The sequence below is a fragment of the Streptomyces spectabilis genome (assembly GCF_008704795.1).
Lineage (GTDB): Bacteria > Actinomycetota > Actinomycetes > Streptomycetales > Streptomycetaceae > Streptomyces > Streptomyces spectabilis.
In genome coordinates this window covers 7,474,232-7,702,047 of the sequence record NZ_CP023690.1, presented here as the reverse complement: position 1 = coordinate 7,702,047, position 227,816 = coordinate 7,474,232, and the positions used below count along the sequence as shown (strand labels likewise).

At 73.0% G+C, this 227,816-nt stretch carries 196 protein-coding genes and 3 pseudogenes (2 of these 199 running past the window's edge); 71 read left to right on the top strand and 128 right to left on the bottom strand.

Going from position 1 to position 227,816, the window contains the following annotated elements; translation table 11 throughout:
* The 4 genes from frc to CP982_RS33560 form a co-directional block, all read left to right on the top strand.
* Positions 1-470 carry the 3' end of a formyl-CoA transferase gene (frc, locus tag CP982_RS33575; protein ID WP_150513893.1) on the top strand. It extends 799 nt beyond the left edge of the window, so the window shows 470 of its 1,269 coding nt (coding positions 800-1,269); its start codon lies off the left edge, out of view; it ends in the stop codon at positions 468-470.
* A 1-nt stretch (position 471) separates the two neighbouring features.
* On the top strand, positions 472-2,628 hold the full coding sequence (locus CP982_RS33570; protein ID WP_150513892.1) for an acetate--CoA ligase family protein: 2,157 nt from the start codon (positions 472-474) through the stop codon (positions 2,626-2,628).
* Between the two features lie 120 nt (positions 2,629-2,748).
* On the top strand, positions 2,749-4,137 hold the full coding sequence (locus tag CP982_RS33565) for an OFA family MFS transporter (protein WP_150513891.1): 1,389 nt from the start codon (positions 2,749-2,751) through the stop codon (positions 4,135-4,137).
* Between the two features lies 1 nt (position 4,138).
* Positions 4,139-5,656, top strand: coding sequence for an OFA family MFS transporter (locus tag CP982_RS33560; protein ID WP_229878603.1), 1,518 nt, complete (start codon positions 4,139-4,141; stop codon positions 5,654-5,656).
* A 91-nt stretch (positions 5,657-5,747) separates the two neighbouring features.
* Here CP982_RS33560 and CP982_RS33555 read toward each other — a convergent pair whose 3' ends face one another.
* The 20 genes and pseudogenes from CP982_RS33555 to CP982_RS33465 all read right to left on the bottom strand — a co-directional run bounded on the left by CP982_RS33555 (position 5,748) and on the right by CP982_RS33465 (position 30,200).
* Positions 5,748-6,842: a sugar phosphate isomerase/epimerase family protein gene (locus tag CP982_RS33555; protein WP_150513890.1), complete on the bottom strand. Its 1,095-nt coding sequence runs from the start codon at positions 6,840-6,842 to the stop codon at positions 5,748-5,750.
* 197 nt (positions 6,843-7,039) lie between these two features.
* Positions 7,040-8,440 carry an alkaline phosphatase family protein gene (locus CP982_RS33550; RefSeq protein ID WP_150513889.1) on the bottom strand — a complete coding sequence of 467 codons (1,401 nt, stop codon included), beginning with the start codon at positions 8,438-8,440 and terminating at the stop codon, positions 7,040-7,042.
* Positions 8,437-9,642 (bottom strand): metabolite traffic protein EboE, encoded by a 1,206-nt coding sequence (gene eboE, locus CP982_RS33545; protein ID WP_150513888.1) that lies wholly within the window; start codon positions 9,640-9,642, stop codon positions 8,437-8,439. Before eboE ends, CP982_RS33550 begins: the two co-directional genes overlap by 4 nt.
* A gap of 3 nt (positions 9,643-9,645) precedes the next feature.
* Positions 9,646-10,494, bottom strand: coding sequence for a TatD family hydrolase (locus tag CP982_RS33540; RefSeq protein ID WP_150513887.1), 849 nt, complete (start codon positions 10,492-10,494; stop codon positions 9,646-9,648).
* Positions 10,494-11,237: an EboA domain-containing protein gene (locus CP982_RS33535; RefSeq protein ID WP_150513886.1), complete on the bottom strand. Its 744-nt coding sequence runs from the start codon at positions 11,235-11,237 to the stop codon at positions 10,494-10,496. Before CP982_RS33535 ends, CP982_RS33540 begins: the two co-directional genes overlap by 1 nt.
* Positions 11,234-12,316 (bottom strand): sugar phosphate isomerase/epimerase family protein, encoded by a 1,083-nt coding sequence (locus CP982_RS33530; protein ID WP_150513885.1) that lies wholly within the window; start codon positions 12,314-12,316, stop codon positions 11,234-11,236. Before CP982_RS33530 ends, CP982_RS33535 begins: the two co-directional genes overlap by 4 nt.
* A 926-nt stretch (positions 12,317-13,242) precedes the next feature.
* Positions 13,243-13,707, bottom strand: a pseudogene (locus CP982_RS43280) (UbiA family prenyltransferase); the annotation flags it as partial.
* Between the two features lie 3 nt (positions 13,708-13,710).
* Entirely contained in the window at positions 13,711-14,886 is a 1,176-nt protein-coding gene (locus CP982_RS33520; RefSeq protein ID WP_150513883.1) for an inositol-3-phosphate synthase, read from the bottom strand.
* Between the two features lie 132 nt (positions 14,887-15,018).
* Positions 15,019-16,452 carry a ThuA domain-containing protein gene (locus CP982_RS33515; RefSeq protein WP_150513882.1) on the bottom strand — a complete coding sequence of 478 codons (1,434 nt, stop codon included), beginning with the start codon at positions 16,450-16,452 and terminating at the stop codon, positions 15,019-15,021.
* Positions 16,453-16,467: 15 nt separating this feature from the next.
* Positions 16,468-18,915, bottom strand: a complete 2,448-nt coding sequence (locus tag CP982_RS33510) for a PQQ-dependent sugar dehydrogenase (protein WP_150513881.1) — start codon at positions 18,913-18,915, stop codon at positions 16,468-16,470.
* A gap of 306 nt (positions 18,916-19,221) precedes the next feature.
* Positions 19,222-20,220 carry a sugar phosphate isomerase/epimerase family protein gene (locus tag CP982_RS33505; RefSeq protein WP_150513880.1) on the bottom strand — a complete coding sequence of 333 codons (999 nt, stop codon included), beginning with the start codon at positions 20,218-20,220 and terminating at the stop codon, positions 19,222-19,224.
* 22 nt (positions 20,221-20,242) lie between these two features.
* The gene (locus CP982_RS33500) at positions 20,243-21,529 is read right to left on the bottom strand and encodes a Gfo/Idh/MocA family protein (RefSeq protein ID WP_150513879.1); all 1,287 of its coding nucleotides are present in this window, start codon (positions 21,527-21,529) and stop codon (positions 20,243-20,245) included.
* Positions 21,530-21,595: 66 nt separating this feature from the next.
* Entirely contained in the window at positions 21,596-22,639 is a 1,044-nt protein-coding gene (locus CP982_RS33495) for a substrate-binding domain-containing protein (protein ID WP_150513878.1), read from the bottom strand.
* 24 nt (positions 22,640-22,663) lie between these two features.
* On the bottom strand, positions 22,664-23,683 hold the full coding sequence (locus CP982_RS33490; RefSeq protein WP_150513877.1) for an ABC transporter permease: 1,020 nt from the start codon (positions 23,681-23,683) through the stop codon (positions 22,664-22,666).
* Positions 23,680-25,293: a sugar ABC transporter ATP-binding protein gene (locus CP982_RS33485; protein WP_150513876.1), complete on the bottom strand. Its 1,614-nt coding sequence runs from the start codon at positions 25,291-25,293 to the stop codon at positions 23,680-23,682. The genes CP982_RS33490 and CP982_RS33485 overlap by 4 nt, the downstream gene beginning before the upstream one ends.
* Positions 25,294-25,396: 103 nt before the next feature.
* Positions 25,397-26,578 (bottom strand): ROK family transcriptional regulator, encoded by a 1,182-nt coding sequence (locus CP982_RS33480; RefSeq protein ID WP_150513875.1) that lies wholly within the window; start codon positions 26,576-26,578, stop codon positions 25,397-25,399.
* 288 nt (positions 26,579-26,866) lie between these two features.
* Positions 26,867-27,544, bottom strand: coding sequence for a GntR family transcriptional regulator (locus CP982_RS33475; RefSeq protein WP_150513874.1), 678 nt, complete (start codon positions 27,542-27,544; stop codon positions 26,867-26,869).
* 123 nt (positions 27,545-27,667) lie between these two features.
* Positions 27,668-28,615 carry a beta-ketoacyl-ACP synthase III gene (locus CP982_RS33470; RefSeq protein ID WP_150513873.1) on the bottom strand — a complete coding sequence of 316 codons (948 nt, stop codon included), beginning with the start codon at positions 28,613-28,615 and terminating at the stop codon, positions 27,668-27,670.
* A 123-nt stretch (positions 28,616-28,738) separates the two neighbouring features.
* Positions 28,739-28,912 carry an MFS transporter small subunit gene (locus CP982_RS41930; protein WP_161624915.1) on the bottom strand — a complete coding sequence of 58 codons (174 nt, stop codon included), beginning with the start codon at positions 28,910-28,912 and terminating at the stop codon, positions 28,739-28,741.
* Positions 28,881-30,200: an OFA family MFS transporter gene (locus CP982_RS33465; RefSeq protein ID WP_150513872.1), complete on the bottom strand. Its 1,320-nt coding sequence runs from the start codon at positions 30,198-30,200 to the stop codon at positions 28,881-28,883. Before CP982_RS33465 ends, CP982_RS41930 begins: the two co-directional genes overlap by 32 nt.
* Positions 30,201-30,389: 189 nt before the next feature.
* On the opposite strand from CP982_RS33465, the pseudogene CP982_RS33460 reads away from it, so the two are divergent.
* From CP982_RS33460 to fdhD, 3 genes and pseudogenes are all read left to right on the top strand, one after another.
* Positions 30,390-30,515 (top strand): annotated as a pseudogene (locus CP982_RS33460) (2-dehydropantoate 2-reductase N-terminal domain-containing protein); the annotation flags it as partial.
* Positions 30,503-30,685, top strand: a pseudogene (locus CP982_RS33455) (2Fe-2S iron-sulfur cluster-binding protein); the annotation flags it as partial. The pseudogenes CP982_RS33460 and CP982_RS33455, both read left to right, overlap by 13 nt.
* Before the next feature lie 5 nt (positions 30,686-30,690).
* Positions 30,691-31,548 carry a formate dehydrogenase accessory sulfurtransferase FdhD gene (gene fdhD, locus CP982_RS33450; RefSeq protein WP_150513871.1) on the top strand — a complete coding sequence of 286 codons (858 nt, stop codon included), beginning with the start codon at positions 30,691-30,693 and terminating at the stop codon, positions 31,546-31,548.
* Positions 31,549-31,636: 88 nt separating this feature from the next.
* On the opposite strand, the gene CP982_RS33445 is transcribed toward fdhD, so the two are convergent.
* Positions 31,637-32,077 (bottom strand): MarR family winged helix-turn-helix transcriptional regulator, encoded by a 441-nt coding sequence (locus CP982_RS33445; RefSeq protein WP_150513870.1) that lies wholly within the window; start codon positions 32,075-32,077, stop codon positions 31,637-31,639.
* Positions 32,078-32,166: 89 nt separating this feature from the next.
* On the opposite strand from CP982_RS33445, the gene CP982_RS33440 reads away from it, so the two are divergent.
* The 3 genes from CP982_RS33440 (at position 32,167) to CP982_RS33430 (ending at position 36,563) form a co-directional block, all read left to right on the top strand.
* Positions 32,167-33,090, top strand: a complete 924-nt coding sequence (locus CP982_RS33440) for a quinone oxidoreductase family protein (RefSeq protein WP_150513869.1) — start codon at positions 32,167-32,169, stop codon at positions 33,088-33,090.
* A 211-nt stretch (positions 33,091-33,301) separates the two neighbouring features.
* A complete protein-coding gene (locus CP982_RS33435; RefSeq protein ID WP_150513868.1) occupies positions 33,302-35,269 on the top strand; it encodes a sialidase family protein in 1,968 nt (655 codons plus the stop codon).
* A gap of 10 nt (positions 35,270-35,279) precedes the next feature.
* On the top strand, positions 35,280-36,563 hold the full coding sequence (locus CP982_RS33430) for a DUF4185 domain-containing protein (protein WP_372503463.1): 1,284 nt from the start codon (positions 35,280-35,282) through the stop codon (positions 36,561-36,563).
* On the opposite strand, the gene CP982_RS33425 is transcribed toward CP982_RS33430, so the two are convergent.
* The gene (locus tag CP982_RS33425) at positions 36,499-37,536 is read right to left on the bottom strand and encodes a bile acid:sodium symporter family protein (RefSeq protein WP_150513867.1); all 1,038 of its coding nucleotides are present in this window, start codon (positions 37,534-37,536) and stop codon (positions 36,499-36,501) included. The genes CP982_RS33430 and CP982_RS33425 overlap by 65 nt on opposite strands.
* Positions 37,537-37,695: 159 nt before the next feature.
* On the opposite strand from CP982_RS33425, the gene CP982_RS33420 reads away from it, so the two are divergent.
* Entirely contained in the window at positions 37,696-38,574 is an 879-nt protein-coding gene (locus CP982_RS33420) for a LysR substrate-binding domain-containing protein (RefSeq protein WP_150513866.1), read from the top strand.
* Positions 38,575-38,597: 23 nt separating this feature from the next.
* On the opposite strand, the gene CP982_RS33415 is transcribed toward CP982_RS33420, so the two are convergent.
* A complete protein-coding gene (locus CP982_RS33415) occupies positions 38,598-39,557 on the bottom strand; it encodes an Lrp/AsnC family transcriptional regulator (protein WP_229878606.1) in 960 nt (319 codons plus the stop codon).
* 145 nt (positions 39,558-39,702) lie between these two features.
* On the opposite strand from CP982_RS33415, the gene CP982_RS33410 reads away from it, so the two are divergent.
* Together CP982_RS33410 and CP982_RS33405 are read left to right on the top strand one after the other, a co-directional pair.
* On the top strand, positions 39,703-41,208 hold the full coding sequence (locus tag CP982_RS33410; RefSeq protein ID WP_150513864.1) for an MFS transporter: 1,506 nt from the start codon (positions 39,703-39,705) through the stop codon (positions 41,206-41,208).
* Between the two features lie 204 nt (positions 41,209-41,412).
* The gene (locus CP982_RS33405; RefSeq protein WP_150513863.1) at positions 41,413-43,236 is read left to right on the top strand and encodes an AMP-dependent synthetase/ligase; all 1,824 of its coding nucleotides are present in this window, start codon (positions 41,413-41,415) and stop codon (positions 43,234-43,236) included.
* Positions 43,237-43,257: 21 nt separating this feature from the next.
* Here the strand turns inward: CP982_RS33405 and CP982_RS33400 are convergent, their stop codons facing one another.
* Genes CP982_RS33400 through pqqA form a run of 8 tightly spaced genes read right to left on the bottom strand, consistent with a single transcriptional unit; the run spans position 43,258 to position 49,578 of the window.
* The gene (locus CP982_RS33400) at positions 43,258-44,358 is read right to left on the bottom strand and encodes a PQQ-dependent sugar dehydrogenase (RefSeq protein WP_150513862.1); all 1,101 of its coding nucleotides are present in this window, start codon (positions 44,356-44,358) and stop codon (positions 43,258-43,260) included.
* 32 nt (positions 44,359-44,390) lie between these two features.
* On the bottom strand, positions 44,391-45,185 hold the full coding sequence (locus tag CP982_RS33395) for a polysaccharide lyase family protein (RefSeq protein ID WP_150513861.1): 795 nt from the start codon (positions 45,183-45,185) through the stop codon (positions 44,391-44,393).
* Between the two features lie 7 nt (positions 45,186-45,192).
* A complete protein-coding gene (locus CP982_RS33390) occupies positions 45,193-46,383 on the bottom strand; it encodes a glycoside hydrolase family 88/105 protein (RefSeq protein WP_150513860.1) in 1,191 nt (396 codons plus the stop codon).
* Positions 46,380-47,507, bottom strand: a complete 1,128-nt coding sequence (gene pqqE / locus CP982_RS33385) for a pyrroloquinoline quinone biosynthesis protein PqqE (RefSeq protein WP_150513859.1) — start codon at positions 47,505-47,507, stop codon at positions 46,380-46,382. The genes CP982_RS33390 and pqqE overlap by 4 nt, the downstream gene beginning before the upstream one ends.
* Positions 47,504-47,725, bottom strand: a complete 222-nt coding sequence (gene pqqD, locus CP982_RS33380; RefSeq protein WP_150515847.1) for a pyrroloquinoline quinone biosynthesis peptide chaperone PqqD — start codon at positions 47,723-47,725, stop codon at positions 47,504-47,506. The genes pqqE and pqqD overlap by 4 nt, the downstream gene beginning before the upstream one ends.
* A 57-nt stretch (positions 47,726-47,782) precedes the next feature.
* Positions 47,783-48,511 carry a pyrroloquinoline-quinone synthase PqqC gene (gene pqqC / locus CP982_RS33375; RefSeq protein WP_150515846.1) on the bottom strand — a complete coding sequence of 243 codons (729 nt, stop codon included), beginning with the start codon at positions 48,509-48,511 and terminating at the stop codon, positions 47,783-47,785.
* 11 nt (positions 48,512-48,522) lie between these two features.
* Positions 48,523-49,437, bottom strand: a complete 915-nt coding sequence (gene pqqB, locus CP982_RS33370; protein ID WP_150513858.1) for a pyrroloquinoline quinone biosynthesis protein PqqB — start codon at positions 49,435-49,437, stop codon at positions 48,523-48,525.
* Between the two features lie 9 nt (positions 49,438-49,446).
* Positions 49,447-49,578 (bottom strand): pyrroloquinoline quinone precursor peptide PqqA, encoded by a 132-nt coding sequence (gene pqqA / locus CP982_RS33365; RefSeq protein WP_150513857.1) that lies wholly within the window; start codon positions 49,576-49,578, stop codon positions 49,447-49,449.
* A gap of 326 nt (positions 49,579-49,904) precedes the next feature.
* On the opposite strand from pqqA, the gene CP982_RS33360 reads away from it, so the two are divergent.
* Positions 49,905-50,696: an aldo/keto reductase gene (locus tag CP982_RS33360; RefSeq protein WP_150515845.1), complete on the top strand. Its 792-nt coding sequence runs from the start codon at positions 49,905-49,907 to the stop codon at positions 50,694-50,696.
* A gap of 15 nt (positions 50,697-50,711) precedes the next feature.
* Here the strand turns inward: CP982_RS33360 and CP982_RS33355 are convergent, their stop codons facing one another.
* Genes CP982_RS33355 through CP982_RS33340 form a run of 4 tightly spaced genes read right to left on the bottom strand, consistent with a single transcriptional unit; the run spans position 50,712 to position 58,140 of the window.
* On the bottom strand, positions 50,712-55,019 hold the full coding sequence (locus CP982_RS33355) for a tetratricopeptide repeat protein (protein WP_150513856.1): 4,308 nt from the start codon (positions 55,017-55,019) through the stop codon (positions 50,712-50,714).
* Positions 55,009-56,055, bottom strand: coding sequence for an AAA family ATPase (locus CP982_RS33350; RefSeq protein ID WP_150513855.1), 1,047 nt, complete (start codon positions 56,053-56,055; stop codon positions 55,009-55,011). The genes CP982_RS33355 and CP982_RS33350 overlap by 11 nt, the downstream gene beginning before the upstream one ends.
* A gap of 1 nt (position 56,056) precedes the next feature.
* A complete protein-coding gene (locus CP982_RS33345) occupies positions 56,057-57,775 on the bottom strand; it encodes a VMAP-C domain-containing protein (protein WP_170316537.1) in 1,719 nt (572 codons plus the stop codon).
* Positions 57,776-57,783: 8 nt separating this feature from the next.
* Entirely contained in the window at positions 57,784-58,140 is a 357-nt protein-coding gene (locus tag CP982_RS33340; RefSeq protein ID WP_150513853.1) for a CU044_2847 family protein, read from the bottom strand.
* A 121-nt stretch (positions 58,141-58,261) separates the two neighbouring features.
* On the opposite strand from CP982_RS33340, the gene CP982_RS33335 reads away from it, so the two are divergent.
* A complete protein-coding gene (locus tag CP982_RS33335) occupies positions 58,262-58,987 on the top strand; it encodes a bleomycin resistance protein (protein WP_150513852.1) in 726 nt (241 codons plus the stop codon).
* 26 nt (positions 58,988-59,013) lie between these two features.
* Here CP982_RS33335 and CP982_RS33330 read toward each other — a convergent pair whose 3' ends face one another.
* The 4 genes from CP982_RS33330 to CP982_RS33315 all read right to left on the bottom strand — a co-directional run bounded on the left by CP982_RS33330 (position 59,014) and on the right by CP982_RS33315 (position 62,344).
* On the bottom strand, positions 59,014-59,967 hold the full coding sequence (locus CP982_RS33330) for a class I SAM-dependent methyltransferase (protein WP_150513851.1): 954 nt from the start codon (positions 59,965-59,967) through the stop codon (positions 59,014-59,016).
* A 116-nt stretch (positions 59,968-60,083) separates the two neighbouring features.
* Positions 60,084-60,827 (bottom strand): class I SAM-dependent methyltransferase, encoded by a 744-nt coding sequence (locus CP982_RS33325; protein ID WP_150515844.1) that lies wholly within the window; start codon positions 60,825-60,827, stop codon positions 60,084-60,086.
* 23 nt (positions 60,828-60,850) lie between these two features.
* Positions 60,851-61,210, bottom strand: coding sequence for a 4a-hydroxytetrahydrobiopterin dehydratase (locus CP982_RS33320; protein WP_150513850.1), 360 nt, complete (start codon positions 61,208-61,210; stop codon positions 60,851-60,853).
* Between the two features lie 66 nt (positions 61,211-61,276).
* Entirely contained in the window at positions 61,277-62,344 is a 1,068-nt protein-coding gene (locus CP982_RS33315; protein ID WP_150513849.1) for an ADP-ribosylglycohydrolase family protein, read from the bottom strand.
* Positions 62,345-62,398: 54 nt separating this feature from the next.
* Here CP982_RS33315 and CP982_RS33310 point away from each other — a divergent pair, with 54 nt between their 5' ends.
* Positions 62,399-63,238 carry a helix-turn-helix domain-containing protein gene (locus CP982_RS33310; protein WP_221515647.1) on the top strand — a complete coding sequence of 280 codons (840 nt, stop codon included), beginning with the start codon at positions 62,399-62,401 and terminating at the stop codon, positions 63,236-63,238.
* 19 nt (positions 63,239-63,257) lie between these two features.
* Here the strand turns inward: CP982_RS33310 and dnaK are convergent, their stop codons facing one another.
* Positions 63,258-65,165: a molecular chaperone DnaK gene (gene dnaK / locus CP982_RS33305; RefSeq protein ID WP_150513848.1), complete on the bottom strand. Its 1,908-nt coding sequence runs from the start codon at positions 65,163-65,165 to the stop codon at positions 63,258-63,260.
* Between the two features lie 194 nt (positions 65,166-65,359).
* The gene (locus tag CP982_RS33300) at positions 65,360-65,785 is read right to left on the bottom strand and encodes an OsmC family protein (protein ID WP_144321797.1); all 426 of its coding nucleotides are present in this window, start codon (positions 65,783-65,785) and stop codon (positions 65,360-65,362) included.
* A gap of 222 nt (positions 65,786-66,007) precedes the next feature.
* Here CP982_RS33300 and CP982_RS33295 point away from each other — a divergent pair, with 222 nt between their 5' ends.
* Positions 66,008-69,367, top strand: a complete 3,360-nt coding sequence (locus CP982_RS33295; protein WP_372503462.1) for a S8 family peptidase — start codon at positions 66,008-66,010, stop codon at positions 69,365-69,367.
* A 270-nt stretch (positions 69,368-69,637) separates the two neighbouring features.
* Positions 69,638-71,275, top strand: a complete 1,638-nt coding sequence (locus tag CP982_RS33290) for a DUF6345 domain-containing protein (RefSeq protein WP_150513846.1) — start codon at positions 69,638-69,640, stop codon at positions 71,273-71,275.
* Between the two features lie 10 nt (positions 71,276-71,285).
* Here the strand turns inward: CP982_RS33290 and CP982_RS33285 are convergent, their stop codons facing one another.
* From CP982_RS33285 to CP982_RS33275, 3 genes are all read right to left on the bottom strand, one after another.
* The gene (locus CP982_RS33285) at positions 71,286-72,686 is read right to left on the bottom strand and encodes an amino acid permease (protein ID WP_150513845.1); all 1,401 of its coding nucleotides are present in this window, start codon (positions 72,684-72,686) and stop codon (positions 71,286-71,288) included.
* Positions 72,687-72,770: 84 nt separating this feature from the next.
* Positions 72,771-74,930: a phage holin family protein gene (locus tag CP982_RS33280; RefSeq protein WP_184925589.1), complete on the bottom strand. Its 2,160-nt coding sequence runs from the start codon at positions 74,928-74,930 to the stop codon at positions 72,771-72,773.
* A 76-nt stretch (positions 74,931-75,006) separates the two neighbouring features.
* On the bottom strand, positions 75,007-75,435 hold the full coding sequence (locus CP982_RS33275) for a recombinase family protein (protein WP_150513843.1): 429 nt from the start codon (positions 75,433-75,435) through the stop codon (positions 75,007-75,009).
* An 81-nt stretch (positions 75,436-75,516) separates the two neighbouring features.
* Between CP982_RS33275 and CP982_RS33270 the strand changes: the two genes are divergently transcribed.
* Together CP982_RS33270 and CP982_RS33265 are read left to right on the top strand one after the other, a co-directional pair.
* A complete protein-coding gene (locus tag CP982_RS33270) occupies positions 75,517-76,302 on the top strand; it encodes an MBL fold metallo-hydrolase (protein ID WP_150513842.1) in 786 nt (261 codons plus the stop codon).
* Entirely contained in the window at positions 76,299-76,937 is a 639-nt protein-coding gene (locus CP982_RS33265) for a DedA family protein (RefSeq protein ID WP_150513841.1), read from the top strand. Before CP982_RS33270 ends, CP982_RS33265 begins: the two co-directional genes overlap by 4 nt.
* Here the strand turns inward: CP982_RS33265 and CP982_RS33260 are convergent.
* From CP982_RS33260 to CP982_RS33245, 4 genes are all read right to left on the bottom strand, one after another.
* Positions 76,934-77,962: an MBL fold metallo-hydrolase gene (locus CP982_RS33260; RefSeq protein ID WP_150515842.1), complete on the bottom strand. Its 1,029-nt coding sequence runs from the start codon at positions 77,960-77,962 to the stop codon at positions 76,934-76,936. The genes CP982_RS33265 and CP982_RS33260 overlap by 4 nt on opposite strands.
* Positions 77,963-78,030: 68 nt before the next feature.
* The gene (locus CP982_RS33255; protein WP_150513840.1) at positions 78,031-79,278 is read right to left on the bottom strand and encodes an aminotransferase class I/II-fold pyridoxal phosphate-dependent enzyme; all 1,248 of its coding nucleotides are present in this window, start codon (positions 79,276-79,278) and stop codon (positions 78,031-78,033) included.
* A gap of 121 nt (positions 79,279-79,399) precedes the next feature.
* Positions 79,400-80,017 carry a hypothetical protein gene (locus CP982_RS33250; RefSeq protein WP_150513839.1) on the bottom strand — a complete coding sequence of 206 codons (618 nt, stop codon included), beginning with the start codon at positions 80,015-80,017 and terminating at the stop codon, positions 79,400-79,402.
* Between the two features lie 105 nt (positions 80,018-80,122).
* On the bottom strand, positions 80,123-80,845 hold the full coding sequence (locus CP982_RS33245) for an ANTAR domain-containing response regulator (protein ID WP_150513838.1): 723 nt from the start codon (positions 80,843-80,845) through the stop codon (positions 80,123-80,125).
* Positions 80,846-80,926: 81 nt separating this feature from the next.
* Between CP982_RS33245 and CP982_RS33240 the strand changes: the two genes are divergently transcribed.
* Positions 80,927-82,069 carry a PAS domain protein gene (locus CP982_RS33240; RefSeq protein WP_150513837.1) on the top strand — a complete coding sequence of 381 codons (1,143 nt, stop codon included), beginning with the start codon at positions 80,927-80,929 and terminating at the stop codon, positions 82,067-82,069.
* On the opposite strand, the gene CP982_RS33235 is transcribed toward CP982_RS33240, so the two are convergent.
* Positions 82,050-83,087, bottom strand: coding sequence for an RNA polymerase sigma factor SigF (locus CP982_RS33235; protein WP_170316536.1), 1,038 nt, complete (start codon positions 83,085-83,087; stop codon positions 82,050-82,052). The two genes, CP982_RS33240 and CP982_RS33235, sit on opposite strands and share 20 nt — an antisense overlap.
* Positions 83,088-83,340: 253 nt before the next feature.
* Here CP982_RS33235 and CP982_RS33230 point away from each other — a divergent pair, with 253 nt between their 5' ends.
* Positions 83,341-85,146 carry a thiamine pyrophosphate-requiring protein gene (locus CP982_RS33230; RefSeq protein ID WP_150513836.1) on the top strand — a complete coding sequence of 602 codons (1,806 nt, stop codon included), beginning with the start codon at positions 83,341-83,343 and terminating at the stop codon, positions 85,144-85,146.
* Between the two features lie 54 nt (positions 85,147-85,200).
* Here the strand turns inward: CP982_RS33230 and CP982_RS41925 are convergent, their stop codons facing one another.
* Entirely contained in the window at positions 85,201-85,350 is a 150-nt protein-coding gene (locus tag CP982_RS41925; protein WP_170316535.1) for a hypothetical protein, read from the bottom strand.
* A gap of 191 nt (positions 85,351-85,541) precedes the next feature.
* Between CP982_RS41925 and CP982_RS33225 the strand changes: the two genes are divergently transcribed.
* Entirely contained in the window at positions 85,542-85,979 is a 438-nt protein-coding gene (locus CP982_RS33225; RefSeq protein ID WP_150513835.1) for a CBS domain-containing protein, read from the top strand.
* 18 nt (positions 85,980-85,997) lie between these two features.
* Here the strand turns inward: CP982_RS33225 and CP982_RS33220 are convergent, their stop codons facing one another.
* From CP982_RS33220 to CP982_RS33210, 3 genes are all read right to left on the bottom strand, one after another.
* Positions 85,998-86,582: a TIGR03086 family metal-binding protein gene (locus tag CP982_RS33220; RefSeq protein ID WP_150513834.1), complete on the bottom strand. Its 585-nt coding sequence runs from the start codon at positions 86,580-86,582 to the stop codon at positions 85,998-86,000.
* A 398-nt stretch (positions 86,583-86,980) separates the two neighbouring features.
* The gene (locus CP982_RS33215) at positions 86,981-87,943 is read right to left on the bottom strand and encodes an AraC family transcriptional regulator (RefSeq protein ID WP_229878608.1); all 963 of its coding nucleotides are present in this window, start codon (positions 87,941-87,943) and stop codon (positions 86,981-86,983) included.
* A gap of 52 nt (positions 87,944-87,995) precedes the next feature.
* Positions 87,996-89,624, bottom strand: coding sequence for an ABC-F family ATP-binding cassette domain-containing protein (locus tag CP982_RS33210; RefSeq protein WP_150513833.1), 1,629 nt, complete (start codon positions 89,622-89,624; stop codon positions 87,996-87,998).
* A 180-nt stretch (positions 89,625-89,804) separates the two neighbouring features.
* On the opposite strand from CP982_RS33210, the gene CP982_RS33205 reads away from it, so the two are divergent.
* Together CP982_RS33205 and CP982_RS33200 are read left to right on the top strand one after the other, a co-directional pair.
* Positions 89,805-91,301: a bifunctional phosphatase PAP2/diacylglycerol kinase family protein gene (locus tag CP982_RS33205; RefSeq protein WP_150513832.1), complete on the top strand. Its 1,497-nt coding sequence runs from the start codon at positions 89,805-89,807 to the stop codon at positions 91,299-91,301.
* 43 nt (positions 91,302-91,344) lie between these two features.
* Entirely contained in the window at positions 91,345-92,193 is an 849-nt protein-coding gene (locus CP982_RS33200; RefSeq protein WP_229878610.1) for a methyltransferase domain-containing protein, read from the top strand.
* Between the two features lie 198 nt (positions 92,194-92,391).
* On the opposite strand, the gene CP982_RS33195 is transcribed toward CP982_RS33200, so the two are convergent.
* The 13 genes from CP982_RS33195 to CP982_RS33135 form a co-directional block, all read right to left on the bottom strand.
* Complete coding sequence (locus CP982_RS33195) at positions 92,392-92,655, bottom strand: gas vesicle protein K (RefSeq protein ID WP_150513831.1); 264 nt, start codon at positions 92,653-92,655, stop codon at positions 92,392-92,394.
* A 39-nt stretch (positions 92,656-92,694) separates the two neighbouring features.
* A complete protein-coding gene (locus CP982_RS33190) occupies positions 92,695-92,889 on the bottom strand; it encodes a gas vesicle protein (protein WP_144321779.1) in 195 nt (64 codons plus the stop codon).
* On the bottom strand, positions 92,886-93,698 hold the full coding sequence (locus CP982_RS33185) for a GvpL/GvpF family gas vesicle protein (RefSeq protein WP_229878729.1): 813 nt from the start codon (positions 93,696-93,698) through the stop codon (positions 92,886-92,888). Before CP982_RS33185 ends, CP982_RS33190 begins: the two co-directional genes overlap by 4 nt.
* A gap of 61 nt (positions 93,699-93,759) precedes the next feature.
* Entirely contained in the window at positions 93,760-94,161 is a 402-nt protein-coding gene (locus CP982_RS33180; protein ID WP_150513829.1) for a gas vesicle protein, read from the bottom strand.
* Positions 94,158-95,291, bottom strand: coding sequence for an SRPBCC family protein (locus CP982_RS33175; RefSeq protein ID WP_150513828.1), 1,134 nt, complete (start codon positions 95,289-95,291; stop codon positions 94,158-94,160). Before CP982_RS33175 ends, CP982_RS33180 begins: the two co-directional genes overlap by 4 nt.
* Entirely contained in the window at positions 95,284-95,961 is a 678-nt protein-coding gene (locus CP982_RS33170; RefSeq protein ID WP_150513827.1) for a DNA primase, read from the bottom strand. Before CP982_RS33170 ends, CP982_RS33175 begins: the two co-directional genes overlap by 8 nt.
* The gene (locus CP982_RS33165; protein WP_150513826.1) at positions 95,958-96,263 is read right to left on the bottom strand and encodes a gas vesicle protein GvpG; all 306 of its coding nucleotides are present in this window, start codon (positions 96,261-96,263) and stop codon (positions 95,958-95,960) included. Before CP982_RS33165 ends, CP982_RS33170 begins: the two co-directional genes overlap by 4 nt.
* A gap of 9 nt (positions 96,264-96,272) precedes the next feature.
* The gene (locus CP982_RS33160) at positions 96,273-97,040 is read right to left on the bottom strand and encodes a GvpL/GvpF family gas vesicle protein (RefSeq protein ID WP_150513825.1); all 768 of its coding nucleotides are present in this window, start codon (positions 97,038-97,040) and stop codon (positions 96,273-96,275) included.
* On the bottom strand, positions 97,037-97,471 hold the full coding sequence (locus CP982_RS33155) for a gas vesicle structural protein GvpA (RefSeq protein ID WP_150513824.1): 435 nt from the start codon (positions 97,469-97,471) through the stop codon (positions 97,037-97,039). The genes CP982_RS33160 and CP982_RS33155 overlap by 4 nt, the downstream gene beginning before the upstream one ends.
* A gap of 146 nt (positions 97,472-97,617) precedes the next feature.
* Positions 97,618-97,938 carry a gas vesicle protein GvpO gene (locus tag CP982_RS33150; RefSeq protein ID WP_150513823.1) on the bottom strand — a complete coding sequence of 107 codons (321 nt, stop codon included), beginning with the start codon at positions 97,936-97,938 and terminating at the stop codon, positions 97,618-97,620.
* Positions 97,939-97,995: 57 nt separating this feature from the next.
* On the bottom strand, positions 97,996-98,946 hold the full coding sequence (gene ligD, locus CP982_RS33145; RefSeq protein ID WP_372503459.1) for a non-homologous end-joining DNA ligase: 951 nt from the start codon (positions 98,944-98,946) through the stop codon (positions 97,996-97,998).
* Between the two features lie 14 nt (positions 98,947-98,960).
* A complete protein-coding gene (locus tag CP982_RS33140; protein ID WP_150513822.1) occupies positions 98,961-100,832 on the bottom strand; it encodes a transketolase in 1,872 nt (623 codons plus the stop codon).
* A 6-nt stretch (positions 100,833-100,838) separates the two neighbouring features.
* A complete protein-coding gene (locus CP982_RS33135; RefSeq protein WP_150515838.1) occupies positions 100,839-102,200 on the bottom strand; it encodes an NAD(P)/FAD-dependent oxidoreductase in 1,362 nt (453 codons plus the stop codon).
* Between the two features lie 217 nt (positions 102,201-102,417).
* Here CP982_RS33135 and CP982_RS33130 point away from each other — a divergent pair, with 217 nt between their 5' ends.
* Entirely contained in the window at positions 102,418-102,990 is a 573-nt protein-coding gene (locus CP982_RS33130) for an ATP-binding protein (RefSeq protein WP_150513821.1), read from the top strand.
* 13 nt (positions 102,991-103,003) lie between these two features.
* Here CP982_RS33130 and CP982_RS33125 read toward each other — a convergent pair whose 3' ends face one another.
* A complete protein-coding gene (locus CP982_RS33125) occupies positions 103,004-103,588 on the bottom strand; it encodes a phage holin family protein (protein ID WP_150513820.1) in 585 nt (194 codons plus the stop codon).
* A 95-nt stretch (positions 103,589-103,683) separates the two neighbouring features.
* Here CP982_RS33125 and CP982_RS33120 point away from each other — a divergent pair, with 95 nt between their 5' ends.
* Positions 103,684-104,031, top strand: a complete 348-nt coding sequence (locus CP982_RS33120; protein ID WP_150513819.1) for a VOC family protein — start codon at positions 103,684-103,686, stop codon at positions 104,029-104,031.
* 40 nt (positions 104,032-104,071) lie between these two features.
* Here CP982_RS33120 and CP982_RS33115 read toward each other — a convergent pair whose 3' ends face one another.
* From CP982_RS33115 to CP982_RS33075, 9 genes are all read right to left on the bottom strand, one after another.
* Positions 104,072-106,024, bottom strand: a complete 1,953-nt coding sequence (locus CP982_RS33115; RefSeq protein ID WP_150513818.1) for a DUF5107 domain-containing protein — start codon at positions 106,022-106,024, stop codon at positions 104,072-104,074.
* Between the two features lie 96 nt (positions 106,025-106,120).
* Positions 106,121-107,017 carry an arginase family protein gene (locus CP982_RS33110; protein WP_150513817.1) on the bottom strand — a complete coding sequence of 299 codons (897 nt, stop codon included), beginning with the start codon at positions 107,015-107,017 and terminating at the stop codon, positions 106,121-106,123.
* A gap of 72 nt (positions 107,018-107,089) precedes the next feature.
* A complete protein-coding gene (locus tag CP982_RS33105; RefSeq protein WP_150513816.1) occupies positions 107,090-107,668 on the bottom strand; it encodes a GNAT family N-acetyltransferase in 579 nt (192 codons plus the stop codon).
* A 27-nt stretch (positions 107,669-107,695) separates the two neighbouring features.
* Positions 107,696-107,941, bottom strand: coding sequence for a LapA family protein (locus tag CP982_RS33100; RefSeq protein ID WP_150513815.1), 246 nt, complete (start codon positions 107,939-107,941; stop codon positions 107,696-107,698).
* 129 nt (positions 107,942-108,070) lie between these two features.
* Complete coding sequence (locus CP982_RS33095) at positions 108,071-109,876, bottom strand: CocE/NonD family hydrolase (protein ID WP_221515652.1); 1,806 nt, start codon at positions 109,874-109,876, stop codon at positions 108,071-108,073.
* Between the two features lie 230 nt (positions 109,877-110,106).
* The gene (locus tag CP982_RS42180; RefSeq protein WP_229878612.1) at positions 110,107-111,042 is read right to left on the bottom strand and encodes a S66 peptidase family protein; all 936 of its coding nucleotides are present in this window, start codon (positions 111,040-111,042) and stop codon (positions 110,107-110,109) included.
* On the bottom strand, positions 111,039-113,039 hold the full coding sequence (locus CP982_RS42725) for a S9 family peptidase (protein WP_229878614.1): 2,001 nt from the start codon (positions 113,037-113,039) through the stop codon (positions 111,039-111,041). The genes CP982_RS42180 and CP982_RS42725 overlap by 4 nt, the downstream gene beginning before the upstream one ends.
* A 91-nt stretch (positions 113,040-113,130) precedes the next feature.
* Positions 113,131-114,456, bottom strand: a complete 1,326-nt coding sequence (locus CP982_RS33080) for a M20/M25/M40 family metallo-hydrolase (RefSeq protein ID WP_150513813.1) — start codon at positions 114,454-114,456, stop codon at positions 113,131-113,133.
* Positions 114,449-115,291: a M55 family metallopeptidase gene (locus tag CP982_RS33075; protein ID WP_150513812.1), complete on the bottom strand. Its 843-nt coding sequence runs from the start codon at positions 115,289-115,291 to the stop codon at positions 114,449-114,451. Before CP982_RS33075 ends, CP982_RS33080 begins: the two co-directional genes overlap by 8 nt.
* A gap of 523 nt (positions 115,292-115,814) precedes the next feature.
* On the opposite strand from CP982_RS33075, the gene CP982_RS33070 reads away from it, so the two are divergent.
* The 3 genes from CP982_RS33070 to CP982_RS33060 all read left to right on the top strand — a co-directional run bounded on the left by CP982_RS33070 (position 115,815) and on the right by CP982_RS33060 (position 127,492).
* The gene (locus CP982_RS33070; RefSeq protein WP_229878739.1) at positions 115,815-119,873 is read left to right on the top strand and encodes a LamG-like jellyroll fold domain-containing protein; all 4,059 of its coding nucleotides are present in this window, start codon (positions 115,815-115,817) and stop codon (positions 119,871-119,873) included.
* Positions 119,874-120,116: 243 nt separating this feature from the next.
* Positions 120,117-127,001, top strand: coding sequence for an HNH/ENDO VII family nuclease (locus CP982_RS33065; protein WP_229878759.1), 6,885 nt, complete (start codon positions 120,117-120,119; stop codon positions 126,999-127,001).
* Entirely contained in the window at positions 127,001-127,492 is a 492-nt protein-coding gene (locus CP982_RS33060; RefSeq protein ID WP_150513809.1) for an SMI1/KNR4 family protein, read from the top strand. Before CP982_RS33065 ends, CP982_RS33060 begins: the two co-directional genes overlap by 1 nt.
* Before the next feature lie 258 nt (positions 127,493-127,750).
* Here the strand turns inward: CP982_RS33060 and CP982_RS33055 are convergent, their stop codons facing one another.
* From CP982_RS33055 to CP982_RS33040, 4 genes are all read right to left on the bottom strand, one after another.
* The gene (locus CP982_RS33055) at positions 127,751-128,506 is read right to left on the bottom strand and encodes a class I SAM-dependent methyltransferase (protein ID WP_150513808.1); all 756 of its coding nucleotides are present in this window, start codon (positions 128,504-128,506) and stop codon (positions 127,751-127,753) included.
* Positions 128,507-128,703: 197 nt separating this feature from the next.
* Positions 128,704-131,142, bottom strand: coding sequence for a SpoIIE family protein phosphatase (locus CP982_RS33050; protein ID WP_150513807.1), 2,439 nt, complete (start codon positions 131,140-131,142; stop codon positions 128,704-128,706).
* 201 nt (positions 131,143-131,343) lie between these two features.
* The gene (locus tag CP982_RS33045; RefSeq protein ID WP_150515836.1) at positions 131,344-133,740 is read right to left on the bottom strand and encodes an MFS transporter; all 2,397 of its coding nucleotides are present in this window, start codon (positions 133,738-133,740) and stop codon (positions 131,344-131,346) included.
* A gap of 330 nt (positions 133,741-134,070) precedes the next feature.
* The gene (locus CP982_RS33040) at positions 134,071-134,514 is read right to left on the bottom strand and encodes an SRPBCC family protein (protein ID WP_150513806.1); all 444 of its coding nucleotides are present in this window, start codon (positions 134,512-134,514) and stop codon (positions 134,071-134,073) included.
* Between the two features lie 156 nt (positions 134,515-134,670).
* Between CP982_RS33040 and CP982_RS33035 the strand changes: the two genes are divergently transcribed.
* The 3 genes from CP982_RS33035 (at position 134,671) to CP982_RS33025 (ending at position 137,933) form a co-directional block, all read left to right on the top strand.
* Entirely contained in the window at positions 134,671-135,717 is a 1,047-nt protein-coding gene (locus CP982_RS33035) for an Rv2578c family radical SAM protein (protein ID WP_150513805.1), read from the top strand.
* A gap of 144 nt (positions 135,718-135,861) precedes the next feature.
* Complete coding sequence (locus CP982_RS33030; protein WP_150513804.1) at positions 135,862-137,448, top strand: alpha/beta hydrolase; 1,587 nt, start codon at positions 135,862-135,864, stop codon at positions 137,446-137,448.
* 68 nt (positions 137,449-137,516) lie between these two features.
* On the top strand, positions 137,517-137,933 hold the full coding sequence (locus CP982_RS33025; RefSeq protein ID WP_150513803.1) for a RidA family protein: 417 nt from the start codon (positions 137,517-137,519) through the stop codon (positions 137,931-137,933).
* 72 nt (positions 137,934-138,005) lie between these two features.
* Here CP982_RS33025 and CP982_RS33020 read toward each other — a convergent pair whose 3' ends face one another.
* Positions 138,006-138,584 (bottom strand): HEAT repeat domain-containing protein, encoded by a 579-nt coding sequence (locus CP982_RS33020; protein WP_144321740.1) that lies wholly within the window; start codon positions 138,582-138,584, stop codon positions 138,006-138,008.
* A 353-nt stretch (positions 138,585-138,937) separates the two neighbouring features.
* On the opposite strand from CP982_RS33020, the gene CP982_RS33015 reads away from it, so the two are divergent.
* From CP982_RS33015 to pssA, 9 genes are all read left to right on the top strand, one after another.
* Positions 138,938-140,761 carry a 3-hydroxyacyl-CoA dehydrogenase family protein gene (locus CP982_RS33015; protein ID WP_150513802.1) on the top strand — a complete coding sequence of 608 codons (1,824 nt, stop codon included), beginning with the start codon at positions 138,938-138,940 and terminating at the stop codon, positions 140,759-140,761.
* Between the two features lie 136 nt (positions 140,762-140,897).
* A complete protein-coding gene (locus CP982_RS33010; protein WP_150513801.1) occupies positions 140,898-141,707 on the top strand; it encodes a TetR family transcriptional regulator in 810 nt (269 codons plus the stop codon).
* 506 nt (positions 141,708-142,213) lie between these two features.
* Positions 142,214-143,551: a crotonyl-CoA carboxylase/reductase gene (ccrA, locus tag CP982_RS33005; protein WP_150513800.1), complete on the top strand. Its 1,338-nt coding sequence runs from the start codon at positions 142,214-142,216 to the stop codon at positions 143,549-143,551.
* A gap of 46 nt (positions 143,552-143,597) precedes the next feature.
* Positions 143,598-145,649: a protein meaA gene (locus CP982_RS33000; RefSeq protein WP_150513799.1), complete on the top strand. Its 2,052-nt coding sequence runs from the start codon at positions 143,598-143,600 to the stop codon at positions 145,647-145,649.
* A complete protein-coding gene (locus CP982_RS32995; RefSeq protein WP_144321736.1) occupies positions 145,646-146,611 on the top strand; it encodes an HpcH/HpaI aldolase/citrate lyase family protein in 966 nt (321 codons plus the stop codon). The genes CP982_RS33000 and CP982_RS32995 overlap by 4 nt, the downstream gene beginning before the upstream one ends.
* A gap of 5 nt (positions 146,612-146,616) precedes the next feature.
* Positions 146,617-147,129: a MaoC family dehydratase gene (locus CP982_RS32990; protein WP_144323844.1), complete on the top strand. Its 513-nt coding sequence runs from the start codon at positions 146,617-146,619 to the stop codon at positions 147,127-147,129.
* 7 nt (positions 147,130-147,136) lie between these two features.
* A complete protein-coding gene (locus CP982_RS32985) occupies positions 147,137-148,342 on the top strand; it encodes an acyl-CoA dehydrogenase family protein (protein WP_150513798.1) in 1,206 nt (401 codons plus the stop codon).
* A 182-nt stretch (positions 148,343-148,524) separates the two neighbouring features.
* Positions 148,525-149,181, top strand: a complete 657-nt coding sequence (locus CP982_RS32980) for a phosphatidylserine decarboxylase (RefSeq protein ID WP_138962569.1) — start codon at positions 148,525-148,527, stop codon at positions 149,179-149,181.
* Positions 149,168-150,031 (top strand): CDP-diacylglycerol--serine O-phosphatidyltransferase, encoded by an 864-nt coding sequence (gene pssA / locus CP982_RS32975; protein ID WP_138962568.1) that lies wholly within the window; start codon positions 149,168-149,170, stop codon positions 150,029-150,031. The genes CP982_RS32980 and pssA overlap by 14 nt, the downstream gene beginning before the upstream one ends.
* Before the next feature lie 117 nt (positions 150,032-150,148).
* Here the strand turns inward: pssA and CP982_RS32970 are convergent, their stop codons facing one another.
* Complete coding sequence (locus tag CP982_RS32970; protein WP_150515835.1) at positions 150,149-151,270, bottom strand: glycerate kinase; 1,122 nt, start codon at positions 151,268-151,270, stop codon at positions 150,149-150,151.
* A 229-nt stretch (positions 151,271-151,499) separates the two neighbouring features.
* On the opposite strand from CP982_RS32970, the gene CP982_RS32965 reads away from it, so the two are divergent.
* From CP982_RS32965 to CP982_RS32950, 4 genes are all read left to right on the top strand, one after another.
* Positions 151,500-153,218: a BCCT family transporter gene (locus tag CP982_RS32965; protein WP_150513797.1), complete on the top strand. Its 1,719-nt coding sequence runs from the start codon at positions 151,500-151,502 to the stop codon at positions 153,216-153,218.
* Positions 153,219-153,300: 82 nt separating this feature from the next.
* A complete protein-coding gene (locus CP982_RS32960; RefSeq protein ID WP_150513796.1) occupies positions 153,301-153,795 on the top strand; it encodes an NUDIX domain-containing protein in 495 nt (164 codons plus the stop codon).
* A gap of 99 nt (positions 153,796-153,894) precedes the next feature.
* Positions 153,895-154,437 carry a PaaI family thioesterase gene (locus tag CP982_RS32955; RefSeq protein ID WP_150513795.1) on the top strand — a complete coding sequence of 181 codons (543 nt, stop codon included), beginning with the start codon at positions 153,895-153,897 and terminating at the stop codon, positions 154,435-154,437.
* A complete protein-coding gene (locus tag CP982_RS32950; protein WP_150513794.1) occupies positions 154,434-154,763 on the top strand; it encodes a DUF4326 domain-containing protein in 330 nt (109 codons plus the stop codon). The genes CP982_RS32955 and CP982_RS32950 overlap by 4 nt, the downstream gene beginning before the upstream one ends.
* Before the next feature lie 24 nt (positions 154,764-154,787).
* Here the strand turns inward: CP982_RS32950 and CP982_RS32945 are convergent, their stop codons facing one another.
* The 6 genes from CP982_RS32945 to CP982_RS32920 form a co-directional block, all read right to left on the bottom strand.
* Complete coding sequence (locus tag CP982_RS32945) at positions 154,788-155,273, bottom strand: methylated-DNA--[protein]-cysteine S-methyltransferase (RefSeq protein WP_150513793.1); 486 nt, start codon at positions 155,271-155,273, stop codon at positions 154,788-154,790.
* A 56-nt stretch (positions 155,274-155,329) separates the two neighbouring features.
* A complete protein-coding gene (locus CP982_RS32940) occupies positions 155,330-156,820 on the bottom strand; it encodes an AlkA N-terminal domain-containing protein (RefSeq protein WP_150515834.1) in 1,491 nt (496 codons plus the stop codon).
* A 118-nt stretch (positions 156,821-156,938) separates the two neighbouring features.
* Positions 156,939-157,472, bottom strand: a complete 534-nt coding sequence (locus CP982_RS32935; RefSeq protein WP_150513792.1) for an O-acetyl-ADP-ribose deacetylase — start codon at positions 157,470-157,472, stop codon at positions 156,939-156,941.
* Positions 157,469-158,896, bottom strand: coding sequence for a phytoene desaturase family protein (locus tag CP982_RS32930; RefSeq protein WP_150513791.1), 1,428 nt, complete (start codon positions 158,894-158,896; stop codon positions 157,469-157,471). The genes CP982_RS32935 and CP982_RS32930 overlap by 4 nt, the downstream gene beginning before the upstream one ends.
* Before the next feature lie 99 nt (positions 158,897-158,995).
* Complete coding sequence (locus CP982_RS32925; protein ID WP_150513790.1) at positions 158,996-159,850, bottom strand: inositol monophosphatase family protein; 855 nt, start codon at positions 159,848-159,850, stop codon at positions 158,996-158,998.
* Positions 159,851-159,931: 81 nt separating this feature from the next.
* A complete protein-coding gene (locus tag CP982_RS32920) occupies positions 159,932-161,755 on the bottom strand; it encodes a gamma-glutamyltransferase family protein (RefSeq protein ID WP_150513789.1) in 1,824 nt (607 codons plus the stop codon).
* 157 nt (positions 161,756-161,912) lie between these two features.
* On the opposite strand from CP982_RS32920, the gene CP982_RS32915 reads away from it, so the two are divergent.
* Together CP982_RS32915 and lplAB are read left to right on the top strand one after the other, a co-directional pair.
* On the top strand, positions 161,913-162,488 hold the full coding sequence (locus CP982_RS32915; protein WP_150513788.1) for a DUF4352 domain-containing protein: 576 nt from the start codon (positions 161,913-161,915) through the stop codon (positions 162,486-162,488).
* 100 nt (positions 162,489-162,588) lie between these two features.
* Entirely contained in the window at positions 162,589-163,653 is a 1,065-nt protein-coding gene (gene lplAB, locus CP982_RS32910; RefSeq protein ID WP_150513787.1) for a lipoate-protein ligase LplAB, read from the top strand.
* On the opposite strand, the gene CP982_RS32905 is transcribed toward lplAB, so the two are convergent.
* The 7 genes from CP982_RS32905 to CP982_RS32875 all read right to left on the bottom strand — a co-directional run bounded on the left by CP982_RS32905 (position 163,619) and on the right by CP982_RS32875 (position 172,447).
* A complete protein-coding gene (locus CP982_RS32905; RefSeq protein ID WP_150513786.1) occupies positions 163,619-164,359 on the bottom strand; it encodes a DUF4232 domain-containing protein in 741 nt (246 codons plus the stop codon). The genes lplAB and CP982_RS32905 overlap by 35 nt on opposite strands.
* Positions 164,360-164,366: 7 nt before the next feature.
* Entirely contained in the window at positions 164,367-165,920 is a 1,554-nt protein-coding gene (locus CP982_RS32900) for an NCS1 family nucleobase:cation symporter-1 (RefSeq protein WP_150513785.1), read from the bottom strand.
* 25 nt (positions 165,921-165,945) lie between these two features.
* A complete protein-coding gene (locus tag CP982_RS32895) occupies positions 165,946-166,944 on the bottom strand; it encodes a TIGR03842 family LLM class F420-dependent oxidoreductase (protein ID WP_150513784.1) in 999 nt (332 codons plus the stop codon).
* 10 nt (positions 166,945-166,954) lie between these two features.
* A complete protein-coding gene (hydA, locus tag CP982_RS32890; RefSeq protein ID WP_150513783.1) occupies positions 166,955-168,358 on the bottom strand; it encodes a dihydropyrimidinase in 1,404 nt (467 codons plus the stop codon).
* A gap of 72 nt (positions 168,359-168,430) precedes the next feature.
* Positions 168,431-169,711, bottom strand: a complete 1,281-nt coding sequence (locus CP982_RS32885; RefSeq protein WP_150513782.1) for an aspartate aminotransferase family protein — start codon at positions 169,709-169,711, stop codon at positions 168,431-168,433.
* Positions 169,708-170,550, bottom strand: coding sequence for a nitrilase-related carbon-nitrogen hydrolase (locus CP982_RS32880; RefSeq protein ID WP_150513781.1), 843 nt, complete (start codon positions 170,548-170,550; stop codon positions 169,708-169,710). Before CP982_RS32880 ends, CP982_RS32885 begins: the two co-directional genes overlap by 4 nt.
* A 199-nt stretch (positions 170,551-170,749) precedes the next feature.
* Positions 170,750-172,447 carry a hypothetical protein gene (locus CP982_RS32875; RefSeq protein ID WP_150513780.1) on the bottom strand — a complete coding sequence of 566 codons (1,698 nt, stop codon included), beginning with the start codon at positions 172,445-172,447 and terminating at the stop codon, positions 170,750-170,752.
* Positions 172,448-172,840: 393 nt separating this feature from the next.
* On the opposite strand from CP982_RS32875, the gene CP982_RS32870 reads away from it, so the two are divergent.
* The gene (locus CP982_RS32870) at positions 172,841-174,067 is read left to right on the top strand and encodes a Cmx/CmrA family chloramphenicol efflux MFS transporter (protein WP_150513779.1); all 1,227 of its coding nucleotides are present in this window, start codon (positions 172,841-172,843) and stop codon (positions 174,065-174,067) included.
* On the opposite strand, the gene CP982_RS32865 is transcribed toward CP982_RS32870, so the two are convergent.
* Entirely contained in the window at positions 174,024-174,275 is a 252-nt protein-coding gene (locus CP982_RS32865) for a helix-turn-helix domain-containing protein (protein ID WP_030667597.1), read from the bottom strand. The genes CP982_RS32870 and CP982_RS32865 overlap by 44 nt on opposite strands.
* A gap of 48 nt (positions 174,276-174,323) precedes the next feature.
* On the opposite strand from CP982_RS32865, the gene map reads away from it, so the two are divergent.
* A complete protein-coding gene (gene map / locus CP982_RS32860) occupies positions 174,324-175,091 on the top strand; it encodes a type I methionyl aminopeptidase (RefSeq protein ID WP_150513778.1) in 768 nt (255 codons plus the stop codon).
* Between the two features lie 67 nt (positions 175,092-175,158).
* On the opposite strand, the gene ggt is transcribed toward map, so the two are convergent.
* Positions 175,159-177,045: a gamma-glutamyltransferase gene (ggt, locus tag CP982_RS32855; RefSeq protein ID WP_170316532.1), complete on the bottom strand. Its 1,887-nt coding sequence runs from the start codon at positions 177,043-177,045 to the stop codon at positions 175,159-175,161.
* A gap of 104 nt (positions 177,046-177,149) precedes the next feature.
* On the opposite strand from ggt, the gene CP982_RS32850 reads away from it, so the two are divergent.
* The 3 genes from CP982_RS32850 to CP982_RS32840 all read left to right on the top strand — a co-directional run bounded on the left by CP982_RS32850 (position 177,150) and on the right by CP982_RS32840 (position 180,943).
* Positions 177,150-177,896, top strand: a complete 747-nt coding sequence (locus tag CP982_RS32850) for a hypothetical protein (RefSeq protein ID WP_150513776.1) — start codon at positions 177,150-177,152, stop codon at positions 177,894-177,896.
* Positions 177,897-178,034: 138 nt separating this feature from the next.
* Positions 178,035-179,231 (top strand): L,D-transpeptidase, encoded by a 1,197-nt coding sequence (locus CP982_RS32845; protein WP_150513775.1) that lies wholly within the window; start codon positions 178,035-178,037, stop codon positions 179,229-179,231.
* A gap of 146 nt (positions 179,232-179,377) precedes the next feature.
* Positions 179,378-180,943, top strand: coding sequence for an alpha/beta fold hydrolase (locus CP982_RS32840; protein WP_221515974.1), 1,566 nt, complete (start codon positions 179,378-179,380; stop codon positions 180,941-180,943).
* Between the two features lie 48 nt (positions 180,944-180,991).
* Here CP982_RS32840 and CP982_RS32835 read toward each other — a convergent pair whose 3' ends face one another.
* The 6 genes from CP982_RS32835 to CP982_RS32810 all read right to left on the bottom strand — a co-directional run bounded on the left by CP982_RS32835 (position 180,992) and on the right by CP982_RS32810 (position 185,359).
* Positions 180,992-181,882 carry an amino acid ABC transporter permease gene (locus CP982_RS32835; protein ID WP_150513773.1) on the bottom strand — a complete coding sequence of 297 codons (891 nt, stop codon included), beginning with the start codon at positions 181,880-181,882 and terminating at the stop codon, positions 180,992-180,994.
* Entirely contained in the window at positions 181,879-182,523 is a 645-nt protein-coding gene (locus tag CP982_RS32830; protein ID WP_150513772.1) for an amino acid ABC transporter permease, read from the bottom strand. The genes CP982_RS32835 and CP982_RS32830 overlap by 4 nt, the downstream gene beginning before the upstream one ends.
* 9 nt (positions 182,524-182,532) lie before the next feature.
* Positions 182,533-183,456 (bottom strand): glutamate ABC transporter substrate-binding protein, encoded by a 924-nt coding sequence (locus tag CP982_RS32825; RefSeq protein ID WP_150513771.1) that lies wholly within the window; start codon positions 183,454-183,456, stop codon positions 182,533-182,535.
* Positions 183,457-183,463: 7 nt separating this feature from the next.
* Positions 183,464-184,207 carry an amino acid ABC transporter ATP-binding protein gene (locus tag CP982_RS32820; RefSeq protein WP_150513770.1) on the bottom strand — a complete coding sequence of 248 codons (744 nt, stop codon included), beginning with the start codon at positions 184,205-184,207 and terminating at the stop codon, positions 183,464-183,466.
* 124 nt (positions 184,208-184,331) lie between these two features.
* Entirely contained in the window at positions 184,332-184,772 is a 441-nt protein-coding gene (locus CP982_RS32815) for a DUF6278 family protein (protein ID WP_150513769.1), read from the bottom strand.
* 143 nt (positions 184,773-184,915) lie between these two features.
* A complete protein-coding gene (locus CP982_RS32810) occupies positions 184,916-185,359 on the bottom strand; it encodes a DUF3093 domain-containing protein (protein ID WP_150513768.1) in 444 nt (147 codons plus the stop codon).
* Between the two features lie 199 nt (positions 185,360-185,558).
* On the opposite strand from CP982_RS32810, the gene CP982_RS32805 reads away from it, so the two are divergent.
* Positions 185,559-187,328: an SGNH/GDSL hydrolase family protein gene (locus CP982_RS32805; RefSeq protein ID WP_150513767.1), complete on the top strand. Its 1,770-nt coding sequence runs from the start codon at positions 185,559-185,561 to the stop codon at positions 187,326-187,328.
* Here the strand turns inward: CP982_RS32805 and CP982_RS32800 are convergent, their stop codons facing one another.
* Genes CP982_RS32800 through pcaDC form a run of 3 tightly spaced genes read right to left on the bottom strand, consistent with a single transcriptional unit; the run spans position 187,329 to position 190,178 of the window.
* Complete coding sequence (locus CP982_RS32800; RefSeq protein ID WP_150513766.1) at positions 187,329-188,108, bottom strand: exodeoxyribonuclease III; 780 nt, start codon at positions 188,106-188,108, stop codon at positions 187,329-187,331.
* A 48-nt stretch (positions 188,109-188,156) separates the two neighbouring features.
* Positions 188,157-188,828: an MBL fold metallo-hydrolase gene (locus CP982_RS32795; RefSeq protein ID WP_150513765.1), complete on the bottom strand. Its 672-nt coding sequence runs from the start codon at positions 188,826-188,828 to the stop codon at positions 188,157-188,159.
* Between the two features lie 54 nt (positions 188,829-188,882).
* Positions 188,883-190,178: a bifunctional 3-oxoadipate enol-lactonase/4-carboxymuconolactone decarboxylase PcaDC gene (gene pcaDC / locus CP982_RS32790; protein ID WP_150513764.1), complete on the bottom strand. Its 1,296-nt coding sequence runs from the start codon at positions 190,176-190,178 to the stop codon at positions 188,883-188,885.
* Between the two features lie 219 nt (positions 190,179-190,397).
* Between pcaDC and CP982_RS32785 the strand changes: the two genes are divergently transcribed.
* A complete protein-coding gene (locus tag CP982_RS32785; RefSeq protein WP_150513763.1) occupies positions 190,398-191,396 on the top strand; it encodes an ornithine cyclodeaminase family protein in 999 nt (332 codons plus the stop codon).
* Between the two features lie 51 nt (positions 191,397-191,447).
* Here CP982_RS32785 and CP982_RS32780 read toward each other — a convergent pair whose 3' ends face one another.
* The 7 genes from CP982_RS32780 to CP982_RS32750 form a co-directional block, all read right to left on the bottom strand.
* A complete protein-coding gene (locus CP982_RS32780; RefSeq protein WP_150513762.1) occupies positions 191,448-192,047 on the bottom strand; it encodes a sugar kinase in 600 nt (199 codons plus the stop codon).
* Positions 192,048-193,205 carry an ROK family glucokinase gene (locus CP982_RS32775; protein WP_030667542.1) on the bottom strand — a complete coding sequence of 386 codons (1,158 nt, stop codon included), beginning with the start codon at positions 193,203-193,205 and terminating at the stop codon, positions 192,048-192,050.
* A gap of 239 nt (positions 193,206-193,444) precedes the next feature.
* Positions 193,445-194,278 (bottom strand): ATP-binding cassette domain-containing protein, encoded by an 834-nt coding sequence (locus tag CP982_RS32770; protein ID WP_150513761.1) that lies wholly within the window; start codon positions 194,276-194,278, stop codon positions 193,445-193,447.
* Positions 194,275-195,333: an ABC transporter permease gene (locus tag CP982_RS32765; RefSeq protein WP_150513760.1), complete on the bottom strand. Its 1,059-nt coding sequence runs from the start codon at positions 195,331-195,333 to the stop codon at positions 194,275-194,277. The genes CP982_RS32770 and CP982_RS32765 overlap by 4 nt, the downstream gene beginning before the upstream one ends.
* Positions 195,330-196,343: a sugar ABC transporter substrate-binding protein gene (locus CP982_RS32760; RefSeq protein ID WP_372503457.1), complete on the bottom strand. Its 1,014-nt coding sequence runs from the start codon at positions 196,341-196,343 to the stop codon at positions 195,330-195,332. The genes CP982_RS32765 and CP982_RS32760 overlap by 4 nt, the downstream gene beginning before the upstream one ends.
* A 161-nt stretch (positions 196,344-196,504) precedes the next feature.
* Positions 196,505-197,500, bottom strand: coding sequence for a sugar ABC transporter substrate-binding protein (locus CP982_RS32755; RefSeq protein WP_150513758.1), 996 nt, complete (start codon positions 197,498-197,500; stop codon positions 196,505-196,507).
* A 132-nt stretch (positions 197,501-197,632) separates the two neighbouring features.
* Entirely contained in the window at positions 197,633-198,487 is an 855-nt protein-coding gene (locus CP982_RS32750; RefSeq protein WP_260423194.1) for a GntR family transcriptional regulator, read from the bottom strand.
* Positions 198,488-198,522: 35 nt separating this feature from the next.
* Here CP982_RS32750 and CP982_RS32745 point away from each other — a divergent pair, with 35 nt between their 5' ends.
* Positions 198,523-199,536, top strand: a complete 1,014-nt coding sequence (locus CP982_RS32745) for a Gfo/Idh/MocA family protein (protein ID WP_150513757.1) — start codon at positions 198,523-198,525, stop codon at positions 199,534-199,536.
* A gap of 103 nt (positions 199,537-199,639) precedes the next feature.
* Here CP982_RS32745 and CP982_RS32740 read toward each other — a convergent pair whose 3' ends face one another.
* The 5 genes from CP982_RS32740 to CP982_RS32720 all read right to left on the bottom strand — a co-directional run bounded on the left by CP982_RS32740 (position 199,640) and on the right by CP982_RS32720 (position 205,501).
* Entirely contained in the window at positions 199,640-200,824 is a 1,185-nt protein-coding gene (locus tag CP982_RS32740; protein ID WP_150513756.1) for a cytochrome P450 family protein, read from the bottom strand.
* Positions 200,825-200,991: 167 nt separating this feature from the next.
* Positions 200,992-201,660: a response regulator gene (locus tag CP982_RS32735; protein WP_150513755.1), complete on the bottom strand. Its 669-nt coding sequence runs from the start codon at positions 201,658-201,660 to the stop codon at positions 200,992-200,994.
* 38 nt (positions 201,661-201,698) lie between these two features.
* Positions 201,699-202,886 carry a hypothetical protein gene (locus CP982_RS32730; RefSeq protein ID WP_184926243.1) on the bottom strand — a complete coding sequence of 396 codons (1,188 nt, stop codon included), beginning with the start codon at positions 202,884-202,886 and terminating at the stop codon, positions 201,699-201,701.
* Positions 202,883-204,091, bottom strand: coding sequence for a hypothetical protein (locus CP982_RS32725; protein ID WP_229878618.1), 1,209 nt, complete (start codon positions 204,089-204,091; stop codon positions 202,883-202,885). Before CP982_RS32725 ends, CP982_RS32730 begins: the two co-directional genes overlap by 4 nt.
* 183 nt (positions 204,092-204,274) lie before the next feature.
* Positions 204,275-205,501, bottom strand: coding sequence for a sensor histidine kinase (locus CP982_RS32720; RefSeq protein ID WP_372503456.1), 1,227 nt, complete (start codon positions 205,499-205,501; stop codon positions 204,275-204,277).
* 262 nt (positions 205,502-205,763) lie between these two features.
* Here CP982_RS32720 and CP982_RS32715 point away from each other — a divergent pair, with 262 nt between their 5' ends.
* Positions 205,764-205,973 carry a hypothetical protein gene (locus tag CP982_RS32715; RefSeq protein ID WP_150513753.1) on the top strand — a complete coding sequence of 70 codons (210 nt, stop codon included), beginning with the start codon at positions 205,764-205,766 and terminating at the stop codon, positions 205,971-205,973.
* A gap of 16 nt (positions 205,974-205,989) precedes the next feature.
* Here CP982_RS32715 and CP982_RS32710 read toward each other — a convergent pair whose 3' ends face one another.
* Both CP982_RS32710 and CP982_RS32705 read right to left on the bottom strand, forming a co-directional pair.
* Positions 205,990-206,424 (bottom strand): ribonuclease, encoded by a 435-nt coding sequence (locus tag CP982_RS32710; RefSeq protein ID WP_150513752.1) that lies wholly within the window; start codon positions 206,422-206,424, stop codon positions 205,990-205,992.
* A gap of 169 nt (positions 206,425-206,593) precedes the next feature.
* Positions 206,594-207,202 carry a dihydrofolate reductase family protein gene (locus tag CP982_RS32705; RefSeq protein ID WP_150513751.1) on the bottom strand — a complete coding sequence of 203 codons (609 nt, stop codon included), beginning with the start codon at positions 207,200-207,202 and terminating at the stop codon, positions 206,594-206,596.
* 238 nt (positions 207,203-207,440) lie between these two features.
* Between CP982_RS32705 and CP982_RS32700 the strand changes: the two genes are divergently transcribed.
* On the top strand, positions 207,441-208,181 hold the full coding sequence (locus CP982_RS32700) for an SDR family NAD(P)-dependent oxidoreductase (protein WP_170316531.1): 741 nt from the start codon (positions 207,441-207,443) through the stop codon (positions 208,179-208,181).
* A gap of 168 nt (positions 208,182-208,349) precedes the next feature.
* On the opposite strand, the gene alc is transcribed toward CP982_RS32700, so the two are convergent.
* Together alc and allB are read right to left on the bottom strand one after the other, a co-directional pair.
* Entirely contained in the window at positions 208,350-209,453 is a 1,104-nt protein-coding gene (gene alc, locus CP982_RS32695) for an allantoicase (protein ID WP_372503455.1), read from the bottom strand.
* Between the two features lie 29 nt (positions 209,454-209,482).
* Entirely contained in the window at positions 209,483-210,820 is a 1,338-nt protein-coding gene (gene allB / locus CP982_RS32690) for an allantoinase AllB (RefSeq protein ID WP_150513748.1), read from the bottom strand.
* A 304-nt stretch (positions 210,821-211,124) separates the two neighbouring features.
* Here allB and CP982_RS32685 point away from each other — a divergent pair, with 304 nt between their 5' ends.
* Positions 211,125-211,931, top strand: a complete 807-nt coding sequence (locus CP982_RS32685) for an IclR family transcriptional regulator (RefSeq protein ID WP_150513747.1) — start codon at positions 211,125-211,127, stop codon at positions 211,929-211,931.
* Positions 211,932-212,219: 288 nt separating this feature from the next.
* On the opposite strand, the gene CP982_RS32680 is transcribed toward CP982_RS32685, so the two are convergent.
* Entirely contained in the window at positions 212,220-212,744 is a 525-nt protein-coding gene (locus CP982_RS32680) for a universal stress protein (protein WP_229878620.1), read from the bottom strand.
* Positions 212,745-212,864: 120 nt separating this feature from the next.
* On the opposite strand from CP982_RS32680, the gene yczR reads away from it, so the two are divergent.
* Complete coding sequence (yczR, locus tag CP982_RS32675) at positions 212,865-214,334, top strand: MocR-like transcription factor YczR (RefSeq protein WP_150513745.1); 1,470 nt, start codon at positions 212,865-212,867, stop codon at positions 214,332-214,334.
* Between the two features lie 201 nt (positions 214,335-214,535).
* On the opposite strand, the gene CP982_RS32670 is transcribed toward yczR, so the two are convergent.
* Positions 214,536-214,847 carry a DUF5955 family protein gene (locus tag CP982_RS32670; RefSeq protein WP_150513744.1) on the bottom strand — a complete coding sequence of 104 codons (312 nt, stop codon included), beginning with the start codon at positions 214,845-214,847 and terminating at the stop codon, positions 214,536-214,538.
* Positions 214,848-214,944: 97 nt separating this feature from the next.
* Between CP982_RS32670 and CP982_RS32665 the strand changes: the two genes are divergently transcribed.
* The 3 genes from CP982_RS32665 (at position 214,945) to CP982_RS32655 (ending at position 218,456) form a co-directional block, all read left to right on the top strand.
* The gene (locus CP982_RS32665) at positions 214,945-215,568 is read left to right on the top strand and encodes a nucleotidyltransferase family protein (protein WP_150513743.1); all 624 of its coding nucleotides are present in this window, start codon (positions 214,945-214,947) and stop codon (positions 215,566-215,568) included.
* Between the two features lie 312 nt (positions 215,569-215,880).
* A complete protein-coding gene (gene aceB / locus CP982_RS32660) occupies positions 215,881-217,503 on the top strand; it encodes a malate synthase A (RefSeq protein WP_150513742.1) in 1,623 nt (540 codons plus the stop codon).
* A 206-nt stretch (positions 217,504-217,709) separates the two neighbouring features.
* A complete protein-coding gene (locus tag CP982_RS32655; RefSeq protein ID WP_150513741.1) occupies positions 217,710-218,456 on the top strand; it encodes an SAM-dependent methyltransferase in 747 nt (248 codons plus the stop codon).
* Positions 218,457-218,484: 28 nt separating this feature from the next.
* On the opposite strand, the gene CP982_RS32650 is transcribed toward CP982_RS32655, so the two are convergent.
* Both CP982_RS32650 and CP982_RS32645 read right to left on the bottom strand, forming a co-directional pair.
* Positions 218,485-218,760 carry an Rdx family protein gene (locus CP982_RS32650; protein WP_150513740.1) on the bottom strand — a complete coding sequence of 92 codons (276 nt, stop codon included), beginning with the start codon at positions 218,758-218,760 and terminating at the stop codon, positions 218,485-218,487.
* Positions 218,757-219,671, bottom strand: a complete 915-nt coding sequence (locus tag CP982_RS32645) for a HipA family kinase (RefSeq protein ID WP_150513739.1) — start codon at positions 219,669-219,671, stop codon at positions 218,757-218,759. The genes CP982_RS32650 and CP982_RS32645 overlap by 4 nt, the downstream gene beginning before the upstream one ends.
* 71 nt (positions 219,672-219,742) lie before the next feature.
* Here CP982_RS32645 and CP982_RS32640 point away from each other — a divergent pair, with 71 nt between their 5' ends.
* Positions 219,743-221,026 carry a VWA domain-containing protein gene (locus tag CP982_RS32640; protein ID WP_150513738.1) on the top strand — a complete coding sequence of 428 codons (1,284 nt, stop codon included), beginning with the start codon at positions 219,743-219,745 and terminating at the stop codon, positions 221,024-221,026.
* Complete coding sequence (locus CP982_RS32635) at positions 221,026-221,775, top strand: hypothetical protein (protein WP_170316530.1); 750 nt, start codon at positions 221,026-221,028, stop codon at positions 221,773-221,775. Before CP982_RS32640 ends, CP982_RS32635 begins: the two co-directional genes overlap by 1 nt.
* Before the next feature lie 48 nt (positions 221,776-221,823).
* Here the strand turns inward: CP982_RS32635 and CP982_RS32630 are convergent, their stop codons facing one another.
* Positions 221,824-222,462: a winged helix-turn-helix transcriptional regulator gene (locus CP982_RS32630; RefSeq protein ID WP_150513736.1), complete on the bottom strand. Its 639-nt coding sequence runs from the start codon at positions 222,460-222,462 to the stop codon at positions 221,824-221,826.
* 84 nt (positions 222,463-222,546) lie between these two features.
* Between CP982_RS32630 and CP982_RS32625 the strand changes: the two genes are divergently transcribed.
* The 6 genes from CP982_RS32625 to CP982_RS32600 all read left to right on the top strand — a co-directional run bounded on the left by CP982_RS32625 (position 222,547) and on the right by CP982_RS32600 (position 227,767).
* Positions 222,547-223,758, top strand: a complete 1,212-nt coding sequence (locus CP982_RS32625) for a pyridoxal phosphate-dependent aminotransferase (RefSeq protein WP_150513735.1) — start codon at positions 222,547-222,549, stop codon at positions 223,756-223,758.
* A gap of 47 nt (positions 223,759-223,805) precedes the next feature.
* Entirely contained in the window at positions 223,806-224,417 is a 612-nt protein-coding gene (locus CP982_RS32620; RefSeq protein ID WP_372503454.1) for a cysteine peptidase family C39 domain-containing protein, read from the top strand.
* Positions 224,418-224,465: 48 nt separating this feature from the next.
* A complete protein-coding gene (locus CP982_RS32615) occupies positions 224,466-225,683 on the top strand; it encodes an FAD-dependent monooxygenase (RefSeq protein ID WP_150515831.1) in 1,218 nt (405 codons plus the stop codon).
* Positions 225,684-225,772: 89 nt separating this feature from the next.
* The gene (locus tag CP982_RS32610) at positions 225,773-226,372 is read left to right on the top strand and encodes a histidine phosphatase family protein (protein WP_150513733.1); all 600 of its coding nucleotides are present in this window, start codon (positions 225,773-225,775) and stop codon (positions 226,370-226,372) included.
* Positions 226,373-226,611: 239 nt separating this feature from the next.
* On the top strand, positions 226,612-227,241 hold the full coding sequence (locus CP982_RS32605; RefSeq protein WP_150513732.1) for a hypothetical protein: 630 nt from the start codon (positions 226,612-226,614) through the stop codon (positions 227,239-227,241).
* Positions 227,242-227,320: 79 nt separating this feature from the next.
* On the top strand, positions 227,321-227,767 hold the full coding sequence (locus CP982_RS32600) for an acyl-CoA thioesterase (RefSeq protein ID WP_229878622.1): 447 nt from the start codon (positions 227,321-227,323) through the stop codon (positions 227,765-227,767).
* A gap of 1 nt (position 227,768) precedes the next feature.
* Here the strand turns inward: CP982_RS32600 and CP982_RS32595 are convergent, their stop codons facing one another.
* Positions 227,769-227,816, bottom strand: partial view of an oxidoreductase gene (locus CP982_RS32595; RefSeq protein WP_150513731.1) — the 3' end only. It continues 861 nt past the right edge of the window; 48 of the gene's 909 nt are visible here — the last part of the coding sequence; the start codon falls outside the window, past its right edge; its stop codon occupies positions 227,769-227,771.

Genomic DNA, 227,816 nt, shown 5'->3' with positions numbered 1-227,816 from the left:
GCGGCCCCAACGACTACGTGTACGTCATCGTGCAGCCCGTCGGCTGGAAGCCCATCACCGAGCTGATCGGCCGGCCCGAACTCGCGGACGCCCCCGAGTGGGCCACCCCGGAAGCCCGCCTCCCCCAGCTGACCAAGATGTTCCAGCTGATCGAGGAGTGGTCCTCCACCCTCCCCAAGTGGAAGGTCCTGGAGCAGCTGAACGCCCACAACATCCCGTGCGGCCCGATCCTGTCGACCAAGGAGATCATCGAGGACTCCTCCCTCGTCGCCAACGAGATGGTCGTCGAGGTCACCCACCCCGAGCGCGGCGCGTTCACCACCGTCGGCTCCCCGCTGAAGCTCTCCGACTCCCCCGTGGACGTCGTCACCTCGCCGCTGCTCGGCGAGCACAACGAAGAGGTGTTCGTCGGCGAACTCGGCCTGGGGGCCGAGGAACTGCGCCTGCTCAAGTCGAACGGAGTGATCTGAATTGCCCGCCGCAGACCGTCGGGAGCGCGTGCGCGCGCTGCTGGACTCCGTACGCGCCGAGGGGCGCACCTCGCTGACGGCGCCGGAGGGCAAGGTCCTCGCCGACGTGTACGGCATCGCCGTTCCAGGGGAGCAGCTCGCCCGGGACGTCGACGAGGCCGTGGCGCACGCGGCGCGTTTCGAGGGGCCCGTCGTCATGAAGATCGTGTCGCCGGACATCCTCCACAAGACCGACGCGGGCGGCGTGGTCGTGGGCGTGGAGGGTGCCGAGGACGTCCGCGCGGCGTTCCACCGGATCGTCGACAACGCGCGCGCGTACGCGCCGACAGCGCGGGTCGACGGCGTACAGGTACAGGAGTTGCTGCCGTCGGGTCCGGACGCGCGGGAGGTGATCGTCGGGGCGGTCACCGACCCGACGTTCGGCAAGGTCGTGGCCTTCGGGCTCGGTGGTGTGCTCGTGGAGGTCCTCAAGGACGTCACGTTCCGCCTCGCTCCCGTGGACGCCGGCGAGGCGGCCTCGATGCTCGACTCGATCGGCGCGGCCGAGGTCCTGCGCGGCGTGCGCGGAACAGCTCCCGTGGACCGCGGGGCGCTGGCGGAACAGATCCGCCGCGTCTCCCAACTGGTCACCGACTTCCCCGAGATCGCCGAAGTCGACCTCAACCCCGTGATCGCCACTCCACGGGGCGCGCTCGCGGCGGACGTCCGTGTCATCCTCGGCGACCGTGCGCCCGAGGAGCGGGACACCTACACGCGCGCGGAGATACTCGCTTCGATGCGGCGGCTGATGCAGCCCCGCTCCGTCGCCGTCATCGGGGCCTCCAACGAGCCGGGAAAGATCGGCAATTCGGTGATGCGCAACCTCATCGACGGGGGCTTCCCGGGCGAGATCCACCCCGTGAATCCCAAGGCCGACGACATCTTGGGCCGCAAGGCCTACAGGAGTGTCACGGACGTCCCTGGTGAGGTGGATGTGGCGGTCTTCGCGATCCCCGCCGCATTCGTCGCGAAGGCCCTGGAGGACGTCGGCCGCAAGGGGATCCCGAACGCGGTCCTCATCCCCTCCGGGTTCGCCGAGACCGGGGAGCAGGCCCTCCAGGACGAGATCGTGGCCATCGGGCGACGCCACGGAGTGCGACTGCTCGGGCCGAACATCTACGGCTACTACTCGACGTGGCAGGACCTGTGCGCGACGTTCTGCACTCCGTACGACGTGAAGGGCGGGGTGGCCCTCACCTCGCAGTCGGGCGGCATCGGGATGGCCGTCCTCGGCTTCGCGCGCACCACGAAGACCGGCGTCTCGGCGATCGTGGGGCTCGGCAACAAGTCGGACCTCGACGAGGACGACCTGCTCACGTGGTTCGGCGAGGATCCCCGCACCCAGTGCATCGCCATGCACCTGGAGGACCTCAAGGACGGCCGGGCGTTCGTGGCGGCCGCGCGCGCCACCGTTCCGAAGAAGCCCGTCGTCGTCCTCAAGGCTGGCCGCACCGCGGCGGGCGCCCGGGCCGCCGGATCCCACACGGGCGCGCTGGCGGGCGACGACGCCGTCTACGACGACGTCCTCAGGCAGGCGGGGGTGATCCGCGCCCCGGGCCTGGCCGAGATGCTGGAGTACGCGCGGGCGTTGCCCGTCCTCCCCACGCCCCGCGGGGACAACGTCGTCATCATCACCGGGGCGGGCGGCTCCGGCGTACTGCTCTCGGACGCCGTGACCGACAACGGCCTGCGGCTCATGGAGATCCCGCCCGACCTGGACGCGGCGTTCCGCGCCTTCATCCCGCCGTTCGGGGCCGCGGGCAATCCGGTGGACATCACCGGCGGCGAGCCCCCGTCGACGTACGAGGCGACGATCCGGCTCGGCATGGAGGATCCCCGCGTCCACGCGCTCGTCCTCGGCTACTGGCACACCATCGTCACCCCTCCCATGGTCTTCGCCGAACTCACGGCCCGCGTGATCGCCGAGTTCCACGAGCGCGGCATCGACAAGCCCGTCGTCGCCTCCCTCGCGGGCGACGTCGAGGTGGAGGAGGCCTGCCAGTACCTCTACGAGCGCGGCGTCGTGGCCTACCCGTACACCACGGAGAAGCCGGTCGAGGTCCTCGGGGCGAAGTACCGGTGGGCTCGCGCGGCGGGGCTGTTGGGGGGCGGCCGATGAGGTGACCGGTGCTCGGGGCGGACGGCGGCGCGTGTCGGCCGCCCCAGGACCCGTACGCGCGCGAAGGACCGGACAGGGGGCGCTGGCCAGCTCTTTCGACGCAAGGGGTGCGACTCGACCATGAATACCACCGACCTCTCGGCCTCCGTCCCCTTCAGGGAGGTGACGGACCGCAACGGCCGCCTGTACCGCATCGGCGAGACCGACCTCGACATCATGGGGCGACCACGCCGGACCATGGTGCTCTTCCCCTGGATGGGCATGCTGGGCATCAGCTCCTCGGAGTACGCGTTCACGTCCGCCGAGGACACGCTGCATGACGCGCACCTGTGGAGCAGCGGGCACATCTTCTGGCTGATGGGCGTCTGGGTGTTCTTCCAGGCGGCCGTCGCCTTCCCGGCCGGTCAGCTGCGCGAGAGCGGCAGACTCCCCGCTCGGTACGCGATGTTCCTCGGCGCCTTCGGCACGGTCTGCGGCTATCTCTCGCTCGCGTTCGCGCCGCACGTGACGGTCGCGTACATCGGTTTCGGCATGTTCAGCGGCATCGGCGCCGGCCTGGTCTACGCGACCTGCGTGAACATGGTCGGCAAGTGGTATCCGGAACGCAAAGGAGGCAAGACCGGCCTGGTGAACGGCGGCTTCGCCTACGGCTCCGTGCCGTTTGTCTTCCTCTTCACGTCGTACATGGACTTGAGTAACTACCGCGGCGTCCTGATCTTCGTGGGCGTCGTCTGCGCGTCGGTCGTGGCGTTCGCCGGATGGTTCTTCAAGGACCCGCCCAAGGGCTGGTGGCCGCCCCACGTCGACCCCCTGAAGGCATCCGCCGACCCGCGCGTCCGGCGGGCCCTGGAGAAGAACCCTCCCGCCGTGAAGCAGTACGCCCCCAGGGAGGCCGCGCGCACGCCGGTGCTGTGGATGATGTGGTTCTGTCTGCTGTGCACGGCGGGGATCAACATCTTCGGGATCGCCTTCCAGGTGCCGTTCGGCAAGGACATGGGATTCGCGGGCGGAGTCGTGGCCACCGCGATGTCCCTGAAGGCGATCGTCAACGGTACGGGCCGGGGCGTGATCGGCTGGATCTCGGACCGCTACGGGCGGCGCCACACGCTCGTCATCGTCTGTCTCGTCCTCGGCACCGCCCAGTTCGGGGTCCTGGTGTCGGGCTCCATGGGGAGCATGCCGTTCTTCCTGTTCTGCTCCATGGTCTCCGGGTTCGGCGGCGGGGCGATCTTCCCGCTGTTCGCCGCGATGACGGCCGACTACTTCGGCGAGAACAACAACGCCACCAACTACGGCATGGTCTACAGCTCGAAGCTGATCTCCGGACTCGTCGGCTCCGGCATGGGGGCCGTCGTCGTGAACGCGTGGGACTACCAGGGCGCGTTCGTCATCGCCGGCTGCATCGGCATCTGCTCGGCCGTGCTCGCGCTCTTCCTCAAGTCACCGGGCAGGCCCTCCGCCCGGCGCGTCGTACCCAACCCGCACCCCTTAGGTGAGGAGATGGCTTGATATGACGGCGGAGCCCTTCGCCGAACACTCCGCGTCCGGCCGTGCGAACCCGCACGGACCGGACGCCCAGGGACCGGACACCCCGGAGCCCGACCCGCACGGACCCGACCCGCACGGATCCGGCTCGCACGGGTCGGAGGCCCACGGTTCCGCCGCACGCGGGCGGGACGCGCCGGAACGGTCGTACCGAGAGCTCACGGACGCGCGTGGCCGCGTCTACCGGGTCGGCGAGAGCGACCGGCAGATCCTCGGGCGTCCCCGCTGGACGATGGTCGTCCTCCCCTGGGTGGCCATGATCGCCATCAGTGTCTTCGAGTACGCCTACGGAGCGGCCGAGGACACCCTCTCGGAAGCGCACCACTGGACGTCGTCCAACACCTTCTGGGTGCTCAGCGTGTGGATCTTCTTCCAGGCGGGAGTCTCCTTCCCGGCCGGGAAGCTGCGCGAGAAGGGCATCCTGACCAGCAGGGCCGCGATGCTCACGGGCTCCGTCCTGTCGCTGTTCGGCTTCGTCAGCCTCAGCCACGCGCCCAATGTCGCGGCGGCGATGGTCGGTTTCGGACTGCTCGGCGGCGTCGGCTCCGGGCTCATCTACTCGACGTGCGTCAACATGGTCGGCAAGTGGTACCCCGAGCGGCGCGGCGGCAAGACGGGCTTCGTCAACGGAGGCTTCGCCTACGGGGCGGTGCCTTTCATCTTCTTGTTCTCGTACGGCTTCGACACCTCCAACTACCGCACCGTCCTCGATCTCGTCGGCTTCTATGTGCTCGCCGTGACCTTGGTGGCGGGCCTGTTCTTCAAGGACCCCCCGAAGAACTGGTGGCCCGAGAGCGTCGATCCGCTGCGGCAGGGGGCGGGCACGCGCACAGCCGTCGCGCTCGCCAAGAACCCGCCCGCCGTCGCGCAGTTCACCCCGGGAGAGGCGTTACGGACCGGCGTCGTACCGCTGATGTGGGTGTGCATGCTCTGCTGCGCGGGAGTGTCCATCTTCGGGATCTCGTTCCAGGTGCCGTTCGCCAAGGAGATGGGGTTCGGGCCGATGATCGCCGCGTCCTCCATGGGCGTCATGTCGGTGATCAACGGAACGGGGCGCGGCGTCGTCGGCTGGCTCTCGGACAGGCTGGGACGGCGTCCCACGCTGACGTACGTGTGCGTGGCCCTCTCGGTGGCGCAGTTCGGCGTCCTGTGGGCGGGTGAGATCCGCAACGAGCCGCTCTTCCTCGTCTTCGCCTTCCTGTCGGGCTTCGCGGGCGGCGCCTTCTACCCGCTGTTCGCCGCCCTGGTCCCGGACTACTTCGGGGAGAACAACAACGCCTCCAACTACGGCATGGTCTACAGCGCGAAGCTGGTCAGCGGCCTGTTCGGGGGAGGCATCGGCGCGACAGTCGTGCACTCCTGGGGCTATGTCGGCGCCTATACGACGGCGGGAGCGGTGTCACTGCTCGCGGCGGGCCTCTCCTTGCTGCTGCAACAGCCGAGCGTGCCACGCGCGCGTGGCGAACTGATGCAGCCCGGCTGAGCCCTTTGACCAGGAGCCCCGGCTGAGCAGGGGGAGGGCCCCGGCCGCCCCCGCGGCGGCCGGGGCCCTGGTGTCGGTCCACCGGCCCGGTTCAGTCCCCGCAGCGCTCTCTCAGCGCGTGCAGGTGGGCGCTGGACTTGCGGGCGAAGGCGAAGGAGTCGGTCGGGGAGTCGTGCTCCACCTGCCAGTGGTGGTAGCGGCGCCCTCCGTGGGTGCGGGAGGTCACCTTGGACAGGAACCTCTTGTAGTCGATGTCGCCGTCGCCGACGTCCACCATGCGGTACCCGTCGCGGGTGGAGTCGTCACGGATGCCGTCCTTCACGTGGAACAGCGGGTAGCGGTGCGGTTGGCGCAGGACGTAGGCGATCGGGTCGAAGGGCCGCGGTGTGCCGTCCACCTGCTTGCCGAAGCGGAACCGTGCGCTGTACGCCCAGTAGATGTCCATTTCCAGGAACACCAGGTCGGGGTCGGTCTCGGCCAGCAGTACGTCGTAGAGGCGCACGCTCGGCTTGTCCGTGGCGAAGGAGAACTCCTCGGCGTGGTTGTGCTGGTAGAACTTCATGCCCCGTGCCCGGGCGGCCTCGCCGTACGTGTTGAAGTCCTCGGCGGCGCGCTTGAGGGCGTCGACGGTATTGCCGTGGCGGAAGGGGCCGGAGGCGGTGCCGATGTGCTTCAGGCCGAGGGCCTCGGCGTCGTCGAGGACCTTGGTGAGGTTCTGCGCGAACGTGTACGCGTTCGGGTCGCCGTCGTTGGCGTAGCCGACGTGGCTGCCGATGGCGGTGAGCCCGTGGTCGCGGGCCAGTCTCTTCAGCTGGGCGAGCGTGATGGCGCCCGCGGAGCCCTGGGCGTACCCGGCGAACTCGATCTCGTCGTAGCCGTACCGCGCCAGTTCGGCGAAGACGGTGGCGAAGCCTAGAGACGAGACCTTGTCGCGGAGGCTGTAGAGCTGGACGCCGAGGCGGCCGGGCGGCAGGACGGGACGGCCGCGCCCCTTCCCGGACGCCTTGGTCGAAGCCTCGCCGGAGGCCGAGCCCGTGCTCGGGGTGGTGGCGGCCGAGGCCGGACCCGCGGCGGCAGCGGTGCCGGCGAGCGCGGCCGCGGTGGCGCCCGCGGCGACGCCGAGCACGCCTCGCCTGGTCAGTCGGTGGGTCAGCTCGGGATCGACGGGCGCGGGCTTGCGGCTCATGCGGGCCTCCCAGGTGAGGTCAGGGTGGTGTCAGGGATCGGTTCGAAGAACGCCTCGGGGTGAGGTCAGGGGCGAACCCTGATGGCAGCGCCCGCGCTCTCTGGTTCAGTGGAATCCATGCGGACGGGGCGGCGTTGACGACGCCACCGCCGAGCGGGGCGCGGACGGCGCCGCGTCCGCGGGAGCGCTCGCGGGCCTCATGACAGACCGGCGAGCCGGAGCAACAGGGACTTCACATCGGTGGCCGCGACGCGGCCGGTGACAGCGCGGGGGGTGGAGCACAGAATGAGCGGTCCGGAATCAGGATCCTCGCTCGTCGGGAGGCGGCCATGGCTGCCGCGAATAGGCGAGGGGTCGAGGGGCACCACCGCCATGCGGTAGCGCATGCCGAGCTTCTTGCGGGCGAGCGCACCCGCGGCCTTCAGCCGGACATAGGGGTCTTCGGGGTCCATGAACAGTTCGACCGGGTCGTAGCCGGGTTTGCGATGGATCTCGACGAGCTGCGCGAAGTCGGGCGCGCGGGCGTCGTCGAGCCAGTAGTAGTACGTGAACCAGGCGTCCGGTTCGGCGACGGCGACCAGCTCCCCCGAGCGGGGGTGGTCCAGGTGGTGGGCCTTCTTGCCCTCGTCGTCAAGGAGCTGATCGATGCCGGGCAGGCCTTGGAGTGCCGCTCGGGTGGCCTCCAAGTCCTCCGGACGTCGCACATAGACGTGGGCGATCTGGTGGTCCGCGACGGCGAAGGCGCGGGAGGCCATGGGGTCGAGGTACTCCATGCCGTCCTGGGTGTGCACTTCCAGGAGCCCGGCGCGGCGCAGCGCGCGGTTGATGTCGACGGGGCGGCTCACCCGCGTGATGCCGTACTCGGACAGGGCGACGACGGTGCGTCCCTCGGCCTTCGCGTCGGCGAGGAGCGGGGCGATCACCGCGTCCAGGTCGGCGGCGGCCCGGTGGGCGCGCGGGTCGTCGGGGCCGAACCGCTGCAGGTCGTAGTCGAGATGAGGGAGGTAGCACAGGGCGAGGTCGGGGCGACGGGTGTCGATGATGTGGCGGGTGGCGTCCACGATCCACCGGCTGGAGACGATGTCCGCCCCGGGACCCCAGAAGTGGAAGAGGGGGAACGTGCCGAACTTCTCGGTGAGTTCGTCGTGCAGGGCCGGGGGCCGGGTGTAGCAGTCGGGTTCCTTCCGGCCGTCGGCGTAGTACACGGGACGGGGGGTGACGGTGACATCGGTGTCCGCGCCCATGGCGTACCACCAGCAGATGTTGGCGACGGTGTAACCGGGGTGGGCGCGGCGAGCGGCGTCCCAGAGCTTGTCGCCCGTGACGAGGCCGTTGTGCTGGCGCCACAGCAGGACGTCACCGAGCTCGCGGAAGTACCAGCCGTTGCCGACGATGCCGTGCTCGGCGGGTGTGGTGCCGGTGAGGAAGGTCGACTGGGCGGCGCAGGTCACGGCGGGCAGGACGGTGCCGAGGAGTGCTTGGGAACCGGTCTCGGCGAGGGCCGCGAGACGCGGCATATGGGCGAGCAGATGGGGGGTGAGGCCGACGACGTCGAGGACGAGGAGCGGGGTCGGCCGTCCTGGAACGGAAGGGGTCATGGCAGTTCCTTCAGGCCGAGGTCCGTCAGGAGGTCGCGGGCGAGGGTGAGTTCGGCGGCGATGCCGTCGACGAGCTGGGGGCGAGCACGTGGGCGCAGCTCGGGCGGGAGGGCCTGCCAGGTGTAGGTCTCCACCTCGAGGTGACGGGTACGCGGGTGCGGTCCGCCGACCAGCAGGGCGAGCGAGTCCTTGAGGACGGAGAGCGTGGAGGTGAGCGGCGGGGCGGGAGCCGCGTGCAGCGGTACGTGGAAGTGGGAGCGCCAGGGTGCCGTGTCGGGCAGGGCGTCGAAGGTGAGGGCCTCGCCGAGGTCGTCGGTGCCACGCAGGACGGTGCCTTGGACCCCTTCCGCCGTCGTGCGGGCGGGGCCGCGCGACAGGGTGCGGGTCTGGTGCAGGAAGCGGGGTTCGTCGAAGGCGGCGAGGGCCGCGCGTACTTCGGGGAGGTGAGGGCGTTCGGCGTGCAGAGCGGCGGAGAGCTGGGATTTGACGACGGGGATGCCCGCGGCGGCGAGGGCGTCGAGGGCGGTGTGCGGATCTTCGAAGGAGGTGGCGAGGTGACAGGTGTCGACGCAGACGCCGATGCGGTCGTGGCCGACCCGGGTGAGGGGTTCGATGGCGTCGCCGGTGGTCTCCACGATGCAGCCGGGTTCGGGTTCGAGACCGATGCGGACGGACCGGCCGGTGAGTTCGGCGAGGGCGTCGAGGCGCTGGGCGAGCGTGCCGAGGGCGGCGCGGGCGGCCCGGGCACGGGCCGGGCCGAAAGCGGTGCGCCAGGCCAGCGGCAGGGTGGAGATGGTGCCCTCGGTGACGTCGTCGGGCAGCAGCTGGGCGAGGACGCGAGCCAGGGCGGTGGTGTGCTCCAGACGCTCGGGATCGGCCCAGTCCGGCTTGTAGACGCGGTACTTGACCTCGTCGGAGCCGAAGCCGTCATAGGGGAAGCCGTTGAGGGTGACGACTTCGAGGCCGCGCCGGTCGAGTTCGGTGCGCAGTCCGCGCAGCGCGGCCGGGTCCGTGACGAGGGCGTGGACGGCGTCCTTGGCGAGCCAGAGGCCGATGCCGATGCGGTCACGTCCGAGCCGCTTGCGGACGGGCTCGCAGTGGTCGCGGAGTTGAGCGAGGACGCCGTCGAGGGTCTCCGCGGAGTGGACGTTCGTGCAATAGGCGAGGTGGACGGTGGAGCCGTCGGGGTGCCGGAAGCGCATGGTTCACGCCCCGCCGCGGAGTATGGAGTTGCCCTCGTGGGTGGCATCGGTGTCCGCGACGTCCAGGGCGAGACGGCCGCTGAGCCCGTAGAAGGCCACGGGGTTGCGCCACAGCACGCGGTCGACCTCGTCGTCGGTGAACCCGGCGTCGAGCAGCGCGTCACCGACCTTGCGGGTCTTGAGGGGGTCGCTCTTGCCCCAGTCGGCTGCCGAGTTGACGAGGACGTGCTCCGGGCCGTACTGGCGCAGGATCGCGACCATCCGCTCCTCGTCCATCTTGGTGTCGGGATAGATGGAGAAGCCGAGCCAGCAGCCCGCGTCCTTGGCTTCCTTGACGGTGGTTTCGTTGAGGTGGTCGATCAGGACCCGGTCCATGGGCAGCGCGGACTCGGCGACGACGTCCAGGGTGCGGCGCAGTCCCGCGAGTTTGTCGCGGTGCGGGGTGTGCACGAGCGCGGGCAGTTCGTGGTCGGCGGCGAGCTGCAGCTGGGCCGCGAGCGCGGTGTCCTCGGCGGGTGTCATGGAGTCGTAGCCGATCTCGCCGACGGCGACGACGTTGTCCTTGACCAGGTACCGGGGCAGCAGGTCGAGGACGGGGGTGCAGCGCGCGTCGTTGGCTTCCTTGGGGTTGAGCGCGATCGTGCAGTGGTGGGCTATGCCGTACTGGGCGGCGCGGAAGGGCTCCCAGCCGAGGAGGGAGTCGAAGTAGTCGACGAAGGAGGCGGGCGAGGTGCGGGGCTGGCCCAGCCAGAAGGCGGGCTCGACGACGGCGCGCACCCCCGCGGTGTGCATGGCCTGGTAGTCGTCGGTGGTGCGGGAGGTCATGTGGATGTGGGGGTCGAAGATGCGCATCAGGACTCCTGCTCCTCGCCGAGGGGGGTCGAAGGCGCCGTGACGGTCACGGAGGCCGCTGGATCCGGGAGGCCCGGCGGTTCCGGTGGGGCGGCCAGAGCCAGGACGCGGTGCAGATCGCCGGGGACGGGGCGGCCGGCGGCGGTGCGTTCGTCCGCGTAGTCGGCGAGCATCCGGGCCAGCTCGTCATCGGCGTGGGCGCGGCGTTCCAGGTCGGCGACGGCGTCCACGGGCACGTCGGTGAACAGGCACTTGAGGACGGCGTGCCGCCAGGTGTGCGCGGGGAGGTGAGTGGCGGCGTAGGGGCCGAGGGCGGCAGCCAGGAGGCGGGTGTCGTTGGTGCGCAGGGCGTCGTCGACCAGCGGCAGCGCCTCGGGGCCGGGCACCAGGAGGGGCAGGCTGCGCAGGACGGCTCGGCGTTCGGCGGCGGTGCCCTGGTCGTAGAGCCGGATGAGGGTCGCGGTGTCGGCGCGGGCAGTGTGGAGCAGCAGCAGACGGACAGCGTCGGCGTGCTCGGGCCCGCAGCGGCGCCCCGCCTCGGCGAACCGCAGCTCCCAGGTGGGTGCGGCGGCCCGGACGTCGGCGGGGAGCGCGGTGCCGTCGGCGGTGGGGGTCTCGGCGGCGTCTGCGGCAGGGTTCGCGGCGGCTTCGGCGACGGCCTGGTCGAGCCAGGCACGAGCGGCGCCACCGAGGGTCGCGTCGAGCCGGGAGCGGAGGTCGGCGACGGCGGGCGTGTCGGTCACGGGGTTCCTCCTCGGGGTGAGGCCTCGCGGAGCGGCGGGGCGGCGGCGGGACCGGAGGGAGCACGAGGGGAGGTGGGGGTAGCGGCGCTGCCAGAACTGCCGGAACCGCCGGAAAGGGCGAAGGCGGCGGCCCGGTGAAGGAAGTCCATGGACCGAGCGGCGAGTTGAGGGCCCGCGTGGGAGTGGCGGGGCAGCTCGACGACGGTCAGGCCCTGGTAGCCGGTCGCGGCCAGGGCGCGCAGCACGGGCGGGAAGTCGATCTCGCCGTCTCCGAAGGGGAGGTGTTCGTGAACGCCCCGGCGCATGTCCTCGATCTGGACGTGCCGCAGCCAGGGGGCGGCGGCGCGGACGCAGTCGGCGGGTGACTGCGGTTCGAGGCACTGGCAGTGGCCGATGTCGAGGGTCAGGCCCAGGAGTTCGGGATCACCGAGGAGGTGACGGAGGTGGTGGAAGTCGGCGAGTGTGGCGAGGAGATGGCCGGGTTCGGGCTCGACGGCCAGCGGCAGGCGCGCCGAGGACACGGCGTCGAGGACGGGCTGGAGCGCATCGGTGAGGCGCGACCAGGCTGTCTCCGCGGAGGTGCCGTCCGGTGTGATGCCGCTGAAGCAGTGGACGGCGTGGGCGCCGAGGTCCGTGGCGACCTGTACGGCGCGGATGAGGAGGCTGGCCCGTTCGGCACGGCGCTGCGGGTCGGGGTCGAGCAGGGAAGGCCCGTGCTTGCGGCGTGGGTCGAGCACATAGCGGGCGCCCGTCTCCACTGTGACCGTCAGTCCCAGCTGGTCCAGGCGCCGGGCCACCCTCCGGGTGCGAGCGGCCAGGTCGGGGGCGAGGGGGTCGAGGTGCATGTGGTCGAGGGTGAGGCCGACGCCGGAGTAGCCGAGGTCGGCGAGGAGGCCGAGGGCGTCGTCGAGACGGAGGTCGGTGAGGCCGTTGGTGCCATAGCCAAAGCGGAGGCGCGCGGGGGCGTCTTGAGTGGGGGCACCTGCGGCCGAGGCCTCCCGGACGGCCGGGTCTGCGGCGGGGGTGCCGTCAGGGAGGGAGGCGCCCTCGGCGGGAGACCACTCGTACGGGGCGGTCATGTGACGCTCACCCGGCGGGCGAAGCGGCGGGCCGCCGGGGCCAGACTCGCCGCGACCAGGGCGCTGCCGAGGGACCCGGACCTGGCGGCGAGCGCGGCCTGGAGAGGGATCAGGGCGCGGATGCCGCCGCCGACGGCGCGTTGGGTCAAGGGAGGTGAGGGGTTCAGGGCCGCGTGGAGGTAGGGCCGACCGGCCGTGGTGACGTAGGCCAGGGCGAGGGCCGCCCGGGCGAGGGCGCCGGTGCCCTCGGCCCACCGGAGTGCGTGTGTGGCGCCCGGCAGGCCGAGCCTGACTGCTGGCCGTCGGCCTGCCGGGAGCGAAGGGGGCCCGGCGGCCGGCCGCCGGGGCCGGGCCACCGCGTGGACCAGCGCGAGCGTCGTGGCCAGGGCGCCCAACGGGGCGGTGGTGGAGCCGCCTTGGGTTTCGTGACGGGAGACGGAGGTGACAGCGAGGGTGTGCGCTCCGAGCGCCAGGGCCGCGGGCAGGGCTGAGCTGACCCGTCGCGCGCCTTCCCGGGCAACCCGCCCCGCACGGGCCCCGCCGGGAGCGCGACCGGGACGACCACCTAGGGAAGGTCCGTCGGCAGCCCAAGCGAAGCCGCCGGGGCGGGCAGCGCCACGGACGACCCGGCTGGAGCCACCTGCCTGGGCGGCTCCACCAGCAACCTTGCCAAGGCCACGGGCGCGGGCAGCTCCACCAGTTACTCGACCGAGGCCACGGGCCGGGGCAACCTCGCCGGCCACCTGCCCAAGGCCACCGGCCCGCGCAGCCCCACCACCGGCCCCGCCACCAGCCTCACCGGCCACGGCGACCCCAGCGCCCCCAACAGCCCCGGCGGCCCGGGCGACCCCCGCTCTCCTGCCACCCCCGGCCGCCTCACGCCCCCGCCACTGGTGTGAGACCCGCGCGCCAGCGCGCGGCGCAGGCCCCGTGGCCGTCGCTGTCGCGCCGAGGAGGAGGTCCAGGGCTCGGGCCGTGGCCATGGCGGTGGGGCCCGCCTTGGTGTGCTTGAGGGTCAGGTCGTAGGCCCAGACGGTGCCGGCCAGGGCGGTGGCCACGGTGAGGGCGGGGCGGCCCGCTCGGGCGGCCAGGGCCAGGCCCGCGGCGGTGAGGGCGGCGGCGGCCGTGAGGGCGGCGGTGGGGTGGACGCGGCCGGACGGGATGGGGCGGTGCGGGCGTTCCGCGGCGTCCTCGGCGCGGTCGGCCCAGTCGTTGAGGGCCATGCCCGCTTCGTAGAGGCAAAGGGAGGAGGTGACGGCGAGGGCGGTGCCCCGGCCGGGGCGCAGGCCGGTGGCGGCGGCCCCGGCGAGGGCGTCGCCCGGGACGGTGAACAGGGCGGGGAGCCGAAGGAGTTCGGCCCAGGCGCGGGCGTGGACGCGGAAGGGGCGCATGCGCTACTCACCCCGTCCCTGCAGGCGGGCCGCGAAGGCGGTGAGCGCGGCGTACTGGTCGGCGAGGGCGGCGGACGCGCCCGGGTCCGGGTCCTTGAAGTAGAAGGCGAGTTCGGGCCGTGGGCCGGTGAGGCCGTGGGCATGGGCGCGGGAGAGGAGGCGGACCAGGTCGAGGACCAAGGGGGCGGCGAGGGCGGAGTCACAGCCCTGCCAGGTGGTCTGGAGGGTCATGCGGGTGCCGAGGAAGCCGTCGAAGGCGATGTGGTCCCAAGCGGTCTTCCAGTCGCCGAGGGCGGGGACGTCGTCGATGTGGACCTCGCCCTGGGGGACGGCGCCGAGGGTGTCGGCGAGGACGCGTTCCTTGCCCGCGTTCTTGGCGGCGGCCGCGTCGGGGTCGGCGAGGGCGGCGCCGTCGCCGCCGCCGAGGAGGTTCGTGCCGGACCAGGCGCGGACGTCCAGGGCCCGCTGGGCGAACATCGGGCCGAGCACGGAGCGCAGCAGGGTCTGGCCCGTCTTGCCGTCGCGGCCCGCGTGCGGGAGGCCGCTGCGTGCGGCGAGGGCGGCGAGGGCGGGGTGGTGCAGGCCGGTGGAGGGGGTGAAGTTCACATAGGGGCAGCCCGCGCGCAGGGCCGCTGTGGCGTAGAGGGAGCTGGCCGGCAGGAGGCGGCCCGGCGGCGGTGGCTCGAAGGGGGGCGGGGCGGCGGGTCCGGCCGCGGCGGAGGGCGGTGCCGGTTCCGTGGAGGCCACGTTCACGACGACGGCGCGGGCGAGGCCGCGGCGGCGCAGGAAGTCGGAGATCTCGGAGGTGAAGGCGGAGATGAGTTCCTCGTCGGTGCGGGTGTCGCCGGGCAGGGGGCCGCCGGTGCGGATCTCGGCGTCGGCGGCGACGAGTTCGGCGCGCACGGCGGCGGGCAGGCCGTGCGGCAGCACTCCCTGGGCGGCCAGGTGTTCGGCGCGTTTGGGCAGGGGGCACTCCATGGTGTCGTGGCCGCCGAAGACGAGGGAGGACAGGGCGGGCAGCCCGGCACCGGCGAAGGCCGGGGTCTCCGTGACCATGCCGGTCGGCGGGTGCAGGCCGGCCGTCATCGCCGCGCAGCCCGCGACGGCCGTCGTCGCGACGGACCCGCGGGCGCCGATCAGCCACACCCCCGTGGGGTCCTCGGTAGCGGTAGTGGACACGGCTGCCTCCCTGTCTCGGCACGCGATCGGTGCGCATCTGCCCAGTCATCACACGTGCCTCACGGGGAGGCAAGACGGCGACAAGACGATGGGACGGTGGGCGGAGGTCCGGCGTCCTCCGCCCACCGCCGTCTAGCGGGCGCCCGCTCCCCCGGCTCCGGGGGCGGTGTCGGGCGCGGGGCCGCCGCGGCCTGTGGCCAGTTCCTTCACACGGATGTCGCGGAAGGCGACCTGGTCGTCTCCGCCGTGGTTCTGGATGCCGATGTGGCCGTCGCGCAGGCTGCGTGCGGGGTCGGTGTTGGTGTAGTCGTTGATCTGGACGCCGTTGAGCCAGATCCGCAGGCGTTCGCCCTCGACGCGGAGTTCGTAGGTGTTCCACCGGCCCGGCGGGTTCAGGGCGCGGTCGCGGGCGGCCAGGTCGGCGGACTTGAAGCCGTACACGGAGCCGGTGGTCTTCTCCGGTGCGTCGGTGGCGTCGATCTGGATCTCGTAGCCGTTGTTGACGGCCGACCACGGGTCGTCGGAGGGCGGGAAGCCCACGAATACGCCGGAGTTGTCGTCGTTGTCGGTGCCGGTCATCTTCCAGTCGAGCTTGAGGGAGTAGGAGGCGAAGGAGTGGTCGGCGTACCAGAGCAGGCCCATGCCGCCGACGGAGGTGAGGGTGCCGTCGTCCTTCAGGGCGAAGGAGCCGGGCCCGGCCTGTTTCCACCGGGTGAGGGAGGCGGCGGTGCCGTCGAACAGGGGCGTGTAGCCCTGCTCGGGGCGGCAGTCGGCCTGCGCGGCGCCGGTGGCGTACTGGATGCCGCCGAGCAGGTGGGTGCGGAAGGCTGGATCAGCGTAGGACTGCTTGGTGTGGCCGCCGCCGGTGTAGAAGGAGCGTCCGGCGCCGCCGACGGAGCTCTGGCACCAGGCGATGGGATGGTCGCCGCCCATCGTTCCGCCGCTGTACGAGGACTCGTCGAGGGAGGCGAGGACCCGGGCCCGTGCGCGGGGATTGGAGCGGTAGTTGTACCACTCGTCGGTACGGTCCCACCCGGCGCCGAGGTGGGCCGTCGCCGGGTGGGCGTGGTCCTCGACCTTGGTCTTCGCGGGCTGGATCGCCGGGTGCGACTGGAAGTGGGCGCCCACCAGGCCGCCGTAGAAGGGCCAGTCGTACTCGGTGTCGGCGGCCGCGTGGATGCCGACGTAGCCGCCGCCCGCGCGGACGTAGCGCTCGAAGGCGGTCTGCTGGGCGGAGTTGAGGACGTCGCCGGTGGTGGAGAGCCAGACGACGGCGTCGTAGCGGGCCAGGTTCTTCGGGGTGAAGGCGCGGGCGTCCTCCGTCGCGTCGACGGTGAAGCCGTGGGCGGCGCCCAGGTCCCGGACGGCGGCGACGCCGTCCGGGATCGAGTCGTGGCGGAAGCCTGCGGTCCTGGAGAAGACCAGGACCCGTTCGTCGGCCTTGTCGCCCCCTCGCCCGCTGCCGTCGGGGCCGGGGTCGGGCTCGGACTGCGCGGGTCCCGAGACGCAGCCGATCAGCAGGGTGGCGGCCGCCGTGGCGACGACGAGCCGCGCGCGTGCGCGCATCGCGGTGCCTCCCTCTCAGCTCGTGGTGAAGGTGAAGTCGTCGACGTCGTACAAGGCGCCCGTGCCCGCGCCCTTGAAGACCAGGTAGAGCGTCGTCGTGCCCGCGGGGGCGCCCGCGAGGGCCGTGCTGACGTCGGTGTACGTCTCCCACGACCCGGTCGGGTCGACCTTGGCGCTGCCGAGCAGCGTGCCGTCGGCCGCGCCCGCGCGGATCTCCAGGGTGCCCCCGGAGCCCGCCGAGGCGACGCGCGCCGTCAGCTTCGTGGCGTTCCCCAGCTGGTAGGGCTTGAAGGAGACCCAGTCGCCGCTGTGGATGTCACCGACCGTCTTGCCGCCGTGGGCGGGGGTGTGACTGACGACGTTCACGCCCTTGGAGTCGTCGTAGTGCTCGGCCTGGCGGTGCCGGGTCTGGGTGACGTTCTGGTCGTGGGTGGTCAGCGGGGGCTGGCCGTTGGCGCCCTTGTCGGTGTACTCGGCGTCGAAGACGCCGAAAATGTTCGCGTTCGGGTCGTGCTCGCTGTCCGCGGACGTCTGGAGGGTGCCTTCGCAGCCGTTCGCGGAGGTGACCGGGTGGCCGTGGCTGTCGTGGCCGAGGATGTGGGTGACCTTGACCTTGGAGCAGTCCACGGTCCCGTCCTCGGGGTCGGTCACGCTGACCTTGAAGGGCACCTTGTCGCCGAAGGTGAACAGCTGTCCGTCGCCGGGGAGTTCCAGCTTCACGGTGGGCGCGGTGTTGCCGACGGTGACGTGCGCGCTCGCGGTGCCGGTGCGGCCGGACGGGTCCTTGGCGGTGACGGTCGCGGTGTAGACGCCGTTCTTGTCGTACGTGTGCGAGGGGCTCTGCTCGGTGGACGTGCCGCCGTCGCCGAAGTCCCAGGCGTAGGTCAGCGCGTCGCCGTCGGCGTCCGTGGCCTTGGCGGTGAACTGGGTCTTCAGCGGGGCCTGGCCGCTGGTCACCGAGGCCGAGGCCTCGACGACGGGCGAGTGGCCGCCGGTGGCGTTCTCGATGCGGTACAGGGCGGAGTTGTGGTCGCCGTTGAAGTAGCCGGTGCCGTAGTCGAGGACGTACAGCGCCCCGTCCGGGCCGAACTCCATGTCCATCACCTGGGTGCCCTTCCAGGGGAAGGCGTTGATGGACTTCACGGTGCCGTCCGCGCCCTGGTCGATGCGTTTGATCCAGCGCCGCCCGAACTCACCGGCGAAGTAGTTCCCGTCGTAGGCCTGGGGGAACTTCACCGGCGATGCGAGGTTCGCGTCGTAGCGGTAGACCGGGCCGCCCATCGGGGACTCCGAGCCGGTGCCGAACTCCGGGACCGAGCCGCCGTCGTACGGGATCCACGCGGGCTGTGCGGGCGGCAGCTCGGTCAGGCCCGTGTTGCGCGGCGAGGTGTTCCGCGGCGCCGCGCAGTCGAAGGCCGCGCCGGAGGCGCCGGTGGCGAAGTCGTAGTCGATGTACGCGTCGTTCTTGCCGGTGCAGTACGGCCAGCCGTAGTTGCCGGGCTTGGTCACGCGGGTGAACTCGACCTGTCCCGCCGGGCCGCGCTTGGGATCGGCCTTGCCCGCGTCCGGGCCGTAGTCGCCGAGGTACACGATGCCGGTGGGCTTGTCGACGCTCATCCGGAAGGGGTTGCGGAAGCCCATCGCGTAGATCTCGGGGCGGGTCTTCTTGGTGCCCTGGGCGAAGAGGTTGCCGCGGGGCACGGAGTAGGAGCCGTCGTTCCTGACCTTGATGCGGAGGATCTTGCCGCGCAGGTCGTTGGTGTTGGCGGAGGTGCGCTGGGCGTCGTACGCGGGGTTGCGGCTCGCGCGCTCGTCGATGGGGGTGTAGCCGTCCGAGGCGAAGGGGTTGGAGTCGTCGCCCGTCGACAGATACAGATTGCCCTGCTTGTCGAAGTCGATGTCGCCGCCGACGTGGCAGCAGATGCCGCGGCTCGCGGGGACGTCGATGACCTTCTTCTCGCTGGCCGCGTCCAGGGTGCCGTCGGCCTTGAGCACGAAGCGGGACAGGCGGTTCACGCCGTCGAACTTCTTGAAGTCCGCCGCGGTGCCGTCGTTGGGCGCGTCGCCCGCGGGGGTGGCGAGGGGCGGGGCGTAGTAGAGGTAGACCGCCCTGTTCTTGCGGAAGTTCGGGTCGATGCCGACGCCTTGCAGGCCTTCCTCGTCGTGCGAGTACACCGGGACCTTTCCGGCGACCTTCGTCTCCCCCTTGGCGTCCGTCAGGCGCACCGTGCCGTCGCGGGACGTGTGCAGGACCGAGCGGTCGGGGAGCACGGCGAGGGTCATGGGCTCGCCCATCTCCGGCTCGCCCTTGGCGAGGGTGACCTGCTGGAAGTCCTCCGCGCGCGGTTGCGACGGCGCCTCGGCCGCGCTGTGGGGGGCGGCGACGGTGAGGGTTGCGGCGGTGAGGAGGGTGCCGGTGAGCAGGGCGAGGGCCTTGCGGGTGGTGGGGCGCGGTCTGTGCACGGGGTCCTCCGGTCGGGGGCCGTGTGGGGCTGGCTGATGCCTGGCGCCCGGGGTGCGCCGTCACCCCGGGGGTTATGTCCTGTACACCTCAGCGACGGTAGCCGCGTTTGTCCGTGGCGGATAGCCCTTGTGCGGGGGGTGTGTTGGGCTTCTTCCTTGGGCGGGACAAAGTGGGTGAGCCGCGTGGCACGCCCCAGACCCGCCCCTTCCCGAACAAGAGGGCTCCGCCCCCTTGGACCCCCGGCTTTTCGGCGCTCCGCGCCTCGTCCTCAAACGCCGGACGGGCTGAAACACGCTCCTGGAGCGCTACTTCGCGAAGGCCGCGTCGAAAGACGCCGTCGGGGGCTCGTAGTCGTACGACTTCAGGTGGCGGAGGGCCTCGGGGGCGCCCTGGAGGCGGTCCATGCCCGCGTCCTCCCACTCGACCGAGACGGGGCCGTCGTAGGAGATGGCCCGCAGCATGCGGAAGACGTCCTCCCAGGGGACGTCCCCGTGGCCCGCGGAGACGAAGTCCCAGCCGCGGCGCGGATCGCCCCACGGCAGGTGGGAGCCGAGGCGGCCGTTGCGGCCGTCGAGGCGGCGCCGGGCCTCCTTGCAGTCGACGTGGTAGACGCGGTCCTGGAAGTCCCAGAGGAACGACACCGGGTCGAGGTCCTGCCACACGAAATGCGACGGATCGAAGTTGAGGCCGAAGGCGGCCCGGTGGCCGACGGCGGCCAGGGCCTTCTGCGTGGTCCAGTAGTCGTAGGCGATCTCGCTCGGGTGGACCTCGTGGGCGAAGCGGACGCCCTCCGCGTCGAACACGTCCAGGATCGGGTTCCAGCGCTCCGCGAAGTCCTCGTAGCCGCGCTCGATCATGGACTCCGGCGCGGGCGGGAACATCGCGACCAGGTGCCAGATCGCCGAACCGGTGAAGCCCACCACCGTGTGCACGCCGAAGGCCGCGGCCGCGCGCGCCGTGTCGGCCATCTCGGCGGCGGCCCGCCGCCGCACGCCCTCCGCGTCGCCGTCGCCCCAGATGCGGGCGGGCAGGATCGCCCGGTGGCGTTCGTCGATGATGGCGTCGCACACCGCCTGCCCGACCAGGTGGTTGGAGACGGCCCAGCACTTCAGGCCGTACTTGTCGAGCAGCGCACGGCGGCCGTCCACGTACGACGGGTCCGCGAGGGCCTTGTCGACCTCGAAGTGGTCGCCCCAACAGGCGAGTTCGAGTCCGTCGTAGCCGAAGTCCCGGGCCAGCGAGCAGACCTCCTCAAGCGGGAGGTCCGCCCACTGGCCGGTGAAGAGGGTGAACGAGCGGGGCATGACCGGTCCTTTCTCGACATCCTCAGGCCGCGACCGGTGAGGCCGCCACCAGCGTGTACACGGAGTTCTTCTGCGCGCTCTCCTCCACCGCCGCGAGCACCCGCTGCACGGCGAGCCCGTCGGCGAAGGACGGCTCGGGGACGGTGCCGGTGGCGATGGCGTGCAGCAGGTCACGGGCCTGGTGCACGAAGGTGTGCTCGTAGCCGAGGCCGTGGCCGGGCGGCCACCAGGCCGCCAGATAGGGGTGGGTGGCCTCGGTGACGAGGATGCGGCGGAACCCTGCCGACGCGGCGGGCTCGGTGTGGTCGTGGAAGGACAGCTCGTTCAGGCGCTCTAGGTCGAAGGCCAACGAGCCCGCGGAGCCGTTGAGTTCGAGGCGCAGGGCGTTCTTGCGGCCCGCCGCGAACCGCGTGGCCTCGAAGGTGGCGAGCGCCCCGGAGGGGAAGCGGGCCGTGAAGACGGCGGCGTCGTCGACGGTGACCTGGCCCGTCGCCGGACCGCCGGCCGCCGCGCCGAGCCCGCTGGGCGCGCCCCGCGCCAGGGGCCGTTCGCGTACGAACGTCTCGGTCAGGGCCGAGACGCCCGCGACGGCCTCGCCGGTCAGGTACTGCGCGAGGTCCACGATGTGCGCGCCGAGGTCGCCGAGGGCCCCCGAGCCCGCCCGGTCCTTGCGCAGCCGCCACGTCAGCGGGAAGCCGGGATCGACCAGCCAGTCCTGGAGGTAGGTGAGGCGCACGTGGCGCAGCGTCCCGAGGCGGCCCGCGGCGACCATCTCGCGGGCGAGCGCGAGCGCGGGCACGCGGCGGTAGTTGAAGCCGACCATCGCCACCTGCCCGCGGGCGCGGGCCCGCTCGGCGGCGGCGACCATGGCCTCCGCCTCCTCCACGGTGTTGGCGAGCGGCTTCTCGCACAGCACGTGCTTGCCCGCCTCCAGGGCGGCGACGGCGATCTCCGCATGGCTGTCGCCGGGCGTGCAGACGTCGACGAGGTCGACGTCGTCCCGGGCGATGAGCGCGCGCCAGTCGGTCTCGGCCGCCGCCCAGCCGAGCCGGTCCGCCGCGGCGCGCACGGCCGCGCCGTCGCGGCCGCAGACCGCCGCGAGCCGCGCCTCGACCGGCAGGTCGAAGACGCGTCCCACGGTCCGCCAGCCCTGGGAGTGGGCGGCGCCCATGAAGGCGTAGCCGACCATGCCGACGCCGAGGCCGCGCCGCGCGGCGCCCGGCCGCCCCGTCGGCCCGGCCCCGGACGCGCTCCCGGACGTGCTTCCGGACTCGCTCCCGGGCGCGGCCTCGTGCTCCGTCTCACTCATGCGGTAACCCCTCCTGGTCGACTTCCGGTCGACGCGTCGACGCCTGCTTCGCGGTCAGCAGGCACCTCACTTGAAGCCGGTGGACATGTACTGGTCGACGTTGTCCTTGTCGACGACGGCCGAGTAGAGCGTGAGGGAGGCCGGGATCTCGTACTCGGCCAGGCCGCCGACGCCCTTGCCCTGGCCGAGCGCCCGGGCGAGGTCGATCGCGGACGCCGCCATCGTCGGCGGGTACAGGACGGTGGCCTTCAGCACGCCGCGGTCGGCCTTGATCTCCTGGAACGCGGAGAGCGCGCCCGCGCCGCCGACCATCAGGAAGTCGTCGCGCCCGGCCTGCTTGATGGCGCGCAGGGCGCCGACTCCCTGGTCGTCGTCGTGGTTCCACAGGGCGTCGATGTCCTTCTGCGCCTGGAGCAGCTGGGACATCTTCGCCTGGCCCGACTCGACGGTGAACTCGGCGGCCTGCCGGGCGACCTTCTCGATGTTGGGGTAGTTCTTGAGGGCGTCGTCGAAGCCCTTGGTGCGCTGCTTGGTCAGCTCCAGGTTGTCGAGCCCGGCCAGTTCCACGACGCGGGCGTCCTTCTTCCCCTTGAGCTTCTCGCCGATGTAGTGACCGGCGTTGAGGCCCATGCCGTAGTTGTCGCCGCCGATCCAGCAGCGGTAGGCCTGCGCGGAGGCGAAGATCCGGTCGAGGTTGACCACCGGGATCCCGGCCTTCATGGCTTTGAGGCCGACCCGGGTGAGGGCCTTGCCGTCGGCGGGCAGGATGACGAGGACGTCGACCTTCTTGTTGATGAGGGTCTCGACCTGGCCGATCTGGGCCGCGGTGTCGTTGGAGCCCTCGGTGGCCTCCAGGGTGACGTCCTTGTACTTCTTCGCCCGCTCCTTGGCGTTGTCGTTGATGGCGTTCAGCCAACCGTGGTCGGCCTGCGGTCCGGCGAAGCCGATGGTGACCTCCTTGCCGGGCTTGTCGTCGGCGGCGAGCTGGTCGTTCCGCGCGGACGAGTCGTCGTCCTTGGACTCGTTGCTGGTGCAGCCCGTCAGGACGGCCCCCGCGGACACGGCGGCCGCCCCGAAGAGCAGCCCTCTGCGGCTGGTGCTGTGTGGCATGGCGGTGACCCCTTCGGATGGTGGTCAGGTGGTGGCTGTACGGCGCTGCACCAGGACGGCGGCGACGATGATCGCCCCCTTGGCGATCTGCTGGACGGCGGTCTCCAGGTTGTTGAGCGCGAAGATGTTGGTGATCGTGGTGAAGATCAGCACCCCGAGCACCGAGCCGGTGATGGTGCCGCGCCCGCCGCTGAGCAGGGTGCCGCCGATGATCGCGGCGGCGATGGCGTCGAGTTCGTACAGGTTGCCGTTGGTGTTCTGGCCCGAGCCCGACAGGACGATCAGGAGGAAGGCCGCGATGCCGCAGCACAGGCCCGAGAGGAGGTAGAGGTAGAGCCGCTGGCGCCGGACGTCGATCCCGGCCAGGCGCGCGGCCTCCGCGTTGCCGCCCACGGCGACCGAGCGGCGCCCGAACGTGGTGCGGTTGAGCAGCAGCCAGCCGACGACGGTCACCGCCGCGAAGACCATCACGAGCGGCGGGACGCCGAGGACGTACGCGTCGCGCTCGCCCAGCTTCAGCACGCCGTCCACGGTGACCATCTGGGTCTTGCCGTCGGTGATCTCCAGGGCGAGGCCGCGCCCGGAGGCGAGCATGGCGAGCGTGGCGATGAACGGCACCATGCCGCCGTACGCGATGAGCAGTCCGTTGACGAGGCCGCAGCCGAGGCCGACGACGACGGCCGTGAAGAGGATCCCCGCGAAGCCGTACTCCTGGGTGGCGACGGTCGTCGCCCACACCGAGGCGAGCGCGACGATGGCGCCGACGGACAGGTCGATGCCGCCGGAGATGATGACGAAGGTCATGCCGACGGTGACGACGCCGATGACGGACGCCTGGGTGAGGACGAGCTGGACGTTGTCCGTGTCGAGGAACGCGTCGGGCTGGGTGACGCCGCCGATCACGATCAGGGCGCCGAGGACGCCGAGCAGCGACAGGGTCCGCAGGTCGGCGCGGGCGACGAGGGCCCGCAAGGGGCTGCGCCCGCCGTCCGTCGGGGGGCTCTTCTCGGTGACGGGCCGGGCGGGCGATGCGGGCTGCGTCATGACGCCGGGCTCCCTTCCGTGGTGACGGTGTCTTCCGGGCCATCGGGTCCTGCCGGGCGGTCGGGGCCGCCGGGGTCTTCCGGGGCGCCCGTCGCGGTGCCGGACGCCAGGACGAGGTCGAGCACGCGGTGCTCGTCCAGCTCCCGCGCGGGCGCCGTGTGCACCACCCGGCCCTCGCGGAGCACCAGGACGCGGTCGGCGAGGCCGAGGACCTCGGGCACCTCGCTGGAGACGAGCAGCACGGCCAGGCCCTCGTCGGCGAGCCGCCGCACCACGGCGTACAGCTCGGCGCGGGCGCCGACGTCGACGCCGCGCGTCGGCTCGTCGAGGAGCAGGACCCGGCAGCCGCGCAGCAGCCACCGCGCGAGGACGGCCTTCTGCTGGTTGCCGCCGGACAGGGTGCGGACGGGGACCGAGGGGTTGTCGGGCCTGAGCGACAGCTCCCGCGTGGCGGCGCGGGCGGCCTCCCGCTCCTTGCCGCGGTCCAGCCAGCCGCCGCGCGCGAAGCGGGGCAGGGACGACACCGACACGTTGCGCGTGACGGACTCCAGCATCAGCAGGGCCTGCGCCTTGCGCTCCTCGGGGGCCAGGCCGAGCCCGGCGCGCACGGCCGCGCGGACGCTGCCGGGCCGCAGGGGCTTGCCGTGCACGCGGACGTGGCCCGCGGTCGGCTTGCGCGCACCGTAGATGGTCTCCAGGATCTCGGACCGGCCGGAGCCGACGAGCCCGGCGAGTCCGACGATCTCCCCCGGGCGCAGGGCGAGGTCGAGGGGCGCGAACTCGCCCTCCCTGGCCAGGCCGTGGACGGTGAGGAGCGGTTCGGACGGTGCCTCGCGCGCGCCCTCGGGCCGCTCGGGGAAGACGTACTCGACGGTGCGGCCCGTCATCAGGGCGACGATGTCGCGCGTCGGCGTCTGCTTCGCGGGCAGCCCGACCGCGACGGCCCGGCCGTCCTTCAGGACGGTGACGCGGTCGCCGATGCGGCGGATCTCCTCGAGCCGGTGCGAGATGTAGACGACCGCGACGCCGTCGGCCGTGAGGTCGCCGACGATGCGGAAGAGGTTGTCGACCTCGTCCGGGTCGAGCGCGGCGGACGGCTCGTCCATGACGATGAGGCGTACGTCGTGCGAGAGCGCGCGGGCCATCGACACGATCTGCTGCTGGGCGGCGGACAGCTCCCCCACGAGCCGCGCGGGGCCGATCTCGGCGTGCCCGAGTCGCCGTAGCAGAGCGGCAGTTGCGGCGTGGGCATCGCCCCTTCGGACGACGAAACCGGCCGTCGTCGGCTCGTGCCCGAGGAAGACGTTCTCGGCCACGGACAGGTGCTCGACCAGGTCGAGTTCCTGGTAGATGGTGGCGATGCCGAGCCGCATGGCGGCGATCGGCGAGCGCGGCGTGACCGCGCCGCCGCGCCAGGCGATGGTGCCGCCGTCGGGCTGGTGGGCGCCCGCGAGGACCTTGATGAGGGTGGACTTGCCCGCGCCGTTCTGGCCGAGCAGACAGTGCACTTCACCGGCCTGGACGTGCAGGTCGACGCCGTCGAGCGCGCGGACGCCGGGGAACGACTTGGTGATGCCGGACATGCGGAGCAGCGGTGGTTCTGGTGCCATGACGGTTCCCTTGTTACGGGTGTGGCCGGTTTCAGGGCAGAGCAGGGTGAGCGCTGTGCTGGGGTGCCGGGAGGAAGTGACCTGGAGGTGGTGCGCGGGCAGGTCAGGCCGGTGAGAACAGGTGGTCGCTGATGAGCCGGGCGCCGCCGGTGACGCCCGCGGTGGGGCCCAGCTCGCCGAGGACAATGGGGAGGTTGCCGGTCGCGAGGGGCAGCGACTGGCGGTAGACCTGGGTGCGGATCGCGGCGAGCAGGGTGTGGCCGAGGCCGGTGACGCCGCCGCCGATCACCACGAGACCCGGGTTGAAGAAGCTGACGAGGCCCGCGATGACCTGGCCGGTGCGGTTGCCGCCGGCGCGGATCAGGTCGAGCGCGGTGGGGTCGCCCGCGGCGGCGGCCGCGGCGACGTCCGCGGCCGTGAGCGCGCCGGCCGCTTCGAGGCGGGCGGCGAGCTCCGGCGAACGGCCCTCCTTGGCGGCCTCCTGGGCGTCGCGGGCGAGCGCGGCGCCGCTGAAGTGGGCCTCCAGGCAGCCCCTGTTGCCGCAGGCGCAGGGGCGCCCCTCGGGTTCCACCTGGATGTGGCCGATGTCGCCCGCGCTGCCGGTCGTGCCCCGGTACACCTCGCCGCCGACGACGATGCCGCAGCCGATGCCGGTGCCGATCTTGACGCAGAGGAAGTCGCCCACGGAGCGGGCCACGCCCGCGTGCTGCTCCCCCATCGCCATCAGGTTCACGTCGTTGTCGACCATGACCGGGCAGCCGAGCTCCTGGCTGAGCGCCTCCCGCACGGGGAAGCCGTCCCAGCCGGGCATGATCGGCGGGGCCACGGGCACGCCCTCGGGGAAGCGGACGGGCCCCGGCACGCCGATGCCCGCCCCGTCGAAGCCCTCCGCGAGGCCCGAGGCGCGCAGCTTCGCGGCCATGGCGAGGACCTGCTCGAAGACCGTGACCGGGCCCTCGCGCACGTCCATGGGCTGGTTGATGTGCCCGAGCACCTCCAGCTCGGCGTTGGTGACGGCGACGTCGACCGAGGTGGCGCCGATGTCGACGCCGAGGAAGCGGAGGTTGGGGGCGAGGCGGATGTTGTGGGAGCGGCGGCCGCCGCGGGATGCGGCGAGGCCGTCGGCCACCACGAGTCCGGTCTCCAGGAGGCGGTCCACCTCCACGGCCAGCTTGGACCGGGAGAGGTCGACCTGGTCGCCCAGCTGGGCGCGGGAGTTGGGGCCGCCGTCACGCAGCAGGCGCAGCAGGCGCGCCTGGTGCGCGTTGGCGGGTCGAGCCGTCATGCGTCTCACGCGCCCCTCCCCGCCTCATCGGCCTTGTCCCTCGTACGTGTTGGGCTTTCGAGGGGAACGTAGCAGCGGCTGCCGGGGGTGGGAAGAACTTGCGCGCGAATTGCCCTCGACTTTCTCCTGCGGCAGGACAAAGCCCCTCGCGGGGGCGCCCCAGACCCGCCCCTTCCCGAACAAGGGGGCTCCGCCCCCTTGGACCCCCGTCGATCGGCGCTCCGCGCCTCGTCCTCAAACGCCGGACGGGCTGAATCTCTTCGGCTCGGGCCGTGGGTATGCAGCCCGTCAGGCGGGGGCCCGGTCGTGGTAGGTGCGGCGGGTGTGTTCCGTGTGGGCCCGCATCACGGCCGTGGCGCGGGCCTCGTCGCGGGCGGCGATCGCCGCGATCAGGTCGCGGTGCTCGACCCAGGACTGGACGCCCCGCTGCCGCGCCACCGGCGTGTAGTACCAGCGCACCCGCCGGTCGACGCGGCCCGCCAGCTCGGCGAGGACCACATTGCCCGCGAGCTCCATGACCTTGGCGTGGAACGCCGCGTTCGTGGCGACGACGAGGTCCACGTCCCCTTCGGCGACGGCCGACTCCCCCCGGGCGCACAGCTCTTCGAGCGCCTCGATGCCCGCGGAGCCCGCGTTCGCCGCGGCGAGGCGTGCCGCCTCCGCCTCCAGGAGCGTACGGACCGTGAGCAGTTGGTCCGCCTCCTCCTCCGTCGGCTCGTGCACGAACGCGCCCTGGGCGGGCCTGAGGTCCACCCAGCCCTCGGTGTTGAGCCGCTGGAGCGCCTCGCGCACGGGCTGCCGGGACACGCCGAGGTGCCCGGCCAGCTCGCTCTCGACGAGGTGCTGGCCGGGCTGGAGGGCGCGGGTGGTGATGAGTTCGAGCAGCGCCTCGTAGACGCGCTCGCGCAGCGGGCCCGGCCGTTCCAGCTTGGGCACCGTCCCCTGCGGCAGTCCTGCGGACAACATCCGGTCCCCCTCCTGCGCCACCTGGGCATGGGCTTTTGTCTACAGTTTACCGAGCAGGGTGGCCAGGACCAGAGGGAGTTGAGCCCGCCACGGCCCGCGCCACGGCCCGCGTCACGCCCCGCGTCACGGGCAGCGCACGACCTGTCCCGCGTACGACAGGTTCCCGCCGAAGCCGAAGAGCAGCACCGGGTCGCCGGTGACGATCTCGCCGCGCTCCACCAGCTTGGAGAGCGCGAGCGGCACGGACGCGGCCGAGGTGTTGCCGGAGTCGACCACGTCGCGGGCGACCACCGCGTTCACGGCGCCGATGCGCTCGGCGAGGGGTTCGACGATGCGCAGGTTGGCCTGGTGCAGGACGACCGCGGCGAGGTCGGCGGGCACGAGCCCGGCCCGCTCGCAGGTCGCGCGGGCCAGCGGCGGCAGCTGCGTCGTCGCCCAGCGGTACACGCTCTGGCCCTCCTGGGCGAACCGCGCGGGCTGGCCCTCGATCCGCACCGCGTGCCCCATCTCCGGCACCGAGCCCCACAGGACGGGGCTGATGCCGGGCTCGTCGTCGGGTCCGCAGGCCTCGACGACGGCCGCGCCCGCGCCGTCGCCGACCAGGACGCAGGTGGTGCGGTCCGTCCAGTCCGTGATGTCGGACATCTTGTCGGCGCCGATGACCAGGGCGCGGCTGGCGGCCCCGGCCCGCAGGGCGTGGTCGGCGGTGGCGAGCGCGTGCGTGAACCCCGCGCAGACCACGTTGACGTCCAGGGCGGCGGGCGAGACGAGGCCGAGCCGGGCGGCGACCCGGGCGGCCATGTTCGGCGAGCGGTCGACCGCCGTGGAGGTGGCGACGACGACCAGGTCCACGGACTCGGGCGTGCGCCCCGCCGCCGCGAGGGCCTTGGCGGCGGCGTGCGCGGCGAGCTCGTCGACGGGCTCCTCGGGGCCCGCGATGTGCCGGGTGCGGATGCCGACCCGGGAGCGGATCCACTCGTCGCTGGTGTCCACCATGCCCGCCAGGTCGTCGTTGGTCAGCACCCTGGCGGGCTGGTAGTGGCCGACGGCGGCGATGCGTGAGCCGGGCATGTGCGGGTCCCCTCGTGGTGCCGGATGTGCGGGACCGTCCAGTCTGCTGAGCGACTCACGGGTAGCAGGTGACGTAATGCGACAGGATTGGGACCGCTCGTTTGGATGCTTCTCATCATCGCGTCACCCGGTGAAGAGCTGTCTGGCCTTGTGTACGAGTTCGTAGAGGCCGTATGCCAGGGGCACGGTCACCCACAGCCAGGAGCCCAGGATCAGCGCGCGGCGGCGCGGCGGGCGGTCGGGGCCCGGCGCGGACGCCCCCGGGTCAGCGGGCGGCGGGCTCGGCGGTGTCGTCATCGGCGGCCTCCTTCGGCGCGGCGAGGTGGTGGCGGGGGTGGACGGGGCGGACCAGCTCGTTGGCGACGAACCCGACGACCAGCAGGCCGATCATGATCGAGAAGGAGACGCCGTACAGGGCGGCGCCCTCCTTGCCCGCCTCCTCCTGCCGGTCGGCCACCCAGTTCACGATCAGCGGGCCGAGGACGCCGGCGAGCGACCAGGCGGTCAGCAGACGGCCGTGGATGGCGCCCACCTGGTAGGTCCCGAAGAGGTCCTTCAGATACGCGGGGACGGTGGCGAAGCCGCCGCCGTAGAAGGAGAGGATGACCAGGGCGCAGCAGACGAACAGCGGCTTGGAGTCGTCGCCGAAGCGGGCGATGAGCAGGTACATCAGCGCACCCGCGCCCAGATAGACGCGGTACACGTTCTTCCGCCCGAGCAGGTCGGACGCGGACGACCAGCCGATGCGGCCCGCCATGTTCGCGGCCGAGAGCAGGGCGACGAACCCGGCGGCCGCCGACGCGGAGACCGGTGCCGAGGAGTCCGCGAAGAAGTCGGTGATCATCGGGGCGGCCTTCTCCAGGATGCCGATCCCGGCGGTCACGTTCATGCACAGGACGACCCACAGGCACCAGAACTGTGGGGTGCGCACGGCCTGGCGGGCCGACACCTGGGGCCCCGCGTGCGCGCCCGCCGCCCCCGGGCCGCGGGCGCCCTCCGGCCGCGGGACCCGCACCAGGAGCACCCCGAGCGCCATGAAGAGCGCGTACGTCAGGCCGTGCACCAGGAAGGCGAGCGCGATGCCGGAGGAGTCCAGCATCCGCGCCGACCACGGTGAGGCGATGAGCGCGCCGCCGCCGAAGCCCATGATCGCGATGCCGGTGGCCATGCCGGGCCGGTCGGGGAACCACTTGATCAGCGTGGAGACCGGGGAGATGTAGCCGATGCCGAGCCCGATGCCGCCGACGAAGCCGTAGCCGATGACGACGAGCCAGTACTGGCGGGTCGCGGCGCCGAGCGCGGCCAGCAGGAAGCCGGAGGAGAAGCAGACGAGCGCGACGGACATCGCCCAGCGCGGGCCGTTGCGCTCCACGAACGTGCCGCCGAACGCGGCGGACAGACCCAGCATGACGATGCCGAGCTGGAAGGGCAGGGCGCTCTGGGTGCCGCTGAGGTCGAGCGCGGATTCCAGCGGCGGCTTGAAGACGCTCCAGGCGTAGGCCTGGCCGATGGAGAGGTGCACCGAAAGGGCGGCGGGCGGCACGAGCCAGCGGCTCCAGCCGGGGGGTGCGACGGGGGGCCTCATGATCCCGAACGGTAGGAAGCGCGCGGGCCGTTGGGAAGGGGTGGGCTGTGACGCGTCGACGGTGGGCGAGGTCGCGCGCGGCACCTTGTCCGCCCAACTCCCATACTGTAGGCAGTATTCCATTCCCCGTACTCCCCCCGGGGCAACGAAAGGCCCGTCGGAACCCTCGACCGAACGGAGCGCCCCCTCGTGAGAGCCGCGGTCCTGGGCGCCGGAGCGATCGGCGCCTACGCCGGAGCCGCGCTGCACCGCGCGGGCGCCGACGTCCACCTCGTCGCCCGCGGACCGCATCCGGCAGCCATGAGGCGGCGCGGACCGGGACGACGGCCGTGTGCGCCGCCTACGGAGTCGGCTGCGGCCTCACCCTGCGCGTGCGGGACAATGAGATCGTGAAGGTCACCTCGCCGCACAAGGGGCCCGTGACCCACGGCGCCCTCTGCATCAAGGGCCGCTTCGGCTACCAGCACGTACAGAACCGGGACTGATCGACATGGGACGAGTCACGGAGCGCCGCCGCGTCCTCCGCATCCGCGACGGCGCGGTCAGCGAGCGGCCCGACACGCTCGTCGCCGAGGAGCCGATGGAGATCCGCCTCAACGGCAGGCCGCTCGCGATCACCATGCGCACGCCGGGCGACGACTTCGCGCTCGCCGCGGGCTTCCTCGTCAGCGAGGGCGCCCTCGGCGCGGCGGACGAGCTGCGGAACATCGTGTACTGCGCGGGCGCCACCGAGGACGGCTCGAACACGTACAACGTGGTGGACGTGTCGACCGCGCCCGGCGTCGTCCTGCCGGACATCACCCTCGAACGCAACGTGTACACGACCTCCTCGTGCGGCCTGTGCGGCAAGGCGAGCCTGGACGCGGTCCGCACGAAGGGCCGCTGGCCCGTCGACGACGGTCCCGAGCCCCTGCGCCTGACCCCCGAGCTGCTCGCCGAGCTGCCCGAGCGGCTGCGCGCTTCCCAGCGCGTCTTCGACCGCACCGGCGGGCTGCACGCGGCCGCGCTGTTCTCCGAGGACGGCGAGCTGCTCGACATACGCGAGGACGTGGGGCGGCACAACGCCGTCGACAAGCTGGTGGGTCGGGCCCTCCAGAGCGGCCGCCTGCCGCTGGCCCGCACGGTCCTGCTGGTGTCGGGCCGTGCCTCGTTCGAACTGGCCCAGAAGGCCGTGATGGCGGGCATCCCGGTGCTCGCGGCCGTCTCCGCGCCGTCGTCCCTCGCCGTCGACCTGGCGGCCGAGACGGGGCTCACCCTGGTGGGCTTCCTGCGCGGCGCCTCCATGAACGTGTACGCGGGCGAGCACCGGGTCGCCCTCCGGGCCGGGGTTCGCCGCGCGGCGCGGTAGCCGGGCTGCGCCCCGCCCGGGCCGGGGTTGATCGCGCTGCGCGCTCGTCCTCAAACGCCGGACGGGCTTGAAACCCTCCCGTGGCCGCTCAGGACCCGTTCACCACTCGGGTCAGCATGTCCGTGAACCACTCCCGCTCCCTTTCCGGCAGCGGCGCCAGGAGTTCGGCGTTCGCGCGCTGGGCCGCCTCCGCACAGCGTCGCACCGTGCTGCGGCCCTCGGCCGTGATCGTCACCGCGTTCTTGCGGCGGTCCTTGGGGTCGGGCGTGCGCTCGACCAGGCCCGCGTCCTGGAGGTCGTTGAGGACGCCGACCATGTCCTTGGGGTCCAGCGACACGCTGCGGCCCAGCTCCGCCTGGGCGACGGGGCCGAGGTCGGCGACGGCGGACAGGACCACGTGGTGCCACATCCGCAGGCCCTCGGCGGCGAGGGCGTCGGCGACCAGGGCGCGGCCGCGGGCGGCGGCGCGGCCGAGCAGCCAGCTCGGCAGGGTGCGGATGGTGGACGGGGCGGGCGGGGTCTCACGCATGGGAGGAGCGTACCGAAGAACCATTGGACTTCCCAATGAAGTTGTGGATATCGTTGGGCACCCCAATGGTTTTGCCCGAGGAGGCACGCATGCGTCGCGTTCGGTACGACCGGCCCGGAGGCCCGGAGGTCCTGCGGCTCGAAGAGGCGCCCGTGCCCACGCCAGGACCGGGTGAGCTGCTCGTGCGCGTCGCGGCGGCGGGCGTGACGCTGCCCGTCGTGCGCAAGGTGCGCGAGTCCCCCGAGCCGATACCGCTCGGCGGCGAGGTCGCGGGCGAGGTGGCCGGGCTCGGCCCGGGCGTCACCGGCCACGCGCCCGGCGACCGGGTCACCGGCCTGGTCTTCGGGCACGCCTACGCCGACTACGCCCTGCTGCGCACCGCCATGGCGTCGCCCGTGCCGGACGGCGCGAGCGCGACCGACGCGGTGGCCCTGGTCCGTAGCGGCCTGGTCGCCCACGGCGCGCTCGCAGCGGCGCGGCCCGCACCCGGCGAGTCCGCGCTGATCACCGGGGCGGCCGGCGGCGTGGGCCACCTGGCGGTGCAGCTGGCCGCGCTCCGGGGCGCCGGGCGTGTCGTGGCCGCCGTGTCGGACCCGGCCAAGGCCGACTTCGTGCGCTCCCTCGGGGCCACCGACGTGGTCACCTACGCCCAGGAGGGCTGGGGCGAGCCCGTCGACTACTGCCTGGACGCGGTGGGCGGCGAGCTGCTCGCCCCGGCCCTGGCGGCGCTCGCCCCCTTCGGCCGCCTCGTCGCGTACAGCTCGGGCGGCGGCACTGTGCGGGCGTACGACCTGCTGGTCGGCGCCAAGTCCGTGACGGGATTTCAGATGGCGCTCATCGCCCGGGGCCGCCCCGACACCTACGAGGCCTGGCGCCGGGAGCTGTGGCGGCTCTTCGGAGCGGGCGCGCTGCGGCCCGCCGTGCACGCCGCGTTCCCCCTGGAGGAGGCGGCGAAGGCGCACGAGGTCATCGAGTCCCGCGCCAACCTCGGCAAGGTCGTCCTCGTTCCGTAGCGACGGCCGAGGCGGGGGGGCGCGCAGTCCGCCCCGGCCCTCAGTCTCACCCGTTAGGAGGGTTGATTCCGGACCCGCTCGCCCGTATGGCTTCAGCTACAGGCACGGTTCTTGTGCGGCCCCTGCGGCCCAAGTAGCGTCGGCGCCCCGCACCTTGGACATGGGATGTCCATATGTCCGGTCGATATGGTCACGACGAAGGGCCAGCCGAATGCCGCTGAGACACCGCGCACGCCCCAGACCGCCCCGGCTCGACCACACCGCCCCCGCACGCCTCCGCACGCCCCGGCGCACCGTCGCCGCGCTGACCACCGCCACCCTCACCGCGCTCGCCCTGCCGTCGGCGCTGAGCGGCCCGGCCGCGGCCGGGGACAGGGCGATGCCGTCCTTCGAGCAGCAGATCCTCTTCAAGGCTTCCCAGGATCCGGGCTACACCTGCTTCCGTATACCGGCCGTCGTGAGGACGACGAAGGGGACCCTGCTCGCCTTCGCCGAGGGACGCGTGCACGACTGCAGCGACGCGGGCGACATCGACCTCGTCCTCAAGCGGTCCTACGACGGCGGCCGCACCTGGGGGCCGATGCAGGTCATCAACGAGGGCGCCGGGAACACCCACGGCAACCCGACGCCGATCGTGGACCGGGACACGGGCCGCGTCGTGCTCGCGGAGACCTACAACACGGGACGCACGGACGGCAAGAACTGCGACGTGCCGTGCGACCGCACCCCGCACCTCCAGTACAGCGACGACGACGGCGTGACCTGGTCCAAGCCGCGGGACCTGAGCAAGGAGATCCTGCCCGCCCACTGGAACTCCTGGTACGCGACCGGACCCGTGCACGGCCTGCAGCTCACCCGCGGCCGCCACAAGGGCCGCCTCGTCTTCGCCGTGAACGCCGAGACCTGGAACGGCAGCCGGGTCACCGCCAACCACGCCGCGCTCGTCGTCAGCGACGACGGGGGCGACAACTGGCGGATCGGCGCCACCGACTCGTACGACGTCGACGCCGCCGACGGCACGTTCCAGCAGAAGCCGTCGGAGATGACCGTCACCGAGCGCCAGGACGGCTCGATCTACGTCAGCGGGCGCGAGCAGGACGGCACCGACCTCGGGCACCGCTCCCACACCGTCAGCCGCGACGGCGGCGACAGCTTCATCGCACCCTTCCGCGCCCAGCCCGACCTGTACACGCCCCAGGTGCAGGGCTCGACGCTGCGGCTCGGCAAGCGGCTCCTGCTCGCCTGCCCCGGCGACCCCGACCGGCGCCGCACCATGACCGTCCGGTCCTCCTACGACGGCGGCCGCACCTGGGACAGCTTCGACCGCAGTACCGTCGTGACCACCGACTGGTCCGGCTACTCGGACATGGTGCACGCGGGACCCGACCACGTGGGCCTGATGTACGAGGCGGGCCCAGTCGACGCCCGCGACGAGATCCGCTTCGCGCGCTTCACCGAGGACTGGCTGAAGCCGCGGCGCGGCCCCGACCCGCACACGAGCGACTGGGCGCCCGGCGCGGGCGGCGCCGCGGTGCTCGGCGGCGCACGTCCCACGGACGGCGTCACGGGCGACGCGCTCGCCTTCGACGGCACCGACGACGCGGTGCGCCTGCGCTACCGCCCCCAACTGCCGCTCGGATCACGGGACTTCACCCTGTCCCTGTGGTTCCGCTACGCCGCCACCAGCGGTGAGCAGCCCCTGCTGTGGATGGGCGGCGTCGGCACGAACCAGCCGCAGGTGTGGCTGCGCGGCGAACCCGCCGCGAGCCGCCTCACCGGCCTGATCACCACCCGCGACGGCGGGACGCCGCCCCGCTCGGCCTCCTTGAGCACCCAGGGCGCGTACAACGACGGCGAGTGGCACCACGCCGTGCTGCGGCGCGGCGACGGGACGCTCACGCTGTTCGTGGACGACACCGAGCTGTCCCGGCCCGACGTGCCGGGCACGGTCAGCCGCAACTCGCCGTTCGGCGTGCACATCGGGCAGCGCGTCGACAGCCGGGCCCACTTCGCCGGAGCCATCGACGAGGTACGGGTCTTCAAGCGCGCCCTCACCGACAGGGAGGTCGACGAGCTCGCCTCGGTGGCCGGCGCCGACCGGGGTCGGGCGGGTCGCTCCGCTGTGACACCGGACACCGTCGCCTGGCTTCCCATGGACCGCGTGCGCCCGAGGAACTAGCGTCCCGGGCGTGTCCCAAGCCACACGCCCGCTCACCGGTCCGACGGCGGCGAACCGGCAGCGGGGCGGCCCCGGTTCACCCGTGCTGTGGGTCGCCCTGCTGCTGGTGCTCGCCTGCGCGGCCGTGCTCCTGACGGCCCTTCCGGACGACGAGGACGACCGGAAGGGCCCGGCGGCGTGCACGGCCCGCGGCGTGGACTCCTGGCGGCCCGCGACCGGCCCCACGAACGCGTTCGCCGCGTACGGCGACGACGCGGCGCGCGACGACGACTGGAGCGGCGGCGACGGCACCCACTCGGTGAAGCTGCCCGACGGGCGCGTCCTGTGGCTGTTCTCCGACACCTTCCTCGGCCGCGTGCACAAGCCGCCGAACCTTCAGGGGCAGCCGCACAAGTGGCGTGACGGCACCGCCCCGATGGTGCGCAACTCCGGCGTGGTGATGTCCCGCTCGGGCGGGATCGAGCGGACGCTGCCCACTCCCCTGTTCCACGACCCCGGGCCGGGGCAGTGGCGCTGGCCGGTCGCCGCGAAGGTCGAGCCGCGCGTGCCGGGCGGCGACGAGGAGGTGGTGCGCGTCCTGCTGTGGACCCGCGCCGCGGGCCCCAAGCCGTGGATCTTCGGGGTGCCAGCCGCCACCGAGGTCGCCACGCTCACCCTGCCGGACCTCGCCCTCGAAGGCATCACCCAGATCTCCGACCAGCGCGGCGTCGCCGACCCCGAGAAGCGCGTCCTGTACGGCACCACGACGGTCGACGACGGCGACCACACCTACGTCTTCGGCGGGAACGACGCGCAGACCGCCTCGCGCCCCTCCTCGCACGCCTATGTCGCCCGCGTCCCGCACGGCGCCCTGGGCGACCCCGCGGCCTGGCGCTACTGGGACGGCGCCACCTGGTCGCGGGCGGGCGCGAAGCCGCGCTCGGTCCTCGGCGACAACGGCGAGAAGGGGGTCGGCAGCGCCTTCACCGTGGTCCGGGACGGCGGCACGTACGTGCTGTTCACGATGGCGGCGGGCGCGCGGGGCCTGACCACCGTCACGTCGTACTGGGCCTGCTCGCCGAGCGGGCCCTGGCACGGCCCCGGCAAGGACTTCGCGCCGCCGCTGCCCGAGGACGCGGCCGCGTACAACCCGCAGGCGCACCCCGCCCTGAGCGGCGGCGGCCGCCTCGTGCTGAGCTACGACGTGAACGCGCCGGACGCCACGGCCACGGCGGGCGGGCAGGCCAAGGTCAACCGGAACGTGGAGCTGTACCGGCCGCGGTTCGTGACGCTGCGCCTGTCCCGACCGGAGTGAACTCCTCCGGGTCGTGGGAGCGGCGCTTGGCGATCACCGCGCACACCATCAGCTGCATCTGGTGGAAGAGCATCAGGGGCAGGACCGCGAGCGAGGCCTGCGGGCCGAACAGGACGCTCGCCATGGGCAGCCCGGCCGCCAGCGACTTCTTCGACCCGGCGAACTGGATCGCGACCCGGTCGGCGCGGCCGAAGCCGAGCCGCTTCGCGCCGTACCAGGTCAGGCTGAGCATCAGCGCGAGCAGCACCGCCTCCACGCCGAGCAGCGCGGCGAGCCGGGCGGGGGTGACCTGGCTCCAGATGCCGCGCACCATGCCCTGGCTGAACGCGGTGTAGACGACGAGCAGGATCGAGCACCGGTCGACGAGGCTCAGGACTTTCTTGTGCCGCGCGACGAAGCCGCCGATCCAGCGCCGCAGCACCTGTCCCGCGAGGAACGGCACGAGCAGCTGGAGCACGATCTTCAGGAACGCGTCGGCGGAGAAGCCGCCGCCGGTGTCGGCGAGCAGCCAGGCCACGAGCAGCGGGGTGAGCACCACTCCGGCGAGCGAGGAGAACGTGCCCGCGCAGATCGCCGCCGGGACGTTGCCGCGCGCGAGCGAGGTGAAGGCGATCGACGACTGGATCGTCGACGGCACGAGGGTGAGGAACAGGAAGCCGCTGTACAGCGCGGGCGTCAGGACGTGCGGCACGAGCCCCTTGGCGGCGAGGCCGAGCAGCGGGAACACCAGGAAGGTGCAGAGCAGCACGGTGAGGTGCAGCCGCCAGTGCCGCAGTCCGTCCAGGGCCTCCCGGGTCGAGAGGCGGGCGCCGTAGAGGAAGAACAGCAGCGCGACGGCCGTGGTGGAGGCCCCGGACGCCACGTCGGCCGCGGTGTCCCGGGCGGGCAGGAGCGCGGCGAGGCCGACGGTGGCGATCAGCACCGCGATGAAGGGGTCGACCGGCATCCACGACGGCCAGGACGGGCGTTTCACAGGGCTCCGTGCTCTCGGGGTCTCGGTTCTTCGGGCCCGCCCACGGGCCGGGCCCGGTACGTGCCCTCTCCATGTTCCTCCTGTTCGACGCGATCGGGAATCCCGCACACCGCTCTGACTGTCATCACGAATCGTGATAACCCGCGCTAGCCTGGAGCGATGTACGACCCCGCACAGCTGCGCACGTTCCTCGCGGTCGCCCAGACGTTGAGCTTCACGCAGGCCGCGCGCCGTCTCGGCCTGCGCCAGTCGACGGTCAGCCAGCACGTGCGGCGCCTGGAGGACGCGACCGGGCGGGCCCTGTTCGCCCGGGACACGCACGGCGTGGAGCTGACCGAGGACGGCGAGGCGATGCTCGGCTTCGCGCGCCGCATCCTGGAGGTGCACGAGCAGGCCACGGCGCACTTCACCGGCGCCCGGCTCGGCGGGCGGCTGCGCTTCGGCGCGTCCGAGGACTTCGTCCTGACCCGTCTCACCGACATCCTGGAGTCCTTCCGGCGCGGCCACCCGGAGGTCGACCTGGAGCTGACGGTCGAGCTGTCCGGCACGCTGCACGAGCGCCTGGACGCGGGCAAGCTCGACCTCGTCCTGGCCAAGCGCCGCCCGGAGGACCCGCGGGGCGAACTGGTCTGGCACGACGGCCTGGTGTGGATCGGGGCGCCGCGGCTGCGGCTCGACCCGGGGCGCCCGGTGCCGCTCATCGTGTACCCGCCGCCGGGCATCACCCGCGCCCTCGCCCTGCGGGCCCTGGAGCTGAGCGGCCGTCCCTGGCGGATCGCCTGCACCAGCGGCAGCCTGAACGGCCTGGTGGCCGCGGCGCGCGCCGGGCTCGGCGTGATGGCGCACTCGCGCGGCCTGATCCCGCCCGGCCTGGTCCGGGTCTCCGAGCGGCTCGGCCTGCCGGAGCTCGGCGCGGTGGACTTCGTCCTGCGCCACGGCGAGCGGCGCCTCGCCTCACCGGGCGCCCACGCGGCGGCGGACGCGCTCGCGGCCGCGATCCTGGCGGGCGGCGACCGCTTGCAGCGCGGCCGCGCCTAGGGTCTGCCCGCGCGGGACCGGCCCTAGCGCGTGGGTTGGTACGTGAGTTGCTTCACGCGGCGCAGATACGGCGTCGTCTCCACGTGCCGTACGCCCTCCAGGCTGCCGATCGCCCCGCTGAGGTAGGCGTACAGGCCCGCCGTGTCCTGGGTGACGACCGTCGCCACGAGGTTGGAGGGGCCCGCCGTCGCGGCGACGTAGGCGATCTCGTCGTGCTCGGCCAGGGCCTGGCCGACGGAGGCCAGGGCGGCGGGGGCCGTCGTGATCCACAGGGTGGCGCCGCAGCGGTAGCCGAGGTCCTCGGCGCTGTACTCGATGTCGACGTAGATCGCCCGGGACTCCAGGAGCGCGGCCAGGCGGCGTTTGACCGTGGACTCCGAGAGGCCGGTGGCGCGCTGGAGTTCGGGGTAGCCGGCGCGGCCGTCCGCTTCGAGCGCGGCGACCAGGGGTTCGTCCTCCGGCGCGATCCGTGCCGGTCCCGCGGGTGGCGCGGGCAGCTTCGGCGTCAGCGCCGCGAGCTGCTCGGCGCTCAGCGGGGCGAGCTTGGCGAGCCAGCCGCGGGGCCCGCCGAAGAAGGTGTGGAGGAGCTGGTGGGCGCGGATGTCCACGATGTGCGGGGTGCGCGGCAGCTTGCCGAGCAGCAGGTCGTGGTCCCCGGGGGTACGGGGCTTGGTCATGCAGAGGACCTCGGTGCCGCCGGAGGCCAGGCCCACCCAGAACGTGTCGGGGCGGCGGGCGAGCGCCTGCGCGATGGTCTGGGCGCCGTCCGGCGCGCAGCGCAGCCGGAGCATCCAGTGGTCCTGGCCGAGCCGCTCGGCGTTGCGCAGCACCACGACCCGGAGCCCGCCCTCGGCGGTGAGCCGGCGGAAGCGCCGCGCGATCGTCTGGTCCGAGACGCCGAGCACCGCCGCGATCTTGCTGAACGGCGCGCGCCCGTCGGTCTCCAGGGCCTGGAGCAGCTTCCGGTCCAGATCGTCGAGCATGGAGGATTCCATCGATGAGCACCCCTGAGATGTCGGATTCCGCCGCCTCGCCGCCATCGGCGTCACGATCGTCCGGCCTCCACGGATCGTACGACAACGGAGCCACCACCCGGTGGCGTACGGACCGGACAACGGGAGAAACACCATGCGCTCATGGGGGCCGCTGACCGCGGTGTGCCTGGGCACGTTCATGCTGCTGCTCGACGTGACGATCGTGGTCGTCGCCCTGCCCGACATGGCGCGGGCCCTGGACGCCTCGCTCAGCGATCTGCAGTGGGTCATCGACGGCTACGCGCTCGCGCTCGCCGCGCTGCTGCTCGGCGTGGGCGCCGCCGCCGACGTGATCGGCCACCGGCGCGTGCAGCTCGCGGGCACCGTCGTCTTCGCGCTCGCCTCGCTCGGCTGCGGGCTCGCGGGAGACGCGGAGCTGCTCGTGGCGGCGCGCGCCGTGCAGGGGCTCGGGGCCGCCGCGATGTTCGCCACGACCCTGCCGCTGCTCGGCGCCGCCTATCAGGGCAAGGAGCGCTCGGTGGCGCTCGGGGTGTGGGGCGCGGTGAGCGGCGCCGCCGCCGCGCTCGGGCCGATCGCCGGCGGGCTGCTCACCGAGGGGCCCGGCTGGCGCTGGATCTTCTTCGTCAATCTGCCCGTGAGCGTGGCCGCGGTCTGGCTGACGCTGCGCGCGGTGCCGCCGTCGCGCGGGCGCGCGGAGCGGCGCGTGGACTGGGCGGGCACGGCGACGTTCGTGCTGTTCGCGGGCGCGCTCACGTTCGGCGTGGTGCGGGCGTCGACGGTCGGCTGGACCTCGGCGCGCACCGGCGTGACGCTCGCGGTGGCGGCGCTCGCGCTGCTCGCCTTCGTCGCGGTGGAGCGCCGCGCCACCCATCCGCTGCTCGATCTGCGGCTGCTGCGCAAGCCCGCGTTCACGGGCGTCCTGATCGGCGCGATCGGCTACAACGCGGCCGCGTTCGGCGTGATCCCCTACCTCTCGATCTGGCTCCAGACGGTGCTCGGCATGAGCCCGGTGCACGGCAGCCTCGTCCTGGTGCCGCTCTCGGCCACGTCGTTCGTGGTGGCGGCGGTCGGCGGGCGGCTCCTGCACGGGGTGCCCGGCCGGTACGTCATCGGCGTCGGCCTGCTGCTGATCGGCGCGGGCGGCCTCGCGATGGCGGTGCTCGACGCGGGCTCGTCCTGGGGCGCGCTCGTGCCGGGCCTGGTCCTGGCGGGCGTCGGCACCGGTCTGGTCTCGCCGGGGCTCGCGGGCGCCGCGCTCGCCGCGGTGGAGCCGCGCGACGCGGGCATGGCGGGCGGCGCGGTGAACACCTTCCGGCAGCTCGGCTACGCCCTCGGCGTCGCCGTCTTCGGCACGATCCTGACCTCCCGGATGCAGGACACGCTCGGCCACGACGCCGCGCACACGGTGGCGGGCGGCGGGGCGGCGGCCGTGCGGGGCGCGGTCTCGGAGCACAGTGTGCGCGAGGCGTTCGCGGCCGGGCTCAACGGCGCCTCGCTCACGGCGGGCGTCACCGGCCTCGTGGCGGGCGTCGCCGTCCTCGTAATGGTCCGGACCAAGCGGTCGGCCGACGCGGGTCGGCGGCCCGCGGCGTCCGAACGGACCGCCGGGGGCAGGCCCGAGAAGCAGCTCCAGGCGTAACCTCCGCGTACAGATTCGGTGGAGATTACGCCACCGAAACTTACTCATCCGTCAGGAAACTGTCCGGCCCTTCCCCTTGTGGCCGCATTTCACCAGCTGACCTGTGACGATCGTGCCCATCGGCCCGTTCCCCACCCCTCTCCCGGAAGGGAGAGGGGTGGGGTACCGTCACCGGCGCTGTGCGGAGCGCCACAAGGAGCACCATTGCGCGAGTTCACGAACCCTCCCCTGGCGTCGGCTCCGAGGGTGGGCGGCCTTGCCGACGCCGTCTTCGACCATGCCCTGGAGGATCCGGTCCGCGTCGTGCTCGGGCGCAAGGGCGCCGACGGCACCTGGCGGGACGTGACCTCGGCGGAGTTCCGCGACGAGGTCCTCGCGCTCGCCAAGGGGCTGCTCGCCCGGGGCGTGCGCTTCGGCGACCGGGTCGCCATCATGTGCCGCACCCGCTACGAGTGGACGCTGTTCGACTTCGCCCTGTGGACCGTGGGCGCCCAGGTCGTCCCCGTCTACCCGACGTCGTCGGCCGAGCAGGTCTTCTGGATGCTGCACGACGCGGAGGTCACGGCGGCCATGGTCGAGCACGAGGACCACGCGATGACGATCGGCTCGGTCGTGGACCGGCTTCCGCTCCTGCGCTGTCTGTGGCAGCTCGACGAGGACGCGGTGCGCGAGCTCGGCGAGGCGGGCCGCGACCTGGACGACGAGGTGGTGCACCGCCACCGCCGCGCGGTCACGCCCGACTCCGTCGCCACCGTGATCTACACCTCCGGCACCACGGGCCGCCCCAAGGGCTGTGTGCTCACCCACGCGAACTTCATGTTCGAGGTGGACACGGTCATCCGGCGCTGGGAGCCGGTGTTCCACTCCAAGCGCGGCGACGAGGCCTCGACGCTGCTCTTCCTGCCGCTCGCGCACGTCTTCGGCCGCATGGTGCAGGTGGCCGCGGTGCGCGGCCGGGTCAAGCTCGGGCACCAGCCGAGCCTGAGCGCGGCGGAGCTGCTCCCGGACCTGGCCGCGTTCCGGCCCACCTTCTTCCTCGCCGTGCCGTACATCTTCGAGAAGGTCTTCAACGCGGCCCGGCGCAAGGCCGAACGGGAGGGCAGGACGGGCCCGTTCGACAAGGCCGTGGAGGTGGCGGTGAAGTACGCCGACGCGATGGAGGCCAAGGCCTTCGGCACCGGGCCCGGCCCCTCGACGGCCCTGCGGATGCAGCACCAGCTCTTCGACAAGCTGGTGTACGCCAAGGTGCGCGAGACGATGGGCGGCCGGGTGCGGCACGCGATGTCCGGCGGCTCCGGCATGGACCGGCGCCTCGGCCTGTTCTTCGCGGGCGCGGGCGTCACCGTCTTCGAGGGCTACGGCCTCACCGAGTCGTCGGCCGCCGCGACCGCCAACCCGCCCGAGCGCACCCGCTACGGCACCGTCGGCCAGGCCGTGCCCGGCACCACCGTGCACATCGCGGACGACGGGGAGGTGTGGCTGAGCGGCCCGCACGTCTTCCAGGGCTATCTCAACGACCCGAAGGCCACCGACGCGGCCCTGCACGACGGCTGGCTCGCGACCGGCGACCTGGGCGCCCTCGACGAGGACGGCTACCTCACGATCACCGGCCGCAAGAAGGAGATCCTGGTGACCTCCGGCGGCAAGAGCGTCTCCCCCGCCCAGCTGGAGGAGCGGGTGCGGGACCATCCGCTGGTCGCGCAGTGCCTCGTCGTCGGCAACGACCGCCCCTACGTCGCGGCGCTCGTCACGCTCGACGCGGAGGCCGTCGACCACTGGCTCGCCATGCGCGACAAGCCCCGTCCCACCCCCGCCGACCTGGTGCGCGACCCGGACCTGGAGACCGAGGTGCGGCGCGCGGTGGTCGCCGCCAACACCCTGGTCTCGCAGGCCGAGTCGATCCGTACGTTCCGGATCCTGGCGCACCAGTTCACCGAGGAGCACGGCCTGCTCACGCCCTCGCTCAAGCTCAAGCGCAAGGCCATCGAGCAGGCGTACGCGGACGAGGTCGCGGCCCTCTACCCCTGAGGGCGGGCCGCGCCGCCCGGGTCAGCCGATGGAGACGCGGAAGATCTTGTCCGCGCCGTCGGGCTGACCGCCGTTGTTGTCGGCGTTGGTCGTGGACAGCCACAGCGCCTTCGCGCCGGGCACGGTCGTCACCGCGCGCAGGCGGCCGTACTGGCCGACGTAGAACGCCTTGGCGGAGCCGACGTTCTCGCTGTCGGCGTTGATGGGGACGCGCCACAGGCGTTCGCCTTTGAGGGCCGCCATGTAGACGGCCCCGTCGACGACGGCGACGCCGCTCGGTGAGGCCTCGGCGACGCCCCAGGTCTTCTTGGGGTTGGTCATCCCGGACACGTTGCAGTTGCCCTCGCAGGTGGGCCAGCCGTAGTTCCTGCCGGGCTTGATGAGGTTCAGCTCGTCCCTGGTGGCGTCGCCCAGCTCGGCCTCCCACAGACGGCCCTGCGGGTCGAAGGCGATGCCCTGCGGGTTGCGGTGGCCCAGGCTGTAGACGAGCGTGCCGAAGGGGTTGCCGGGGGCGGGCTCGCCGTCGCGGGTCAGGCGCAGGATCTTGCCGTTGAGGGAGTCCTTGTCCTGGGCGAGCTTGCGGTCCTGCGCGTCGCCGGTGGTGGCGTACAGCAGCCCGTCGGGGCCGAAGGCGAGGCGGCCGCCGTTGTGGTACTTGGCCTTCTTGATGCCCTTGACCAGGACCTTGTAGCCGCCGAGCGAGGAGCCGTCGTAGGTCATGCGGGCGATGCGGTTGCCCTCGGCCGCGGTGTGCATGACGTAGACGTAGTGGTTGGTCGCCCACTGCGGGTCGACGGCGACGCCCATGAGGCCGCCCTCGCCGCCGGTGGTCTGCGCCTCGGGTACCGTGCCGACCCGCTTCTTCGCGGAGCCGTCGGCCGACACCGACCAGACGCCGAAGCCGTCCCGCTCGGTGACGAGCGCGGACGAGCCGTCGGGCAGCCAGGAGGTGCCCCACGGGATGGTCCAGCCGTTCGAGATGGTCTTGACGCCGGTGGGCTCGCCGGCCGGGGCGGGCGGCGCGGCCGCCGCCGGGGGGACCTGGGCCAGGAGTCCCGCGGTGAGGACGGCACTGGCGGCGAGGGCCACCCTCCGGGCGGTCGGCCTGCTCTTGCGGTGCATGGGTGCCTCCTGTGAGGGGGGTCGGGGGCGGCTCAGACGAATTGGTAGGCGCGCATGCCGGTCAGGAGCATGTAGGTGTCCCGGATCGAGCCGGAGGTGTCGCCGAGCGAGCGGTAGATGCCCCACTTGGGCCGCACCCGGTCGGCGAGGAAGGTGTCCACACCGGACTTCGTCGTGTCGACGACCGTCGTGCCACCGCTCCCCAGGATCCAGCGCACGGAGCCCGACGAGCCGTCGCCGATCGTGATCCGGAAGTCGACGTCGGTCCACCGGTCGTGCAGCGGCTCCAGGTCGGTGCGGCCGACCAGGACGTCCTGCTCGAAGACCTTCAGCTCGATGGTCTGTCGGCCGCCGGAGCGGCGCAGCGACTGCACGACGATCGGCGCGCTGCCCGCGCCGGGCTGCTTCATCTGCATGATGTGCGTGAACGTCGTCGTCGCCATGAGCGAACTCGGCAGGAACATGCGGTAGGTGACCCGCCAGGTCTGCCCCTTGTGCCACTTCAGATACGTGTCGCCGGTGCGGCAGCCGGTCACCTCCTGGCGCTGGCGGTCGGTGCTGGTGTCCCGGTCCACGGTGTGGAGGGTGAAGCGGAAGCTGTCGCCGTCAGCGAAGACGTGCGGCTTGGCCGCCGGGTGCGAGTCGGCGCGGTCGTCCTCCACGGTCTCGAAGGCGCGGGTCCCGACCTCACGGGCGGACGGCGACCAGCGCAGCTGCCACGCGGCGGCGGGCGCGGCCACGGCGGACGGCACCCCGGCGGCGGTGGCGGCCGCGCCCGCTCCGGCGCCGAGTGCCGCGCCCAGGACGGTCCTTCGCGACGGGGTCATGCCCGGCTCACCTCTGTTTCCGCAGCTGTTCGTGCATGAGCAGGAAGGCGCCGAGACCGTGGAAGTCGTTGGTCTGCCGGGGCCGGGCGACGTAGAAGGCGTAGTCGCCGACGTTCGTGCCGATGGAGATGCCGGTCAGGTCGGTCAGGCCGTCGGCGCCGCGCGAGATCCGCTCCAGGACGCCCCGGTGGCCGCGCCGGGCGACCTCGCGGTACGCCGCGGAGACATAGCCCTTCTCGGCGGCGCGCGAGAGGGCGTAGGTGAACATGCTGGAGCAGGACGTCTCGGTCCAGTTCCCTTCACGGGCGCCCTTGTCGACGACCTGGAACCAGCGGCCGGTGGCCGGGTCCTGGGTGCGGGCGATGCCCGCAGCGAGCTTCCGCACGACGCCGACGAGCCGGTCGCGGCCCGGCCGGTCCTTCGGGGTGGCGTCGAGGACGTCGACAGCGGCCATCGCGTACCAGCCGATGGCCCGGCACCACTGCTCGGGAGCGCGGCCGGTCTCCTTGTCGGCCCAGACGGCGGTGCGCGACGCGTCGAAGGCGTGCTGGAACAGGCCGTTGTCCGCCTGGAGGCGACGGGCGTACGTGGTGAGCTGCTCGACGGCCTCGCGGTCGGTGTACGCCTCGTCGTCGAACTCCGCGCCGTACTCGACGAGGAACGGGGTCACCATGTACACGCCGTCCGACCAGAGCTGGTGCGCGCGGCTCGCGGTGTCGGCGTGCCAGAAGCCGCCGTCCGCCGTGCGCGGGTACGTCCTCAGCCGGTCGCGGATCTTCCGTGCGGCGATCCGGTAGCGGTCCTCGCCCGTCTCGTGGTGCAGGGCCACCAGGAGCCGCCCGGCCTGCATGCTGTCGAGGCTGTTGTACTTCTGCGCGGTGTTCCCGTCCTGGTCGACGAACCGGTCGACGTACTGCTTGACGTACGTCAGATACCGCTCGTCGCCGGTGCGCAGGTACGTGCGGTACTGGCCGTAGAGATAGAGCCCGACGGGGTACGACCAGCCGCCGATGGACGCCGGGGTGTGGCGGGTCATCGTGGACTCGACCAGGGCGGCGGACCAGTCCTCCGCGCCCGCCCGCGCCCCGGGAGCCGCGGCCGGGGCCGTGGAGGGGGCGGCCGGGGCCGCGGGGGCGAGCCCCACGAGCCCGGCGAGGGCGAGGGCGCACGCCGCCACGGATATGCCGGGACGTTTCATGATCCTCCTTCGCGGTAGGCGTAGCCGCCCGCGGTCTGCGCGGGCTCCCGCGCGGCGTCGACGAGGGCGCGCACGATCCCGTGGTCGGGCGAGCGCGAGCAGGCGGGGTCCGTACGGGCGGCGTCGCCCGTGAGGGCGTACGCCTGGCAGCGGCAGCCGCCGAAGTCGACCGTCCGCAGGTCGCAGGAGCGGCAGGGCTCGGGCATCCAGGCCTCGCCCCGGTAGCGCGTGAAGGCGGGCGATTCCCGCCAGATCCAGTCGAGCGGCCGGTCCCGCACGCTGGGGGCGGCCGCGCCGAGCAGCTCGGCGGCGGCGGGGCAGGGCAGGACCGTGCCGTCGGGCGCGACGGTCAGGGACACCGCGCCCCAGCCGCCCATGCACGGCTTGGCGGTGGCGTCGACGTAGTCGGGCGCCACCCACACCAGCTCCATGCGCCCGGCGAGGTCGGCCCGCCACCGCTCGACGGTGGCGCGGGCGCGGGCCACCTGCTCGGGGTGCGGAAGGAGCGCGTCGCGGTTGCGCAGGGCCCAGCCGTAGAACTGGGTGTTGGCCAGCTCGATCCGCTCCGCGCCCCAGGCCAGGCCGAGTTCCACGAGGGCGTCGAGCGCGTCCAGGTTGGCGCGGTGCAGGACCACGTTCAGGCCGAGCGGCAGTCCGGCCGCGCGGACCAGACGGGCCGCCCGCTCCTTGGCGCCGGACGCCCGCGCCCCGGCGATACGCCGGGCGGCGTCCGGGTCGGTGTGCTGCACGGACAGCTGCACGCTGCGCAGGCCCGCCGCCAGGAGCGCGGCGAGCCGGGCCTCGTGCAGGCCGACGCCGCTCGTGACGAGCTGGGTGTGGATCCCCGCGCCGTCGGCCGCGGCGACGATCTCCGGCAGATCGCGGCGCAACAGCGGCTCGCCGCCGGACAGATGGGTCTGGACGACGCCCAGGTCACCGGCCTGCAGAAAGACGTCGGCCCACTCCGCACCGGACAACTCTGCTGACCGACCGACCAGTTTGGTCGGATTGGAGCAATAGGAGCAGCGCAGCGGGCAGCCGTGCGTCAGCTCGGCGAGCAGCGCCCAGGGCGGCTCCGGGGGCGGCGCCTGCGGCCGGGCCCCCGACGGCGTGGCGGCGGTCACCGCAGCCACCCCTCGTCCCGCAACTGCTCCAGGAACACGGGCACTTCGGCCGCGACCGGGGCTCCGGGGTGGCAGCGCGCGAGCTCCGCGACGATCGCCTCCACGTCGCGCTCGCCGTCGCACAGGGCCACGATGCTCCCGGCGGCGCCGCGGAGGACCACCACCCGCTCGGGCAGGACGAGCAGGTCGACACCGCGCACCCGGTCGTGCCGGAGCATCACCGAGCGGGCGAGCACGGGCCGCCAGTCGAGTCGCAGAAGGTCACTCACGGCGGCTCACTCCTTCGTTCCGGCCCCGGCGGGGCCCCGGTCCACGGCGTCGAGGAGCGCCCACAGCACGTCGCACTTGAAGGCGAGCGCGGCCACGGCCCGCTCCTGCTGCTCGCGGGTGCGCGCCCAGGCGCGGACCAGGCCGAGGGCCTCCCGCCCGTCACGCCCGCCCTGTTCCACCCGGCCGCGGAAGTAGGCGAGTCCGTCGGTGTCGATCCACGGGTAGTGCTTCTCGAAGGCGGCGATCCGCGTGCGCATCAGGTCCGGCGCGGACAGCTCGGTGAGCGAGGCGGCCACGGCGTCGAGCGCGGGCCGCAGGCGGCAGAAGTTGACGTACCCCTCGACGGCGAGCCGCACCCCGGGCAGCGTCCGGGACGCGTCCGTCAGCTCGTCGCGCCCGAGTCCCGCCGCCTCGCCGAGCCGCAGCCAGCGCTCGATGCCGCCGTCGCCAGGGCGCTCGCCGTCGTGGTCGCGGATCCGCCGCAGCCAGCCGCGGCGCAGGCCCGGGTCGTCGAACTTGGCCAGGATCAGGGCGTCCTTGACGGGGATGTGGCGCTGGTAGTGGAACCGGTTGGCGATCCAGCGGCGCAGTTCGCCGGGGCTGAGGTCGCCCTCGTGCATCCGGACGTTGAAGGGGTGGCGGTCGTGGTAGCGCTCGGCGGAGACGGCCCGCAGCCGCTCGGTGAGTTCGTCCGCCGTCCACGGCTCGCGCTCGCCGGACACCGTGCCGTCCAGGGTGGCTGTGCTCACAGCTCGATCACCATCCGCTCCGCCGCGACGTCGAGTCCCTGGTCGGCGAGGTGCTTGTGCTGCTCGGCGCCGGGGTCCCCGAGGGGGTTCGTATTGTTCAGATGCGTGTACAGACAGCGGCCCGGCAGGCGTGCCAGCCGGTGCGCGGTGCCACCCGGACCGGTGATCGGCAGATGGCCCATCCCGGTGGCGGTGGTGCGTGAGAACCCGGACCGCAGCGGCTCCTCGTCGTCCCAGAAGGTGCCGTCGACAATGACGACGTCGGCCTCGCGGGCGGCGTCCTCGAAGGCGTCGGTCCAGGCGGCGAGCGCCGGGGCGTACAAGGCGGTGGCGCCCGTGCCGGTGTCGCGCAGGCGCAGGGCGACGGACCAGGCGTCCCCTTCGGCGGCCGGGCCCGTGGCGTCGGCCGCGTAGCGCGGGCGCTTGGCTGAAACGGGCACCGCGTCGACGGTGACCTCCGCCCCCTCGCCCAGAGGCGTTCGCGCGCCGGTCAGCTCGCGCCAGCGGACCGTGGTGTAGGGGCCGAGCACGGCCCCGAGGCCGAGTCGCTCGCGGACGGCGCGGAGCACCGGCGCGGTGGCGCACACGTCCACGCCGTCGCGGGCCTCCCGCAGCCGGGCGATGCCGAGGGTGTGGTCGAGCTCCGCGTCGGTGAGCAGGACGCCCGCGAGCGGCGAACGGCGGACGTCGGCCCCGGGGCCGGGCAGCAGTCCCGGGCACTCCTCGATCTGCTCGCCGATGTCGGGCGTCGCGTTGACGAGGTACCAGCGGCCCGGGCCCGCGCGGACGGCGAGCGATGCGTGGCGTCGGCGGCGTCCGGGGTGGGCACGGGCCCCGGCACAGCCGGGGCACGCGCAGTTCCACTGGGGCAGCCCGCCGCCCGCCGCGGTGCCGAGCACCTGGAGCAGCACGGCCGGTGCTTACCGGTCGGCGAGGCGGTACGCGGTGACCTCGAGCGAGGTCTCGACGACCGTGTACTCGGGGGTCTGCCAGGCGGTGCGGTCGGTCGGGCCGGGGGGAAGGTCCGACGTCTCCTTGTCGTGGGTGTTCATGGGCGTGTCCTGCCTTCCTGAAGAAGTGGGGGTTCAGGAGCCACTGGGATACACCACCATCGGTGTGCGTAGGGTGTTCACATGGATGGCCTGCGTTCAGTGACGTGCAACAGAGTCGCGGCATGACGGGACGCGGTCAATGGTTCGGACCGATGAGGTCGGAGCCATATCCGGCCATTCTCCGAGGGCCGCCCGGAGCCCGGGTCCCACGCCAGGAATGCGGCACGGCCCCTGATCGTTGACCATGGACGTACCACCCATCGACGCATAAGGATCGAGAGCCCGTGAGCAAGGTCCCCCCGATCATCCTGAACAACGGCATCGAGATGCCCCAGCTCGGCTTCGGCGTCTGGCAGGTGCCGGACGACGAGGCGGAGCGGGCGGTCGCGACGGCCCTGGAGGCCGGGTACCGCAGCATCGACACGGCGGCCGTGTACGAGAACGAGACGGGCACCGGCAAGGCCATCGCGGCCTCCGGCGTCGCCCGCGAGGAGCTCTTCGTCACCACGAAGCTCTGGAACAGCGCGCAGGGATACGACTCGACGCTCCAGGCGTTCGACGAGTCCCTGGGCAAGCTCGGCCTCGACTACGTCGATCTGTATCTGATCCACTGGCCGATGCCGGACAAGGGCACGTACATCGACACGTACAAGGCCTTCGAGAAGATCCTCGCGGACGGCCGCGCCAAGTCGATCGGCGTCTCCAACTTCCTTCCGGAGCACCTGGAGCGCCTCATCGACGCCACGTCGGTGATCCCGGCGGTGAACCAGATCGAGCTGCACCCGCACCTCCAGCAGCGCGCCTCCCGCGAGTACCACGCGGAGCAGGGCATCGCCACCGAGGCCTGGTCGCCGCTCGGCCAGGGCAAGGGGCTCCTGGAGGTCCCGGCCATCGTCGCGATCGCCCAGAAGCACGGCCGCAGCCCGGCGCAGGTCGTCCTGCGCTGGCACCTCCAGCTGGGCAACGTGGTCATCCCCAAGTCGGTGACCCCCTCCCGCATCGAGGAGAACATCACGGTGTTCGACTTCGAGCTCGACCCGGAGGACATGGCGGCGATCAGCGCGCTGAACGAGGACCGGCGGATCGGCCCCGACCCGGCGGACTTCCACGTCGCGTAGGGCGCGCGAGCGGAATCAGGGCCCGGCTGCGCCCCCGGTCTCCCGGGGGCGCAGCCGGGCCAGTTCGTCCTTGAGGGCGCGGACGTCGCGGTGGTCCGCGCCGAGTGCGGGCGTGAGGGCGGCCACCGCGTGTTCCAGGACCTCGACGGCCCCGAGGCGGCCGCCTCCGGAGAGATGCGCCTCGACGAGGTTCCTGATCATCGCCACGGTGCGGGAGTCCGCCTCACCGAACAGCTCCGCGCATCCGCGCAGAGCGGTGCCGTACGTGATGACGGCCCGCGCGGGATCCCCCGCCTCCAGGTGCGCGTACCCCAGATAGTTGTACGTCTTGAGTACGTCGGTGTGCGCCTCACCGAGCACGCGGCGGCGGACGTCCAGCGCGCGGTCGAGCAACTCGACGGCCCTGCCGTGGCGTCCGGCGCCGAGGAGCGCGACGGCCGTGCGGTCGAGCGCGGCCAGGGTCTCCTCGTGCCCCTCCCCCAGGCTCTCCCGCCGCGCGCGCAGCGCCCGCTCGTACAGGGGCAGTGCCCGGTCCTCGTTGCCCACCTCCGCGAAGAGCGCGGCGAGGCGGTCGTACGACTCCCAGGTCTCCGGGGAGTCCTCCCCGAGCGTCTCGCGCTGGAGCTCCAGCGTGCGCTCGTACGTCGAAACGGCCAGGCTCCAGTCGCCGTTCGCCCCGTACGCGCGGGCCAGGCGCGCGGACGCGCGCAGGGTGGCACGGTGGTGCGCCCCCAGCGCCTCCGCCGCCGCGGACCGCCACTCCTCCGCCACCTCGACGGCGCTCGCCCGGTTCCCGGCCCGCACCTCGGCGTCGAAGAGGTGGTCCCACAGGCGCTGTGTCTCCGGGTGCGCCTCGCCGCGCGCCGCGCGGCTGCGCCGCAGGGCCTCCGCGTACGCGTTCACGGCGTCGGGCAACCCGTCCTCCGTGCCCTCCAGGGCGTGGGCGACGTCGCTGAGCGCGCTGATCACCCGGGGGTGGTCCGCCCCGAAGACGCGGGTGAGGTCGACGAGGACCTGCGTGCCCTCGCGGGAGGCCCGCCCCCGCTCGCCCACCGCGTACAGGGCGGCGGCGAGGCGGCCCCGGACGGCCAGGGTGTCCGGGTGGTCCTCCCCCAACTCCCGCCGGACCGCCGCCAGTGTCGCCTCGTACAGCTGCACGGCCATGCGCGGCTCCCCGAGGGTCAGGGCCAGGCCCGCGACGGCCGCGCAGGGGACGAACAGATCGGGGGAGGCCCTGCGGGGCGCGTGGAGAGCGAACGTGTACAGCTTCGTGAACTGCTGCCACGCCACATCCGCCTCGCCCGACTGGTGCTTCAGCGCGACGAGTTCGACCCGGAGCAGGAGGACGTCCGGGTGGTCGGGGGTGACCGGCCAGCGCGCGGCGTCCTCGCACCGGCGCACGGCCTCCTCGAGGCGGCCCGCCCGCCGCAACGCGCTCACGAGCCGCCGGGTCGTCCGCAAGCCTGCCGGGAATCCGCCCTCGCGCTCCCTCCCCTGCACCGCGCGCCGCAGCATGACGATGCCGCGCTCCACCTGCCCCTGCCCGATGACATACTCCGCGGCTTCCTCGAGGACGTGGACGAAACGCGGGCTGTCGTCCTGCTCCGCGATCCGCTCGGCCATGTGGTCGATGTGCGGCAGCAGGACCTGCCAGCGCGGCCAGGTGGCGGGGTCCTCGGTGTCCGAGGGCAGCGCGCCGTCCAGGAGGTCCGCGGCTTCGAGTCGCGCGGCCCGCACGGCCGCCGGGCCGCGCCACGGGTCGCTCTCGTCCGGCTCGTTGAGGAACTCGTGCACCAGGGGGTGCATCCGCAGCGTGTCGTGGTCGGCGCTGACGAGGCCGAGCTCCGCCAGTGTTTCGAGCGCGGCGACGTCGGCCGCAAGGCCCAGCGGGACCGGCGCGGGGGCGAGGCAGGCGAGGACGTTCATGACGCGGCGTGCCGAGGGGTCGTCCACGGTGCGCAGGGACGTGCGGACGGCGTCGCCGACGAGATGCCGACCCCCGCCCGGGCGGGCCCGAGCACGTTCGAGGCGCATCAGGTACTGGGCCGGGGACACCCCCTCCCGTGTCATGTATGCGGCCGCCGTCGACAGGGCGAGCGGCAGGTTTCCGAGCGCTTCGGCGAGGCTGCGCGCGTCACCCTCCAGCATGTCCGTACCCGCCTGGGCGCGGAGCAGTTCGACGGCCTCCGCGGGGTCCGGAGTGCCCAGTTCGAGGAGCGGACCGACACCCTCCCAACCATGGGCCCGCCTGCTGGTGACCAGGACGCGGCCGCCCGTGCCGAGCCGCTCCAGGAGCGCGGCGACGTCGGCCGGGTTCTCCGCGTCGTCGAGAACGAGCGCCCAGTCGTCGTGCTCCGCCAGCCAACGGACGGCCCACTGGCTCGTCTGCTCCCTCGTCACGGCGTCCGTGGCGGAGGGGGACAGGATCCGGGCCAGGTCCGCGAGCCCGTCGACCAGGTCGCCCGGCGAGCGGGCCGTCAGCCACCACACCGAGGACAGCGACGAGCAGGCCGCGGCGCCCCACCGCGCGGCCAGCGCCGACTTGCCCACGCCGGCCTTTCCGTGCACGACGAGCGCACGGGGCCTGTCGGCGTGCGGGCCGGGGGCGCTCAGCGCCTCGTCCACGTGCCGGAGTTCCGCGGCCCGGCCCACGAACTCCCTCGGTGGCGGAAGGTTCGTCAGGACGCGCGCATCCGGTAGGGCCCGCGGTGCGGGGGAAGCGGCCGGCCCGCCCGCAGGCCGCTCCGCCACCCGGATCGCCCGCCCCCGCAACACCCCCAGCGCCTCCTCGCTGACCAGCGCGAACGGTTCCCCCGCCGCGCCCAGCCCCCTGGTGCCCGTGCCGTCCGCGACGGGGACGACCGCGGGGAAGGAGCGGGCCGCCGAGCCCGCGCGGGCCGCTATCTCCTCGCCGATGCGGGTGAGGAGGTCGGTGACGGCCAGGGACTCGGGGCGCGGCAGGGTCTCGATGAGGGCGGCGCGGGCACCGGGGACGAAGTCGTAGAGGCCGCGCTCCAGGTCGACGGGTTCCAGGAGGCCGCTGAGCAGGACCTCGGCGAGGTCGCTCGGCCGGGAGCCGGGGGTGACGCGCTGCTGGATGAGCCGCATCACGGGCAGCGCGGGCACCGACAGGGCCACGTGCGCGGCGAGCCCCGCGGCCGTGCCGGACGCGGCGAGCTGGAAGCGCAGGACCCGCTCGGCGATCGGCAGGCCGCCCTCGTCGGGGAGGGGGGCGGCGAGGGCGGGCGGGGCGGGGCCGACGTAGGTGACGGCGGTGTCGCGGGGGCGGTCGCCCACCGCCGCCACCAGGGCCGCCCAGTCGGCCAGCCACTCCGGCGCGAGTTCGAGGACGGGCACGGGCAGGGCCCCGGCGGGGCGGTGGGCGCGGCCGTGGTGCGGGATGAAGCGGAGCGCGGCGTTCGGAGCGAGGGCCCGTGCCGCGCTCGCCCGCCCTGGCACGGTGGGGGCCGCGGTGCGCCGCCAGAGGCGTTCGGGCAGCGGCTGCAGGACGGCGGTGGGCCCGCGCCGCGCCCAGGTGTGCAGGGCCCGCCCCGCGCGCCCCGCCCACCAGTGGGGGCCCGAGCAGTCGCTGAGGACCAGGGTCAGCTGACGCCCCGTGGGGTCGACCGCGGCGGCGGCCGGCACGGCCGGGCGGCCGGGCGAGGACCGCAGGCCGACGCGGGTGCCGAGGTCGGCGGCGTACCAGAGGCGGACGTCGCGGAACGCGCCCGTGCGCGCCAGGGCCGCCCGCAGTTCGCCCGCCAACGGCCGCCACACGGCCATGGCGGAGCCGGTGTCGACGACCAGGGCAAGGCGCAGCGGGCGCTCGGCGGCGGGCACCAGGACGGGCGCCCAGGGGCGGCGTCCGGCGCGCTCGGCGGCGCGCGCGGCGGTGGCGTCCTCGTCCAGGACGCGGCGGCGGGCGTCCGGCACGCGCCGCTTGAGGGGGCGCAGGGCGCGCTGGATGGCGAGTTCGTGGCGCAGCGCCTGCGGGGCGGGCACGAGCACGTCGTCGGCGTCGGTGCCGGGCCGTGCGGCACCGCGCGGCAGGTGCAGGGGCCGCCCGCCGGCCGGCTCGGCCTCCTCCGCGGCGGCGCCTTCGGGCCGCCGCCGGGGCCGGGGGCGGTGCTCCGGGTCGCGGGCGCCGCCCGGCGTGAGCGCGTCCGGCGGCGGCCCTGCCCCGCCCGGGCGCGGCGGGGGGCCGTCCGCGCTCCCGGAGGCCTCGGGCAGCACGCGGGCGAGCCAGAGCATCTCCGCGAGCTCGAGGGGCGTGACCGGCGGGCCGAGGGCCTCAAGGGCGGCGCGCAGCCGGTCAAGCGTCATCGGCGCCGGTCGCCTCGTCGCTCAGGTACGGGGCGACCTGCTCGGCCAGCTTCCGTACGGACTCCGGCGGTTCGCTGAAGGCCGCGTGGTGGCACATGTAGATGGCGTTCAGGAGCTGGTCGTTGGCGAGCAGCCCGCCGCCGCGCCGGTCGAAGAAGCGCCGGATCACGTCGTGCGCGCCCTCGGGCAGCGCTCCCGAGCCGTCGCCGACGACCGCGCCGAGGTGTTCGCCGACGATCGCGGTCAGCTCCTCGACCGTGGCGGGCTGCTTCAGGTCCACGGTCACGCAGCGGCGCAGGAAGGCGGGCGGGAACTCGCGCTCGCCGTTGCTGGTCATGACCACGAAGGGGAAGGCGCGGCAGGTGACGGTGCCGTCGCGGATCTCCACGCGGTCCGTGGTGCTGTCGGCCGTCATCACCTCGGCGGTGGGCCGGGCGCGCCGGGCCAGCTCGACGAGTTCGTAGGACCCCTTCTCGAAGATGGTGAGGAGGTCGTTCGGCAGGTCGATGTCGCTCTTGTCGATCTCGTCGATGAGCAGCACCCGGGGGCGGGCGTAGGGCAGCAGGGCGGTGCCGAGCGGGCCGAGGCGCAGATAGTCGCCGATGTCGTCGGCCGCCGCGGGTCCCGCCGCGCCGTCGCGGCCGCGCTCGGCGGCGTACAGGCGCGTCAGCGGGTCGTACGCGTACAGGCCGTCGCGCAGGGTGACCCGGCTGGTGATGGGCCAGTGCAGGACCTTGCCGAGCCCGAGTTCATGGGCGACGGCGTAGGCGAGGGAGGACTTGCCGGTGCCGGGGGCGCCGGTGACCAGGAGCGGTCTGCGCAGGTAGAGGGCGGCGTTGACCTGGCGGACGGCGTCGTCGCCGGGGCGGTAGCTGACTGCGGCGTGCTGGTTGCCGCTGTCGCCGGGCGGGGTGGGCAGCGGCGGGCCGCCGGTGAAGCGCCGCCAGGGCGGCGGGTCGGGCAGCAGGTCGACGCGGTCGTGCGGGGTGCGGCCGCCGGTGTAGACGTGCCAGGCGTGCGACGGGTGTGCGGTCACCTCAGCCCCTCTCCTTGTTCCCCATGGCCAGCGGCGGGTCGGGGCTGCGCTCCGGGTCGTCCCAGAACAGCGTCAGGCGGTGCCCGCAGTGGCCGTCGCCGCCCTGTTCCGGGGAGCGGGCCTCCTTGCGCAACTTCATGACCTCGTACGGGAGCCGGTCGGGGTCGAGTCCGGACACCGCCCCGGTGAGCCGGTCGAGGAAGGCGGCGGGCGCGCAGTCCTCGTGCCCGCGGCCGCCGCAGTCGCGCCGCCGCCACAGCATGATGGGCATGCCGATGTCGAGCGCGGCCGACAGCCAGGCGTCCACGGGCGTGGCCGCGTACGCGAGGGCGCACAGCTGCTCCTGGCCGTCGAGCCAGTCGTAGAACTCCTGGTAGTCCCACGTCAGGGAGCAGGCGACGGGCTTGGGCCGGGTCTCGCCCCGGGCGCGTACGGTCTCCCAGCGCTCGCGGGTGAAGCGGCACACCATGAGGGGTTTGAGGCGGTCCGTGTGGCGGACCACGACGGGCACGGCCCGCAGCGGCCGGGGCCGGGCCGCGCCCGGCTCGCGCAGCAGCCACTCCTCGAAGGGCTCGTCCATGAGCCCCTGCGGCACGACGAACTCCGCGATCCAGTCAAAGGCGGCGACGGCGCCGACCTGTTCGGCGAGGAGCGCCTCGACCTTGGTCCGCAGCTGCTGGGGGCGCACGCGGACGGGGCCCGCCCGGCCGACCGGGACCCCGTCGACGAGGGCGCACACGGTCAGGTCCAGGCTCTTGGCCTTCGTCATCGGCTCCACCCTGACCATGAGCGATCCGGTGCGCACGGCTCCCGCGGCCGGGCCGTGGCCGGCCTCGTCGGGCTGCCAGCGCCGGAGCCAGGCGGTGATGCGGGCGGCGACGGCGGCGGGCGCGTGGTCGCGCAGTTCGCGCAGCAGCCGTTCGACGCGGCCCTCGCCGGTCAGGTCCTCGGCGACGTACCGCACGGCGTGCCACGGCGACCGGAAGGCGGGCAGCTCCCGCAGGAACGTCGGGAAGGCCTGGCGCACCGCCAACGCCACGGCGGCGGGAGCGAGTTCGCCGCCGTCGAAGACGGCCCGCAGCTCGCGGCGCGGCGCGGGCTCCATCCAGCCGAGGGGCAGCAGGTCGTCCAGGGCCTCCCAGTGGCGGCGGACGGTGTCCAGGGGCAGCATGCGGCCCTGGGCGCCCTCGCGCTCCCCCTCCAGATCGGCGTCGGTGACGATGCCGACGACCTCGCCGCTCACCGGGTCGTACACCCCGGCGCCGCTGAACCCCTCGCCGATGCGCCGCAGATGGGCCCTGTCGACGTCCAGCTCCAGCCATTCGCCGTGCAGTTGGCGGTCGGCGCTGGTCGTCACCGTGACGTACGTGCCGTCGCGCTCGTGGCCCTCGGGGAAGCCGAGGGCGCGCAGCACGTGGGCGGGGCGGCCGCGGGCCGGGCGCAGTGCGCCGAGGGGCGCGAGGGCGCAGGGCGCCACGGCCACCGGGCGGTCGAGCGCGAGCACCGCGACGTCACCGCGGTCGCCCTGCTCGTGCCAGTCGTCGTTCGTCCACACGACGCGCGCCGGTTCCTCGTCCGCGGCTCCGGGCAGCGCCACGCGGACCTCGGCGTGACCGGCGACGACATGGGCGCAGGTGATCACCCGCTCGCCGTCGACCAGCACGCCCGCCCCCAACGGCGGGCCGCCGCCGACCGCGCGGATGCGGGCACGCCAGTGCATGTCCGCCATTATTCGCCCCGCACGGCGCCTTCCGCGCCCTCTCGGGCGTCCCCTTTCGACCACGTCAGCTTGACCGTCAGATGCCCCTCGGCGGCGGTCTTGGCGATGACGGCGCCCGCCGCGGCGCTCAGCTTCACGCCGAACTCCAGCTCGATCCCGTCCGGGTCGAGCGCCCGTTCCCGGAACGTGCGGAGCGCCGAGAGCGCGGCGCCGCGCACATTGCCGAGGGCCGCCTCGAAGCGGCCCTCCACCTCCCGGATCCCGTCCTCGTCCCGGCGCGAGACGGACCGGTACCCCGCTTCCCGCGAGTCCACCTCCACGACGACGGGCCCGTCGTCGGACTCCCAGCGCATCAGCTCCCTCATGCGGCAGAACGTAGCCCCAACAGGCCGTCAGGAGCGGCGAAGTGGCGAAATCTACGTCCACCGCAGCGCCCGAATACGCATCCCCGGCCCTCGGTTATTCAAGTTTGACTAGACTGGCGGAATGGCTGAGAAAACCATCCCTCTGCTCCCCTGCCCGTCCATCCAGCCGGTCGTCGACTTCTACACCGCCCTCGGCTTCGAGACGACGTACCTCCAGAAGAGCCCGTACGCGTACGCCGTCGTCGAACGCGGCCCCGTGGAGCTCCAGTTCTTCGGCATGAAGCAGTACGACCCCGCCGCCTCGTACTCGGGGTGCTACGTCTTGACCGACGACGTGGACGCGCTGTACGCGACGTTCCGGGCCGGGCTCAAGGCCGCGTACGGGAAGGTGCCGAGGCGGGGGCTGCCCCGGATCGGGCCGCTGAAGGACATGTCGTACGGCGTGCGGCAGTTCCTGATGACCGACCCCGCGGGCAACAGCATCCGCGTCGGACAGCAGCTCAGTGAGGACCAGAGCCACCGGCCCGCGCCGAAGGAGACCTTCGCGCGGGCGCTGCACATCGCCGACCTCTTCGTCGACTCCAAGGAGGACCTGGCGGGCGCCGCCAAGGTCATCGACCGGGCCCTGGCCCTGGAGGACGAGCGGCCCACGCCCGCGCAGCACCTGCGGCTGCTGGTGCTGCGCGGGGACATCGCCCAGCGGCAGGGCGAGGACGAACACGCGGAGCGCCTCCTGGAGCGGGCCGCCGGGATCGACATCGACGACGCCGCCCGTGAGGGGCTCGGCGAGGAGGAGCGGGAGGCGGTGCGCGACGCGCTCGCCCGGCTCGACGAGCTGCGGTCGTAGCCCGGGCCGGGGCCCGGGCCGGGAGGTCAGCCCTCCTTCACCGCCACGTGCACCGTGTGCGCCACGAGCAGGAACATGTCCGGGCGGCGGTGCAGGCCCCGCGGGTCCTCGGGGTCGAGCAGCCGGTCCAGGACCGCCACGTCGTCCGCCGCGAGCTCCTCGGGGCCCTCGGCGGCCGCCAGATCGCGGTAGCGCTCGAAGGTGGCGATGGCGTGCGCCCGCGCCCGCTCGTCCAGGGGCGCGGGCAGATCGAGCAGGAACGTCCGGGTCGCCACGTGGCGCAGGCCCGCCGCGGCGAGGAGCGCGGCCCAGTCCTCCGTGACCTCCGTGGCGCCGGGCAGGGACCCGCGCATGCGCGTGAACCACTCCTCGTTGGCCGCGTCCAGGCGGGCCTGGAGGCCGGGGCGGCCCATGCCGATGTCGCGCGGCAGGCTGCGCGGCGGCAGACCGCCTTCGAGGACCGCGAGCGCGCCGCCGGGGGCGAGCCGCTCCCCGAGCGCCGTGAGCGCGGCGACCTGGTCGCCCACGTGGTGCACGGACCGCGCCGCCCAGATCAGGTCGGCGGGCGGCAGCTCGCCCAGGCCGTCGGGGAGTTCCGCGCGGTGCGCGCGCACCCGGTCCCCGAGCCCCAGGCGGGCCGCGCGCGCCTCGGCCCGGTCGAGCAGGGCCCGCTCCGGATCCGCCGCGACCACCTCGGCCCCGGGGAACGCCTCCGCGAGCAGACAGGTGACCACGCCCGGGCCGCTGCCCGCGTCGACGACCAGGGACGGTTCGGCGCCCGCCGGGCGCAGCTCCCGCAGCCACGTGGCGACCTGGCGGTACACCGGGGCCGTGACCTCCGCGTTCTGCTCCAGGACGGGGGCCATGTCGGCCCAGTCGATGTCGTGATCGCCGTGGCCGTGCTTGTGGCCGTGGCTGTGGCCGGAGCCGTCGCCGTGGTCGTGGCCGTGCCCGCCGGTCTTGGTCTCGTACGCCGTCATCGTTCCGCCGCCCTCTCGCCCGGTCCTCGTGAACGCTGCCAGCCTGCGTCGGCTTGCGGATCCTGGCCAGTTCCGTTGCCGTTTCGGCAAACCTGGCGAGACGGTGGCCAGAGGCGTCAGGCGACGGGCTTGGTGAACGCGCGCAGCGCGAACTCCGGGTCGGGCCGCCGCACGTCCTGGTCCGGCAGCTCCGCGAGGCGCGCCGCGTACCCCCGGGCCATCGCGCTGTCCGTCGGAATGCTGGTGAACCAGCCGCGGAACAGGTCCTCGGCCGTGCTGCGCGGGCTGCGGCCCTGGCCGTGCCCGGTGAAGCGGGCGCGCCCCGCGGGGGTGAGCCCGCAGGCCGCGGCGTAGCCCTCGACGCGGGCCGCGCCGTCCACGGGCGCGCGGACGGGGCGGCCCGCGAGGGCGGCGTCGATGTCGCTGCCCACGTTGTGCGACGCGGCCTTGTCGACGGTGGTGACGAAGCGGCCGCCGGGCCTGAGCACCCGGGCGCACTCCGCCACCACCGCCCCGGCCTCCGCCGGCTCCGCGAACAGGTGCAGCAGCCACACCGAGGCCACCGCGTCGAACGCGCCGTCGGGGAACGGCAGTCGGCGGCTGTCGCCGAGGACGACGGCGCCCGGGACGCGCTCGGCGGCCATCCGGGCCATGGCGTACGTCGCGTCGACCCCGGTCACGGCGAGGCCCGGCCGGTCGGCGAACCGCCGGGTGACCAGGCCCGTGCCGCAGGCCACGTCGAGCAGCGTGCGGGTGCCCGGCAACAGCAGCGAGAGGACCGCGGCGGCCGCGGCGGCGGCCCGTGGCTCGCCGCCGCGCGACGCGTCGTACCGGACGGCCTCCTTGCCGTAGTCGAGCATCACGCCCCCCGCGCCGGCCGTCGTCACGCGGCACCGTGGCCGGGGGCCAGCTCCTCGACCCTGCGGGCGAGTTCGAAGTCGCGCTCGGTGAGGGCGCCGCCCGCGCTGTGGGTGCACACCGCGAGCGCCACGGTGTCGTAGCCGAGGGTGATCTCCGCGTGGTGGTCGAGCTCCTGCTGCACCTGGGAGATGTGGACGACGAGCGCGGTGGCCGCGTAGTGCGAGCCGAGGCGGTAGGAGCGGGTGAGGCTCCTACCGGAGGCGGCCGCTTTCCCGGCGGTCCCGGCGGTCTCAGTGGTCCCGGCGGTCTCGGTGAGGGACCAGCCGGGCAGTTCGGCGAGCCGGTCCTCGATCTCCTTCTGCGACAGCGGTTCGAGAGGCATGGCCGCGCTCCTTCTTTCGTGTCGGGGGTGTCCTTCAGCCTCCCACAGCACATTGCGGGCGGGGACTCAGCGGCGCGCGCATTCCGTCGCGAGGTCGTCCGCGAGCGCCGCGATCACCGCCCGGCCCTCGGTGACTTTCAGCCAGTCGCCCGGCAGCGCGTGGTCGCCGTGCAGCGCGCCGAGCAGATTGCCGCAGACCGAGCCGGTCGAGTCGCTGTCTCCCGAGTGGTTCACGGCAAGGGTCAGGGCGTCCTCGATCCGGGGCGCGGCGAGGGCCGCGTACACCGCGACGGCGAGGGCTTCCTCGGCGATCCAGCCCGCGCCGAGGGACTCCACCCGGGCCGCGTCGGGCTCACCCGCGGCGGCCAGGTCGACGGCGCGGGCGAGCGCGGTGGACGTCTCCTCGTGCCCGGGGTAACGGGCGAGCAGCCGCAGGGTGCGCAGGACCGCGCCCTCCAGGGAGTCCCCCGCGACCAGGTGCGCCACGATCGCGGCGAGCGCGCCCGCCGCGTAGGCGCCGGTGGGGTGGCCGTGCGTGATCTGCGCGCAGCGCGCGGCCAGTTCGAAGGCCCGCTCTGCGGGGGCGCGGGTGAGTCCGAAGGGCGCCGAGCGCATCACGGTGCCGCAGCCCTTGGACTCCGGGTTGACCGGTCCCGGCGGGCCGAGCGGGGCGTGCGGGTCGGGGGCGTGGGCGCGGGCCAGACCGCTGAGGCAGGCGTTGCCGGGCGCGCGCCGGGCGTAGAGCCAGGGCTGCGCGGCCAGGCCGCCGCGCGCGTCCGCCGCGGGCCCCGGCCGGGCTTGCGTGTCCAGCCAGCGCAGATACGCCTCCAGGACGAGCCGGGGCGCCGCGCCGCCGATGCCCTTGCGGCGCTCCCTGGCGTGGGCGAGCTCCAGGGCCTCGACGGTGAACAGCGTCATCTGCGTGTCGTCGCTGACCCGGCAGACCCCCTCGGCGTCGGTCGGCGGAGCGGTCACGCCGCGCGGGCCGTGGGCGGCGCGGATCGCCGCGAGCGAGTCGAACTCGACCGCGTAGCCGAGCGCGTCACCGACCGCGCCGCCCAGCAGACAGCCGCGCACCCGTGCGCGGTAGACGGCCTCGGCCGCCCAGGACAGCGGGTCCCACGGGTCGTTCATCTCGCGCGCACCACTCTTCTCGCTCGCCGTCGAAGGTCGATTACCGTCAGGGGTATGACAACTCTCGCTGCCGACAGGCGGAACGGCAAAGGCGCTGCCCCGCGCGCGGGCACGGCGTCCGAGGTGGGCGCACTCCTTCGCGGCTGGCGCGAGGAGCGGCGCGTCAGCCAGCTGGAGCTCGCGCTGCGCGCGGATTCCTCCGCGCGGCACATCAGCTTCGTCGAGACGGGCCGCTCCAAGCCAAGCGAGGAGTTCGTCCTGAAGCTCGCCGAGCATCTGGACGTGCCCGTGCGCGACCGCAACGCGCTGCTGCTGGCCGCCGGGTACGCGCCGCGCTTCCCGCAGACCCCGCTGGACGATCCGTCGATGGACGCGCTGCGCGCGGGTCTCGACCAGCTGCTCCAGGGCTACGAGCCGTTCCCCGCCCTGGTCGTCGACGCGACGTACGACGTGGTCGCCGCGAACCGCGGCATCGCCGCGCTCCTCGACGGCCTGCCCGGGCACCTGCTCGCGCCGCCCCTGAACGCGATGCGGCTCGTGCTGCACCCCGAGGGGCTCGCCCCGAAGATCCGCAATCTGCGGGAGTGGCGCGGGCATCTGCTGCACCAGATGGAGCGGCAGATCGCGCTCCAGCGCTCGGGCGCGCTGCGTGCGCTGTACGAGGAGGTGGCGGCCTACCCCGTGGCGGACCCGGGCGAGGACACGGCGGCGGACGGGCAGGTGCCGCACTTCGCGCTGCCGCTCAGGATCGAGCACGAGGGCCGGGTGCTGTCCTTCATCTCCTCGATCTCGACGTTCAACACGCCGATGGACGTGACCGTCGCCGAGCTGGCCGTCGAGACCCTGCTGCCCGCCGACCCGGCGACGGTCAAGTACCTCCAGAACCAAGGGTGACCAGGGGCGGCGGGCCCGCCTAGGAGGCGCCCTTCCGCGTCCCGTCGCCCTCGGTCCCGTCGCCCTCGCCCTTCTTCGTCCCGCTCCCCTCGTCGTCGACGATCTCCGCGTCGACCACGCCCTCCTCGCCGGGCGGCCGTCCGGCGGAGTCCTCGGGGCGCGCCCCGCCGTCGGCGGCGCCCGCGGCCGCGTACATGGCCTGCCCCATCCGCTGGCTGACCGTGGCGAGCTTCTCGGCGCCCGCGCGGACGGCCTGGGTGTCGCCGCTGTCCAGGGTGGCCTTCAACTCAGTTGCGGCCGCCTCCACTTCGGCCCTGGTGTCGGCGGGGATCCGGTCGCCGTTCTCGCTCAGGAAGCGCTCCGTCTGGTAGACGAGCTGCTCGGCCTGGTTGCGGGTCTCGGCGGCCTCGCGCCGCTTGCGGTCCTCCTCGGCGTACTGCTCCGCCTCGCGGACCATCCGGTCGATGTCGTCCTTGGGCAGCGCGGAGCCGCCCGTGACCGTCATGCGCTGCTCGCGCCCGGTGGCCTCGTCCTTCGCCGAGACGTGCATGATCCCGTCGGCGTCGATGTCGAAGGTGACCTCGATCTTGGGGACGCCGCGCGGCGCGGGCGGCAGGCCCGTCAGGTCGAAGACGCCGAGCTTCTTGTTGTACGCGGCGATCTCCCGCTCGCCCTGGAAGACCTGGATGCCGACCGACGGCTGGTTGTCCTCGGCGGTGGAGAAGGTCTCCGAACGGCGCGTGGGGATGGTCGTGTTGCGCTCGATGAGCTTGGTCATGATGCCGCCCTTGGTCTCGATGCCGAGCGACAGCGGGGTCACGTCGAGCAGCAGGACGTCCTTGACGTCGCCGCGGATCACGCCCGCCTGGAGCGTCGCGCCGATGGCGACGACCTCGTCGGGGTTGACGCCCTTGTGCGGATCCCGGCCGGTCAGCTCCCTGACCAGGTCGGTGACCGCGGGCATGCGGGTGGAGCCGCCCACGAGGATGACGTGGTCGATGGCCGAGAGCGGCACTCCCGCGTCCTTGACCGCCTGGTGGAAGGGGCCCTTGCAGCGGTCGAGGAGATCCGCGGTGAGCTCCTGCAGCTGGGCCCGGGTGAGCTTCTCCGCGAGGTGCAGCGGCCCGTCCGCCGAGGCCGTGATGTAGGGCAGGTTGATGTCGGTCTCGCTGGACGAGGAGAGTTCGATCTTCGCCTTCTCGGCGCCCTCGCGCAGGCGCTGCAGGGCCATCTTGTCCTTGGCCAGGTCGACGCCGTACGCGTTCTTGAACTGCCGCACGAGGTGTTCGACGACGCGCTGGTCCCAGTCGTCGCCGCCGAGCCGGGTGTCGCCGTTGGTGGCCTTGACCTCGATGACGCCCTCGCCCATCTCCAGGAGCGAGACGTCGAAGGTGCCGCCGCCGAGGTCGAAGACCAGGACGGTCTGGTCGTCGCCCTTGTCGAGGCCGTAGGCGAGCGCGGCGGCCGTGGGCTCGTTGACGATGCGCAGGACGTTCAGGCCCGCGATCTCGCCCGCCTCCTTGGTGGCCTGGCGCTGGGCGTCGTCGAAGTACGCGGGCACGGTGACCACGGCGTCGGTGACGTCCTCGCCGAGGTAGGACTCGGCGTCCCGCTTGAGCTTCTGCAGGACGCGCGCGGACAGCTCCTGCGCGGTGTACCGACGCCCTTCGACGGCGCCCGACTCGGGGAAGTGCCAGGCCGAATCGCCCATGTGGCGTTTGACGGAGCGTGCGGTGCGCTCCACGTTCGTCACCGCCTGGCGCTTGGCGACCTCCCCGACGAGCACGTCGCCGTTCTTGGCGAAGGCGACCACCGAGGGAGTGGTGCGGGCGCCCTCCGCGTTCGCGATGACGGTGGGTTCGCCGCCCTCCAGGACGGCGACCACGGAGTTGGTCGTGCCGAGATCGATGCCGACCGCACGTGCCATGTCCAACAACCCCTTCCGACGCGGTGATACTCCGCCCTCCAGCACAAAACTTGAGCGGTCCCTTGTCAATGCCGCGTACGGTGCCGCGCCCGCGGGGTCGGGCGGGCGGGCCGGGCGGACGGGGCCCGGAACACGACGAAGCCGCCGCCCCGGCGTACGGGGGCGGCGGCTTCGCCGCGGTGCGGGTCCGCGGGTCAGGCGAGCTTCGCCGACAGCGTGATCGTCGTGCCCGTGAGCGCCTGGCTGACGGGGCAGTTGGCCTTGGCGTCCTCGGCGGCCGAGACGAAGGCAGCCTCGTCGAGACCGGGCACCTCGCCCTCGACGGTCAGGTGGATGCCGGTGATGCCCGTGCCGGGCTGGAAGGTCACGTCGGCGGACGTGACGAGCTTGGTGGGCGGGGTGCCCGCGCCGGTCAGGCCGTGGGACAGCGCCATCGAGAAGCAGCTGGAGTGCGCGGCGGCGATGAGCTCCTCGGGGCTCGTCTTTCCGTTCGCCTCCTCGGCGCGGGACGGCCAGGACACGGCCTGCTGCCCGATGCCCGAGGAGTCGAAGGTCACCGTGCCGGAGCCCTCGGTCAGGCTGCCTTCCCAGACCGTGTGTGCGGAGCGCGTGGTAGCCACGATGCCAAATCCCTTCAGAGAAGTTCGGTGGCCTCCATCCGATCACACTCCGGGGGAAATCGCGGCGTACGGGGTCAGTACGGGTCCGTAAGAAGGATCACCCGGGCCGGGGCCGGACGGGGGTCGGGCGGGGGCCGGGCGGGCGCTCCCGGCGCCCCGCGAATGAACCTTCCGCATCAACTGTCCGTCTACGTAACAAAGTTGAACTCGATGGGGGGACACGTGCGTCATCACAGAACCAGAGCGGGCGCGGTCGCCGTCGCGACAGCGGTGGCCGCGGCGCTCACGGCGGGCCTGGCGGGACCGGCGTCGGCCGAGGGGGCCCTCCCGGCCCCCGGTCGCGCCGCGGGGGCGGCCCCGTCGTCCGAGGCCGGGTCCGGAGCCGGGGCCATGGCCGGTCCCGCGCACCGGCTCACCCTCGTCACGGGCGACCGCGTCGACGTCGACGCCAAGGGCCGGGTGACCGGCTTCCGCCCCGCGAAGGGCCGCGCGCACATACCGGTGCGCACCCAGACCGTCGGCGGCCGCACGCTCGTCCTGCCGTACGACGCGCGGCGGCTCATCGCCGAAGGCCGCGTCGACCGGCGCCTGTTCGACGTCACCGAGCTGAGCCGGAAGGCCACCCGGGAGGCCCAGAGGAAGGGCCTGAGGCTGATCGTCGGCTACGAGGGCGCGGCACGCGGCGCACGGGCCGGTGTCCGGGCGGCCGGGGACACGGCGGTCCGCCGCGTCCTGCCGTCCCTGAACGCGGAGGCCGTGCGCACCCCGCGCCGGGACGCGGCCCTGCTGTGGCGGACCCTCACGGACGCGCGCGGGTACGCGCCCGGAATCCGCCGCCTCTGGCTGGACGGCACCCGCGAGGCGACCCTGGACAGGAGCGTCCCGCAGATCGGCGCCCCGAAGGCCTGGCGGTCCGGGTACGACGGCAAGGGCGTGACCATCGCCGTCCTGGACTCGGGCGTCGACTCCACGCACCCCGACCTCAAGGACCAGGTCGTCGCCGAGAAGAACTTCAGCGCGGCCCCCGACGTCGAGGACCGCGTCGGGCACGGCACGCACGTGGCGTCCATCGCGGCGGGCACGGGCGCGGCGTCGGGCGGGGCGTTCAAGGGCGTCGCGCCCGGCGCGAAGGTCCTCAGCGGCAAGGTGCTCGACGACGAGGGCCTCGGCGACGACTCGGGGATCGTCGCGGGCATGGAGTGGGCCGCCGCGCAGGGCGCCGACGTGGTCAATCTGAGCCTGGGCGGCGATGACTCGGAGGGCACCGACCCGCTGGAGGCCGCGGTCGACAAGCTGTCGGCCGACAAGGGCGTCCTGTTCGCCGTCTCGGCGGGCAACAGCGGCGAGTACGGGCCCGGCACCGTCGGCTCCCCCGGCAGCGCGAAGGCCGCGCTCACCGTGGGCGCGGTCGACGGCGACGACAGGCTCGCGGAGTTCTCCAGCCGGGGCCCGCTCACGGACGGCGGCACCGTCAAGCCGGACGTGACGGCGCCGGGCGTGGACATCACCGCCGCCGCGGCCCCGGGCAGCCGGATCGAGAAGGAGGTCGGGCAGCAGCCGGAGGGCTATCTGACGATCTCCGGCACCTCGATGGCGGCCCCGCACGCCGCGGGCGCCGCCGCGCTGCTCAAACAGCGGCACCCGAACTGGACGTACGCCGAGCTGAAGGGCGCGCTCACCGCCTCCACCGAGCCCGGCGAGTACACGCCGTTCCAGCAGGGCTCGGGCCGGATCGCCGTGGACCGGGCCATCGACCAGACGGTGATCGCCCGCCCGGTGTCCCTCGACTTCGGCCGACGGCTGTGGCCGCACACCGACGACAAGCCGGTCACCAAGAAGGTCACGTACCGGAACCTCGGCGACCGGGACGTCACGCTCGACCTCGCGGTGACGGCGACGGACCCCGAGGGCCGCCCGGCGCCCGCCGGCTTCTTCACCCTGGGCAAGCGGAAGCTGACGGTCCCTGCGGGCGGGAAGGCGGCCGTCGACCTCGTCGCGGACACCCGGCCCGGCGCCTCCGTGAACGGCGTGTACGCGGCGTACGTGACCGCGACCGGCGGCGGGCAGAGCGTGCGCACGGCGGCCGTCGTGGAGCGCGAGATCGAGCGGCACGAGGTGACGCTGAGGACCGTCGGCCGCGACGGGCGGCCCGCGCCGCACTATCTCACGCTGCTCCAGGGCCTCACCGGCGGCGACAAGGGCCGCAACGAGTGGGTGGACGACGCCTCCGGAACCGTCCGCCTCCGGATCGCGAAGGGCACGTACCTGCTGGACACAGCCGTCTACGTCGACCCGCGCGACCCCGACAAGGGCACCGACTGGCTGGTGCGGCCCAAGCTCACCGTGACCAAGAAGACGACCGTGACGCTCGACGCCCGCAGGGCGAAACCGGTCGACATCACCGTGCCGGACCGCGGGGCCGAGCTGGTCTTCCTCGACGCCCGGTACACGTACGCGGGCAACGAGCTGGGCGCGCTCAACATCTCGAAGTTCCGGAGCCTGCGCACCGCGCACTTCGGCCCCGCGGTCCCGGGCGGCCTCGGCCAGCAGTGGCTCGGGACGTGGCGCAAGGGCGCGGACAAGCGCTACGACGTCATGCTCGGTGGCAAGGCCACCAGGTTCGCGACGGGCTACGAGCGGCACCTCGAGGCGGCCGACTTCGCGAAGCTGAGGATCCGGTCCGGCGCTTCGGCGCCCGGCCGGTGGGGCGACCTGTCCGTCGCCGGATACCTCCCCGAGGCGGGCGGCATCGCGCCGATCCTGCCGCCGCAGCGGCTGCCGCGCACCACGACGGCGTACGTGTCCGCGCGCGACGGCGCGCGGTGGGGCGTGGAGTTCGCGCAGTACGGCGCCGAGGACGCCGACGGCGAACGCCCCCTGGAGAGCTCCTACGAGCGGGACCCGCGCGCCTTCCGGGCCGGGAAGACCTACACCGACACGTTCAACACCGGCGTCTTCGGCCCGCTGCTCGGCCCCGGCACGGGCGTCTTCCGCAAGGGCGACGAGCTGCGCGGCCGGATCCCGCTCGTCGCCGACGGCCGGGGACACCCCGGCTTCTCGCGCTACACCGCGCAGAAGTCGGTCCTGTACCGCGACGGCGTGAAGGTCGCGGAGAAGCACGACGCGGTGACCGGCGCCGAGAGCTTCAAGGTCCCGGCGCGGGACGCGGAGTACCGCCTCACGGCGTCCGTCACCCGTTCCCCGAAGCTGGCCCGGGTGTCCTCACGCGTCGAGGCGAGCTGGACGTTCCGCTCCCGGCACGTGGACGGGGAGGCCGCCCTTCCCGTGTCCACCGTCCGTTTCACGCCGGAGCTTGGTCTGGACAGCCGCGCCCCGGCAGGCGTGAAACAGTCCGTCCCGGTCACCGTCCAGGGGTACGCCGCCGGTGGCGACCTCGCGTCCCTGAACGCGTACGTCAGCTACGACAAGGGACGGACGTGGACCGGGCTCACGGTCAGCGGCGGCAGGGCCGAGGTGACGAACCCGGCCCGCGGGAAGGGCGTCTCCTTCCGGGCCGAGGTCACCGACCGGCAGGGGAACGTGTCGCGCGTGACGATTCTCGACGCCTACCTCGGCCGGTAGACGGCACGTAGACAGCCTCTGTTTTCCGCCATCGGCGCGGCCCCCTCACGGTGTTCGAGGGGGCCGCGTCGGCGTGCGCGGGGCGTACGCCGAGCGAGGTGGCGAACACCCTGGCCACAGGGGCCGCTGAGGCGGCGGGGCACGCCCGTTGCCGGTCCCCTATGGCCGGAATCTCACCTGGGCAAGGCCCTCCCGCAGTGACACTTTTAGGCCCCCTCGACCGCGTGCGTCTCAGCCACGCGAGAGGGAGACCACCCAGGGGGTAAGGCCATGCGCATCATCTACACGGACCGCGGCCCGTCACCGCTCGAACCGGAGAAGCCCGGCGCGGCCGGGGAGCGGGACTCGACGCTCGGCCTGTGGGGAGCGTTCAGCGTCGAGAAGTTCGCCGACGCCTCACCGCTGTACTACACGCACGAGGACGCCCGGGGCTGGCTGGACTTCCTGCAGAGGTCCGCCGACCGCAACTTCTGGTTCGCCGACGCGGGCGTCCAGGTGTGGGCGTACGAGGAGGCCTTCGACAACTGGCAGGACCGCTTCGGCATGGACGCGGTCTGCGCGGTGTACCACTCGGGCCACGGCACCATGGACGGCAACGGCGTGTTCATGGCACCGCTCGGCGCGGCCTGGGACGGCCGCACCCGCGCGTACTCCAACCGGATGGCGCTCGGCAACGAGAAGGCGCGGTACGTCTTCTGGTCCACGTGCTTCTCGCTGCGGGTCCTCGGCGGACACTCGCCGATCCGCACCTGGGCCGGGCCCAACCTCGGCTTCCGCATGCTCTTCGGCTTCGAGACGACGAGCGTCGACAACCCCGACTACGGCAGCAAGTTCTGGGCGAAGTGGCAGTCCGGGCAGACGTTCGCCGAGGCCTGGCTGAACGCGAGCTGGGACATCTCCGTGCACCAGGCCCCTTCGGTGTGCGCGGTCGGCGCCACCCAGGCCGAGGCCGTGGACCGGCTCAATACCGAGCGGTACCTCTACCGGCCCGCCGTGTCGGACACCTGGTACGCCTGGCGCTGGTACTACGCCCGCGCCTCGCTCGCCGAGCAGCAGGGCGTGCTGCCGCAGGGCGCGCAGACGGTGCGGCTCGCGCCGCGCGAGCCGAGCGCCGAGCTGGCCGCGGCGGGCCGCATGGCCTCCTTCCCCGCCGCCGCCCTCGAAGAGGTGCAGGCCGACCACCAGGGCGTGCTGAGCGCGAGTTCCGGTGACCGCACGGTCTCCACGGGCCCCAAGGCGGTGCGCTGGGTGCGCCTCGCCGAGCCCAACCAGCGCACCACCACGGCGCTGCCCACCGAGCGGGCCGTCGAGCTGGCGCGGGCCTTCGCCGAGGAGCACGCCGACGGCGCGGAGCTCGTCGTCGACGGCGTGCACGACCTGATGCAGAACTCCGGCACGAAGGACGGCTCGGAGATCGGCGCCCCCACGACCCTGGTCACGTACGTCACGTTCCGGCAGACCTTCGACGGCGTACCGGTCATCACGCCGGACCGCGGCGTCGTCCGGGTCGGCCTCGACAACGACGGCACCGTCGTGCGGGCGCAGCTGTCCACGCGGCAGGCCACGGGCGCCCGGCGGGAGCCGAGCAGCCAGGTCGCGCCGCCCGCAGCCGGGGGCGCGCGGGACACCGGTGCCCCGCCGCTCGGGGACCCCGGCGAGGCGCTCGCCGCCGCGCAGCGGCGCGTCCTCGCCGAGCTGGCCGTCCGGGGCGCGGGCGAGGGCGCCGACTACCGGTCGGCCCTGGCGCCGGAGCGGCAGCCCGAGGTCCGGGACGTACCGGGCACGCTCCAGGTCGGCTATGAGATCGAGGGCAACGAGGCCTTCCCGGCCGCCCGCAAGCTGATCGAGATCGGGCCGGAGGACGGCGTCAGGACGCGACGCTGGGTGACGGCACCGCTCGCGCGGTGACGGAGTTCCTTCAGGACGGGTCCTGGGTGGCGGTCCGCTGTCTGCGGGCCGCCATCCACGCGTACACGAGGACGCCCGCGAAGAGGAACAGGACGCCCTGGTAGACGGCCGCGTACCCGGCCCCTGCGACCAGCCACATCGAGAAGCCGAAGGCGACGGCGGCGAGCACGGCGTCGCGCACCAGGCGCCCGCGGCGCACCCGCTCGCGCTGCCCCGAGGCCAGGAAGTAGATCTGCGCGGCGGTGGCGAGCAGATAGGGCACGGTGGCCGTGAACGTGGTGACGAGCACGAGGACCTCGAAGACCCCGGAGGGGCCCGCCGTGTAGTTGTACACGGTCAGGAGCGAGGCGAGGACCACGGTCACCAGGACGCCCGCGGTCGGCACGCCGCGCCGCTTCCGGGCGAAGACGGCGGGGAACAGACCGTCCTTCGCGGCCGCGTACGGCGTCTGGGCGCTCAGGAGCGTCCAGCCGTTGAGCGCGCCGACCATGGACACCAGCGCGGCGATCGCGACGGCGGTGCCGCCCCAGGAGCCGCCGAACATCACGTTCACGGCGTCGGAGAACGGCGCGGTGGAGGTGACCAGCTTGTCGTGCGCGACGGTGCCGAAGACGGCGAGGGTGCCGAGCAGATAGACCAGGGCGGCGCCGAGCGTGCCGAGGATGGTGGCGCGGCCCACGTTGCGCCGCGGATCGCGCACCTCGCCCGCGCTGACGGCGGCGGACTCCACGCCCAGGTACGAGAACAGCAGGATCGCGGCGGCGGCGGACACCGCGCCGAGCGCGCTGTCGTCGCTCGCCCGGAACGGGCCCAGGTTCGCCGGGTCGAAGAAGAAGAGCCCGCCGAAGGCGACGAGGAGCAGCGGCAGGAACTTGAGCACGGTGGCGACGAGCTGCACGGCGCCGACGTAGCGCGTCCCGGCGAGGTTGGCGAGCGCGGGCAGGAGCTGGAGCACGAGCGCGGCCAGGCAGGCGGTCCACTTGTGGTCGGTCACGGGCATCAGGACGTCGAGGTAGCCGACGGCGGCGACGGCGAGCGCCGCGTTCGACACCCAGGTCGTGATCCAGTACGACCAGGCGGCGAGGAAGCCCGCGAAGTCGCCGAAGGCCTCCCGCGCGTACACGTACGGGCCGCCGGTGCGCGGGTCCCGTTCGGCGAGGCGGCCGAAGACCAGGGCGAGCGCGATGGCTCCGGCGGTCAGGACGGCGAACGCGACGAGGCTGACGGTGCCGAAGGGCGCGACGGAGGCCGGGAGCAGGAAGATGCCGCCGCCGATGATGTTGCCCATGACGAGGCAGGTGGCGATGGGGAGTCCGAAGCGGCGGGCGTGCTTGCCGTCGTCGTGCGACGCGGGTGCCGCGTCCTGCTTCAGGGCCGGAGCCGACGGTGGTGCGGTTCCGGTGTCGTGCATGGGGTGGTGCGCCTCTCGTCGTGCCGGGCGCCCGGGATCACCGGGCGCGGGCCCATGGTCGGGCACCGGGGACGCGCCGCAAAATCACTGCGTTTTGTCCTGTACGACGTGGTCGGCGGCCGGAAATGCTGTCGGTGCCAACGGGTCCGGAAGGCGATCATCCGCAGGTGTGACGCGGGGCACTTCCGGCCCGTGCGCCTCGTGCAGCCAGCACCGCAGGACGTGGTGCACGGCCTCCGCGCCGACGAGTTCCGCGCCCTCGGCGACGGGCCGCGAGAGCACGAGCGGGGACAGCAGGAACGGCCGGGACTGGGCGCCGCCGAGCCCGCCGTGCGAGCCGATCTGCTCCTCGAACGCGAGGACTTCGCCGTCCAGCGGGTCGTACGCGGAGTTGACCATGATGTCGGCGGTGTGCGGGAAGCCGTCGGTGCGCCGCACGGCGTCGGCGGCGCCGGGCCCGAAGTCGGCGAGCGGCCCGAGGGCGTCCGGGCCCGCGTCGGCGGGCAGCTCGTCCAGGTACACCTCGGCGCCGCGCGCGCCCAGGACGAGGGGTCCGCGGTCCTCGCTGCGCACCAGCAGGAAGCCGATGCCGGGGTGGTTGGCGAGCGTCGGCAGGAGCGCGGGGTGGCGCCGGTCGATCTCCTCGCGCGTCATGCGGTGGGGCACGTCGGGGAAGGAGACGAGCCCCAGGTTCCCGGACGCGAGCACGATGGGCTCGGCCAGGCGGCGCGGCCGGTGCTCGCCGGTGCCCTCCTCCACGGGCCTGCGCAGCGCGGCGCGCACCGCCGCGCGGGCCTCGGCGCCGCTACGGGTGCGGCGCGCCCTGCGCGGCACGGGCAGTCCGCAGCCGGCGCGCACCAGGTCGCCGAGGGTCAGGCCGTAGCGGGCGCGGTAGGTCTCGCCGGGGCTCTGGCCGTGGTCGGAGAGCAGCACGATGCGGTAAGGCCGGGGCGCGTGCTCGGCGACCTGGGCGAGCAGCGCGAGCGACCGGTCGAGCCGTCTGAGGACCTTCTCGGCGTCGCCGCTCGTGGGCCCGGAGTGGTGGGCGACCTCGTCGTACGCCACGAGGTCGGCGTAGACGGCGGCCCGCCCGGCGAGCATGTCCCCGATGACGGCGGCGACCACGACGTCGCGCTCGACGACGGTCGCGAAGGCGCGGATGAAGGGGTACAGGCCGCCCCGGCTCACCCGCGGGCGGCGTCGGCGCAGGCGGGCGCGGGTCGACTCGCCGATCTCGCGGCCGACCTCGGCGACGAAGGACAGGGCGGTGCGGACGGCGTTGGCGGGGTCGGAGAAGTACGCGAAGTACCCGGCGCGCGAGCGGTTCTCCTTGCCGCGCCGGGCGGCCATGGAGAGCACGAGCGCGAGCTGCTCGGCGCCGCCGCTGAAGAGGTTGCCGCGGCTGGCGCCGTCGTAGGTGAGCAGTCCGCCGTCGCCGGTGCGGGCGATCGCGCGCCGCTGGAGCTCCACGGCGGACGCGGGCCGGTTGGACACCATGACCTCGCCGGTGTCCTTCTCGTACCAGCGGAAGGCGGGCACGTCGTGGTTGCTGCCGTGCAGGATGCCGAGCTGGCTCGCGCCGGTCTGGCTCGACCAGTCGGTGCGCCAGGGCGTGAGCCGGTGCGTGGCGCGCGCGCCGGGCCCCTCGTCGGCGCCGAGCCAGCGGGCGACGGTGGGCAGCACGCCCTTGCGCGCGGCGCGGCACAGGACGTCGTGGCCGACGCCGTCGAGCTGGAGGAAGACCGTGCCCGGCGTTGTGGCGTGCCGCGGCCCTTCGCCGCGGCGGCGTCTTCGGTCCGCGAGGCGGTACAGGCGGCGCCGGTAGGCGTCGTCGTCGCGGACGGCGAGCGCGCCGCCCGTCGCCGACGCCACCGCCGACATCACGGCCGCGACGACCACGGCGGTCTCCGCGTTCGCGTCCCCGCGGCCGTCGGGGATGAGCCGGAGGGCGAGCAGCAGCAGCGACCCGTTGAGGAAGAAGGTGAGCAGACCGATGACCAGGGCGGGGACGAGCAGCAGGGCCCGGACGAGCAGCGGCCACACCAGGGCGGAGAGCAGACCGAAGGCGCCCGCGCCGAGGGCCGCGGTCACGGCGATGCGGGTGGCGCTGTCGCCGTCGTCGGACTGGAGCTTGAAGTCCGGCAGGATCCCCGCGAGGACCAGCATCGTGAGCGTGCTCACCGCCCAGACGGCGACCACCCGCCCGAGGCCGCGCCCCACCGTCCGCCACCGACCACCACGCACAGCGCTCCGCCCGCCTCACGATCTGACCTTCGCCTCAGCCTGTCACAGCCCGGGGGCCGCAGCAGGCGGGCGGGGGTCAGCAGCCGTCGTAGCCCGCGGTCGGCATGGAGAGGCGGCGGTGGACGCGGGCCTTCATGTGGGAGTCGTAGCAGGGCTCTTCGAAGCCCGCGGTCTCGATGCGGACACCGCGCCGCGCGCACTCCTCGGTGAACTCGTCGGCGGAGCGCAGCGCCCGCTCCAGGACCCGGCGGCACGGGACCACGAACAGGTCGACGAGGCCCGCGTCGACGTCGTTCCAGAAGACGGCGTGATCGGCGCGCAGGCCGCGCACCACGAGCTCCCGGGTCACCACGTAGCCGTGGGCGGCGGCCCAGCGCGCGCACATCGCGTGCTGGCTGCGCGAGTCGACGAGGAACGGGTCGCTGTCCAGCTCCTCCAGGGGCGTCAGGCTGGCGATGGCGGCCACCCGCACCGCGCGGGCCGGCACCCCGCAGGTGTTTCCCATGGCGTCCCCCTCACCTCTGGCGTCAGCCGACGACACTACTCCTGGCCGTAGGCTCGGAGACAGTCACACGAAGGAGGAACGGTGCGGCCGGACGTCACGGTCACTTGGTGGGGCCATGCCACCTGTACGGTCGAGGATTCCGGGACGCGGGTGCTGACCGATCCTCTCTTCGTGCGCAGGCTCGCGCACTTGCGCCGCCGCCGGGGCGCCCTGCCGCCCCCCGAGGCGGCCGTGGCCGACGTCGTCCTGCTCTCCCACCTGCACGCCGACCATCTGCACGTGCCGTCCCTCGCCCGCCTCGCGCCGGGCACCCGGGCCCTGCTCCCGCGCGGCGCGGCGCGCTCCGTGCCGGGGCTTCGCCGCCTGTCCCACCTGCGGTTCACGGAGGTCGAGCCGGGCGACGAGGTGCCCGTCGGCGACGGCGGCGTGGTCGTGCGGGTGGTGCCCGCCCTGCACGACGGCCGCCGGCTGCCGGTGGGGCCGCACCGCTCCCCCGCGCTCGGGTACGTCGTCCAGGGCGCGGCCCGTACGTACTTCGCCGGGGACACCGGCCTGTTCGACGCGATGGCCGACGAGGTCGGCGCCGTCGACGTGGCGCTGCTCCCGGTCGGCGGCTGGGGCCCCTATCTGGGCCACGGCCATCTCGACCCGGCGCGCGCCGCCGAGGCCCTGGCCCGGATCGCGCCGCGCAGCGCCGTGCCGGTGCACTACGGCACGTACTGGCCGATCGGCATGGACGCGGTGCGGCCGCACGAGTTCCACACGCCGGGCGACGAGTTCGTGCGGCAGGCCGCGCGCCGGGCGCCGGACGTGGCGGTGCACCGCCTCGCGCACGGCGAGAGCGTCCGGCCGGAGGCCGCCCGATGATCCTTGCCGCCGCGGCCCAGGTGTCGCCGGACTCCACGCAGCAGGCGGTCGGCTATCCGTCGCTCTTCCTGCTCGTGGTGGTCGGCGCGCTCGTGCCGGTGGTGCCGACGGGCGCGCTGGTCAGCTCGGCCGCGGTGGTCGCCTTCCACCAGACCGACACCTCGCCCTTCGCGCTGCTCGTCGTGTTCGGCGTGGCCTCGCTCGCGGCGTTCTGCGGCGACGTCGGCCTCTACTGGCTCGGGCAGCGGGGCATGCGCTCCAAGAACGGGTCGCGCTGGCTGGAGGCGATCCGCGACCGCGCCCCCGAGGAGCGGCTCGCCCGCGCCCAGGACAAGCTCCGGGACCACGGCGTCCTGGTCCTCGTCCTGTCCCGGCTCGTCCCCGCGGGCCGCCTTCCCGTCATGCTGGCCTGCCTCCTGGCGGGGATGCCGCTGCGCCGGTTCGCCCGCGGCAACCTCCCCGCGTGCCTCGCCTGGGCGGTCACCTACCAGCTCATCGGCATCCTCGGCGGCTCCCTCTTCAGGGAGCCCTGGCAGGGCGTGGCCCTTGCGGTGGGCCTCACCGTCGTCATCAGCGCGGCCCCGGCCCTGTGGCGCCGGCTGCGCCCGCGCGGCGCCCCGTCGGAGAGGGCCTAGCCGGGACCCAGGACCCGCGAGCCGCCCACCGGCAGGTCCCAGAGGTCGCCGGGGGCGAGGCCGGCCGCGGCCCAGGCGGCGCGCACGCGCTCCAAGGGTTCGAGCACCGGCTCGGCGGACAGCAGGAACGTGCCCCAGTGCATGGGGGCCATCCGCCGCGCCCCGACGTCGCGCGCGGCCCGCACCGCCTCCTCCGGGTCGCAGTGCACGTCCCGCAGCCACCACCGCGGCTCGTACGCCCCGATGGGCAGCAGGGCGAGGTCGATCCCGGGGTACCGCTCCCCGATGCGGGCGAACCAGTGCCCGTACCCGGTGTCCCCGGCGAAGTACACCCGCTGTCCCTCGGCGTCGGTGAGCACCCACCCGCCCCACAGGCTCCGGCAGGTGTCCCTGAGCCCGCGCTTGGACCAGTGGTGCGCGGGCACGAAACCGAAGCGGACGCCGTCGAGTTCGGCGCTCTCCCACCAGTCGAGCTCGGTGACCCGCGTGAAGCGCCGTCTGACGAACCACCGCCCGAGCCCGGCGGGTACGAACAGCGGCGTCCCGCGCGGCAGCCGCTTGAGGGTGGGCGCGTCGAGGTGGTCGTAGTGGTTGTGGCTGATGACGACGGCGTCGACCCGCGGCAGCGCGTCCCAGGCCACGCCCACCGGCGTGACCCGGGCGGGGGTGCCGAGGATCCGCCGGGACCAGACGGGGTCGGTGAGGACGGTGAGGCCGCCGATCCTGACGACCCAGCTGGCGTGGCCCGCCCAGGTCACGGCGACGGTACGGGCGTCGGCACGCGGCAGCGGTCCCGGTGCGAAGGGCAGCCGGGCGATGTCGGCGAGGCCCGCGGGGGCGGGCCGGAGCGCGCCCTCGCGGGCGAACCGCGCGAAGGCCCGCAGGCCCGGCAGCGGCGCGGTGAGCCGGTCCGCGAACGACTTGGGCCACAGGCGCGGCGAGCGGGGCACTGCCGCCGGGGCGGCCGGGCGGCGGACGGGCGTGCGCGCCCGGGCCGCGCCCGCTGTGTCCGCCGTATCCGCCATGTCTGCCGCGTCCGCTGTGCCCGCCCGTCGGGCCCGCTCCGTGCCCTGGGGCTGCTGCTGTGTCTGCGTCACCGAGGGGGCTCCCATCGCTGTGCTTCCGCGCGGAGGTCGTCGAGGGCCGAGCCGATCCTGGCCAGCGCCCGCGCCACGTGCGGCGATTCCAATGGCTCCGGGGCGCCGAGCGCACCGGACCGCTCCTCGGGGTCCGGCCCGAGGAGCGGTCCCGTGGACAGGCGTACGCGCAGCGCGTCGATGTCGTCGCCGAAGCGGTGGCCGCCGGGGGCGGGCAGGCCGAGCCGCTCCTGGAGGTGGTCCTCCAGCTCCTGCGCGTCCGTGACGCCGCGCGCGGCGAGACCGGCGCGCAGCGGGCCGAGGTCGGCGTACACGTGTCGGCCGGCCACCGGCGGCCGGGCGAGCGCGCCCGCGCCGACGGCGGTCTCCCGGAGGGCGGCGGCGAGGCGCGCGTGCAGCCGGTTGGCGGCGGCCAGCCGTGCGGTGATCCCTTCCGGCTCGCCGAGCGCGTACGCCGCCGCGGCGGCGGCCGGCGCGGCCAGGGTCGCGCCCAGGGCCGTCAGCACGTCGAGGGCGCGGGCGCGCAGCGCGGCGCCGGGACCGTCCGCGGGGAAGCGGGCGACAGCGGCGGGCAGGGCGGGCGGCAGGAAGGCACCGGCGAGGTCACTGACGACGGTGACCCGCCCCGGGGCCATCCCGGCGGGGCCGATCAGGACGGTGTCATGCGGGCGGTGCAGGGTGTCGCGCCACGTCTCGTCGCTCACGATGTGCAGGCCCTCGCCCGCGGCGGCCTCGACGGCCTCGTGGACGGCGTCGGGCGGCGGCACGGTCGCGGTCGGGTCGTCGGCGACGGAGAGCACGAGCAGGCGCGGCGCGCCGCCCTCGGCGCGGACGCGCCGGACGGTCTCCAGGAGGGCGTACGCGTCGGGCACGCCGCCGCACTCGGCGGGGGTCGGCACGTGGTAGACGGAGCGGCCCAGGAGCCGCACCTGGGGCTCCCACCAGGCGGCGCACGGCCGGGGCAGCAGGACGTCGCCGCCGAGGGCGGCGGCGACGGCGAGCAGCAGGGGGGCCGCGCCGGGCGCGGCGGCGACGTGCTCCGGCTCGACGGGCAGGCCGCGGCGGTCCCAGTAGCCGCTCGCCGCCGCGCGCAGCGCCGGGTCGCCACCGGGCGGGGGCGCGTGGCTGTGGCCCGCCGCGGCCGCGGCCACGGCGGCGAGCTCCGGCAGGACCGGAAGACCCGGCTCCGGCAGGGGCGGGCCCGACCGGACGCGCCCGTGCCCCGCGTGGTCCGTCCGCCGCATGGGCACCTCCGTGCGCTCCCCTGGCCACCCGTGTGGCCATCCGCGTGCCGTCGGGTCTGTGCGTACCCCACGGCGGCGCCGCTCCATCGTCCGACGGCGGGCGCGTTGCTCCGTGCGGCGGTCAGCGCGCGGAGGCGCGATCGCGGCGCAGCCGGTGGACGGCGGCGGCGCACGCGCCCGCCACCAGGACGCCACCGGCGGCGAGGGCCACCGGTGAGTCGGTGAAGGTGCCGCCCTCGCCCGCGCGGACGCCGTGCGGCGCGGCGGGCGCGGACGCCGTGTGCGCGGGCGCCGTGTGCGAGGGGCCCGGCGCGGCGCGGGTGACCGTGAACGTGGCCTGCCACTGGCCGTCGTCGTGGCAGACGCCGTCCACGGACCACTCCGACACGGGACCCGCGGTGTTCGGGCCGCCGTCCTCGAAGCCGGTGGTGGGGGCGATGCGGGCGGTGCCCTGGTAGCCGGCGGCGCCGGGGTTCTGGTTCTGCTGATCCGGTACGCGCCGGAGCGTGACGGTGCCCTGCTCGAAGGCCTGGGAGCTGGCGTCCATCGTCTGCGGGGCCGTGGCGGCGGTGGCCGGGCAGGCGACCGAGACGGTGACCTGCTCGCCGGGCGCGACGCGCGCCGGGGTGACCTCGGCGGCCGCCGGGCCGCCCTCCGCGTGGGCGGGCGGCGCGAGGGCGAGGAGGGGGTACAGGGCCAGGGCCAAGGGGGCCAGGGTCAGCGGGACGGAAGTGCGCATGCGTTCATTCGAGCCGTTCCGCGCGGCCCGCGCTCGTCGTCCCGCGCCGGACGGCCTAAGGCTTCCCCACCTACGAGCGGTCGGGCCGGGCGGCCGGGCGCCCGCTCACTCGCCGTCGCGCCTGGCCAGCGTGGTCAGCTCGCGTTCCAGGCCGCGGCCGCGCGTGTCCACCAGGACCGCCGAGACCTCGGAGAGCTTGCGGTTCGTGGTCTGGGAGATGCGCCGCAGCAGACCGAAGGCCTGGTCCGCGTCGCAGCTCAGGACGTGCATGATGATGCCGCGGGCCTGGTCGACGACGGGCCGGGTGCGCAGCGCCTCGCCCAGGTGGTCCAGCTCGGTGAGGGCGGCGCGGTAGTGGCGGTCGCGGACCAGGCCGGTCGTCGCGAGGTCGCCGAGCGCCTGCGCGGGGCCGCAGCTCACGTCGTCCAGGCTGCCGGGGCGGAAGCTGAACAGGCTGAGGGTGAGGGTGAGGCCGGAGCGCCTGAACGGCAGCGTCACGCTCGCGCGGACGCCGGAGTCCAGGGCGAGGGCGCGGTATTCGGGCCAGCGTTCGTCGCGCAGCAGGTCGGCGGCGTCCACCGGCGCGCCGCGCTCCTGCGCGGCCGGAATGGGCCCCTCGCCGGAGCGGAGCTGGACGGAGACGAGTCCGGCGAGGTCGGGGTGGGTGACGGCGGTGGGCAGTTCGTCGCCGCCGTCGGTGACCGTGGTGCCCGCGCCGCAGCACGCGGCGGTGCACCGCACGGCCTGCTCGGCGAGTTCCGACAGCCTGCGCTGCGGCAGGGCGGATTCCGGTCCTTCCGGTCCTGCGGGTCCGATCGGCATCGGCATGGCGCTCTCCTCCTCACTTCCCACCTGTGCGGCTTCCCGTGAGGGCCTCCGGAAAACGGGCCCAGCGGCTACGTTCGACGCATGCCCCAGACTGAGGAGTTCGGTGAGGAACTCGCGGACTTCGTGCGCCGCGTCGCGGAGTTGAAGGCGTCGCGCGCCGTGCCGTCCGGCGACCTCCGCACCATGCTCGACGCGGCCCTGTTCGAGCTGGACCACGCGGCCGAGCGGCTGTGGCCGGGGCTCGAGCGGATCTCGGTGGACGGCCCGACGGCGGCCGCCGCGTCCGACCGCGACGAACAGCGGCTGCTGCGCGCGGTGTTCCAGCGCTTCCCGCTGCCGGTGGTGCTCGTCGACGGCGAGACCGTGGTGCGGCGCATGAACGTGGCGGCGACGGGCCTGACGGGGGTGCGCGGCGGATACGCGACCGGGCGGCCCCTTTCCGGCTTCCTGACGTCGTCCGACGGGATCGCGTTCCGCTCGCAGGCCGCGGCGGTCGCCCGGGGCGAGGGCGACCGGAGCCTGACGGTGCGCCTCCAGCCGCGCCCGGAGCAGCCGCTGCGGGCGACGCTGACCGGGCTGCGGCCCGGCACGGAGCCCCGCACGGTCCTCCTCGTGGTCCTGCAGCCCGTGGGGGCGGACGACCCCCGGCCCTGCGACCACGGCACCTTCGGCTCCCGCCGGGCCCGGGCCGCCCCCGACCTGGCCGAGACGACCCGCCACGCCGAGCTGCTCGAACTGTCGGACATGATGACGGCGGCGCTGCTCACGGCCCCGCCGGGCGAACCCGCCGAGGTGCTGCGGCGCGCCGCCGACGTCCTGCACGGCACGTTCGCGGACTGGGTGATCACCGACGAGGCCGGCGCGCGGCCGCGCCGCACCACGGTGCTCGGGCCCCGGGGCGGGCCGGTGGCGGACGTCCTCGCGCAGGATCCCGCCGACTGTCCCCTGGTGATGGAGACGGTGCGCTGCGGGGCGCCCGTCCTCCAGGTGCGGCCGCACCCCGAGGACGGCTTCGGCCGGGACGCCTCCGGGGCGCCGGTGCTCGTACGGGCCCAGGTGACGTCCCTGCTGTGCGTGGCCCTGACGGCGGACCCGGGCGGCCCGCCGGAGGGGGTGCTCAGCCTCTTCCGGACCGGCGCGCGCCTCGCCTTCTCGATGGCGGAGGCGCGCGCCGTGGATGTGATGTCCCGTCACATCGCGCTCGCTATGCGGCGTCCCGGGTGATCTCGCCGGAGGCCGCGGGGTGCGGGCGGGCCGCGTGCCGCGTCAGGTCGCGGGTGATCTCGTCCCGCAGCCGGCCGCAGCAGCGGCTGATGAGGCGCGACACGTGCATCTGGGAGATCCCCAGGTGCTCGGCGATGCGGCTCTGCGTCATGTCGCCGAAGAACCGCATGTAGAGGATGGCCCGTTCGCGCTCGGGCAGGGCCGCGAGGCGCGGTTTGACGGCCTCGCGGTCCACGACGACGTCGAGCGCCGGGTCGGGGCCGCCGAGCGTGTCGCGCAGCGCGTAGCCGTCGTCGCTGCCGGGCAGTTCGGCGTCCAGGGACAGCGCGGTGAAGCTGTCGAGGGCCTCCAGACCGGTGGCCGCGTCCTCCTCGCTCATCCCGGCCCGCTCGGCGATCTCGGCGATGGTCGGGGCGCGCCCGGACACGGTCTGGGAGAGGTCCTGGCAGGCGAACCGCACGCGGTTGCGCAGGTCCTGGACGCGCCGGGGCACGTGCAGGGTCCACATGTGGTCGCGGAAGTGGCGCTTGATCTCGCCGGTGACGGTGGGCACGGCGTAGCTCTCGAAGGCGTTGCCGCGCTCCGGGTCGTAGCGGTCGACGGCCTTCACCAGGCCGAGGGCCGCGACCTGCCGCAGGTCGTCGAGGGACTCGCCGCGGTTGCGGAACCGGCCCGCGAGGCGCTCGGCCATGGGCAGCCAGGCGCGCACGAGCTCCTCGCGCAGGGCGTCCCGTTCGGGCCCGTGCGGGAGTTCGCATAGCTTGGCGAACGCCGCGGCGGTGTCGGGGGCGTCGTCGTGGGGGTGACGGGAGGCGCGCGAGCGCCCGGTGCGGGGGCTCCTCTGGGAGGCGCGGGACGGTGCCGTGGCGCGCTGGGTGTGCTGGGGGTGCTGGGTGGAACGGCCGCGGTGCGGGCGCGTGCGGTGCGCCGTGCCCGACGTGGTCTCTGCTGTGGTCTCTTCTGTGGTCTCTTCGGGGACCGCCGCGGCTTCCTCGGGACGTACTGCGTCCGTGGGCATAGTGCTCACAACTCCCTTGCCGGTGCTTTGGGTCGCACGGTCACCGTGGGAGTGCGGGCACGTGCCGCGTCAGGGCACACCCGGGGCGAGTGAAGCCTCTCCCACGGACGTGCCTCCGTTCCGAAGCACTTCCTTCCGCCTGCCCCTCGCGCCCGGCACCAAACGCCGGGCCTGCGGGGCGCGGGTTTTCCCCGGGCGCCCGAGGAAACCCGGCCGTGACGGACATCAACGCCCGGCACCGGAAGGACACCTCATGAGCGCGAAGGTCGCCGACCACATCCTGGAACGGCTGCGGGCCTGGGACGTCGACTGCGTCTTCGGCTACCCCGGCGACGGCATCAACGGCCTCCTCGCGGCCTGGGGCCGCGCCGACGACCGGCCGCGGTTCATCCAGGCCAGGCACGAGGAGATGGCGGCGTTCGAAGCCGTCGGCTACGCCAAGTTCGGCCGGCGGCTCGGGGTGTGCGCGGCGACCTCGGGGCCCGGCGCGATCCACCTCCTCAACGGCCTGTACGACGCGAAGCTGGACCACGTGCCGGTGCTCGCCCTGGTCGGGCAGACGCACCGCTCCGCGATGGGGGGCTCGTACCAGCAGGAGGTCGACCTGCACACGCTGTTCAAGGACGTGGCGTCCGACTACGTGGAGACCGTGACGGTGCCCGAGCAGCTGCCGAACGTCCTCGACCGCGCGATCCGCACCGCGTACGCCCGCCGCTGCCCCACCGCCGTGATCCTCCCCGGCGACGTCCAGGAGCTCGACTACCACCCGCCCACGCACGCCTTCAAGATGGTGCCGTCCAGCCTGGACCGCAGCGCGTGGACGGCGCTGCCCTCGCCGACCGCCCTGGAGCGGGCCGCCGACGTGCTGAACTCCGGGACCAGGGCGGCGGTCCTGATCGGCCAGGGCGCCGCGGGTGCCCGCGCCGAGGTCGAGGAGCTGGCGGAGCTGCTCGGCGCGGGCGTCGCCAAGGCGCTGCTCGGCAAGGACGCGCTGAGCGACGAACTGCCGTACGTCACGGGCGCGATCGGGCTGCTCGGCACCCGCCCCTCCTACGAGCTGATGCGCGACTGCGACACGCTCCTGACGATCGGCTCCAGCTTCCCCTACGCGCAGTTCCTGCCGGAGTACGGGAAGGTCCGCGCCGTGCAGATCGACATCGACCCGCACATGGTCGGCATGCGCTACCCGTACGAGGTGAACCTGGTCGGTGACGCGCGCGCCACGCTGCGGCAGCTGATCCCGATGGTCTCGAAGGAGCGCGCGGCGGCGGGCCGCGACTGGCACGCCCAGGTGCGGGCGAACGTGGAGCGGTGGCACGGCGTCCTGGACCGCAGGGCGGGGCTGAGCGCCGACCCCCTCAACCCCGAGCACGTGGCGCGGGCCCTGGACCCGCTGCTCCCCACGGACGCGATCGTCACCTCCGACTCGGGCTCCACGGCCAACTGGTACGCGCGCCATCTGACGCTGCGCGGCGACATGCGGGCCTCGCTGTCCGGCACCCTCGCGACGATGGGCTGCGGGGTGCCGTACGCGATCGGCGCGAAGTTCGCGCACCCCAACCGGCCGGTCGTGGCGCTCGTCGGCGACGGCGCGATGCAGATGAACGGCATGGCGGAGCTGATCACGGCGGCCAAGTACCGGCACCGCTGGGACGATCCGCGGCTCGTCGTCGGGGTGTGGAACAACCGGGACCTCAACCAGGTGACGTGGGAGCTGCGGGCGATGGGCGGCGCCCCGACGTTCCAGGCGTCCCAGTCCCTGCCGGACGTGCCGTACGCGGACTTCGCGCGCTCGATCGGGCTCACGGGCGTGCGGGTGGAGAAGCCGGAGGACGTGGCCGCGGGCTGGCGCGCGGGCCTGGCGGCGGAGGGTCCGGCCGTCGTCGAGTTCGTCACGGACCCGGCGGTGCCGCCGATTCCGCCGCACGCCACCTGGGAGCAGCTGGAGTCGACCGCGGCGGCCCTGCTCAAGGGCGACGCCGAGCGGGGCGCGGTGGTGAAGCAGGGGCTCAAGGCGAAGGTGCAGGAGTTCCTGCCGGGCGGCGGCAAGCGCGGCTAGGACCCGTTCGGGCGGCGTCCGGTGTGGGGCCCGGGCACCGCCCGGCCGCGTCCGTCACAGGGCGCGGTGCGCGCCGTCGCCCACGAAGGGCTCGAAGGGTTCTTCGGACCGTTCCGCGGGTGGCAGCAACAGCTCCTCGTACCGGCCGAGCGCGAGCACCACGCCCAGCAGCAGCACCGGAATGAACACGGCGAGAACCGCCATGACCGCTCCTCCCCTCTGGGTGAAGGCTTCGGTGTGAGGGAGGTCACGCCCCGGGTCTCCCCCGCCGAACCGGGCAAACCTCGGCCGCGCGCCGGATCGCGCGCCCCCGTCCCGCCGAGGCATGGAGGGGCGCCACAGGGGTACTGCGGGCGGGGTCGCATCGCCGACGGACGAAGGAGGTCTCTGCGGACATGGCGGAGTACGTGAGGGAAGTCATGACACCAGGGGTCGTCGCGGTCAGGCCCGACGCCTCGCTGGTCGAGGCCGCGCAGCTGATGCGCGCCCAGGACATCGGCGACGTCGTCGTGGCGCACGGCGACCAGGTGGTGGGGGTGCTCACCGACCGGGACATCACGCTGCGGGCCGTGGCCGAGGGCGCCGACCCGCTGACGGTCAGCGCGCAGGCCGTGTGCACCCCGAACCCGGTGGTGGTGGGCCCCGACGACGAAGTGGCGGCGGCGGTCGGCCTGATGCGCGACCACGCGGTGCGCAGGCTGCCGGTCGTGCAGGACGGACGCCCGGTGGGCATGGTGAGCCTCGGCGACCTGGCGATCGAGCAGGACCCGGCGTCCGCGCTCGCCGACATCAGCCGTGCCGCGCCCGACGGCGGCACGGGCCCCACCGGCTGAGGGGCGCGCGGGGCCGGGTCAGGGGGTACGGCCCAGCAGGCACAGGAGTTCCGTCTGCGCGTCCGCCCCCGGTGGTGGCGCCACCGGCGGGGCGAACAGGCCGCTCTTCGCGAGGTCGGCCGCGTACGGGGCGACTTCGCGCGCGGCCGCGGCGACCAGCTCGTCGGGCAGGCGCTCGTCGGCGCCGATGGCGCGCGCCAGGTCCCAGGTGTGCACCACCAGGTCGGTGGTCATCTGGGCGCAGTAGTCGCGCGCGGGGGTGTCGCCGTAGCTGAGGTGCACGGTGCCCGTGAGCGCGTGCGGCGCGCGGAACGCGGCGCGGGCCGCCGCGGCGGCGCGGTCCCAGGCGGCGACGGGGTCGGGGCCGAGCTGATCGCCGTCGAAGGCGTCGCCGACCGCTTCTACGGTGGCGCCGTCGCGGACGAGCGGCGGAACCCACAGCTGCTCGGACACGAGGTGGCCGACGAGGTCGCGGACCGTCCACCGGTCGCAGGGCGTCGGGGCGTCCCACTGGTCGTGGCGGACCGCGTGGACCCGGTCGGTGAACCGGTCGAGGGCCTGGCCGTGCCGCTCCAGGACCTGTCGGTCCGCGCTGGTGCTCATGCCGTCTCCCGTCCGTCGTCCCGGCTGCCGTGTGCGGTCGGTCCCGGGTCGAGTCTGACGGGGAGGCGCGGCGCGAACCACCGGAGAGGGGCCGGAGAAGAGCCGGAGGCGTTCGGAGAGGCGGGCCCGATGGCACACGGGGGAATGCCAGGGGGAACGACCGGGCCCGCCGGTCCGAAACCGGCCCGGCGCTCAGCGGAGCCGGGCCGGAAGTACCGGGGTTCCGTCTTCGGCCCGCGCCCCGGGAGAAGGCTAGGACCCCCGCGACGCGACCGGTCCACCCGGCGACAGAGTCACGTTAGGCGTGTGCCCCGGCACCGACGATCCGCTGTGCGCAGGTCCTGTCCGGATAGCGCACCGCGTCCGGATAGCGCACACGGCGGGACCGGCGCGCGCGGTCAGCGCCGCAGCGTCTGCGAGGGCAGCTCCCCGAACCGCCCCCGGTACTGCTCGGCGAACCGGCCGAGGTGGGTGAAGCCCCAGCGGTGGGCGACCTCGCTCACGGACCGCTCCCCGGGCCCGGCCCCGAGCAGCTCCTCGCGGACCCGCGCGAGCCGCACGTCCCGTACGTACGCCATCGGGGACATGCCCACGTAGCGGCGGAAGGCCTCCTGGAGCCAGCGCACGCCGACGCGGCCCTCGGCGGCGAGGGACGCGGTGGTGAACGGGTGCTCGGGGCGCGCCTGCACGGCGTCCATCACGCGCTTGACGGGGGCGGGGCGCAGCTGGTGCACGGGGTCGGCGAGCCGGTCGCGGTAGCGGTGGTCGGCGGCGAGCAGCAGGCCGTTCAGGAGGGCCTCCTGGAGCGGCTCGGCGACCAGCGGGTGGGTCAGGACGCCGTCGTCCTCGCGCAGGTCCGCCACGACGGTGCGCACGAGGCGGGCCCAGCCGCGCCCGGCGCCGCGCCGGGTGTCGAAGACCGGGCCGAAGGCCACCGGGCCGCGCACGGGCCTGCCGATGAGCTGCTCCAGACGCCCTTCGAGGGCGGCCCGGTCCAGCTTCACGGCGAGCAGCCGGCAGTCGCCGGACCAGCGCTCCAGGACGGTGTCGCCCACCGGCTGGTAGACCGCCGCGCTGCCGGGGGTGGCCGTCGTGCCGGGCACGGGGCCCTGCCGCCAGGACAGGTGGCCGCTGAGCGGGATGTTGACGTGGTAGGCGCCCAGCTCGCCGAAGCGCATGCGGACGTCGGCCCCGCAGCTCATGTCGCCGAGCGTGAGCGCCCCCAGCTCCCCGATGTCGTACCGCGCGCTGAAGGGCCGGGGCCCTTCGCACACGTCCATGAAGTTGCTGTAGTACGTGGCCTCGATGAGCTGCCTTGCCTCGTCGACGTCGCCCGTCCTGAAGGACGTCCTCACGGACACGGTCTCTCCAACTGCGCAGCGTACGACGGAATTCCCTGCGCTGTCGGCCACGCTACCGCGCGCGCTCCACCCTGCGCTCGTCCCAGACGGGGCCCGAGGTCTCGCGGACCCGGCCGTCGGTGCCGAAGACGAGGAAGCGGTCGAAGGAGCGGGCGAACCAGCGGTCGTGGGTGACCGCGAGCACCGTGCCCTCGTACGCCTCCAGGCCTTCCTGGAGCGCCTCGGCTGACTCCAGGTCCAGGTTGTCCGTGGGCTCGTCGAGCAGCAGGGCGGTGGCGCCCTGGAGTTCGAGGAGGAGGATCTGGAAGCGGGCCTGCTGGCCGCCGGACAGCTTCTCGAAGCGCTGCTCGGCCTGCGCGGTCAGCTCGTAGCGGCGCAGCCGGGACATCGCCGCGCCCCTGTCCTTGGCGTGCTCGCGCCACAGGATGTCGAGGAGGGTGCGGCCCTCCAGCTCGGGGTGGGCGTGCGTCTGCGCGAAGTGCCCCGGCACGACGCGGGCGCCGAGCTTCCACGCGCCGGTGTGCGCCACCGGGCTCTCGGGGTCGCCCGCCAGGAGGCGCAGGAAGTGGGACTTGCCCGAGCCGTTCGAACCGAGCACGGCCACGCGCTCGCCGTAGAACACCTCCAGGTCGAAGGGGTGCATCAGGCCTGTGAGCTCAAGGTCCTTGCAGGTCACGGCCCGCACGCCGGTGCGCCCTCCGTGCAGGCGCATGGTGATGTCCTGCTTGCGCGGCGGCTCGGGCGGCGGCCCGGCCTCCTCGAACTTCCGCAGGCGCGTCCTGGCCGCCTGGTAGCGCGAGGCCATCTCGTCGCTGCGCGACGCGTACTGCTGCATGTCGAGCACGAGCTTCTTGAGCTGCGCGTGCTTCTCGTCCCAGCGGCGGCGCAGCTCCTCGAAGCGCGCGAAGCGCTCCTGGCGCGCCTCGTGGTACGTGGCGAAGCCGGCGCCGTGCACCCACACGTCGGAGCCCGCGGGGCTGGGCTCCACGCTGACGATCCGGTCCGCGGCGCGGGCGAGGAGCTCGCGGTCGTGGCTGACGAACAGGACGGTCTTGCGGGTCTCCTTCAGGCGCTCCTCCAGCCAGCGCTTGCCGGGGACGTCCAGGTAGTTGTCGGGCTCGTCGAGGAGCAGCACCTCGTCGGTGCCGCGCAGCAGCGCCTCCAGGACCAGGCGCTTCTGCTCGCCGCCGGAGAGCGTGCGGACCTCGCGCCACTGCGCCTTCTCGTACGGCACGCCGAGCGCGGCCGTGGTGCAGATGTCCCACAGCGTCTCCGCCTCGTACCCCCGGGCCTCGGCCCAGTCGGCGAGGGACTGCGCGTACTGGAGCTGGGCGGCCTCGTCGTCGACGGTCATCAGGGCGTGCTCGGCGGCGTCGACGGCTCGCGCGGCCTCGCGGATCCGCGGGTGGGCCACCGAGACGAGCAGGTCGCGCACCGTCGTCGCGTCCCGCACGGAGCCGACGAACTGGGGCATGACGCCGAGGCCGCCGCTGACCGTGACCGTGCCGCCGTGCGGGCGCAGCTCGCCCGCGATCAGCTTGAGGAGGGTGGTCTTGCCCGCGCCGTTCGGCCCCACGAGGGCGGCGGACGTGCCCTCGGCGACGCGGAAGGAGACATCTCCGAGCAGCGCCCGGCCGTCCGGAAGGTAGTACTCGATGTGCGCGGCCTCTAGATGTCCCATAGGGCGATTGTCCGTGGGCCCGCTCGTGGGCGGCAAATGCTTTTGTCCCCCGGCCCCCCGGCCCCCCGGCCCCGGGTCCGCGGCCCCGGGTCCGCGGCCCGCGGACGGGGACCGGGGCCGTCCGGCGTGGGGTGGATCACTCGGCCGTTGGCCGCGGCGTTCCCCGGGTACCCGGGTTCCATGAGTCCTGACGCCGAGCTTCCCCTGCCCCCCGCCCGTGGGCCCAAGGCCCGCCTCGTCTCCCTGGACTGCCGGGTCTTCACCGCCGTGGCCGAGCGGCACTGGCCCGGGGCCGACCAGGCCCTGCCGCGGCTGAGCCGGGCGGCCAACCACGGCGTGCTGTGGTTCGCCACGGGCGCCGCGCTCGCGGCGACCCGGCACCCCCGGGCCCGGCGCGCCGCCGTGCGCGGCGTGGCCTCGCTCGCGCTCGCGTCCGCGACCATCAACACCCTCGGCAAGCGCTCGGTGCGCCGCGCGCGGCCGCTCCTCGACGGCGTGCCCCTGATGCGGCGGCTCAAGCGCCAGCCGCTCACCACGTCGTTCCCCTCGGGCCACGCCGCGTCCGCCGCCGCCTTCGCCACGGGTGTGGCTCTGGAGTCGCGCGGCCTGGGCGCGGCCGTCGCGCCGCTCGCCGGTGCCGTCGCCCTGTCCCGGGTGTACACCGGCGTGCACTTCCCGAGCGACGTGCTGGCCGGTGCCGCCCTGGGCGCGGGCGCCGCCTTCGCCGTGCGCGGCCTGGTGCCGACCCGGTCCCAGCTGCCGCCGCCGGGCCGCCCGCGCGTCGACGCCCCCGCCCTGCCCGGCGGGCGCGGCCTGGTGGTGGTCGTGAACGAGGGTGCGCGGACCCCGGAGCGGGTGCGCCCGCTGCTCGACGCGCTGCCGCACGCCGAGGTGGTGCGGTGCGCGCCGGGCGAGGTGGCCGCCGAGCTGGACAAGGCGGCGGAGCGCGCGCGGGTCCTCGGGGTGTGCGGCGGCGACGGCACCGTCAACGCGGCGGCGGCCGCCGCCCTGCGGCACGACGTCCCGCTCGTGGTGGTGCCGGGCGGCACGCTCAACCACTTCGCGCAGGACCTGGGCGCCGACGACCCGCGCGAGGTGGCCGCCGCGATCGAGGCGGGGGACGCGGTCGCGGTGGACGTGGGGCGCTTCAGCGCGGGCCGCGGCGACGGGTACTTCCTCAACACCTTCAGCCTCGGCGTCTACCCCGAGCTGGTGCGCGAGCGCGAGCGGTGGTCGCCGCGGATCGGCGGCTGGCCCGCCGGGGTCCTCGCGGCCGCCCGCGTGCTGCGCTCGGACCGGCAGCCGCTGCGGGCCGAGTTCCAGGGCACCGAGCGGGCGCTGTGGCTGCTGTTCGCCGGGAACTGCGTGTACAACCGCCTGGGCCTCGCGCCCTCGCGGCGGTTCGACCTCGCCGACGGGCTCCTCGACGTCCGCGTCGTGCACGGCGGCCGCAGGCCCGGCACGCGACTGCTCGCGGCCGCTCTCACCTCGCCGGTGGAGCGCTCCCCCGTGCAGACCTCGATCCGCCGCCGCAGGCTGCGCGTGGAGGGCCTGGCGCCCGGCACCGTGGTGGCGTACGACGGCGAGATCACGCCGGTTGAGGGCGAGTTGCTGATCGAGAAGCTGCCGGAGGCGCTGACGGTGTACCGCCCTTCACAACTCTTGTCCGCATCCTGACACACAGGTCTCACCATCCGGTACGGCGGCGTACAGTCCAGACATGTCACAGCGCATGTCTCACCACGCCTCGGCGGACGGGCCGCGACGCGACGCGGCCGTCTACACGCACGGCCACCACGAGTCGGTCCTGCGGTCCCACACCTGGCGCACCGCCGCCAACTCCGCCGCGTACCTCGTCGGCTCGCTCCGGGCGCACATGAAGGTGCTCGACATCGGCTGCGGGCCCGGAACCATCACCGCCGACCTCGCGGCGCTCGTCCCCGACGGGCACGTCACCGGTCTCGACCGGGCGCCGGGGATCCTGGACCAGGCGCGCGCGACGGCCGCCGAACGGGGCCTGGGCAACGTGGAGTTCGCCGTCGGGGACGTGCACGCCCTCGACTACCCGGACGGCTCCTTCGACGTCGTCCACGCCCACCAGGTGCTCCAGCACGTGGGCGACCCGGTGCGCGCGCTGCGCGAGATGCGCCGCGTCTGCGCGCCCGGCGGCATCGTCGCCGCCCGCGACAGCGACTACGCGGCGATGACCTGGCATCCGCGCACGCCCGGCATGGACGACTGGCTCGACCTGTACCGGCGCGTGGCCCGTGCGAACGGCGGGGAGCCGGACGCGGGCCGCGCCCTCAAGTCCTGGGCCCTGGAAGCCGGTTTCACCGACGTCACCGCGGGGGCGAGCACCTGGTGCTACAGCACCCCCGACGAGCGCGCCTGGTGGGCCGGGCTCTGGGCGGACCGGACGGTGGCGTCCGGGTACGCGGACCGCGCGGTCGAGAGCGGGCACGCCGACACCGGGCGGCTGCGGGCCGTCGCTCAGGCCTGGCGGGAGTGGGGGCGCGCACCGGACGGCTGGTTCGCGGTGCTGCACGGTGAGGTGCTCTGCCGACGGTGACCCGGAGCGTGTGCCCGGGCCTTCCGGGGATACCCGGAAGGCAGGAGGTGCACGCCATGGTTCTGCTTCTTCTGACCCTGCTGTTCGTCCTGCTGCTCGCCTTGCTGCCCCGCGGCACGGGCCCGGGCGCGCCCCGGACGCGGCCGCACTGGTACCGGTGGTAGTCACCCCACGGGGTCCGTCACCCCACCGGGTGCACTACTCCCTCGGCAGCAGCGGCCCCAGCGGCCCGAGGTCCAGATTCAGGTCCTCGGGCCGCAGTCCGTAGCGCTCGCGCAACTCGGTCATCCGCTCCTCCAGGAGCATCAGCGTGAGCCCGATCCGCTCCTCCTGGTCCTCCGTCAGTTCACCGGTGTCGAAGCGGCGCAGCGCCTGGCGCTCCATGAGCTGGCGCAGCAGCTCGACGACGGTGAGGACGAGGGCGACGAGATCGCGCTCCACGGTCTGGGGTTCGAGGTCCACGGTCGGCTCCCGTTCGGTCGTCGGGCCAGGGCGACGGCTTCAGTTGTCGGGCCAGGGCGACGGCACCGCCGCGCCGACCGTGCTGATCAGCGCCTTCAGGTCGACGCGCACGAGGTCCACGTCCGCGATGCGCAGGGTGAGGTCGCCCGCGATGACCACGCCGCCGGCGAGCAGCCGGTCGAGGAGGTCGACGAGGGCGATCTCCCGGCCGTGCAGGGGCTCGATCGCCGTCATTCGCCCTCCATGTCGTCCGTGTCGTCCGTGTCGTCCGTGTCGTCCGTGAAGGAGTACGCCGCCCAGGGTCCCGTCACCTCGACGCGCAGGCCCGGCTGGCTGCCCTCGGTGCGGCCGATCAGCTCCAGGAACTCCTCCGCGTACGAACGGGGCACCAGATAGGCCGCGTTGAGGATGTTCAGACCGGAGCCCGTACCGGCGAGGGCCGGGCTCTGCGGCGGGTGCTGCCGGGACGCGGCGGCGGACCGGGCAAGCTCGGCGTGCAGCCGCCGCGCGAACACCTCGGCCCGCGCGGTGGCCTCCTCGCCCGCCGTGCGCTGCGCCTTGCGCCGGCGCAGGTAGTCGCGCCCGGACGCGGGAGCCCCGCGCGGCCGCGACGACCGGGCGGACGACGACTCGGCGGACGCGGAGCCACCGGCCTCCGCGTGCAGCCACACCTTCACCCCCCACTCGACGTGCCCCTCGATGCGGTCGAGGATCCGGCACAGGCGTCCGTGCTCGCTCTCCAGCATGGCGCGTACGCCGCTGTCGTCCCGGAACACCGTCGCGAGCCGCAGCGGCAGCGGGCACGTCACGGCGGCGAGCGCGCCGATGACGTGCTGGTGGGCGCGGGCGGTCTCGGCCAGCCAGTCCAGGTCCTCCAGGTGCGCGCGCAGCGGTTCGAGGCCGAAGTCCCGGGCCGGGACGGGGCTGAGGACGGCCACCAGGCCCTCGTGGGCCAGCTGCCGGGGCGGCGCGCCGCCGACCCCGGTGAGGTCGGCGTGCAGCGGCCCGGGCAGCGGGCGGCACACCGCGTAGACGTAGCGCAGTTCGTCGCTCTCGCCACCGCTCGCGCCGCCGGTCGCACCATGGGTCACGTCATCGATTACGTCATCGCTCACGTTCGGGTTCACTTCCGCGGTCACGTTCCGGTTCACCTCCGCGGTCACGGTCACGCTCACTTCCGCTCTCGGACCCGGCATCGCCCCGCGCCAGTTCGAGCCGTTCCAGACGCTGCTTCAACTCGGCGTTCTCCCGGGCGAGTTCGGACCTGCGCGCCTTGCTGGACAGGGCCGGGTCGTCCTCCCACCAGTCGATGCCCATCTCCTTGGCGCGCTCCACCGAGGCGACGACGAGCCGCAGCTTCACGGTGAGCAGCTCGATGTCGAGCAGGTTGATCCGGATGTCCCCGGCGATGACGACGCCCTTGTCCAGGACGCGTTCCAGGACGTCGGCGAGGTTGGTGCCGCCGCCCTGGCCGTACGAATCGGGCAGCCGGCTCGCGGTCGTCATCGGCGGCTCCGGGACGCGGCCACGGGTTCGTCCTCGTCGACCTCGTCCTCGGCCTCCTCGTCGACCTCCTCGGCGATGTCCTCGGGCTCGCCGTCATCCTCCTCGGCCTCGTCCTCGTACACGCCGTCCTCGTCCGCGTAGCCCTCGTCGTCCGCCTCTTCGTCGCCCTCTTCGGTGTAGGTGTCGTCGTCCTCGTGGTACGCCACGTCCTCGGCGTCCTCCTGGGGATCCGTGTCTTCTGTGTCCTCCGCGTCCTCCGTGTCCTCTGCGTTCTCCGCGTCGGTGTCGGCGTCCTGGGTCGCCGAGCGCAGCGACACATGGCGGGCGAAGTGCTTCAGGTCGAGGCGGGCCCTGCGGCCCTGGGCGCGCCAGAGGTTGCCGGTCCGCTCGAAAAGGCCCTTCGGGTAGTACTCGATGACCAGCACGACCCGGGTGAGCCGCTCGCCGAGCGGGTGGAAGGTGACCACGCCCTTCGTGGTGCCCTTGGCACCCTCCGACGTCCAGGCGATGCGCTCCTCGGGCTCCTGGTCGACGAGGCGTGCCGTCCAGCTCCTGCTGGACCAGAAGATCTTGAGCTTCCAGTGGGACTCGGTGTCGCTGACCTCCGTGGCGTCCCGCACGCCCTTGGTGAAGGTGGCGAACTCCTCGTACCGCGTCCACTGCTCGTACGCCTCGCGCACCGGCACGCCGACGTCGACGTGCTCCAGGATGACGGTGGGCTTCTGCCCGCTGCCGCTCTTGCCGCCCTTGCCGCGCGCCTTGTCCAGGGCGCCCTTGAGGGAGCCGCTCACGGCGTCCTTCAGGCGGCTGCCGCCGAGCTCCGCGGCGCTGCGCAACGGGCCCTTGCCCTCGGCGAGTTTGCGGCCGCCGTCGAGCGCGAGGCGGGCGAAGCCCGGGCTGCGGCCCTCGGCCACGTCGTTGAGCTTGACGGTGGCGTCGCCGAGCTTGCGGCCGACGCCGACCAGGGCGCGTTCGGCCTGCGCCATGAGATAGGCCCGCGCCTCGTCCTTCAGGCGGTCGGCGCCCGGGCCGTGCAGGGCGGCGCTCAGCGCGCCGCCGGAGCCCGCGCCGTTCCCGGAGCCCGCGGCCCCGCTCGCCGTGTCGCGGATCCGCTCGCGCGTGTCAGCCATCGTCGCCTCCCTTGGCACGGCTGGACCGCTGCGCCGCGGAGCGCTTGGCGGGGGCCCTCTTCGCCGTGCTCCGCTTCGCCTTGTCCCCGCCCTGGCCGCCGCGTGCGGACGACGTCTTGCGCGGCGCCGGGCTCTTCTTCCGGGCCTGCCCGGAACCCGTGCCGCCGCCGCTCTTCCCACCGGCCGAGCGGGTGGCCTTCTTGGCCGCCGACCGCGTCTTTCTCGTCGCGTCGCGGCTCTCGTCACGAGGCTCGTCACGTTCGTCGCGCTCGCCGCGGTCATCGGGCTCGCCGCGGTCATCGGGCTCCTCGGCGCCCTCCGGTTCGTCCGGCTCCCCGGCCGCCCCGTCCGTCACCCCCGCCATCCGGTCCCGGACGTCCAGCGTGCGGTCGTGCAGGCGGTCCGCGAAGGACTCCAGGCGCCGGTCGAGCAGCGATCCCGTCGCCGCCTTGCCCACGCCCCGCAGGTCCTCCTTCAGCTGGTCGCCTATCTCCTTGAACTGCGGGTTGTTCTCCAACTGGTCGGTCACCGCGCGGGCCAGGGACGCGGGGCTCAGCTTCAGCCTCCTGCCCGCGACCATGGTGCCGACGGCGAAGGCCAGCTTGGCCTTCTTGGTCCGTCCCAGGAGGTACCCCGCGCCTACGCCGAGGCCCACTGCCAAACGGTTCATCGTGTCGCCGTCCTGTTCTCCTCCGGAGCGGCCCCGGAGCCGGTCGCTGTGCCGGGCTCCTGGGCCGCTGCCTGCCGGACGCCGTAGCCGAGCCGCGTCAGCAGCTCGTCCTCACGGCGGTCGAACTCGTCCTCGCCGATCTCGCCCGCCTCCAACAGCTCGGTGAGCCGGGCGAGTTCGGCGCGGATGGCCGAGGGGTCGTAGTACTGCCGCTCCGCCTCGGCGACCACCTGACGGAGCACCCAGAGGGTGCCCCGGGCGGGCGCCAGAGGCAGCGCGAGCACTTCACCGACGAGTCCCATGGGCGGGCCTCACCGCGCCCGCGCCGCGTCGTCCGAAGGCGCGGCGGGGGCTGCGGGGGCGGGGTCGACGAAGCTGTACGGGGGCAGCGGACCGTGCACGCGCACGTCCAGGTGCGGCTGGGTCTTGCGCAGTTCCGCGACGGCGGCCACGAAGCCCTCGGCGGACTCGCGACGCACCAGGAACGAGTAGTTGGCGAGCCACCCCGTGCCCTCGGGACCCGTGCTGACGGCCTCCGCGCAGGGTTCCAGGGCACGGCGCACCTCGATGCCGTCGCTGGCCTCGCGGCCCTGCACGGCGGCGGTCAGCTGCTCGCCGAGCCGCAGCTTCTGCTCGTATGTGCCGCCGCCCGCCTTGCGGTTGGCCTCGGCCAGGGCCCGCAGCTCGGGGTTCTCGGCGAGCACCTGGTGCAGGACGGCCTGCTCGTCGTGGGCGGCCTTCACGTTGTACTCGGCCCTGCCCTCCAGGGAGCGCAGCCGCTCCTCGTAGTGGTCGGCCAGCTGGTCGAGGACGTCGAGCACGGCCTGGTCGTCCTGTGCGAGGCTGCCGAAGCGCATCGGCAGGACGGGGCCGCCCGCGCCCGCCTCGTCCAGGACGCTCTGGTGGGCGAGCAGGTCGCGCCGCTTGGGGCGCAGGTCCTCGGGGCTGTCGCTGACGATGGCCGCGAGCCTGCCGTGCCTGAGGACACGCACCGGGCGCGTCGGCTGGCCGATGCCGCCCATGCCCTCCGGCAGCCCCGGGTGGCCGGTGTGGGCGATGCCGTAGATGTAGGTGGTCACTCCGTCTCCTCCTTCCGGGACCGCGACGTGCTGCGCCGGCGCGGCCTCGCGGCCTCCTCCTCACCGGAGCGGCCCTCCTCGCGCGCCTGCTTGAAGGCGTCCGACACGGTCTCGGCGGCGCCGCTGAGCGCGCCCTTGGACTTGCCGCGCGCACCCGACTCGGTGATCTCGCCGACCAGGTCGGGCAGGCCGGGGCTCCGGTTCGGGCCTGCCTCCAGGTCGAGGCGGTTGCAGGCCTCGGCGAAGCGCAGATAGGTGTCGACGCTGGCGATGACGACGCGCACGTCGATCTTGAGGATCTCGATGCCGACGAGCGAGACGCGCACGAACGCGTCGATCACGAGGCCGCGGTCGAGGATGAGTTCGATGACGTCGTACAGGCCACTGGTGCCGCCTGCGCCGCCGCTCTGCTGTGCTGGGACGACGGTCATGCCGACCTGTCCTCCTTGCCTTGGATGACGATGTCTGGGGATGTCTCGGGATATCTAGGGGTCTGGGATGTCTCGGGGTGTCCAGGGGTGCCTGGGTCGTTCCGTGGAATGCCCGGAGCGCTCGCGTGCCCGCGGGGGGGGGCCGGTCAGCCGCCCGCGCGGTGCGGGTCGGCGCGGCCGCGCTCGTAGCGGCGCACCCTGCGGTAGGCGGTGAGCTCGCCGCCGGGGTCCATGCTCACGGCGTAGGTCGCGAGCAGGCTCATGGTGTCCGGTACGCGGGCCAGTTCGAGGACCTCGACCTCCAGCTCCCAGCCCGCGTCGGTGCGTTCGAACGACGAGACGGACTCGGCGGCGAGGCCGGTGAGTTCGGAGAGCTGTTCCCGTGCGTGCCGCAGCACCTGGATGGGCCCGGGCAGGTCGTCGGACTCGGCTGTCGTGTTGTTCTGCTTGCGGGACGTATGCGTCATGGCCACCTCCTGACCCGAGTGACCGGGTCGCGTGGGGGCAAACCTCCGCCGGGCCGGTCAGCCGCGGCGCAGCGCCCGGAGCTTGCGGCGGGCCGGGCCGAGCGCGCGGGGCGAGCGCAGCAGGCCCGCCCAGGGGTCCGTGCGGGCCTGCGCCACGGCATCCGTGATGGTCCAGCGGGCGGCGTGGGTGCCGGGGGCGTCGAGCTGCTCCCAGGCGAGCGGCACGGCCACCGGCGCGCCGGGCCTGGCCCGCACCGAGAAGGGCGCGACGGCCGTCTGCGCGTACCCGTTGCGCAGCACGTCGAGGTAGAGCCGCCCGCCCCGGTCCTTCTTGCGGACCGCGGTGGTGAAGCGGTCCGGGTGCGCGGCGGCCATGACGTCGGTGACCTCCTTGGCGAAGTCGCGGACGTCGTCGACGTGGTGGCGGCCGTTGACCGGCACGACCACGTGCAGGCCGCGCGAGCCGGTCGTCATCACGGCGGACGGCAGGCCCACCTGGTCGAGGAGTTCGCCGAGCAGCCGAGCGGCCTCGCGCACCGGCCCGTACACCTCCTGCGGGGCTCCGTCGCCCGCCGGATCCAGGTCGAAGACCATGCGGTCGGGCCGGTCGACGCGGCCGACGCGGGACTGCCAGCGGTGCAGGGTGACGCAGGCCTGGTCGGCGAGGTAGAGCAGCGTGGCGCTGTCGTCGCACACGGTGTGCGTGACGGTGCCGCCCTCCTTGGCCACCTCGGCGCGGCTGATCCAGTCCGGGTAGTGGTCCGGCGTGTCCTTCTGCATGAAGCGGGGCCCCGGCACCCCGTCCGGGTGCCGCTCCAGCATCAGGGGGCGGCCGCGCAGGTGCGGCAGCATGAAGGGGGCGACGGACCGGTAGTAGTCGAAGAGGTCGCCCTTGGTGTAGGCGGCGCCGCCGTCGGCCGCGTCGGCGCCCTCGGGGATGAAGGGCTTGCGGGGCCTGTGGAGTGCGACGGTGCGGCGGCCCGCCCGCACGGTGCGCGTCTCGCCCATGTCCGCTCCCGGCGTCATCGCACCACGTGTTCCACGAGCAGCCGTACGGCCGCCGCGATCGACTCCGCGTCGATCCCGGCGGCCCGCAGCTGCTCGGCGGGCGAGGCGGAGCCCGGTACGCCGGTCACCGCGAGGCGCACCAGGCGCGGCACGGGGCTGCCGTCGCTGAAGGCGTCCAGGACGGCGTCGCCGATGCCGCCCTCCTGCCGGTGGTCCTCGACGGTGAGCAGACAGCCCGTCTGCTCGGCGGCCGCGCGCAGCGTGCGCCGGTCGACGGGCTTGACGGAGTACAGGTCGACGACGCGCACCGGGACGCCCTCCCGGTCGAGGGCCGCCGCCGCGGCGAGCGCCTCGTGGACGGTCACTCCGGCGGCGACGACCGTGAGCCGGTCGGCGCCGCTGGAGCGCAGCACCTTGGACCCGCCGACGGGGAACTCCTCGCCGGGGCCGTAGAGGACGGGCGTGGCGCCGCGCGTGGTGCGCAGGTAGCGCACGCCGTCGAGGTCGGCCATGGCGGCGACGAGGCGCGCCGTCTGCGGGGCGTCGCACGGGTACAGGACGGTGGAGTCGGGCACGGCGCGGAACATGGCCAGGTCCTCGAGGCCCATCTGGGACGGGCCGTCCTGGCCGATGGCGACGCCCGCGTGCGAGCCCACCAGGTTCAGGTCCGCGCCGCTGACGGCCGCCATGCGGACGACGTCGTGGGCGCGGGTGAGGAACGCCGCGAACGTGGCCGCGTACGGCACCCAGCCGCGCCGGGCGAGGCCCACGGCGGCGGCGACGAGCTGCTGTTCGGCGATGTAGCACTCGAAGTACCGCTCCGGGTGCTCCTTGGCGAAGAGTTCCGCGCGGGTCGAGTCGCCGACCTCGCCGTCGAGGGCGACGACGTCGCCGCGTGCCGTGCCGAGCGCCGCGAGCGCCTGGCCGAAGGCGTCGCGGGTCGCGACCTCGGCGCCCCGCTCGTACCGGGGCAGCTCCAGGTGTCCGCTGCGGGTGGCGCGCAGCACGCGGGCCGCGGGCGGGGCCTGGACGGTGACGCGCAGCCGCCCGGGGCCGCCGAGCTCGGCGATCGCGGCGTCGGCGTCGGGCAGCGGCTTGCCGTGCAGGCCCTCGCGGTCCTCGGCGGACGCGACGCCCTTGCCCTTGACGGTGCGGGCGAGGACGGCGGTGGGCTGGCCCGCGGTGGAGCGCGCCTCGTGCAGGGCGCGGTCGACGTCCTCGACGTCGTGCCCGTCGACCGCGACGACGTGCCAGCCGAAGGCCTTCAGACGGCGCGCGTACGCGTCCAGGTCCCACTCGTGCCGGGTGGGCCCGCGCTGGCCGAGCCGGTTCACGTCGACGAGCGCGGTGAGGTTGTCCAGGTGCTCGTACGCGGCGTGCTCGGCGGCCTCCCACACGGCGCCCTCGGCCAGTTCGCCGTCGCCGCACAGGACCCAGACCCGGTAGGGGATGCGGTCGAGCCGCTTGCCGGACAGGGCCATGCCGACGCCGACGGCGAGCCCCTGCCCGAGCGAGCCGGTCGCGACCTCGACCCAGGGCAGGCGGCGCGGCGTCGGATGGCCTTCGAGGCGGCTGCCCTGCTTGCGGAAGGTGAGCAGTTCCTCGTCGTCGAGCGCGCCCGCCGCCTTGTACGCGGCGTACAGGAGCGGCGACGCGTGCCCCTTGGAGAGGATGAACCGGTCGTTGCCGGGGTGGTCGGGCCGCTGGAAGTCGTACTGGAGGTGGCGCGCGAGGAGCACCGCCATGAGGTCGGCCGCCGACAGGGACGAGGTGGGGTGCCCGGATCCGGCGGCGGCCGCGGCGCGCACGGAGTCGACGCGCAACTGCCTTGCCAGTTCGCGGAATTGGTCCGGCGCGGGGCCGCCGCGCGGGGTGGTCTCGGTCATGGTCGCTCACTCCTCGGGCTTGGGCTCGTGCTCGTGGCTCCGCGCGTCGGCCGGCGCGGGGTGCCCGCCCGGCGCGGCGGGACCGCCGGGCACCCGGGCGAGCTCCGGCGACGCCGTGTCGAGGGGCACCGACCACGACCGGACGAGGCCGAGCTGCACGCCCTGGCGCGGCAGCACCGCGTCGAGGAGCCAGTCGGCGGCGACGCGCACCCGGTTGCCGGGCATCGCGGCCAGGTGGTAGCCGCGGGTGACGGCCCCGGCGAGCGGCCCGGACAGCGGGACGCCGAGCGGGTTGGCGGCGCCCTTGACGCCGCCGAGGTCGACGGTGAAGCCGAGGTCGTGGTGGCGGTAGGCGCCGCGGCGGCCGACGCCGAGCGAGGCCGCCACGTTGCGGCCCGCGACCTTGCCCTGCCGCCAGGCGTGCTGGGCGGTCATGGCCGTGAACTCGCCCGGCTCGGCCAGGTCGGGCACGGCCGCCGCGTCCCCGCAGGCGAACACCTCGGGGTGGCCCGGCACGTTCAGGAACGGGTCGACGACGAGGCGGCCGCGCTCCAGGGGCTTGCCGATCCCGGCGACGAGCGGGTCGGGGCGCACGCCGACGCACCACACGAGGGTGCGCGTGTCGATGGTGTCGCCGTCGTCGAGGAGCACGCCCTCACGCGTGGCCTCCTTCACGGACGTGCCCGTACGGATCTCCACACCGCGTCCGCTCAGGACGCGGTCGGCGGTCGTGGACAGGCGCCGGTCCAGCTCCGGCAGGACGCGCGGCGCGATGTCCAGGAGCAGCCAGCGCGGCTCGATCCCGGCGCGCAGCGCCTGGTGGCGCGCCAGGGACCGGGTGAACAACTGCCCGTGCGCGGCGACTTCGACGCCGGTGTAGCCCGCGCCGACGACCACGAAGGTGCAGCGCGCCCGGCACGTCGCGGCGTCGGGCGCGGCGGCGGCCAGCTCGATCTGCCGGGTCACGTGGTCGCGCAGGTACAGCGCCTCCGGCAGACCGCGGAAGCCGTGCGCGTGCTCGGCGACACCGGGCACGGGAAGGAGTTTGTTGACGCTGCCGACGGCCAGGACGAGCCGGTCGTAGGTCAGCTCGCCGCGCTCGCCCTCCGGTCCCGTGTAGCGCACGGCGCGCCGCTCCAGGTCGACGCCGTCGGCCTCGCCGAGGACGAGCCGGACGTGCTTGAGGGTGCCGGAGAGCGACACGGTGACGCGGCGCGGTTCGAGGACGCCCGCGGCGACCTGCGGCAGCAGGGGCAGGTAGAGGAAGTAGTCGGTGGGGTTGAGCAGGGTGACGTCGGCCCGGCCGCGGGCGAGCCGCGCGAGGGTCCGCGCGGCCTGGAACCCGGCGAATCCGGCACCGACGATCACGACGTGCGGGCGGTGGGATGCTCGGCTCACGTTTGCGCCTCCGGTGGAGTGCGGCACGGCATCCGTGCGGTGTTCCGCACGGATGCCTCTGGGCTGCGGTGCGGGTGTCGGTACGTGTGCTCCCGCACGGACCTCCCAGGTGCCCGTGGCCGCCGGGGTGAAACCCCGCCGCGAAACCAGTGGCGCGGGGAAGGCCCGCGTGGGCACGCTCGCGGTCATGAACGCGCTGAGGGAAGCACAGGCGCTGCCGGAGGTCCTGCTCATCGGGGGCCGTTCCGGAGCGGGCAAGACGTGCGTGGGCTTGGAGGTCGCGGCACGGCTGCGGGCGGCCGACGTCGGGCACGCCCTGATCGAGGGCGACGTACTGGACGCGGTGCACCCCGCGCCGCCGGACGACCCGGACCGCTCCCGGCTCACCACCCGCAACCTCGCGGCGCTGTGGGCGAACTACGCGGCTCTGGGCTGCCGCCGGCTCGTCTACACGAACACGGCGTCCGTGCTGGGCAGCGAGGAGCGGATCTTCACGGCGGCCCTCGGGTCCCCGCGCCTCACCCGCGTCCTGCTCACGGCCGCGGACGCGACGGTCGAACAGCGCCTGACGGCCCGCGAGCGGGGCTCGGAGCTCGCCCGGCAGCTGCGCCGCAGCGCGCACATGGCGCGGCACCTGGACGCGGGCGTCCCGTCCGGCACGCACCGGGTGGCGACGGACGGCCGCACGGTGGGCGAGGTGGCGACGGCGGTCCTGCGTGCGACGGGCTGGCTCCCGGACGCGGTGGCGGTCGGCGGCTGAGGAGCCGCGCGCCTCACCGGGCCCGCGGGCCCGGCGACTCGGAGGTGGCGGGCGGCGTGGTGACGCCGGGCGGGGTGGCCGGCACCGCGGGGAAGTCGGCGGTGCCCGGGGCGCCGCGCGGGGCCTGGGGCACGGCGGCCTCGGCGGCGCCTTCGGAGGTGGCGTCCTTCGAGGTGGGCGTGCTGTCCTTGGCGGGGCCGGGCCGGGTGGGCCGGGCCGCGTTGCGCAGGACCACAGCCGCCACCGCGAGCAGCACGGTGACGATCAGGCCCGCCGCCCAGGCGGGCAGGCCGACCGCGATCGCCAGGCCGAGGGTGAGCGCCGCGGCGGCGCCCGCGTACAGCGCGACGGCTCCGGCCGTCGCGTACAGGGAGGCCTTGCGGCGCTGCTTCCGCGCCGCGTCGGCCAGCTCGGCGCGGACCTGGCCGCGCAGTTCGGCGCGCACCGACTCGTGCAGGGACGCGCGCACCGCCTCGTGGACGACCTGCGACAGCGCGTCGCTCAGGGCCGTCTCCGGGGACGCGACGCCCGTGGCCGTCCTGCCCGGCGCGCTCGACGGGGGGACCTGAGGGTAGTGGGGGTTGTCCGATGCAGTCATGGCCGCCGAGTACCCCGCGGCCCTGGCCCGTAACGACGGCGTGGGCTCGGCCGAATGGATCTCCTGCCCGGCCGGGGCCAACTAGGCTCGTTCGTATGGAAATCCTGGGAACCGTGCTGCGTGTCTGTGTGACCGATCTGGAGGCGTCCGTCTCCTTCTACGAGCGGCTGACGGGCAGCACAGCCATGCGCTTCGAACGGGGCGGCGTCTCCGTCGCGTCGGTCGGGTGCTTCCTGCTGATGAGCGGGCCCGAGCACGAGCTGGAGATCCTGCGCAAGGTCACGGCGACGATCGCCGTGAAGGACGTGGACGAGGCCCACGCCACCCTCACCGCCTCCGGGGCCCGCATCATCGCGGGCCCCGTCCCCACCCCCGCGGGCCGCAACCTGATCGCGATGCACCCGGACGGCACGGTCTTCGAGTACGTGGACCGCAACGCGTAGCGTCTCGTGCCGGGCCCACAGCCGCCCCGCCCCCCTGCGCTCAGGCCCCGCCGCCAGGGACCTCGGCAGGCTCGGCGGGGCGCATCCGGAAGTCGTAGGCCGGTGGCACCGGCACCCCCGGTGCCACCGTCGCCCACAGCTCCCCCAGCCCCTCGTCCCCCTCGCGCAGGTCCGCCACCTCGAACCCCTCGTCGAGTACCGCGCGCGCCCCGGCCGCGTCCCCCTCCGCGACCAGCAGCCTGACTTCGAGCAACCGGAAGCGCCCGAGCCGCCGCGCGTCGGGGCCGAGGCGCTCCCAGACCGCCCGCGCCGCCGCCGCGCGGCCCACGGCGAGGAGCGCCTCGATGGCCTCCCGCCCGAGCGCCGCCCCCACGGCCCCCGCCGCCTCGTCGTCGCCGAGCCCGGCGAAGGCCTCCTCGTACCGGTCCGCGGCCCGCTCGCCGTGCCCCGACTCCAGGTCGGCCACCGCCAGGCAGCGCAGCAGCGGCCAGCGCACCGCGGCCCGTGCGAGCCCGCGCTCCCAGCTGCGCTCCGCCTGCGCCCGGTCCCCCGCGTGCCACTGCGCGACCCCCAGGTGGTACTCAGCGTGCGGCCGCGCGGGCGCCGTCTCCAGCATGTCCCGCCAGTGCCGGGCGACGAGCGTGGGCCCGGGCACCCAGGGCCCGGACGGCTCCGGCACGGCCCCGGACCGCAGCAGTTCGAGCCACGGCTCCTGCTCGGGCCCGAGCGCGGCCTCGGCGAACGGCGTGCCCGGCAGCTTGTACCCGCCCCGAAGGACTTCGAGCGCGCCCCAGCCGGACCCGACGGCGAGCGTCTCCCCCGGCTCGTCGTCGGCGTGCGCCAGCCACCGCTCGTACGCCGCGTCCACCGCCGCCCGCGGCAGCGCGTCGGCGAGCCGCGCCTCGGCCGCCGCGCGGGCCGCCGCCCAGTCGTCCCCGTGCGCCACGTCCGCCGGGAGCGCCAGCGGTCCGTACGACTCCAGCCACGCGACCTCGCTCTCCGCGTCGAGCCGCACATGCTCCAGCTGCGTGCGCGCGAGCCCCGCCTGGATCTCCGCGTACCCGCCGGACCCCGGGCCGGTCAGCCACTCCTGCCAGCGCCGCCCGCCGCTGCCCGCGCCCCAGCGGAAGAGCTTGCGCCCGCGCAGCGTGGCCGTGGACGTCTGGACGAGGCCGTGTCCGTCGGCGTCGAGCGCCGCTATCCAGCGGCGCGCGCCGTCCGGCACGTCGTAGAAGTAGTCGGCGGCGTACGGCCCCTGGGGCTCGGGCACCGGCACCCGGGCGAGGGCGTGCGCGTAGTCGTACCGCCAGGCCTCGTCGGCGGGCGCGAGCACCCGGCGCTCCTCGGGCACGGCGATGTTGGACCACCAGTAGACGGGCACGGACTTCTCGTGCGGATTGCGGATCCGCACCCCCACGTGCAGGAAGTCGGAGTCCTCCGGCAGCCACAGGTCCACCTGGAACGGCACGTCCCGCAGCCGCTCCCACTCCCACAGGCGCAGCATCGGGCCGCCGTCGGGCGCGGTCACGACGGCGGCGTGCAGCGGTGCGCAGGACAGCGTGGTGTGCCCGGTGGCGCCGATGTTCCACTCGATGCCGCCCGCGTACCAGGCGCCGTTCAGCGCGAAGCACGCGGGCTGGAACACCGGGTTCCGGTACAGCAGTTCGCGCCCGCTCTCCTTGTGCACGAGCGAGTGCACGCGACCGCCGAGACCGGGCAGGACGGTGGCGCGCAGCCGCTCGTTCTCCAGGACGAGCACGTCGAACGAGGTGGCCGTGCGCTGTCGGCCGTAGCCGTCGCGCAGCGGCGCGGGCAGCACCGAGCGCAGCGGCTCGTACCCGAGTTGCCGCGCCATGTCGCGCGGAAGCTCCTGCCGCGCGCGGTCCTCGACCCGGTGCGGCGCGCGCGGAAGGCGCAGCGGCGGCAGCGGATTGTCCGGCCCCAACGCGGCCGCGGGCAGGGTAGTTACGTCGCGTCGCACGGTCGTCGCCACGGCGGTCTCCTCAGGTCATCGGGTCGTTGACCATGGAACACGCTGAACGCCGCCCCGGCCAGAGGCCCGGACCGCTTCCGATGACGCCGAGAGCGATCACGCGTCCGCGAAGGCCGCCACCACGACGTCGGTGAGCACGTCGCCCGCCGTGCCGTCGGGGTCGAGATCGGGGTCGTAGATGGTGACGTTGAGCCCGACGCAGCGGGGTGAGCGGACCAACGGGCGCAGCAGCGCGAGCAGTTCGTCCGGGTGCAGGCCGTCCTCGTCGGGGCTGTCGACGGCGGGCATCACGGACGGGTCGAGCACGTCGGCGTCCAGGTGCACCCAGAAGCCGTCCAGGGCCTCGTGCTCCAGGCCGACGACGGCCGAGCGGGCCACGTCGGCGGCGCCCCACTGCCGCAGTTCGCCGACCGTCACGGTCGGTATCCTCAGCTCGCCCAGCTCGGCGCGGTCCTCGTCGCCGTCGCGCATGCCGAAGATCCTTACGTCCTCGTCCTTCAGATAGGGCCGCAGGCCTTCGAGGTCGGTGAGGTCGTCCTGGCCGCGCCCGGTGGCGAGCGCCAGCTCCTCGCCGCCCGCCGCGCCGATCCGGTCGGAGTTGCCCGGGTGCCGGAAGTCCGCGGAGGCGTCGATCGCCGCGAGGCCGTAGCGCCCCATGCGGCGCAGCGCGAGGGACGCGCCGAGCTGGATGGAGCAGTCACCGCCCAGGACGACGGGCAGGTCCCCGGCGCGCAGATGGCGCTCGACGCGGTCGGCGAGCCGGGGCGTGTACGCGGCGATCGCGGCGGCGTTGAACACGCCGTCGCCCTCCTGCCAGTCGCCCCGGTCGTAGCGCGGCGGCACGACGACGCCTCCCTCGAAGGCGTTCAGGCGCCGCAGGATGCCGCGCTCGCGCAGCGCCCCGGCGAGCTTGTGGCAGCCGGGCACGGTGCCCGGGGCGGGCGGGCGCAGGCCCAGGTTGGAGGGCGCGTCGATGACCACGATGTTCCGCATGCGGTCCATCCTCCGCGACAGGGGCCGGCCCCTTCAATGGCCCTGGCCGTGGCCGACGTCACGGCCGGTCCGTCACTCCGCGCGACGGCCCTGGCCGGTCGGCGACGCGGCCCGCATCTCGGTGGTCAGCGCCCACCGCTGGTGGTCGCGCCACGCCCCGTCGATGAACAGGAAGTCGGGCGAGAAGCCCTCCAGGCGGAAGCCGAGGCGGCGGGCGAGCGCGATCGACGCGGCGTTGCCGGGCTGCACGTTGATCTCCAGGCGGTGCAGGCGCAGTTCGCCGAAGGCGTGGTCCACGACGAGCCCGAGCCCCTCCCGCATCAGGCCGCGCCCGGCGGCGTGCGCGAACACGCCGTAGCCCAGCGCCCCGCAGCGGAAGCCGCCCTGGACGATGTTGTTGACGTTGATGAACCCGGCGATGGCGCCCGACTCCCGCGCGCAGACGAGGTACCCGGACCTGGTGGGGTCCTCGATGAGCGTGCGCGCGTACGCCGCGTAGGTCTCCTCCGTGGTGGGCGGGAACAGCCAGGGCCGGTGCAGCTCCTGGCTCTCCCTGGCCCGGGCCGTGAACTCGGCTCCGTCCGCGGGGGTGAAGCGGCGTATCCCCACGCGGGGGCCTTCGGCGAGGTGACGGGGGCTCGGCTGGCGCATCCGCCCCACGTTACCGGGGCGCCCGGCTCACTTGCGCCGTCGGACGAAGTAGGCCCCGCACACGGCGCCGAGCACCGCGGTGCCGAACAGCGCCATCCACAGCGGCATGGTCACCTCGGGGATGAGCAGCCGGATCTTGGTGCTGCGGGTGTTCTCGAAGATGAAGACGAGGGTGAGCAGGGCGATGACGGCGACGGTGATCCTGCCGGGCGTCATCAGCCCGGCCACGCCGCCCTTCGAGGGACTCTTGGAGCCGCCCGTGGAACTGCTCATGGCGGGACCCTTCCGTATCCGTCGCAGCGCCGGCCGCTGCCCGTCCCGTCAGGATGGGCAGCGGTCGGGGCACGGCGCACGGCGGGTGACGCGGCCGGGTGGGTCCGTGGGCCGATCGGGTGACAGCGGCTAGGTCCTGTCCGGCCCGTGGGACACGCTCTGGACCACGGGCAGCCGCAGCACGCCGGTGTCGCCGGGCGCGCTGGTCACCGTCACCGGCTTCACACCGCGGTTGCCGCCGTACGCCCCGTCGCTGGCCGCGATCACGAACCGCAGCCGGTGCCCCTTCTCGTACCGGTGGACGATCCCCGGGAGGCGGACCGTGAACGGCCCCCGCACGTCCGGCACCCGCACCGGCGCCACCAGGCGGTGGACCAGGGTCTGCTCGCCGCCCGGCGCCACGTCGTACAGCTTCGCGAAGAGCACCAGCTTGTCGGCGGCGTCGGCGGAGCGCTGCGCCCGCTCGGCGCGGGGCGAGTCCACCCTCAGCGTCGCCTCGGGCGCCCCCACGACCTCGACGGACCGCGTCAGCGGCTCGGTGGTCCAGCCGAGGTGGGTGCCCCTGGTGTCGTACGGCGCCGGGTCGGGCAGGCCCGCGAGCCCGGCGGCCCGGCTCTCCGAATGGCTCGTGGGCAGCGGCCCGTTGCGGTACGTCCGGCTGCCGGACGTCACCCGGGCGGGGTCGTCGACGAGCCGCCCCTCACCGGAGAGGTACAGCTCCCGCCGGTCCGCGGGGAGCCGCGACGCGGTGGCGTAGGCGCGGTCCGGGTCCTTGATCCAGTCGCGGTGGTAGGCGAAGTCGGGCCCGGTCTCCGCGCTCTCGTCGTGGCGCAGGTAGCGGTCGAACCACGCCAGGATCCGGCGTCCGACGTAACTCGACTCCAGATCGCCCCCGCCCAGGTCGAGTTCACCGGCGGCGGGGCTTCCCGTGCCGCCGCTGTGCCCCCAGGACTGCCAGATCATCTTCGCCGTGGTGCCGTGCTCCTTGAGCGTGCGGTACGTCGCCTCCGCCTCGTTCAGGTTGAACAGGGTGTCGGCCTGGCCCTGCACCAGCAGCGTCGGCGCCTCCACCCGGTCCAGGTACGACACCGGCGACACGCTGCGCGCGAACGCGAGGAGACGCCGCGTCCGGTCCGCCGGATAGCGCCCGGAGTTGAGCGTGCGGACCATCTCGCAGGCCCGGGTGACGAAGTGCAGACAGTCCAGGGAGTTGATCCGGGACGGGTCGAGGCTCGGTGCGAGCAAGGGCTGGCCCTCCCCCGCGAGGTAGAAGCCGTTCATCCACTGCCACTTGGCGGCACCGGGGACCTCGCGGCCCCCGGCCGTCCGGTCGACGGCGTTGTTCGGGGCGAGGGAGTAGGCGAGGTCGTGCCAGGTGATCATCGGGACCAGCGCGTCCACGCGGTGGTCGTCGGCCGCCGTCGCCAGCTGGACCGCGCCGCCGTACGAGGCGCCGAGCATGCCGACGCGGGGGTCGCCCGGGGCGTCCGCGACCACGTAGTCGGCCCGGGTGCCGTCGTCGGCGGCCCGCTCACCGGCCAGGAAGTCCAGGAGCCCGGAGGCCGCCCGGCCGTCGATCGCGGGGTCGTCGAGCGAGATCAGACAGCCGGACCTGCCGAAGCCGAGCCCGGAGTACACGAGCCCGACGTAGCCGCGCTCCGCGACGATTCTGCCGATGGCGGCCGTGGAGGCATCGTCCTTGCTGCCGCCGAAGCCGTTGGTGGCGAGCACGGCGGGCGCGGGGTGCGCCCGGTCCACGCCCCGCGGGCGGTACAGATCGGCGTCCACGGTGCAGCGCCGCTCCCCCGCCGTGACCGTGAACGTGAGGGGCGTGACGGTGAACCGGCCGCTCCGGGTCTCGCCGCCGCCCCGCTCCCCGGCACCGGACGCGGGCCCGGCGAGCAGCAGGGGCGCGGCGAGCGCGGCGGCGACCAGCGCCCGCCCTCTGGCCCGGCCGCCTCCCTTCGGCGGGGCTTTGCGGAACGACGGCACGGCAGGACGGAACACGAGGGCCTCCACGGTGGGGGCGAGCGACCACCGCCCGGCAGGCACCGGCGCGCGCTCGTACCGAGACACACGTCATGCGGCGGGGCAACGCCCGTGGCACTGGATTCTTGACGGAGATTCAGCGAACGGGGCGCACGCCGCACGTGCTCGCGCGCTCCCTAGACGAGCGCGGGTATGTCCAGGGTCAGCGTCCCCGCGTCCGCGTCCAGGTGCCCCGGTATCCCGAGCGGCACCGTCAGCGCCCCGTCACCGTGCCCGAACCCGAACTCCTCCACGACCGGCACCCCCAGCCCCTCGAGCCGCTCCGCGAGCAGCGGCCCAAGCCTGTCGTACGCCTCGCACTCCACCCACGACCCGAGCGCCACCCCGGCCACGCCGTCGAGCCAGCCCGCCCGCGTCAGCTGCGTCAGAAAGCGGTCGATGTGGTACGTCTCCTCGCCGGTGTCCTCCAGGAGCAGCAGCCCGCCGCCCGCACCGGCCCTGGCCCCCGCCGCGCCCACGTCGGCCGCGAGCAGCGACAGACAGCCGCCCAGCGTCACCCCATGGGCCCGCCCGCCCACCAGCGGCCGGCCCGCGGAGGCGAGCACCCGCACGGACTCCGGCTCGAACAGCGTGGCCCGCAGGTGCTCCTGCGCCCGCGCGCTCTTCAGGAAGCCGGCCTCCGCGACCATCGGGCCGTGCAGCGTCACGATCCCCATGCGGCACGCGAACGCCTCGTGCAGCGTGGTGATGTCACTGAACCCGAGGAACACCTTGGGCCCCGCCGCCCGCATCGCGTCCCAGTCGAGGAGGTCGACCATCCGCGCCGCCCCGTACCCGCCGCGGGCGCAGAACACCGCCGCCACCGACGGATCGCACCAGGCGCTCTGGAGGTCCCGCGCCCGGTCCTCGTCGGTGCCCGCGAGATAGGCGAACCGCGGGTGCGTGTCCCGGACATGCGAGGCGGCCACGGGGTCGAGGTCCCAGCCGCGCAGGATGTCCAGGCCCGCCGCGAGCAGGTCCTCGGGGACGGGTCCGCTGGGCGCGACGACCGCGACCCGGGCGCCGGGGGCGAGCCGCGCGGGCCGCGTCAACGGCGCGGCCACCGCGCTCACTTGGTCAGCTCCAGCGTCGGCAGACCGCCCGCCGGATCGATCCTGAACACCTGCGCGTACAGCGAGAGCTCCGCCTCCAGGGCCCGGACCAGGGTGTCGGCCCGCCGGAAGCCGTGCCCCTCGCCCTCGAAGGCGAGGTACGCGTGCGGCACCCCGCGCCCCTCCATCCGCTCCAGGAACCGCTCGCACTGCGCGGGCGGACAGATCACGTCGTCCAGGCCCTGGAGCAGCAGGAACGGCGCGGTGACCCGCTCGGCGTGGCGCACCGGCGAGCGCTCCTCGTACCGTCCCGGCACCTCGTCGGGCGGCCCGATGAGGGTGTCCAGATAGCGCGACTCGAAGTCGTGGGTCTCCCCGTCGCTCCATGACGTGAGGTCGAGGACGGGGTAGATGATCGTGCCGCAGGCGTACACGTCCGTCGTCGTCAGGGAGCTGGCCGTGGTCCAGCCGCCCGCGCTGCCGCCCCGGATCGCCAGGCGCGCGCGGTCGGCGGTGCCCTCCTCGGCGAGCGCGAGCGCGACGGCGGCGCAGTCCTCGACGTCGATCACGCCCCACTGCTCGCGCAGGCGGTTGCGGTACTCCCGGCCGTGGCCCGTCGAGCCGCCGTAGTTGACGTCGGCGACGCCGATGCCGCGCGAGGTGAAGTAGGCGATCACCAGGTTGAGGACGAGCGGCGCCCGCGAGGTGGGCCCCCCGTGCGCCCACACCACGTACGGCGGCAGCTCGTCGTCGGGGGCGAGGTGGCCCGGGTGGTGCGGCGGGTACACATGGGCGTGGATCTCCCGGCCGTCGGGTCCGAGGAACGTGCGGATCTGCGGTTCGGGGTAGTACGTGGGGTCCACCGGGTCGTCGTGCGCCGCGCCGATGACGCGGGCACGGCCGGTGCGGGTGTCCAGCTCCACCACCTCGTACGCGCTGCGGGGGCTCGCGGCGACGCCGATGACGCGGGTGCCGCTGACGGCGACCGACGCCGACCACTCCGTCCAGGGCCCGGCCGCGTCGACGACCTCGCCGGTCTCCGGGTCGAGGACGCCGAGCGCGGTGGCGCCCGTGCCGTGCACGACCGCGACCAGGCCGCTGTCCAGCGGCGCGAACCAGCTGAGGCCGAGCTGCCACAGCGGGCCGCCGAACTCCTCCTCGCGCTGGCAGAGCGCGACGGGGGTGCCGTCGAGCGCCGCGCGGTACAGGTTCCACCAGCCCGTGCGGTCGCTCGCGAACAGCAGCCGCCCGTCCGGCGCCCACTCGACCTGCGCGATCGACTCCTCCGGGCCGCCCGCGAACCGGCGCGCGCCGCCGAAGGAGCCGTCCGCGCCGACCTCGGCGACCATCAGCTCCGTGCCGTCCCAGGGCATCCGGGGGTGGTCCCAGGCGAGCCAGGCGACGTGCGCGCCGTCCGGCGCGAGGCGGGGCCCGGTGACGAACCGGTGGCGCCCGTCGGACAGCTCCCGCACCGCGGCCCGGTCCCCGGCGGCCGAGCCGTCGAGCGGCACGGCGGCGAGCACGCGCCGCACGTCGGTCTGCTTCTCGCCGGTGAACTCCTCCAGGACGCACCACACCTCCCCCCGGTCGGCGTGGATCCGCGGGTCCGCCCAGCGAAGCCCGCCGCCCACGTCCGACACCGGAGTCAGGGGTCTGGGCTCCGCGCCGGGGACGTCCGGCTCGTAGGCGTACAGGCGCTGGTCGGTGAAGTGCGTGAACACGATGAGCGGGCCCCGCGGGTCGCCGGGGCGCTCGGTGCCGGTCCAGGGCAGGCCGCCGTACTCGATGACCCGGCTGCGCACGTTCCACGGAGCGGGGAGCACCGACTCCTCGCGGCCGTCCGGGCGGCGGCGCAGCAGCGCGCGTCTGCCGCCCTCCAGCGGGCGCGGCTCCGTCCACCACGCCTCGCCCCCGACGAAGCCCGCGAAGGCCGGGTGGCCGTCGTGCGCCGCGGCGAGCCCGGCGTCGATCGGGGACAGCCACGAGCCGTACGGCTTGGTCAGTGCCATGTCGATCATCTCCCCCACAGTCCGTTCCCCCATTGGTCCGTTGGTCCGTTGGTCCGTTGGTCCGTCAGGTGCTTCGTCGGCCAGGTCTCACGGCGGGCGGTCAGGCCGTGCGCAGATACCGGTCGAGCACCCGCGTACCGAAGTGCAGCGCCTCGACCGGCACCCGCTCGTCAACGCCGTGGAAGAGCGCCTGGTAGTCGAAGCCTTCCGGCGTCCGCAGCGGCGAGAAGCCGTAGCCCCGGATGCCGAGCCGCGAGAACTGCTTGGCGTCCGTGCCGCCCGACATGCAGTACGGCACGACGCGGCCCTCGGGGGCGAACTCGGCCACGGCCGCGCGCATCTTGGCGAACGTGGGCGTGTCCACCGGCGCCTGCAACGCCACCTCCCGGTGATGGAACTCCCAGTCGACGTCCGGTCCGGTGAGCCGGTCAAGGGTGGTGCGGAACTCTTCCTCGCCGCCGGGCACGAATCTGCCGTCCACATAGGCGGTCGCCTCGCCCGGGACCACGTTCACCTTGTAACCGGAGCGGAGCATCGTGGGGTTGGCGCTGTTGCGGACCGTGGGCTCGACCAGGCCTGCGGTGGGGCCGAGCTTCTCCAGGAAGCCGTCGACGTCGAACCCGGGGGCGTCCGGGTCGGCCTCCAGGCCGTAGATCCCGGCGAGCTCCACCAGGGCCGCCCGCACGGTGGGGGTGAGCCGCACCGGCCAGTGGTACTCCCCGATGCGGTGGATGGCGGCCGCGAGCCTGCTGACCGCGTTCGCCTTGTTGACCTTGGAGCCGTGGCCCGCCGTGCCGCGCGCGGTGAGCTTGAGCCAGCCGGTGCCGCGCTCCCCGGCGGCGATCGGATAGAGCTGGTTGCCCCGGCCGTCGTGGAAGGTGAAGGCGCCGGACTCGCTGATGCCCTCCGTGCAGCCCTCGAAAAGGTCGGGGTGCTCGTCGGCGAGGAAGCCGGAGCCGTCGCGGGCGCTGGCCTCCTCGTCGGCGGTGAACGCGATCACGATGTCGCGCCGGGGCCGCACGCCGGCGCGCGCCCAGCCGCGCACGACCGCCAGGATCATCGCGTCCATGTTCTTCATGTCGATGGCGCCGCGGCCCCACACGACGCCGTCGCGGATCTCGCCGGAGAACGGGGGCACGCTCCAGTCGGCGGCCTCGGCGGGCACGACGTCGAGGTGGCCGTGGACCAGCAGGGCGTCGGCGCCCGGGTCCGTGCCCTCGATGCGGGCGACCACGTTCGTCCGGCCCGGGGTGCGCTCCAGGAGCGTGGGCTCCAGACCGGTCTCGGCGAGCAGCGCCGCGGCGTACTCGGCGGCGGGGCGCTCGCGGCACTCGCCGTCACCGCTGTTGGTGGTGTCGATGCGGATGAGGTCGGAGGTGAACCGGACGACCTCGTCCAGTGCCGATGAGTCCACCTGCTCAGCCATACTGCTCCTCCACCGCGGCGGAGGCGATCGTGGTGACCGCCTTGAACGTGCGAATGCCTTCGTACATGGTCTCGCTCGTGTACGCGACCTTCCGCTCCGCCACGCGCCGCACCCCCGGAACCACCGTCGCGGCCATCGCCAGGTGCTCGGCGTCGAACTCGACCTCCACGGTGAACGGGCCGCCCGCCACCGGCTCGTGCCGCACGGCGAGGCCCGCCGCCTCCTTCGCGGCGGCACGGATGTCGGCGGCGGTGCGGGCGGGGGTGCGGCACACCGCCGCGTACCGCGACACGTGGTCCTTGACGGCGACCTTCAGCGCGCCGGGCGCATAGCCGAGGGCGTCCTCGCAGGCCAGGTCGTCCCCGGTGACGAGCACCACGGGGACGCCGAACTCGGCCACCACATGGGAGTTCAGCAGGCCCTCGCTGGCGCGGACGCCGTTGACCCACACGCCCGTGATCTGGTTCGCGAGATACGTGTGCGCGAGGACGCCCTCCATCCCGGCGCCCGCGTGGTAGCCGATGAACGCGATGCCGTCCACGGCCTGGCTGCCGCCGTGCTGGACGCCCTCGACCATGGAGAGGTCCTTGTGCCGGCCGGTGAGCATCTGGACGCGCTCGTCCAGCTCCTCCAGCAGGAGGTTGCGCATCGTCCAGTGCGCCTCGTTGACGAGCACCTCGTCGGCACCGCCGTCGAAGAAGCCGAGCACCGCCGCGTTCACGTCCGATGTGAACATCGACCGGCACCGCTCCCACTGCGGCGTACCCGGCAGCACATCAGCCGGCCAGGTCACACCTGTGGCGCCCTCCATGTCGGCGCTGATGAGGATCTTCATGCCCTGACACGTTACGGGGTGGGGAGGAAACCTGCTACGACGAGCAGCACCGACGCGGTCCCGAGCCGATCAGGAGTTCTCCGTCTCACAGCGTTGCGATTATTCAGCATTCTTACGTTTTGCGAACGTTACGAAGTTGACGCCACATCAGGGGCAACCGTGGTGAATGGCACATCAGGGTCACCCGAAATGCCCCTTACGTCAGGGCAACCCCGCAGGTCATCGCATATCGGCTGCATAGGGTCGTCACCTGATTACCCATTAAGGGAATCTTCATCTTTGTTTCTGAAACGGGTTCAGTATGTGGAGACGCGCGCATTCGCGCGGAGTTACAGGGACGCTGGCAGGGCTCTTGACCGGAGCCTTGCTGGCGGGTGCCGCACCGGCCGCACACGCAGATCCAGTCGTGCGCGGTGAGACGGCGACAGAGACCGCGGGGGCAGCGACACCTGACGGAGCGGCGACTGCGGAAGCCGCTCAGGACGAGGCCAAGCGCACCGGCAAGCCGGTCGAAGTGACCTCCATGCGCGGCGAGTCGAGCGATGTCTACGCCACGGCCGACGGCTATCTGGAGGCTCGGGAGTACGTGCGGCCCGTACGGGCACGGGCGGACGGCGGCTGGAAGCCCGTCGACACCGGCCTGGTGAAGGCTGCCGACGGCTCGGTGGCGCCGAAGGTGACCACGATCGGCCTCGAGTTCTCCGGCGGCGGGGACGAGCCGCTGGTGCGGATGACGAAGGCCGGCCGCGAGCTCGCCCTCTCGTGGCCCGGAAAGCTGCCCGAGCCCACGCTCGACGGCAGCACCGCCACGTACGAGGACGTACTGCCGGACGTGGACCTGCGCATGGGAGCGCAGGAGGACGGCTTCACCCAGCTCCTCGTCGTCAAGTCCGCCAAGGCGGCCGCCGGCTCGGAACTCGCCACGGTGCGCCTGAAGCTCGCGGCCGAGGGCATGGACGTGAAGGAGACCGCCGAGGGCGGACTCGAGGCGTCGGACAAGGGCGCACAGGGAGCGGTGTTCGAGGCACCGCGCCCGATGATGTGGGACTCCAGCCGGAGCGACGCGCCGGACAGCGGCAAGGCCGCCCGCACCCGCGCCAAGGCACTGCGCAGCGCCGCCAAGGAGCAGGGCCCGGAGCCCGCGGCCGCCGAGTCCGGCAAGCTCGCGCCCGTGGGCGTGGAGGTCCCCGAGAGCGGCAAGGAGCTGGTGCTCACCCCGGATGAGGACGTACTGAAGGGCAAGGACACGCAGTATCCGGTGTTCATCGACCCGCAGTGGAGTTCGCCGCGGGCGACGGCGTGGACGATGGCGTCGAAGTACTGGGCCGACGCGCCGCAGTGGAAGTTCAACGGCGAGAACAACGCCGGCATGGGCTACTGCAACTGGTACTACTGCAAGCCCCATGACACCAAGCGGCTCTTCTACCGCATCCCGGTGTCGAAGTTCGCGGGCAAGTCGATCCTTTCGGCCGAGTTCGTGGTGAAGAACACCTGGTCGGCTTCCTGCTCGGACCGCTCGGTCGAGCTGTGGCAGACCAAGGACATCTCCTCGTCGACGACGTGGAACTCGCAGAACGCTTCCGGGTTCTGGAAGAAGGAGCTGTCCTCGAAGTCCTTCGCCCACGGCGCCGAGGGCTGTGCGGCCAAGGACGCGGAGTTCTCGGTGAAGTCAGCCCTCCAGGGCGCCGCCGACGGCAAGGCGTCGACGATGACCTTCGGTCTGCGGGCCGGCAGCGAGTCCGACGCCTACGGCTGGAAGCGGTTCTCGGACAAGGCGTTCCTGCGGGTGAAGTACAACCGCCCGCCGTCTCAGCTGAAGATGGCGCAGCTGCGCATGGAGTACGGAGGCGTCTGCGCGAAGCCGGGCAGCGCACCGCGGGTGCGGACGCTGGGGAAGATCCGCGCCAAGAAGGTGAAGGACCCCGACGGGGACAGCGTCTCGGTGCAGTTCCAGGCCATGTGGGATGCCGGTAACGGCAAGACCGGGAGCTGGAAGCCCGACCGCACCTCCGCCAAGAAGTCCGGTTCCGACTTCTCCATCAGCCTGCCCGGTTCGATTCCGGAGAACAAGCAGGTCAATTGGTACGCACGGGTCTATGACGGGGCACAGTACTCGCCGTGGTCCTACGCGGGAGACCCGACCGCCTGCTACTTCGTTCACGACACCAAGGTCCCCAAGGGGCCCTCGATCACCTCGAGCGACTACCCGGCCTCCGACTCGGAGGACCCGAAGGACCCGTGGTACGACGGGGTGGGCAAGTACGGGAAGTTCGAGCTGAACGCCGCCGAGAAGGACGTGACGTCCTACCGGTACGGCATCAACGTCAACCCCAGCTCGAAGAACAAGATCACCACAACGGGCGGTGCCGCCAGGACGCTGTCCGCGCTGCCTGCCGAGGCGGGCCCGAACTTCATCACCGCGCAGTCCTTCGACGCGGCCGGCAACGGCAGCGAGATCCATACGTACGAGTTCCGGGTCAAGGCGGGCCAGCCCGACCGTGCGTCCTGGTCGCTGGACGAACCCAAGGGAGCGAGCGAGGCCAAGGGCTCGACGCCCCCGCGCACCCTGCAGATGCACGGTGGAACCACCCCGGGTGCTTCCGGTGCGCGCGGCTCCGCGGTCTCCTTCAACGGCAGCGACGGCTATGCCGCCAGTGACCTTCCGGTCGTGGACACCAGCCGTGGCTTCGCCGTCTCGGCGTGGGCCAAGCCGTCGAAGATGCCCGAGGGTGCCGCGGTGATCGCCACCCAGCCGGGCAACCACAGCCCGGGCTTCGAGCTGTACTACACGCAGAAGTACGACCGGTGGGCGTTCAACCAGTACAAGTCCGACACCCCCGACGCGGGCATCGCCCGGGTCATGGCGGACAAGCCCGGTGGTGTCAGCGTGGACAAGTGGACGCACCTGGTGGGCTCCTACGACTCGGCGCGTGACGTCCTGGAGCTGTACGTGGACGGCAAGCTCGTCGGGCAGACCGCCTACGCCGACCCGTGGGAGGCCCGCCGCGGCTTCCAGCTGGGGGCGGCCTCCTACAGCGGCACGCCCTCGGCCTTCTTCCCCGGTGCGATCGACGAGGTGCAGCTCTTCGACAAGCCGCTCGCGCAGGACGAGGTCGACAAGCTGCGCGCGCACGAGAGCGCCGGTGACCCCGGCCGTCCCGCGGTCGCGGTCTTCGACCTGGACGAGAAGCCGGACGCCAAGGAGATCACCGGCTACGGCGGCGTGCTTCCGGCCGCGTACCAGGGCGGCGTCACCACCGGCGTGCAGGGCGTGTCGGGCAAGGCGGCCAGGTTCAACGGCAGTGACGGCTACGCCCGGATCGGCAAGAACAGCGGCCCGCACGTGAACACCTCGCGCAGCTTCACCGTCTCGGCCTGGGCCAAGCTCAGCAGGAAACCGGACGGGGCAGCGATCATCACCGCGCAGGCAGGCAGGAAGGCTCCCGGTTTCGAGCTGTACTACTCCTCCGCCTACAACCGGTGGGCGGTCAACCAGTACTCCTCCGATGCCGCCGACGCCAAACCCATCCGGGCCATGCAGCCCGAGGACGACCAGGCGTACGTCGGCGAGTGGGCCCACCTGGTGGGCGTGCACGACACGGTCGCCGACACCCTGACGCTGTACGTGAACGGGTCCGAGGCCGGTACCACCAAGCTGGCCGGAGCGTTCTACGCCGATCAGTCCATGTACATCGGCGCCGGTTCCTACGACGGGCAGGTCAAGAACCACTTCCCCGGCACCGTCGACGACGTGCGCCTGCTGGATAGGCCCGTCTCGGCCGAGGAAGTGCGGCAGATGTTCAAGCAGCGCCCGCTGGTCAAGGGCCGCTGGAACTTCGAGACCGTCACCGGCACGAACCCGGCCACCACGCCGGACTCCTCCGACGAGGACCGGCCGCTAAACCTCCACGGCGGCGCCAAGCCCGGCGAGGGAATGGTCGACGATCATGGTCTGGACCTGAACGGCACCAGCGGCTACGCCGCCACCAGCGGCATGCCGATTGGCACCAGCACCAGCTACACCGTGACCGCCTGGGCCAGGGCAGCCGCGCTTCCCAAGCACCAGGTCGCGCTGGTCAGCGCGGAGGGCAACCGGCAGAGCGCGTTCACCGTGCGATTCGTGCCCGACAAGAAGGACCCCGAGGGCCTGGGACGCTGGGAGCTGGCCATCCCGGACGAGGACGACTCCAAGGCCTCGGTCAAGAGCATCGCCCACACCGAATTCACCGACGCGCGCCTGTGGAATCACCTGGCGGTCGTCTACGACGGGTTCTCCAAGGAGGCCCGCCTGTATGTGAACGGGGCGCTGCAGGAAGTCGCGTGCGGCGATGCCGACGGCGACGGCGAGGCCGACGAATCCGGCTGCCAGGACCTCGTGTCCTGGTCGGAGGACACGCTGGCCTTCAAGGCGTCCAAGTCGCTCCAGGTCGGCCGGACGAAGACCGACGGCGCGTGGGGGGAGCACTTCCCCGGAGCCGTCGACGACGTGTGGGTCTTCCAGGGTGCTCTGTCCGACGCCCAGATTCAGCGGATGGAGAACCGAACGATGGACGTTCCGACCGAGGTTCCCACGGACGACTGAGCTGACCGCCCGCACGGTGGGCCCCGTCTGCCGGGGCCCACCGCCCGTACCTCACTTCCGTACCAGTTCATAGTCACCACCTGTTCATAGTCACCGACCCTGCCCGCATGCGACGGGCAGTCAGGCATGCCGCATCACCGGCGGCATACAAGGGATCTGATTCACGCAATGAACGGCATATCCAGACCACGCCGTGGCCACAAGTGGCTACGGCGGAGAGTGGCAGTGGCCGTGTCCGCCGTGATGGTGGGCACGCTGCTGCAAGCGGCCACCACGTCGACGGCGACCGCTGACAGCGACGGACGCCCCGGACTTCCTTCGGCGGAGAAGCCCGTCAAGGGCCGGGACGGCGCCAAGGCCCAGCCGCGCAAGACGGACCACGGGCCGACGACGCCCTCTCGAAAGCCCAAGGCCGCTTGGCCGCGCCCCGGCTCGGCCGTGGTGACCGTCCCGGATGCCGCGCCGAAGGCCGCCGCCGGCTCCCCGAAGCGGGCCAAGGGGCTGCCCCTGTCCGTCGGCGCTCCGAAGGACACCGCCGCCCGCTCCGCACGCCGTGGCGCGACCGAGCCCGGTCCCGCCGCTCGCGGCGGCGTGGAGGCCCGCGTACTGAGCCGGAAGGCCGCCGAACGAGCGGGCGTGAAGGGCCTGCTGTTCACCCTCGAATCCGGAGACCGCAAGGCCGACAAGGCCGGCACGGTCCAGACGAAGGTCGACTACTCCGGCTTCGCCGAGGCCTTCGGTGGCGGCTACGCCTCCCGCCTCACGCTCGTCGAGCTGCCCGGCTGCGCACTCGACGCGCCCTCGAAGGACAAGTGCCGTACCGGCAAGCCGGTCCGCACGGTCAACGACACCGAGAAGCAGACCCTGACCGCGAACGCGGTCACCCTGCGCGCCTCCGGCCCGACCCTGCTGGCGGCGGTCGCTGAGGAAGGGGGGAAGAACAGCGACTACAAGGCGACCTCGCTGTCCCCGTCGGCGAAGTGGGACACGGATCTGCGCACCGGTGACTTCTCCTGGTCGTACGACATGCCGGTACCGGAGGTTCCGGGCGAGCTGAAGCCGAACGTGGGCCTGTCGTACTCCTCGGGTTCGATGGACGGACGCACCGGCAACACGAACAACCAGGCTTCCTGGGTCGGTGACGGCTTCGATCTGTGGCCCGGCTTCATCGAGCGCCGCTACAAGGGATGCGCCGACGACGGGCAGAAGAACGCGGACGGCAACAAGCCCGGCGACCAGTGCTGGGACTACGACAACGCGTTCATCACGTTCAACGGCAAGGGCGGCGAGCTCGTCCCGGCCGGGGACGACGAGTTCAAGTTCCAGCAGGACGACGGCAGCCGCATCAAGAAGCTGACGTCGACCAACCGCGGCAACGGGGACAACGACGGCGAGTACTGGCGCCTGACCGACCCCGAAGGCGTGCGGTACTACTTCGGCTACAACCGTCTGCCGGGCTGGAAGGACGGCAAGGCGACCACCAACTCCGCCTGGACGGTGCCGGTCTTCGGCAACGACAGCGGTGAGCCCTGCCACAAGGACTCCTTCGCCGAGTCCTGGTGCCAGCAGGCGTGGCGCTGGAACCTCGACTACGTCGTCGACCCGCGCGGCAACGCCATCGCGTACTACTACGACGAGGAGAAGAATTCCTACGGCCGCAACCTCAAGGCCGAGAACGACACGCCCTACACGCGCGGCGGCTCGCTCGAGCGCATCGAGTACGGCCTGAAGTCCTCCGCCATGTACAGCGGCAAGCCGCTGGCCAAGGTCGACTTCACCACGTCGGAGCGGTGCATCGTCGACAGCAAGACGGACTGCAAGGACATCGAGAAGGACGCCTACTACTGGTACGACACGCCGTGGGACCTGAACTGCAAGGCGGGCAGCAAGTGCGACAAGGGCCGCCTTTCCCCGTCCTTCTTCACCCGTAAGCGTCTGACGGGTGTGACCACCCAGGTCCTCAAGGGCGACGCCTACAGCAAGGTCGACTCCTGGAAGCTGCGCCACCGCTGGGGCAAGGCCGACGTCGACTACCAGCTGCTCCTCGGCTCCGTCGAGCGCACCGGCCACACCGCCGAGCCCGCGGTGACGCTGCCGCGGACCACCTTCTCCTACACGCAGCTCGAAAACCGCCTGGACAAGACCGGGGACGGGTACGCCCCGTTCATCAAGGACCGCCTGTCCACGATCGCCGACGAGTCCGGCGGCCAGGTCGACGTCAACTACTCGGCCCCGGCCTGCAAGTGGGACGCACTGCCCACACCGCACTCCAACACCACCCGCTGCTTCCCCCAGTACATCGGCGGCGACTCGGCGGACGACCCCGAGAAGCAGTGGTTCAACAAGTACGTGGTCACCTCCACGACCACCACCGACCGCACCGGCGGCGCACCCGACGCCGTCACGACGTACGACTACCTGGGCGACGCGGCCTGGCACTACGACGATGACGACGGTCTGACGAAGAAGAAGTTCAAGACCTGGTCCCAGTGGCGCGGCTACGGCCACGTCCGCGTGCGGACGGGCGGCCAGGGCGGCGGCGACGCGCTGAAGACGCAGGCCGACTCCTACTTCCTGCGCGGCATGGACGGCGACCGCAAGGAACCCTCCGGCGGCACCAAGTCCGTCGACGTCGCGCTGGGCGACGACGAGGGCGACCCGATCACCGACCACGAGTCCGCGGCCGGTCACGAGTACAAGACCGTCGCCTACTCCGGTCCGGGCGGCAAGGTGCTGTCCAAGACCGTGAACCGCCCCTGGCACCACCAGACGGCGAAGAAGGTACGGGACTGGGGCACGGTGACCGCCAACTTCACCGGCACCTCGCACAGCAAGACCTGGACCTCCCTTGACGACGGCGCGGGCAAGGACTGGCGCACCACCTCCGTCTCGACGGAGTACGACACCGTCGCGGGGCGCCCCGTGCAGGTCGACGACCGCGGTGACAGCACCACGGCCTCCGACAACCAGTGCACCCGCACCACCTACGCCACCAACGCCGACAAGAACCTCCTGATGCTGCCGTCGCGCGTGGAGACGGTCACGGGCGCGTGCGCGGACACACCTGACCGCGCCAAGGCCGTGGTCTCCGACGTGCGGACCGCCTACGACGGCGGTGCCTACGGGGAGGCCCCCACCAAGGGCGACGCCACGGCGACCGCCACGCTGAAGAAGCACGACGGCTCCAAGGCCACCTACCTGGAGTCCGGCGCGACCTTCGACGACTACGGCCGCCAGCTGACGGCCACCGACCTGACCGCTGACGTCACGGTCACCGGCAGCGGCGACCCCGTCCGCAGCGTGCGCAAGGACGGCCGTACCTCCACGACCGGTTACAGCCCGGCCACCGGCTTCGCGTCCAAGGTCACCGAGACGACGCCCCCGGCGAAGGCCGCCGACCCCGATTCGGCGCAGACCTCGGTCACCGAACTGGAGCCGCTGCGCGGCCAGCCGTCGGCCACCGTGGACACCAACGGCAAGCGCACCGAGCTGTCGTACGACGCGCTCGGCCGCTCGTCCAAGGTGTGGCTGCCCGACCGCCGCGCCGGCCAGATCCCGAGCTACGAGTTCACGTACTTCGTCGACGAGGGCAAGCCGGTCGCGGTCCGTACCCAGACCCTGAACAACAACGGCGGCCAGATCGCCTCGTACACCCTCTACGACGGCTTCCTGCGCGAGCGCCAGACCCAGGCGGTCGGTCCGGACGGCGGCCGCGTCCTCTCCGACACCTTCTACGACGAACGCGGCCTGCCGGCCAAGACGTTCGCTCCCTACTACACCGGGGGCAACCCGAACCGCGACCTGTTCCAGCCGGACAACGCGCTGAGCGTCGAGTCCCAGATCCGCACCACCTACGACGGCCTGGGCCGCCCGGTCCAGGAGCAGCAGATCGCCGGCAACGGTGACGGCGGCAAGGTCCTGGCCACCACCAGGACCATCCACGGCGGCGACCGCACCACGGTCATCCCGCCCGAAGGCGACACCGCCGCCACCACCCTCACCGACGCCCGCGGCCGCACCACAGAGCTGCGCCAGTACCACAAGCGCAGCGTCGACGCGGAGTTCGACACCACGAAGTACACCTACGCGCCGCGTGGCGAACTGACGAAGGTGACGGACCCGGCCGGCAACACGTGGTCGTACGGCTACGACCAGATGGGCCGTCAGACAAGCACCGACGACCCGGACAAGGGCAGGACGACCACCACGTACGACGACCGCGGCCAGGTCACCGAGACCAGGGACGCCCGCGAGACCGTCCTGTCGCACGTCTACGACAACCTCGGCCGTGCGACCGAGCTGCGTGAGGGCGGCCCCACCGGCGCACTGCGCGCGAAGTGGGTCTACGACACCATCGACGGGGCCAAGGGCCAGCTGGCCGAGTCCACGCGCTACGTGGACGGGGCCGCGTACACGTCCAAGGTCACCATGCTGGACTCCCTCTACCGGCCGACGAAGTCCGCCGTGGTGATCCCCGAGAAGGAAGGCGCCCTGGCCGGCACCTACCAGACCGGCACCCAGTACCTGACCTCCGGCCTCGTCGGAGGCGTGAGCTACTCCAAGGCGGGCTCCCTGCCCGGCGGCAGCTACAACACCACCTACGACAAGGAGACCCTGCGCCCGCTGTCCGTCCTGGGCGACGGCTTCAAGGGCGACACCAGCTACTCGCTGACGGGCAAGCCGCTCCAGCACACGCTGGGCGCCTCCGGCGGCAAGAAGATCTGGGCCACCAACACCTACGAGTGGGGCACCCAGCGCCTGGCCACCTCCCGCGTCGACCGCGAGGACCAGCCGGGCGTCGACCAGCACGACACCTACCGCTACGACGACGCGGGCAACATCCTGTCCGTCTCGGACGTCTCGCGCACCGGTACCGACACCCAGTGCTTCACCTACGACTACCTGCGCCGCCTCACGGACGCGTGGACCCAGGGCGACAAGGCCTGCGGCACCGCCCCGGCCGGTGACAAGATCGGCGGTCCGGCCCCGTACTGGCACTCCTACACCTACGACAAGGCGGGCAACCGCCTCACCGAAACCCTCCACGACACCAGCGGCGCAGGCGGCGACAAGGCCAAGGACACCCAGCGCACCTACGAGTACCCCAAGCCGGGTGCCGCGCAGCCGCACACCCTGACCTCGGTCACCACTCAGCAGCCCGGCGGAACCGCCACCAAGGACTCCTACGGCTATGACGCGACCGGGAACACCACCACCCGCACCCTGCGCGGTGACACCCAGAAGCTGACCTGGGACGCCGAGGGCCACCTGGCCAAGGTCACCGAACCGGACTCCAGCGGGAACCGCAAGGCCAAGACCAAGACCACGGAGTACCTCTACGACACCGACGGCAACCGCCTGATCGCCCGCACCCCGACGGAGACCACCCTCTACCTCGGCCACACCGAAGTCACCCTCCCCAAGGGCGCCTCGAAGGCCAAGGCCACCCGCTACACCCCACTGGGCGGCGGACACGAGGCCGTCACCGCTGACGACGGCACGGTCACCTTCACCACCGCCGACCACCAGGGCACCGGCCAGCTCTCCGTCGCCGCCGCGGACCTGAAGCTGAACCAGCGCCGCACCCTGCCCTTCGGCGGCCCGCGCGGCGAGCAGCCCAAGGCCTGGCCCGGCACCAAGACGTTCGTCGGCGGCACCGACGACACGGCCTCCACCGGCCTGATCCACCTCGGCGCCCGCGAATACGACCCCACCACGGGCCGCTTCATCTCCGCCGACCCGATCATGGACCTGACGGACCCGCAGCAGATGAACGGCTACGCCTACGGCAACAACAGCCCGGTGGTGTACTCCGACGCTACGGGCCAGTTCTCGATTTCCAACATCATCGGCGGTATCGGCAAGTCAATTCAGCGGCTGGCCAGCAGAGCTGTCTCCTACCTCAACTCGGACAGCAATGCCAGCAGGAGCTTCGGCGGCGGAGGCGGCGGAGGCAGGAGCATCGGCGGCGGCTACTGGGGCGGCAGCGGGTCCACGAGCAACGCCCTGTACACCGGCGGCGGTGGTGGCTCGATGACGCAGACCGGGTTCAGCCTTCCCGGGAACCCATTTGGTCGCATGAGCGACGGGATACTTCCTCACCTGAGGAGCTTCTTTTCCGGTGGCGGCGCAAAAGACGTGCCGAAGATGATGCTTCCCGACTTCAACTCGTGGAAGACCTGCGGCACGCACCCCGGCGTCACCGTGGAGTGCGCCGAAACCGGAATGGACATCCTGCCGTGGGGCAAGATCCTCAAACCGCTCAAGGGTATAGCCAAGGGCCTCAAGAAGGCCGAGAAGGGGGAGGAAGCGGTAGGCAAGACCGGTAAGGGAATTCCCTCCGGCTGCAAGTGCTTCCTCGCCGGCACCGACGTCCTCCTGGCCGACGGCTCGACCAAGGACATCGAGGACGTCGAACTCGGTGACAAGGTCCTGGCCACCGACCCGGAGACCGGGGAGACCAGCGAACGCGAAGTCACCGCGACCATCGTCACCGACGACGACAAGCAGTTCACCGAACTGACCATCACCACCCCCGACGGCCCCGAAAAGCTCACCGCCACCTACGAACACCCCTTCTGGTCCGTCGACCAGAAGGACTGGATCGAAGCCGGCGACCTCAAGCCCGGCACGACCCTCCGCACGGACGACGGCCGCACGGTCACCGTGGCCGCTACCCGCCAGTACCGCGACCACCAGCGCACCTACAACCTCACCATCGAGGGCCTGCACACGTACTATGTGCTGGCGGGCGAGACGCCAGTACTGGTTCACAACTCAAACTGCTGGACGAAGACCGACTACGACGGCCAGCGCGTTTATCAACGGGATGACCTGACGAATCCAGACTATGTCTCACCTGCGGACAAATATGGTAGAAGCAATCTGAAGAGAATGAAGCAGGGCCTCGCCCCAATGGGGCCGGACAATAAGCCGATGAACCTCCATCACATGCTCCAGACACAGGACGGCCCAATTGCCGAGGTGACGCACTCGATGCACTTCGGTAACTACAACCAGCTGCACTGGAAGGCAGGCACCAAGATCCCCAGCGGAATCGACCGAGACGCTTTCAATAGCTGGAAGACCCAGTATTGGAAGGATCGAGCGAGAGGATTTGGCGGATAATGAACGCTGTCGAGGCGAGCGAGAGACTGATCCAGCTGATTCGCGAGAACGAGGATATTGCGAACCATGCTGACGGATGCAGCGCAGGGGAGGTGGCAGCAGCCGAGCGCGATCTAGGTGCAACACTCCCTCCCTCATACCGCCTCCTAATCGAAGAGTTTGGCACCTGGGATATAGCAGGAGAAGAATTTCTTGGTATCTACCAGACGCCCGCCATGGGACAAAAACTGCTGGGCTCCGTATCGGAAACTCTGGATGCTCGCAATCAGTACGGAATGCCATCCGGCCTGATCGTTACAATGTTTGACGGAATGGGTGGCCTAGTTGTCCTTGACGCCTCCCAGGAAGATCAGGACGGCGAGTATCCCGTGCTCGTCTGGAATCCGGGAGCTACGGATCGGGAGGACCTGGAGAGGCTCGGAAATGATTTCGGATCTTTTGCCCTCTCCACCTGTCGACAAGCTGTGACTCGCTGGCGAGAATCCAGCTGAAACTGAAATAGGAGAGAAAAAGCAAGAAGCCTCGCCAGTATTCCCTGGCGAGGCTTCTGCCGTTTCTTTCCTAAAACCACGACAGAGAATACCAGCGGCGCAGCGGCTACTGCGGCGCGAGCATCTCTGATAGAGCGGAGGACAATCTTGGCAGACGCCCAGATTACGCACGAGACCACAGGCGTATGTGAAAAGGACCTCCACGCCTCGAAACCGTACGTAGTCGCGGCGACCGCGTCCCAGGGCTGTGGATAAGCCTCACTGATTCAGACCACGGGAGCCTGCGGACAAGTCGGTGCGGCCCGCCACCAGCCACGTGGACGGGAGCTCGATGCGGGTGCCGTCGGGGGTGAACTCGGTGGTGGACAGGGGGAGTCCACCGCTGGCGAGGATGGTCAGGCCCGCCGCGTGGATGTGGTCGAGGAGGGCCGCGTCGGCGACCTCGCCGGGGGTGAGCCCGTGGGCGAAGACCGGCGCCAGCTTGGGCGGTGGGCCGCCCGGGCCCTGGGCCAGGCCAGCCAGGACCGGCCCCGCCGCCTCGGCCAGCTCGACGACGAAGGCCCGGCCGCGCTCGCCGACGAGCGTCGCGAGGGAGTCGGCGAGGGGCTGCCGGTCGTCGGGCTCGCACTGGTGCAGTACGCCCCTCATGTACACGTTCACGTCGCCGAGTTCGGCGTGCAGTTGCTCGACGGTGCTCTTCTCCGCCGCGTCGAGCTGCCGGTACTCGGCCTGCCCCGCGGGGTCCGAGCGCCGGGCGTGGTCGATCGCGGCGGCCGACAGGTCGAGGCCGAGGACGCGCGGGAAGCGGTCGGCGAGGAAGCGGGTCTGGGTGCCGTTGCCGCAGCCCACGTCGACGACCGGCAGGCCGGGCGCGGCCACGTGCGGCTCGAACAGGGCCAGATGGAGGCCCGCGGTCAGGGCGGGCTCGGCGTCCCAGAAGACGGTGCCCTCGTCCTCGGGCGCCTCGCTCCAGAAGCCCTCCCACGCTTCCCGGTACCGACTCGTGACACTCATGCCCAGCTCCCCAGGGTGTGACCGGTGCGACCGGTGCCGCCGAAAGCGACGACAAGATCGGTCTACCGCTCAGGGGGGCGCTCGACAAGCCACACGCGCGCACCTTCACGGCGCTTTCGATACGTGTTCCCCGGGCGTGTGCCCGCGTACCGGCACGAGTGACGGGGCGCGGCCGCCGACGCGCGCCCCGCGCCCACCTAACGGCGCGGCGACTCCAGTTCGAACCACACCGTCTTGCCGGAGCTGCCGCTGCTCGTGCCCCACTCCTTGGCGAGCCGGGTGACGACGCGGAGGCCGCGCCCGAACTCGTCGCCGGGCCCGGCGTTCAGGAGCGTCGGCAGCGACGGGTCCTCGTCGTCGACCTCGCACAGGACGCGCCCCGAGCGGACCAGGCGCAGCCCGATGCGGCCGCCGCGCGCGTGCCGTACGGAATTGGTGACGAGTTCGCTGACCAGCAGGGTCGCCACGTCCTCCAGGACGTCGAGCCCCCAGGCGCGCAGTTGGCGGCGCACCAGGTCGCGGGCCCTGCTGACCTCGGAGGGGTCCGCCGCGATCCGCCAGTGCCCGACGTCCTCGGAGGCGACGCCGTTCAGCCGGGCCATCAGCAGGGCCACGTCGTCCTTGCGCCCGCCGCGGGTGTTGAGCGCGCGGATGATCGTGTCGCAGGCGGCGTCCATGGACGCGGCGGGGTGGGCCGCGGACTCGACGAGCGTGGCGAGGCCGACGCCGATGTCCTCGCCGCGCACCTCGACGAGCCCGTCGGTGCACATCAGCAGGCGGTCGCCGGGCGCGACGCGGACCCGGACGGACTCGAACGGCACGCCGCCGACTCCTATGGGCGCCCCGGTCGGCAGGTCGAGGAGTTCGCTGCGGCCGGAGCGGGCGCGTACCAGGACGGGCGGGATGTGGCCCGCGTTCGCCAGGTGCAGATCGCCCGCGATGGGGTCGTACACCGCGTACAGGCACGTCGCCAGATAGTGCTCGCCGAGCCGCTGCGCCAGGTCGTCCAGGTTCCGCAGGAGCTGGGCGGGCGGCAGGTCGAGCGCGGCCATCGTCTGCACGGCGGTGCGCAACTGGCCCATCATCGCCGCCGAGTTCAGGCCGTGGCCCATGACGTCGCCGACGACGAGGGCCGTCCGCGCGCCGGGCAGCTTCACGGAGTCGAACCAGTCGCCGCCGACCCGGCCGAGCAGGGTGCCCGGCAGATAGCGGGTGGCGATGTCGCAGCCGGACATCCGGGACGCGATGTGCGGCAGCATGCTGTCCTGGAGGGTGTCGGCGACCGACTCCTGGTAGGTGTACATGCGCGCGTTGTCCAGCACGAGGCCCGCGCGGGCGGCCAGTTCGGCGCCGGTCACACGGTCCATGTCGGTGAAGACGGGCCGCTCCCGGTGGCGCAGCAGGATCATGAACCCGAGTACCACATTGCGGGCCTTCAGGGGCACGATCAGCATCGAGCGGTGGTTGATGAGCGGGCGGATGTCGCGCTTCTCGAACTGCGAGGCGATGGCGTTGCCCATCTCCTCGGTGATGCGCGGCACGAGCACCGGATCGCCCGACGTCATGCACTGGAAGAACGGCGTGTGCGCGGGGAACGGCATGGACTCGCCGACCGGCACGACGTCGTCCCAGCGGCCCGGTTCGTCGGTGTGCTCCACGGCGACGCGGTGCCACAGCGTGGTCTCGTCCGGCACGCCCTCGGGGAAGCCCTCGCCCGCGACGACCTGCTCGCGCAGATAGGTGCCCGCGACGTCGGTGAAGCGCGGCACGACGGCCTTGCTGACCTCCTGGATGGTGCGGGACAGGTCGAGGGAGGAGCCGATGCGCGCGCTCACCTCGTTCAGGAACTCCAGGTGCTCGCGGACCGCCGCGTACTCCAGGTCCTCGACGTCGTCGGCGGAGGCCGGGCCGGGCGCGATCCCGGCGGCGGCCGCCTCGGCCGCACGCCGCTTGCGCGCCTGGCGCTCGGCCCGGCGCGGCACGCCCCAGTCGGGCGTGACGGGCACCCGGTCGTGCTGGCTGAACTCGAGCACCGGATAGCCCAGTTCCAGGATCTGCGACACGATGCGGGCGCTCTCGGCCACGCTCATGCTGGGCAGGATCTCCGGGAGCCGCTCCGCGAGATCGTCCGCCCCGGGGAAGTCGGTGTGCAGCGCGAACCCCGGGGCTATGCGCTCCACATGGGCGCGGTCCACGGCGTCGTCCCGGGCCAGCCGGGCGGCGTCCGCGGCGAGCACGAGCATCCGCTCGGGGCCGGGGCCGACCAGCGGATAGGCCCACCACAGGACGTCGACGCGCTCGCCGTGTCCGCCGCCGCTCGCCGACGGCGTCAGCCGGGCGCGGCCCGCGGCCGGGTAGGAGATGTGCCCGTCCAGGGAGTTGCCCAGGTCGGGCCCCAGGGCGTCGTACGTGCCGTAGCGCGTCCCGTCCTGCGGCGGCAGGGCGCCGGAGACGGGCAGCAGGTCGCCCGCCGGGTGGCCCACGGCGTCGTCCTTGGCGTAGCCGAACAGGCGGCGTGCGCCGGCGCTCCAGTGCGAGACGAGACCGGCGCCGTCGATGACGACCACGGCCAGCGGAATGCGGCCGGACACGGCGCTGTGCGCCGCGGTCCCGCCCTCCGGGGTCCCACGCTCCATGGCCAAGGCTCCTTCCCACGGCGCGGCAAAGATCTGCACCGCCCCTCAACCACCGTACGACCGGGACGGGTTGCCACGCGCTGCCTTGCGCGAATTGACCGCGCGGGGAGCGATACTGTCCGGTCCTCGCGGTCCGCCCGTCCCGGTCGGTCCGGTGAGTCCGCCCGCCCCGGTGAGTCCGGCCGGTGGGGCCCGCGCCGCTCAGTCCTCGTGGCCCAGTTGCAGGTCACGCTCCGTCCGGCCGCCACCGGCGACCTGGAGCACCGTGGCGACCGGCGGATAGCCCGCCGCGATCACCGTGTACTCGCCGGACGACAGGTCGATGAACCGGAAGGTGCCGTCCACGCCGGTGGTGAGCGTGTCGACGACGTTGCCCGCGGCGTCCAGGAGCGTCACGCGCGCGTCCTCGACGGGCCGACCGCCGCCGGCCCGCACGGTGCCGCGCAGCACGGCACCGCCGGCCAGCTCGATGTCCTGGCGGGTCTCCCGGGAGGCCTGCACGCTGACGGGCAGGGCCGCGGGCCTGAACGCGGGGGCGCTCGCGGCGAGGGTGTACTCACCGGCCACCAGCTCCGTGATCACATAGCCGCCCTCGCGTCCGCTGCGGGCCGTGGCGACGACCTCGCCGCGGACGTCGGTGAGGGTCACCGCGGCGTCCCGTACGGGCGTGCCGTCGGCGGTGCGCACGGTCCCGGCGAGGCGTCCGGCGCCGCCGAGCACGACGTCGAGCTCCACGGGCCGCTCGCCCACGGTGACGGTGACGGCCTGCGGCTGGTGCCCGCCCGCCGCCGCGATCAGCACGAACGAGCCGGACCCGGGGGTGGCGAGCGCGTACCGCCCGTCGTCGCCGCTCGCACCCCGGCCGATCTGCTGGCCCGCGACGTCGATGAGCGTCAGGGCGGCGCGCGGCACGACGGTGCCGTCCGGGTGCTGCACGGTGCCGCAGACGGGCACTCCGGCGACGTACGGGGTGCGGGCCTCGGGGATGACCGGAGGCTCGGCGAGGGAGGCGTTGGTGGACGCGGCACTGGACAACAGGGGTGTCTCCTTGAGGAAGAAGGCGAACAGCAGGCCGAGGACGAGCACCGGCACCAGGTAGAGGAAGATCCGGGGCATCGCGTCCGCGTACGCCTGGATGTAGCCCTCGCGCAGGTGGGCGGGCATCACGTGGACGACCTGCGGGGTGATCGATTCGGGGTCCGGCAGCCCGGCGGCCTCGGGGAGCCGGTCGGCCAGCGCGTCGGTGAGCCGGTTCGCGAAGAGCGTGCCGAACACGGCGGCGCCGACGCTGCCGCCGATCTGCCGGAAGTAGTTGTTGGCGCTGGTGGCGGTGCCGAGGTCGGCGGGCGGTACGGCGTTCTGCACGGCGAGGATCAGCACGGGCATGACGAGGCCGACGCCGGCGCCGAGGACGGCCATCCAGACGCTGTAGTGCAGCCGGGGCGTGTCGGCTTCCAGGCGCGAGAGCAAGTACATGCCGATCACCGACAGGGCGCCGCCGAGGACGGGGTAGATCCGGTAGCGCCCCGTGTGGCTGATGAGCTGTCCGGCGACGATCGAGGCGCCGACGACGCCGCCCATCATCGGCAGCATGAGGAGCCCGGATTCCGTGGCGCTCGCGCCGTCGACCATCTGGAGGAACGTCGGCAGATAACTGGCCGCTCCGAAGAGGGCGATTCCCACGACGAGCCCTACAAGACCCGTGATGTTGAAGACGGAATCACGGAACAGGCGGAGCGGGATGATCGGTTCTGCCGCGAACCGTTCGACCACCAGGAAGAGCACGGTCGCCACCACGGCTCCCGCGGCGAGCCCCAGGATGACGCGCGAGCCCCACGCGTACTCGGTGCCGCCCCAGCTCGTCAGGAGCACCAGGCAGGTGGACGCCGCCGTGAGGAGCAGCGCGCCGAGCACGTCGAGGCGCCCCCGGGCGACGGGCTTGGGGAGCTTGAGCACGAGCGTGACGACGGCCAGGGTGACCAGGCCGAACGGCACGTTGAAGTAGAAGCACCAGCGCCAGGAGACGTGGTCGGTGAAGAATCCGCCGAGCAGCGGGCCCGCGACGGACGCGAGCCCGAAGGCGGCCCCGATCACGCCCATGTAGCGGCCCCGCGCGCGGGGCGGCACGATGTCCGCCATGATCGCCTGGACGCCGATCATCAGGCCGCCCGCGCCGACGCCCTGGAGGGCGCGGAAGGCGATGAGCTGGTCCATGGTCCGCGACCAGCCCGCGAGCGCGGAGCCGAGCACGAAGACGACGATCGCGAACTGGAAGACGCCCTTGCGCCCGAAGAGGTCGCCGAGCTTGCCGTAGATGGGCAGACCGACGGTGGACGTGAGCAGATACGCGGTGATCGCCCACGACATCCGGTCCAGGCCGTGCAGCTCGCCGACGATCTTCGGCAGAGCGGTGGCCACGATCATCTGCTCGAGGGCGGCGAGCAGCAGGGCCAGCATCAGGGCGAAGAAGACCATGCGCACCCGGGCGGGGCCGAGCTCCCCCGGGGGCGGCCCCCAGGCCTCCGGGGGAGGTGGTTCCTGCGCCGCGTCGGCCACCGGGGCCCGGGTGTCCGCCCGTTCGCCGTGTTCCGCGCTCATCGCCAGCGTCGTCCCGCCCACCTGCTGCTCCCCTCAGTCACGCCTGCGCCGCCCATTTCTCGCATTACGCGACAACTGCGAGCAAGCGCGACGAGTCACACCGAGAGGTGCACCGGCGCACGTAAGCGCCGGTGGGAGCCCTACGGCGCACCACCGGCCCGCGCCGGAAACCACTCGAATCGGTGAGCGTGCGAACAACCCTGATGGCTTAAACGGGAGTTGGGGCCGGTGCGACACGGTTCCGTGTCGCACCGGCCCCAACTCCCGTGCCGGGTGCGGCGATTTCTCGCCACTGCTCCTCAACCGCGCCCGCGCGGCCTCGGCTGAGGTCTACTTCTCGACCTCGGCGGCGAGCTTGTCGAGGACGGCGTCGTAGATGCGGGCGAGGCCCTTGGGGGCGAAGGTCTTCTCGAAGAAGCCGCCGATGCCGCCCGCGCCGTTCCACACCGAGGAGACGGCCACGCGCGCCTTGCCCTCGCCCGCGGGGGTCACGCGCCAGGTGGTGACCATGGATGAGTTGCGGTCCTTCTCGACCAGCTCGCCGTCGGTGGGCTCGCTCACCTCGAGCAGGCAGTCGCGGACGCGCTTGCTGGTCGCCTGGAGCTTCCAGTGGACGAGGGTGCCCTCGCCGTCGCCGCCCTCGCGCACCTCGTACTCGCTGAAGTGCTCGGACAGGACCTTCTCGCGCGTGCCGCTGTAGTCGGCGAGCGCATCGAAGACGTCCTCCGGCCGCGCCGTGATGATCCGCTCCGTGGTCGCCTCGACCTGCGCCATGGCACTTCCTCCAGTTGGTGTCTCAAGGGTTCGACCGTCACCCAACCACCCTGTGCGGCGGCGCCCCAAATCGGGTCCCCTCAGGTCGGGGGTGACGTCCGCACGATCATGGGAACATGTGTTCTATTGTGTGGCCAGTGCTACCGAGGAGGCGTCATGCGCTGGGAGAACCTGTCCGACGGGCCGCGCCGGGGCACCGCGGACGCCGCGCTGTTCGGCGCGGACGCGGTGACCACGCGGACCTTCGACACGCCTGAGTTCCGTGGGATCACCTTCCACGAGATCCGGGCCAGAACGATCGTGAACCGCGTGCCCGGGGCCTCCCGCATGCCCTTCGAGTGGACGGTCAACCCCTACCGGGGCTGCACGCACGCGTGCGTGTACTGCTTCGCGCGCAAGACGCACAGCTATCTGGACCTCGACACCGGGCTCGGCTTCGACAGCCAGATCGTCGTCAAGGTGAACGCGCCCGACGTGCTCCGCCGCCAGCTGGCCTCGCCGCGCTGGCACGGCGACCACATCGCGATGGGCACGAACGTCGACTGCTACCAGCGCGCGGAGGGCCGCTACCGGCTGATGCCCGGCATCATCGAGGCCCTGCGCGATCACGCGAACCCGTTCTCGATCCTCACCAAGGGCACGCTGATCCTGCGCGACCTGGACCTGCTGCGGCAGGCCGCCGCCGTCACCGACGTCGGCATCTCGGTGTCCGTGGGCTTCCTCGACGAGACCCTGTGGCGCACGGTCGAGCCGGGCACGCCCGCCCCCGGGCGGCGCCTGGAGGTCGTGCGCACGCTCACCGGGCACGGCATCGGCTGCGGCGTCCTGATGGCACCGGTGATCCCCTTCCTCGGCGACCACCCCGACCAGTTGCGCGCCACGGTGCGGGCGATCGCCGGGGCCGGGGCGGCGTCGGTGACCCCGCTGGTCCTGCATCTGCGCCCCGGCGCGCGCGAGTGGTTCATGGAGTGGCTGGGTCACCACCATCCGCATCTGGTGCGGCGCTACGAGCGCCTGTACGCGGAGGGCGCCTACGCGCCCAAGTGGTACCAGCGCCGGATCACCCGCCAGGTGCACGAGCTCGCCGAGGAGTTCGGCGTCGGCCCCACGCGCGCGGGTGCCGCGCGCCGCATCCGCGCACTGCGGGCGGCGCCCCAGGAGGACGCGTCCGCACCGGGTGCCACGCAGCTCACGCTGCTCTGACCGGCGGGCGGGGCGCACCCGTTCACACCGTGCTCCTTTCAGGTCATTTCTCTCCAGAACGGCCTCTTCCGGGCAGTGATTCCGGGACCATGCGGCGGGGGTCGTGGGCAGCACGGCCCCGAACCCTCCGTCCCGGGAGGCTCCATGAGAAGAAGCGCCGTCTCTCTGTGCGGCATCGCCGCCCTGGTGGCCGGCCTCGTCGCGGCGGTGCCCTCCGCCGCGGGTGCCGACTCACGGACCGCGCCGCGCACCCCGCACACCCCCAAGACCCTCGTGTGGAAGAAGTGCGCGACGCCCGACCACCCGCGCCTGGAGTGCGCGTCCCTGAAGGTGCCCCTCGACCACGACCGCCGGCACGGGCAGCAGATCACGCTCGCCCTCTCCCGCGTGCGACACACCGCGAAGACGTACCAGGGGCCCCTCCTGGTCAACCCCGGCGGCCCCGGCGGCAGCGGCCTGACGATGGCCGGAGCGGTCGCCGCGTCCCTGCCCAAGAAGGTCGCCGCACAGTACGACGTCATCGGCTTCGACCCGCGCGGCGTCGGCCGCAGCACCCCCGCCCTCACCTGCCGCCCCGGGCACGCCGCCCCGGTCCGGCCCGACTCGGTGCCCACGACGCCCGCCCTGGAGAGCGCGAACCTGCACCGCGTGCAGGCGTTCGCCAAGGCGTGCGCCAAGAAGTACGCGCACGTGCTGCCGTACATCGACACCGTCAGCGCCGCCAAGGACATCGACGCGATCCGGGCGGCGCTCGGCGCCCGGAAGGTCAACTACTTCGCGTACTCGTACGGCACCTATCTGGGCGCCGTCTACGCCCGGCTCTTCCCCGACCGTGTGCGCCGCATGGTGCTCGACTCCGTGGTCGATCCGGCGGCCGTCTGGTACGAGGCCAACCTCGCCCAGGACTTCGCGTTCGACGCCCGCCACAAGGCGTTCTTCGCGTGGGTGGCCAAGCACCACGCGGCGTACAAGCTCGGCAAGGACCCCGCGAAGATCGAGGCGAAGTGGTACGCCCTGCGCGCCGCCGTCGCCAAGAAGCCCGCGGGCAGGAAGGTCGGCCCCGCCGAGCTGGAGGACACCTACCTGCCGGGCGGCTACTACAACGGCTACTGGCCGCTGCTCGCCGAGGCGTTCGCCGCCTACGCGAACCAGCACCGCACCGGGCCGCTGGTGAAGGCGTACGAGAGCCTGGGCGCCGTGGACGCGGCGGGCGACAACGGCTACTCGGTGTACGCGGCCGTGCAGTGCCGGGACGCGGCGTGGCCCCGCGACTGGGACCGGTGGCGCGAGGACAACTGGGCGGTGTACGCGAAGGCGCCCTTCATGACCTGGAACAACGTCTGGTACAACGCGCCGTGCGCGTTCTGGCCGACCGCCGGTCTGCGCCCGACGGACGTCCGCAACTCCGCGCTGCCGCCGGTGCTGCTCTTCCAGGCGACGGACGACGCGGCGACCCCCTACGAGGGCGCGGTCAGGATGCACCGCGAGCTGCGCCGCTCGCGCCTCGTGGTGGAGTGGGGCGGCGGCAACCACGGCGTCACCCTGAGCGGGAACGCCTGTCTTGACCGGTACTTGGCGAAGTACCTCGACAAGGGCGAGGTGCCGAGCAGCGGCGGCGAGGTCGACGCGGTGTGCAAGGCGCTGCCGGATCCCAAGCCGCGGCGGGCGCAGCCCGGGGGCAAGGCGGCGCGGGGCGCCGAGCTGCACGGGCTGCTCGGCTTCCGGAGCTGAGCCCTCCCGGACCCGGCGCGCACGACTGCGCCGGGGCGTTGTCAGACCCATGGTCCACCATGGGGATCATGAGCCGACTGACGCACATCCACGCCCCTGACGGAGTCGCGCCCGCCACGGCGTACACCCACGTCGTGACGGGCACCGGCCGCCTGGTCGCCGTCTCCGGTCAGCTCGCCCTGGACGAGCGGGGCGAGCTGGTCGGCGCGGGCGACGCCGCCGCGCAGGCCATGCGGGTCTTCGAGAACCTGCGGCGCTGCCTGGCGGCAGCGGGCGCCACCTTCGACGACGTGATCAAGCTGACGTACTTCGTCACGGACACGGCCCACATGCCCGCGGTGCGCGCCGCGCGGGACGCGTACCTCGACCCCGAGCGGCTTCCGGCGGCCTCGGCCGTGCAGGTCGCGGCGCTGGTCTCGCCCGAGTTCCTGATGGAGATAGAAGCCCTCGCGGTCGTGCCGGACGAGGCCACGGCGGGCGCCTAGCGCGACGCGCCCCCTCAGCCGCCCCGCTGGAGCCGTGCGTACGGCTCCAGCGCCGCGTCGTACCCGACCGACTCACGCCGACACGCGCGCCAGGGCCGCCGAGGCCGCCGCCGCGAGGCGCGGGTGGGCGACGGCGGCCGTGAGCACCGGGATCGCCCGGGCGTCCCCCAGGGCGCCCAGGCCCTCCACGCAGGCGAGCGCCACCTTGCCGTACGGATCGTTGGGCGCGAGGCGGCGCCGCAGCGTGGTGATCAGCGCCGGCGCCGACTCCGGGGCACGCAGCTCGGTGAGCAGCCGTACGGGGTGCAGCGCGTAAGCCACCCGTAGCTCGTTCGTGGCGAGCGCGGCCGCCGCGCGTGCCGTGCGCGGGTCGCCGAGCCGGGCGAGCGCGTACGCGGCGGCGGCGCAGCGCGGCGGATCCCGGTGGTTGAGCAGAAGGACCAGCGACTCGAAGGCGCGCTTGTCGCCTGCCGCACCGAGCCGCACCGCCGCCAACTCCCGCGCCCACAGGGGCTGTCCCGCCGCCTGGAGCATGCCCGCCAGCTCGTCCGGATCGCTGACGGCCAGCAGTCTCTCGTACGCCTTCTGCGCTCCCGACGCGGCCGCCTCACGTCGTAAGCGCTCCGTCACCGTCCGCAACTCCGCATCCATGCGGTGAGCCTAGTCGCGACCGAGGTCACAGACACCGGGGGCTGGCGCGCTCGTTACTCACCGGTTAATCTCATGTGAGCGGGGCACACTCCCCGTAGCAACTCCACGACTCCTGACGGCCTGGTGACGCAGCCGTCGAGAGTGTTGTCGGTTCGGTACGCACGTACCGCAGGACGACGCGGCTCCGGGACAGGGCCCGTCGGCTCCCCTTCTCGCGCAACTCACGCGCGCTGTACACCCCTTCACGCCGCTCGCGTGGCTCCCACGCGCGCGTGGCGACGTGTCCGGTGCGCCCCCGCCGCGCGCCCCGCGCGTGCGCCCTCTCAGTCGTCACTCACTCCTGGAGTCCCCGCATGGACGCTCCCTCCACCAGTTCGTCCAGTACGTCCAGTACGTCCGGCGCGCCGCTGCACACCGTGGCCGTCGTCGGCCTCGGCACGATGGGCGCGGGCATCGCCGAAGTCCTCGCCGTCGCGGGCCGCGAGGTCATCGGCATCGACATCAGCGAGCGGGCCGCCGCGCACGCCGTCAGCGCCTTGGAGGCCTCGACGGCGCGCGCCGTGCGCCGCGAGCGGCTCACCGAGTCCGAGCGCGTCGACGCCCTCGCCCGCTTCCGCACCTCCACCGACCTCCAGGCGGCCGCCGACGCCGACCTGGTGATCGAGGTCGCGCCGGAGTCGTACGAGATCAAGCAGCAGATCTTCCGCGCTCTCGACGGCATCGTGCGCCCGGACGCGATCCTCGCCACCGGCACCAACGCCCTGTCCGTGACGCGGCTCGCGGCCGAGTCGGCGCGCCCGGAGCGGGTGTTGGGCCTGCACTTCTTCAATCCGGCGCCCGCGATGAAGCTCGTCGAGGTCGTCTCGTCCGTCCTGACCGCCCCCGCGGCCGTCGCCACCGTCACCGAACTCGCCACCGCGCTCGGCAAGGAGCCCGTCGCCGTCGGCGACCGCCCCGGATTCGTCGCCGACGGACTGCTGTTCGGCTATCTCAACCAGGCCGCGGCGATGTACGAGGCGAAGTACGCGAGCCGCGAGGACATCGACGCGGCGATGCGGCTCGGCTGCGGCCTGCCGATGGGGCCCCTCGCGCTGCTCGACCTGATCGGCGTCGACACCGCCCGCACCGTCCTCGACGCCATGTACGCCGAGTCCCGGGACCGGCTGCACGCGCCCGCGCCGATCCTCAAACAGCTCAGCGAGGCGGGCCTGACGGGGCGCAAGGCGGGCCGCGGCTTCTACACGTACGCCGAACCGGACAGCGCCGAGGTGGTGCGCGACGCACTGACCCCCGTCGAGGGCGCGCGGCAGGTGCGGGGGCGCGAGGTGCGCGCGGTGGGCGTGGCCGGGTCCGGCACGATGGCGTCCGGCATCGCGGAGGTCTTCGCCAAGGCCGGGTACGACGTGGTGCTCGCGGCCCGCAGCGAGGAGAAGGCCGTCACGGCGAAGACCCGGATCGCCAAGTCGCTCTCGCGCTCCGTCGACAAGGGCCGCATGAGCGCGGAGTCCGCCGCGAAGACCCTGGACCGGATCACGCCGAGCGGCTCGTACGAGGCGTTCGCGGACGTCGATCTGGCCCTGGAGGCCGTCGCGGAGGACCTGGAGGTCAAGCGGCAGCTCTTCGCGACGCTCGACAAGATCTGCAAGCCGGGCGCCGTCCTCGCCACCACGACGTCCTCGCTGCCGGTCGTCGCCTGCGCCCGCGCCACCTCGCGCCCCGGTGACGTGATCGGTCTGCACTTCTTCAACCCGGCGCCCGCGATGAAGCTCGTCGAGGTCGTGCGGACGGTGCTCACCACCGACGAGGTGCACGCGACGGCCCGCGAACTGTGCGCGACGATCAAGAAGCACCCGGTGGACTGCGGGGACCGGGCCGGGTTCATCGTGAACGCCCTGCTGTTCCCGTACCTCAACAACGCGATCAAGATGGTCCAGGAGCACTACGCGTCCCTCGACGACATCGACGCCGCCATGAAGCTGGGCGGCGGCTACCCCATGGGGCCCTTCGAGCTCCTGGACGTCGTCGGCCTGGACGTGTCGTTGGCCATCGAGAAGGTCCTGCACCGCGAATTCCGCGAGCCGGGCCTCGCGCCCGCGCCGCTCCTGGAGCATCTGGTGGCCGCGGGCTGCCTCGGCCGCAAGACGGGCCGTGGCTTCCGCGAATATGCCCGGCGCTGACCGGGCCCCGGAAGGACCGCCCGCCGCGTACGGCTCCGCGCGCGGCGGGCGGGCGGACTGGGGAGGGCTGCTCGAACCGTCGGGCGGTCCCGTCCCGCGGGCGCACTCAGCTGCGCACATGCAGTACGTTCGGGTCATGCCCAAGGCCGCCAAGTCCTCACGTACGCCCGCTACGCCCGACGCTCCGGAGAGCGCCGCGGGCAACCGTGCCGCCGCGCAGCGGCTCAAGATGCGCCGCGAGCTCGCGGCCGCGGCCATGGAGCTGTTCGCGACCAAGGGCTACGAGGCCACGACGGTCGACGAGATCGCGGCCGCGGCCGGGGTCGCCCGCCGGACCTTCTTCCGCCACTTCCGCTCCAAGGAAGAGGCGATCTTCCCCGACCACGACGACACGTTGATCCGCGCGGAGGCCGTGCTCAACGCGGCGCCCGCGCACGAGCACCCGCTCGACACCGTGTGCCGCGGCATCAAGGAAGTCATGAAGATGTACGCGGCCTCGCCCGCCGTCTCCGTGGAGCGGTACCGCCTCACGCGCGAGGTCCCGACGCTGCGGGAGCGCGAGATCGCCTCCGTCGCGCGCTACGAGCGGCTGTTCACGCGGTATCTCCTCGGGCACTTCGACGAGCACGCGCACCACGACGGCAACGACGACCCGCTGCTCGCGGAGGTCGCGGCGTCCGCCGTCGTCACGGCCCACAACCACGTCCTGCGGCGGTGGCTGCGGGCCGGGGGGCAGGGGGACGTGGAGTCGCAGCTGGACCACGCCTTCGGCATCGTGCGGCGGACGTTCGGCACCGGGATCGGGGCCGGGCGGGACGCGGCGCCCTCGGGGGCGCCCGCGACCGTCTCCGACCGGGGCGAGGTCCTGGTGGCCGTGGCCCGCACGGACGCTCCCCTCGACGAGATCATGCGCACCATCGAGAAGGCACTGCGTACGCGCCCCTGACCCCACCCGGCACCCCCGCTCCGCCCGCCCGCTCCCCCTCCGGGAGCGGGCGGGCTTCTTTCTGCCCGCGTGCGCACCCCCTCTGACCTGCAATGATCGATCATCGCTCAGATGAACCGGGCCGATGACAACTGAGAGAAATTGTTGGCACTGAGTGTCTTGCCGACTGGCACGCGGTGTCATACGTTGATGTTGTCCGGGCGGCCGGCGAGCGGACAACACCCGTACGCCGGCTGTCCCCGCAAGCCTCGGCGAGCGCGCCCGGACGCCTGCGTCACAGGCACCTCCCGCGCCCCACCACGGCGCCGCCGCAGCACCACCTCCGCCGAACCGACGGCACCACCGCTTCGCACCTCCCGTTCACCGCGCGGGCCCGAGGCCCCCACGCACCCTTCGAGCACCGAGCACGCGCACCCCTCGAAGCACCCAGGCACCACGCACCACGCACCACCCCGACGTACCCCTCAGAGCACCCCCCACGGGGTGCCCTTCGCCGGAGGCAACCCATGCAGGAAATCCTGGACGCGATCCAATCGCCGGACACGTCGGCCGCCGACTTCGCCGCGCTGCCGCTGCCCGAGTCGTACCGCGCCGTGACCGTGCACAAGGACGAGACCGAGCTGTTCGCCGGTCTCGCCACGCGCGACAAGGACCCGCGCAAGTCGCTGCACCTGGACGAGGTGCCGGTGCCCGAACTCGGCCCGGGCGAGGCCCTGGTGGCGGTCATGGCGTCGAGCGTGAACTACAACTCCGTGTGGACGTCGATCTTCGAGCCCCTGTCGACGTTCGGATTCCTCGAGCGGTACGGCAAGCTCAGCGACCTGACGAAGCGTCACGACCTGCCGTACCACATCATCGGCTCCGACCTCGCGGGCGTCGTGCTGCGCACCGGGCCCGGCGTCAACGCCTGGCACCCCGGCGACGAGGTCGTCGCGCACTGCCTGTCCGTGGAGCTGGAGTCCAGCGACGGGCACAACGACACGATGCTCGACCCGGAGCAGCGCATCTGGGGCTTCGAGACCAACTTCGGCGGGCTCGCCGAGATCGCCCTGGTGAAGTCCAACCAGCTCATGCCCAAGCCGGACCATCTGAGCTGGGAGGAGGCCGCGGCGCCCGGCCTGGTGAACTCCACCGCGTACCGGCAGCTCGTCTCGCGCAACGGCGCGGCGATGAAGCAGGGCGACAACGTGCTGATCTGGGGCGCCAGCGGCGGACTCGGGTCGTACGCCACGCAGTTCGCTCTCGCGGGCGGCGCCAACCCCATCTGCGTGGTGAGCAGCCCGCAGAAGGCCGACATCTGCCGCGCCATGGGCGCCGAGGCGATCATCGACCGCAACGCCGAGGACTACAGGTTCTGGAAGGACGAGCGCACCCAGGACCCCAAGGAGTGGAAGCGCTTCGGCAAGCGCATCCGCGAGTTCACCGGCGGCGAGGACATCGACATCGTCTTCGAGCACCCCGGCCGGGAGACCTTCGGCGCCAGCGTCTACGTGACCCGCAAGGGCGGCACCATCACCACCTGCGCCTCCACCTCGGGCTACATGCACGAGTACGACAACCGCTACCTGTGGATGTCCCTGAAGCGCATCATCGGCTCGCACTTCGCCAACTACCGCGAGGCGTGGGAGGCCAACCGGCTCATCGCCAAGGGCAAGATCCACCCAACCCTCTCGAAGGTGTACTCCCTGGAGGAGACCGGGCAGGCCGCCTACGACGTGCACCGCAATCTGCACCAGGGCAAGGTCGGCGTCCTCGCGCTCGCCCCCGAGGAGGGCCTGGGCGTGCGCGACCCCGAGAAGCGCGCGCGGCACATCGACGCCATCAACCGCTTCCGGAACGTCTGAGGACGCCGAGGCCATTGGGAACACCGAGGACTCCGAGGTTACGCACATGACGGAACGCCAGAAGGACCGGCCGTGGCTCATGCGGACGTACGCCGGTCACTCCACGGCCGAGGCGTCGAACGCGCTCTACCGCCGCAACCTGGCCAAGGGCCAGACGGGCCTCTCGGTCGCGTTCGACCTGCCGACGCAGACCGGCTACGACCCGGACCACATCCTCGCGCGCGGGGAGGTGGGCCGGGTCGGCGTCCCGGTGTCCCACCTCGGCGACATGCGGCGGCTGTTCCAGGACATCCCCCTGGAGCAGATGAACACCTCCATGACGATCAACGCGACCGCCATGTGGCTGCTCGCGCTGTACCAGGTCGTCGCGGAGGAGCAGGGCGTCGACATCACCACGCTCCAGGGGACGACGCAGAACGACATCGTCAAGGAGTACCTGTCGCGCGGCACCCACGTGTTCCCGCCGGGGCCGAGCCTGCGGCTGACCACCGACATGATCACGTACACGGTGGCGCACATCCCGAAGTGGAACCCGATCAACATCTGCAGCTACCACCTGCAGGAGGCCGGGGCCACGCCGGTGCAGGAGGTCGCGTACGCGATGAGCACGGCGATCGCCGTCCTCGACGCCGTGCGCGCCTCCGGGCAGGTGCCGGAGGAGAAGTTCGGTGACGTCGTCGCGCGCATCTCGTTCTTCGTGAACGCGGGCGTCCGGTTCATCGAGGAGATGTGCAAGATGCGCGCGTTCGGCCGCATCTGGGAGCAGGTCACCCGCGAGCGCTACGGCGTCACCAACCCCAAGCAGCGGCGCTTCCGCTACGGCGTGCAGGTCAACTCGCTCGGCCTGACCGAGGCGCAGCCCGAGAACAACGTCCAGCGCATCGTCCTGGAGATGCTCGCCGTCACACTCTCCAAGGACGCACGCGCGCGTGCCGTGCAGCTCCCGGCCTGGAACGAGGCCCTCGGCCTGCCCCGGCCCTGGGACCAGCAGTGGTCGCTGCGCATCCAGCAGGTCCTCGCGCACGAGTCGGACCTCCTGGAGTACGAGGACATCTTCGCGGGCTCGCACGTCGTGGAGGGCAAGGTCGACGCGCTCGTCGAGGCCTCCCTGGAGGAGATGGACCGCATCGAGCAGATGGGCGGCGCGATGGCCGCCGTCGAGTCCGGCTATCTGAAGTCGCAGCTGGTGTCCTCGCACGCGGAGCGGCGCGCGCGGATCGAGGCGGGCGACGAGAAGATCGTGGGCGTGAACGTCTTCGAGGCGACGGAGCCGAGTCCGCTCACGGCCGACCTGGACACGGCGATCATGACGGTCGACCCGGCGGTCGAGGAGCGGGTCGTCACCGCGGTGCGGGACTGGCGCACCACGCGCCAGGAGTCCTCCGACCGGCAGGGCGGCGGCGACCCGTTCCACTTCCCGACCGTCCAGCAGACCCTCGACCGGCTCAAGGAGGTCGCGGCGGGCACGGGCAACCTGATGGAGGCCACCCTGGAGTGCGCCCGCGCCGGTGTGACGACCGGCGAGTGGTCGGGCGCCCTGCGGGAGGTCTTCGGCGAGTTCCGGGCGCCCACGGGCGTCTCCGGGGCGCCGCTCGCGGTCACCGCCGAGGCGGGCACGCCGCTGGCCCTGGTCCGCGACAAGGTGGAGAAGACGGCCGCCGACCTGGGCACCGGCAAGCTCCGCTTCCTGGTCGGCAAGCCAGGCCTCGACGGGCACTCCAACGGCGCCGAGCAGATCGCGGTCCGGGCCCGCGACGCCGGGTTCGAGGTCGTCTACCAGGGCATCCGGCTCACCCCCGAGCAGATCGTCGACGCGGCGCTCGCGGAGGACGTGCACGCGGTGGGCCTGTCGATCCTCTCCGGCTCGCACGCGCAGCTCGTGCCGGACGTCCTGACCAGGCTGCGCGCCGCCGGGGCCAACGACATCCCCGTCATCGCCGGCGGCATCATCCCCAGCAGCGACGCCGAGGACCTGAGGGCGGCGGGCGTGGCCGCCGTCTTCACCCCCAAGGACTTCGGCATCACGGAGATCATCGGCCGTATCGTCGACGAGATCCGCACAGCGAACCACCTCGACCCGTTGGAGGTCCCCGCATGAGTGAGCCCATCAACCGCCTTCGCCCCCGCCGCTCCTGTCTCGCGGTCCCCGGAAGCAACCCCCGCTTCCTGGAGAAGGCCCAGGGCCTCCCCGCCGACCAGGTCTTCCTCGACCTGGAGGACGCCTGCGCGCCGCTAGCCAAGCCGGAGGCGCGGCACACGATCGTCAAGTTCCTCAACGAGGGCGACTGGACGGGCAAGACGCGCGTGGTGCGCGTCAACGACTGGACGACGGAGTGGACGTACCGCGACGTCGTGACCGTCGTCGAGGGCGCGGGCCAGAACCTCGACTGCATCATGCTGCCCAAGGTCCAGGACGCCCAGCAGGTCGTGGCCCTCGACCTGCTCCTGACGCAGATCGAGAAGACGATGGGCTTCGAGGTCGGGCGCATCGGCATCGAGGCGCAGATCGAGAACGCGAAGGGTCTGGTCAATGTTGACGAGATCGCGGGCGCCTCGTCACGAGTTGAGACGATCATCTTCGGCCCCGCGGACTTCATGGCGTCGATCAACATGAAGTCGCTCGTCGTGGGCATGCAGCCGCCCGGCTACCCGGCGGACGCGTACCACTACATCCTGATGCGCATCCTGATGGCCGCCCGCACCCACGACCTCCAGGCCATCGACGGCCCCTTCCTCCAGATCAAGAACATCGACGGCTACCGCGAGGTCGCCGGGCGCGCCGCGGCCCTCGGCTTCGACGGCAAGTGGGTCCTGCACCCCGGCCAGGTGGAGGCGGCGAACGAGGTGTTCTCGCCGTCCCAGGAGGACTACGACCACGCCGAGCTGATCCTGGACGCGTACGCGTACTACACCTCCGAGGCGGGCGGCAAGAAGGGCTCGGCGATGCTCGGCGACGAGATGATCGACGAGGCGAGCCGGAAGATGGCGCTCGTCATCTCCGGGAAGGGCCGTGCGGCGGGCATGCGGCGCACGTCGACGTTCGAAGCTCCGGAGGCGTGAGGGACATGCAGTTCGGCCGCACCTACGAAGAGTTCGAAGTCGGCGCCGTCTACAAGCACTGGCCCGGCAAGACGGTCACCGAGTACGACGACCACCTGTTCTGTCTGCTCACGATGAATCATCACCCGCTGCACATGGACAGCAACTACGCGGAGAAGACGACGGACTTCGGGAAGAACGTCGTCGTGGGCAACTACATCTACTCGCTGCTCCTCGGCATGTCCGTACCGGACGTCTCGGGCAAGGCGATCGCGAACCTGGAGGTCGAGTCGCTCAAGCACGTGGCGCCGACCTTCCACGGCGACACGATCTACGGAGAGACGACGGTCCTCGACAAGACGCCGTCCAGGTCGAAGTCGGACCGCGGCATCGTCCACGTGGAGACAAAGGGATACAAGCAGGACGGCACGCTGGTGTGTGTGTTCCGCCGCAAGGTGATGGTGCCGACCGAGACGTACATCAAGGAGCGCGGCGGCGAGCAGCCCGGCCGCCCGGACCTCAAGTCCCAGGAGAAGTGAGGCAGCCATGACCCGACTCGCCCAGACCGCAGGCCTCACGGACGTCCAGCGGGAAATCCTGTCCACCGTCCGTGACTTCGTCGACAAAGAGATCATCCCGGTCGCGACGGACCTGGAGCACCGCGACGAGTATCCGCAGCAGATCGTGGACGGGCTCAAGGAGTTGGGCCTGTTCGGCCTGATGATTCCCGAGGAGTACGGCGGCCTGGGCGAGTCGCTCCTGACGTACGCGCTGTGCGTGGAGGAGATAGCGCGCGGCTGGATGTCGGTGTCCGGCATCATCAACACCCACTTCATCGTGGCGTACATGCTCAAGCAGCACGGCACGCAGGAGCAGAAGGAGCACTTCCTGCCGCGGATGGCGCTCGGCGAGGTCCGCGGCGCGTTCTCCATGTCGGAGCCGGCGCTCGGCTCGGACGTGTCGGCGATCACGTCGAAGGCGGTCAAGGACGGCGACGAGTACGTCCTGAACGGTCAGAAGATGTGGTTGACGAACGGCGGTACGTCAACGCTCGTGGCCGTCCTCGTCAGAAGTGACGAAGGCCACCCGGAGGGCACGGCCCCGCACAAGTCGATGACGACGTTCCTGGTGGAGAAGGAACCGGGGTTCGGCGAGGTGCGCCCCGGACTGACCATCCCGGGCAAGATCGACAAGATGGGGTACAAGGGGGTCGATACCACCGAGCTGGTCATGGATGACCTGCGCATTCCAGCCAATCGCGTGCTCGGCGGGACCACCGGCCGGGGGTTTTACCAAATGATGGACGGCGTCGAGGTCGGCCGCGTGAACGTAGCGGCGCGTGGCTGCGGCGTCGCTCAGCGTGCCTTCGAACTGGGCGTCTCCTATGCCCAGCAACGCCACACTTTCGGCAAGCCGATCGCGCAGCACCAGGCAATTCAGTTCAAGCTCGCGGAGATGGCTACCAAGGTCGAGGCCGCCCATGCGATGATGGTAAACGCAGCACGCAAAAAGGACTCCGGGGAGCGAAACGACCTCGAAGCAGGGATGGCGAAGTACCTGGCGTCCGAATACTGCAAGGAAGTCGTGGAGGACGCGTTCCGGATCCACGGCGGCTACGGCTTCTCGAAGGAGTACGAGATCGAGCGCCTGTACCGAGAGGCGCCGATGCTGCTCATCGGTGAAGGTACCGCCGAGATCCAGAAAATGATCATTGGCCGACGACTCCTCGAAGAGTATCGATTCCAGGGCTGAATGCCCGGTTTGGGGCGATTTCTTCGAGATCTAATCGAGAAGAAGATCACACCCAGTCAGCACGCTCGGGCGGCCGACTCGGCTTCCTCGCTTGCCCAGTTGTGGCTCGCAACCGATACGATCCCGGGAAAGCCGCCGTCCCCCCGTATGCAGTGCGGCATCATCCGCTACGAAGGTCATCCATGCCCCACAGCCAAACCTCTGCACCTCGCGACAGCCTGGCTGGCGTACGCCTCGCGCGCGGAGCATCGCCGTGGCTCCTGCCGACCGTCGCCACCGCGGCCCTCAGCCTGGCCCGGTCCCGCCGGTCCAAGGGCGCCGCGGCCCTCGCCGTACCGACCACCGCACTCGCCGCGGGCATGCTGTGGTTCTTCCGCGACCCCGAGCGCGAGATCACCCAGGGCAGGGTGATCTCCCCGGCCGACGGCGTCGTGCAGAGCATCATGCCGTGGAAGGACGGGCGCACCCGCGTCGCGATCTTCATGAGCCCGCTGAACGTCCACGTCAACCGCGCGCCGCTGGCCGGCACGGTGACGTCGGTCGAGCACATCCCGGGCGGGTTCGTCCCGGCGTTCAACAAGGAGAGCGAGAACAACGAGCGCGTTGTCTGGCACTTCGACACCGAGCTCGGCGACATCGAGATGATCCAGATCGCGGGCGCGGTGGCCCGGCGCATCGTGCCGTACGTGCCGCAGGGCACGAAGGTGGAGCAGGGCGAGCGGATCGGGCTGATCCGCTTCGGCTCGCGCGTCGACATCTACCTGCCCGAGGGCGTCGAGGTGGACGTCGAGGTCGGTCAGAAGACCGTGGCTGGGGTGACTCGCATTGACCGTGACTGATCCCGAGGCGCAGACGGGCGGCTGGGTGCCGGAGGCGGTCGACGCCGTGGACGACGCCGACGAGGACATGCCCCTGTCGCTGCGTCTGTCGATAGCGGACACCCTCACGCTCGGTAACGCCACGTGCGGGTTCATGGCGGTGTACTTCACGACCACCGGCATCCTCATCCCGCACCTCACGGGCAGTGACGAGTCGGGCATGGCCCGGCACAGCGCGGCCACGGCCGTGATCCTCATGCTCTGCGCGGCGGTCTTCGACCTGTTCGACGGCCTCGTGGCGCGCAAGCTGCGGTCCTCGCCGATGGGCGCGGAGCTGGACAACCTCTCGGACCTGATCAGCTTCGGGCTCGCGCCCGCGTACTTCGTGCTCGTGTACGGGATGGTCGCCGACGACGCGCATCAGCGGGTCGCGGCGGTGGGCGCGATCGTGGTCCTCCTGGCGGTGGTGCTACGGCTCGCGAGATTCTCGTGCGTGACACTGCGTGACGGGGTGTTCCAGGGGATGCCGTCGCCCTTCGGGGCCCTGACGGTCGTCTCGATCGTGCTCCTTGAGCTGCCCTTCGTGGCCACGCTCCTCGCGATCATCGGTACGGCGTGGCTGATGGTCAGCCGCGTCGAGTACCCGAAGCCCCGCGGGCCCCTCGCGGTGGCCATGCTGGCGTGGATCGTCTCGGCGATGGGGCTGCTCGCGGCCTGGGCCTTCGACGCGCCGGGCGGGCAGCTGCTGCTCCAGACGGGCTGCGCGCTGCAGCTGGTGCTCGGGGCCGTGATCCCGCTCTTCGCCACGGCCCGCCGGGTGAACAACTTCCGGGACAACCGCCGCGAGGCACGGGCGGCACAGCTGCCGTAGCCTCGCGTGACCTTCGTGCCGGGTGGGCCTGAATCCTCGTGGTTCAGGCCCACCCGGTTTTTGTGGTTCAGGCCCGCCCGGGGTTCTTGCGGTTCAGGCCCGCCCGGCCTTCCGCGGTCAGCTCAGACAGTCCCGCGCGATGCCCTCCGCGAGGCGTTCCAGGAGCGGGCCCGCCTCGGCCACGCAGCGCCGGACGTCCGGCTCGATGTCCGTCAGGGCGTACGCGCGGCGGATGCCCGCCGTGCCGAGCGCGGTCGGCGACAGCGCCAGGCGCCCGCAGACGGCGATGACCTCGATCCCGGCGGCGCGGGCCGCGGCGGCGACCCCGGCGGGCGCCTTGCCGTGCAGGGTCTGCTCGTCGAGGGAGCCCTCACCGGTGATGACGAGCTGTGCCCCGGCAAGGGCGGGTGCGAAGCCGAGGACGTCCAGCATGACCTCGATGCCGGGCCGGAAGGACGCGCCGAGCCCCACGAGGGCGCCGTAGCCGATGCCGCCCGCGGCGCCCGCGCCGGGCGCCTGGGCGTACTCCTGGGCCTGCGGTCCGGCGGACCGGGCGAGCACCCGCGCGAACTGCGCGAGCGCGGCGTCGAGGGCCGCCACGTCCTCGGGTGACGCGCCCTTCTGCGGGCCGTACACCGCGGGGGCGCCCTTGGGGCCGGTCAGCGGGTTGTCGACGTCGCTGGCGAGCACGATCCCGGTGTCCTTCAGGCGCGGGTCAAGCCCGGACAGATCGGCGGACTCCAGGTCGCGCAGTGGCCCGCCGCCGGGGGCGACCGGCTGCCCGGCCGCGTCCAGGAACCGCCCGCCGAGCGCGGCCAGCATCCCCGCGCCCCCGTCCGTGGTCGCGCTGCCGCCGACCCCGAAGACGATGTCGCGCGCGCCCGCGTCGAGGGCGGCGCGGATCAGCTCGCCCGTGCCGTACGTCGTGGCGGTGAGGGGCGCGAACACGCCGTCGGGCAGTCGCTGCAGGCCCGACGCCTCGGCCATCTCCACCACGGCCGTGCCCTCGCGCAGCGCGTACGCCGCCGTGACCTCGTTGCCCAGCGGCCCGGTGACGCGCACCTCCCTGCGCTCGAACCCGGCCGCGACGGCCGCGTCGACCGTGCCGTCGCCGCCGTCCGCCACCGGCAGCGCCCGCACCGGCAGGTCCGGCACGACGTGGCGCAGGCCCGCCGTCACGCGCCGGGCGACCTGTACGGCCGTGAGCGACCCCTTGAACTTGTCCGCGGCGATCAGCACATGTCCGCGGCCGTCGCCGCCCCCCGCCTCGCGGCCCCGGTCATGAACCGTCGTCACTCCAGCGTCCGCCACCGTGCATTCCCCTTGCTTTCCGGGCCTTGCTCGCGTCAAGGCAGTCGCGCCGCTGCGACCATAACCGCAGGAAGGGCCCCCTGCCCATGGTCACCTGGGCTCAAGGACGGCGCGTCAGCCCCGAGAACCGGTGGATAGCCACCCATAGTGGGGCGACATGAGCACGGAAATGATCGATCAACCGCTGCCCGACGACGCCCCCGGCGGCCCGTCGGAACCGCCCCCTCCGCCCGGCTCCGCCCCCGACGGCTCCCCCGACTTCACCGTCGTGGGCATCGGCGCCCTCGTCGTCCTCGGCGTCGTCGCCTGGGCGGCCATCGGCAAGAGGTCCTTCGAGAGCACGACCGGCTCCGCCCTCTCCTGGGTCCTGGACAACTTCGCCTGGCTCTTCGTGATCGCCGCCGATGTCTTCCTGATCCTGTGCGTCCTGCTCGCGGTCGGCCGCTTCGGCCGGATCCGGCTCGGTGCCGACGACTCCGAGCCGGAGTTCACCAACCTCGCCTGGATCGCGATGATGTTCAGCGCGGGCATGGGCATCGGCCTGATGTTCTACGGCGTCGGGGAACCGCTCACGCACTACCTCGACCCGCCGCCCGCCTCCGGCGCCGAGCCCCGCACCGGGGGCGCCGCCCGCGTCGCGTTCGAGTACTCCTTCTTCCACTGGACCCTGACGCCGTGGGCGATCTACGGCATCGCGGGCCTCGCCCTCGCGTACGCGGGCTTCCGCAAGGGCCGCGGCAACCGGCTCAGCTCGGTCTTCGTCCCGCTGATCGGCGAGGCGCGGGCGGCCGGGTGGCCCGGCCGGGTCATCGATCTGCTCGCCGTCTTCGCGACCGTCTTCGGCACCGCCACGAGCCTCGGCGTCGGCGCGCTCCAGGTCGCCACCGGGCTGCACCTCACCGCGGGCGTGGCGGACACCACCACCCTCCAGCTGATCATCATCGCCTCGCTCGGCGCGGCCTTCGTGCTCTCCGCCTTCTCCGGGGTGCACCGCGGTGTGAAGTGGCTGAGCACCCTCAACCTCGCGCTCGCCGCCCTCCTGATGCTGTTCGTCTTCGTGCTCGGCCCGACCGTGTTCATCCTGGACGCGATCCCGGCGAGCGTCGGCGGCTTCCTGCACGAGCTGCTGCCGATGGCCACGCGCACCGGCGCCTTCACCGACAGCACCTGGCTCGGCGCGTGGACGATCTTCTACTGGGCGTGGTGGCTGTCCTGGGCGCCGTTCGTCGGCACGTTCATCGCGCGGATCTCCCACGGCCGTACGATCCGGGAGTTCCTCATCGGGGTGCTGCTCGTGCCGAGCGGGGCGACCGTGGTGTGGTTCTGCGTGATGGGCGGCACCGGCATCCGGCTCGATCTGACCGGTGCGGTGGACATGGCGGCCAAGGCCAAGGAGGGCGCGGAGGCGTCCCTGTTCGCCATGCTGGACGGCCTGCCGCTCACCACGGTCACCTCGTGGGTGGCGATGGTCCTCGTCATGACGTACTTCATCACCAGCGCCGACTCCGCCTCGCTCGTGATGGGCTCGCTCAGCAGCCGCGGCTCGCTGCACCCGCCCACCTGGCTCGTCGTCACGTGGGGCGCGCTGATGTCGGCGGTGGCCGCCGTGCTGCTCGTCGCGGGCGGTCTCAAGTCCCTGCAGAGCGCGACCATTCTGGTGGCCCTGCCGTTCGTCGTCGTCATGCTGGCGCTGTGCTGGGCGCTCCTGAAGGAGCTGCGGGTGGACCCGGGGGCGGGGCCCGCGCGGCACACGGCGCTGCACGGGCTGCGGGACGCGGTGCGGGCGATGGTCGGCGACGCCATGACCTCGCAGTCGGCCGACCGGCACCCGCGGCTCCGCCGGATCGCGCGGTCCCGGGGGCGGGCGGACGACTGAGGGCGCTCGGGGGTCGCGCGGGGGCGTGCTCCGCGCGGTGGGGCACCTCGGCGCCCCACCGCGCGGGGCTACCCTTCCCTCCGTGACGACTCTCGATTACGCCGCCTACATCGCGGGTCTCCCGCGCGTCCTCGCCGGAGCCGCCGCCGTGATCCGGGACCCGGCGGGCCGCGTCCTGCTCGTCGAGCCCAACTACCGCGAGAAATGGGCGCTTCCCGGCGGCGGGGTCGAGTCGGCCGACGGCGAGACGCCCCGGCAGGGCGCGCGTCGCGAGACCGCCGAGGAGGTCGGCCTGGACATCGAGCCCGGCGGCCTCCTCGTGGTCGACTGGGTGCCGGGCACGGACGAGCGGCCGCCGCTGGTGGCGTTCCTGTACGACGGCGGGGTGCTCCCCGACGAGCGGTTCGCGGCCATCCGGATCCAGGAGGAGGAGCTGCTCTCCTGGCGCCTGGTGGCCCCCGCGGACCTGGACGCGTACCTCTCGGAACCGCTGGCGCGCCGCCTTCGGGCCGCGCTCGACGTGCTGGCGGCGGGCGGCGGCGCGGTGGAGCTGGAGGACGGGCGTCCGGCCCGCTGACCCGTGCCCGGCGCGCGGCCGTCGCCGAAGCCAGCGAGAGTCGAAGGAGAGCGGCGCGAGCCGAACGGCGCGCGCGGGGCCGAAGGACGGAGCACTCCGATGACAGGGCAGCCAGCGCGGCCGGACCCGCACGGGCCGCGCGTCCGCACGCACACCTGGGAACCACCGGTCCCCTGGGCCGAGGCGGGGGACGTGAGCGGTCCGGAACTGCTGCGGAAGATCCTCGCCGGGGAGCTTCCGGAGCCGCCCCTGGGCTCGACCCTCGACTACCACCTGGTCGGCTACGGCGAGGGCACGGCGGTGTTCGAGATCGACCCGGGCGAGCACCTCCTGAACCCCATGGGGACGGTGCACGGGGGCGTCCTGGCCGCGCTGCTCGACTCCGCCCTCGGCTGCGCCGTCGCGACCCTGCTGCCCCCGGGCCGGGCCTACACCACGACACAGCTCAGCGTGAACTTCGTCCGCCCGGTGTTCGCGGACTCACCGCGCCTGCGCTGCGACGCGACCGCCCTGCACGTCGGCAGGACGACGGCCACGGCCGAGGCCCGCGTCACCAGCTCCGCCGACGGCAAGCTGCACGCCCACGCCACGACGACCTGCGCGGTCTTCGCGGCGCCGCGTCCGGAGGGGGCCGCGCCATGAGCCGTACGACCGTCGTCAACCTCAAGGGGCACCGGGAGGACCCGGACTACGCCGACGTGGTCTATGTGGGCCGGGCCATGCACCGGGGCGGCTGGCACCTGGAGGGGTCGCCCCTCGCCAGCCCCTTCAGACCCGGCAAGGACGGGACGCGACAGGAGGTGGTGGCGATGTACCGGGACCATCTGCTCAGCCGCCCGGACCTGCTCGCGCTGCTGCCCGGTCTGCGGGGGCACCGCCTGGGCTGCTGGTGTGTGCCGGAGCCGTGTCACGCCGAGGTGATCGCGGAGCTCGCCGACTCCGGGGCGGGCGCGGACGGGACCGGCTGAGCGGCCGTCCCCGGAGAGCGGCGTTCAGAACAGGGCGGTCCCGCTCTCGAACTCCAGGAGCCGGCGCTTGCGGTCGAGGCCGCCGCCGTAGCCGGTCAGACCGCCGCCCGCGCCGATGACGCGGTGGCAGGGCACGATGACGCCGATGGGGTTCTTGCCGTTGGCGAGGCCGACGGCGCGGGAGGCGCCGGGCTTGCCCAGGGCGTCGGCCAGCTCCCCGTACGTACGGGTCCGCCCGTACGGGATCTTCAGGAGCTGCTGCCAGACGGACTGCTGGAACGGGGTGCCGTCCAGGCGCAGCGGCAGGTCGAAGTGGGTCAGCTCGCCCGCGAAGTAGGCCGTGAGCTGCTCGGCCGCCGCGTCGAAGCCGTCGGGGTCGCGGTCGCCGAAGGTCTCCTCGGCGGGGCGGTGGCGCTGCTCGGTCATGTACAGGCCGCTGAGGGTGCCGTCGGTGGCGACGAGGGTGAGCGGCCCGTAGGGGCTGTCGATGACGGTGTGCGTACGGTGCATGGCGGTCAATCCCGGGGTCTCGGGGGTTCAGGCGGTCAAAGGGGTCTTGAGGGGCTTCAGTGCGCGGGGATGTGGTTGATGGCGTGGTCGTCCGTCGCCCACAGGTACTGGACGGCGTACGCCCGCCAGGGGCGCCAGGCCGCCGCGCGGGCGGTGAGCGCCGCGGGCGTGTGCGGCAGGCCGAGCCCCTGGGCCGCGCGCCGGATGCCGAGGTCGGACGGCAGGAAGGCGTCCGGGTCGCCAAGGGCCCGCATCGCGATGACCTCGGTGGTCCAGGGGCCGAAGCCCGGCAGCGCGGTGAGCTGGGCGCGGGCCCGCTCCCAGTCGTTCTCGACGCCGAGCTGGAGCGTGCCGTCGGCGAGGTGGCGTACGAGGGTCAGGAGGGTGGCACGGCGGCTGCGGGGCAGCGCGAGGGACTCGGGGTCGAGCGCGGCGAGCGCGTCCGGTGCGGGGAACAGATGGGTGAGCCCGCCCTCCGGGTCGTCGACCGGCTCGCCGTGCGCGGTGACCAGACGCGCGGCGTGGGTGCGGGCCGCGGCCGTGGACACCTGCTGGCCGAGCACCGCGCGCACCGCGAACTCGGCCTCGTCCACGGTGCGCGGCACACGCCGCCCCGGCGCCTTGTCGACGAGGGGCGCGAGCAGCGGGTCGGCGCGCAGCTGGCCGTCCACGGCGACCGGGTCGGCGTCCAGGTCGAGCATCCTGCGGCAGCGGCTGATGGCGATGGTCAGGTCGCGCGGGTCGGTGAGGGTGAGGCGGCAGCCGATGTGGTCGGGGTGCGGGGTGAGCGCCACGACGCCGTGTCCGTACGGCAGGCGCAGGGTGCGGCGGTAGGCGCCCTCGTGCCACTCCTCGACGCCGGGCACGGCGGTGGCGATCAGATGGCCGAAGAGGTTGTCGGGCTGGAGCGGGGCCCGGAACGGCAGCCGCAGCGAGAGCGTGCCGTTGACGGCGGGCACCTGCCCGCCCTGGCCGCGACCCCGGCGGGCGGCGCGGGTCCGCAGCTCGCCCGGGGCGAGCGCGAACACCTCGCGGACGGTGTCGTTGAACGTACGGATGGACGCGAAGCCCGCGGCGAAGGCGATCTGTGCCATGGGCAGCGTGGTCGTCTCGATGAGCAGCCGGGCGGTCTGCGCGCGCTGGGCGCGGGCGAGCGCGAGGGGTCCCGCGCCGAGCTCGGCGAGCAGCTGGCGCTCGACCTGGCGGGTGCTGTAGCCGAGGCGGGCGGCGAGTCCGGGCACGCCGTCGCGGTCGACGACGCCGTCGCCGATGAGCCGCATGGCGCGGGCGACGAGGTCGGCGCGCTGGTTCCACTCGGGCGAGCCCGGGCTGCTGTCGGGGCGGCACCGCTTGCAGGCGCGGAACCCGGCCTGCTGGCAAGCGGCGGCACTCGGGTAGAACGTCATGTTCTGGGGCTTGGGCGGCACCACGGGGCAGCTGGGCCGACAGTAGATGCGGGTGGTCAGGACGGCGGTGAAGAACCAGCCGTCGAACCGGTCGTCCTTGGACTGCACGGCCCGCACGCAGCGGTCGAAGTCCCCGTGCATCCCGGCGGGCGCGGCGGTGTGCGGCGTCGGGGCGGCGGGCGCGGGGGCGGTGGGCGTCACGGTCGGCATGACTCAAGGATCGGTGATCGGCGGCCCGGGGGCTGGCGGAAATCCGACATCAGCCTTCGGCGGCCAGGGCGTCCTCGAAGGCCCGGTACGCCGTCTCGTCGAAGAGGACGAAGCGCACCTCGCGCACCGTCCCCGGGTCCGCCGCCAGCGCGTCCCGCACCGCGCGGACCGCGATCCGGGCGGCGTCCGCCATCGGCCAGCGGTAGGCGCCCGTGGAGATCGCCGGGAAGGCGACCGTACGGGCACCGAGTGCGGCGGCGGTCCGCAGGGACTCGCGGTAGCAGGAGGCGAGCAGCGCGGAGCGGTCGTCGGTCGCGGACCAGACGGGTCCGACGGTGTGGATGACGTGCGCGGCGGCCAGCTTCCCGGCCGTCGTGGCCACGGCCTGGCCGGTCGGCAGGCCCTTGCCGTAGGGGCCGGCGCGCAGACGGCGGCAGTCGGCGAGGATCTCGGGGCCGCCGCGGCGGTGGAGGGCGCCGTCGACGCCGCCCCCGCCGAGCAGCGAGGAGTTCGCCGCGTTCACGAGGGCGTCGGCGTGCTGCTCGGTGAGGTCGCCCCGGACGAGCGTGACGCGGGCGGTCATCGGGTCGCGTCCTCCTTGAGGCGCTTCCAGACGGCCTTGGCGGCGTTGTGCCCGGACATGCCGTGCACTCCCGGGCCCGGTGGTGTCGCGGACGAGCAGAGGAACACGGCCGGGTGCCGGGTGCGGTACGGGAACGCGGTGAGCCGGGGCCTGAGGAGCAGTTGCAGGCCGCTGGCGGCGCCGCAGGCGATGTCGCCGCCCACGTAGTTGGCGTTGCGCGTGGCGAGTTCGGGCGGGCCGGCGGTGGCGCGGGCGAGGACGCGGTCGCGGAAGCCGGGCGCGAAGCGCTCCAGTTGCCGCTCGACGGCGTCCGTCAGGTCGCCCCGCCAGCCGTTCGGCACATGGCCGTACGCCCAGAAGACCTGCTTGCCCTCGGGGGCGCGGGTGGGATCGGCGACGCCGGGCTGGACGGTGATGAGGAAGGGCGTGTCCGGGGCCCGGTCCTCGCGGGAGGCGGCCCGCAGCGCGGTGCCGATCTCCCCGCTGGTGGCCCCGATCTGCACGGTGCCCGCCCGGCGGGGGGCCTCCGCGGTCCAGGGCACGGGGCCGTCGAGGGCGTAGTCGACCTTGAAGACACCGGCGCCGTACCGGTATCCGTCGTAGTAGCGGCCGAGTCCGGCGATGCGGGCGAGTGCGGTGGGCGAGGTGTCGAAGACGTACGCGCGCGCGGGCGGCAGGTCGTCCAGGCGCTTGACCTCGTAGTCGGTGTGGACGGTGCCGCCGAGGTCCTTCAGATAGGCGGCGAGCGCGTCGGAGATGGCCTGGGAGCCGCCGCGGGCGACGGGCCAGCCGCGCGCGTGGGCGGCGAGGGCGAAGACCATGCCGACGGCGGTCGTCGCGAAGCCGCCGAGGGGCGCGATGACGTGGGCGACGAGCCCGGCGAACAGGGCGCGCGCCTTCTCGTCCTTGAACCGCCGGAGCAGCCACGTCGAGGGCGGAAGGCCTCGGAGCCCGAAGCGGGCGAGCAGTACGGGGTCGCGCGGCAGGGCGGTCAGGGGCAGGGCCATGAAGTCCCGTACCAGCGCGTCCCAGTGGGGCAGGAAGGGCGCGATCAGGCGCCGGTACGTGCCCGCGTCGCGGGGGCCGAAGGAGGCGGCCGTCTCGGAGACGGAGCGCGCGAGCACGGCGGCGCTGCCGTCGGGGAAGGGGTGGGCCATGGGCAGCGGGGCGTGCAGCCACTCCAGGCCGTACCGCTCCAGGGGGAGCGCGCGGAAGGCCGGGGAGTTGATGCCCAGGGGGTGCGCGGCCGAGCAGGGGTCGTGCCGGAAGCCGGGCAGCGTGAGCTCCTCGGTGCGGGCGCCGCCGCCGATGGTGCCCTCGGCCTCGAAGACGGCCACCGAGAAGCCGCGGCGGGCCAGCTCAACGGCGGCGGTCAGACCGTTCGGACCCGCTCCCACGACGACGGCATCGAGCATCGACGGCACCTTCGGACTCCTTCGTCAGCCGGTGGCCAGTGCCGCACAGGATATGCCGGAGGCCCGGCGGGAACGCGGTCGCGGGCACCGACGGCAGCGGCGGGGCGGTCAGGCCCCGGCCACCAGCGCGTCCGCGACGCGGCGGGCCGTCGCCTCGTCCCGGGCGGCCGTGAACGGCAGGGCGTTGCCCCCGGTGATGGCGAACGGCACGCCCTCGCGCGTGAGGTGGGCCCCGCCCGCCTCCTCGACCAGGAGCAGGCCGGCCGCGTGGTCCCAGGCCAGCTCCCAGCTGAACGCGACGGCGTCGAGCTCGCCGCGCGCCACCGCCAGGTACTCCAGGCCGGCGGAGCCGCAGGGGCGGGGCGCGAAGCCGTCGGAGAAGACGCCGAGGAGGGCGCGCTTCTGGTCGTCCGTCGTGAAGTCCGGGTGGGAGGTGGCGACGGTGAGGGGGCGGCCGGGCTCGGGGGTCCCGGTGCTCAGCCGCGTGCCGTTCAGCGTCGCGCCCCTGCCGCGGACGGCCACCGCGCACTCGTCGAGCGCCGGGGCGTACGTCCAGGAGGCGAGGACCACGCCGTCCAGGGCGAGCGCGACCAGGGTGCAGAAGCCGGGGTCCCCGTGCACGAACTGGCGTGTCCCGTCGACGGGATCGACGATCCACACCGGGGCACCCTCGGCTATCGCGTCGTACGTCGCCGGGTCGGCGTGCACCGCCTCCTCGCCGACGACGACCGAGCCGGGCAGGAGCGCCGTGAGCTCGCGGGTGAGGAACTCCTCCGCCAGGCGGTCGGCGACGGTGACCAGGTCGTGCGGGCCGCTCTTCTGGACGACGTCGTCCTCGGCGAGCTGCCGGAACCGCGGGGTGATCTCCGCCGCGGCGGCCTCACGGATCACGCGCTCCACGTCGGCGGCCTGACGTGCGAGAAAGTCGTCGATGCTTTCCTTGATTTCCTGCGTTTCGATCATGCCTCCATGAGAGCACGTGGTACTGACATCCCGTGCGGAGGGGGTGAACAAAGGGTGGAATCAGGATGAAATCGGCCGCCGTCACCGTCCTACGGCGTATCCCTGCATCCCGCGGGGGTTCGCGGCTGCCGAGAGCACCCCGGTGCGCGGGTCCCGCGCGACCGCGCACAGCCGCCCTTCCGACCACGGCCCCGCCACGGTCACGTCGTGCCCCCGTACGCGCAGCTCCTCGATCACGGCCGGGTCCGTGCGGGACTCGACCGTGAGGCTGCCGGGCCGCATCCCGCGCGGGTAGAACGAGCCGGGGAAGGAGTCGTTGTGCCAGTTCGGGGCGTCGATGGCACCCTGGAGGTCGAGGCCGCCGCGCACGGCGGGGCGGAGCGCGACGGACAGGAAGAAGTGCAGCTGCCACTGGTCCTGCTGGTCGCCGCCGGGCGTGCCGAAGGCCATGACCGGCACGCCGTCCTTGAGCGCGAGGGACGGCGTCAGGGTGGTGCGGGGGCGGCGGCCCGGGGCGAGCGAGTTGGGCAGGCCCTCCTCCAGCCAGGCCATCTGCAGCCGGGTGCCGAGGGGGAAGCCGAGTTCGGGGACGACGGGGTTGGCCTGGAGCCAGCCGCCGGACGGCGTGGCCGCGACCATGTTGCCCCAGCGGTCGACGACGTCCAGGTGGCAGGTGTCGCCCCGGGTGGCGCCGTTTCGGGCGACGGTCGGCTCCCCGGCGCCCGCGGCGGCGCCGGTGCCCGCCAGGATGCCCTGCGGGTCGTACGGCGACTCGCCGGAGGCGACCGCCCACGCGCGGGAGGCCAGTTTCGCCTCCCGCCCGCCCGGCGCCCCGGGCCGCAGCTCGTGGGACGCCTTGGCCCCGATCAGGGCCCGCCGCTCGGCGTTGTACGGGGCGGAGAGCAGCTCGTCGAGGGGGACGTCGGCGGCGTCGCCGTACCAGGCCTCGCGGTCGGCCATGGCGAGCTTGCAGCCCTCGACGAGCAGGTGCACGTAGTCGGCCGAGCCGTACGCGGGCAGCTCCTCGGGCAGCAGGGCGAGTTGCTGGAGGAAGGCGGGTCCCTGGCTCCAGGGTCCCGCCTTGCACAGCGTCCAGCCCCGCCAGTCATACGTCGCGGGTTCCTCGTACGTCGCCGACCAGCCGGCGAGGTCGGCGGCCGTGAGGGTGCCGGTGTGCCGTTCGCCGCTGGTGTCCAGGGTGGGGCGCGCGGACTGGCGCACCAGGGCCTCGGCGACGAAGCCGGACCGCCACACCTCGCGGGCGGCCTCGATCTGCGCGACGCGGTCGGCGCCGCCCGCCGTCTCGGCCTCGGCGACGAGGCGCCGCCAGGTGGCCGCGAGGCGGGGGTTGCGGAAGAGCTCCCCCGGTGCGGGCGCGGCACCGCCCGGCAGGTACACCTCCGCCGACGACGCCCACTCCGTCTCGAACAGCTCCCGTACGGCCTCCACGGTCTGCCCGACGCGCTCCACGGGCGGATGTCCGTCCTCCGCGTACGCGACGGCGTGCGCGAGCACCTCCGCGAGGCCCTTCGTCCCGTGATCCCTCAGCAGCACCATCCACGCGTCGAACGCGCCGGGCACGGCGGCGGCCAGCGGCCCGGTGCCGGGCACCAGGTCGAGGCCCAGCTCGTCCCGGTAGTGCGCGACGGTCGCCCCGGCGGGCGCGACGCCCTGCCCGCACAGCACCCGCACGGGCCCGCCCGCGGGCGCCAGGACGATCGGCACCTCCCCCGCCGGCCCGTTCAGATGCGGCTCGACGACATGCAGCACGAACCCCGCGGCGACAGCGGCGTCAAAGGCGTTCCCCCCGTCCTCCAGAACAGCCATCGCGGACTGCGAGGCAAGCCAGTGCGTGGAGGACACCATGCCGAAAGTGCCCTGAAGAGTAGGACGCGACGTGAACATGCCCGGCAGGCTAACGCCACGGCTCTCCTTGGTCACCGGCTCCAGGAATCCGCACGCCAGGAGGCCGCCATGGCTCGGGGCTGGGTAATCACCCCGAAAGGGAGGATCGTGGACAGTGAGCAATCGCTCTTGGGGGGATCGCACCCCAGGAGGAGGCATGCGTACCGTAACTCCCTCACTACTGGCCGCACTCGCGTTCCTTGCCGTCGGCGGCTCGGCGGCTGTCGAGGCGTCGGCGGCACCGCCCGCCGTGACGGCGGCGCCCTCGACCGCCTCCGCGCACGGGCCCTTCGCCCCGCCGTCGGACGCGGATCTCGGCTCCACGCTCTCGCTCACCGGCATCCGCAGCGGTGAGCGCCTCGACGTCACCGCGCTGAAGGTGGTCGATCCCGCGGCCAACGCGAACGCCTACTTCGGGCCCGACCCGGGCAACCGCTTCGTCGCCGTCCAGTTCCGGCTCGAGAACACGGGGGACGGGCCGTACAAGGACAGCCCCGCCAACGGCGCGGAGCTCGTCGACACCGACGGTCAGCGGTTCAGCGCGAGCTGGGTCGCCGAGACCACCGCCGGGCCGTCCTTCCCCGGCTCCGTCAGCATCTCCCCCGGAGACACCGCGCTCGGTTACGTGACCTTCGAGCTGCCGCGCACGGCTCAGCCCGAGAAGGTGCAGTTCACCATGGACAGCGGCTTCTCCGATGACGTCGGCGAATGGGACGTGACCACCACGCGGTGACCGACGGCGCGCCCCGGAACGGCCCCCGCCCCGGTTACCGTTGAGCGGAGCCCAGTGACGGACTGGTGCCGGATGCCCCAGGGGCAGGAAAGGGTGTGCGGTGCACGGCGAATACAAGGTCCCGGGCGGCAAGCTGGTGGTGGTCGACCTCGACGTCGAGGAGGGGCGGCTGCGGGGTGTGCGGGTGGCCGGGGACTTCTTTCTGGAGCCCGATGAGGCGATCCTCGCCATCGACGCCGCGTTGGAGGGGGCTCCGGCCGACACGGACGCCGCCGGGCTCGCCGCGCGGGTCGAGGCGGCCTTGCCCGCCGGGACCGTCATGTACGGGCTGACGGCGGAGGGCGTCGCGATCGCCGTGCGGCGGGCGCTCGCGCACGCCACGGACTGGACGGACTACGACTGGCAGCTCGTCCACGAGGGCCCGCAGCAGCCCGCGCTGCACATGGCGCTCGACCAGGTCATCACCGAGGAGGTCGCCGCCGGGCGCAGGCCGCCGACGCTGCGCGTGTGGGAGTGGGGCGCCCCTTCGGTGATCATCGGCAGCTTCCAGTCGCTGCGCAACGAGGTGGACCCCGCGGGCGCCGCCCGGCACGGCATCGACGTGGTCCGGCGGATCTCCGGCGGCGGCGCGATGTTCGTGGAGCCGGGCAACACCATCACGTACTCGCTGTCCGTGCCGGACGCCCTCGTGCAGGGTCTGTCGTTCCAGGACAGCTACGCCTACCTCGACGACTGGGTGCTCGGCGCCCTCGGCGACATGGGCGTCAAGGCCTGGTACCAGCCGCTGAACGACATCGCGACGGACGCCGGGAAGATCGCGGGCGCCGCGCAGAAGCGGATGGTGGGCCCCGACGGCGGCCCGGGCGCGGTCCTGCACCACGTGACCATGGCCTACGACATCGACGCCGACAAGATGCTCGACGTGCTGCGCATCGGCCGCGAGAAGCTCTCCGACAAGGGCACGAAGAGCGCCAAGAAGCGCGTGGACCCGCTGCGCCGCCAGACCGGGCTGCCCCGCGAGGCCGTCATCGAGCGGATGGTCGACTCCTTCCGCGGGCGGTACGGCCTGACGGCGGGCAAGGTCAGCGACGGCGAGCTGGCCCGCGCCCAGGAGCTCGCACGGACGAAGTTCAGCTCGCCGGAGTGGACGGCGCGGGTGCCGTAGGCCGCTCCGCGCCGGGTTGTGCGGGCCGCGGCTGCCCGGACTCGCTCGCCGGGGCCTTCCGCCACGCCGTCGCGCCGATGCGGCCCGTGCTGCCGAGGTCGATCCCGCCGTCGGGGGCGACGGTCCCCGCGGGCCTGCCGGGGGCGGGCAGCACCCGCAGCCGGGTGCCGTTGACAGGGTCCTCGGTGGTGTCGGCGTAGGTGTTGCGCCACACCACCCCCGCCGTCGCCGACTCGCCGTGCCGGAGCGTCACCGGGTGCGGCCCGGGGTCCCGCACGCCGGTCGTGATGGGCTCCGCGCCCCGCAGGCTGCGGACGTCGAAGGCGGTGCCGTCCCCGTCGAGCACCTGGAGCGTCGGATAGCCGTCGAGGCGGTACGTGCCGCTGCCGCAGTGGGTGAGCCACACCGTCATCGCCCGCAGGCCCATCGCGCTGTCCACGGGCCCCGGTTCGAGCAGGGTGCCGGTCCTGCCGGTGCAGTCCCGGGAGGGCTGCGGCGGCGCGTACGGCTCGCCTCCGTAGCGCGGGGTGCTGTCGGGGCCCGGCGTCCCCGCGGTGGCGAGGGGCGACGGCACGCCTGCCCCGGCGCCGCCTCCCCGGCCCCGCCCGTCCCCGCCGTGTTCGTCCTGCCGTCCGCAGCCGGCGACGAACAGGGCGGCGACGGCGGCACCGAGCACGGCGGCGCGCCCCGGGGATATGCGGCTCATGGCGGGATCATGCCACGCCCGGCGCCTTCCGCTCCCGCGACGGCCACATCAGCGCCACGTACACCACGAACGCCGTCCCGAGCCCCACGGCCCACCCGTAGTCGGCCAGCGGCTCCAGGACGGGGATCAGACCGCCTTCGGGGAACGGCCCCTTGCCCGGATCGGAGTGCGAGCCGCCCACAGCGAGCAGCCCGCCCGCCGCGAAGGCCACCACGGCCCGCCAGTTCCAGCCGCGCGCGTACCAGTAGCGGCCCTCGGCCCGGTACAGCTCGGCGAGGTCGAGCCGGGTGCGGCGGATCACCCAGTAGTCGGCGATGAGGACCCCGGCGACCGTGCCGAGGAGCCCGCCGACCACGCCGAGCCAGACGAAGATGTACAACTCCGGTGTCTCGATGAGCTTCCAGGGGAAGATGAGCACGCCGACGACCCCGGTGACGAGCGCGCCCGTGCGGAAGCTGATGAGCTTGGGCGCGAGGTTCGCGAGGTCGTACGCGGGCGAGACGACGTTCGCCGCGATGTTCACCGAGACCGTGGCGACCAGGATCGTGACCAGGGCGAAGAGCAGCCCGAAGACGTTGTCCGCCTTGGCGGCGAGGTCCACCGGCTCCCAGATCGGCGCGCCGTACACCGCCTCCGAGCCGGAGGTGACGAGGACGGACAGGAGCGCGAAGGCGGTCATCGTCGTGGGCAGGCCCAGGCTCTGGCCCCACACCTGGGCCCGCTGTCCCTTCCCGAAGCGCGTGAAGTCCGGGATGTTCAGGGAGAGCGTCGACCAGAAGCCGATCATGCCCATGAGGGCGGGGAAGAACACCGGCCAGAAGTCGGCGCCCCAGCCGAGCTTCGAGGGCCTCTCGAGGAGCGGCCCGAGCCCGCCCGCCTTGTCGGAGATCCACACGAGGAGCACCACGGCGCCGACGAGCACGAACGGGGCCGCCCAGTTCTCGAAGCGCCGCAGCGTCTCCATGCCCCGGTGGATGATGGCGAGCTGGAGCGCCCAGAACGCCAGGAAGCACAGCCACAGCGGCCACGGGTGGCCGCCGATGTGCGAGGCGTCGCTCCAGCCGCCGTCGAAGACCCGGTCGAGCAGGACGAAGATGCCCTGGCCGCCGATCCACGTCTGGATGCCGAACCAGCCGCAGGCCACGGCCGCCCGCACCAGGGCGGGCAGATTGGCGCCGCGCAGCCCGAAGGAGGCGCGGGCGAGGACCGGGAAAGGGATGCCGTACTTGGGTCCCGCGTGCCCGGTGAGCAGCATCGGCAGCAGCACGATCACATTGGCGAGCGCGATCGTGAACACGGCCTGCTTCCAGTCCATGCCGAACGCCACCAGGCCGGACGCGAGGGTCCAGGAGGGGATGTTGTGGGCCATGCCCACCCACAGGGCCGCGAAGTTGTAGGTGGACCAGTGGCGTTCGGCGAGCGGGACGGGTCGCAGGTCGTCGTTGGCGTAGCGGCTGTCGTGCGGACAGGCGCCGGGCGAGAGCTCGACGCGGCCGTCGGCGGCGGTGGTCTGGGACGGGGCCCCGGCGGGTGGCGGCTCCGCGGGCACGGTGTCGGCCATGGGCGGGCCCTTCACTGGAGGGGGGTCAGGCCAGGGCCGGGATGATCTCCGCGCCGTAGGCGTCGATGACGTCCTCGCGGGCGTCGTGCATGGCGTACAGGGCGAACTGGTCGACGCCGAGATCCTTGAGGGCGCGCAGCTTCTCGATGTGCGCGGCGGCGGGCCCGACCAGGCAGAAGCGGTCGACGATCTCGTCGGGCACGAAGCCGGTGTCGGGGTTCCCGGCCCGCCCGTGGTGACGGTAGTCGTAGCCCTCGCGCTCCTTGATGTACGCGGTGAGGGCCTCGGGGACCATCGCGGAGTGCTCGCCGTACTTGGCGACGAGGTCGGCGACGTGGTTGCCGACCATGCCGCCGAACCAGCGGCACTGCTCGCGCGCGTGCGCCAGGTCGGCGCTGACGTACGCGGGCGCGGCCACGCAGATCTTGACGGCGGAGGGGTCGCGTCCGGCGGCCGCTGCCGCGTCCCTTACGGCCTTGACCATCCACTCGGTGAGGTAGGGGTCGGCGAGCTGGAGGATGAAGCCGTCGGCCTTCTGGCCGGTGAGGGCGAGCGCCTTCGGGCCGTACGCGGCCATCCACATCGGGAGCTTGCCGTTCTTGATCCAGGGGATGCGCAGGGTCTGGCCGCCGACGTCGGCCTCGCGGCCCTCGGCGAGGTCGCGGATGACCTCGATGGCCTCGCCGAGCCGGGCCAGCGTGTTGGGCTTGCGGCCCGCGACGCGCATCGCGGAGTCGCCGCGGCCGATGCCGCACACGGTGCGGTTGCCGAACATGTCGTTGAGCGTGGCGAAGGTGGAGGCGGTGACCTCCGGGGTGCGGGTGCCCGGGTTGGTGACCATCGGGCCGACGATCAGCTCCTGGGTGTGCTCCAGGATCTGGCTGTAGACCACGAAGGGTTCCTGCCACAGGACGGCCGAGTCGAAGGTCCAGCCGTAGCGGAAGCCGTTCTGTTCGGCGCGCCGCATCAGGCCGACGACCTCGGACGCGGGCGGGTCGGTCTGCAGGACGAGTCCGAAATCCACGGGGTGCCTCCTAGTTCAGGTACTGGCAGGTGGCGCGGGGCGTGTAGACGCCGTGCCCGGCGCGGCCGGTGAACGCGCGCTTGTCGATGACCGGCTCGCCGCGCGAGAGGACGGTCTCGACGCGGCCGGTGACCCGCTTCCCCTCGTACGCCGAGTAGTCGACGTTCATGTGGTGGGTCTCGGCGGACAGCACCTGCGTGGCGGCCGGGTCGTAGACGACGACGTCGGCGTCCGCGCCGGGCGCGATGGTGCCCTTCTTCGGATAGAGGCCGAACATGCGCGCGGGCGCGGCGCAGGCGATCTCGATCCAGCGGCGGCGGCTGATGTGCCCGTCGACGACGGCCTGGTGGAGCAGGTCCATCCGGTTCTCCACGCCCGGCAGGCCGTTCGGGATCTTCGAGAAGTCGCCGCGGCCCAGCTCCTTCTGGCCGGTGAAGCAGAACGGGCAGTGGTCGGTGGACACCACCTGGAGGTCGTCGGTGCGCAGGCCGCGCCAGAGCGCGGCCTGGTGCTCGCGGGGCCGCAGGGGCGTCGAGCAGACGTACTTGGCGCCTTCGAAGCCGGGCTCGGCGAGGTTGTCGGTGGACAGGAACAGATACTGCGGGCAGGTCTCGCCGAAGACGGGCAGGCCCTTGTCGCGGGCGGCCGTGAGCTCGGCGACGGCTTCCTCGGCGGAGACGTGCACGACGTACAGGGGCGCTCCGGCGACCCGGGCGAGCTGGATCGCGCGGTGCGTCGCCTCGGCCTCCAGGAGGGCCTTCCTGACCTCGCCGTGGTAGCGGGGGTCGGTCTCGCCGCGCTGGAGGGCCTGCTCGACGAGGACGTCGATGGCGATGCCGTTCTCGGCGTGCATCATGATCAGGCCGCCGTTGGCCGCGGAGCGCTGCATGGCACGCAGGATCTGTCCGTCGTCGCTGTAGAAGACGCCCGGGTAGGCCATGAACAGCTTGAAGGAGGTGATGCCCTCCTCCACGAGCAGGTCCATCTCCTTCAGGGTCCGCTCGTTGACGTCGGAGAGGATCATGTGGAAGGCGTAGTCGATCGCGCACTTGCCGTCGGCCTTGGCGTACCAGGCGTCCAGGCCCGAGCGCAGGGACCGGCCCATGGTCTGCACCGCGAAGTCGACGACGGTGGTGGTGCCGCCCCAGGCGGCGGCGCGCGTTCCGGTCTCGAAGGAGTCCGACGCGAAGGTGCCGCCGAAAGGGAGTTCCATGTGCGTGTGGGCGTCCACGCCGCCCGGGATGACGTACTTCTCGCGCGCGTCGATGACGCGGTCCGCGGTCCAGGCCGCCGCGGCCTCGGTGCCGCGGGCGGCGAGCGCGGCGATCCGGCCGTCCTCGATGAGCACGTCGGCGTGGACTTCCTCGGCGGCGGTGACGACGAGTCCGCCGCGGATCAGGGTGCGGGTACTCATGGTGGTGCGCTCCCTTTTTCGTACGGGGGTGACGGGCGGCGTGGTGTGCGGCGGAGCGGGCGCGCCCGCGGACTAGACCTCGCCGAGGGCCCGCTCCAGGATCGCCGCGCCCTCTTCCGCCTCGGCGACCGTGAGGGTCAGCGGCGGCGCGATCCGCAGCACGCTGGTGCTGTGGCCGCCGCCCTTGCCGATGAGGAGGCCGCTCTCACGGGCCGCTTCGAGGACGGCGGCGGCCGCGTCGGGGCTTGCCTCGTCGGTGCCCGGCCTGACCAGCTCGATGCCGATCATCAGGCCGCGGCCGCGCACCTCGCGGACGGCGGGCAGGTGGGCACAGATCGCCCGCAGGCGTTCGATGAGCAGTCCGCCGACGCGGCGCGCGTTGCCCTGGAGGTCGTGTTCCAGCAGGTAGGTGAGGTTGGCCAGGCCCGCGGCCATCGTCACCGGCGAGCCGCCGAAGGTGGAGATGGAGTTGGCGTCCAGGCAGTTCATGACCTCGGCGCGGCCGACGACGCCGCCGATCGACATGCCGTTGCCGATGCCCTTGGCGAAGGTGAGCAGGTCCGGCGGGCCCGACCCGGCGTGCGCCTGCCAGCCCCAGAAGTGGTCGCCGGTGCGGCCCCAGCCGGTCTGCACCTCGTCGGCGATCCACAGGGCGCCGTGCTCCTTCAGGACCTCACGGAAGGCCGCGTACAGGCCGTCGGGCGGTGAGGTGAAGCCGCCGACGCCCTGGATCGGCTCGGCGATCAGCGCGGCGACGCCGCGGGTCTGGCCGAGCATGTCCCTGAGGTCCGCCACGCACGCCTCGGTGAACTCGGCGTCGCTCAGGGCCGCGTACGGACCGCGGGTGCGCACCCCTCCGTGGACGTAGAGCGTCTGGAGCGGGGACAGGCTGGTCGGCGACCAGGAGCGGTTTCCCGTGATGCCGACGGCCGAGAAGGAGCGGCCGTGGTAGCTGTTGCGCATCGCCAGGATCTGGTTCGAGCCGCGGTGGGCGGTGGCGAGCAGCAGCGCCGCGTCGTTCGCCTCCGTGCCGGACGTCGTGAAGAACACGCGCGCGTCGGGGATGCCGGACAGCGCGGCGACGCGCTCGGCGAGCTCCACCATCGTGCGGTTCAGATACAGCGTCGAGCTGTGGATGATGCGGCCCGCCTGCTCGGCCACGGCCTTGGTGACCTCGGGCAGCGCGTGCGCGGTCATGGTGGTGAGGATGCCGCCGAAGAAGTCCAGGTAGCGCCGCCCCTGGGCGTCCCAGACGTGGCGGCCCTCGCCGTGGGTGAGCTCGATCGGCTCGTCGTAGTAGAGCGCGAGCCAGTCCGGCAGGACGGCCTGGTGCCGGGTGTGCAGGTCCTTCACGGCTTGACCAGCCCTTCGTACGCGTCCGGGCGGCGGTCCCGGTAGAACGCCCACTGCTCGCGCACCTCGTCGATCAGGTCGAAGTCCAGGTCGCGCACGACGAGTTCCTCCGTCTTGTCGCTCGCCTTCTCGCCGACGAACTGCCCGCGCGGGTCCACGAAGTAACTCGTGCCGTAGAAGTCGTTGTCGCCGTACTCCTCCTGGCCGACGCGGTTGATCGCGGCGACGAAGTACTCGTTGGCGACCGCGGCGGCGGGCTGCTCCAGCTGCCACAGATAGCCGGACAGGCCGCGGGAGGTGGCCGAGGGGTTGTAGACGAGCTGGGCGCCGTTCAGGCCCAACTGCCGCCAGCCCTCGGGGAAGTGCCGGTCGTAGCAGATGTAGACGCCGACGCGGCCGACGGCGGTGTCGAAGACGGGCCAGCCGACGTTGCCGGGGCGGAAGTAGAACTTCTCCCAGAATCCCTTGACTTGGGGGATGTGGTGCTTGCGGTACTTGCCGAGGTAGCTGCCGTCGGCGTCGATCACGGCCGCGGTGTTGTAGTAGAAGCCGGACTGCTCGACCTCGAAGACGGGCACGACGATCACCATGCCGGTCTCGCGGGCCAGGTCCTGCATGCGCCGCGTCGTCGGCCCGTCCGGCACGGGCTCCGCCCAGCGGTAGTGCTCCTTCTCCTGGACCTGGCAGAAGTAGGGGGCGTTGAAGACCTCTTGGAAGCCGATCACCTGGGCGCCCTGCCTGGCGGCCTCGCGGGCGTGCTCCTCATGCTTGGCGATCATGGATTCGGCGTCGCCGGTCCAGGTCGCCTGGACGAGTGCGGCGCGTACGACGTTGACCATGAGCTGTGCTCCTTCGACAGGACGTCAGAGAGCCTCTACGCCCGTAGACTTGGTGCGTAGACAGACGAACGTAAGCCCCCGTCGACGGCCTTGCCAAGACCATCGCCGCAACGGGGCGGAGTCGATCATGTTCCGGGGGTCACCGATCACCCGAGCGGGTGCGGGACGGACGGTTCCGCACGCCCGGCGGCCGGTCCGGTCAGGTGGTGAAGCCCGCGACGCGCAGCGCGTGCACGAGGTCCCAGTGGTGCGCGTCCGAGACGCCCTTGGCCATCTCCAGGAGCAGCGGGATGAGCCGCTGCGGGTCGGTGTGCGCGCACGCCGCGACGTGCTCGGCGCTGCGCACGCGCACGTACGCGTCGAGCAGCGCGCGGGCCTCGCGCTCGCGCCCCGCCTCGATGAGCGCGAGCAGCGACTCGGCGATCTCCGGGGCGGGCCGGGCCACGCCCTGGCGCAGGAGCTTGCGGCAGTCGTCGGCGCGGCCCGCGCCCGCGAGCGCGTCGGCGACGGCCACGAGGCGGTCCGGCGGCAGCGAGGCGGCCTCCCACAGCAGGGTCGCCCAGTCGGCGGCCAGGCCCGCGTGGTGCAGTTCTTCGGCGAAGAGCGGCAGGCGCGCGGCGGGCCACCCGGCCGCCTCGACGAGCACGCCGTGCGCCTCGCCGCTGCGGCCCTCGCCGCGCAGCCGGATGAGGGCCTCGACCGCGTCGACGGTGGCGCGCTCGGCGGCGGCGCCGTCCTCGACGGCGGGCGGCGCCGGGTGGGCGCGCGCGGAAGCGTCGACGGCCTGCACGTAGCGGGCGCCGCGCGGGGTGCGCGGCGCGGGGTCCGCGCCCGGCGCGGCGACGGGCCCGGCGCCGTCGTCGCCCGCGCCGTCGAGGCCCGCGAACCGGGCGCCGCGCGGGCGGCGCCGGCCCCCGAGCCGGGAGCGGCCCGCCTGCGCGGGGACCCGGGGCACGGCGTCCTGGCCGGGCTCGCGCTCTGCGTCCCGCAGGGGCGGATCCGGGTCCTCGGGGCTCTGGGGGTGGCCGTAGGCGGTGTCGTGCCCGTCCGCGCCGTGCACGGCGGAGCGGCCGCCGTAGGTCTCCACGGGGTCGTCGTAGGTCTCGTAGGTCTCCACGGGGCCGTCGTACGCGTCCGCACTGCCGCCGTACGCATCCGCGCTGCCGCCGTAGGTCTCCGTGCTGCCGCTGTACGCGTCCGCGCTGCCGCCGTAGGTCTCCGCGCGGCTGTCGTCGTCGTACGCGTCCTGCCAGACGGTGTCGGCCGTGTCCTGCGGGACGTCGTCGGCAGGGGCACCCGGGGCCTTCGCCAGGGCGCGGCCGGACGTGTCGGCGGGGAAAGCGCCGCCCTCCGAGGGGGCGCCGCCGAAGTCCACCCAGCGCGGCGCCCGTGCCCGGTCGAGCCGTTCCATGCGGCGGCGCAGCTCGCCGCAGCGCGCCGCCGCCCGCTCGTGGTCGTCGCGCACCCAGGCCAGATCCAGATGGATGCGGTCCACTTCGTCGCCGGTCGCGGCGAGGGCCAGGGAGCGGGCCAGCTCCTGCTCCCGCTCGACGGCGAACCGCTGCTCCTGGAGCATCATGTCCAGCCGGTCGCTGAGGACTTCGCGGCCGCCGGGCCGGTCGTCGTGCGCGGCGACGGACGCGGCGTGCAGTGCCCGCGCACGGCCGGTCTCCGCCTGCGCGACCCCCACGCCGGCGTCGGCCGCGAGGTCGTGGAGCAGCGCCTGCACCACGTCCCAGGGCGGCACCTCGGTGCCGTCGAGGCAGGCCCGCATGCCGTCGGGGTCACGGGACCAGAACACGCCGCACCACCCGGAGCGCTGGTCGAGGCGCGCCAGGAGCTCGTTCAGGTACCGCGCGAACTCCGTTACCTGTTCCGGGAGTTGTCCCACTGCCATCGTCGGGCACCGTCCCCTGGGAGACTAGGGTCTGCCGGTCCGGAAGATAACACCCGACGCGTCACCGGACGGCTGCACGTGGTTTTCCGGAGCCTTCGTTAATTACTTGGACGTGCGGCGGCATGCGTGGCTAGTCTGCGCACATGTCCAGTCCCGAGGCCAGCAGACGCCGGCCACCGGCGCGCTCCGGTGGCCTCGCTCCGAGCCGGCCCGACGCCGCGTAGCAGCCCCGCTCAGGGCTCCGCACCGTCATCGCCTCAGGCATCGCCTCGGGACCATCACCGCGCCGCAGTCACGGACCTTCCCCCTTTTCCTCACCACGCCGTGGATCCCGCGCACCGCCATGGGTGCGTCATGCCCACGCCGTGGCTGACGTGACGCTGGAGTCTCGCTGTGCCCATGGTCCTCTATCTGCTCGGACTCGCCGTGTTCGCCCAAGGCACGTCCGAATTCATGCTGTCCGGCCTGGTGTCGGACATCGCCGCCGACATGGAGGTGTCGCTGTCCGCCGCGGGCGCGCTGACCTCCGCGTTCGCCGCGGGCATGGTCGTCGGGGCGCCCCTGATGGCCGTACTGAGCCTGCGCTGGTCGCGCCGCCGGGCGCTGCTCGCCTTCCTGGTGGCCTTCCTCCTTGCGCACGTCGTGGGCGCGCTCACCACGAGCTACGGCGTGCTGCTCGCCACCCGCGTCGTCGGGGCGCTCGCCAACGCGGGCTTCCTCGCGGTGGCGCTCGCGACCGCGACGGGCCTGGTCGCGCCGGACGCCAAGGGCCGGGCGACGTCGGTGCTGCTCGGCGGCACCACGCTCGCGTGCGTCGCGGGCGTGCCGGGCGGCGCCCTGCTCGGCCAGCTGTGGGGGTGGCGCGCCGCGTTCTGGGCGGTGGCCCTGGTGTCGCTGCCCGCCGTCGTGGCGATCGCGCGGTCGCTGCCGGCGGACTCCCCCGGCTCCGCGCCGGTCGGCGCGCGCTCGGAACTGGGCGCCCTGCGCTCCCCGCGCCTGGTGGTGACGCTGCTGCTCGGCGCGCTCGTGAACGGGGCCACGTTCTGCGCCTTCACCTATCTCGAACCGCTCGCCACGCGGGTCGCCGGGGTCGGGGACGCGTGGGTGCCCGGTCTGCTCGCGCTGTTCGGGCTCGGGTCGTTCATCGGGGTCACGGTCAGCGGGCGCCTCGCCGACCGCCGTCCGCTGCCGCTGCTCGTGGCCGGTTCGCTCGCGCTGCTCGCGGCCTGGTCGGCCTTCGCCCTGACCGCTCAGCACACCGCGGCGACCGTGGCGTTCGCCTTCGTCCAGGGCACGCTGTCGTTCGCGGTGGGCTCCACGCTGATCGCCCGCGCGCTGTACGCGGCGACGGCGGCACCCACCCTGGGCGGCGCCTTCGCCACGGCGGCGTTCAACATCGGCGCGGCGGTGGGCCCGTGGGCCGGGGGCCGGGCGATCGACGCGGGGCTCGGCTACCGCTCGCCGCTGTGGGTCAGCGCCCTGCTGGTGGCGCTCGCGCTCATGACGGCGGGCGGCGCGGCACTCGTGGCCCGCCGCTCCGCGCGCGTCCGCCCGGCGGACGGCCCTCCCGCGGACCTCACACCGGGACCAGGACACACGTCCGTGCCACCTCGTCCATAGACAGCTCAAGGGTCACCGCGAGCGCCGCGACCGTGAAGAACGCGGGCGTCGGCGCCCGGCCCGTCTCGATCTTGCGGAGCGTCTCCGCCGAAATCCCGGCGCTCGCGGCGACCTCGACCATGCTCCGCTCGCCACGCGCCTCCCGCAGCAGTCGGCCGAGCCGCTCGCCGCGCTCGCGCTCTTCAGGGGTCAGAGGGGTGCGCACCATGGCACCAGTCTACGCGCACCCCATTCAAATACCGGTATAGTAATTGGCATGGTGGAACTCAAGACAGACACATCGATCGAGGCGATGCGGGAGACGGGGCGCGTGGTCGCGCGGGCCCTGGCCGCGGTGCGGGCCGCGGCGACCGTCGGCGTCAGCCTGCGCGACCTGGACGAGGTGGCGCACCAGGTGCTCAAGGACGCGGGCGCCACGTCCCCCTTCCTGCACTACCACCCCTCGTTCGCCCCGGTCCCCTTCCCGGCCACGCTGTGCGCGTCGGTGAACGACGCGATCGTGCACGGCATCCCGGACGACTACCGCCTGCGCGACGGCGATCTGCTCTCCGCCGACTTCGGCGCGCACCTCGGCGGCTGGGCGGGCGACTCGGCGATCAGCTTCATCGTGGGCACCCCGCGCCCCGAGGACGTCCACCTGATCGAGACCGCCGAGCGCGCCCTCCGGGCGGGCATCGCGGCCGCGGTGGTGGGCAACAGGATCGGGGACATCGCCCACGCCATCGGCACCGTCTGCCGCGACGCCGGGTACGGCATCCCGGACGGCTTCGGCGGCCACGGCATCGGCCGCCAGATGCACGAGGACCCCTCCGTGCCGAACGAGGGGCGGCCGGGCCGCGGCATGCCCCTGCGCCACGGCATGGTGCTCGCCATCGAGCCGATGCTCATCGCGGGCGGCAAGGACGGCTTCCACGCCGCGCCGGACGGCTGGACGCTGCGCACGGACGACGGCAGCCGCGCGGCGCACGCCGAGCACACGGTCGCCATCACGGACGCGGGGCCGCGCGTGCTGACCGCCCTGTGACCGCCCTGTGATCGCCCGTACGAGCCCCTGAGGCCGCCTCAGGGGCTCGTACGGCGGGTGCGCGGGCCTACGGCCTGGGGCGCACCACCATCGCGGAGCCGCCGCCCCTGCGCTCCGGCTCGGCCGCGGCGAGCCACTTGCCGCCGGGCAGCCGCTGGACGCCGGTCGCCGCCCCGATCTCCGGATTCTGCTTGAAGGAGTGGCCGAGCGCCTCCAGGTCGCGCCGCAGCGAGCTGTCCCACAGACCGGGCTCCAGCTCGGTCTGCGCGGCGTTGCGCTGGCTCGCGCGCGGCGCCGCGATCGCGTCGACCAGCTCCAGGTCCCGGTCCAGGAAGCCGGTCAGGGTCTGCAGGACCGTCGTCACGATGGTCGCGCCGCCGGGCGAACCGAGCGCGACGACCGGCTCGCGCTCCTCGTCGAGCACGATGGTCGGCGCGATCGACGAGCGCGGCCGCTTGCCGGGCCCCGGCAGGTTCGGATCGTGCACACCGGGCCGTGCGGGCGCGAAGGAGAAGTCCGTCAGCTCGTTGTTCAGCAGGAAGCCGCGCCCGGGAACCGTGATGCCGCTGCCGCCGGTGGACTCGATGGTGAGGGTGTAGGCGACGACGTTGCCCCACTTGTCGGCCGCCGTCAGATGCGTGGTGTTCTCGCCCTCGTACGTCGTCGGGGCCGCCTTGCCCGCGCTCGCGCAGGGCTCGGGGTGGCGCGGGTCGCCGGGCGCGACGGGGCTCTTGAGCACCGCGTCGTCCTTGATCAGGCAAGCGCGCGCGTTCGCGAACCGCTGCGAGAGCAGCTGCTTGGTGGGGACGTCCTCGAAGGCGGGGTCGCCCACCCAGCGCCCCCGGTCGGCGAACGCCACCCGGCTCGCCTCGATGAAGCGGTGCAGATAGCGCGCCTTGCTCACGCGCGAGAGGTCACCGTGCTCCAGGATGTTGAGGGCCTCGCCGACCGTCGTGCCGCCGGACGACGACGGGGCCATCGAGTAGACCCCGAGGCCGCGGTACGTGGTCTTCGACGGCGCCTGCTCCTTCACCTCGTAGGCGCGCAGGTCCTTCATGGACAGGTCACCGGCGCGCGCGTTGCGCCCCGAGTCCGGGTCCACGGGCGGCTTGTTGACCGTCCGTACGAAGTCCTTGCCGATGTCGCCCCGGTAGAGCGCGTCGATGCCCTTGCGCCGCAGCTCGGCGTAGGTGCGGGCGAGGTCCGGGTTCTTGAACGTGGAGCCGACGACCGGCAGCTTCCCGTCCGGCAGGAACAGCTTCGCCGTGTCCGGGAAGTCCTTGAAGCGCTGCTGGTTGGCCTCGGTCTGCGAGCGGAACGTACGGTCCACGGTGAAGCCCTCGCGGGCCAGGCGTTCGGCGGGCCTCAGGAGCGTGCCGAGCCGTTCGCTGCCCCAGTTGTCGAGCGCCGTGCGCCAGGTGGCGGGCGTCCCGGGCGTGCCCACGCCGAGGCCGCTGGTCTGGGCGTCGGCGAACGGCAGGGGCTTGCCGTCCTCCAGGAAGAGGCGTGAGTCCGCGGTGCGCGGCGCCGTCTCGCGCCCGTCGAGGGTGTGCACCGCGCGGGTCTTCGCGTCGTAGTACACGAAGTACCCGCCGCCGCCGACGCCCGCCGAGTACGGCTCGGTGACACCGAGCGCGGCGGCCGTGGCGACGGCCGCGTCCACGGCGTTGCCGCCCTTCTTCAGGACCTCGATGCCCGCGGCGGACGCGTCCGCGTCGACGCTCGCGACGGCCCCGCCGTATCCGACGGCCTCCGGGACCTTCGGCGGAGTCCGGGACACACCGGCCGTACGGGCCGAATCCGGTCTTGTGCCCGCTTGGGCACCGGTGGCCGCTTCGGCCGTCGTGCCCGGTTCCGCTGTGCGCGAAGGCGAAGGGGGCGCGGCCGCACCGACCGTCACCAACACCCCGCCGACCGCCAAAAGCGTCAGATTACGTACCACTTCACGCCGCATGGGCACCTCCAGTCAACGACCTTCCGCGCAGCGTAACTTCGCGCCCCGCCCCCGGCCACGGCGCCTGCCGAGGTGGCCGTGAACGGCGGCTAGCATGCGCGCCCATGACTGAAGACGTACGCCTTCTCGCCCTCGGTGCCGGCGCGGCCGTCGCCGGCGCCGCCCTGGCCCTGTACGTCCGCGGCCTCCTGTCGCGGCGCAGACTGCGGCGCAAGCGGGCGTTCTTCGGGCTTCCCGAGCACGCCGAGTCGCTGTTCGTGGTGAACCGCGAGGCGGGCGGCCCGGAGCTGACCGTGACCCGGCACGACGTGCTCTCGCTGCTCGAACTCGCCGCCTTCGTCAAGGACTGCGGCGCGCACACCCAGGTCGTCGCCCACGACGCCGCCCAGCAGGGCTTCGGCGAGCGCACCGAGTTCTGCCTCGGTAACCCCGCGTTCCACCGTCGGATGGCCGCGCACATGCACTCGCTGCTGCCCGGCGTGCGCGTGAACGCCGACCCGGAGCCTGGCCCCGACCGCGGCGCGTTCCAGATCGGCGCCGAGCGCTACCGGATGGAGGCGGGCATCGCGGAGTACGTGCTGCTCGCGCGGCTCACCGCCGGGCAGGACGCGCGGCCCGTGTTCCTCTTCTGCGGCCAGCGCGCCACCACCAACCAGGCGGCCACCCGCTATCTGGCCCGCCACCACGAGCGCCTCGCCCGCAAGCAGGGCGACTCCTTCGTGCTGCTCCTGAAGGTCGTGAACTCACAGGCGTACGGACCTGACGTGGTCGAGCTGGTCGGGGACGTGACCCGCGCCGCCCAGGAGCCGATACCGGCGCAGTCCGCGCGCGGCTCCCATCGCGCCAAGTGAGCGGACGCGCACGGAACGCGAGACCCGTATAACGCTTCCGTGACGCAGTCCGGATTTTCCGGACAACAGGCAACCGTGCGGAATCCCCGGCCCTCTCACTCCGGGCAGGCATGAACATCCGCACGGAGGTACGTTTCCTTGAGGTCCCGCAGGTCCCTGAGCACCAGCCGCCGCTCCATACGCCCCCGGTACGCGGCCGTCGCGGGCGCCGCGGCCCTGGCGGCCGCCCTGACCGCCTGCTCCGGCGGCGGCTCCGGCGACGACGCCGAGGCCGAGAAGCCGAAGCTCTCGGTGAACCTCACCGGCAAGCAGGCCAAGGCGGGCGTCCCGGTCACCGTGAAGCTGGCCGCGGGCGACGCCAAGCTGAAGGACGTCACGGTCGCCGACGCCGAGGGCACCAAGCTCCCGGGCAAGGTCTCCGCCGACGGCCGCGGCTGGACCTCGGCCCGCGTGGCCGCGCCCGGCACCAGCTACACCGTGAGCGCGACCACGCAGGAGGGCGGCAAGGCCGGCAAGGCGTTCACCACGGCCGCGCCCGAGAAGGTCAACAAGGTCACGATCACCCCGGGCCGGAACATCAAGACCGTCGGCGTGGCCCAGCCCCTGTCGATCGTCTTCGACCACCCCGTCAAGAACAAGGCGGAGGTCGAGAAGCACCTCAAGGTGAAGACGTCCGACGACACCGCGGGATCCTGGGGCTGGATCAAGAACTACGACGGCAAGGACCGCGTCGACTGGCGGCCGAAGGAGTACTGGAAGTCCGGCGCCAAGGTGTCCCTGGACGCCCAGCTCAACGGGGTGGACTCCGGCACCGACGGCGGCTGGTTCGTGCGCGACTACGACACCGCGATGACGGTCGGCAAGAACCAGGTCGTCAAGGTCAATCTTGACAACAAGACCGCGACGTTGACGCGCGACGGAAAGACCGTCAAGTCCGTACCGATGTCCGCGGGCACGCCCGGTGGCGAGAAGGCCTCCTGGGGCGGCACGTCGGTCCTGATGGCCAAGGAGGGCACGATCAACATGCGCTCCGAGACCGTCGGCCTGGGCAACAGCTACGACAAGATGGTCGACTACTCGATGCGCCTGACCTGGTCGGGCATGTACGCGCACGCGGCCCCCTGGAACGCGGCGTACTTCGGCAACACCAACCACAGCTCCGGCTGCGTCGGCATGAGCACCGGCAACGCGGCGTGGCTGTACGGCCAGGTCCAGATCGGCGACCCGTTCGAGGTCTCGGGCAGCGGCTCCAAGGGCACGCCCGACCCGGGCAACGGCTTCGGCGCGTGGAACGTGTCGTGGGCGGACTGGCAGGCCAAGAGCGCCCTGCGCTGAGGCCGCGCGACCGGCGACGGAGAAGCTCCGCTCCTCAACTATCGTTACCCGTACGTAACTTACCGACGGGTTACCCGGGGTAATCCCGCGCGGTTACCGTCAGGTCACTTTGCACCGGCACGTGTGAGGAGTGACCCGTGGGAAAGATGCGCAGAGCTGTGCGGACCACCGCCCTGGGGGCGGTATCGGTGGCCCTTGTCGCCGGTGCCGCCCCCGCCGCACAGGCGGCACCGGCGCCCCGGGCCGCCGCGCCGGGCGTCCGCTTCGTCGACATCCCCGGTGACGGCGGCACGGTCCTCAAGGCCAACGTCGTCACGCCCGCGGGCGCCCCGGCGGACCGCTCGTACCCCGTCGTCGTGCTGCCCACGAGCTGGGCCATGCCGCAGATCGAGTACATCGCGCAGGCCAAGCAGCTCGCCGACGCCGGCTATGTGGTGGTGAGCTACAACTCGCGCGGCTTCTGGCAGTCCGGCGGCGAGATCGAGGTCGGCGGCCCCGAGGACATCGCGGACGCCTCCCGGGTCATCGACTGGACGCTGGAGAACACCCCCGCCGACCCGCACAAGGTCGGCATGGCGGGCGTCAGTTACGGGGCGGGCATCAGCCTGCTGGCCGCCGGGCACGACAGGCGGATCAAGGCGGTCGCCGCGCTGAGCGGCTGGAGCGACCTGGTCGAGTCCATCTACAGCGGCCGCACCCAGCACGTCCAGGCGGGCGCCCTGCTCGGCGGCGCGGGCTACCTCACCGGCCGCCCGAGCGCCGAGCTGAAGGGGATCCTGAAGGACTTCCTCGGCTCGAACCTCGACCAGGAGGACGAGATGATCGCGTGGGGCGCCAAGCGCTCCCCGGCGACGTACCTGGACCGCATCAACAGCAACGGCACCGCCGTCATGCTCGGCAACGCCTGGGGCGACACCGTCTTCCCGCCCAACGAGTACGCCGACTTCTACGAGAAGCTCAAGGGCCCCAAGCGCCTGGAGTTCCGCCCCGGCGACCACGCGACCGCCGAGGCGACGGGCCTGTTCGGGCTGCCCAACGACACCTGGACGAGCACCCGGCGGTGGTTCGACCGCTATCTGAAGGGTGAGAAGAACGGCGTCGACCAGGAGCAGCCGGTCCAGCTGAAGTCGCGCTCCACGGGCGGCTACGAGGGCTACCCCGACTGGAAGTCGGTCGGCGCCACCCGGCGCAAGCTGGACCTCGCGGGCACCACCACGATCCGTGCCAACGTGGATTCCGGCGCCAACGGCGGCATCGTGATGCTCTCCAACACCCTGGACCAGTTCCTGAAGCTGCCGCCGATGGCGTCGATGCCGCTGCTGCCGCGCCGGTACGCGGCCGTCTGGCAGTCGCAGCGGTCCGAGCGGCCCCAGCGCGTGCGCGGCACCGCGGAGCTGCACACCACGCTCACCAGCACCAAGGAGAGCGGAACCCTCGTCGCGTACCTGTACGACGTGGGCCCGCTCGGCCTCGGCAAGCTGGTCAGCAACGCGCCGTACACCTTCCACGGCAAGACCCCCGGCAAGCCGTTCGGCGTCGACCTGGAGCTGTTCTCCACGGCCTACGACGTCCCGGCAGGACACAGGCTCGCCCTGGTGGTCGACACGGTCGACCCGCTCTACATCGAGCACAACCCGACCGGCGCGCAGCTGACCTTCTCCTCGCCCGGAACCGACCCGTCGTACGTGTCGATCCCCCTGCGCGAGCAGTGATCTCCGGCTGCTGCCGGGCGGGCCTGGCCCTCCAGCTACTGCTTCCCCCTAGGGGGCGGGGGCCCTGGGGGGAACCCCTCCCGGCAGCAGCGTCCCTGGTTCAGCCGGGGCGACGTCCACGGCCTCTGTCTTGGGACTGCGCCGCTGGCGCTTGGACACCCAGTAGGCGAACCACGACAGCAGCATGCACATCCCGATGTAGATCGGTGAGATCACCATGACCACGGGGATGAAAGGCAAATCGTAGTCGAGGTTCGACGCGATCAGTTTCCCGGCGTGCAGGAACTCCTCATAGGTGATCAGATAACCGAGCGAGGTGTCCTTCAGGGCCACGACCAACTGGCTGATGATGGCGGGCAGCATGGCCCGCACGGCCTGTGGCACCAGGACGTACGACATGACCTGAGTCTTTCTCATCCCCAGCGCGTAGGCGGCCTCCCTCTGTCCGCGCTCGACGGAGTTGACGCCGGAGCGGAACACCTCGGCGAGCACGGAGCCGTTGTAGAGCGTGAGCCCGGCGACGAGCGCCGGAAGCGGCTGGACCTTCAGCGCCACGAAGACGAAGAAGATCATCACGAGTACGGGCATGGCCCGGAAGAACTCCACGACCAGCGTGGCCAGCCAGCGCACCACGCGGTGCTCGGAGAGGCGCCCGGTGGCGAGGAGCGCGCCGAGCGCAAGGGAGAGCACGGCGGCGATGGCGAAGGCCTTGAGCGTGTTGCCGAGCCCGCGCAGGAGCAGCTCCTGGATGCCCTTGTACTCGAACGGCGTCCACTTGGTGCGCGTGAACTGGTCGGTGTCGAACAGCAGGTACAGGATCCAGGCGACGAGCCCGACGATGACGGCGGTCGACAGGACGCCGTACAGGAAGTGTCTCCTGCGGGTCTTGGGGCCCGGGATGTCGTAGAGGGCGGTGGCTTCGGCGGCGGTGGTGGTCATCGGGCGACTCCCCAGCGCTTTTCGAGGATGTTGAAGACGGCGCTGATGGCGAGGGTGATGATCAGGTAGCCAAGGGCGATCCAGAGGAAGGTCCAGACGATGTTGTAGCCGAGCTCGCTGAGCGTCTTGTAGGTGCCGAGGAGTTCGGTGACGCTGAAGGCGCCCGCGATGGCCGAGTTCTTGGCGAGCGCGATGAGCGTGGAGCCCACGGGCGGGATGACGGAGCGGAAGGCCTGCGGAAGCACCACCACGGACAGGGTCTGACCGAACGTCATGCCGAGGCTGCGGGCGGCCTCGCCCTGCCCCTTGGGCACGGTGTTGATGCCGGAGCGCAGGGCCTCGCAGATGAACGCGGAGGTGTAGCAGCCGAGCGCGAGGACGGCGAACACCTTGAAGGGCAGCACGAGCCCGAAGCGCGGCAGGCCGAGCAGGACGGCGAAGAACAGCAGCGTCAGCGGGGTGTTGCGCAGGACCGCCACCCACACCGCGCCGAACACCCGGAAGGACCCGACGGGCGCCACCCGGAAGGAGGCCATGAGGAAGCCGAGCACGAGCGCCAGGGCGGAGGCGTACGCGGTGAGTTCCACGGTGCCGAGGAAGCCGTCGCCGTAGGTGGAGAAGTTGTCCGTCAGTACGTCCACGACGCCTCCTCAGCTCGCCGGGTAGCGGTCGATGGCGGGCGGCTTCGGCGCGGGCACCCCGGACAGGCCGAGGGTCGCGTCGTAGGCCTTCTTCCAGTCGCCGTCGCGTTCGCGGGCGGCGAGGGCGTCGTCGATGGCGAACCGCAGCGTGTCGTCCCCCCGGGGGACGCCGATGCCGTAGGGCTCCTCGGAGAAGGACCTGCCGACCACCTTCAGCTCGTCGGGGACCTTCGCCGCGTAGCCGATCAGGATCGCGTCGTCGGTGGTGACCGCGTCGACCTGGTACGTCAGCAGGTTGTCGACGCACACCGAGTACGTGTCGTACGCGACGAGCGTGGCCTTCGGGTAGTCCTTCTGGATGCGCTGGTAGGGGGTGGAGCCCGCGGCCGAGCACACGCGCTTGCCGTCGAGGTCCTTCGGGCCCTTGATGTCCTCCTCGTCGTGGCGCACGAGCAGGCCCTGGCCCGCCATGTAGTAGGGGCCTCCGAAGCCGACGAGCTTCTTGCGGTTGTCGTTGATGGTGTAGGTGCCGACGTAGTAGTCGATCTGCCCGTTCTGCAGGGCGGTCTCGCGGTTGGCGGACGCGATGGTCTTGAAGGAGATGCTCTTGGGGTCCAGACCGAGCGAGGCCGAGACCATCTTGGCGATCTCGATGTCGAAGCCGGAGTAGCGGCCGGTCGCGGGGTCCTTCTCGCCGAGGTAGGGCTGGTCCTCCTTGGCGCCGACGACGAAGCGGCCGCGGTTCTTGGCCTTGCGCCAGGTGCCGGACTCGGGCAGTTCGAAGCCCTGGGCGACCCGGTAGACGGGCAGCCTCCCGGCGGCGGGGCCCTTGGTCGGCGGGCTGCCCCCCTTGCCGCAGGCGGCGGTGGCGAGCGCGGTGAGCGACAGGGCCGTGAGCAGCCCGAGCAGACGTGTCGTACGCATGGGACGCATCCCCCCGTCAGTGCTTGAGGATCTTGGAGAGGAAGTCCTTGGCGCGGTCGCTCTCCGGGCGGGTGAAGAAGTCCTCGGGGGCCCGGTCCTCGACGATCCGGCCGTCGGCCATGAACACGACGCGGTTGGCGGCCGAGCGCGCGAAGCCCATCTCGTGGGTGACGACGACCATCGTCATGCCCTCGCGGGCGAGGGACTGCATGACTTCGAGGACCTCGTTGATCATCTCCGGGTCGAGGGCCGACGTCGGCTCGTCGAAGAGCATGACCTTGGGGTCCATGGCGAGCGCGCGGGCGATGGCCACGCGCTGCTGCTGGCCGCCGGAGAGCTGCGCGGGATACTTCTGCGCGTGCGCGGCGAGCCCGACCCGCTCCAGGAGTTCGTGGGAGCGCCGCTCGGCCTCGTCCTTCTTGCGGCCCCTGACCTTCACCTGAGCCAGGGAGACGTTCTGCACCACGGTCTTGTGCGCGAAGAGGTTGAACGACTGGAACACCATGCCGACTTCGGCGCGGAGCCGCGCCAGGGCCTTGCCCTCCTCGGGCAGCGGCTGCCCGTCGAGGCGGATGGTGCCCGACTGGATCGTCTCAAGCCGGTTGATGGTCCGACAGAGCGTCGACTTGCCCGACCCTGACGGGCCGATGACCACGACCACCTCCCCCTTGCCGACGGTGAGGTCGATGTCCTGCAGGACATGCAACTCGCCGTAGTACTTGTTCACGTCACGCAGCTCGATCAACGGATCGACGGCCATGCCCAGACCTGCCCACTCTCAGCTGTGTCGGTCCGCGCAAACTATCCACGGCAAAACAGGACTTATGGGACGACACGCACTTATGGGCATTAACCGTATTTGAGACCGCGGGTTCACCGCATGGTCACGTCTCGGAGGTCTCGGCGTACATCTGGGACAGCTCGGGGGTGCCCTGGACGGCCCAGTCGAGGCCCGCGGCGACCACCTGGAGCTCCCGGCCCGAGGAGAGCCGGACGACGGGCGTGCCGCCGGGCAGGACGTGCCACACGGCGCCGGGGACGGTGCGGACGATGACCGTGCCGAGGTAGAGGCCCGCGTCGTTGCCGAGCCAGGGCAGGGTCTCGGGGTCCTCCCGCCAGCGCGGCGTGAGCTGGTCGAGGGCCGCCAACGACGCGGGGCTGTCGTCCAGTTCGAGCCCGGCGCGGGCCGCCTGGGAGCGCAGCAGCTCGCACTCCGAGAGCAGCTCGGCCACGCCCTCCGGATCGGCCTCGAAGGCGGCGGCGAGCTTCAGACCGGGGCCGCCCGCGTGCCGCTTGCGCCACTTGTCCAGGAACGGAATGTTCATGACCGGCCTCTCCGTGGGGCGCCCGAGCGATCGGACGGCGGCTCCGCATTCCAAGGAATGTATCTTGCGGCAGTTGATCACGGAATCAGGCGAATCACTCGGTTCGGTTCACGTGGCGCCCGTCCGTGCCGCCGGCGCGGGGGTCAGCGGCGGGTGAAGGCGAGGATCGTGGCCAGGTTCATCGGACGCCGCGTCGAGAGGTACAGATAGGGCGCGGTGTGGTGCGGGCCCCGCAGCTCCACGCGCAGGGCGGTCGGCACATAGCTGCGCAGCAGCAGGTGCGCGTACGCGTTCGCCTTGCGGGTGCGCCACTCGAAGGCCTCCCCCGCGTCCAGGATCTCGGTCGTGCCGAGCTCGTCGACGGGGATCGTCCGGCCCCCGGCGACGAGCGTGCCCGGCGTCACGACGATGCGCGCCGAGCCGTACCGGTGCACGAGCGGCCCGAAGACGGAGACGACGAGGACCAGGCCGAGGACGGCGGCCACGGGGCCGAGCGGCAGCAGCAGCGCGGCGAACAGACCGCCGCCGAGCACGACGAGGAACCACCACGCGGCCGGAACACTCAGGCGCTCATCGTAAAGATGCATGACCCCATCCTGGCAAAGGGGTTCGGGGAGCGACGGCAGGGGTGCCGGGCTCCGTCCGGACGGTGACGGCGGCTCATCGGCCGGGTGACGGACACGGCCGCTGTCTTGACTGGCATCTGACGGCTCCTTAGCTTCAGGGCGCGTCCACCGTCACACCGGGGAACACCCGGGAACACCGAGGCTCGGGGAAGGGGCCGTCGTGCGCCGACGCGTCCGGGGTGCCGCCGTCGTTCTCGCGCTCCTGGGAGGCCTTGCTCCCGCGGGCGCCGCCGGGGCCGCGCCGCACAGACCCGGGCCGCTCCCCCTGGAGCGGCTCTTCGACAACAGGGCCGTGAGCGACGACGCGCGGCCCGGCGACGCGGACTTCGACGGCGCGGGCGCCTCCCTGTCCGCGCCGGACCTGACGGCGGCCGGGTGGACTCCCGGGCGCCGCCTGGGAGTTGAGGGCGCGCGTCTCACCTGGCCGGACACCCGGGCGGGCGAGCCGGACAACGTACGGGCCGACGGGCAGTGGGTGCGGCTGCGCGGGCGCGGCGACGCCCTCGCCTTCCTGGTGGCGGGGACCGGCGGTGCCGCGCGCGGCGCCGGGACGGTGCGCTACCGCGACGGATCGCGCACCGCGTACCGCCTGACCGCTCCCGACTGGCGCACCGGACCGCTCGCCACCAAGTCCGTGGCCCTTCCGCACATCAACACGCCGGACGGGCAACGCGCCGAGAAGGCACGGCTGTACGTCGTCACCGTGCCGCTCGCGCGCGGGCGCGAGGTGGCGTCGGTGCGCCTCCCCCGCGACCCCGGGGGCGCCGACCTGCACGTCTTCGCCCTGTCGGTACGGGCGCGCGCCACGGGGTGGACGGGGACCTGGTCGGCGTCCACGGCCGGGTACACGCGCGTGGGCCCGTGGACGGACCGGACCGTGCGGCTCGTGGCGCACACCAGCGTGGGCGGACCGCGCGTGCGGATCCGGCTCGACAACACCTTCGCGGGTGCGCCCGTGCGCATCGGCAGCGCGAGCATCGCCGTGCGAGGCGCGGGGGCGGGGGCGCGGGGCACGCCCGTGGCGCTGACGTTCGGCGGGGCGGGCGGGGTCGAGATCCCCGCGGGGGCGCAGGCGGTCAGCGACCCCGTGCGGTTCGCGGTGCCCGCGGGCGCGGACCTGCTCATCAGCTTCCATCTGCCGGGGACGGTGGCGGCGGCGCCGGTGCACAGCCAGGCCCTGCAGACCTCGTACGTGAGCGAGCCGGGCGATCACGCGGCGGAGGCGTCCGGGGCCGCGTACACCTCCACGGTGCGGGCGTGGCCGCTGCTCACCGGGGTCGACGTGGCGGACGGCGCGGGCTCCGTGGTGCTGCTCGGGGACTCCATCACGGACGGGGTCGGCTCCACGCCCGACACGAACCGGCGGTGGCCCGACGTGCTCGCGCGGCGGCTCCTGGAGGAGCCGAAGGCGCCGCGCCGCGGCGTCCTCAACCAGGGCGTCTCCGCCAACCGCGTCGTCGGCGACCGCTATCCCGGGGACGGGGTGTCCACCGACACCGGGGGTGTCAGCGCGCTGCACCGGCTCGATCGCGACGTGCTCGCGCAGACGTCCGCGCGTACCGTCGTCGTCTTCCAGGGCATCAACGACCTGCGGGCCGGGGTGCCCGCCGCGGACGTCGTGGGCGGCCTGCGGGAGATCGCCTCGCGGGCCCGCGCGCGGGGGCTGCGGGTCGTCGTGGCGACGCTGGTGCCGTGCGCCGGGGAGGCCCGGTGCACGGCGGCCGTCGACGCGGAGCGCGTCGCGGTGAACGCGGCGCTGCGGCGGGGCGAGGGCTTCGACGCCGTGCTCGACTTCGACGCGGTGCTCCGTGACCCGGCGCTGCCCGCGCGCCTGCTGCCCGCGTACGACAGCGGCGACCACCTCCACCCCGGCGACGCGGGCCTGGCCGCGCTCGCCGCGGCGGTGCCGCTGAAGGTGCTCCGGTCCTAGCTAGACGTCGAGGTCCACGACCACGGGGGCGTGGTCGGAGGCGCCCTTGCCCTTGCGCTCCTCGCGGTCCACGTACGCGTCGGAGACGGCCTTGGCGAACGGCTCGTTGCCGTACACCAGGTCGATGCGCATGCCCTTGTTCTTGGGGAAGCCCAGCTCGCGGTAGTCCCAGTACGTGAAGGGGTGGTCGTACTTGAGGGGGCGGGGGACGACGTCCGTGAGGCCGGTCTCACGGAGGGCGGCGAGGGCGGCGCGCTCGGCGGGCGTGACGTGCGTGAGGCCCTCGAAGCGGGCGACGTCCCAGACGTCGTCGTCCGTCGGCGCGACGTTGTAGTCGCCGAGGACGGCGAAGGGGCGCGGGCCCGCGGCGTCGGCGGTGACGGCGGCCTTGAGGGCCTCGAACCACTGGAGCTTGTACGCGTAGTGCGCGTGGTCGACCTCGCGGCCGTTCGGCACGTAGACCGACCAGGCGCGCAGGGGGCCGCAGGTGGCGGCGATGGACCGGGGCTCCTGCGCGCCGTCGTAGTCGGGGCCGCCGGGCAGGCCGGTGGTGACGTCCTCCAGGCCCACGCGGGAGAGCAGCGCGACGCCGTTCCACCTGCCGGTGGCGTTGACCGCCGACTCGTAGCCCAGCTCGCGCAGGGCCTCGGCGGGGAACTGCTCCGCGGTGCACTTGGTCTCCTGGACGCACAGGACGTCCGTGCCGCTCTTCTCCAGCCAGGCCAGGAGGCGGGGCAGGCGGGCGGTGATCGAGTTCACGTTCCAGGTGGCGATGCGCATGACGGACAACCTACCTGCCGGGTGTGACAGCCTCCGGCCCGGCGGCGGTCACACCCGTGCGGACTCCCCCGGCGCGAGCCGCGTGTGCTCTGTGCCGCCGAGCCTGCCGATGTGCCCCTCGTAGATGGGCAGCGCCAGGTCCGTGAGCAGCGCGTCGTGGACGTCGTACGCGCGCTGCGGCTTGACCTCGCGGACGTACTCGATGACCTCGGAGATCTTGTTCCAGGGAGCCATCACCGGGACCAGGAGGGTGTCCACGGGGTGGTCGGGGACGGTGAGGGCATCGCCGGGGTGGAAGACGGAGCCGTCCACGAGGTAGCCGACGTTGGTGACGCGCGGGATGTCGGGGTGGATCACGGCGTGCAGCTCGCCGTGGACCTGGACGTCGAACCCGGCGGCCGTGAACGTGTCGCCGTGGCCGACCCGGTGGACCCGGCCGGGGAAGGCCGCCGCGATCCGGTCGGCGACGGCCGCCAGGGTCCAGATCCCGGCGGCCGGGTTCGCCTCCATGGCGGCGCGCAGGCGGGCCTCGTCGAAGTGGTCGGGGTGCTCGTGGGTGACGAGGACCGCGTCGGCTCCGACGGCCGCGTCGGCCTCGGTGAACCCCCCGGGGTCGATGACGAGCGTCCGGCCCTGCTTTTCGAGCCGCACGCACGCGTGGGACTGCTTCGTGAGCTTCGTGCCGGTCGCCGCTCCGGTCGTCGTGCCGGTCGTCGTCATGGATTCCCCTTCTCCGTTGCCTGGTCCCCATCCTGCTCGCCGTGGGGGCCCGCGCTACTCCTGGGGCGTCGTTTCCTCGCGGATGACCGTCTGCGCGACCCGGAAGGCGCTGTTGGCCGCGGGCACGCCGCAGTACACGGCGGCCTGGAGCAGCACCTCCTTGATGTCGGGCGGGGTGAGGCCGTTGCGCAGGGCGGCGCGGACGTGGAAGGCCAGCTCCTCCAGGTGGCCGCCCGCGACGAGGGCCGTGAGCGTGACGCAGCTGCGGGTGCGGCGGTCGAGGCCCGGGCGGCTCCAGACCTCGCCCCAGGCGTAGCGCGTGACGAGGTCCTGGAAGTCCTCCGAGAACTCGTCGGCGGCGGCCAGGGCCTGGTCGACGTGCGCGTCCCCCAGGACCTCGCGGCGGACCTTCATGCCCGCGGCGTACGCGTCGGGGCGCTCGCCCTGCTCCTGCGGCCGCTCCACGGGCGCGATCTCGGCCGGGGGCGCGGCGGGCGGCGGGGCGAGGACGGGCTTGACGGGCGGCGCCGCGATCGCGTGCTGGCCGGTCGCGGCGGTGTCCGGCGCGGCCTGCCAGGCGCTGCCGAAGTGGCGGACGAGCAGGTCGGTGACCGCGGCGGGCTGCTCGACGGGCGCGAGGTGCGAGGCGCCGGGCACCACGGCGAGGCGGGCGTCGGGGATGCCCGCGACGAGCGTGCGGGCCTCGCCCTGGCCGGTCACCTGGTCCTCGGAGCCGACGAGGACCAGCGTGGGCACTCCTATGCTGCCGAGCTCACCGCGGACGTCGAAGGCGGCGAGCGCCTCGCAGGCGGCGATGTAGCAGCCGGGGTCGGTGGTGCGCACCATCTGCACGGCCCAGTCGGTGATGGCGGGCTGGGCGGCGGCGAAGCCGGGCGTGAACCAGCGCTCGGGCGAGGTCCTGGCGACCGGGTCGAGGCCGTTGGTGCGGACGATCACGCCGCGCTGGCGCCACTCGTCGGCGGTGCCGAACCGCGGGGAGGTGGCGATGAGCGCGAGCGAGGCGACCCGCTGGGGGTTCCTGAGGGCCAGCTCGGCGCCGATGGCGCCGCCGAGCGAGCAGCCCGCGTAGCCGAAGCGCTGCACGCCGACCTCGTCGAGCGTGGCGAGCACGCGGGCGGCCAGCTCGCCGACGGATTCCACGGGGTGGGCGGGGGCGCCGCCGTGCCCCGGCATGTCGAAGCGGAGCACCCGCCAGTGCTTGCTCAGCTCGGGTACCTGCCGGTCCCACATGTGCCACGTGGTGCCGAGCGACGGCCCGAGGACCAGGACCGGGGCGTCGTCCGGACCGTCGAAGCGGAACTGGAGGGCAGGGTTCTTCGTCTCACTCACCCGCTCCACGCTAGCCAGTCGCCTTCGGCGCCGAGTGACGGGGGCATCGACCGGGCCGGGCGGTGCCGCTGTGCCTCCGGCACGCCTTCCTCCTGGCCGTCCGATGGCCGCGGTCGTGCGTCCGTGGCCTTGTCGTGGCTGGTCGCGCGGTTCCCCGCATCCCTTCGGAGCGCTCCCGTACGGGGTTTCCGGTGGGCCGGGTTCGGTGAGGATCACCGGATGAATCCACAGCCCGTCTCCGCAGAACCTCCAAGGAACCCCCTGGAGTCTTCAGGAAATCTCCTCCCCCACATCGGCGCCGACGCCCTCGCGCGGCTCGTTCCGATGGCCGCCGCCGTCGCTGCCGTGGAGGCCGCGCTCGTCGGCGGCGGTCTCGATCCGGAGGCGGAGCCCGACCGGGCCGTGGTCGGGGTGCCGGGCGGGCAGTTGCTCCTGATGCCCTCGGCCACGACGGCGTACGCGGGGGTGAAGGTGGCCTCGGTCACGCCGGACAACCCCGCGCGCGGGCTGCCCCGCATCCAGGGCCTCTATCTGCTCCTCGACGGCCTCACCCACACCCCGCTGGCCCTGCTCGACGGCATCGCGCTGACGTCGCTGCGCACGCCCGCCGTGTCCGGGGCGGCGCTGCGGCACCTGGCGGCGCCCGGGGCCCGGCGGCTGCTGGTGTTCGGGACGGGCCCGCAGGCGTGGGGGCACGTGGAGGCGGTGCGGGCGGTGCGGCCCGGGCTCGCGCACGTGGACGTGGTGGGCCGGGACCGGGAGCGGCTCGCGGCGTTCGTGGAGCGCTGCCGGGGCGCGGGCCTGACGGCGGCGGCCGCGACGCCCGGGGACGTCGCGGCGGCCGATGTGGTGTGCTGCTGCACGACGGCGCGCGAGCCGCTGTTCGACAGCGCGCTGCTCGCGCCGCACGCCGCCGTCGCGGCGGTCGGCTCGCACGAGGCCGCCGCGCGCGAGGTGGACGAGCGGCTCGTGGGCCGGGCCACGGTCGTCGCCGAGGCCAGGGCCGTGGCGACGCGCGAGTGCGGCGACATCGTGCAGGCCGTCGCCGCCCGCGCCTTCGACCCGCAACGGCTGCGCACGCTGGGCGAGTTGGTGCGGGGCGAGGTGCCGGTCGCGGAGGACCGGCCGCGCCTGTTCAAGTCGGCGGGGATGGCGTGGCAGGACCTGGCGGTGGCCGTGGCGGCGTACGAGCGGCGGGGCGCGGGCCCGGGAGCCTGACGGTGGCCGCGGCGGAACCCGCCATGACCTCTTCCCGTCCGCCGGACGTGCCTAGGGCGTCGTCGCGGAGACCACGTAGACCATCGGGTGCTTGGGGTTGGCGCGGCTCACCACGATGTCCTGGGTGGGCGCCGGGTTGTCCTGGTCGTGGGTCACGCCCCACCAGGGGCCGGGGCCCGTGAACTCCCAGCCGACGACGTTCTGGTCGCGCTTGCTGATGGTGATGTCGTCCTTCTTCAGCTTGCTCGCGCTGGTGCCGGTCTCCTTGAGGAACTTCTCCAGGCCCTCGTTGCTGGTGAGGAACTGGACGTACAGGCGGCTGGTGCGCCAGTTGTTCGTCTCGTAGTAGGCGACCTCCGCCGAGTACGGCGGCACCGGTACGTCGTACAGGCGGCGCTGGACCTTGGAGGGCCAGCCCGCGGTGAGGCCGGTCGCGGAGTATTTCTTCTCCTTGTCGCGGCCGCTGTCGCGGGACTGGTTGGCGGAGATCAGCAGATAGCCCGCGGGGACGCCGATGAGCAGCACGATGATCGTCGCGGTGAGCCAGCGGCGGCGGATCATGTGGCGGCGGTCCTCGGGGCGCGGCGCCCCGTCCGCGGGGCCGGGGGCGCCGGGCAGGTCCGGGGGCGAGGGCTGGCGGGGGACGGTCATCTACTGGGTTCCCTGGGCGGTGCGGTCGTTGGCGCGGCGGGCCTCGGCGTAGCGCTCGTACCGCTCGTAGCGCTCCACGCGGCGGCGGTTGGCGCGGCGGAAGCGGCGGGCCACCAGGCGGGCCAGGTCGGCGGCGCCGACCATGCCGGCCTCGGGGCCGAGCTGGGCGCGGGCGATGCGGGCCTCGGGACGGTAGCCGCGCCCGGTGAGGTGGCGGCGGAAGGCGTCCCGGGCGGGGCCGATGAGCAGGTCGTCGGCCGCGCTGACGCCGCCGCCGATGACGAAGCAGGACGGGTCGAGGGCCGCCGCGAGGTTGGCGATGCCGACGCCGAGCCACTGGCCGATGTCCTGGAGCAGTTCGACGCACATGGCGTCGCCCTCGCGGGCCAGTTCGGTGATGAGGGGCCCGGTGATGTCGGGGACGTTGCCCTTGACGCGTTCGATGATCCCGTACGCGACCGGGGAGTCGGCGGCGGCCAGCTCGCGGGCCTCGCGGACGAGCGCGTTGCCCGAGCTGTACTGCTCCCAGCAGCCGCGGTTGCCGCACGGGCAGCGGTGGCCGCCGGGCACGACCTGCATATGGCCGAACTCGCCCGCGACCCCGAACTTGCCGCGCTTGACCTGGCCGTCCTCCAGGATCGCGCCGCCGATGCCGGTGCCGAGCGTGATCATGACGAGGTGGTCCTCGCCGCGGCCCGCGCCGAACCGCCACTCGGCCCAGGCGGCGGTGTTCGCGTCGTTGTCCACCATGACGGGCACCGCGAGTCGGCCGGAGATGCGGTCCCGGAGGGGTTCGTTGCGCCACGACAGGTGCGGGGCGAACAGGACGCGGTTGCGGTCCGCGTCGACCCAGCCCGCGGCGCCGATGCCGACGGCGTGCACGTCGTGCCGGTCGGAGAGGTCGAGGACCAGCTCGACGATGGTGTCCTCGACGACCTTGGGGCTCTTGGACTTGTCCGGCGTCTCGGTGCGCAGGGTCTCCAGGATGTTGCCGTCGGCGTCCACGACGCCCGCCATCACCTTCGTGCCGCCGATGTCGATGCCGACCGTGGGGACGCGGGGGGCCGTCAGGTGCGAACGGCGCTCACGCGTGCCCACGGTCCGCAGAACGGTGGCTCGGGCGGAGCCGCGGTGCGTGAGGTCGCGGTAGGTGCTCATCGCGCCGATTCTGCCTCACGCTCGCGGGGGGCCGCACAACGGGGACCCGGGGGCGCGGCCGCCCCGGGCTTCCCGCCCGGGCCCTGGGTGAGCGCCCTCAGGGGCGCGGGGGTGTGTCGATTTGCGGCTCCGCCGCGTGGGCGCGCTCGGCGCGCGAAAAGCCGCAGACGCGTCTGCTCGGTACTCGGCAGGTGCGTCTGCGGCTTCGTTGTGGCTGGTCGCGCAGTTCCCCGCGCCCCTTACGGGGCGCTTCCCGGGGCTCGTTCCAGCTCATGGCGCAGGTCGTCCAGCTCGGAGCCGCCCGCCATCTGGCGGGTGAGTTCGTCGAGGGTGATCTCGGCGCGGGTGTGGCTGCCGGACATCTGGCCGCGCTTGAGGAGGACGAAGCGGTCGCCGACGAGGTAGGCGTGGTGCGGGTTGTGGGTGATCAAGACCACGCCGAGGCCCGCGTCGCGCGCGGCGGCGACGTACTTCAGGACGACGCCGGACTGCTTCACGCCGAGCGCGGCGGTGGGCTCGTCGAGGACGAGCACCTTCGCGCCGAAGTGGACGGCGCGGGCGATCGCCACGCACTGGCGCTCGCCGCCGGAGAGCGTGCCGATGGGCTGGTCGACGTCGCGCAGGTCGATGCCCATGCGCAGCAGCTCGGCGTGCGTGGTCCGGCGCATCCGGTCGACGTCCAGGCGCTTGAACGGGCCGGCCCCCTTCGTCGGCTCCGAGCCGAGGAAGAAGTTGCGCCAGACCGGCATCAGCGGGACGACCGCCAGGTCCTGGTAGACGGTGGCGATGCCCCGGTCCAGGGCCTCGCGCGGGCTGGCGAGCCGGGTCTCCTCGCCCTCGATGCGGAAGGTGCCCGCGTCGTGCTTGTGCAGCCCTGCGATGATCTTGATCAGCGTCGACTTGCCCGCGCCGTTGTCGCCGAGCACGCAGGAGATCTCCCCGGCGTGCACCTCCAGGGAGACGCCTTCGAGGGCGCGGATGTTGCCGTAGTACTTGCTGACGTCGTCGAGCTCGACCAGCGGCGTACGGTCCGCGGGGGCCGGGGCGTCCTTGGATACGGCCTCGGTCGTCATTTCGTCGCCTCCGCACGCTTGCGGACCCACGCGTTCAGCAGGGTCGCCAGGAGCAGCATCGCTCCGAGGAAGAACTTGAACCAGTCCGGGTTCCACTCGGCGTACACGATGCCCTTGCTGGTCATGCCGAAGATCAGCGCGCCGACCGCGGCGCCGACCGCCGAGCCGTAGCCGCCGGTGATCAGACAGCCGCCGATGACGGCCGCGATGATGTAGATCAGCTCGTTGCCCACGCCCTCGCCGGACTGCACCACGTCGTAGTTGAACAGCAGGTGCTGGCCGGAGACCCAGGCGCCGAAGGCGACGCCCATGTAGAGGCCGATCTTCGTCTTGGAGACGGGGACGCCGACCGCGCGGGCGGCCTGCTCGCCGCCGCCGACGGCGAAGATCCAGTTGCCCGCGCGGGTGCGCAGCAGGATCCAGGTGGCGACCGCGACCATCGCCAGCCACCAGACGATCGTGATCTTGAAGTCGACGCCGCCGACGGTGATCGTCGAGGCGAAGACGTCCTTGGCGGAGGAGAAGCCCTCCATGTCGGAGATCGACTTGGTGGAGACCGTGCCGCTGATCAGCTTGGTGAAGCCGAGGTTCATGCCGGTCAGCATCAGGAACGTACCGAGCGTGATGATGAAGCTCGGCGGGTCGGTGCGGGTCAGCATGACGCCGTTGAACACGCCGATGGCGAGGGTCGCGAGCAGCGAGACGCCGACGCCGACCCAGACGTTCGCGGTCATCTGGTAGCTGAACATCGACGAGATCAGTGCGGACGTCGTGACCATGACGCCCGCCGACAGGTCGAACTCGCCGCCGATCATCAGCAGCGCCACCGGGACCGCCATGATGCCGATCGTGGAGGCCGCGTAGAGGACGGTGGCGATGCTGTTGGCCTGGAGGAAGCTGTCCGCGACGATCGCGAAGAACAGGAAGACCGCCACGGCCCCGACGACCGAGCCCAGCTCGGGGCGGCCGAGCAGCTTCTTGAGGGGGGAGGTCGTCAGGAGGCGCTCGTCCGCCTCCTGCGCGGGCTTGTGCGGTGCTGGTGCGGTCGCGCTCATCGGGTCCCCCGCTTCGCGTAGTCCTCGAGCTCGCCCGCCTGGTCCTTGGTGACGATCTGCGGGCCGGTGAGGACCGGCTTGCCGCCGCCGAGGACGTCGGCGTTGTACTTGTAGAGCCACAGCAGGTCCACGGCCTCGTAGCCCTGGAGGTAGGGCTGCTGGTCGACGGCGAAGCCGAGGCTGCCGGACTTCAGGCCGCCTGCGACCTTCTCGTTCAGGTCGAAGGTGTCGATCTCGGCCTTGCTGTTCGCGCCCTCCTTGGCCTTCACGGCCGTGTCGGCGAACGGCGCGCCGAGCGTGACCACCGCGTCGATGTCCTTGTCGGACTGGAGCCTGGCCTCGATGGAGGACTGCACGTCGGGCATGTTGGTGCCCTCGACGTACAGGTTCTTCATCTCGCCCTTGAAGGTCTTCTTGGCGCCCTCGCAGCGCTGCTCGTGGCCGACGTTGCCCTGCTCGTGCAGGACGCACAGGGCCTTCTTCCTGCCCCGCTCGTTCAGCTCGTCGCCGACGGCCTCGCCCGCGATGGTCTCGTCCTGGCCGATGTGGGTCAGGGCGCCGAACTCCTTGGACTCCTCCGAGCCCGAGTTCACGGTCACCACCGGGATGCCGGCCTTGCGGGCGCGGGCCACGGCGGCCTTCATCGCGTCCGGCTTGGCGAGCGTGACGATGATTCCGTCGACCTTCTTGTCGATGGCCGCGTCCACGAGCTGGGCCTGCTGCTGCGCCTCGTCGTGGTGCGAGTACAGGAACTTGATGTTGTCCTTGACGGCGGCCTGCTTGGCACCGTTCTGGACGATGTCCCAGAAGGTGTCGCCGTCGCCCGAGTGGGTGATCATCGCGAAGGTCCAGCGCGGCGTGTCCACCGCGGCCCTGCCCGACGCCTGCGCCGCCTTGCGCGCGTCCTCGGCGCGCTTGCCGCCGGTGCTGCTGCATCCCACGAGGGACGCCCCGAGCACCGCAACCAGCACGGCACCCACCGCACGTACTCCCGTCCGAACCCTTGCCACGTCGCCGTGCCCTTCTTGCTGTGCCGTGCTTGCAGTGCCTGTCGAGATTGCCGTGTTCGCAGTGTGCGAAGCGTGCCGCGCCCTGCCGTGCCTCTCGTGCCGCTGGGCCCGGTGTCCGGACCCAGCCGCCCAAGTATCGGTCACGCCGCGGCCCCGCATGGTCATCGGGTACCGCGGGCGGTGAACTTCTCCAGCTTCGGTACGTCCTTCGCGGTGACCACGGCGGGCCCGGTCAGGACCGGTTTGCCGCCGCCCAGGACGTTCGCGTTCGTTTCGTACAGCCACAGTTCGTCGATCGCGAGGTAGCCCTGGAGGTAGGGCTGCTGGTCGACGGCGAAGCCGACCTCGCCCGCCTCGAGCCGCCGGACGACCTCGGCGTTCAGGTCGAAGGTGTCGATCTCCGCCTTGCTGCCCGCGTCCTCCTTGGCCTTCACGGAGACCGCCGCGACGGGCGCGCCGAGCGTGACCACCGCGTCGATGCCCTTGGTGGCCTGGAGCTTCGCGCTGATGGACGACTGGGCGCCGGGCTGGTTGGTGCCGTCGACGTTCAGGTTCTCGACCGATCCGCCGAAGGTCTCCTTCACCCCGGCGCAGCGCTGTTCCAGGGAGACGTTGCCCTGCTCGTGGATCACACACAGGGCCTTCTTCCTGCCGCGTCTGTCCAGCTCGTCGCCGACGGCCTCGCCCGCCACGGTCTCGTCCTGCCCGATGTGGCCGAGCGCGCCGAACCGGGTGGAGAACTCGCCGCCCGAGTTGATCGTGACCACGGGGATGCCCGCCTGCTTCGCCTTGCCGAGCACGGCCCGCATGGCCTGGGGCTTGGCGAGGGTCACGACGATCCCGTCGACCTTCTTGTCGATGGCGGTCTGGACCAGCTCGGCCTGTCCCTTGCCCTCCTTGTCGTTGGAGTACAGGAACTCCACGTTGTCCTTCTTCGCCGCCTCCTCGGCGCCGTTCTGCACGATGTCCCAGAACGTGTCGCCCTCGCCGGAGTGCGTGATCATCGCGATCTTCAGACGCGGGGTGCCCGCGGCCTTGCCGCCGGAGCCGCCGCCCTCGTCGCCCGCGCCCTCGTCGTCCTTGCCGCCGGAGCTGCTGCAGCCTGCCGCGAGCGCGACGACCGCTATGACGGCTGCTGCCGTGCGGGCTGTACGCATGGTGGTGCCACCCTTCTCCCGGCTTGCTCCCGGCCGCCGCTCCTGTGCGGCTGGAGGGAGTTGTAGCCGGGGGCGCGGCCCACCGTCAATGACTTTGTCAGAACATTCTTACTTCTGTGGCGCCCGGCCAGGTCAGGGGCGCACGAGCAGCTGGAACTCGAAGGAGTACCGGGAGGCGCGGTAGATGTGCGAGCCGTACTCGACCGCGCGGCCCGTGTCGTCGAAGGTCGTACGCCGCATGGTGAGCACCGGCGCGCCCGCCGGCTCGGCGAGCAGCTCGGCCTCCTCCGCCCCCGCGGCGCGGGCGCCCACGGACTGCCGGGCGCTGTGCAGCGTGATGCCCGCGGCCCGCATCAGCCGGTACAGGCCCGTGGCCTCCAGGCGCTCGGTGTCGAGGGGCAGCAGTCCGGCCGGGATGTGGTTGCGCAGGTGGGCCATGGGCTCGCCGTGCGCGAGCCGCAGCCGTTCGACCAGGTGGACGTCGCTGCCCTCGGCCACGCCGAGGGCGGCCGCGGTCTCGGCGGACGCGGGCTCGACCACGTTGCGCAGGACCCGGGTCTCGGGGCGCTGGCCCGCGGCCTCCAGGTCGTCGTAGAGGCTGCTGAGCTCCAGGGGGCGCTTGACCTGGCTGTGCACGACCTGGGTGCCGACGCCGCGGCGGCGCACGAGCAGGCCCTTGTCGACGAGCGACTGGATGGCCTGGCGGACGGTGGGCCGCGAGAGGCCGAGCCGCCCGGCCAGCTCGATCTCGTTGCCGAGCAGACTTCCGGGCGTCAGGGCACCGCGCTCGATCGCCGCCTCCAGCTGCTGGGAGAGCTGGAAGTACAGCGGGACGGGACTGCTGCGGTCGACGCCGAGGTGCAGGGCCACGGTGGGGTCCACGGCCGGTTTCGCGGCTTTGGCTGCTGCTTGTTCGGTCACGGAGCGAGCGTAGTCCGGGGAGATGATGACGGGAAGTTCGGAAGTTCTGTTGTCAGGACAAACCATTGACAGGAGCGCGGGTCCGTCGGGAGGGTGGGCCCATGCGCATCGGACTGATCGGAACGGGACGTATCGGCACCTTCCACGCGGCGGCCCTCGCCCGCCGTCCGGAGGTGGACTCGCTCGTCGTCGCGGACGTGGACGGCGCGCGGGCGGCCGACCTCGCGGCGCGGCTCGGGGCGACGGCGGCCCCTTCGGTGGACGCGCTGTTCGCACCCGGTGCCGCCGGGGTGGACGCGCTGGTGATCACGGCGGCGACGTCCGCGCACGCGCCGCTCATCGCCCGGGGCGCGCGGGCCGGGCTCCCGGTCTTCTGCGAGAAGCCCATCGCGCTCGACCTGCCGGGCACGCTCGCCGCGCTCGCCGAGGTCGAGTCCGCCGGAACGATCCTGCAGCTGGGCTTCCAGCGCCGCTTCGACGCCGGGTACGCGGCGGCCCGCGCGGCCGTGCGCTCGGGGAGGCTCGGGCGGCTGCACACCGTACGGGCGATGACCTCGGACCCGGCGCCGCCGCCCGCCGCGTATCTGCCGCTGTCCGGAGGGCTCTACCGGGACTGCCTCGTGCACGACTTCGACATCCTGCGCTGGGTGACGGGGCGCGAGGTCACCGAGGTGTACGCGACGGGGTCCGACGCCGGTCCCGCGATGTTCCGCGAGGCGGGCGACGTCGACACGGCGGCCGTCGTCCTCACCCTCGACGACGGCACCCTGGCCACGGCGACGGCGACGCGCTGCAACGGCGCGGGCTACGACGTCCGCATGGAGCTGGCGGGCGAGGCCGACCAGATCGCGGTCGGCGTGCACGCCCGCACCCCGCTCACCTCCGCCGAGCCGGACGGCCCCGGCGCGCCCGACAAGCCGTGGCCCGGCTTCCTGGAGCGCTTCGCCCCGGCGTACGAGGCGGAGCTCGCCGCGTTCGTCGACGTCGTACGCGGTGAGCTGGCCAACCCCTGCGACGGCCGGGAGGCGCTGCACGCGCTGCGCATCGCCGAGGCGTGCGAGCTGTCGCGGGCCGAGCGCCGGGTGGTGCGGCTCGCGGAGATCGCCGGGGCCTGAGCCCCGGCCGCCCCGGCCCGGCCCTTCCCCCTCCGGGCCGGGGCCCCGGCTGGGCGGCGAAGGTCTGCTGAACGAGGGTCAGATCCAGGCCCGGGTCCTGGTGCTACCAGCGGACGTCGAGGCGCTGAAGCCCCCGCATCAGCAGGCCCGGGCGCCAGTCGGCCGCGGTGCCGTCCAGGGCGAGGTCCGGGCAGCGCTCCAGGAGCGAGGCGACGGCGATCCGGCCCTCGACGCGGGCCAGCGGGGCGCCCAGGCAGAAGTGGATGCCGTGGCCGAAGGCGACATGGCCCTGGGGGGCGCGGCGCAGGTCGAAGTCGTCCGGCGCCCCGTACTTCTGCGGGTCGTGGTTGGCCGCGGTGAGGCCGACCACGACGACGGCTCCCGCCGGGATCAGCACGCCGCCGATCTCGGTGGGCTCGGTGGTGAAGCGGTACGTGGAGTTCTCCACCGGGCCCTCGTGGCGCAGGCCTTCCTCGATCGCGCCGTCCAGCAGGCTCGGGTCGGCGCGCAGCGCGGCCAGTTGGGCGGGGCGGGTGAGCAGGGCGTGGACGGTGTTGGTGATGAGGTGGACCGTCGTCTCGTGTCCCGCGATGAGCAGGAGATACGCCATGCCGCGCAGCTCCTCGTGGGAGAGCCGGTCGCCGTCCTCCGCGCGGGTGCGGATCAGGGCGCTGAGCAGGTCGTCGCCGGGGGCCGCGCGCTTGGCCTCGATCAAGTCGTCCAGATAGGCGGCGAGTTCGACGAAGACCGTGTCCTCCCACTGCTCCGTCGTCGGCGAGACGGCCTCGTGCGACAGGCGGCGGAAGCGCTCGCGGTCCAGGTCGGGGACGCCGAGGAGCTCGCAGATGACCGTCATGGGCAGCGGGAAGGCGAGCGCCTCGACCAGGTCGGCGCGGCTGCCCTTGGCGAGCATCTCGTCGAGGAGGCCGTCCGTGATCCGCTGGACGCGCGGGCGAAGGGCCTGGACGCGGCGGGCGGTGAACTCGCGGGCGATCAGGCCACGCAGGCGGGTGTGGTGCGGCGGGTCCACCGTCAGGAGGTGCGGGCCGATCAGCTGCTCGTCCGGTATGGCGTCGGCGTGGCCCGCGGTCGACTTGGTCAGGCGGGGGTCGGCGAGGGCGGCGCGGGCCTCCTCGTAGCCCACCACCAAGTAGTGGTCGACGTCGTGGTCCGGGGGTGGGAAGCGGACGCGGTGGACGGGGCCGCGGGTCCTCAACTCGGCGTAGGCGCGGTGGGGGTCGGTGGTGAAGTCCTCGTACGAGCTGAGATCGATGGCCTGCTCTGCCATGGGGGTCCCCTCGTGCGGTTACCTGGTATCCGCGGAACGAACGGGGCGGCCGGGCCGTTCCCTCGCGATGCGCCCCAGACCCGCCCCTTCCCGACCTGAAGGCTCCGCCTCCAGACCCCCGTTCCTCAAACGCCGGAGGGGCTGTTCATAGCCCCCCTCCAGCAAGGTCAGGCCCCGTCCAGGAGGTCCGCGTCGTGGACCAGGAGGGCGATCTGCACGCGGTTGTTGAGGTCCAGCTTCGTCAGGATGCGTGACACGTGGGCCTTGACCGTGGCCACGCTCAGGAAGAGCTCGGCGGCGATGTCCGCGTTGGAGGCGCCCCGGCCCACCGCCACGGCGACCTCGCGCTCGCGGTCCCCGAGCGCGCCGAGGCGGGCGAGGGCCCGCCGGCGCCGGTCGAGCTGGGGGCCGCCCCCGGTCACCTGGGAGATCAGCTGCTGCGTCACCGAGGGCGAGAGCACGGGCTCCCCGGCGGCCACGGCCCGTACCGCCGCGACGATCTCGGCGGGCGCGGTGTCCTTGAGGACGAACCCGGCGGCCCCGGCGCGCAGCGCCCGCAGCACCTGCTCGTCGGCGTGGAAGGTGGTGAGGACGACGACCTCGGGGGCGTCGGGCCGCTTGCGCAGGGCCTCGGTGGCGGCGAGGCCGTCCATCGTGGGCATCCGGATGTCCATGAGGACGACGTCAGGGCGCACCTCGCCGACCAGCGCGGCGACCTCGCTGCCGTCCCCCGCCTCGCCCACGATCTCGATGTCGTCGGCGCCGCCGAGCATGAAGGACAGTCCGGCGCGGACCAGCGGGTCGTCGTCGACGAGCAGGAGCCTGATCGGTTTCATGCGCCCTACCGTAACGAGCCCCGCACCGGGGGACGCGGTCACCCGGGCAGCCGGATCCGCAGCGGGCCGCAGCCCACGCGGTCGGCCTCCGCCGCCACGTAACGGGGCATGAGCGCGCGGATGTCGGCGGCGCGCTCCCCGTCGTCGGCCCGGATCAGGAAGGTGACGTCGCCGGTCTGGCACTCGGCTCGGTAGAGGGCCATGTCGTCGCGGACGAAGCCGTATCCCCGGGGGTGGCGGCGGGTGTCGCCCTCGGCCGTGATGTGCCGCTGGCCGCCGTCGTACGAGAGGTCCTTGTAGAGCACGGCGAGGCGGGGGTCCGCGACCGTCATCAGGCGCAGCGACGGATGGCCGAAGAGGACGTCGCGGTCGCAGGTGCGCACGGGGGCGTCGCCGGCTGTGACCAGGGGGCGGCGGTAGTGGTCCGCGTCCTTGCCGTCGTGCGTGCGCAGGCCCTTGATGCCGCAGACGGCGTCGGGCTTCTCGTCGGTGAAGCGCGCGGGGGCGCCGAGCCCTTCGGTCGGGTCGGCGAGGGTGCGGGTGCAGCCCTGGTCCGTCATGTAGTCGTTGACGAGCGTGACCACGGCGCGGGCGAGCCGGGCCCGTTCGTCGGTGTCGACCTCGTCGTCGTACACCGTCCAGCCGGTCTCCATATCGACGACGAGCGGGCCGTCGTCCTCGCGCTGCCGGCCGACGCAGCCCTCGGGGATCGCGAGCCACGCGCGCGTGTCGGACACCATGCCGAGCAGGCCGCCGCCGAACGGGGTCATGCGCGCGGACAGGTACTCGTCGGCCCACTGGTCGCCCGCGCCGCCGAAGCGGACGTCGAGCCGGTGCAGCCGGGCGGTGACGCGGGCGCCGCGCGGGGACGTCAACTGGCAGAGGCCGGAGGGTCCTTCGGAGCCGATGCGGTCGGTGCTGACGGGCACTTCGGAGGAGTCGATGTCCCGCTTGCCCTGGAACAGGTCCGCCACGGCGTCCTCGTCGAGGGCGCCCCAGCAGGCCCGGTCGTCGGCGAAGGGTCCCGCCTGTGTCTGCCAGGCCACGCCCGCGCCGCCGAGCAGCGCACCGGCGAGGGTCGCGGCGACGGCGGGCCCGAGGCGGCCGCGGGTGAGCTGCCGCCAGTGCCACCAGGGGTGGCGCGGCGCGGCCGTGGCGACGGCGGCCGCCACGTCTCCCCCGCCGTCCGTGGTGTCGTCCGTGGTCGTCGTGCTGTGCTCGCTCATCGGTTCTCCCCCGCGGCGGTGGCCGGCGCCTTCGGCGCGAGGGGCGCGCACCCCAGGCGGCGCGTCACCGCGTCGGTGAACGTGGTGAAGTGGCCCTTGGTCTCGCGCGCCGACGAGCCGAGCAGCAGGAACGTCGTGGGACGGCCCGCGCACCGGGCGCGTACGACCTGGTGGCCGTCGGCGAAGACGCCGGTGCCGCGCCAGCCGGGCGCGGGCGGCTTGCTCCCGGTCACGCCGTCGAGCAGCGCGCCGAGCCGGGGCTCGCGGATCATCAGGGCGTCGAAGATCCGGGTGTCCTCGCGCTCCCCGAGCCGCACGGAGCGGCCGATCCGTACGGAGCAGGCCTGCCGGTCCCGGGTGACCGCGCCCGCCTGGGCCACGACCCGCAGCGCCGCCTCCTTGGTGAGGCCGGAGCCGACGTCGAGGCCGGGGATGCGGCAGACGGCGCTCGACGGACTGGTGTCGTCCTTCTCCGGGAGCCGGAGCAGGGGCGAGGTGACGCGCGGCGGCTTCGCGGGGGCGCAGCCCGCGGCGCGCATGCCCCGGTCGGCGGCGGCGAGGAGGAGCTCGACGGCCGCGTCGGCGCCGCCGAGGTCCGTGCCGCCGACGATGTCGTCCGGCCCCTTCTCCTCGGCCCGCAGGGTGACGGCGGTGGGCCGTCCGTCGCGGGTGTCGCAGCTCTCGGGCAGGACCAGCAGGCCGCGGCTGCCGTCGACGGCGCCGGGCAGCCCTTCGGGCAGCGGCATCGCGCGGCCGCCGACGAAGGTGTTGATCCATTCGAGCCGGGCGGCGGCCTTCTCGGGCGCCGGTCCGTACGTCACCGTCACCCGGGTGTCCTGGACGCCCTTGTCGCCGTCGCTGAAGGTGTGTGCGGAGCGCACGGCGAGCACGCACCGCCCCTGCGGCCGGGCCGCGGTGGGCGCGGTCTCCTCCGCCGTGCGGCTGCGGGCGTCGTCGCCGTCGAAGGCCTCGTCACCAAGGATGTCGGGACCGCCGTCCTCCTCCCAGGCCCCCCAGCAGTAGCGGTCGCGGCCGTCGAAGGGCCAGGTGTCCGTGGCCCAGGTGCCGAGGCCCGCGGCGAGCAGCGCGACGACGGTGCCGGCGGCGAGCGCGCCGCGCCGGGTCCTGATGCGTTGGCGTACGCGTATGAACCGTTTGCCCTCTTGTGGGCGGCCGGTGTCGTCCGGCGCGCTCTCCCCCGTCACTGCCTTCACCTCTCCGTTACGAGCCGTTGCCGTCGACCCTTGTTTTCGGGCCTTTGCTTCTGTGCAGCGGCCGATCGTATCCGGGAGGCGATCACGTGCCCCCACCAGGCCCTGGACAGCCGGGAGTTGGGGCTCAAACCATGGCAATACGGGCGACTCGGCCCCCCTCGGGAGGCCCGGGTCTCACCCCCACGGCAGCCACGCCTCGACGGCGAAGCCGCCGTCGCGCCCGGCGCCGTGGGCGAGCCGCCCGCCCGCGAGCGACGCCCGTTCGGTGAGCCCGATGAGCCCCTGCCCCGAGCCGGGCACGGGCGGCACGTCGCCGGGGGGCGCCGGATTGCGGACGGCCACGGTCAGGCCCTCGTCGGGCGCGCCCGCGACGGTGACGGTGACCTCGGCGCCCGGCGCGTGCTTGCGTGCGTTGGTCAGGGCTTCCTGAGCGATGCGGTACGCGGTGCGGCCGATCGCGGCGGGCACGGCCTTGGGGTCGGCCACGCGCAGGTCGAGCACCACCTTCATGCCCGCGTCGCGGGACTCGGCGACGAGCGTGTCGAGGGCGGCGAGGGTGGGCTGGGGCCGCCCGGAGGAGGTCTCCGCCTCGCCGCCGCGCAGCACGCCGATGACCTGGCGCAGGTCCTGGAGGGCCTCGTGCGCGCTCTCCCGGATGACCCCGGCGGCGCGGGCGATCTCCGCCTGCGGGGCGTCGGGCCGGAACTCCAGGGCGCCCGCGTGCACGCTGAGCAGCGTGAGGCGGTGCGCGAGGACGTCGTGCATCTCGCGCGCGATGGCCTCGCGGGCCAGCCGCTGGGCCTGCTCGGCGCGGAGCGCGGCCTCGTTCTCGGCGCGCCGGGCCCGGTCGCGCAGGGCGATCAGGAGCTGGCGCCGGGAGCGCACGAGCATGCCCCAGGCGAAGACGAGGACGATGACCATCGAGATCAGCCCGACGGACACCAGGTACGGCGTCTCGCCGTCGGGCCGCAGCCAGTAGAACACCGGGATCGAGGCCACCGCGAGGCCGCCGATCAACGCGCTGTACTTGAACGGCCGGTGCACGGCGAGCGTGAAGTAGGCCACGAGCGCGGTGCCGCCCGCGGAGTCGGACACCAGGCCGACGAGCAGCATCGCCACGGCGAGCCCCACCGGCCAGCGCCTGCGCAGCCAGACGGCGGCGCACGACGCGGCGCCGACCAGCTGGTCGAGCACCACCATGTGCTCCGAGAGCGCCGGGTTCTTGGCGGCGCCGTCCGCACCGATGAGGCCGATGAACACGGCGATCAGGAAGAAGCAGAAGTCGACGACCCAGTCGCGCAGGGTGCGCCGCACACGCCTGCCTCCGCCGTCCCCGTCCTCGCGGTCCGGGTCCAGCTCGGCGGCGACGGCCGAGGGCAGGAACCAGGTGCTGCGCACCACGGGCTCAGCCCCTCCTGGGTGGTCCACGCCGACCGGCCGTCCCCCGTCGACGGCCGGTCGTGTGGCTGCGCTGTCGTTCACAATCGACAAATCTACGCACCGCCCGGCCGGATCCCCTCCCACCAGCGGTGATCGGCGACCAAAGTCATGGCGTACGCGACTTTGGACGCACCCCGGCGCGCGCCGATGCGGCCGCACGTCCTGGTGGGCCTCGCCCCGCGGCCGATGTGGGTGGGGGGTCCGCGGGACGAGGATCTTGTTCATGAAGAAGCTTCTGGAGGGAATCGGGTTCGTGCTGTTCGTCCAGGGGGTCGCGGGCCTGGTCCACGAGTTCACCGGCTGGCTGCGCGGGTGGGGCGTGGTCCAGCACCTCGGCTTCGCCGACGGCTACGAGCTGTATCTGAGCATCGCGCTGATCGTGCTCGCCGTCGCCCTGTTCGCGGCGGCGGAGAGCGTCGAGAAGGCGCGGTGAGCCCCCTGGGCGCGGGTCAGCAGCTGTGGTCGACCAGGTCGAAGGACCGGTAGTGGTCGGCCGTGTAGTAGTCCTCCTGGCTGCGCTCGCCGGTGACGATGCGCCGGGCGCCGCGGTTCGAGGAGCCCGGGGTCTTGACCGTGTACTCGTGGTAGTAGCCGGTGCCCTGCTTCGGCAGGATGCCCTCCCTGTTCTGGAAGACGGTGCCGTCCTGCGGGTACGGGAACGGCCCGTTCTTCGCTATCAGGTCGAGGGTGTCGTGCGCCTGCGAGGGCAGCTTCGAGTAACAGATGTCGCCGATCGCGGCGACCGAGTACGCGGCCGGGCCGACGGCGGCCGGAGCCGCCGCGGGGGCGGCGTTCGCGACGCCGGTGACGGAGCCGCCGACGAGGAGCGCGGCGGCGAGGGCGGACACACTGGCGAGACGGGTGATCCGTGGGGGGATTCGCATGGGGCCAGTGTGACGCGCGTAGAGGTTGATGTGTCAATGACAATGGTGCGTAAGTCCCAGGAATTTTCCTGGAGTTAACCGGGCCCGGCCGCCCGTTATGAGCGGCCTCGCCCGGACTTGGAACCCACCGCTCCGGACGTGCGACCAGTCGCTCCGGCGCCCCCGGTTCCTAGTAACTCCCGTACTCCGGACGCCCTTCGCGGTCGTACGAGTTGATCGCGACGCCCTTGGACGTCGTACGGGAGCCCGTGTGCCGGAACGCCGTCGGCAGGCCGCCCTCGGCGAACAGGCGCCTGCCGGTGCCGAGGGCCACCGGGAACGTCAGCAGGTGCAGCGTGTCGATCAGGTCGTGCGCGAGCAGGCTCTGCGCGAGGCCCGCGCTGCCGTGCAGCTGGAGTTCGCGGCCGGGCCGTTCCTTGAGCGCCGTGACGTCCTTGACCAGGTCGTCACGGCCGATGATCTCGGTGCCCGTCCAGTCGGCGCGGGTCAGCGTGCGGCTGGCCACGTACTTGGGCAGCGCGTTGAGCCGGGAGGCGATCGGGTCGGCGGGGTCGGTCATCTTCGGCCAGTACCCCGCGAAGATCTCGTACGTGCGCCTGCCCAGGAGGAAGGCGTCCACCCGGCCGAACACCTCGGTGACGAAGGCGCCGAAGTCCTCGTCGCCGTACGGCACGGACCAGCCGCCGTGCTCGAAGCCGTCGCTGGTGTCCTCGTCGGGGCCGCCCGGGGCCTGGATGACGCCGTCGAGGGTCTGGAACTGCGTGAGCGTGATCTTCATGGCGATCGCCTTCTGTGTCGTGCCGCAGTGGCTGCCGGGCGCCGTCCGCGCCCCGTCATCTGTTTCGACCCCCGCACCGCCCGGAACTCATCGCTCTCCGGCGGCGCTCCGCTGGGGCGCGCCTCGGCGTCTGTTTCCCGCCAGCTCCGGGGTCCGGCCGCGACTTTGATGGAGCACGCAAGCACGGGGCCGCCACCGGCGGTCACCAGGGAAACGAATGCGAAAGCGCGGTACTGACATGTCTTCTCTCAGCGGCAAGACGGCCCTGGTCACCGGCGGCAGCCGGGGCATCGGCGCGGCGATCGCCCTGCGTCTCGCCCAGGAGGGCGCCGACGTGGCGATCACCTACGTACGGGGCGAGGACGCGGCCCGCGAGGTCGTCGCCAAGATCGAGGCGACGGGGCGGCGCGGCTTCGCGATCCGGGCCGACGCGGCCGACGCCGGGGACGCCGCGGGCGCCGTCGAGCGTGCCGCGGACGACCTGGGGGGCCTCGACATCCTGGTCAACAACGCGGGCGCCGGTGTCATCGGCCCCCTGGAGTCCCTCAGCCTCGCCGACGTCGACCGCGTCCTCGCGGTGAACGTCCGCGCGGCGTTCCTCGCCTCCCAGGCGGCGGCCGCGCGGCTGCCGCGCGGCGGGCGCATCGTGTCCATCGGCAGCTGCATGGCCAAGCTGGTGCCGGGTCCCGGCGGGACGCTGTACGCCACCAGCAAGGCGGCCCTCATCGGCCTCACCAAGGCGCTGGCGCGGGAGCTGGGCGAGCGGGGCGTCACGGCGAACCTGGTGCACCCCGGGCCCATCGATACCGACATGAACCCGGCCGACGGCCCGTACGCCGCGGGCCAGGCCGCCGACACCGCCCTCGGCCGCTACGGCAGCGCCGCGGAGGTGGCCTCGATGGTGGCGTACCTCGTCGGGGACGAGGCGGCGTACGTCACGGGAGCGGAGCTGTCGGTCGACGGCGGCCACGCAGCGTAGGCCCTCGCGGGCAGCGCAACATGCCCGCCCCTTCCCGCCTCCTGGGGGCTCCGCCCCCGGACTCCCGCTCCTCAAACGCCGGAGGGGCTGAAATCCCTGCCGCAACCGGCGACAGTTTTAGCCCGTCCGGCGTTTGAGGACGAGGCGCGGAGCGCCGATTGACGCGGCTCAGCCCAGTTCGCGGTGGCGGGTTCGGAGGGCCGTGGAGCCCTCCTCCGTCAGGCGGCCGAAGAGGCGGAGGCGGGAGATGCCGCCGTCGGGGAAGATGTCCACGCGCGCGTGGGTGCCGACGGCGGTCCGGGGCAGTACGAAGCGGTGGTTCGTGTCGGGCTGCAGCCGGGTGCGGGGCAGCACCTCCACCCACTCGCCGTCCTCTCCGTCGCGCACGGACACCGAGGCCCAGCCCGCCGAGTTCCCCTTGAGATACGCGGTGTCGATCTCCAGGGCCCTGACGGAGGCCTGCGCCGCCAGCCGGTAGCGGATCCAGTCGTGGCCCTGGTCGCGCCGCCGCCGCGTCTCCCAGCCGTCGTCCATCTTGCGCGAACGGCCGGGCTGGATGGTGTGGGTGGCGGGCGAGTAGAAGCGGTCGGAGGCGTCCTCGACCCGGCCGCCGTTCTCCAGGGCGACGACGTCGAAGGTGCCGAGCGCGGTGAGCCAGTCGGGGTCGGCGACGACCTCGCCGTACACGCGCAGACGGGCTATGCCCCCGTCGGGGTGCTGGTTGACCCGCAGGTGCGTGAAGCGCTGCGGCACGTCCACGGCGAAGCCGTTCGCGGCGTGGCCCCCGACGGGGGTGCGCGGGACGAGCACGGTCCACTTCACGTCGTCGGCGAGGAGCTCCTCGGGCGTCGGCGCGCCCTCGACGGCCGTGCCCTCGATGGACACCGCCTGCGGGTAGTTGCCCCGGAAGTGGGCGGTGTCGACGACGACGCCGTGGATGACGCCGGGCGCGCCGAGCCGGACGAGGGCCCAGTCGTGGTCGTCCTCGGTGGGCCAGGGGTGCTCGGCGGACACGCCCCGGCGGCGCCGGGTCTCCCAGCCGTCCATGACCTTGCCCTTGTGGCCGAAGTGCTCGGGGTCGAACTCGGCCGCGCCCGGCAGGAGGAGGTTCTCGCGCATCGCGAAGAACTCGTCGTTGGCGGCGATGACTCCGGCGCCGAGCTGCCGGTCGGCGAGGTTGGCGTACTGGGTGAAGGGGAAGTCGGCGGTGCGGTAGTCGGCGTAGGGCTCGCCGCCGCCGTAGGGGCGCGCGTCGCCGGTGAAGCCGGCCACAGGGGATTGATGCCGTGCCGTCACGGTGATCAGTTCTTCCTTTCCAGGAGTCGGCCCGAGGGGGCGGTGAACTCGCCCTCGGACACGATGCGTCGGCCCCGCAGCCAGGTGGACTTGACGACGCCGCTGAGGGTCTTGCCCGCGTAGGCGGTGACACGGTTGCGGTGCTGAAGCCGGGCGGGGTCCACGGTGAAGGTCTCGTCGGGCGCGAGGACCGCGAAGTCGGCGTCGCGGCCGGGCTCGATGGCGCCCTTGCGGTCCAGGCCGACCAGGCGCGCGGTGTGGGTGGACATCCAGCGCACCACGTCCTCCAGGCCGTGGCCGCGCGCGCGGGCGGCCGTCCACACGGCGGGCAGGCTGAGCTGGAGCCCGGAGATGCCGCCCCAGGCGGTGGCGAAGTCCGCCGTCTTGAGGTCGGCGGTGGACGGGGAGTGGTCGGTGACGACGCAGTCGATGGTGCCGTCGGCGAGCGCCTGCCAGAGCAGGTCCTGGTTGGCGGCCTCGCGGATGGGCGGACAGCACTTGAACTCGCTGGCCCCGTCGGGGACTTCCTCGGCGGTGAGCGTGAGGTAGTGCGGGCAGGTCTCGACGGTGAGCCGGACGCCCTCGCGCTTGGCGGCGGCGATCAGGGGCAGGGCGTCGGACGAGGACAGGTGCAGGACGTGCACGCGGGCGCCGATGCGCTGGGCCAGGGCGATGAGGCCCTCGATGGCGGTGTCCTCGGAGACGCGCGGGCGGGTCGCCAGGTAGTCCGCGTACTTGGGTCCGCCGCGGGCGGGTGCGGCGGCCAGCTCGCGCGGGTCCTCGGCGTGCACGATGAGCAGCCCGCCGAACCCGGCTATCTCCCCCATGGAGGCGGCGAGTTGTTCGTGGTCCAGCTCCGGGAACTCGTCCACGCCGGAGGGCGAGAGGAAGCACTTGAAGCCGTAGACGCCCGCGTCGTGCAGGGGCCTGAGGTCCTTGACGTTGTCGGGCAGGGCGCCGCCCCAGAAGCCGACGTCGATGTGCGCCTTGGGCCGGGCGACGCCTTGTTTCGTACGGAGGTGGTCCACGGTCGTCGTCGGCGGCAGGGAGTTGAGCGGCATGTCGACGAGCGTGGTGATGCCGCCGGCCGCGGCCGCGCGCGTGGCCGTCCAGAACCCCTCCCACTCGGTCCGGCCGGGGTCGTTGACGTGCACGTGCGTGTCGACGAGCCCCGGAAGGAGCGCGTGGTCGCCGACGTCCTCCAGCCGGGCGCCGGGCTCCACGGGCGCGTCGTGGGCGCGTACGTCCACGATCGTGCCGCCGCTGACGGCGACGGACGCGGCGCGCGTCCCCTCGGGGGTGATGACGCGCGTCGAGCGCAGCACCAGTTCGACGTCGGACACCGCGACCCCTCTCCGTATGGGTTCCGCCGACCTTCCGGCCAGCGGAATTCAACGTTCTGTTGAAGGAGTTTTCACTTCGTCGCGGGCCGAGTCAAGGGTCTATACGTTTCCACAAAGTGGAAGTATAATTCCGTAGTTCAGAACGTAGCTCTGTACGACGCATACCGTCGAAGGCGCTCCGAACGCCTCGCGGGAGACCGGACAAACACGCACTGACCGGCACGGACGCCCCGCCCGCGCCGGATCCGACCCCCGCAGGCGCCCGGTAGGCTGCATACCGCCTGCCAGTCGAAAGGAACGCGCCGTGCCGACGTCCAGCGCCAGCACCACCGACGCCGCGAAATCCTCCGCGCCCGCGAGCGGTGGCGTCCAGTCCCTCGAGCGCGCCTTCGACCTGCTCGAGCGGATGGCCGACGCCGGGGGCGAGGTCGGACTCAGCGAGCTCTCCGCCAGCAGCGGGCTTCCGCTGCCGACCATCCACCGCCTGATGCGCACCCTCGTCGCCTGCGGATACGTCCGCCAGCAGCCCAACCGGCGGTACGCGCTCGGGCCCCGCCTGATCCGCCTCGGCGAGTCCGCCTCCCGGCTGCTCGGCACCTGGGCGCGCCCCTACCTCGCCCGCCTCGTCGAGGAGACCGGCGAGACGGCGAACATGGCCCTGCTCGACGGCGACGAGGTCGTGTACGTGGCGCAGGTGCCCTCCAAGCACTCCATGCGCATGTTCACGGAGGTGGGGAGGCGGGTCCTGCCGCACTCCACCGGGGTCGGCAAGGCGCTGCTCGCGCACACGCCGCCGGACGAGGTGCGGGCGCTGCTCGCCCGTACGGGGATGCCCGCCGCCACGGAGAAGACCATCACCACGCCGGACGGCTTCCTCGACGCGCTCGAAGAGGTCCGCCGCGCGGGGTACGCGGTCGACGACAACGAGCAGGAGATCGGCGTGCGCTGTCTCGCCGTCTCCGTGCCCGACTCGCCCACGGCCGCGGCGATCTCCATCTCGGGCCCGGCGGGCCGCGTCACCGACGAGGCCACGCGCCTCATCGTCCCCGTCCTCCAGCAGGTCGCGACGGAACTCTCCACGGCCCTGGCCAGCTCGGGCCCGTCAGCCTGACCCTCGCGGGGCGCCCCTGACCCGCCCCTTCCCGAACAAGGGGGCTCCGCCCCCTTGGACCCCCGCTTTTCGGCGCTCCGCGCCTCGTCCTCAAACGCCGGACGGGCTGAAAGTCTCCGGTGCGGGCCGGAAGTCCTCCTGCGGGCCGGAGATCCCCTTGCGGGCCGCAGACGAGATCCGGTCCGCACCGGCAACCATCCAGCCCGTCCGGCGTTTGAGGACGAGCGCGCCAGCGCGATGAAGTGCGGGGCCCCAGGGGCGGCAGCCCCTGGTTCGGGAAGGGGCGGGTCAGGGGCGCAGCGCGAAGTCCGCTGGTCGTGCCCGGCGCAGGGCCCGCCGCAAGGCGACCGGCTCCGGAGGCGCGGGCACCGCCAGGACGGGACAGGCCGCGTGCGCCTCCGCGTAGCGGCGGACCCGCCCCGGCCACCGGCCACCCCGCCACACCCCCACCACCAGCAGATCCTCGGGCCGAGAGGCCACCCGGCACAGCGCGGGCCCCGGCCGCCCCCGCACCAGGCGCCGCTCCGCCACCACCCCGGGCGGCCCCCCGCCGAACACCTCGTCGAAGGCCCCCGCCAACCGCTCCCGCGCCACGCCCCGCCAGTGCGCGGCCCACGCCGGATCGGGGTGGCGCAGATACAGCGCCTCCCCCTCCGGCGGCTCCCACGCGAGCACCGCGACCAGCGTCCGCCCGCTCCCCCGCGCCTCGCGCGCCGCGACCCGCAGCGCGGCGAGGCTCGCCAGCGAGTCCCCGCTGACCCCGACCACCACACGCCCCGGCCCCGCCGTCTCGTCGTCCCACTCGCCGTTCACGTCGTCTCCTCGTACGTCGCACCTGCCGCCACCAGGCCAGTACGTCGGCCAAAGCGGCTGCTGATCTTGAGTGTGTACGCTCATTGGCCTGGAGAGCAGGGCCAATCGGAAGGATTTGGCATGGCAGAGGCGCACACGGTCCATTCCGTGGACAGACGGCTCGGCGGCACGCGGCTCGCCGGCCTGGTGACCGATCTGGCCGGGGCCCGGCCGGGCTACCGCGCGCTGGCCCAGGCGGTCCGCACACTGCTGCTCGACGGCCGCGTCCCGCTGCACACCCGGCTGCCCGCCGAGCGCGAACTGGCGACGGCACTGGGTGTCAGCCGGGCCACGGTCACGGCGGCGTACGACCTGCTGCGCGACGGCGGGTTCGCGCGCAGCCGCCGGGGCGCGAGCACGTGGACGGAGCTGCCGGAGGGCCGCCGCCCGGCCAGCGTCGCGGCGTTCCCCGTCGGCGACGGGGTCATCGACCTGGCGGTGGCGGCGCCGCCCGCGCCCGCGGCGGAGCTGAGCGCGGCGCTCGCGGCGGCCGCCGCCCGGCTGCCCGAGCACGCGCCGACGGCGGGCTACCACCCGTACGGGCTCCCGGAGTTGCGCGCGGCGGTCGCGGACCGGTTCACGCGCCGGGGCCTGCCGACCCTGCCGGACCAGATCCTGATCACGACCGGCGCCCAGCACGCGATCTCCCTGGCCCTCGCGCTGCTCGGGCGCCCCGGCGACCGGGCACTGGTCGAGAACCCGTCGTATCCCAACGCGCTCGACGCGATCCGCCGCGCGGGCATGCGCGCGACGCCCGTGCCGGTCACCGACGCGGGCTGGGACACGGCCCTGGTCGAGTCGACGCTGCGGCAGGCGGCGCCCCGGATCGCCTACCTCGTACCGGACTTCCAGAATCCGACGGGTGCCCTGATGGGCCGGGAGCAGCGGGTGCGGATCCTGGAGACCGCCCGCGCCACGGGCACCTGGCTGCTCGTCGACGAGACGATCGCCGACATCGCCCTCGACGTGCCGCCGCCCGCGCCGTTCGCCTCGCTCGCCCCGCACGGGGTGGCCGAACAGGTCGTCACCGTGGGGTCGTTGAGCAAGTCGCACTGGGGCGGGCTGCGCATCGGGTGGGTGCGGGCCGGGTCGCGCCTGATCACGGAGCTGGCCATGGCGCGGGTGCCGTCGGACATGGCAACGCCGGTGATCGAGCAGCTCGTCGCGCTGCACCTCCTTGAGGGCATGGACGAGGTGCTGCGCGCGCGGATCACCTCACTGCGGGCCTCGCGGGAGGCCCTCGCCGCCGCCCTGACCCGGCATGTGCCCGAGTGGCGCTGGCAGTTGCCTCCGGGCGGGCTCTCCCTGTGGGTGGATCTGGGGGCACCGGTGGCTTCGGGCCTCGCGCGGGCGGCGCTTGCCCGCGGGGTGCGGATCGAGGGAGGTTCCCGCTTCGGCGCGGATCCCGGTACGCACGAGCACCGGCTGCGGATTCCGTACACGCTGCCGCCGGACCAGTGCGAGCTCGCGGCCACCCGCCTGGCCGCCGCCCTCTCCAGTGACCTGGCGGCTCCTGCGGGCGCGCCGCTGCCGGGCGACTGGGTGGCGTAGCCCTCGTGGGGCGCTCCAGGCCCGCCCCTTCCCGATTCCTGGGGGCTCCGCCCCCAGACCCCCGCTCCTCAAACGCCGGAGGGGCTGAAATCGCTGCCGCAACCGGCGACAGTTTCAGCCCGTCCGGCGTTTGAGGACGAGGCGCGGAGCGCCGAAAAGCGGGGGTCCAAGGGGGCGGAACCCCTTGTTCGGGAAGGGGGCTCAGCCGTGGGGCTCGCTGAAGAGGTCCACCGCGCCCCGCACTCCACCCAGCGCCCCCGTCAAGGCACTGACCGAGCCGATCGACCCCGCGACCAATAAGAGGGAGCGCCGCAGCCGGCGGAGATCGGGCGCGCCCGCCGCCGCCATCGCGGCAAGCGCCGCCAGCTCGTCCTCGGCGATCCCCCGGTCGGGGAACTCGCCCGGATAGGAGGCCAGTTCACGGCGCAGTCGGGACACCGCGGCCCGCAGCTCCGTCACCCGCGGATCCTCGTGGCCGCCCGTCGCCACTCTCTGCCCCATGCTCCGCAACACAGCTCTCCCCCTCGCACGTCGTCGTGCGGCAGCCGCATCTTTCGGCCACGCCCCGGCCGGAACAGGGTCCCCAGAAGCCATGCGGTAAGCAAGAGTCATGACCGAATCACTGCCACCCGCCCCGTCCTCCCCCGCCGTCGAGGTCACCGGCCTGTTGCTCGCCGCGGGCGGCGGGCGGCGCCTGGGCGGCTGCCCGAAGGCCCTGCTCGAACACCGTGGGGAGCTGTTCGTGGAGCGTGCCGCGCGGGCCCTGCGCGAGGGCGGCTGCACCCGCGTGCACATCGTGCTCGGGGCCACCGCCGACGTCGTACGGGAGCAGGCGACGCTCCCGGGGTGCGTACTCGTGGACAACCCGGACTGGCGGGAAGGGATGGGGAGTTCGCTGCGCGCGGGCCTGGCGTCGCTGCGGGACACCGGGGCGCGGGCCGCGCTCGTCACGCTCGTGGACCAGCCCGGCGTCGGCGCGGCCGCCGTGGCCCGCCTGCTTGCCGCGCACCGCTCCCCCGCCGACCTCGCGGCCGCCGCGTACGACGGCGAGCGCGGCCATCCGGTGCTGTTCGGCGCGGACCACTGGGACGGCATCGCGGCGGCCGCGACGGGCGACCAGGGGGCGCGCGCCTATCTCAAGGCCCATGCGGCCGCGCTCACGCTCGTGGAGTGCGGGGACGTCGCGGAGCCGTACGACATCGACACGTTCTCGGACCTGGAGCGGCTGGAGTGACCGGCGCGGCCACAGGAGGCCGCCCCCGCGCCCTCTGGCCACCCCGCCGCACCCCTGGTCCACTGGGAGTGACGGCCATGGCACTCTGCGCCGCGTTCTGTCGACGAAGAGAATCTCGACATCAACAGTCCATTGAACTTCCACCATGAGGAAACTAGTATCCACTGTTCAGAAGCGCCTGACCCGGTGGACGGCGCCCGCGGCCGTGTCCCGGCACCGTGGCACGCAGTGCCGCACGACCGGGCCGACGGCCGCTGAGCCGCCACCGTCGCGCCGCCCGTGAAGCACGCTCGCTGAAGGAAGTGACAGCTCATGTCCGCACCAGCGCCGTCCCCGCTGGCCATCGTCGACGCCGAGCCCCTGCCCCGGCAGGAAGAGGTCCTGACCGACGCGGCGCTCGCCTTCGTGGCCGAGCTGCACCGGCGGTTCACGCCGCGCCGCGACGAGCTGCTCGGCCGCCGCGCCGAGCGGCGCGCCGAGATCGCCCGCACGTCCGCCCTGGACTTCCTGCCGGAGACCGCCGCCGTCCGCGCGGACGACTCCTGGAAGGTGGCGCCCGCCCCGGCCGCCCTGAACGACCGCCGGGTGGAGATCACCGGCCCCACCGACCGCAAGATGACCATCAACGCGCTCAACTCGGGTGCGAAGGTCTGGCTCGCCGACTTCGAGGACGCCTCCGCCCCCACCTGGGAGAACGTGATCCTCGGCCAGCTCAACCTCACCGACGCCTATGAGCGCCGCATCGACTTCACCGACGAGCGCACCGGCAAGTCGTACGCCCTCAAGGACGCCGCGGAGCTCGCCACGGTCGTGATGCGGCCGCGCGGCTGGCATCTGAATGAGCGTCATCTGACGGACGAGCACGGCACGCCCGTCCCCGGCGCCCTCGTCGACTTCGGCCTGTACTTCTTCCACAACGCCCGGCGCCTGGTGGACCTCGGCAAGGGCCCGTACTTCTATCTGCCGAAGACGGAGTCGCACCTGGAGGCCCGCCTCTGGAACGAGATCTTCGTCTTCGCCCAGGACTACGTCGGCCTCCCCCAGGGCACCGTCCGCGCCACCGTCCTCATCGAGACGATCACGGCGGCGTACGAGATGGAGGAGATCCTCTACGAGCTGCGCGAGCACGCCTCGGGCCTGAACGCGGGCCGCTGGGACTACCTCTTCTCCATCGTCAAGAACTTCCGTGACGGCGGCCAGAAGTTCGTCCTGCCGGACCGCAACGCGGTCACGATGACGGCCCCGTTCATGCGCGCCTACACCGAACTGCTCGTCCGCACCTGCCACAAGCGCGGCGCGCACGCCATCGGCGGCATGGCGGCCTTCATCCCGTCCCGCAAGGACGCCGAGGTCAACAAGGTCGCCTTCGAGAAGGTCCGCGCCGACAAGGACCGCGAGGCGGGCGACGGCTTCGACGGCTCCTGGGTCGCCCACCCCGACCTGGTACCGATCGCCCTGGAGTCCTTCGACAAGGTCCTCGGCGACAAGCCGAACCAGAAGGACCGTCTGCGCGAGGACGTCTCCGTCGCCGCGGGTGACCTCATCGCCATCGACTCCCTGGACGCCAAGCCCACGTACGACGGCCTGGTCAACGCCGTGCAGGTCGGCATCCGCTACATCGAGGCCTGGCTGCGCGGCCTCGGCGCGGTCGCCATCTTCAACCTCATGGAGGACGCGGCCACCGCCGAGATCTCCCGCTCCCAGATCTGGCAGTGGATCAACGCGGGCGTCGTCTTCGACAACGGCAAGCCCGCCACGGCCGAGCTTACCCGCGAGGTCGCCGCCGCCGAACTGGCCGCGATCCGCGCCGAGATCGGCGAGGACGCCTTCGCGGCGGGCACGTGGCAGGAGGCCCACGACCTCCTCCTCCAGGTCTCCCTGGACGCGGACTACGCGGACTTCCTGACCCTGCCCGCGTACGAGCGGCTGCGCTGAATCCTCACCGAGAGGTCGCGCGCGTGGCGGGCGGCGCCACCCGAAATCGGTGGACACGTCGCTCCCGAGAGCTCTAGCTTTGCGCGAGTCCAAGATCGACACGACCGAGTGGGTGCATTTGATGACGGTTCAAGCAGGGGTGGCCGACTGCGGACGGCTGCCCTCCAGGAACGCCAGAACCTCATCGAACCCAAGGAATCACTCCTGTGGATCTTCCACGCATCTTCACCCTGCGCGAAAGCAGCCACCGCATCCACAACCCGTTCACCGCTGACAAGCTCGCCGCGTTGGGCCGGGCGCTCCGCCTGGCACCCGGCACGCGGGCACTCGACCTCGCCAGCGGGTCGGGCGAAATGCTGTGCACCTGGGCACGTGACCACGGCGTCACGGGGACGGGGGTGGACATCAGCACGGTGTTCACCGAGAAGGCCCGTGCCCGTGCCGCCGAACTCGGAGTCGCCGACCAGGTCGACTTCGTCCGGGGCGACGCCTCCGGCCACGTCGCGGACGAGCCGGTCGATCTCGCCGCGTGCGTCGGCGCCACCTGGATCGGGGGCGGCGTGGCCGGCACCGTCGAGCTGCTCGGCCGCAGCCTCCGCCCGGGCGGCCTCACGCTGATCGGCGAGCCGTACTGGCGTCAGGCACCGCCGACCCAGGACGTCGTCGAAGGCTGCGGCGCCACCGGCAGAGCCGACTTCCGGATGCTGCCGGAGCTGATCGGGCACTTCGGCGACCTCGGGTACGACGTCGTGGAGATGGTCCTCGCCGATCAGGACAGCTGGGACCGGTACCAGGCGGCACAGTGGCTCAACCTCCGTCGCTGGCTCGACCGGAACCCCGATGACGAACTGACCGCCACGGTACGGGCCGAACTCGCCACCGGGCCCGCCCGCTACGCCCAGTACACCCGTGAGTACGTCGGCTGGGGCGTCTTCGCGCTGATGAGCCGCTGACGCTCCGGCGACGGCGGAGGGACAGGACCTAGTCCTTGCGCTCCGAGTGGCCCAGGCTCCGGCCCGGGGCCACTCGGTCGCGTACCAGGCGCTTGACGGCCGTGGGCTCGGGGAAGCCCTGTTCGCGGCGGTCCCAGACCGGCTCGCCGTCGACGCGAACGACGAACACGCCGCCCGTGCCCGGCTTGAGGGCGAGCGCGTCGAGTTCCGTCTCGAAGGTGGTCAGGAGCTCCTGGGCGAGCCAGGCCGCGCGGGGCAGCCAGCGGCACTGGGTGCAGTACTCGATCTCTACGCGGTGGCTCATGGGTACCTCTTCGCGGGGCGCGGGTCGGGCTTGCCGTGCAGGTCGGGGACTCTCTTCAGCCAGGCCGGGCGGCCCGCCTCCGTGGCCCGGGCGCGGGCCGCGTCCTCGGCGGCGAGCTGGTCCCGGGGCGGGAAGTCGGTGGGGAGCCAGGCCTCCGAGGCGCGGGCCCGGGCCGTCAGGAGGGTGACGTAGGCCTCGCGCAGCGCCTCCGCGTCGGCGAAGCCGGGCTCGTCGGCCAGCCAGGCGTCGGGGACCTCGGCCGTGATCTCCCGCAGGAGGTCCTCGGTCACCAGGGGGGCGAGCCGGTCGTCGGCCGCCTTGGTGTCGGGGCCGTAGCGGCCGAGCGCGTGCTGGCGGAAGTCATACGCCTTCTCGGCGGTGGCGAGGACCGACGCGGCGTCCCAGCGGTGGTGGAAGACGAGCGCGGCGCCGTGGTCGATCAGCCACAGGCGCGGCGGGCGGACCCCGAACGTGGGCCAGACCATGAGGTTCGAGCTGTGCACGGTGCGGTCGACGTTCGCGGTGAGGGCGTCGAGCCAGACCACCTCGCCCGCTTCGACCGGGTCCACGTCGAGGTCGATGTCCGGGGTGAAGTCGTGGGCCCCGGGCAGATAGTCCATGCCCAGGTTGAGGCCCGCGCTGCGGTGCAGCAGGTCCTGGACCTCCTGGTGCGGCTCGTGCGCGGCGACGGCCGGGTCGAAGCGGGCGAGGACGAGCTCGGGCACGCGCAGGCCGAGGCGGCGGGCCAGCTCCCCGACGACGATCTCGGCGACGAGCGCCTTGCGGCCCTGCGCGGAGCCGGTGAACTTCAGGACATAGGTCCCCAGGTCGTCGGCCTCGACGACGCCGGGCACGGAGCCGCCCGCCCGCAGGGGTTCCAGGTATCGGACAGCCGTCACTTCTCGCAGCACACCCGCCACCCTAACCGGCGCCCTCAACTGCTTTTTTGGAGCGGACGGACCTTGATCCATAGGATCCGCTGATGATCACCAGAAAACGGTTCGCGGCGGGGCTCTGCGCCCTGTTTGCGGCCCTGAGCATGGGGCTCGCGCCCTCCGCCGCGTACGCGGCCGACGAGCCGGACGACACGGACGACGGGGCGAAGCCCAAGGTCGAGCTGGTCCTCGACGTGAGCGGTTCGATGCGGGCCCGCGACATCGACGGCAAGAGCCGGATGGCCGCGGCGAAGCAGGCCTTCAACGAGGTGCTCGACGCCACCCCCGAGGACGTCGACCTCGGCATCCGCACCCTCGGCGCCAACTACCACGGGAACGACCGCAAGACCGGCTGCAAGGACACCGAGCAGCTCTACCCGGTGGGCCCCCTCGACCGCAGGGACGCCAAGACCGCGGTGGCCACGCTTTCGCCCACCGGCTGGACCCCGATCGGCCCGGCCCTGCTGAAGGCCGCCGACGATCTGAAGGGCGGCGAGGGCTCGCGCCGCATCGTCCTCATCAGCGACGGCGAGGACACCTGCCAGCCGCTCGACCCGTGCGAGGTGGCACGGGAGATCGCGGCCAAGGGCGTCAACCTCACCGTCGACACCCTGGGCCTGGTACCGAACACCAAGATGCGCGCGCAGCTGAGCTGCATCGCCGAGGCCACCGGCGGCACGTACACCTCCATCCGGCACACCGACGAACTCAGCGACCGGGTGGGCCAGCTGGTGGACCGCGCGGCCGATCCGGTCGTCAACCCCGTGGCCGTGGACGGCGCCGACAGCTGCTCGGCCGCGCCGGAGCTGAAGCCCGGCCTGTACACGGACCGCGCCGGGTTCGGCGAGCACCGCTGGTACCGCGTGGACGTGGCGCCGGGCAAGGAGCTGCGCGCCTCGGTGAGCGTGGGCGCCGACCGGGCCGTGAACAACGACTACGGCGTGCTCCTGCGGGCCGTCACGAAGCACGACCGCGAGATCGTGCGCGGCTCCGAGGCGGGCGACGGCCGTACCGACGTGATCTCGACCGGCCTTCGGTATCCGAAGCCGGAGCGGGATGACGACGAGGACGACGAGAAGGAGACCGTCTGCCTCCAGGTGTCCCACTCCTACTCGCCCGCCGCCGGTGCCGCCGCCAAGGGCAAGCCCGGTCTGCCCCTCGAACTGGCCGTCGACGTCGTGGACGCGCCCGACGGCTCGTCCGACGTGGCGGCCTTCGGCCTCGGCCGCGGCTGGTGGCTGCTCGGCGCCCTGGTCCTCACCGGCTTCGTGGGCGGTGTCCTGTGGGGCTGGCTCTCGCGCTGGCGCGTCGCTGTCTGGAGGACGAACTGATGCGTACGACACGTCTGTTGGCAGCCGCGGGGCTGCTCGGCCTCAGCGCGCTGCTCGCCTCCGGCCCGGCCTTCGCGGCCTCCGGCGACGACAAGAAGGAGCGCACGGACGCGGGCACGTCCTTCCGTACGGCCACGGAGATCGAGCAGGGCCACAAGGCCACGGCGAGCGCCTCCTCCGGTGACTATCTGTACTGGTCCTTCCCCGCGGACTCCGGTCAGCGGCCCACGGTCAGGGCGACGGTGAAGCTGCCCGAGTCCGCCGCGTCGTCCGGCACCAAGTGGCGGATCGACGTGTACGACGGGCTGCGGCGCCGCCAGTCCTGCATGTACGGCATGCAGGCGCGCGCGGCCGCTGGCGAATCGGTGGAGCTCGCCTGCACCCTGCGCACGGTGCGCGCCTGGTCGGAGCCGTGGGCCAACGACCCGCTGCCGGGCACGTACTACGTGCGCCTGACGGCGACCGGTCTGCGGACGGCCGACCTGGGCCAGCCGGTCACCGCCGAGGTCGAGGCCACGTCGAAGGACGTCGGCGGCTCGGCGGCGGTGGACGGCACCCTGGGCGACCCCCTGGTGCCGGGCTCCAAGCCGTCCGCCGCCGAGCCCGAGGACGGCTGGTCCTCCGGCTGGTGGACGGACCGCTGGGTCTGGACGGGCATCGGTGGCGTGCTCGCCGCGCTCGCTGGCGTGGGCGGCTACACCCTGACGCGCGGCAACGGCAGGCCGCCCGCGCGCCCGACCGGCGTCTGAGACATCAGTGGCCTGTAGAGGGGTCCAGGGGCGCGGCCCCTGGACCCCTCACCCGTTCCGCAGCGCCTTGGCCAGCGGCCCGTCCCCGGTCACGGCGATCCGCCCGTCCCGCACGCCGTCGGCCACACTGAGTGTCCCCCGCCCCAGCTCGACGGCCGTCACCGCGTCCAGGGTCACGCGCGCGTCGGGCTCGTCGGGCGCGGGCCCGTCCCCGTACGAGACGACGGCCCCGTCGCCGCCCATCCGTACGTGGAAGTCGCCCTCCTCCAGGCTCAGCTCCACCAGGCCCTCCTCCAGGGCGACGGCGTCGAGGAGCGGCAGCGCGAACCAGTGGGCGCGCACGGCGTCGGTGGGCCGGCGCTCGGCGAGTTCGGGGGCGCCCCAGGCCGCGAGGGCGCGCAGGACGGGGGTCAGCTCCCGGCCGCGCCCGGTGAGTTCGTAGACGTACGCGGAGGCGGGCGGCGGCAGCCGGCGGCGGGTGGCGAGGCCCGACTGCTCCAGGTCCTTCAGGCGCGAGGCGAGCACGTCGGTGCTGACGCCCGGCAGATCGGCGTGCAGATCGGTGTAGCGGCGCGGACCGAGGAGCAGTTCGCGGACGATCAGCAGGGTCCAGCGGTCGCCGACGGCGTCGAGGGCGCGGGCGGCGGCACAGAACTGGTCGTAGCTACGGCGCGGTCGAGGTGGCATGCGTCGCAGTCTAGACAAGCTGTTGGACTTTCCAAGCTCCAGCTTGGTAAAACCAAGGAACCCACGCTACGGGAGGCACACCGCATGGAGTTCCGGCAGTCCAGCAAGCTCAGCGAGGTCTGTTACGAGATCCGGGGCCCGGTCATCGAGCACGCCAACGCCCTGGAGGAGGCGGGCCACAGCGTGCTGCGCCTGAACACCGGCAACCCCGCCCTGTTCGGCTTCGAGGCGCCCGAGGAGATCGTCCAGGACATGATCCGGATGCTCCCGAGCGCCCACGGCTACACGGACTCGCGGGGCGTGCTCTCGGCCCGCCGCGCCGTGGCGCAGCGCTACCAGGCGCTGGGCATCGACGACATCTCCGTAGACGACGTCTTCCTCGGCAACGGCGTGTCCGAGCTGGTCACGATGGCCGTGCAGGCCCTCCTTGAGGACGGCGACGAAGTCCTCATCCCGGCCCCCGACTTCCCGCTGTGGACGGCCGTGACCACCCTCTCCGGGGGCAAGGCCGTGCACTACCTGTGCGACGAGCAGGCCGACTGGTACCCCGACCTCGACGACATGGCCGCGAAGATCACCGACCGCACCAAGGCGGTCGTGATCATCAACCCGAACAACCCGACGGGCGCCGTCTACCCGCGCGAGGTCCTCGAAGGCATCCTCGACCTGGCACGCCGGCACGGCCTGATGGTCTTCGCCGACGAGATCTACGACCAGATCCTGTACGACGACGCGGTGCACCACAGCGTCGCCGCGCTGGCCCCCGACCTGGTGGTCCTGACCTTCTGCGGGCTCTCCAAGACGTACCGGGTGGCGGGCTTCCGCTCCGGCTGGCTGGTCGTGACGGGCCCCAAGCAGCACGCCCGGAACTATCTGGAGGGCCTGACGATGCTGGCCTCCATGCGCCTGTGCGCCAACGCGCCCGCCCAGTACGCGATCCAGGCCGCGCTCGGCGGCCGGCAGTCCATCCACGAGCTGACCGCGCCGGGCGGCCGCCTGCGCGAGCAGCGCGACCGCGCCTGGCAGAAGCTCAACGAGATCCCCGGGGTCAGCTGTGTGAAGCCGAAGGGCGCCCTGTACGCCTTCGCGCGTCTGGACCCCAAGGTGCACGCCATCCACGACGACGAGAAGTTCGTCCTCGACCTGCTCCTCCAGGAGAAGATCCAGGTCGTCCAGGGCACCGGCTTCAACTGGCCGCACCCGGACCACTTCCGCATCCTGACGCTCCCGTACGCTGACGACCTCGACGCGGCGATCAGCCGCATCGGCCGCTTCCTGAGCGGCTATCGCCAGTAGCCCGCGCGACCCCGCCCGGGGCCGCCACCGCGACGAGGAGTGTGCCCGTGGCCGACTGCCCCACCTGCCGGGTCCCGTCCCTGACCCAGTTCGCCTCGCCCGGCCTGGTCGGGAAGATCGTGTACGAGGGCCACGACCGCGCCGACGACCCCGCCTGGCGGGAGTCCGGCGCGGCCGCCCTGGACGACTATGCGCGCTGGTGCGGCCACCTCTGCGGGCTCACCTGTCTGCGGATGGCGCTCGGCCCGGACGCGCCGTCGCTCTTCGCGCTGCGCGACGGGGCCCTGAAGTACGGCGCGTACACGGAGGACCCGGACGACGGCACGATCAAGGGCCTGATCTACGCGCCGTTCGTCGAGTACGCGCGCGAAGCGCACGGCATCGAGGCGACGGTGCACCGCCGTCTGACGCTCGACGAGGTGGCCGACCTCGTCGACACCGGGCACACGGTCATGACGTCCGTGCACTACGAGATCCGCCGACCGGCGCGCCCAGCGCCCGGAAGGGGCGGGCACCTGGTCCTGGTCACGGCGCGCACGGCGGACGGGAGCCTGCACTTCCACAACCCGTCGGGGATCGACGCGCCCACGCGCACGGCACAGCTCCCGCGCGCGGAGTTCGAGCCGTTCTTCGCCGGGCGCGGTGTATCCATGCGCTGACCGACCGTCATGACAGGACGTCACCCGCCCTGTCAGGATGGCTCGATGATGCACTCAGGCAGGGTCGCCGTGGTGGGCGGCAGCGTCGCGGGCTGCGCGGCGGCACTGGCGGCGCACCGGGGCGGCGCGGACGAGATCACCGTGTACGAGCGGGCCGCGGGCCGCCTCGCCGACCGGGGCGTGGGCCTCGCCGTCCACAACTCCCGCTACGCGGAGCTGGAGTCGGCCGGATATCTGGACGCGGACATGCAGTGGGTGCAGCTCGTCAGACGCCACTGGTACGTGCGTGACGACGCGGCCGCGGACCCGCGCGGGCACACGGTCGCGGTGACGCCCTTCCCGTTCCGCACGTACAACTGGGGCCCGCTGTGGGGCGAGTTGCGGCGCCGGGTGCCCGAGACGGTGACGTTCCGCACCGCCACCGCGGTCACCGGGGTGCGGGCCTGCCCGGGAGGGGCCGTGGTGGAGACCGACGACGGCACGGAGCGGTTCGACGTGGTCGTCGGCGCGGACGGCTACCGCTCGGTGGTGCGCGAGGCGGCGTTCCCCGGGGTGCGGGCCGAGTACGCGGGCTATCTGGCGTGGCGCGGCGCGTACCCGGAGGAGCGCCTGCCGGAGCCGGAGCTGTGGGGCGTCGAGGACTGCGTGTACGCCGTGTTCGACGGTGGCCACGTGATCCTCTACCGCATCCCCGACGGGAGGGGCGGGCGGCGCGTGAACTGGGTGCTGTACACGGCGCCGCCCCGCGGCCTGGACGCGGACCTCGGCTTCGGCCATCCGCGGAGCCTGCCGCCCGGCGGCCTCACGGACGCCCTGCGCGCCCATCTGTCGTACGTGGCCGACGTGCTGCTTCCGCCCTACTGGGGGGCGGTGGTGCGTGCCACCGCACCGGCCGAGCTGTTCCTCCAGCCCATGTACGACTACACGGCGCCGCGCTCCACCGAGGGCCGGGTGCTGCTCGCGGGCGACGCGGCGACGGTGGCGCGGCCGCACACGGGCGCGGGCGCGGTGAAGGCCCTCCAGGACGCCACCGTCCTGGAGTCCGCCATCATCACGGCGGTGACCTGGCCCGACGCCCTGGAGTCCTATGACGCCGACCGGACCGTCGCGGGCCGCACGATGGTCGAACTGGGGCGGCGCCTCGGCCGCGCGTTCGTGCAGGAGACCCCGGACTGGCGCTCCCTCGGCCAGGCCGGTCTGGAGGCGTGGTGGCAGCGGGCGGACGGCACGGGGGCGTTCGGGGGGCGGGAGCTGCGCCCCAGGTGACGGGGCGCCGGGGCGCCGGGGCGGATCATGGAATACGACCACCTCCCCGGCGGTTCGCACCGAACAGAACCGAGTAGAACGGAACGCGCATGGGTGACCTCCTCCTGGTCCGGCACGGCGAGACCGCGTGGTCGCTGTCCGGGCAGCACACGAGCTGGACGGACATCCCCCTCACGGACCACGGCCGCGAGCAGGCGCGGTCGCTCGCGCCCCTGATCGGGAAGTACCGGGTCGACGCCGCGTTCACCAGCCCCCGCGCGCGGGCGCGGGAGACCGCGGAGCTGGCGGGCTTCGCGCACGCGCGCGTGGACGACGACCTGGCCGAGTGGGACTACGGGGCGTACGAGGGCGTGACGACGGTGGAGATCCACCGGACGCGGCCCGACTGGTTCCTGTTCACGGACGGCGTGGCCGCGGGGCCGCCCGAGCATCCGGGCGAGACCCCCGAGCAGGTCGGCGCGCGCGCCGACCGCATGCTGGCCAAGGTCGACGCGGCCCTCGCCAACACGGAGGGCAGCGTGCTCCTGGTCGCCCACAGCCACTTCCTCCGCGTCCTCACCGCCCGCCGCCTCTGCCTCCCGCCGTCGGCGGGGGCGCACTTCCAACTGGCCACGGGCACGGTGAGCCGCCTCAGCTACGAACACGGGCGCCCGGTGGTCGCCACCTGGAACCTCCGGCCGTCGGTGTAGCGCCCTCCTGCTCCCCCACCCACCCGCCCGTTCATCGCGCCGGCGCGCTCGTCCTCAAACGCCGGACGGGCTGGATGGTGCGGTGCGGGCCGGATCCCTTCCGCGGATCGGCACGGGTCCGCGGTCCGCGGACGAGATGCGGTCCGCACCGGAGATATTCAGCCCGTCCGGCGTTTGAGGACGAGGCCGGAGGCCGATGAGCCCGTGCCGTTGTCAGTGGGGTGCGGGAGCATCGGGGTATGGCCAAGCCGACGACGGCCGCGCAGCGGCGGATCATCGCGGGGGCGGACCCGGTGACGGGCCGGCTGCGCGGCACGGAGGCGCAGCTGACCGCTCTGGTCCGGCTGCGCCTCGCGTTCCGGCACCCCCGCCCGCCGCACGCGTACTTCCTCACGCCCGCGGGCCACCGCGTCAGGGACGAGCCGACGGACACCGCACCGGAGACGGCCCCGGTGGAGGCGGAGCCGGGCGTGTTCACGGCCCGCACGGGCACCGAGCCCGAGCCCGCCGCAGCGGGCCCCGCCCGGGAGCGGGAGGTCCGGGGAGCCTGGCTCGGGCTCGTGGAGCTGCGGCGGATGACGAACCCCGGGGGCGACCGGGAGAGACCCTGCGCGTGGGAGCGGGCGCACCAGGTGCGGGCCGTGGCGATAGCCCTGGAGGCGGCGGGCCGCGCGCCCGCGTCGGCGGGCCGGGACGGCTATCGCGTGACGGAGTCGGTGCAGGCGGACGCGGTGGAGGTGTCGGAGCCGACGGCGGAGGGCGTACGGGCCTGCGGGGCGGCCCTGGAGCGGGCGGGGTGGCTGGTGAGCGAGCACGGGGACGCGCGGACGGGCCGCCGGTTCGTGGTGGTGTCGCCGAAGCGGCGCTGACGCCGTGCGGGAATGCCGGGCGGGATCAGGCAGTTGAGGGTGACACCGTTTCCATTCAGCAGGTCAGAGAGGGAGCACCGTGGTGCAGCAGCAGGGGGAGTTCGCGGCGGGGGCGTACTCCGTCGGGATCACTGTTCGTGGGTACGAGACGGACTCGCAGGGGCATGTGAATCAGGCGGTGTACCTCCAGTACGCGGAGCACGCGCGGTGGTCGCTGCTGTTGGAGGCGGGGATCCGGCAGGCGGATCTGATCGAGAAGGGCGTCGGCCCTGTCGTCCTGGAGAGCACGGTGCGGTACCGCAGCGAGTTGCGGGCCGGGGACGAGGTGTCCGTGTCGTGCCGGTTCCTGTGGGGTGAGCGGAAGACGTTCCGGATCGAGCAGGTCCTCACCAAGCCGGACGGCACGGTCGCGGCGGAGCTGACCGGCGTGGGAGGCCTGCTCGATCTGAAGGAGCGGCGGATGGTCGGCGACCCGAAGGAGTACTTCCGGGCGCTGGCGACGGACGCGCGGGTCCTCGACCTGTAGGTCAGCCCGCGGTGAGGGTCGCCAGGTCCTCGGCGTCCAGGGTGAGCGC

What these genes read in the sequence shown, in the direction of transcription:
- CP982_RS33265 (WP_150513841.1), top strand. Translation starts at nt 76,299, where the DNA reads ATGATCCTTGCCGCCGCGGCCCAGGTGTCGCCGGACTCCACGCAGCAG.
- CP982_RS32650 (WP_150513740.1), bottom strand. Translation starts at nt 218,760, where the DNA reads ATGAGCCACCGCGTAGAGATCGAGTACTGCACCCAGTGCCGCTGGCTG.
- CP982_RS33020 (WP_144321740.1), bottom strand. Translation starts at nt 138,584, where the DNA reads ATGGATGCGGAGTTGCGGACGGTGACGGAGCGCTTACGACGTGAGGCG.
- CP982_RS33325 (WP_150515844.1), bottom strand. Translation starts at nt 60,827, where the DNA reads ATGCTCGACTACGGCAAGGAGGCCGTCCGGTACGACGCGTCGCGCGGC.
- CP982_RS33355 (WP_150513856.1), bottom strand. Translation starts at nt 55,019, where the DNA reads ATGACGCTTGACCGGCTGCGCGCCGCCCTTGAGGCCCTCGGCCCGCCG.
- CP982_RS32605 (WP_150513732.1), top strand. Translation starts at nt 226,612, where the DNA reads ATGGCCAAGCCGACGACGGCCGCGCAGCGGCGGATCATCGCGGGGGCG.
- CP982_RS32815 (WP_150513769.1), bottom strand. Translation starts at nt 184,772, where the DNA reads ATGAACATTCCGTTCCTGGACAAGTGGCGCAAGCGGCACGCGGGCGGC.
- CP982_RS33165 (WP_150513826.1), bottom strand. Translation starts at nt 96,263, where the DNA reads ATGGGACTCGTCGGTGAAGTGCTCGCGCTGCCTCTGGCGCCCGCCCGG.
- CP982_RS32880 (WP_150513781.1), bottom strand. Translation starts at nt 170,550, where the DNA reads ATGGTCAACGTCGTACGCGCCGCACTCGTCCAGGCGACCTGGACCGGC.
- CP982_RS33065 (WP_229878759.1), top strand. Translation starts at nt 120,117, where the DNA reads ATGGTGGGCACGCTGCTGCAAGCGGCCACCACGTCGACGGCGACCGCT.
- CP982_RS33345 (WP_170316537.1), bottom strand. Translation starts at nt 57,775, where the DNA reads ATGCACTGGCGTGCCCGCATCCGCGCGGTCGGCGGCGGCCCGCCGTTG.
- ccrA (WP_150513800.1), top strand. Translation starts at nt 142,214, where the DNA reads ATGCAGGAAATCCTGGACGCGATCCAATCGCCGGACACGTCGGCCGCC.
- CP982_RS32940 (WP_150515834.1), bottom strand. Translation starts at nt 156,820, where the DNA reads ATGCACGGGGACTTCGACCGCTGCGTGCGGGCCGTGCAGTCCAAGGAC.
- CP982_RS32935 (WP_150513792.1), bottom strand. Translation starts at nt 157,472, where the DNA reads ATGACCGCCCGCGTCACGCTCGTCCGGGGCGACCTCACCGAGCAGCAC.
- CP982_RS33210 (WP_150513833.1), bottom strand. Translation starts at nt 89,624, where the DNA reads ATGGGACATCTAGAGGCCGCGCACATCGAGTACTACCTTCCGGACGGC.
- CP982_RS33400 (WP_150513862.1), bottom strand. Translation starts at nt 44,358, where the DNA reads ATGCACCGCAAGAGCAGGCCGACCGCCCGGAGGGTGGCCCTCGCCGCC.
- CP982_RS32995 (WP_144321736.1), top strand. Translation starts at nt 145,646, where the DNA reads ATGAGTGAGCCCATCAACCGCCTTCGCCCCCGCCGCTCCTGTCTCGCG.
- CP982_RS33555 (WP_150513890.1), bottom strand. Translation starts at nt 6,842, where the DNA reads ATGAGCCGCAAGCCCGCGCCCGTCGATCCCGAGCTGACCCACCGACTG.
- CP982_RS32950 (WP_150513794.1), top strand. Translation starts at nt 154,434, where the DNA reads ATGAGCCGTACGACCGTCGTCAACCTCAAGGGGCACCGGGAGGACCCG.
- CP982_RS33070 (WP_229878739.1), top strand. Translation starts at nt 115,815, where the DNA reads ATGCGCGGCGAGTCGAGCGATGTCTACGCCACGGCCGACGGCTATCTG.
- CP982_RS33335 (WP_150513852.1), top strand. Translation starts at nt 58,262, where the DNA reads ATGGCTGAGAAAACCATCCCTCTGCTCCCCTGCCCGTCCATCCAGCCG.
- CP982_RS32780 (WP_150513762.1), bottom strand. Translation starts at nt 192,047, where the DNA reads ATGACCGTCCCCCGCCAGCCCTCGCCCCCGGACCTGCCCGGCGCCCCC.
- CP982_RS33485 (WP_150513876.1), bottom strand. Translation starts at nt 25,293, where the DNA reads ATGGCACCAGAACCACCGCTGCTCCGCATGTCCGGCATCACCAAGTCG.
- CP982_RS33015 (WP_150513802.1), top strand. Translation starts at nt 138,938, where the DNA reads ATGGACGCTCCCTCCACCAGTTCGTCCAGTACGTCCAGTACGTCCGGC.
- CP982_RS32980 (WP_138962569.1), top strand. Translation starts at nt 148,525, where the DNA reads ATGCCCCACAGCCAAACCTCTGCACCTCGCGACAGCCTGGCTGGCGTA.
- CP982_RS33050 (WP_150513807.1), bottom strand. Translation starts at nt 131,142, where the DNA reads ATGGAGCGTGGGACCCCGGAGGGCGGGACCGCGGCGCACAGCGCCGTG.
- CP982_RS32835 (WP_150513773.1), bottom strand. Translation starts at nt 181,882, where the DNA reads ATGACCACCACCGCCGCCGAAGCCACCGCCCTCTACGACATCCCGGGC.
- CP982_RS33025 (WP_150513803.1), top strand. Translation starts at nt 137,517, where the DNA reads ATGAGCCGACTGACGCACATCCACGCCCCTGACGGAGTCGCGCCCGCC.
- CP982_RS32750 (WP_260423194.1), bottom strand. Translation starts at nt 198,487, where the DNA reads ATGGTTTGTCCTGACAACAGAACTTCCGAACTTCCCGTCATCATCTCC.
- CP982_RS32665 (WP_150513743.1), top strand. Translation starts at nt 214,945, where the DNA reads ATGACCGAATCACTGCCACCCGCCCCGTCCTCCCCCGCCGTCGAGGTC.
- CP982_RS33060 (WP_150513809.1), top strand. Translation starts at nt 127,001, where the DNA reads ATGAACGCTGTCGAGGCGAGCGAGAGACTGATCCAGCTGATTCGCGAG.
- CP982_RS33435 (WP_150513868.1), top strand. Translation starts at nt 33,302, where the DNA reads ATGCCGCTGAGACACCGCGCACGCCCCAGACCGCCCCGGCTCGACCAC.
- CP982_RS33360 (WP_150515845.1), top strand. Translation starts at nt 49,905, where the DNA reads ATGCCCCAGCTCGGCTTCGGCGTCTGGCAGGTGCCGGACGACGAGGCG.
- CP982_RS32770 (WP_150513761.1), bottom strand. Translation starts at nt 194,278, where the DNA reads ATGACGACCGAGGCCGTATCCAAGGACGCCCCGGCCCCCGCGGACCGT.
- CP982_RS33390 (WP_150513860.1), bottom strand. Translation starts at nt 46,383, where the DNA reads ATGAAACGTCCCGGCATATCCGTGGCGGCGTGCGCCCTCGCCCTCGCC.
- CP982_RS33310 (WP_221515647.1), top strand. Translation starts at nt 62,399, where the DNA reads ATGACAACTCTCGCTGCCGACAGGCGGAACGGCAAAGGCGCTGCCCCG.
- CP982_RS33140 (WP_150513822.1), bottom strand. Translation starts at nt 100,832, where the DNA reads ATGACCGAGACCACCCCGCGCGGCGGCCCCGCGCCGGACCAATTCCGC.
- CP982_RS33560 (WP_229878603.1), top strand. Translation starts at nt 4,139, where the DNA reads ATGACGGCGGAGCCCTTCGCCGAACACTCCGCGTCCGGCCGTGCGAAC.
- pqqA (WP_150513857.1), bottom strand. Translation starts at nt 49,578, where the DNA reads ATGAACACCCACGACAAGGAGACGTCGGACCTTCCCCCCGGCCCGACC.
- CP982_RS33035 (WP_150513805.1), top strand. Translation starts at nt 134,671, where the DNA reads ATGCGCTGGGAGAACCTGTCCGACGGGCCGCGCCGGGGCACCGCGGAC.
- CP982_RS32990 (WP_144323844.1), top strand. Translation starts at nt 146,617, where the DNA reads ATGCAGTTCGGCCGCACCTACGAAGAGTTCGAAGTCGGCGCCGTCTAC.
- CP982_RS32915 (WP_150513788.1), top strand. Translation starts at nt 161,913, where the DNA reads ATGCGTACCGTAACTCCCTCACTACTGGCCGCACTCGCGTTCCTTGCC.
- CP982_RS33500 (WP_150513879.1), bottom strand. Translation starts at nt 21,529, where the DNA reads ATGAGTGAGACGGAGCACGAGGCCGCGCCCGGGAGCGAGTCCGGAAGC.
- CP982_RS33465 (WP_150513872.1), bottom strand. Translation starts at nt 30,200, where the DNA reads ATGAGGCCCCCCGTCGCACCCCCCGGCTGGAGCCGCTGGCTCGTGCCG.
- CP982_RS32615 (WP_150515831.1), top strand. Translation starts at nt 224,466, where the DNA reads ATGCACTCAGGCAGGGTCGCCGTGGTGGGCGGCAGCGTCGCGGGCTGC.
- CP982_RS33190 (WP_144321779.1), bottom strand. Translation starts at nt 92,889, where the DNA reads ATGACGGCGATCGAGCCCCTGCACGGCCGGGAGATCGCCCTCGTCGAC.
- CP982_RS33240 (WP_150513837.1), top strand. Translation starts at nt 80,927, where the DNA reads ATGCCCCAGACTGAGGAGTTCGGTGAGGAACTCGCGGACTTCGTGCGC.
- CP982_RS32900 (WP_150513785.1), bottom strand. Translation starts at nt 165,920, where the DNA reads ATGGCCGACACCGTGCCCGCGGAGCCGCCACCCGCCGGGGCCCCGTCC.
- CP982_RS33205 (WP_150513832.1), top strand. Translation starts at nt 89,805, where the DNA reads ATGAGTCCTGACGCCGAGCTTCCCCTGCCCCCCGCCCGTGGGCCCAAG.
- CP982_RS33565 (WP_150513891.1), top strand. Translation starts at nt 2,749, where the DNA reads ATGAATACCACCGACCTCTCGGCCTCCGTCCCCTTCAGGGAGGTGACG.
- CP982_RS32710 (WP_150513752.1), bottom strand. Translation starts at nt 206,424, where the DNA reads ATGCGAATCCCCCCACGGATCACCCGTCTCGCCAGTGTGTCCGCCCTC.
- CP982_RS41925 (WP_170316535.1), bottom strand. Translation starts at nt 85,350, where the DNA reads ATGGCGGTTCTCGCCGTGTTCATTCCGGTGCTGCTGCTGGGCGTGGTG.
- CP982_RS33285 (WP_150513845.1), bottom strand. Translation starts at nt 72,686, where the DNA reads ATGCACGACACCGGAACCGCACCACCGTCGGCTCCGGCCCTGAAGCAG.
- CP982_RS33000 (WP_150513799.1), top strand. Translation starts at nt 143,598, where the DNA reads ATGACGGAACGCCAGAAGGACCGGCCGTGGCTCATGCGGACGTACGCC.
- CP982_RS33220 (WP_150513834.1), bottom strand. Translation starts at nt 86,582, where the DNA reads ATGAGCACCAGCGCGGACCGACAGGTCCTGGAGCGGCACGGCCAGGCC.
- CP982_RS33330 (WP_150513851.1), bottom strand. Translation starts at nt 59,967, where the DNA reads ATGACGGCGTACGAGACCAAGACCGGCGGGCACGGCCACGACCACGGC.
- CP982_RS33250 (WP_150513839.1), bottom strand. Translation starts at nt 80,017, where the DNA reads ATGCGCACTTCCGTCCCGCTGACCCTGGCCCCCTTGGCCCTGGCCCTG.
- CP982_RS32825 (WP_150513771.1), bottom strand. Translation starts at nt 183,456, where the DNA reads ATGCGTCCCATGCGTACGACACGTCTGCTCGGGCTGCTCACGGCCCTG.
- CP982_RS33255 (WP_150513840.1), bottom strand. Translation starts at nt 79,278, where the DNA reads ATGCGGCGGACGGACCACGCGGGGCACGGGCGCGTCCGGTCGGGCCCG.
- CP982_RS33030 (WP_150513804.1), top strand. Translation starts at nt 135,862, where the DNA reads ATGAGAAGAAGCGCCGTCTCTCTGTGCGGCATCGCCGCCCTGGTGGCC.
- CP982_RS33550 (WP_150513889.1), bottom strand. Translation starts at nt 8,440, where the DNA reads ATGACCCCTTCCGTTCCAGGACGGCCGACCCCGCTCCTCGTCCTCGAC.
- CP982_RS33395 (WP_150513861.1), bottom strand. Translation starts at nt 45,185, where the DNA reads ATGACCCCGTCGCGAAGGACCGTCCTGGGCGCGGCACTCGGCGCCGGA.
- CP982_RS33245 (WP_150513838.1), bottom strand. Translation starts at nt 80,845, where the DNA reads ATGCCGATGCCGATCGGACCCGCAGGACCGGAAGGACCGGAATCCGCC.
- dnaK (WP_150513848.1), bottom strand. Translation starts at nt 65,165, where the DNA reads ATGGCACGTGCGGTCGGCATCGATCTCGGCACGACCAACTCCGTGGTC.
- ggt (WP_170316532.1), bottom strand. Translation starts at nt 177,045, where the DNA reads ATGCGGCGTGAAGTGGTACGTAATCTGACGCTTTTGGCGGTCGGCGGG.
- CP982_RS33260 (WP_150515842.1), bottom strand. Translation starts at nt 77,962, where the DNA reads ATGGCGGATACGGCGGACACAGCGGGCGCGGCCCGGGCGCGCACGCCC.
- CP982_RS32795 (WP_150513765.1), bottom strand. Translation starts at nt 188,828, where the DNA reads ATGACGACGACCGGCACGACGACCGGAGCGGCGACCGGCACGAAGCTC.
- CP982_RS32850 (WP_150513776.1), top strand. Translation starts at nt 177,150, where the DNA reads ATGACTGAAGACGTACGCCTTCTCGCCCTCGGTGCCGGCGCGGCCGTC.
- CP982_RS32920 (WP_150513789.1), bottom strand. Translation starts at nt 161,755, where the DNA reads ATGTTCACGTCGCGTCCTACTCTTCAGGGCACTTTCGGCATGGTGTCC.
- CP982_RS33100 (WP_150513815.1), bottom strand. Translation starts at nt 107,941, where the DNA reads ATGAGCAGTTCCACGGGCGGCTCCAAGAGTCCCTCGAAGGGCGGCGTG.
- CP982_RS33235 (WP_170316536.1), bottom strand. Translation starts at nt 83,087, where the DNA reads ATGCCCACGGACGCAGTACGTCCCGAGGAAGCCGCGGCGGTCCCCGAA.
- CP982_RS32730 (WP_184926243.1), bottom strand. Translation starts at nt 202,886, where the DNA reads ATGAGCGAGCACAGCACGACGACCACGGACGACACCACGGACGGCGGG.
- CP982_RS33420 (WP_150513866.1), top strand. Translation starts at nt 37,696, where the DNA reads ATGTACGACCCCGCACAGCTGCGCACGTTCCTCGCGGTCGCCCAGACG.
- CP982_RS33480 (WP_150513875.1), bottom strand. Translation starts at nt 26,578, where the DNA reads ATGACGGCTCGACCCGCCAACGCGCACCAGGCGCGCCTGCTGCGCCTG.
- CP982_RS32765 (WP_150513760.1), bottom strand. Translation starts at nt 195,333, where the DNA reads ATGAGCGCGACCGCACCAGCACCGCACAAGCCCGCGCAGGAGGCGGAC.
- CP982_RS32985 (WP_150513798.1), top strand. Translation starts at nt 147,137, where the DNA reads ATGACCCGACTCGCCCAGACCGCAGGCCTCACGGACGTCCAGCGGGAA.
- CP982_RS33130 (WP_150513821.1), top strand. Translation starts at nt 102,418, where the DNA reads ATGAACGCGCTGAGGGAAGCACAGGCGCTGCCGGAGGTCCTGCTCATC.
- CP982_RS32810 (WP_150513768.1), bottom strand. Translation starts at nt 185,359, where the DNA reads ATGCATCTTTACGATGAGCGCCTGAGTGTTCCGGCCGCGTGGTGGTTC.
- CP982_RS32775 (WP_030667542.1), bottom strand. Translation starts at nt 193,205, where the DNA reads ATGAGCACCTACCGCGACCTCACGCACCGCGGCTCCGCCCGAGCCACC.
- CP982_RS33175 (WP_150513828.1), bottom strand. Translation starts at nt 95,291, where the DNA reads ATGGCTGACACGCGCGAGCGGATCCGCGACACGGCGAGCGGGGCCGCG.
- hydA (WP_150513783.1), bottom strand. Translation starts at nt 168,358, where the DNA reads ATGAGTACCCGCACCCTGATCCGCGGCGGACTCGTCGTCACCGCCGCC.
- ligD (WP_372503459.1), bottom strand. Translation starts at nt 98,946, where the DNA reads ATGGGCGAGACGCGCACCGTGCGGGCGGGCCGCCGCACCGTCGCACTC.
- CP982_RS33490 (WP_150513877.1), bottom strand. Translation starts at nt 23,683, where the DNA reads ATGACGCAGCCCGCATCGCCCGCCCGGCCCGTCACCGAGAAGAGCCCC.
- CP982_RS33275 (WP_150513843.1), bottom strand. Translation starts at nt 75,435, where the DNA reads ATGGGAAACACCTGCGGGGTGCCGGCCCGCGCGGTGCGGGTGGCCGCC.
- CP982_RS32905 (WP_150513786.1), bottom strand. Translation starts at nt 164,359, where the DNA reads ATGAGCCGCATATCCCCGGGGCGCGCCGCCGTGCTCGGTGCCGCCGTC.
- CP982_RS33320 (WP_150513850.1), bottom strand. Translation starts at nt 61,210, where the DNA reads ATGCCTCTCGAACCGCTGTCGCAGAAGGAGATCGAGGACCGGCTCGCC.
- CP982_RS32745 (WP_150513757.1), top strand. Translation starts at nt 198,523, where the DNA reads ATGCGCATCGGACTGATCGGAACGGGACGTATCGGCACCTTCCACGCG.
- CP982_RS32640 (WP_150513738.1), top strand. Translation starts at nt 219,743, where the DNA reads ATGATCACCAGAAAACGGTTCGCGGCGGGGCTCTGCGCCCTGTTTGCG.
- CP982_RS32735 (WP_150513755.1), bottom strand. Translation starts at nt 201,660, where the DNA reads ATGAAACCGATCAGGCTCCTGCTCGTCGACGACGACCCGCTGGTCCGC.
- CP982_RS33290 (WP_150513846.1), top strand. Translation starts at nt 69,638, where the DNA reads ATGCGCATCATCTACACGGACCGCGGCCCGTCACCGCTCGAACCGGAG.
- aceB (WP_150513742.1), top strand. Translation starts at nt 215,881, where the DNA reads ATGTCCGCACCAGCGCCGTCCCCGCTGGCCATCGTCGACGCCGAGCCC.
- CP982_RS33080 (WP_150513813.1), bottom strand. Translation starts at nt 114,456, where the DNA reads ATGGCTGAGCAGGTGGACTCATCGGCACTGGACGAGGTCGTCCGGTTC.
- CP982_RS32755 (WP_150513758.1), bottom strand. Translation starts at nt 197,500, where the DNA reads ATGCGTACAGCCCGCACGGCAGCAGCCGTCATAGCGGTCGTCGCGCTC.
- CP982_RS42725 (WP_229878614.1), bottom strand. Translation starts at nt 113,039, where the DNA reads ATGATCGACATGGCACTGACCAAGCCGTACGGCTCGTGGCTGTCCCCG.
- CP982_RS33475 (WP_150513874.1), bottom strand. Translation starts at nt 27,544, where the DNA reads ATGTTGTCCGCAGGACTGCCGCAGGGGACGGTGCCCAAGCTGGAACGG.
- fdhD (WP_150513871.1), top strand. Translation starts at nt 30,691, where the DNA reads ATGGGACGAGTCACGGAGCGCCGCCGCGTCCTCCGCATCCGCGACGGC.
- CP982_RS32955 (WP_150513795.1), top strand. Translation starts at nt 153,895, where the DNA reads ATGACAGGGCAGCCAGCGCGGCCGGACCCGCACGGGCCGCGCGTCCGC.
- CP982_RS32965 (WP_150513797.1), top strand. Translation starts at nt 151,500, where the DNA reads ATGAGCACGGAAATGATCGATCAACCGCTGCCCGACGACGCCCCCGGC.
- CP982_RS33105 (WP_150513816.1), bottom strand. Translation starts at nt 107,668, where the DNA reads ATGCGCCAGCCGAGCCCCCGTCACCTCGCCGAAGGCCCCCGCGTGGGG.
- CP982_RS32635 (WP_170316530.1), top strand. Translation starts at nt 221,026, where the DNA reads ATGCGTACGACACGTCTGTTGGCAGCCGCGGGGCTGCTCGGCCTCAGC.
- CP982_RS32785 (WP_150513763.1), top strand. Translation starts at nt 190,398, where the DNA reads ATGAATCCACAGCCCGTCTCCGCAGAACCTCCAAGGAACCCCCTGGAG.
- CP982_RS33120 (WP_150513819.1), top strand. Translation starts at nt 103,684, where the DNA reads ATGGAAATCCTGGGAACCGTGCTGCGTGTCTGTGTGACCGATCTGGAG.
- CP982_RS33155 (WP_150513824.1), bottom strand. Translation starts at nt 97,471, where the DNA reads ATGACCGTCGTCCCAGCACAGCAGAGCGGCGGCGCAGGCGGCACCAGT.
- CP982_RS33010 (WP_150513801.1), top strand. Translation starts at nt 140,898, where the DNA reads ATGCCCAAGGCCGCCAAGTCCTCACGTACGCCCGCTACGCCCGACGCT.
- CP982_RS32610 (WP_150513733.1), top strand. Translation starts at nt 225,773, where the DNA reads ATGGGTGACCTCCTCCTGGTCCGGCACGGCGAGACCGCGTGGTCGCTG.
- CP982_RS32840 (WP_221515974.1), top strand. Translation starts at nt 179,378, where the DNA reads ATGCGCAGAGCTGTGCGGACCACCGCCCTGGGGGCGGTATCGGTGGCC.
- CP982_RS41930 (WP_161624915.1), bottom strand. Translation starts at nt 28,912, where the DNA reads ATGACGACACCGCCGAGCCCGCCGCCCGCTGACCCGGGGGCGTCCGCG.
- CP982_RS32800 (WP_150513766.1), bottom strand. Translation starts at nt 188,108, where the DNA reads ATGCGCATCGCCACCTGGAACGTGAACTCGATCACCGCCCGCCTGCCC.
- CP982_RS33045 (WP_150515836.1), bottom strand. Translation starts at nt 133,740, where the DNA reads ATGAGCGCGGAACACGGCGAACGGGCGGACACCCGGGCCCCGGTGGCC.
- CP982_RS33075 (WP_150513812.1), bottom strand. Translation starts at nt 115,291, where the DNA reads ATGAAGATCCTCATCAGCGCCGACATGGAGGGCGCCACAGGTGTGACC.
- CP982_RS32820 (WP_150513770.1), bottom strand. Translation starts at nt 184,207, where the DNA reads ATGGCCGTCGATCCGTTGATCGAGCTGCGTGACGTGAACAAGTACTAC.
- CP982_RS32865 (WP_030667597.1), bottom strand. Translation starts at nt 174,275, where the DNA reads ATGGTGCGCACCCCTCTGACCCCTGAAGAGCGCGAGCGCGGCGAGCGG.
- CP982_RS33180 (WP_150513829.1), bottom strand. Translation starts at nt 94,161, where the DNA reads ATGACGACCGCGAGCCGGCTGCCCGATTCGTACGGCCAGGGCGGCGGC.
- CP982_RS33415 (WP_229878606.1), bottom strand. Translation starts at nt 39,557, where the DNA reads ATGCTCGACGATCTGGACCGGAAGCTGCTCCAGGCCCTGGAGACCGAC.
- yczR (WP_150513745.1), top strand. Translation starts at nt 212,865, where the DNA reads ATGGCAGAGGCGCACACGGTCCATTCCGTGGACAGACGGCTCGGCGGC.
- CP982_RS33340 (WP_150513853.1), bottom strand. Translation starts at nt 58,140, where the DNA reads ATGAGGGAGCTGATGCGCTGGGAGTCCGACGACGGGCCCGTCGTCGTG.
- CP982_RS33445 (WP_150513870.1), bottom strand. Translation starts at nt 32,077, where the DNA reads ATGCGTGAGACCCCGCCCGCCCCGTCCACCATCCGCACCCTGCCGAGC.
- CP982_RS33530 (WP_150513885.1), bottom strand. Translation starts at nt 12,316, where the DNA reads ATGACCGCCCCGTACGAGTGGTCTCCCGCCGAGGGCGCCTCCCTCCCT.
- pqqD (WP_150515847.1), bottom strand. Translation starts at nt 47,725, where the DNA reads ATGCTCCGGCACGACCGGGTGCGCGGTGTCGACCTGCTCGTCCTGCCC.
- CP982_RS33470 (WP_150513873.1), bottom strand. Translation starts at nt 28,615, where the DNA reads ATGCCCGGCTCACGCATCGCCGCCGTCGGCCACTACCAGCCCGCCAGG.
- CP982_RS33440 (WP_150513869.1), top strand. Translation starts at nt 32,167, where the DNA reads ATGCGTCGCGTTCGGTACGACCGGCCCGGAGGCCCGGAGGTCCTGCGG.
- CP982_RS33110 (WP_150513817.1), bottom strand. Translation starts at nt 107,017, where the DNA reads ATGCGGAACATCGTGGTCATCGACGCGCCCTCCAACCTGGGCCTGCGC.
- CP982_RS33230 (WP_150513836.1), top strand. Translation starts at nt 83,341, where the DNA reads ATGAGCGCGAAGGTCGCCGACCACATCCTGGAACGGCTGCGGGCCTGG.
- CP982_RS32630 (WP_150513736.1), bottom strand. Translation starts at nt 222,462, where the DNA reads ATGCCACCTCGACCGCGCCGTAGCTACGACCAGTTCTGTGCCGCCGCC.
- CP982_RS32925 (WP_150513790.1), bottom strand. Translation starts at nt 159,850, where the DNA reads ATGATCGAAACGCAGGAAATCAAGGAAAGCATCGACGACTTTCTCGCA.
- CP982_RS33040 (WP_150513806.1), bottom strand. Translation starts at nt 134,514, where the DNA reads ATGGCGCAGGTCGAGGCGACCACGGAGCGGATCATCACGGCGCGGCCG.
- CP982_RS33495 (WP_150513878.1), bottom strand. Translation starts at nt 22,639, where the DNA reads ATGCCACACAGCACCAGCCGCAGAGGGCTGCTCTTCGGGGCGGCCGCC.
- CP982_RS33410 (WP_150513864.1), top strand. Translation starts at nt 39,703, where the DNA reads ATGCGCTCATGGGGGCCGCTGACCGCGGTGTGCCTGGGCACGTTCATG.
- CP982_RS33540 (WP_150513887.1), bottom strand. Translation starts at nt 10,494, where the DNA reads ATGCGCATCTTCGACCCCCACATCCACATGACCTCCCGCACCACCGAC.
- CP982_RS32945 (WP_150513793.1), bottom strand. Translation starts at nt 155,273, where the DNA reads ATGCACCGTACGCACACCGTCATCGACAGCCCCTACGGGCCGCTCACC.
- CP982_RS32625 (WP_150513735.1), top strand. Translation starts at nt 222,547, where the DNA reads ATGGAGTTCCGGCAGTCCAGCAAGCTCAGCGAGGTCTGTTACGAGATC.
- CP982_RS33515 (WP_150513882.1), bottom strand. Translation starts at nt 16,452, where the DNA reads ATGCGCGCACGCGCGCGGCTCGTCGTCGCCACGGCGGCCGCCACCCTG.
- CP982_RS32700 (WP_170316531.1), top strand. Translation starts at nt 207,441, where the DNA reads ATGTCTTCTCTCAGCGGCAAGACGGCCCTGGTCACCGGCGGCAGCCGG.
- CP982_RS33505 (WP_150513880.1), bottom strand. Translation starts at nt 20,220, where the DNA reads ATGCCCCGCTCGTTCACCCTCTTCACCGGCCAGTGGGCGGACCTCCCG.
- CP982_RS32875 (WP_150513780.1), bottom strand. Translation starts at nt 172,447, where the DNA reads ATGGCAGTGGGACAACTCCCGGAACAGGTAACGGAGTTCGCGCGGTAC.
- CP982_RS32740 (WP_150513756.1), bottom strand. Translation starts at nt 200,824, where the DNA reads ATGGCAGAGCAGGCCATCGATCTCAGCTCGTACGAGGACTTCACCACC.
- CP982_RS33125 (WP_150513820.1), bottom strand. Translation starts at nt 103,588, where the DNA reads ATGACTGCATCGGACAACCCCCACTACCCTCAGGTCCCCCCGTCGAGC.
- map (WP_150513778.1), top strand. Translation starts at nt 174,324, where the DNA reads ATGGTGGAACTCAAGACAGACACATCGATCGAGGCGATGCGGGAGACG.
- CP982_RS33315 (WP_150513849.1), bottom strand. Translation starts at nt 62,344, where the DNA reads ATGAACGACCCGTGGGACCCGCTGTCCTGGGCGGCCGAGGCCGTCTAC.
- CP982_RS33200 (WP_229878610.1), top strand. Translation starts at nt 91,345, where the DNA reads ATGTCACAGCGCATGTCTCACCACGCCTCGGCGGACGGGCCGCGACGC.
- eboE (WP_150513888.1), bottom strand. Translation starts at nt 9,642, where the DNA reads ATGCGCTTCCGGCACCCCGACGGCTCCACCGTCCACCTCGCCTATTGC.
- CP982_RS33225 (WP_150513835.1), top strand. Translation starts at nt 85,542, where the DNA reads ATGGCGGAGTACGTGAGGGAAGTCATGACACCAGGGGTCGTCGCGGTC.
- CP982_RS33150 (WP_150513823.1), bottom strand. Translation starts at nt 97,938, where the DNA reads ATGACGCATACGTCCCGCAAGCAGAACAACACGACAGCCGAGTCCGAC.
- CP982_RS32705 (WP_150513751.1), bottom strand. Translation starts at nt 207,202, where the DNA reads ATGAAGATCACGCTCACGCAGTTCCAGACCCTCGACGGCGTCATCCAG.
- CP982_RS33055 (WP_150513808.1), bottom strand. Translation starts at nt 128,506, where the DNA reads ATGAGTGTCACGAGTCGGTACCGGGAAGCGTGGGAGGGCTTCTGGAGC.
- CP982_RS32715 (WP_150513753.1), top strand. Translation starts at nt 205,764, where the DNA reads ATGAAGAAGCTTCTGGAGGGAATCGGGTTCGTGCTGTTCGTCCAGGGG.
- CP982_RS33170 (WP_150513827.1), bottom strand. Translation starts at nt 95,961, where the DNA reads ATGAACCGTTTGGCAGTGGGCCTCGGCGTAGGCGCGGGGTACCTCCTG.